Origin of the sequence: Flavobacterium haoranii (assembly GCF_009363055.1) — a bacterium.
Classification (GTDB): Bacteria; Bacteroidota; Bacteroidia; order Flavobacteriales; family Flavobacteriaceae; genus Flavobacterium; species Flavobacterium haoranii.
Window position 1 is genome coordinate 2479872 of the sequence record NZ_CP045292.1, and the last position, 230686, is coordinate 2710557.

183 protein-coding genes, 2 tRNA genes, 13 pseudogenes and 1 riboswitch (1 of these 199 running past the window's edge) are annotated in these 230686 nt (G+C 31.3%); of the genes and pseudogenes, 114 read left to right on the plus strand and 84 right to left on the minus strand.

Annotation, left to right across the window (positions count from 1 at the left end; translation table 11 throughout):
* The 5 genes from GCU34_RS11765 to GCU34_RS11785 all read right to left on the minus strand — a co-directional run.
* Positions 1 to 1522: the 5' end (the start) of a hypothetical protein gene (locus GCU34_RS11765; protein WP_072781837.1), read on the minus strand. Its footprint begins 1886 nt before the window's first position; only the first 1522 of its 3408 coding nucleotides appear in the window; the start codon lies at positions 1520 to 1522; its stop codon lies off the left edge, out of view.
* A 79-nt stretch (positions 1523 to 1601) separates the two neighbouring features.
* Entirely contained in the window at positions 1602 to 2585 is a 984-nt protein-coding gene (locus GCU34_RS11770; RefSeq protein WP_072781835.1) for a T9SS type A sorting domain-containing protein, read from the minus strand.
* Between the two features lie 110 nt (positions 2586 to 2695).
* Positions 2696 to 4201 carry a T9SS type A sorting domain-containing protein gene (locus GCU34_RS11775; RefSeq protein WP_152378468.1) on the minus strand — a complete coding sequence of 502 codons (1506 nt, stop codon included), beginning with the start codon at positions 4199 to 4201 and terminating at the stop codon, positions 2696 to 2698.
* A 157-nt stretch (positions 4202 to 4358) separates the two neighbouring features.
* Positions 4359 to 5612 (minus strand): aspartate kinase, encoded by a 1254-nt coding sequence (locus GCU34_RS11780; RefSeq protein ID WP_072781831.1) that lies wholly within the window; start codon positions 5610 to 5612, stop codon positions 4359 to 4361.
* Between the two features lie 37 nt (positions 5613 to 5649).
* Complete coding sequence (locus GCU34_RS11785) at positions 5650 to 6126, minus strand: GNAT family N-acetyltransferase (protein WP_072781829.1); 477 nt, start codon at positions 6124 to 6126, stop codon at positions 5650 to 5652.
* Positions 6127 to 6241: 115 nt separating this feature from the next.
* Between GCU34_RS11785 and fbp the strand changes: the two genes are divergently transcribed.
* Positions 6242 to 7252, plus strand: a complete 1011-nt coding sequence (gene fbp, locus GCU34_RS11790) for a class 1 fructose-bisphosphatase (protein ID WP_072781827.1) — start codon at positions 6242 to 6244, stop codon at positions 7250 to 7252.
* A gap of 65 nt (positions 7253 to 7317) precedes the next feature.
* On the opposite strand, the gene GCU34_RS11795 is transcribed toward fbp, so the two are convergent.
* The gene (locus GCU34_RS11795) at positions 7318 to 7749 is read right to left on the minus strand and encodes a tellurite resistance TerB family protein (RefSeq protein ID WP_072781825.1); all 432 of its coding nucleotides are present in this window, start codon (positions 7747 to 7749) and stop codon (positions 7318 to 7320) included.
* Positions 7750 to 7885: 136 nt separating this feature from the next.
* Between GCU34_RS11795 and GCU34_RS11800 the strand changes: the two genes are divergently transcribed.
* Genes GCU34_RS11800 through GCU34_RS11810 form a run of 3 tightly spaced genes read left to right on the plus strand, consistent with a single transcriptional unit; the run spans position 7886 to position 10477 of the window.
* The gene (locus GCU34_RS11800; RefSeq protein ID WP_072781823.1) at positions 7886 to 8479 is read left to right on the plus strand and encodes a HupE/UreJ family protein; all 594 of its coding nucleotides are present in this window, start codon (positions 7886 to 7888) and stop codon (positions 8477 to 8479) included.
* Between the two features lies 1 nt (position 8480).
* Entirely contained in the window at positions 8481 to 8906 is a 426-nt protein-coding gene (locus tag GCU34_RS11805) for a deoxycytidylate deaminase (RefSeq protein WP_072783387.1), read from the plus strand.
* Positions 8906 to 10477, plus strand: coding sequence for a S41 family peptidase (locus tag GCU34_RS11810; RefSeq protein ID WP_072781821.1), 1572 nt, complete (start codon positions 8906 to 8908; stop codon positions 10475 to 10477). Before GCU34_RS11805 ends, GCU34_RS11810 begins: the two co-directional genes overlap by 1 nt.
* 18 nt (positions 10478 to 10495) lie before the next feature.
* Here the strand turns inward: GCU34_RS11810 and GCU34_RS11815 are convergent, their stop codons facing one another.
* The 3 genes from GCU34_RS11815 to GCU34_RS11825 are packed head-to-tail and all read right to left on the minus strand — an operon-like array spanning position 10496 to position 11884.
* Positions 10496 to 11104, minus strand: coding sequence for an FAD-dependent oxidoreductase (locus GCU34_RS11815; RefSeq protein ID WP_072781819.1), 609 nt, complete (start codon positions 11102 to 11104; stop codon positions 10496 to 10498).
* The gene (locus tag GCU34_RS11820) at positions 11105 to 11299 is read right to left on the minus strand and encodes a hypothetical protein (protein ID WP_072781817.1); all 195 of its coding nucleotides are present in this window, start codon (positions 11297 to 11299) and stop codon (positions 11105 to 11107) included.
* Positions 11300 to 11311: 12 nt separating this feature from the next.
* Positions 11312 to 11884 carry a MarC family protein gene (locus GCU34_RS11825; protein ID WP_072781815.1) on the minus strand — a complete coding sequence of 191 codons (573 nt, stop codon included), beginning with the start codon at positions 11882 to 11884 and terminating at the stop codon, positions 11312 to 11314.
* A gap of 176 nt (positions 11885 to 12060) precedes the next feature.
* Between GCU34_RS11825 and GCU34_RS11830 the strand changes: the two genes are divergently transcribed.
* Complete coding sequence (locus tag GCU34_RS11830; RefSeq protein ID WP_072781813.1) at positions 12061 to 12624, plus strand: DUF3109 family protein; 564 nt, start codon at positions 12061 to 12063, stop codon at positions 12622 to 12624.
* Here GCU34_RS11830 and GCU34_RS11835 read toward each other — a convergent pair.
* The 5 genes from GCU34_RS11835 to GCU34_RS11855 all read right to left on the minus strand — a co-directional run bounded on the left by GCU34_RS11835 (position 12616) and on the right by GCU34_RS11855 (position 16355).
* Positions 12616 to 13488 carry a hypothetical protein gene (locus GCU34_RS11835; protein ID WP_152378469.1) on the minus strand — a complete coding sequence of 291 codons (873 nt, stop codon included), beginning with the start codon at positions 13486 to 13488 and terminating at the stop codon, positions 12616 to 12618. The genes GCU34_RS11830 and GCU34_RS11835 overlap by 9 nt on opposite strands.
* A 669-nt stretch (positions 13489 to 14157) precedes the next feature.
* Positions 14158 to 14805 carry a hypothetical protein gene (locus GCU34_RS11840; RefSeq protein WP_152378470.1) on the minus strand — a complete coding sequence of 216 codons (648 nt, stop codon included), beginning with the start codon at positions 14803 to 14805 and terminating at the stop codon, positions 14158 to 14160.
* Positions 14806 to 14852: 47 nt separating this feature from the next.
* Positions 14853 to 15239 (minus strand): carboxypeptidase-like regulatory domain-containing protein, encoded by a 387-nt coding sequence (locus GCU34_RS11845; RefSeq protein WP_152378471.1) that lies wholly within the window; start codon positions 15237 to 15239, stop codon positions 14853 to 14855.
* On the minus strand, positions 15240 to 16040 hold the full coding sequence (locus GCU34_RS11850; RefSeq protein WP_072781809.1) for a GLPGLI family protein: 801 nt from the start codon (positions 16038 to 16040) through the stop codon (positions 15240 to 15242).
* Between the two features lie 33 nt (positions 16041 to 16073).
* Positions 16074 to 16355, minus strand: a complete 282-nt coding sequence (locus GCU34_RS11855) for a hypothetical protein (protein ID WP_072781807.1) — start codon at positions 16353 to 16355, stop codon at positions 16074 to 16076.
* Positions 16356 to 16760: 405 nt separating this feature from the next.
* Between GCU34_RS11855 and GCU34_RS11860 the strand changes: the two genes are divergently transcribed.
* The 5 genes from GCU34_RS11860 (at position 16761) to GCU34_RS11880 (ending at position 25559) form a co-directional block, all read left to right on the plus strand.
* The gene (locus tag GCU34_RS11860) at positions 16761 to 17738 is read left to right on the plus strand and encodes a ribonucleotide-diphosphate reductase subunit beta (protein ID WP_072781805.1); all 978 of its coding nucleotides are present in this window, start codon (positions 16761 to 16763) and stop codon (positions 17736 to 17738) included.
* A 221-nt stretch (positions 17739 to 17959) separates the two neighbouring features.
* Positions 17960 to 20368: a ribonucleoside-diphosphate reductase subunit alpha gene (locus tag GCU34_RS11865; RefSeq protein WP_072781803.1), complete on the plus strand. Its 2409-nt coding sequence runs from the start codon at positions 17960 to 17962 to the stop codon at positions 20366 to 20368.
* A 98-nt stretch (positions 20369 to 20466) separates the two neighbouring features.
* Positions 20467 to 20691, plus strand: a complete 225-nt coding sequence (locus tag GCU34_RS11870; RefSeq protein ID WP_072781801.1) for a hypothetical protein — start codon at positions 20467 to 20469, stop codon at positions 20689 to 20691.
* A gap of 35 nt (positions 20692 to 20726) precedes the next feature.
* The gene (locus GCU34_RS11875) at positions 20727 to 22067 is read left to right on the plus strand and encodes a deoxyguanosinetriphosphate triphosphohydrolase (protein ID WP_072783385.1); all 1341 of its coding nucleotides are present in this window, start codon (positions 20727 to 20729) and stop codon (positions 22065 to 22067) included.
* A 93-nt stretch (positions 22068 to 22160) separates the two neighbouring features.
* Positions 22161 to 25559 (plus strand): PA domain-containing protein, encoded by a 3399-nt coding sequence (locus GCU34_RS11880; RefSeq protein WP_072781799.1) that lies wholly within the window; start codon positions 22161 to 22163, stop codon positions 25557 to 25559.
* Positions 25560 to 25606: 47 nt separating this feature from the next.
* Here GCU34_RS11880 and GCU34_RS11885 read toward each other — a convergent pair whose 3' ends face one another.
* Positions 25607 to 26056, minus strand: a complete 450-nt coding sequence (locus GCU34_RS11885; protein WP_072781797.1) for a hypothetical protein — start codon at positions 26054 to 26056, stop codon at positions 25607 to 25609.
* Positions 26057 to 26122: 66 nt separating this feature from the next.
* Here GCU34_RS11885 and GCU34_RS11890 point away from each other — a divergent pair, with 66 nt between their 5' ends.
* Positions 26123 to 26803 (plus strand): glycerophosphodiester phosphodiesterase, encoded by a 681-nt coding sequence (locus GCU34_RS11890; RefSeq protein WP_072781795.1) that lies wholly within the window; start codon positions 26123 to 26125, stop codon positions 26801 to 26803.
* Entirely contained in the window at positions 26800 to 28008 is a 1209-nt protein-coding gene (locus GCU34_RS11895; protein WP_072781793.1) for a BaiN/RdsA family NAD(P)/FAD-dependent oxidoreductase, read from the plus strand. Before GCU34_RS11890 ends, GCU34_RS11895 begins: the two co-directional genes overlap by 4 nt.
* 27 nt (positions 28009 to 28035) lie before the next feature.
* Here the strand turns inward: GCU34_RS11895 and GCU34_RS11900 are convergent, their stop codons facing one another.
* The 3 genes from GCU34_RS11900 to GCU34_RS11910 all read right to left on the minus strand — a co-directional run bounded on the left by GCU34_RS11900 (position 28036) and on the right by GCU34_RS11910 (position 30109).
* Positions 28036 to 28596 carry a hypothetical protein gene (locus tag GCU34_RS11900; RefSeq protein WP_072781791.1) on the minus strand — a complete coding sequence of 187 codons (561 nt, stop codon included), beginning with the start codon at positions 28594 to 28596 and terminating at the stop codon, positions 28036 to 28038.
* A gap of 22 nt (positions 28597 to 28618) precedes the next feature.
* Positions 28619 to 29536 (minus strand): OmpA family protein, encoded by a 918-nt coding sequence (locus GCU34_RS11905; RefSeq protein ID WP_072781789.1) that lies wholly within the window; start codon positions 29534 to 29536, stop codon positions 28619 to 28621.
* Positions 29537 to 29632: 96 nt separating this feature from the next.
* On the minus strand, positions 29633 to 30109 hold the full coding sequence (locus tag GCU34_RS11910; protein WP_072781787.1) for a TspO/MBR family protein: 477 nt from the start codon (positions 30107 to 30109) through the stop codon (positions 29633 to 29635).
* A 60-nt stretch (positions 30110 to 30169) separates the two neighbouring features.
* Between GCU34_RS11910 and mvaD the strand changes: the two genes are divergently transcribed.
* The 4 genes and pseudogenes from mvaD to GCU34_RS11930 all read left to right on the plus strand — a co-directional run bounded on the left by mvaD (position 30170) and on the right by GCU34_RS11930 (position 34159).
* Positions 30170 to 31279 (plus strand): diphosphomevalonate decarboxylase, encoded by a 1110-nt coding sequence (gene mvaD / locus GCU34_RS11915; protein ID WP_072781786.1) that lies wholly within the window; start codon positions 30170 to 30172, stop codon positions 31277 to 31279.
* Positions 31280 to 31310: 31 nt separating this feature from the next.
* Positions 31311 to 32248 (plus strand): annotated as a pseudogene (locus GCU34_RS11920) (mevalonate kinase family protein).
* A 90-nt stretch (positions 32249 to 32338) separates the two neighbouring features.
* On the plus strand, positions 32339 to 33259 hold the full coding sequence (locus GCU34_RS11925) for a geranylgeranylglycerol-phosphate geranylgeranyltransferase (RefSeq protein WP_072781783.1): 921 nt from the start codon (positions 32339 to 32341) through the stop codon (positions 33257 to 33259).
* Positions 33260 to 33286: 27 nt separating this feature from the next.
* Positions 33287 to 34159, plus strand: a complete 873-nt coding sequence (locus GCU34_RS11930) for a pseudouridine synthase (RefSeq protein WP_072781781.1) — start codon at positions 33287 to 33289, stop codon at positions 34157 to 34159.
* Positions 34160 to 34183: 24 nt separating this feature from the next.
* On the opposite strand, the gene GCU34_RS11935 is transcribed toward GCU34_RS11930, so the two are convergent.
* Positions 34184 to 38401: a T9SS type B sorting domain-containing protein gene (locus GCU34_RS11935; RefSeq protein WP_193702243.1), complete on the minus strand. Its 4218-nt coding sequence runs from the start codon at positions 38399 to 38401 to the stop codon at positions 34184 to 34186.
* Between the two features lie 185 nt (positions 38402 to 38586).
* Positions 38587 to 40383, minus strand: coding sequence for a translation elongation factor 4 (gene lepA, locus GCU34_RS11940; protein ID WP_072781777.1), 1797 nt, complete (start codon positions 40381 to 40383; stop codon positions 38587 to 38589).
* 143 nt (positions 40384 to 40526) lie between these two features.
* On the opposite strand from lepA, the gene dusB reads away from it, so the two are divergent.
* Entirely contained in the window at positions 40527 to 41522 is a 996-nt protein-coding gene (gene dusB, locus GCU34_RS11945) for a tRNA dihydrouridine synthase DusB (RefSeq protein WP_072781775.1), read from the plus strand.
* Here dusB and GCU34_RS11950 read toward each other — a convergent pair whose 3' ends face one another.
* The 4 genes from GCU34_RS11950 to GCU34_RS11965 all read right to left on the minus strand — a co-directional run bounded on the left by GCU34_RS11950 (position 41523) and on the right by GCU34_RS11965 (position 51737).
* On the minus strand, positions 41523 to 42737 hold the full coding sequence (locus GCU34_RS11950) for a hypothetical protein (protein ID WP_143146171.1): 1215 nt from the start codon (positions 42735 to 42737) through the stop codon (positions 41523 to 41525).
* A 74-nt stretch (positions 42738 to 42811) separates the two neighbouring features.
* Positions 42812 to 43732 carry a GYDIA family GHMP kinase gene (locus GCU34_RS11955; RefSeq protein ID WP_084656807.1) on the minus strand — a complete coding sequence of 307 codons (921 nt, stop codon included), beginning with the start codon at positions 43730 to 43732 and terminating at the stop codon, positions 42812 to 42814.
* Positions 43733 to 43894: 162 nt separating this feature from the next.
* On the minus strand, positions 43895 to 45211 hold the full coding sequence (locus tag GCU34_RS11960) for a hydroxymethylglutaryl-CoA reductase, degradative (RefSeq protein ID WP_072781770.1): 1317 nt from the start codon (positions 45209 to 45211) through the stop codon (positions 43895 to 43897).
* Between the two features lie 43 nt (positions 45212 to 45254).
* Positions 45255 to 51737 carry a PAS domain S-box protein gene (locus GCU34_RS11965; RefSeq protein ID WP_072781768.1) on the minus strand — a complete coding sequence of 2161 codons (6483 nt, stop codon included), beginning with the start codon at positions 51735 to 51737 and terminating at the stop codon, positions 45255 to 45257.
* A gap of 391 nt (positions 51738 to 52128) precedes the next feature.
* On the opposite strand from GCU34_RS11965, the pseudogene GCU34_RS14150 reads away from it, so the two are divergent.
* From GCU34_RS14150 to GCU34_RS11985, 5 genes and pseudogenes are all read left to right on the plus strand, one after another.
* Positions 52129 to 53192: pseudogene (locus GCU34_RS14150) on the plus strand (beta-propeller domain-containing protein); the annotation flags it as partial.
* Positions 53193 to 53345: 153 nt separating this feature from the next.
* Positions 53346 to 54113 carry an alpha/beta hydrolase family protein gene (locus GCU34_RS14155; protein ID WP_262884267.1) on the plus strand — a complete coding sequence of 256 codons (768 nt, stop codon included), beginning with the start codon at positions 53346 to 53348 and terminating at the stop codon, positions 54111 to 54113.
* Positions 54114 to 54137: 24 nt separating this feature from the next.
* Positions 54138 to 55855 (plus strand): annotated as a pseudogene (locus GCU34_RS11975) (peptide MFS transporter).
* A 7-nt stretch (positions 55856 to 55862) separates the two neighbouring features.
* A complete protein-coding gene (locus GCU34_RS11980; RefSeq protein ID WP_072781762.1) occupies positions 55863 to 57668 on the plus strand; it encodes a peptide MFS transporter in 1806 nt (601 codons plus the stop codon).
* 51 nt (positions 57669 to 57719) lie between these two features.
* Positions 57720 to 58184, plus strand: coding sequence for a thioredoxin family protein (locus GCU34_RS11985; RefSeq protein ID WP_072781760.1), 465 nt, complete (start codon positions 57720 to 57722; stop codon positions 58182 to 58184).
* Here GCU34_RS11985 and GCU34_RS11990 read toward each other — a convergent pair whose 3' ends face one another.
* The 5 genes from GCU34_RS11990 to surE are packed head-to-tail and all read right to left on the minus strand — an operon-like array spanning position 58185 to position 62970.
* On the minus strand, positions 58185 to 60203 hold the full coding sequence (locus GCU34_RS11990) for a ComEC/Rec2 family competence protein (protein WP_072781758.1): 2019 nt from the start codon (positions 60201 to 60203) through the stop codon (positions 58185 to 58187).
* Positions 60204 to 60213: 10 nt separating this feature from the next.
* A complete protein-coding gene (locus GCU34_RS11995) occupies positions 60214 to 60777 on the minus strand; it encodes a C40 family peptidase (protein WP_084656804.1) in 564 nt (187 codons plus the stop codon).
* A 29-nt stretch (positions 60778 to 60806) separates the two neighbouring features.
* The gene (lpxB, locus tag GCU34_RS12000; RefSeq protein ID WP_072781756.1) at positions 60807 to 61922 is read right to left on the minus strand and encodes a lipid-A-disaccharide synthase; all 1116 of its coding nucleotides are present in this window, start codon (positions 61920 to 61922) and stop codon (positions 60807 to 60809) included.
* Positions 61922 to 62215: a hypothetical protein gene (locus GCU34_RS12005; RefSeq protein ID WP_143146170.1), complete on the minus strand. Its 294-nt coding sequence runs from the start codon at positions 62213 to 62215 to the stop codon at positions 61922 to 61924. Before GCU34_RS12005 ends, lpxB begins: the two co-directional genes overlap by 1 nt.
* Complete coding sequence (gene surE, locus GCU34_RS12010) at positions 62203 to 62970, minus strand: 5'/3'-nucleotidase SurE (RefSeq protein ID WP_072781752.1); 768 nt, start codon at positions 62968 to 62970, stop codon at positions 62203 to 62205. Before surE ends, GCU34_RS12005 begins: the two co-directional genes overlap by 13 nt.
* A gap of 144 nt (positions 62971 to 63114) precedes the next feature.
* Here surE and GCU34_RS12015 point away from each other — a divergent pair, with 144 nt between their 5' ends.
* Complete coding sequence (locus GCU34_RS12015; protein ID WP_072781750.1) at positions 63115 to 65292, plus strand: carboxy terminal-processing peptidase; 2178 nt, start codon at positions 63115 to 63117, stop codon at positions 65290 to 65292.
* A 48-nt stretch (positions 65293 to 65340) separates the two neighbouring features.
* Here the strand turns inward: GCU34_RS12015 and GCU34_RS12020 are convergent, their stop codons facing one another.
* Both GCU34_RS12020 and GCU34_RS12025 read right to left on the minus strand, forming a co-directional pair.
* Positions 65341 to 66120, minus strand: coding sequence for an alpha/beta fold hydrolase (locus GCU34_RS12020; RefSeq protein WP_072781749.1), 780 nt, complete (start codon positions 66118 to 66120; stop codon positions 65341 to 65343).
* 84 nt (positions 66121 to 66204) lie between these two features.
* Positions 66205 to 67496: pseudogene (locus GCU34_RS12025) on the minus strand (aminopeptidase P family protein).
* A gap of 115 nt (positions 67497 to 67611) precedes the next feature.
* On the opposite strand from GCU34_RS12025, the gene GCU34_RS12030 reads away from it, so the two are divergent.
* The 5 genes from GCU34_RS12030 to GCU34_RS12050 all read left to right on the plus strand — a co-directional run bounded on the left by GCU34_RS12030 (position 67612) and on the right by GCU34_RS12050 (position 75083).
* A complete protein-coding gene (locus tag GCU34_RS12030; RefSeq protein WP_072781745.1) occupies positions 67612 to 70197 on the plus strand; it encodes a WD40/YVTN/BNR-like repeat-containing protein in 2586 nt (861 codons plus the stop codon).
* 258 nt (positions 70198 to 70455) lie between these two features.
* Positions 70456 to 71331: a succinate dehydrogenase cytochrome b subunit gene (locus GCU34_RS12035; protein WP_072781743.1), complete on the plus strand. Its 876-nt coding sequence runs from the start codon at positions 70456 to 70458 to the stop codon at positions 71329 to 71331.
* 15 nt (positions 71332 to 71346) lie between these two features.
* Positions 71347 to 73356, plus strand: a complete 2010-nt coding sequence (locus tag GCU34_RS12040) for a fumarate reductase/succinate dehydrogenase flavoprotein subunit (protein ID WP_072781741.1) — start codon at positions 71347 to 71349, stop codon at positions 73354 to 73356.
* Between the two features lie 91 nt (positions 73357 to 73447).
* Positions 73448 to 74206 (plus strand): succinate dehydrogenase/fumarate reductase iron-sulfur subunit, encoded by a 759-nt coding sequence (locus GCU34_RS12045; protein WP_394332669.1) that lies wholly within the window; start codon positions 73448 to 73450, stop codon positions 74204 to 74206.
* A 109-nt stretch (positions 74207 to 74315) separates the two neighbouring features.
* The gene (locus GCU34_RS12050) at positions 74316 to 75083 is read left to right on the plus strand and encodes an amidohydrolase (protein ID WP_072781737.1); all 768 of its coding nucleotides are present in this window, start codon (positions 74316 to 74318) and stop codon (positions 75081 to 75083) included.
* Between the two features lie 3 nt (positions 75084 to 75086).
* Here the strand turns inward: GCU34_RS12050 and GCU34_RS12055 are convergent, their stop codons facing one another.
* Both GCU34_RS12055 and GCU34_RS12060 read right to left on the minus strand, forming a co-directional pair.
* Complete coding sequence (locus GCU34_RS12055; protein ID WP_072781735.1) at positions 75087 to 76691, minus strand: Ig-like domain-containing protein; 1605 nt, start codon at positions 76689 to 76691, stop codon at positions 75087 to 75089.
* Between the two features lie 63 nt (positions 76692 to 76754).
* Entirely contained in the window at positions 76755 to 77438 is a 684-nt protein-coding gene (locus GCU34_RS12060) for a ComF family protein (RefSeq protein WP_072783381.1), read from the minus strand.
* A 92-nt stretch (positions 77439 to 77530) separates the two neighbouring features.
* On the opposite strand from GCU34_RS12060, the gene GCU34_RS12065 reads away from it, so the two are divergent.
* Both GCU34_RS12065 and GCU34_RS12070 read left to right on the plus strand, forming a co-directional pair.
* Positions 77531 to 78304: a hypothetical protein gene (locus GCU34_RS12065; RefSeq protein WP_143146169.1), complete on the plus strand. Its 774-nt coding sequence runs from the start codon at positions 77531 to 77533 to the stop codon at positions 78302 to 78304.
* Positions 78305 to 78357: 53 nt separating this feature from the next.
* Positions 78358 to 79899 (plus strand): glycine--tRNA ligase, encoded by a 1542-nt coding sequence (locus GCU34_RS12070; RefSeq protein WP_072781731.1) that lies wholly within the window; start codon positions 78358 to 78360, stop codon positions 79897 to 79899.
* Positions 79900 to 80023: 124 nt separating this feature from the next.
* On the opposite strand, the gene thiL is transcribed toward GCU34_RS12070, so the two are convergent.
* Positions 80024 to 81070 (minus strand): thiamine-phosphate kinase, encoded by a 1047-nt coding sequence (gene thiL, locus GCU34_RS12075; protein WP_072781728.1) that lies wholly within the window; start codon positions 81068 to 81070, stop codon positions 80024 to 80026.
* Positions 81071 to 81300: 230 nt separating this feature from the next.
* Positions 81301 to 81729, minus strand: coding sequence for a regulatory protein RecX (locus GCU34_RS12080; RefSeq protein ID WP_072781726.1), 429 nt, complete (start codon positions 81727 to 81729; stop codon positions 81301 to 81303).
* A gap of 177 nt (positions 81730 to 81906) precedes the next feature.
* Here GCU34_RS12080 and GCU34_RS12085 point away from each other — a divergent pair, with 177 nt between their 5' ends.
* The 6 genes from GCU34_RS12085 to GCU34_RS12110 all read left to right on the plus strand — a co-directional run bounded on the left by GCU34_RS12085 (position 81907) and on the right by GCU34_RS12110 (position 93280).
* On the plus strand, positions 81907 to 82680 hold the full coding sequence (locus tag GCU34_RS12085; RefSeq protein ID WP_152378472.1) for a hypothetical protein: 774 nt from the start codon (positions 81907 to 81909) through the stop codon (positions 82678 to 82680).
* Entirely contained in the window at positions 82593 to 87473 is a 4881-nt protein-coding gene (locus tag GCU34_RS12090) for a hypothetical protein (protein ID WP_152378473.1), read from the plus strand. Before GCU34_RS12085 ends, GCU34_RS12090 begins: the two co-directional genes overlap by 88 nt.
* Before the next feature lie 265 nt (positions 87474 to 87738).
* Positions 87739 to 88047 (plus strand): hypothetical protein, encoded by a 309-nt coding sequence (locus GCU34_RS12095; protein ID WP_072781720.1) that lies wholly within the window; start codon positions 87739 to 87741, stop codon positions 88045 to 88047.
* Positions 88048 to 88224: 177 nt separating this feature from the next.
* Positions 88225 to 90999: a reprolysin-like metallopeptidase gene (locus tag GCU34_RS12100; RefSeq protein WP_262489052.1), complete on the plus strand. Its 2775-nt coding sequence runs from the start codon at positions 88225 to 88227 to the stop codon at positions 90997 to 90999.
* Positions 91000 to 91197: 198 nt separating this feature from the next.
* Complete coding sequence (locus tag GCU34_RS12105) at positions 91198 to 91788, plus strand: T9SS sorting signal type C domain-containing protein (RefSeq protein ID WP_072781715.1); 591 nt, start codon at positions 91198 to 91200, stop codon at positions 91786 to 91788.
* A gap of 103 nt (positions 91789 to 91891) precedes the next feature.
* Positions 91892 to 93280 (plus strand): dipeptidase, encoded by a 1389-nt coding sequence (locus tag GCU34_RS12110; protein WP_072781713.1) that lies wholly within the window; start codon positions 91892 to 91894, stop codon positions 93278 to 93280.
* 144 nt (positions 93281 to 93424) lie between these two features.
* Here the strand turns inward: GCU34_RS12110 and GCU34_RS12115 are convergent, their stop codons facing one another.
* The 3 genes from GCU34_RS12115 to GCU34_RS12125 form a co-directional block, all read right to left on the minus strand.
* Positions 93425 to 94636 carry an HTTM domain-containing protein gene (locus GCU34_RS12115; RefSeq protein WP_072781711.1) on the minus strand — a complete coding sequence of 404 codons (1212 nt, stop codon included), beginning with the start codon at positions 94634 to 94636 and terminating at the stop codon, positions 93425 to 93427.
* A 1-nt stretch (position 94637) separates the two neighbouring features.
* Positions 94638 to 95564, minus strand: coding sequence for a bifunctional riboflavin kinase/FAD synthetase (locus GCU34_RS12120; RefSeq protein ID WP_072781708.1), 927 nt, complete (start codon positions 95562 to 95564; stop codon positions 94638 to 94640).
* Positions 95565 to 95645: 81 nt separating this feature from the next.
* Positions 95646 to 97703, minus strand: a complete 2058-nt coding sequence (locus GCU34_RS12125; RefSeq protein WP_072781706.1) for a T9SS type A sorting domain-containing protein — start codon at positions 97701 to 97703, stop codon at positions 95646 to 95648.
* Positions 97704 to 97918: 215 nt separating this feature from the next.
* Between GCU34_RS12125 and GCU34_RS12130 the strand changes: the two genes are divergently transcribed.
* Complete coding sequence (locus tag GCU34_RS12130; RefSeq protein ID WP_072781704.1) at positions 97919 to 100660, plus strand: zinc-dependent metalloprotease; 2742 nt, start codon at positions 97919 to 97921, stop codon at positions 100658 to 100660.
* Between the two features lie 66 nt (positions 100661 to 100726).
* On the opposite strand, the gene GCU34_RS12135 is transcribed toward GCU34_RS12130, so the two are convergent.
* Positions 100727 to 102523, minus strand: a complete 1797-nt coding sequence (locus GCU34_RS12135) for a GNAT family N-acyltransferase (protein ID WP_072781701.1) — start codon at positions 102521 to 102523, stop codon at positions 100727 to 100729.
* A 194-nt stretch (positions 102524 to 102717) separates the two neighbouring features.
* Between GCU34_RS12135 and GCU34_RS12140 the strand changes: the two genes are divergently transcribed.
* The 3 genes and pseudogenes from GCU34_RS12140 to GCU34_RS12150 all read left to right on the plus strand — a co-directional run bounded on the left by GCU34_RS12140 (position 102718) and on the right by GCU34_RS12150 (position 105085).
* Positions 102718 to 103479, plus strand: coding sequence for an exodeoxyribonuclease III (locus tag GCU34_RS12140; protein WP_072781698.1), 762 nt, complete (start codon positions 102718 to 102720; stop codon positions 103477 to 103479).
* Between the two features lie 18 nt (positions 103480 to 103497).
* Positions 103498 to 104462: pseudogene (locus GCU34_RS12145) on the plus strand (OmpA family protein).
* A 122-nt stretch (positions 104463 to 104584) separates the two neighbouring features.
* Positions 104585 to 105085: a nuclear transport factor 2 family protein gene (locus tag GCU34_RS12150; protein WP_072781693.1), complete on the plus strand. Its 501-nt coding sequence runs from the start codon at positions 104585 to 104587 to the stop codon at positions 105083 to 105085.
* A gap of 1 nt (position 105086) precedes the next feature.
* On the opposite strand, the gene GCU34_RS12155 is transcribed toward GCU34_RS12150, so the two are convergent.
* Positions 105087 to 106040 (minus strand): NAD-dependent epimerase/dehydratase family protein, encoded by a 954-nt coding sequence (locus GCU34_RS12155; RefSeq protein ID WP_072781691.1) that lies wholly within the window; start codon positions 106038 to 106040, stop codon positions 105087 to 105089.
* Between the two features lie 160 nt (positions 106041 to 106200).
* Here GCU34_RS12155 and GCU34_RS12160 point away from each other — a divergent pair, with 160 nt between their 5' ends.
* Together GCU34_RS12160 and mfd are read left to right on the plus strand one after the other, a co-directional pair.
* On the plus strand, positions 106201 to 106842 hold the full coding sequence (locus GCU34_RS12160; protein ID WP_072781689.1) for a hypothetical protein: 642 nt from the start codon (positions 106201 to 106203) through the stop codon (positions 106840 to 106842).
* Positions 106843 to 106902: 60 nt separating this feature from the next.
* A pseudogene (gene mfd / locus GCU34_RS12165) lies at positions 106903 to 110201 on the plus strand (transcription-repair coupling factor).
* A gap of 397 nt (positions 110202 to 110598) precedes the next feature.
* Here mfd and GCU34_RS14445 read toward each other — a convergent pair.
* The 3 genes from GCU34_RS14445 to GCU34_RS13680 form a co-directional block, all read right to left on the minus strand.
* The gene (locus GCU34_RS14445) at positions 110599 to 110706 is read right to left on the minus strand and encodes a TlpA family protein disulfide reductase (protein ID WP_152378503.1); all 108 of its coding nucleotides are present in this window, start codon (positions 110704 to 110706) and stop codon (positions 110599 to 110601) included.
* Between the two features lie 209 nt (positions 110707 to 110915).
* Entirely contained in the window at positions 110916 to 111425 is a 510-nt protein-coding gene (locus GCU34_RS12175; RefSeq protein ID WP_072781680.1) for a hypothetical protein, read from the minus strand.
* Positions 111426 to 111986: 561 nt separating this feature from the next.
* Positions 111987 to 112169 carry a hypothetical protein gene (locus GCU34_RS13680; RefSeq protein ID WP_193702244.1) on the minus strand — a complete coding sequence of 61 codons (183 nt, stop codon included), beginning with the start codon at positions 112167 to 112169 and terminating at the stop codon, positions 111987 to 111989.
* Positions 112170 to 112223: 54 nt separating this feature from the next.
* On the opposite strand from GCU34_RS13680, the pseudogene GCU34_RS12185 reads away from it, so the two are divergent.
* Positions 112224 to 113017: pseudogene (locus tag GCU34_RS12185) on the plus strand (DNA/RNA non-specific endonuclease).
* A 3-nt stretch (positions 113018 to 113020) separates the two neighbouring features.
* Here the strand turns inward: GCU34_RS12185 and rodA are convergent.
* The 5 genes from rodA to purH form a co-directional block, all read right to left on the minus strand.
* Positions 113021 to 114277: a rod shape-determining protein RodA gene (gene rodA / locus GCU34_RS12190; RefSeq protein ID WP_072781675.1), complete on the minus strand. Its 1257-nt coding sequence runs from the start codon at positions 114275 to 114277 to the stop codon at positions 113021 to 113023.
* Position 114278: 1 nt separating this feature from the next.
* Positions 114279 to 116192, minus strand: a complete 1914-nt coding sequence (gene mrdA, locus GCU34_RS12195; protein ID WP_072781673.1) for a penicillin-binding protein 2 — start codon at positions 116190 to 116192, stop codon at positions 114279 to 114281.
* Positions 116193 to 116692: 500 nt separating this feature from the next.
* A complete protein-coding gene (gene mreC / locus GCU34_RS12205; RefSeq protein WP_072781668.1) occupies positions 116693 to 117517 on the minus strand; it encodes a rod shape-determining protein MreC in 825 nt (274 codons plus the stop codon).
* A gap of 11 nt (positions 117518 to 117528) precedes the next feature.
* Entirely contained in the window at positions 117529 to 118557 is a 1029-nt protein-coding gene (locus GCU34_RS12210) for a rod shape-determining protein (RefSeq protein ID WP_072781666.1), read from the minus strand.
* Positions 118558 to 118693: 136 nt separating this feature from the next.
* Positions 118694 to 120220, minus strand: a complete 1527-nt coding sequence (gene purH, locus GCU34_RS12215; RefSeq protein ID WP_072781663.1) for a bifunctional phosphoribosylaminoimidazolecarboxamide formyltransferase/IMP cyclohydrolase — start codon at positions 120218 to 120220, stop codon at positions 118694 to 118696.
* Positions 120221 to 120347: 127 nt separating this feature from the next.
* Here purH and GCU34_RS12220 point away from each other — a divergent pair, with 127 nt between their 5' ends.
* Genes GCU34_RS12220 through GCU34_RS12230 form a run of 3 tightly spaced genes read left to right on the plus strand, consistent with a single transcriptional unit; the run spans position 120348 to position 124418 of the window.
* Positions 120348 to 121598, plus strand: a complete 1251-nt coding sequence (locus GCU34_RS12220) for an ABC transporter permease (RefSeq protein ID WP_072781660.1) — start codon at positions 120348 to 120350, stop codon at positions 121596 to 121598.
* 32 nt (positions 121599 to 121630) lie between these two features.
* Positions 121631 to 122164 (plus strand): hypothetical protein, encoded by a 534-nt coding sequence (locus tag GCU34_RS12225; RefSeq protein ID WP_072781657.1) that lies wholly within the window; start codon positions 121631 to 121633, stop codon positions 122162 to 122164.
* A 55-nt stretch (positions 122165 to 122219) separates the two neighbouring features.
* Positions 122220 to 124418 carry a TonB-dependent receptor plug domain-containing protein gene (locus GCU34_RS12230; protein ID WP_227658684.1) on the plus strand — a complete coding sequence of 733 codons (2199 nt, stop codon included), beginning with the start codon at positions 122220 to 122222 and terminating at the stop codon, positions 124416 to 124418.
* A gap of 31 nt (positions 124419 to 124449) precedes the next feature.
* On the opposite strand, the gene accD is transcribed toward GCU34_RS12230, so the two are convergent.
* From accD to tamL, 3 genes are all read right to left on the minus strand, one after another.
* Positions 124450 to 125307: an acetyl-CoA carboxylase, carboxyltransferase subunit beta gene (accD, locus tag GCU34_RS12235; RefSeq protein WP_072781652.1), complete on the minus strand. Its 858-nt coding sequence runs from the start codon at positions 125305 to 125307 to the stop codon at positions 124450 to 124452.
* A gap of 70 nt (positions 125308 to 125377) precedes the next feature.
* On the minus strand, positions 125378 to 126445 hold the full coding sequence (fbaA, locus tag GCU34_RS12240; protein ID WP_072781640.1) for a class II fructose-bisphosphate aldolase: 1068 nt from the start codon (positions 126443 to 126445) through the stop codon (positions 125378 to 125380).
* Between the two features lie 46 nt (positions 126446 to 126491).
* Positions 126492 to 129059: a translocation and assembly module lipoprotein TamL gene (tamL, locus tag GCU34_RS12245; RefSeq protein WP_227658685.1), complete on the minus strand. Its 2568-nt coding sequence runs from the start codon at positions 129057 to 129059 to the stop codon at positions 126492 to 126494.
* 35 nt (positions 129060 to 129094) lie between these two features.
* Here tamL and GCU34_RS12250 point away from each other — a divergent pair.
* A pseudogene (locus GCU34_RS12250) lies at positions 129095 to 129822 on the plus strand (TrmH family RNA methyltransferase).
* Here GCU34_RS12250 and porT read toward each other — a convergent pair.
* The 5 genes and pseudogenes from porT to GCU34_RS12275 all read right to left on the minus strand — a co-directional run bounded on the left by porT (position 129819) and on the right by GCU34_RS12275 (position 132941).
* On the minus strand, positions 129819 to 130511 hold the full coding sequence (gene porT / locus GCU34_RS12255; protein WP_072783377.1) for a type IX secretion/gliding motility protein PorT/SprT: 693 nt from the start codon (positions 130509 to 130511) through the stop codon (positions 129819 to 129821). The pseudogene GCU34_RS12250 and the gene porT overlap by 4 nt on opposite strands.
* A 1-nt stretch (position 130512) precedes the next feature.
* Positions 130513 to 131244: a bifunctional demethylmenaquinone methyltransferase/2-methoxy-6-polyprenyl-1,4-benzoquinol methylase UbiE gene (gene ubiE / locus GCU34_RS12260; protein ID WP_072781633.1), complete on the minus strand. Its 732-nt coding sequence runs from the start codon at positions 131242 to 131244 to the stop codon at positions 130513 to 130515.
* Between the two features lie 50 nt (positions 131245 to 131294).
* Positions 131295 to 131803, minus strand: a pseudogene (locus tag GCU34_RS12265) (dihydrofolate reductase).
* Positions 131804 to 131805: 2 nt separating this feature from the next.
* Positions 131806 to 132420, minus strand: a complete 615-nt coding sequence (locus tag GCU34_RS12270; protein WP_072781630.1) for a deoxynucleoside kinase — start codon at positions 132418 to 132420, stop codon at positions 131806 to 131808.
* Positions 132420 to 132941: a hypothetical protein gene (locus GCU34_RS12275; protein ID WP_152378475.1), complete on the minus strand. Its 522-nt coding sequence runs from the start codon at positions 132939 to 132941 to the stop codon at positions 132420 to 132422. The genes GCU34_RS12270 and GCU34_RS12275 overlap by 1 nt, the downstream gene beginning before the upstream one ends.
* A gap of 375 nt (positions 132942 to 133316) precedes the next feature.
* Between GCU34_RS12275 and GCU34_RS12280 the strand changes: the two genes are divergently transcribed.
* Together GCU34_RS12280 and GCU34_RS12285 are read left to right on the plus strand one after the other, a co-directional pair.
* Entirely contained in the window at positions 133317 to 134204 is an 888-nt protein-coding gene (locus tag GCU34_RS12280) for a GLPGLI family protein (RefSeq protein WP_072781626.1), read from the plus strand.
* Positions 134205 to 134210: 6 nt separating this feature from the next.
* The gene (locus tag GCU34_RS12285) at positions 134211 to 136910 is read left to right on the plus strand and encodes a TonB-dependent receptor (RefSeq protein WP_072781623.1); all 2700 of its coding nucleotides are present in this window, start codon (positions 134211 to 134213) and stop codon (positions 136908 to 136910) included.
* Positions 136911 to 136938: 28 nt separating this feature from the next.
* Here GCU34_RS12285 and metK read toward each other — a convergent pair whose 3' ends face one another.
* Complete coding sequence (gene metK, locus GCU34_RS12290) at positions 136939 to 138189, minus strand: methionine adenosyltransferase (RefSeq protein WP_072781621.1); 1251 nt, start codon at positions 138187 to 138189, stop codon at positions 136939 to 136941.
* A gap of 512 nt (positions 138190 to 138701) precedes the next feature.
* Here metK and epsC point away from each other — a divergent pair.
* The 10 genes from epsC (at position 138702) to GCU34_RS12340 (ending at position 152505) form a co-directional block, all read left to right on the plus strand.
* On the plus strand, positions 138702 to 139520 hold the full coding sequence (gene epsC, locus GCU34_RS12295) for a serine O-acetyltransferase EpsC (RefSeq protein ID WP_072781618.1): 819 nt from the start codon (positions 138702 to 138704) through the stop codon (positions 139518 to 139520).
* 25 nt (positions 139521 to 139545) lie between these two features.
* Positions 139546 to 140457 carry a cysteine synthase A gene (gene cysK, locus GCU34_RS12300; protein ID WP_072781616.1) on the plus strand — a complete coding sequence of 304 codons (912 nt, stop codon included), beginning with the start codon at positions 139546 to 139548 and terminating at the stop codon, positions 140455 to 140457.
* Between the two features lie 409 nt (positions 140458 to 140866).
* The gene (locus tag GCU34_RS12305) at positions 140867 to 142159 is read left to right on the plus strand and encodes an O-acetylhomoserine aminocarboxypropyltransferase/cysteine synthase family protein (RefSeq protein WP_072781614.1); all 1293 of its coding nucleotides are present in this window, start codon (positions 140867 to 140869) and stop codon (positions 142157 to 142159) included.
* Positions 142160 to 142225: 66 nt separating this feature from the next.
* Entirely contained in the window at positions 142226 to 143191 is a 966-nt protein-coding gene (locus GCU34_RS12310; protein WP_072781611.1) for an alpha/beta fold hydrolase, read from the plus strand.
* 8 nt (positions 143192 to 143199) lie between these two features.
* On the plus strand, positions 143200 to 145611 hold the full coding sequence (gene thrA / locus GCU34_RS12315) for a bifunctional aspartate kinase/homoserine dehydrogenase I (protein WP_072781608.1): 2412 nt from the start codon (positions 143200 to 143202) through the stop codon (positions 145609 to 145611).
* Positions 145612 to 145619: 8 nt separating this feature from the next.
* Entirely contained in the window at positions 145620 to 146801 is a 1182-nt protein-coding gene (locus tag GCU34_RS12320) for a trans-sulfuration enzyme family protein (protein WP_072781606.1), read from the plus strand.
* Positions 146802 to 146943: 142 nt separating this feature from the next.
* Positions 146944 to 147049, plus strand: a riboswitch (SAM riboswitch).
* An 80-nt stretch (positions 147050 to 147129) separates the two neighbouring features.
* The gene (locus tag GCU34_RS12325; protein ID WP_072781604.1) at positions 147130 to 148119 is read left to right on the plus strand and encodes a homocysteine S-methyltransferase family protein; all 990 of its coding nucleotides are present in this window, start codon (positions 147130 to 147132) and stop codon (positions 148117 to 148119) included.
* A complete protein-coding gene (metH, locus tag GCU34_RS12330; protein WP_072781603.1) occupies positions 148119 to 150842 on the plus strand; it encodes a methionine synthase in 2724 nt (907 codons plus the stop codon). The genes GCU34_RS12325 and metH overlap by 1 nt, the downstream gene beginning before the upstream one ends.
* A 1-nt stretch (position 150843) precedes the next feature.
* Positions 150844 to 151800 (plus strand): methylenetetrahydrofolate reductase [NAD(P)H], encoded by a 957-nt coding sequence (metF, locus tag GCU34_RS12335; RefSeq protein ID WP_072781602.1) that lies wholly within the window; start codon positions 150844 to 150846, stop codon positions 151798 to 151800.
* Between the two features lie 315 nt (positions 151801 to 152115).
* Positions 152116 to 152505, plus strand: a complete 390-nt coding sequence (locus GCU34_RS12340) for a tetratricopeptide repeat protein (RefSeq protein WP_072781600.1) — start codon at positions 152116 to 152118, stop codon at positions 152503 to 152505.
* A 22-nt stretch (positions 152506 to 152527) separates the two neighbouring features.
* Here GCU34_RS12340 and gldA read toward each other — a convergent pair whose 3' ends face one another.
* Entirely contained in the window at positions 152528 to 153430 is a 903-nt protein-coding gene (gene gldA / locus GCU34_RS12345) for a gliding motility-associated ABC transporter ATP-binding subunit GldA (RefSeq protein WP_072781598.1), read from the minus strand.
* A gap of 195 nt (positions 153431 to 153625) precedes the next feature.
* On the opposite strand from gldA, the gene GCU34_RS12350 reads away from it, so the two are divergent.
* The 23 genes from GCU34_RS12350 to GCU34_RS12460 all read left to right on the plus strand — a co-directional run bounded on the left by GCU34_RS12350 (position 153626) and on the right by GCU34_RS12460 (position 174259).
* Positions 153626 to 154204 carry a TetR family transcriptional regulator C-terminal domain-containing protein gene (locus GCU34_RS12350; RefSeq protein WP_193702245.1) on the plus strand — a complete coding sequence of 193 codons (579 nt, stop codon included), beginning with the start codon at positions 153626 to 153628 and terminating at the stop codon, positions 154202 to 154204.
* A 10-nt stretch (positions 154205 to 154214) separates the two neighbouring features.
* Positions 154215 to 155522: an ABC1 kinase family protein gene (locus GCU34_RS12355; protein WP_072781594.1), complete on the plus strand. Its 1308-nt coding sequence runs from the start codon at positions 154215 to 154217 to the stop codon at positions 155520 to 155522.
* Positions 155523 to 155556: 34 nt separating this feature from the next.
* Positions 155557 to 155706 (plus strand): DUF2256 domain-containing protein, encoded by a 150-nt coding sequence (locus GCU34_RS12360; protein ID WP_072781592.1) that lies wholly within the window; start codon positions 155557 to 155559, stop codon positions 155704 to 155706.
* Positions 155684 to 156997: a DASH family cryptochrome gene (locus GCU34_RS12365; RefSeq protein ID WP_072781590.1), complete on the plus strand. Its 1314-nt coding sequence runs from the start codon at positions 155684 to 155686 to the stop codon at positions 156995 to 156997. The genes GCU34_RS12360 and GCU34_RS12365 overlap by 23 nt, the downstream gene beginning before the upstream one ends.
* The gene (locus tag GCU34_RS12370) at positions 156994 to 158520 is read left to right on the plus strand and encodes a cryptochrome/photolyase family protein (RefSeq protein WP_072781588.1); all 1527 of its coding nucleotides are present in this window, start codon (positions 156994 to 156996) and stop codon (positions 158518 to 158520) included. The genes GCU34_RS12365 and GCU34_RS12370 overlap by 4 nt, the downstream gene beginning before the upstream one ends.
* A gap of 4 nt (positions 158521 to 158524) precedes the next feature.
* A complete protein-coding gene (locus GCU34_RS12375) occupies positions 158525 to 158800 on the plus strand; it encodes a TIGR03643 family protein (protein WP_227658686.1) in 276 nt (91 codons plus the stop codon).
* Positions 158797 to 159480 carry an SDR family NAD(P)-dependent oxidoreductase gene (locus tag GCU34_RS12380; protein ID WP_072781584.1) on the plus strand — a complete coding sequence of 228 codons (684 nt, stop codon included), beginning with the start codon at positions 158797 to 158799 and terminating at the stop codon, positions 159478 to 159480. Before GCU34_RS12375 ends, GCU34_RS12380 begins: the two co-directional genes overlap by 4 nt.
* A 30-nt stretch (positions 159481 to 159510) precedes the next feature.
* Positions 159511 to 160197, plus strand: a complete 687-nt coding sequence (folE, locus tag GCU34_RS12385; protein ID WP_072781583.1) for a GTP cyclohydrolase I FolE — start codon at positions 159511 to 159513, stop codon at positions 160195 to 160197.
* 208 nt (positions 160198 to 160405) lie between these two features.
* On the plus strand, positions 160406 to 161233 hold the full coding sequence (locus GCU34_RS12390) for a prephenate dehydratase (RefSeq protein WP_072781582.1): 828 nt from the start codon (positions 160406 to 160408) through the stop codon (positions 161231 to 161233).
* Positions 161230 to 162402, plus strand: coding sequence for a pyridoxal phosphate-dependent aminotransferase (locus GCU34_RS12395; RefSeq protein WP_072781581.1), 1173 nt, complete (start codon positions 161230 to 161232; stop codon positions 162400 to 162402). The genes GCU34_RS12390 and GCU34_RS12395 overlap by 4 nt, the downstream gene beginning before the upstream one ends.
* Positions 162403 to 162404: 2 nt before the next feature.
* On the plus strand, positions 162405 to 163262 hold the full coding sequence (locus GCU34_RS12400) for a prephenate dehydrogenase (protein WP_072781579.1): 858 nt from the start codon (positions 162405 to 162407) through the stop codon (positions 163260 to 163262).
* 7 nt (positions 163263 to 163269) lie between these two features.
* Complete coding sequence (locus GCU34_RS12405; protein WP_072781577.1) at positions 163270 to 164352, plus strand: bifunctional 3-deoxy-7-phosphoheptulonate synthase/chorismate mutase type II; 1083 nt, start codon at positions 163270 to 163272, stop codon at positions 164350 to 164352.
* Positions 164353 to 164434: 82 nt separating this feature from the next.
* Positions 164435 to 165388: a ribosome small subunit-dependent GTPase A gene (rsgA, locus tag GCU34_RS12410; RefSeq protein ID WP_072781574.1), complete on the plus strand. Its 954-nt coding sequence runs from the start codon at positions 164435 to 164437 to the stop codon at positions 165386 to 165388.
* A gap of 29 nt (positions 165389 to 165417) precedes the next feature.
* Complete coding sequence (gene dtd, locus GCU34_RS12415) at positions 165418 to 165870, plus strand: D-aminoacyl-tRNA deacylase (RefSeq protein ID WP_143146168.1); 453 nt, start codon at positions 165418 to 165420, stop codon at positions 165868 to 165870.
* Positions 165871 to 166197, plus strand: coding sequence for a nucleotide pyrophosphohydrolase (locus tag GCU34_RS12420; RefSeq protein ID WP_143146167.1), 327 nt, complete (start codon positions 165871 to 165873; stop codon positions 166195 to 166197).
* 95 nt (positions 166198 to 166292) lie between these two features.
* Entirely contained in the window at positions 166293 to 166619 is a 327-nt protein-coding gene (locus tag GCU34_RS12425; protein WP_072781572.1) for a DMT family transporter, read from the plus strand.
* On the plus strand, positions 166619 to 167866 hold the full coding sequence (aroA, locus tag GCU34_RS12430; protein WP_072781569.1) for a 3-phosphoshikimate 1-carboxyvinyltransferase: 1248 nt from the start codon (positions 166619 to 166621) through the stop codon (positions 167864 to 167866). Before GCU34_RS12425 ends, aroA begins: the two co-directional genes overlap by 1 nt.
* 124 nt (positions 167867 to 167990) lie before the next feature.
* On the plus strand, positions 167991 to 169040 hold the full coding sequence (queA, locus tag GCU34_RS12435; protein WP_072781566.1) for a tRNA preQ1(34) S-adenosylmethionine ribosyltransferase-isomerase QueA: 1050 nt from the start codon (positions 167991 to 167993) through the stop codon (positions 169038 to 169040).
* 110 nt (positions 169041 to 169150) lie between these two features.
* Entirely contained in the window at positions 169151 to 170443 is a 1293-nt protein-coding gene (gene kynU, locus GCU34_RS12440; protein ID WP_072781563.1) for a kynureninase, read from the plus strand.
* A gap of 10 nt (positions 170444 to 170453) precedes the next feature.
* Positions 170454 to 171092: an HNH endonuclease gene (locus GCU34_RS12445; protein ID WP_072781561.1), complete on the plus strand. Its 639-nt coding sequence runs from the start codon at positions 170454 to 170456 to the stop codon at positions 171090 to 171092.
* Positions 171073 to 172152, plus strand: a complete 1080-nt coding sequence (locus tag GCU34_RS12450; protein ID WP_072781559.1) for an agmatinase family protein — start codon at positions 171073 to 171075, stop codon at positions 172150 to 172152. The genes GCU34_RS12445 and GCU34_RS12450 overlap by 20 nt, the downstream gene beginning before the upstream one ends.
* A gap of 147 nt (positions 172153 to 172299) precedes the next feature.
* Positions 172300 to 172812, plus strand: coding sequence for an HNH endonuclease (locus GCU34_RS12455; RefSeq protein ID WP_152378477.1), 513 nt, complete (start codon positions 172300 to 172302; stop codon positions 172810 to 172812).
* A 106-nt stretch (positions 172813 to 172918) separates the two neighbouring features.
* A complete protein-coding gene (locus GCU34_RS12460) occupies positions 172919 to 174259 on the plus strand; it encodes an FAD-dependent oxidoreductase (RefSeq protein ID WP_072781555.1) in 1341 nt (446 codons plus the stop codon).
* 80 nt (positions 174260 to 174339) lie between these two features.
* Here the strand turns inward: GCU34_RS12460 and GCU34_RS12465 are convergent, their stop codons facing one another.
* Together GCU34_RS12465 and GCU34_RS12470 are read right to left on the minus strand one after the other, a co-directional pair.
* Positions 174340 to 174702, minus strand: a complete 363-nt coding sequence (locus GCU34_RS12465; RefSeq protein WP_072781553.1) for a cupin domain-containing protein — start codon at positions 174700 to 174702, stop codon at positions 174340 to 174342.
* A pseudogene (locus GCU34_RS12470) lies at positions 174702 to 176233 on the minus strand (helicase HerA-like domain-containing protein). Before GCU34_RS12470 ends, GCU34_RS12465 begins: the two are co-directional and overlap by 1 nt.
* Positions 176234 to 176362: 129 nt before the next feature.
* Between GCU34_RS12470 and GCU34_RS12475 the strand changes: the two are divergent.
* Positions 176363 to 176995: a 7-carboxy-7-deazaguanine synthase QueE gene (locus GCU34_RS12475; RefSeq protein WP_072781549.1), complete on the plus strand. Its 633-nt coding sequence runs from the start codon at positions 176363 to 176365 to the stop codon at positions 176993 to 176995.
* A gap of 47 nt (positions 176996 to 177042) precedes the next feature.
* Here the strand turns inward: GCU34_RS12475 and purT are convergent.
* The 3 genes and pseudogenes from purT to GCU34_RS12490 form a co-directional block, all read right to left on the minus strand.
* Positions 177043 to 178227 (minus strand): annotated as a pseudogene (gene purT, locus GCU34_RS12480) (formate-dependent phosphoribosylglycinamide formyltransferase); the annotation flags it as partial.
* 193 nt (positions 178228 to 178420) lie between these two features.
* A complete protein-coding gene (locus GCU34_RS12485) occupies positions 178421 to 179608 on the minus strand; it encodes a pyridoxal phosphate-dependent aminotransferase (RefSeq protein ID WP_072781545.1) in 1188 nt (395 codons plus the stop codon).
* Between the two features lie 24 nt (positions 179609 to 179632).
* Complete coding sequence (locus tag GCU34_RS12490; protein ID WP_072781543.1) at positions 179633 to 180727, minus strand: fatty acid desaturase family protein; 1095 nt, start codon at positions 180725 to 180727, stop codon at positions 179633 to 179635.
* A gap of 108 nt (positions 180728 to 180835) precedes the next feature.
* Between GCU34_RS12490 and rsmG the strand changes: the two genes are divergently transcribed.
* The gene (gene rsmG / locus GCU34_RS12495) at positions 180836 to 181468 is read left to right on the plus strand and encodes a 16S rRNA (guanine(527)-N(7))-methyltransferase RsmG (RefSeq protein WP_072781541.1); all 633 of its coding nucleotides are present in this window, start codon (positions 180836 to 180838) and stop codon (positions 181466 to 181468) included.
* Here rsmG and GCU34_RS12500 read toward each other — a convergent pair.
* From GCU34_RS12500 to GCU34_RS12520, 5 genes are all read right to left on the minus strand, one after another.
* Positions 181452 to 182477, minus strand: a complete 1026-nt coding sequence (locus GCU34_RS12500) for a T9SS type A sorting domain-containing protein (RefSeq protein WP_152378479.1) — start codon at positions 182475 to 182477, stop codon at positions 181452 to 181454. The two genes, rsmG and GCU34_RS12500, sit on opposite strands and share 17 nt — an antisense overlap.
* A gap of 198 nt (positions 182478 to 182675) precedes the next feature.
* Positions 182676 to 184301: an L-glutamate gamma-semialdehyde dehydrogenase gene (gene pruA / locus GCU34_RS12505; RefSeq protein WP_072781536.1), complete on the minus strand. Its 1626-nt coding sequence runs from the start codon at positions 184299 to 184301 to the stop codon at positions 182676 to 182678.
* Between the two features lie 102 nt (positions 184302 to 184403).
* A complete protein-coding gene (gene apaG, locus GCU34_RS12510; protein WP_072781533.1) occupies positions 184404 to 184790 on the minus strand; it encodes a Co2+/Mg2+ efflux protein ApaG in 387 nt (128 codons plus the stop codon).
* Positions 184790 to 185833: a DUF3667 domain-containing protein gene (locus tag GCU34_RS12515; RefSeq protein ID WP_072781531.1), complete on the minus strand. Its 1044-nt coding sequence runs from the start codon at positions 185831 to 185833 to the stop codon at positions 184790 to 184792. Before GCU34_RS12515 ends, apaG begins: the two co-directional genes overlap by 1 nt.
* Positions 185834 to 187084, minus strand: a complete 1251-nt coding sequence (locus tag GCU34_RS12520; protein WP_072781528.1) for a type IX secretion system plug protein — start codon at positions 187082 to 187084, stop codon at positions 185834 to 185836.
* Positions 187085 to 187280: 196 nt separating this feature from the next.
* On the opposite strand from GCU34_RS12520, the gene GCU34_RS12525 reads away from it, so the two are divergent.
* The 8 genes from GCU34_RS12525 to GCU34_RS12560 all read left to right on the plus strand — a co-directional run bounded on the left by GCU34_RS12525 (position 187281) and on the right by GCU34_RS12560 (position 194780).
* The gene (locus GCU34_RS12525) at positions 187281 to 188627 is read left to right on the plus strand and encodes a Na(+)-translocating NADH-quinone reductase subunit A (RefSeq protein WP_072781525.1); all 1347 of its coding nucleotides are present in this window, start codon (positions 187281 to 187283) and stop codon (positions 188625 to 188627) included.
* Positions 188628 to 188655: 28 nt separating this feature from the next.
* The gene (locus GCU34_RS12530) at positions 188656 to 189852 is read left to right on the plus strand and encodes an NADH:ubiquinone reductase (Na(+)-transporting) subunit B (protein ID WP_072781523.1); all 1197 of its coding nucleotides are present in this window, start codon (positions 188656 to 188658) and stop codon (positions 189850 to 189852) included.
* 3 nt (positions 189853 to 189855) lie between these two features.
* On the plus strand, positions 189856 to 190581 hold the full coding sequence (nqrC, locus tag GCU34_RS12535) for an NADH:ubiquinone reductase (Na(+)-transporting) subunit C (RefSeq protein ID WP_072781512.1): 726 nt from the start codon (positions 189856 to 189858) through the stop codon (positions 190579 to 190581).
* 3 nt (positions 190582 to 190584) lie between these two features.
* Positions 190585 to 191262, plus strand: a complete 678-nt coding sequence (locus GCU34_RS12540) for an NADH:ubiquinone reductase (Na(+)-transporting) subunit D (protein WP_072781509.1) — start codon at positions 190585 to 190587, stop codon at positions 191260 to 191262.
* A gap of 3 nt (positions 191263 to 191265) precedes the next feature.
* Complete coding sequence (gene nqrE, locus GCU34_RS12545; protein WP_072781506.1) at positions 191266 to 192024, plus strand: NADH:ubiquinone reductase (Na(+)-transporting) subunit E; 759 nt, start codon at positions 191266 to 191268, stop codon at positions 192022 to 192024.
* A 2-nt stretch (positions 192025 to 192026) separates the two neighbouring features.
* Positions 192027 to 193340 (plus strand): NADH:ubiquinone reductase (Na(+)-transporting) subunit F, encoded by a 1314-nt coding sequence (gene nqrF / locus GCU34_RS12550; RefSeq protein WP_072781503.1) that lies wholly within the window; start codon positions 192027 to 192029, stop codon positions 193338 to 193340.
* 84 nt (positions 193341 to 193424) lie between these two features.
* Entirely contained in the window at positions 193425 to 193697 is a 273-nt protein-coding gene (locus GCU34_RS12555) for a Na(+)-translocating NADH-quinone reductase subunit F (protein ID WP_317162513.1), read from the plus strand.
* A gap of 66 nt (positions 193698 to 193763) precedes the next feature.
* Positions 193764 to 194780, plus strand: coding sequence for an FAD:protein FMN transferase (locus GCU34_RS12560; RefSeq protein WP_072781497.1), 1017 nt, complete (start codon positions 193764 to 193766; stop codon positions 194778 to 194780).
* 102 nt (positions 194781 to 194882) lie between these two features.
* On the opposite strand, the gene GCU34_RS12565 is transcribed toward GCU34_RS12560, so the two are convergent.
* Positions 194883 to 195653 (minus strand): class I SAM-dependent methyltransferase, encoded by a 771-nt coding sequence (locus GCU34_RS12565; RefSeq protein ID WP_072781495.1) that lies wholly within the window; start codon positions 195651 to 195653, stop codon positions 194883 to 194885.
* Positions 195653 to 196471, minus strand: a complete 819-nt coding sequence (map, locus tag GCU34_RS12570) for a type I methionyl aminopeptidase (RefSeq protein WP_072781493.1) — start codon at positions 196469 to 196471, stop codon at positions 195653 to 195655. The genes GCU34_RS12565 and map overlap by 1 nt, the downstream gene beginning before the upstream one ends.
* 248 nt (positions 196472 to 196719) lie before the next feature.
* Between map and GCU34_RS12575 the strand changes: the two genes are divergently transcribed.
* The gene (locus tag GCU34_RS12575) at positions 196720 to 197994 is read left to right on the plus strand and encodes an acetyl-CoA hydrolase/transferase family protein (RefSeq protein ID WP_072781490.1); all 1275 of its coding nucleotides are present in this window, start codon (positions 196720 to 196722) and stop codon (positions 197992 to 197994) included.
* A 107-nt stretch (positions 197995 to 198101) separates the two neighbouring features.
* Positions 198102 to 198434: an RNA recognition motif domain-containing protein gene (locus GCU34_RS12580; RefSeq protein WP_072781488.1), complete on the plus strand. Its 333-nt coding sequence runs from the start codon at positions 198102 to 198104 to the stop codon at positions 198432 to 198434.
* Positions 198435 to 198491: 57 nt separating this feature from the next.
* On the opposite strand, the gene GCU34_RS12585 is transcribed toward GCU34_RS12580, so the two are convergent.
* The 6 genes from GCU34_RS12585 to GCU34_RS12610 form a co-directional block, all read right to left on the minus strand.
* Positions 198492 to 199874 carry a TolC family protein gene (locus GCU34_RS12585; protein WP_072781486.1) on the minus strand — a complete coding sequence of 461 codons (1383 nt, stop codon included), beginning with the start codon at positions 199872 to 199874 and terminating at the stop codon, positions 198492 to 198494.
* Between the two features lie 4 nt (positions 199875 to 199878).
* Entirely contained in the window at positions 199879 to 201225 is a 1347-nt protein-coding gene (locus GCU34_RS12590) for an HlyD family secretion protein (RefSeq protein ID WP_072781484.1), read from the minus strand.
* Between the two features lie 4 nt (positions 201226 to 201229).
* Complete coding sequence (locus tag GCU34_RS12595; RefSeq protein ID WP_072781481.1) at positions 201230 to 202879, minus strand: peptidase domain-containing ABC transporter; 1650 nt, start codon at positions 202877 to 202879, stop codon at positions 201230 to 201232.
* Positions 202876 to 203547 (minus strand): TetR/AcrR family transcriptional regulator, encoded by a 672-nt coding sequence (locus GCU34_RS12600; protein ID WP_072781477.1) that lies wholly within the window; start codon positions 203545 to 203547, stop codon positions 202876 to 202878. The genes GCU34_RS12595 and GCU34_RS12600 overlap by 4 nt, the downstream gene beginning before the upstream one ends.
* 113 nt (positions 203548 to 203660) lie before the next feature.
* Positions 203661 to 205178 carry a 2,3-bisphosphoglycerate-independent phosphoglycerate mutase gene (gene gpmI / locus GCU34_RS12605; protein WP_072781475.1) on the minus strand — a complete coding sequence of 506 codons (1518 nt, stop codon included), beginning with the start codon at positions 205176 to 205178 and terminating at the stop codon, positions 203661 to 203663.
* Positions 205179 to 205261: 83 nt separating this feature from the next.
* On the minus strand, positions 205262 to 207676 hold the full coding sequence (locus GCU34_RS12610) for a DUF5916 domain-containing protein (protein ID WP_072781473.1): 2415 nt from the start codon (positions 207674 to 207676) through the stop codon (positions 205262 to 205264).
* A gap of 169 nt (positions 207677 to 207845) precedes the next feature.
* Between GCU34_RS12610 and GCU34_RS12615 the strand changes: the two genes are divergently transcribed.
* Complete coding sequence (locus GCU34_RS12615; protein WP_072781470.1) at positions 207846 to 208592, plus strand: murein L,D-transpeptidase catalytic domain family protein; 747 nt, start codon at positions 207846 to 207848, stop codon at positions 208590 to 208592.
* Here GCU34_RS12615 and GCU34_RS12620 read toward each other — a convergent pair.
* Together GCU34_RS12620 and GCU34_RS12625 are read right to left on the minus strand one after the other, a co-directional pair.
* On the minus strand, positions 208581 to 210173 hold the full coding sequence (locus GCU34_RS12620; RefSeq protein WP_072781467.1) for a L,D-transpeptidase family protein: 1593 nt from the start codon (positions 210171 to 210173) through the stop codon (positions 208581 to 208583). The two genes, GCU34_RS12615 and GCU34_RS12620, sit on opposite strands and share 12 nt — an antisense overlap.
* Positions 210170 to 210610 (minus strand): GNAT family N-acetyltransferase, encoded by a 441-nt coding sequence (locus GCU34_RS12625; protein ID WP_072781464.1) that lies wholly within the window; start codon positions 210608 to 210610, stop codon positions 210170 to 210172. Before GCU34_RS12625 ends, GCU34_RS12620 begins: the two co-directional genes overlap by 4 nt.
* A gap of 150 nt (positions 210611 to 210760) precedes the next feature.
* Here GCU34_RS12625 and GCU34_RS12630 point away from each other — a divergent pair.
* Positions 210761 to 210833: transfer RNA gene (locus GCU34_RS12630), tRNA-Gly, on the plus strand.
* A gap of 29 nt (positions 210834 to 210862) precedes the next feature.
* Positions 210863 to 210935 (plus strand) — tRNA-Gly (locus tag GCU34_RS12635).
* Positions 210936 to 210971: 36 nt separating this feature from the next.
* Here the strand turns inward: GCU34_RS12635 and pepE are convergent.
* Positions 210972 to 211679 (minus strand): dipeptidase PepE, encoded by a 708-nt coding sequence (gene pepE / locus GCU34_RS12640; RefSeq protein WP_072781462.1) that lies wholly within the window; start codon positions 211677 to 211679, stop codon positions 210972 to 210974.
* 173 nt (positions 211680 to 211852) lie between these two features.
* Here pepE and GCU34_RS12645 point away from each other — a divergent pair, with 173 nt between their 5' ends.
* From GCU34_RS12645 to GCU34_RS12670, 6 genes are all read left to right on the plus strand, one after another.
* Positions 211853 to 212533: a peptidase associated/transthyretin-like domain-containing protein gene (locus GCU34_RS12645; protein WP_072781459.1), complete on the plus strand. Its 681-nt coding sequence runs from the start codon at positions 211853 to 211855 to the stop codon at positions 212531 to 212533.
* Positions 212523 to 213371 carry a hypothetical protein gene (locus tag GCU34_RS12650; protein ID WP_143146166.1) on the plus strand — a complete coding sequence of 283 codons (849 nt, stop codon included), beginning with the start codon at positions 212523 to 212525 and terminating at the stop codon, positions 213369 to 213371. The genes GCU34_RS12645 and GCU34_RS12650 overlap by 11 nt, the downstream gene beginning before the upstream one ends.
* Entirely contained in the window at positions 213361 to 213864 is a 504-nt protein-coding gene (locus GCU34_RS12655; protein WP_072781454.1) for a DUF6702 family protein, read from the plus strand. Before GCU34_RS12650 ends, GCU34_RS12655 begins: the two co-directional genes overlap by 11 nt.
* 10 nt (positions 213865 to 213874) lie before the next feature.
* Positions 213875 to 216142, plus strand: a complete 2268-nt coding sequence (locus tag GCU34_RS12660; protein WP_072781452.1) for a M1 family metallopeptidase — start codon at positions 213875 to 213877, stop codon at positions 216140 to 216142.
* Between the two features lie 77 nt (positions 216143 to 216219).
* Positions 216220 to 216585, plus strand: coding sequence for a Sec-independent protein translocase subunit TatA/TatB (locus GCU34_RS12665; protein WP_072781449.1), 366 nt, complete (start codon positions 216220 to 216222; stop codon positions 216583 to 216585).
* A 2-nt stretch (positions 216586 to 216587) separates the two neighbouring features.
* Positions 216588 to 217145 (plus strand): phosphatase PAP2 family protein, encoded by a 558-nt coding sequence (locus tag GCU34_RS12670; protein WP_072781447.1) that lies wholly within the window; start codon positions 216588 to 216590, stop codon positions 217143 to 217145.
* A gap of 1 nt (position 217146) precedes the next feature.
* On the opposite strand, the gene GCU34_RS12675 is transcribed toward GCU34_RS12670, so the two are convergent.
* Positions 217147 to 217788 carry an O-methyltransferase gene (locus GCU34_RS12675; RefSeq protein WP_072781444.1) on the minus strand — a complete coding sequence of 214 codons (642 nt, stop codon included), beginning with the start codon at positions 217786 to 217788 and terminating at the stop codon, positions 217147 to 217149.
* 130 nt (positions 217789 to 217918) lie between these two features.
* Here GCU34_RS12675 and GCU34_RS12680 point away from each other — a divergent pair, with 130 nt between their 5' ends.
* From GCU34_RS12680 to dnaG, 9 genes and pseudogenes are all read left to right on the plus strand, one after another.
* The gene (locus tag GCU34_RS12680; RefSeq protein ID WP_072781441.1) at positions 217919 to 219499 is read left to right on the plus strand and encodes an FMN-binding glutamate synthase family protein; all 1581 of its coding nucleotides are present in this window, start codon (positions 217919 to 217921) and stop codon (positions 219497 to 219499) included.
* Between the two features lie 14 nt (positions 219500 to 219513).
* Positions 219514 to 220554, plus strand: coding sequence for a 23S rRNA (adenine(2503)-C(2))-methyltransferase RlmN (rlmN, locus tag GCU34_RS12685; RefSeq protein ID WP_072781438.1), 1041 nt, complete (start codon positions 219514 to 219516; stop codon positions 220552 to 220554).
* A 35-nt stretch (positions 220555 to 220589) separates the two neighbouring features.
* On the plus strand, positions 220590 to 221570 hold the full coding sequence (locus GCU34_RS12690; protein ID WP_072781436.1) for a polyprenyl synthetase family protein: 981 nt from the start codon (positions 220590 to 220592) through the stop codon (positions 221568 to 221570).
* Between the two features lie 165 nt (positions 221571 to 221735).
* Positions 221736 to 222305 carry an RNA polymerase sigma factor gene (locus GCU34_RS12695; protein WP_072781434.1) on the plus strand — a complete coding sequence of 190 codons (570 nt, stop codon included), beginning with the start codon at positions 221736 to 221738 and terminating at the stop codon, positions 222303 to 222305.
* Positions 222292 to 222885: a hypothetical protein gene (locus tag GCU34_RS12700; protein WP_152378480.1), complete on the plus strand. Its 594-nt coding sequence runs from the start codon at positions 222292 to 222294 to the stop codon at positions 222883 to 222885. The genes GCU34_RS12695 and GCU34_RS12700 overlap by 14 nt, the downstream gene beginning before the upstream one ends.
* Positions 222886 to 223098: 213 nt before the next feature.
* Entirely contained in the window at positions 223099 to 223338 is a 240-nt protein-coding gene (locus GCU34_RS12705) for a hypothetical protein (RefSeq protein ID WP_152378481.1), read from the plus strand.
* Between the two features lie 140 nt (positions 223339 to 223478).
* A complete protein-coding gene (locus GCU34_RS13685) occupies positions 223479 to 223631 on the plus strand; it encodes a hypothetical protein (RefSeq protein WP_193702246.1) in 153 nt (50 codons plus the stop codon).
* Between the two features lie 143 nt (positions 223632 to 223774).
* Positions 223775 to 224233, plus strand: coding sequence for a hypothetical protein (locus GCU34_RS12710; protein WP_152378482.1), 459 nt, complete (start codon positions 223775 to 223777; stop codon positions 224231 to 224233).
* 124 nt (positions 224234 to 224357) lie between these two features.
* Positions 224358 to 226366, plus strand: a pseudogene (gene dnaG / locus GCU34_RS12715) (DNA primase).
* On the opposite strand, the pseudogene GCU34_RS14450 reads toward dnaG, so the two are convergent.
* Both GCU34_RS14450 and nadE read right to left on the minus strand, forming a co-directional pair.
* Positions 226352 to 226980, minus strand: a pseudogene (locus tag GCU34_RS14450) (response regulator). The pseudogenes dnaG and GCU34_RS14450 overlap by 15 nt on opposite strands.
* A gap of 78 nt (positions 226981 to 227058) precedes the next feature.
* A complete protein-coding gene (gene nadE, locus GCU34_RS12725) occupies positions 227059 to 227865 on the minus strand; it encodes an NAD(+) synthase (protein WP_072781426.1) in 807 nt (268 codons plus the stop codon).
* Positions 227866 to 227976: 111 nt separating this feature from the next.
* On the opposite strand from nadE, the gene gldB reads away from it, so the two are divergent.
* Positions 227977 to 228933: a gliding motility lipoprotein GldB gene (gene gldB / locus GCU34_RS12730; protein ID WP_072781424.1), complete on the plus strand. Its 957-nt coding sequence runs from the start codon at positions 227977 to 227979 to the stop codon at positions 228931 to 228933.
* Entirely contained in the window at positions 228933 to 229265 is a 333-nt protein-coding gene (gene gldC, locus GCU34_RS12735) for a gliding motility protein GldC (protein ID WP_072781422.1), read from the plus strand. The genes gldB and gldC overlap by 1 nt, the downstream gene beginning before the upstream one ends.
* Here the strand turns inward: gldC and yihA are convergent.
* Both yihA and GCU34_RS12745 read right to left on the minus strand, forming a co-directional pair.
* Positions 229262 to 229882, minus strand: a complete 621-nt coding sequence (gene yihA / locus GCU34_RS12740) for a ribosome biogenesis GTP-binding protein YihA/YsxC (RefSeq protein WP_072781421.1) — start codon at positions 229880 to 229882, stop codon at positions 229262 to 229264. The two genes, gldC and yihA, sit on opposite strands and share 4 nt — an antisense overlap.
* A gap of 37 nt (positions 229883 to 229919) precedes the next feature.
* Complete coding sequence (locus GCU34_RS12745; protein ID WP_072781420.1) at positions 229920 to 230675, minus strand: alpha/beta fold hydrolase; 756 nt, start codon at positions 230673 to 230675, stop codon at positions 229920 to 229922.
* Between the last annotated feature and the right edge of the window lie 11 nt (positions 230676 to 230686).

A 230686-nucleotide genomic window follows, 5' to 3' on the forward strand; every position in this document is an offset into this window, starting at 1 on the left:
TACCAATTTCAAAATCAATTAGTGTTTTTTCTGATGGATTATAACTTCCTAAAACAGTTGCAATTTGAATTTTTGTTGGCGCTACTAGTGGAACTGTTGGTTCATAATCGCCCATAGAAACACCTACATATTCATAAATTTTACCAACGGCGTTATTGCTTACCAAATCGTAACTTCCAAGATTTTCGCCTATATAAGTAAAACGGACATTGTAAAGTGTTTCGTTTTCATCGGTTGAAAATTCATAAATTTCAGTGCTACCAACAATTGTTTTACGGTATAAAATTTTATTTTCAGAATATGAATCTACATAAGCTGAAGGTGCATTCATTAAATTTTGATCATCTCCAGCAGCTTGAAGAATCGCTACTTGTTCTTCTGATAAATTTTGTTGTAAAGGTTGGTTTTTGACGTCATTTTCAGAATAAATATAAGTTCCAATTTTGAACTTTTCGCTTTCGTGTTGCACACCACCGTAAGTAACAAATCGAGTATAATTTCTATCGGTGTATTGATATTCAACGTTAATTCTCATTTCTGAAGTAATGGGAAACAACGATGTAAATGAAATTTCACCTGCATTATAATCAATAGTGTAATCGTTGTTTTCGCCTCTTTTCAACAGAATACCATTTACATAAACACGTTCAGAACCCGAAATTACTAAAACATATAATTCACCATTGTTGCCTTTTAATTTATAAGGACCTTGATTTCCTTCTTGACCTATAAAAGTACTTCGTGCATATTGACCGCGAACAAGTGCAGCGGAAGCATAAATGTCGGTTTTTGAATTTTCTTTACCTAATGTAAAATGTGTCGATAAACCCTGAACTTTTTTGTTGAAATTTAAAAATTTAGATTCGCGGTTTTCTAAAAATAAATCTCCCGCTCGAATACTCCATTTATCGGAAAATAATTCGATAAAAATTTGGTCAAACTCATCTAGTTTTTGAGAATAACCACCATCTTGCAAAGGAATATTACTATCTTGAATAGAAGCTCGTAAACTAACTTTATCGGAAATTTTACCTGTAATTTGTAAATCTAGATTAGAGTTTACAACAGTGTTTTGATTGTTTCCAATGGTGACTCCACGAGAAATACTTCCTGATGTATTTAAACCATCGAACGGTTTAAATTTTGATAATTTTTCATTTTTTGTAGTAAATAAAGTTCCGTTTGAATTAGGTACTACTTTACTGTCATCATAAACACTATATTCTTTTGTTAGAAACTTAGGATAAGTTAGATAATTAATTGATAAAGAATCTTTTGTAATTGAATTTGTATTCAAAATAATAAATCCTTTTTCAAAATTTACTTCGTAAAAAGTAGAATCAATAGTTTGGTCGTATTGATCTTTAATTTTAAAATGGCTAGGGTTAATACTTTCCTTTTCAATAAAAATAGTGTCGTTTGTTATGGCAATAATTTTCGATTTTCGAATAGCTTCTTTCTCTTGAGCATACACTCCAGAAAAAAACAACCACATAAATAAAATTGAAATCTTTTTTGCCATTATACTATAACTCTCGAAAACCAAAAGTAGTATTTATTAATGGAAAAAATAAACCCCGCAATTTGCGGGGTTTATTTTATTATTTTTTGATAATAATTTTTTCTAGTGAATAATTTGAATTTTTTAGTTTTAACAAATAAGTACCACTTGCAAAACCACTCAAATCTAAATTATAGGTGTCTAAATTATTTAGTTTAGAATTATAAACCTCTTGACCTAATAAATTATATACTTCAATTGTCGCATTTTCTAAACTAGTAGTAAAACTAAGTGTGAAAACACCATTCGATGGATTAGGGGCTATTGTAATGTTGTTTGTAGTAAAACTTTCATTACTCATAGCGCAATTATCTGTAACAATTACATTGGTTAACCCGCAACTGTTGTACAAATAATCTTCCATAGCGGTTTGCTCAAAACTATCGACGCATACATACGTTAAATTAGGAGTGTTATCCCAGCAACTGTTATAAATAGTATTAGACGCCACATGCGGATACCCATTATTTATTTTTACAGTTACCATATTGATATTGTCATTACAAGCTAATCTTCTAAAAACAGGGTTGTTAGAAAAATCTAACTCGGTTACATCTAAATAACTACATATACAAGTGTCTAAAGCTGGTAAACTCGAAAAATTTACACTCGTTAATGGGTTACCCCCACAATTTATAAAATATAACTGGTTTAAACCACTTACATTTAAGCTTTGCAGTTGATTGTTAGCAACACTTAGCGTTTGTAAATTGGGTGAATGTGTAAAATCAGCATGGGTGACCTGATTACTAGGGAAACCACAGGTGACTAAATTTACAAAATATTCGATACCCGTTATATCCGTAATATTTCCTGATGGTATTTGCATAATATAAATAGCTTCAGCTTCGCTTATTTCTATTTCGCCATCATTATTAGCATCTATTTTAATTCCTCCACAAATAGGGTTTGAAGTCGAAGATTGTAGCAGAACGGCTTTAAAAACAGGGTCAGGAAAATTAATAATTTGAGCATTACTATAACAACTTAGTAAAAAAACTATTAAAAAAATAAACTTTTTCATAGTACAATTTTTTAATGAGACTAATTAATATAGTTTTTAAGATTCTGAACCACCTGCTTAATCGCAGGTGTTCAGAATGACAAAGTTACCTTTTTTTAAGTCTTTTGTTTTTATTGTTTTATCAGTTTACTGGTATAAGTTGTATTGTTAACGGTTGTTTTTAATACATAAGTACCTTTGGGTAAAGCATTCAAATAAAGTTTTGTTTCGTTAGATGATTTTACTTCTTCTTGATGTACTAAGATGCCCATTAAATTATACACTTCAATTATTGCCGATGCAAATTTTTCTTCAAAAGTTAAGGTGTAAACACCATCAATAGAAGGATTAGGATATACTTTAACAATATTATCAGGGTTTGCTATTCTATTTGCAAAAACATAATTAATATTAATATAAGCCCATTCACAAAAGGTAGCCACTCCATTATGATTCACACACATTTCATATATTAATTGGTGACCACGCTGCGGTAATGTAGGGATAGTTAAACTAGGATTACTACTGTACTGTCCACGATATCTAATTTCTCCAGTAAATGTATCAAGATAATAATATGGATTTTGCGGGTTGGTAAGTTCGTGTAAGGTTACTTTGTTTTCTTGATTTAATGGTCCAATATCCGCAGCAATGATACTATCGCAATCACCTGTAATGCTGGTTCTTACATAGCTATCGGTTAGTACATTTACGCTACCGTTTACATAGTAGCTAGGGTTGGCACTACTTGCATTATTTATCCAAATATTTGGGGTATGAGGCAATGCTTTAGGTGATATTCCAAAGTTTAAGCGGTAAGGACCGCTTACTACTGTTGGGTTTTGTATAGAACGCAAGTTGTAATACAGTTGTCCTTCAGTATGCATATCAAAAGGTGGTGTCCCTGCAGGGAAGGTTACGGTTCCATTTGGGTTAATAATACAGCCATATGGTATGGGACCTATAGGTTCTATACTTACATTTGATGCTGAACATGGAACACCATTAATTAAACAAGGCTCGCAACCTCCATTAACATTATTTGCACTATGATTAAAGGCAGTATATGTTGTGGTTTGCGCTTGTGTTTCGTGGTAACAAATATCAAAATCTAAGTAAATTTTGTCGCAGTTTTGAATTTCTGAGCCAAAAATAAAATTACACAAGTTCCCTGTTTGCCAGCCGCTTTGTCCTCCTGTATTGGTTAAGGTAATACTTGTAAAAGGATTTGGAGAAGAAACAGTTAGCGAAACATCTCCAAAAGTTCCAGAAGGAAATGTACATGATAATAGGCTTCCTACTGCACTTAAACCACATAAATTGCTTAATTGCATACCAGTGTTATTTATTGCTATTGTACCGGTATCATAATCGTTAACTCCCACATAAGTTACTGTAACATTGTATATGGGTTGGCTAAAATTATAGGTTATAGCCCCAGTAGTAGAGAGTCCAGTCCAGTATCCTCCAAAACCACTATAAAAAGCTGACGGATAGCAATAGTTATAATTAGCATTTAAAGGTGCAGCTGATAATAAATTACCACTAGCTGTAATGGTAATGCCATCAACTGTACAGTGATCTTCAGGTAAAAGTAATTCTACAGGTACAAGTTGACCTGCCGAATTGTAAACCATATTAGGGGCAATTTTCTCAGTACTATTTTTAGTAACTTGAGAATACCCCCCCCATAAAAAATAATAAATAAAAAGAGTAGAATTGTTTTTTTCATAAATAAAAATATTAAAGTTATATTTTCAAATATAATAAAAATCTTTAAACCGTTATTTTTATTTATTCTTTTGTAACAATCTGTAGTGTTTCTCTAGAAATTTGTTTTAGTAAAACCGTTTTGTTGGTTTCTACAACTTCTGTTGATTTATCATCGAAATGGCGAATGGTGTATAAAGATACATTTTCGTTAAATGAAACTTTAAATTTCTTTGCTAATAATTTACTTAGTTCATTAAAGTTGTCGTATTTATCTTCAATACAAACTGAGAAGCTAATTGCCGAGTTTTGAATTAGATTCACTTTAATTTTGTACTTGTGGAATAAGGCAAAAATTTCACTAATATTTTCTTCCATCATAAAAGAGAAATCTAACGAAGATAATGAAAGTAAAAGTTGGCTTTTCTTTACAATAAAACAAGAAGTATGTGGTTCTAAATCGGCTCCTTTAGAAACTGAAGTTCCAGGTAAAAGCGGATTTATAAATGATTTAACAAATAATGGAATTTCTTTTCTTTGTAACGGTTGTAACGTTTTTGGGTGAATTACACTTGCACCGTAAAATGCTAACTCAATGGCTTCTCTATAAGAAATTTGATTTAGTAAAACGGCATTTTCAAAATATCTTGGATCAGCATTTAAAACTCCTGGTACATCTTTCCAAATCGTAACACTTTCTGCTCCTAAGCAGTAAGCAAAAATAGCGGCAGTATAATCGGAACCTTCACGACCTAAAGTAGTAGTAAAGTTGTTGTCATCTGAACCTAAAAATCCTTGTGTAATGGTTAACGATTTTTTGTCGATTGTTTTAACGATTAAATCTTGAGTTTTTTCCCAATCCACATTTCCATCACGATAGTTGTTATCTGTTTTAATTAAATTTCTAACATCTAACCAAGTGTTGTGAATGTTTACTTCCTTTAAATAGAAACTTACAATAGTTGTAGAAACTAATTCTCCAAAACCAATTACTTGATCGTAAACGAAACTGTAATTTGGAGATTTATTACTTCTAACAAAATATTCTAAATCATCAAATAACGCTGTAACCTCAAAAAATACTTCATGATCTTCGTTATCAAATAACTCCATCATAATTTGGTTGTGGTACTTTCGTACTTCTTGTAATGATGCATTTAACTCACTAGACTTTTCAAAGTAGTTCTTTATTACAACTTCTAAAGCATTTGTAGTTTTTCCCATTGCAGAAACTACAATTAAAGTGTTTTCAAAGCCTACTTGTTCTAATACAGAGGCTACGTTTTTTACGCCATTTGCATCTTTAACCGATGCACCACCAAATTTGAAAATTTTCATAGATTTCAGTCTTCACTAAGCCATTTAAGGCAATTTATCAATTGTTTATATTTAAAAATTCATCAATTCCTTTTTCGTCCATTTGAACTACACGCCAATCGTCTAATACTTTAGCGCCACTTTTTTGGTAAAATTCTATAGCGGGAGTATTCCAATCTAGAACATTCCATTCAATTCTTCGTACTCCGTCTAATTTACCTTGTGCTATAATTTTTTTATACAAAGCAAATCCGGCTCCTGTTCCTCTTTTCGATTCTTTTACAATTAAATCTTCTAAATGTATGGTTTTGCCTTTCCAAGTAGAATATCTGTAATAGTAAAGAGCAATGCCAATAACTTCGCCTTCAACTTCTGCAACAAATGTTTTAAATAAAGGATTTTCTTTAAAACCATCTTCTTCCAAATCTTTTTCGGTAATCACGACCGCATCAGGTTCTTTTTCAAAAACTGCTAACTCTTTTATTAAGGCAAGTATTGATGGAATATCTTTTTTTTCTCCTTTTCGTATAATCATTTCCTTAAATTTTAATGCAAAAATACTATTAAGTAAAACATCTTTTTTAATTTTTTTCTTCCTATCACAAAAAATCCGATATTTGTGCCAATTAAACAACTACAACGATTTCGAAATGCAAGAAAGAAACACCACTCTAGGAGAGTTTATCATTGAAAATCAGAAAGCTTTTCAATATTCTACAGGAGAATTATCAAGAATTATCAATTCCATCCGATTAGCTGCAAAAGTGGTTAATTACAAAGTAAATAAAGCGGGTTTAGTTGACATTGTAGGTGCGGCTGGAGAACAGAATATTCAAGGGGAAGATCAACAAAAGCTAGATGTTTTTGCAAATGAAACTTTTATACAAACTTTAATTAATAGAGAAATTGTTTGTGGTATTGCATCTGAAGAAAACGACGATTATATTACAGTTGCTGGTGCCGATAATAGCCATAACAATAAATATGTTGTGTTAATGGATCCTTTAGATGGTTCGTCTAATATTGATGTAAATGTTTCGGTTGGAACTATTTTTTCAGTTTTTAGAAGAATTACGCCCATGGGAACTCCTGTGCAAATGGAAGATTTTTTACAACCAGGTGTTAATCAAGTGGCTGCCGGATATGTTATTTATGGAACTTCAACCATGTTAGTTTATACAACAGGTCACGGTGTAAACGGATTTACACTAAATCCAGCTATCGGAACTTTTTATTTGTCGCACCCAAATATGCAGTATAAAGAAGATGGTACAATTTATTCTATTAATGAAGGGAATTATGTGCATTTTCCTCAAGGTGTGAAAGACTATTTAAAATATTGCCAAAAAGAAGAAGGAGACAGGCCTTATACTTCGCGTTACATTGGAAGTTTAGTTTCCGATTTTCATAGAAACATGATTAAAGGCGGAATTTATATTTATCCTACTAGTTCAAAAGCTCCAAAAGGAAAATTGCGTTTACTTTACGAATGTAATCCTATGGCGTTTTTAGCAGAACAAGCTGGAGGAAAAGCTTCTGATGGTTTTAAAAGAATTATGGAAATTCAACCAACAGAGTTACATCAAAGAGTTTCATTTTTCTGCGGAAGTAAAAATATGGTTACAAAAGCAGAAGAGTTTATGGAAAATGCTGAAAAATAAATTTACCATTCTGAACTCACAGAATCTAAATAAAAACAAAAAATCCCGCATTTGCGGGATTTTTATTATCTATTCATGTGTTGCATTTCGTAAATAAAAGTATCTAAATCTACATTTAAAACTAAAAGCGACAAAGCTTTATCTACAATATATTGAACATTACTTGGTGTAAAGCCTAATGCTAACGCAAAACGCGTTAAAATATCTTTTTGTTTTGGTCCTAAAACGTGATCGGCATAAACCATTCTTGCTAAATCATATAAACGCTCTAATCGGTGAACATGAAGTACAGGAGGATTAATAGGATATTTAGAAGGGTTCTCTAAGATTTCTTGGTATTCGTGTTCCGAAATTTCTAAACGAATAGCCAATTTGTCTAAGAATTGTTTTTCTTCAGTAGTTAATTCACCGTCAGAAAGTGCAACTCTAACAATGGCAGAGAAATGACCTTTATTACGATTTTTAAACCCGCTATCAAATAAATCTGAAATTGACATTTTAATTAAATTTTTTAGTTTTACAAACTTACATAAAATTAGATTTTCTTTAAAACATTAACAATCTTTTATTTTCATATAATTCAATTTTTATAAAATATGTCGTAAGTTTGAATTCCCCATAAATTTTTAGAATATGTCTCAATTTTGGCTCTACTTTAAGATAGGACTTAACCATGTACTCGATATACATGCATATGATCATGTTTTGTTTTTAATTGCATTAATGGTTCCTTATGCGTTTAAAGATTGGAAAAGAATTTTTGTTCTTGTGACTCTTTTTACATTAGGACATACACTTTCTTTATTTTTAGCAGTTTTTGGTGTGGTAAATATTAATCCTGTTTACATAGAGTTTTTAATTCCAATAACTATTTTGGTTACGGCTATATTCCATTTATTTACTGCTGGGAAAAATTCAAAAACAGAAAGTATCAGTTTTGTTTCTATTGTAACTTTGTTTTTCGGAATTATTCACGGATTAGGATTCTCAAATTATTTTAAAGCTATTTTACCTGGAAATGCGACCGATAAAATGTTACCTTTATTAGAATTTGCATTAGGAATTGAAGCTGCCCAAATTATAGTAGTGATTTGTGTACTTATTTTAAGTTACATTGTGCAAACATTTTTTAGATTTTCAAAAAGAGATTGGGCGTTGGTTATGTCATCTTTCATAATTGGTGTAGTTTTGCCAATGATTATTGAAAGTGAAATTTGGAACAGATAATATGTCAGGAAAAAAAGCAAAATACGATAAAGCTTATTTAAGAATTGCTAAAGAATGGGGGCAATTATCTTATTGTAAGAGAAAACAAGTTGGCGCAATTATTGTTAAAGATAGAATGATAATATCTGATGGTTACAATGGAACACCATCGGGTTTTGAAAATTGTTGCGAAGATGATGCAGGACTAACAAAATGGTATGTTTTACATGCTGAAGCTAATGCTATTTCCAAAGTTGCACGTTCTACACAATCTTGTGAAGGTGCAACACTTTATATTACACTTTCACCTTGTAAAGATTGTAGTAAATTAATACATCAATCAGGAATCAAGCGCGTGGTTTATCACGAAGAATACAAAGATTGTTCGGGCATCGATTTTCTTAAAAAAGCAGGAGTTGAAGTAGAATTAATTGATGACTTAAAATAATGTCAAATAGAAAAATTTATTTTCCGTTGGCCATGTCAATTGCTGTAGCGATAGGTTTATTGCTTGGAAATAAATTGTCTTCTAACCAAAGTTTAACAGCCGCTCAAATCAATAAAAATAAGCTTAATAAACTGATCGATTTTATTGATAAAGAATATGTAGATAACGTAAATACAGATTCTATTGTTGATATTACAGTAGATAAGATTCTTGAAAATCTCGACCCGCATTCGGTTTACATCAATAAGAAAAATATAGCATCTATTAACGAAAGCATGCGCGGCGATTTTGTAGGAATTGGCGTTAATTTTTATATGTATAAAGATACTTTAGCTGTTATTAAATCGGTTAAAAATGGTCCTTCAGAAAAAGCCGGAATTAAAGCTGGTGATCGCATTTTGTATGCCGAAAAAGTGCAGCTTTACGATAAAAAAATCCCTAGTGATAGTATTATTTCTAATTTAAGAGGTGAAGAAGGTTCTGAAGTAAACCTTACTATTTTTAGAAAAACATCTGGTAAAAAATTCAAGGTAAAATTAACAAGAGATCGCATTCCGCTTAAAAGTGTTGATGTTGCTTTAAAAGTTTCCAAAGATGTGGGTTATATTAAGATGAACCGATTTTCTGAAACAACTTACGATGAATTTCATAAAGCACTTTTAAGTTTAAAAGCTCAAGGAATTAAAAGTTTAATTTTAGATGTTAGAGGCAATGGTGGTGGATATCTTGATATGGCGGAAGATATAGCAGATGACTTCTTAAAAGACAAAGAACTTATCGTTAAAACTGTTAATAAAAAAGGAACAGAAGATGCAACTTACGCTACTTCAAAAGGCGATTTTGAAACAGGTGATTTATATATTTTAATTGACGAAAATTCTGCTTCGGCAAGCGAAATTTTAGCTGGCGCAATTCAAGATAATGATAGAGGAACCATTGTTGGAAGACGTTCTTTTGGGAAGGGATTGGTGCAACGTGAAATGCCGCTTGGCGACGGTTCAGCAGTTCGTTTAACGGTTGCTCGTTACTATACGCCTTCTGGACGTTCTATTCAAAAACCTTACGGAGATAAAGCTGATGGATATTTTAATGAATTTGAAAAGCGTTTTGAAAGTGGCGAATTATATGAAGCAGATAGTATTAAAGTAGCAGATAGTTTAAAATATAAAACAAAGAAAGGAAGAATTGTGTATGGTGGAGGTGGAATTATTCCTGATGTATTTGTTCCTTTTGAAGCAAATCACGGAGAAGAGGCCACTACTATGATCATGCAATCTGGTTTGGTCGATTATTTTGTTTTTGAACAGTTGGATAAAAATCGATTGTTTTTTGAAAAATTAGATAAAGAAAAACTTAAAAAGGAAATATTCAATAATTCTAAGTATTTAAATAATTTTAAAAACTATGTTTCTCAAAGTGGTTTTTTGATGAATTATAAAAATGAGAACAAAATTTTAACGTATTTATACGCCGAATTTGTAAGGCAACTTTTCACCGAAGATGATTATTATAAAATTATTCTGCAAGAAGATGAAATGGTAAAGAAAGTATTATCTATAAATAAAAAATGAGAGCAATGCTCTCATTTTTTATTTATTTATTGCATCGTGTACCATAGTATGATTCCCGTCGTTCCAAAGGCTCAAAATATCAGTTGCAACAGCAGCACCGCTTCCAGCAGCAATACTTAATTGGCTCCTATGTCCAGCTAAAACACCAGCAACATACAATCCATCTTTAACTAAGTGGTCGTTGTTTTTTAACTGAATTCTGTTTTTTATGGCAGGAACTTTTTGATGTGGCACCACAAAATCTTCTAAACCTTCAATTGTCATTGGATTTCCAGCACCAATTGCAACTACTACAATCTTAGATTCGAAAACGTTTTTATTTGTGATGATTTTGTAAAATGTTTTATCATCTTCAATTGAAATTACTTTCTCTTTTTCAATTTGTTCTACTTGAGGATAAGTAGAACTTAAATGCGCTAAACTTTCTTCAAGTAGTTCACTGCCTAATTTTCCAGCGGGAATTCCGTATGCATTATTAAAAACAGCGGTTTGTAAAGAAGACGCTTTTTGGTGGGTAATAATCCCAATTTTTTTATTTAATGCATATGGCCTTTCTTTAGCTGAACCTAAAATAAGGGCACACGATACACCTGAAACACCTGCTCCAATAATTATTACATCAAACATTTATTTAATTTTTTCGTCAATGGATTTTGACATTCTAAAAATTACCAACAATACAATAGCACATAATCCTGAAACAACTCCAATTAATGCAACACTACTGTTGCCTTCTAGCGGATGGCTATAATCTATTTGAGTTAAGTTAAAAACAATTAATATAACTGCAACGGCTAATAAAATGTAATTCAATATTTTCATTTCTCTTTTTATTTAAACAAATAATCCTTTAACATTAGCGGCAAAAAGTTTTACCGCAATAGCTAAAAGTATTACACCAAAAACTTTTCTAATTACTCCTAATCCATTATTTCCTAATAATTTTTCAATTTTTCCTGATAATTTTAAGACAAGATAAACTAATACAATGTTTATTAAAATAGCAACAATAATGTTGATTTTCTCATATTCGGCTCTTAATGAAAGAATAGTTGTCATGGTTCCTGCTCCTGCAATTAGTGGAAAAGCTATAGGTACAATAGAAGCGGTAGTTGGATTGTCTTCCTTGTAAAGGCGAATGCCTAAAATCATTTCTAACGCCAAAAAGAACAAAACAAAAGAACCTGCAACTGCAAACGAATTAGCATCAATACCGATTAATTTTAAAATCTCTTCACCTACGAAAAGAAAAGCTATCATAATCACAGCAGCCACAATTGTAGCTTTCTCAGATTGTATATGCCCCATTTTACTGCGTAAATCAACAATGATAGGAATGCTTCCCACAATATCAATTACAGCAAATAAAATCATACTAATAGTAAAAATCTCTTTCCAGTCAAACATTTCTGTAAATTTTCAACAAATATAAAGTAAACTTAAGGAATACGCTTGTTATTTAACGATACATTATAAAATTTCAAATGCAACTAAAAGTTTCAATTTCAAACAAAACAGTCTTTATTCTATTTTCTGTTTTCCATTCTCTAAATTAAGTATCTTTGCAAAATAAATAAGGATATATGTTTCAGCTAGATAAAACTATAATTTCTGAGGAAATTTTTGAAAAAGAGTTTGTTTGTAATTTAAATGCGTGTCATGGTGCTTGTTGTGTAGATGGCGATGCTGGTGCGCCTTTAGATGAAGAAGAAATAAAAATCATGGCTGAAATTTATCCAAAAGTAAAACCATTTCTTCGACCCGAAGGCGTAAAAGCTATTGAAGAACAAGGAACGCATGTAGTTTCCGATTTTGGAGAATTAGAAACACCACTTATTGACGGAAAAGATTGTGCATATGTAATTTTCGATGGAAAAACAGCGTTATGCGGCATTGAACAAGCTTATAATCAAGGTTTGGTAGATTGGAAAAAACCAGTTTCGTGTCATTTGTACCCCATTCGTGTTAAAGAATATTCCGATTTTGCAGCGGTTAATTATCATAAATGGCATATTTGTTCCGATGCTTGTGCTTTAGGGGAAGAATTAAGTGTGCCAGTTTACAAATTTGTAAAGGAAGCTTTAATTAGAAAATTTGGTCAACAATGGTATGACGAATTAGAAAGAGTTGCCGAAGAATTAAAATGACAATGATATGCCAATATTCATGAAGCCAGAAAAGGAACTAACAACTGTTTCTTCAGAAAAAAGCTGGTTATAATTAATTGAATTTTTAGTGTTATTATCTGAAATATTAAATATATTATTACCAGATATAAAAATAGAATAATCCTTTTCTTTTACATTGTATTTAAGTAAAAATCCAAAATCATAAATATTATTGGTAGATGTATTTGTCATTTCGAATTTGTGTAAAGTTAATTTTGTTTGCCAATATAAGTTGTCGTTAAAGATTTGTCCCAATAATTTAATATAAGGACTATATTGTTCATATTTATTAGTTATATTGTTCGTGATATTTATGTTTTTGTTTGTCAAATATTCTATACCTGTAGAAATATTAAAATTATTGTCTTTGAAATATGTTTTTGCTTCAAAGTTTACTAAGTTTTGAGAACTTTTATTAATGCTTCTAATATCATTAATAAAAGTAGCTTTTTTAAAGTTTGCGTTTAATAATTCGACGTTTATACCTAAAGGGAATTTTCTAAATTTTTTTTCGCCAAATAGTAATATGTATATTGAATTGTCTAAATTAGAAAAATTATATTTTTCTTGAGTTAAGGTTGAACTATTTTGAAATGCTTTGTTAATTGATTGTGGTGTATTATTGTAAGAAATATTCAAAACTGAAAACAAATTGGACGATGGCTTAGTATAAGTAGTGTTAAATTGAAAGCTATTTGAAATGTTTTTTTCTATCGTTAAGGCACTAGGTAATAGTAATGTTCTATAATCTTGGATAATTCTGCTTTTTGTGAGATGGTAAATTGAATAATTTGTTTTAGATGAATTGTATGAAATGCTAAAAGTTAGATTTTTTTTAAACATCACATTCAAATCTATACTAGGAAGAATAAAAAACAATTCATTATTTAATGAATCTATTTTATTACTGATGAAATCAAATCCCAATGAGTATTTTAAAAACGTATTTACTTTTTTGTTATATCTTAAAAAAGCTGAATTTTCTGTTGTTTGAAAGTTGCTTTTAAATTTTTGTGAAATTAGGGGTGTTGTTTTGTTTTGTAGTTTTTCGTTGTAAACTATAGATTTTAAACCAACTTTTAAACTGTTTTTTTGTTTAGCTTTATAATTGTATTGCCTTTTATTCCAAAAGTAAAAGAATTAAATTTGTTTATTTGAGTTAAAATATTAGAATTAATATCAAACTGAACTAATGGATCTGAAGACATTACATATAATTCATTGTTTGAAAAAACATAATCATTTATTAAGGTAGCTTCAAAAAGAATTCTTTCAGAAAGCTTATTTTTAAATTTAGAATTAAATCCTAATTTTAAATAGTTATTTGTGAAATCATTATTAAAATTAGTGTTCTCTTCTGTTTCTGAAATAAGATTACTAATTTTTAAATTTTGGATATCTTTATTTAAAATAAGGTAACAATTAAAAGAAAGAATTTTTTTTCATTTATCTTATTTTCAAACTTTAAAATATTTGCAGAATAAATTGAATTACCTTCTACGTCTTGTTCTTTTAAAATAGGTGAGCTATTGTCAAAAAAAGCTGTTTAGTGTTTTTAAATTCAAATTGATTGATATTATTGAGTACAGAAAAAAAATCTAACTGTTTTGTCTTTTTTTTATTTGAAATATTTAAAGTATAATTGTTTACTGTTTTGTTTTTAATCAAATCTTTACTAAATAAAAACTGAGGTAAATCTTCATCTTTTATTATTTCTGAGCTGTTGTTCTTGTCACTAAAGACTTTCGATTCTAAGCTTTTCTTTATATCTAAAAAATCGTTTATAGTAAATATATTATTATTTACATTATTTGTATTTACAATTAAATTATACTTTATTTTTTTTCCGAAGTTGAAAGTATTTGCATTTAGCCTATATTTTTCTTTATAACCACCTTCTACTTCAATAGTCCCTTTAAAGATATTTTTAAACTTTTCGTTCAAACCAATATTTAATGCGGTAACTCCCGAACTTTCAAAACCTTTAATAGAAGAGAAATCCTGATAGTTTTTTAAAAGCTCAATCTTTTCAATCATTTCTGGAGTTAAATTCTCAGTAGCTAGTTGGTGTTGGTCGTTGTAAAAATCATCACCATCTAATAGAAGATAATCAATTTTTTTTCCATTATATCGTATCTTCCCGTTTTCGTCAATAGACAAACCAGGAAGTTTTTCAATGACATCTTTTAACTTTAGTTCTGAACCATTTAATATTTTTTTAAATCATATTTTAAAGTGTCATTTTTTTCTACAATATCGAAAGTATTTTGTTCAATAACAACTTCTTTAAGATCGGTTATTTTTTCTTTTAATATAACCTTTATGTAATTACAGTCATTTATTTCTAATTCCTTTTTTTCATAAGATAAATGCGTGATCTTTAGAATGGCAGGGAATTTTACATTTTTACAGTCAATTAAAAAATTACCATCCTCATCAGTTTTAGAAAAAAAAGCACTCTTAAAAGTGCTTTTGTCAAGTATTTGGATATTTGCAAAAGAAACAGGAATGTTAGAACTATCTTTTACAATTCCTCCCAATTGTTGGCTATATGAAAATATTTGAAAAAACAATAAAACAAAAATAATTCTCATTTAATTCTTGTAAATGATAGTTTCTGTTGTTATTGTTTTATCTCCTTCTTGTGTTGTGATAGATGAAGAGCGTAAATTGTTAATTTTTTGCTTTATAATCTCGGTAATTTCTTTATGAGTAAAAGTTTTTTTATTTTTAAAATCAGGCTTAAGAATTTCAACTTTATTTTTTACCTCTTTTATCGATATTGCTGAATATTCATAATAAGGTGTTCCTACATACAAAATTAAACCCGGTAAACCATCAAATTTTTCTGGCCCCGCATTTACTGGAATATCTTCTGTAAACCATGCTGTAAATTGCGCATCATGTTCAACCCAATCTGCTAAAGCTTTTTTACAAGTATATCCATTTATAACTTTTATTTCATCGGTAATTTGCCAATTCCAATTTTGTAAAAAATCTTTACCATGAAACAATTGGTCAGCATTGAAGTATTCAAATATCATTTCGTTATTTCCAAAATCTTTATAATAAAATTTTTCAGTATTTTTAATATCAACAATGATTTTTGTGTTTGTTATTTGAATATGATCATCTTGTTGTGTTTCACTTTTGTTTTCTGTACTGTAATTTGTATTTTTTGTATTTTCATCATTACCGTAATAACTTATTCCATGTTTTACATCAACTGTTAGATTATAAAATTTCTTTTTTACCCGTTCACTTCTAATAGCTTCGGGTAATTCTTTTAATCTTTGTTCTGAAGTAATAAAACCCTCGGAGTACTTTACTAAAAGATTTTGCCCATAAGACGAAAAAGCTAACAAAAAGCCTACTATCAAAAGGAAATAACGCATAATTATCTTGTGTAAAATTATAATGAAATTCTGTTAAACAGTTATACAACGTCTTACAGTTGTAGTATAATAAACATCCCATGGCTGTCCCATATTGTCATAAGTAGTGTATGCATACCAACTCGTTACACTATCATAGCAATACGTTAAGAGTTCTTCTTTGGTTTTAAACTGGGTTGTGTTTAAAATTTTTCCCGTTTCGTCTTTTTCTACTAAAGTATAAAGTGCATTTTTCTCTACTTCTTTGGTTTTTCCAGTGTTAGCAAAACTTACCATTCCTAGTATTAAAGCTAAAATTAAAAGTAATTTTTTCATTGTATAATTTTTTTAAAAGTTATACTTGCGAAAAAAAAAAAAAAAAAATGAAATACACAAGAAAAAACTAATTTATTTCAGGTTAAAACTTTTTTAACTCTAGCTTATAAGTAATAGAATAATTGAAGAAGTAAATTTTTAAATTTTTTAAGATATCAAAAATCGTCTTAACGCTTGATTTATCACTTGTTAAGGCGATTTTTTTACGTCTTTTTTATTTTTTAAGATATTGATAATCAATGATATATAATAAAAATGAGTTTTTCTTACAAATTCTTATATTGTTAAAAACTTGCCCAAATTGTGAATAAGTTTGACTTTGATTTTTTAATTCAAATGACAAACTTTGTAATCCCCTTATCGTACAAATAATCAATTTTATAACAATATCAAAATCAATTAGCTATGTCTGTAGTAGAACCTATTTTGCAAGAAAACAAAGACCGATTTGTAATTTTTCCAATTAAACACCACGATATTTGGGAATGGTACAAGAAACAAGAGGCTTGTTTTTGGACTGCTGAGGAAATAGATTTACACCAAGATATTACCGATTGGAATACAAAATTAAACGATGATGAAAAGTTTTTCATCAAGCATATTTTAGCCTTTTTTGCAGCTTCTGACGGAATTGTAAATGAAAATTTGGCAGAAAACTTTGTAAGTGAAGTACAATATACCGAGGCTAAATTTTTCTATGGTTTCCAATTAATGATGGAAAATATTCATTCTGAAACCTATTCATTATTAATTGATACTTACGTTAAAGACGAAAAAGAGAAAAATATTTTATTTAAAGCGTTAGAAAACTTCCCTGCCATCGCAAAAAAAGCAGAGTGGGCTTTAAAATGGGTAGAGTCAGATTCTTTTGCTGAGCGTTTAATTGCTTTTGCTGCTGTAGAAGGAATTTTCTTTTCAGGGGCTTTCTGTTCGATTTTCTGGTTAAAGAAAAGAGGAGTTATGCCTGGATTAACATTCTCAAATGAGTTAATTTCTCGTGATGAAGGAATGCATTGTGATTTTGCGGTTCATTTACACAATAATCACTTAATTAATAAAGTTTCTAAAGCTAGAATTACCGAAATTTTAACAAATGCTTTAGATATTGAACGTGAATTTATTACCGAAAGTTTACCAGTAAGCTTAATTGGTATGAATGCGAAATTAATGACACAGTATTTAGAGTTTGTTACCGATAGATTATTAGTAGAATTAGGATGTGAAAGAGTTTATAATTCCTCAAATCCATTCGATTTTATGGATATGATTTCGCTTCAAGGAAAAACAAATTTCTTTGAAAAACGAGTGTCAGAATATCAAAAAGCGGGTGTTTTAAATAACGATACAGATTCTAATAAAATTAGTTTCGACGCAGATTTCTAAATCCCCAAATTTAGAAAACTAACCTATAAAAAATTTCTATCACCCTGAGCTTGTCGAAGGGAGAAGCGAATCTTCAGGAATTTGGTTTTCCATTTTCCTGCTGTGCGTTACAATCTTTTTTGTTAGCTTAAAGCTAAAAGCAAAAAAGGATTTACACTTCCATCAGGGCTAGGAAGTAAATTTTGGGCTCTATTAACCAAGTAATTAAAAGTAGTTGTAATATGAATGTAGTAAAAAGAGACGGAAGAAGAGAACCGGTAATGTTTGATAAAATTACCGATAGAATTAGATTTTTATGCTATGAGCTAAATGAATTGGTAGATCCAGTAAAAGTTGCAATGCGTGTTATTGAAGGGCTGTATGATGGTGTTACTACTTCAGAATTAGATAATTTGGCTGCCGAAACTGCTGCATCAATGACAGTTACACATCCAGATTATGCTCAATTAGCAGCTCGTATTGCCGTTTCTAATTTACACAAAAATTCAAAAAAATCGTTTTCTGAAACGATGACCGATTTATATCATTATGTAAATCCACGTACAGGTCAAGAAGCGCCTATGATTTCTGATGAGGTTTATGAAGTAATCATGCAAAATGCTGAACGATTAGATTCAAGTATTATCTACAATCGTGATTTTAACTACGACTATTTCGGATTTAAAACATTAGAGCGTTCTTATTTGCTTAAAATAAATGGTAAAATTGCCGAGCGTCCACAACATATGTTAATGCGTGTTTCTGTAGGTATTCATTTAAACGATATCGATGCCGCTTTGGAAACATACGAATTAATGTCTAAAAAATTCTTTACGCATGCTACACCTACTTTATTTAATGCCGGAACTCCAAAACCTCAAATGTCATCGTGTTTCTTACTAACAATGAAAGACGATAGTATTGATGGGATTTACGATACTTTAAAACAAACGGCTAAAATTTCACAGTCAGCTGGTGGAATTGGTTTGTCTATTCACAATGTAAGAGCAACGGGTTCTTATATTCGTGGTACAAATGGTACTTCAAATGGTATAGTTCCTATGCTTCGTGTATTTAACGACACAGCGCGCTATGTAGATCAAGGTGGCGGAAAGCGTAAAGGTAGTTTTGCTATTTATGTAGAGCCTTGGCATGCTGATATTATGGAATTCTTGGATTTAAAGAAAAACCATGGTAAAGAAGAAATGCGTGCGCGTGATTTATTCTATGCAATGTGGATTCCAGATTTATTCATGAAGCGTGTGGAAGCAGATAGCACTTGGACATTAATGTGTCCAAACGAGTGTCCTGGAATGTATGACGTTCATAGTGAAGAATTCGAAAAAATGTACTTAGCTTACGAAGAGGCTGGTAAAGGAAGAAAAACAATTAAGGCTCGCGAACTTTGGGAAAAAATCTTAGAATCTCAAATTGAAACGGGAACACCGTATATGTTGTATAAAGATGCAGCGAATAGAAAGTCCAACCAAAAAAATCTAGGAACTATTCGTTCATCTAATTTATGTACAGAGATTTTAGAATATACATCTGAAGATGAAATTGCTGTTTGTAACTTAGCTTCAATTTCATTACCAATGTTTGTGGAAGATGGAAAATTTAACCACCAATATTTATATGATGTAACAAAACGTATTACACGTAACTTAAACAAGGTAATTGATAGAAATTACTATCCAGTTAAAGAAGCAGAAAATTCAAATTTACGTCACCGTCCAGTTGGATTAGGTGTTCAAGGTTTAGCAGATGCTTTTATATTAATGCGTTTACCATTTACAAGCGATGAAGCAAAACAATTAAACCAAGAAATCTTCGAAACTATTTATTTTGCAGCTGTAACAGCTTCAATGGAAATGGCTAAAGAAGAAGGAGCGTATTCAACTTTTGAAGGTTCGCCTATTTCTCAAGGAGAATTCCAATACAATCTGTGGGGATTAAACGATTCAGATTTATCGGGTCGTTGGGATTGGTCTTCATTAAGAAAAGAAGTCATGGAGCATGGTGTACGTAACTCATTGTTATTAGCGCCAATGCCAACAGCTTCTACTTCGCAAATTCTTGGTAATAATGAAGCTTTTGAACCTTATACTTCAAATATTTATACACGTCGAGTTTTATCGGGTGAATTTATTGTAGTAAACAAACATTTATTACACGATTTAGTATCACTTGGTTTATGGAACGAAGAATTGAAGCAAGAAATTATGCGTAATAACGGTTCTATTCAAAGTATTGATGTAATTCCTCAAGAAATTAAAGATTTGTATAAAACAGTTTGGGAAATGAGTATGAAAGATATTATTGATATGTCTCGTCAACGTGGTTATTTCATTGACCAATCTCAATCTTTAAACTTATTTATGGAAGGTGCTACAATGGCAAAATTAACTTCTATGCACTTTTATGCATGGAAAAGTGGCTTAAAAACAGGTATGTATTACTTACGAACAAAAGCTGCAGTTGATGCTATTAAATTTACACTAAGTAATGAGAAAAAAGCGCAACCGCAACCTGAAGTTGAAGCAAATGCTGTAAAAGTGGAAGCTGATGAAATGAGCGCAGCTGAATTTAGAGCTATGTTAGAACGTTCTAAAAATGCTGGTCCAGAAGATTGTGAAATGTGTGGATCATAATTTTTATAAATAATATAAAAAAACAGCCATCTTATTGATGGCTGTTTTTGGTTTAAATAATTACGTTCCAATTCGTACATTTGAAAAAAATAGAAATCATGTCAAAAGACAAAAAAGGAATTTACACAGGAATTATTGAAAAAGATGCAGATGGAAACTATTTCTGTGGAGAATATTTATTGGATTACCAATACACAGAAAAATATTTCAAAATAGGAGATGAAATTAGTATTCAATCGGTTATCGTTAACCCGAGTGATAAAAGTTATAATCAATATCCAAAAAAATCGAGGAACTTCTCTTTGGTAGACGAAAAAGAATAAATCTATAAATTAAACCTTCAAACTATAATAAAATGATGCAGTGGGAACAATTATTGTCGTTAAAACGACAAGGTGATACTTCAAAAAGACTTCGAAAAGAACAAGATGATACACGTTTAGGTTTTGAAGTTGATTACGACCGAGTAATTTTTTCTTCGGCATTTAGAAGTTTACAAGATAAAACACAAGTTATTCCTTTATCGAAAACCGATTTTGTTCACACGCGACTAACGCATAGTTTAGAAGTTTCCGTAGTTGGTCGTTCACTTGGTCGTTTGGTTGGGAAAAAGATTTTAGAAAAATATCCGCATTTATCGGAAATTCACGGTTATCACATGAACGATTTTGGCGCAATTGTAGCTGCTGCTGCTTTAGCACATGATATCGGAAATCCACCTTTTGGACATTCAGGTGAAAAAGCAATTGGAGAGTATTTCAAAACTGGAAACGGACAACAATTCAAAGAGAAGTTAACCGATAAAGAATGGCAAGATTTAATCGATTTTGAAGGAAATGCTAATGGTTTCTCAGTAGTTTCATCTTCTAGAGAAGGTGTTGAAGGTGCTTTGCGTTTAACGTATGCTACTTTAGGTGCTTTTATGAAGTATCCAAAAGAAAGCTTACCTAAAAAACCAACAACAAAGATTTGTGATAAAAAGTATGGTTTCTTTCAACAGGATAAAGATTTTTTTAAAGAAGTGGTTAGCGAGTTGGGATTGATTTCTAACAAAACTGGAAATGATATTGGTTATGAAAGACATCCATTGGCTTATTTAGTTGAATCAGCTGATGATATTTGTTATACTATCATAGATTTTGAAGATGGAATCAATTTAGGTTTAATAGATGAAGAATTTGCTTTAGAATATCTTATAAAATTGGTAAAAAACACCATTGATACTAAAAAATATAATGAACTAAAAACTACCGAAGATAGAATCAGTTATTTACGTGCATTAGCAATAGGAAGCTTAATTGGTGATGCAGTAAATGTTTTCATGGAAAATGAAGAATTGATTCTAAAAGGAGAATTTCCATTTGCTTTAACTGATAAAAGTCAATACAAAGCACAAATGGATGACATTATTAAAGTTAGCGTAAAGCGAATTTATCAAAGTAAAGAAGTTATTGAAAAAGAAGTAATGGGTTATAATGTTATTAGCTCTTTACTTGATGTTTTTTGTACAGCATTCAATAACAAAATGGAAGGCAATGAATCGAATTATGATAAAATTGTTTTAAAACTTTTACCCGAACGATTTCTTTCTGAACAAGAATCAATTTACCAAAGATTGTTACATATTTGTCACTTTGTTTCATTATTAACAGACGGAAAAGCTTTAGAATTGTATAAATTAATAAAGGGTACTGCTTAATAAAGGGTATTGCTAAAGGTTAAAATTTTACAAAAAATTTTAATTTTTCACCTAAAATATTAACTTTGTTTAAATTAACGTAATCCTAAATTTATGAAAAATAAATTACTTAGTACAATTTTGATAGTAAGTATGTTGATGTTTTCTTGTAAAAATGAAAATCAAGATGCAAATGATAATTCGACTGTCGAGACAGAAGCTGTCTCTCAAGACAAAGAAATTGCTGCTGATAGTACGGCCACTGATAGCCAAGAAAATATTACTAATGAAGCAGATACTGTAAAACCAGTAGCTATTTCTAGTAGAGTAATAAAATCAGAAATTAAAAATAATAAGATTGTAGATTTAAACGCTGAAAAAACTAGAAAACAGCACGAACAATTTTTAAATCAAAGTCCATTTAAAAATTCAACTTCAATGTCTAAAGCTGATAGAAAATTAGCTGGATTAGCTCCTAATAAATATTTTGAGCAAGAGTGGGAATTAACAATGAATCCTAAAACTGGAAAGCCAGACATTCAAGGGTTGTATTCTTTGAGAAAGCAGTTAGCTGATGAAAGAGAATTAGCCCAATTAAATAGAACTCCTGGAGACGCATCAGATAATCCATGGATTGAAAGAGGACCCAATAATGTAGGTGGTCGTGTAAGAGCTGTAATGTTTGATCCAAACGACGCTACTGGTAAAACTGTATTTGCTGGAGGTGTAAGTGGAGGATTATGGAAAAATACTGATATTACAAATTCTAATACACAATGGAGTTTAGTTAGTTTGCCTGATAATTTATCAGTTTCTTCAATTTCGTATGATCCAAACAATACAAATATTTTTTATGTAGGGACAGGAGAATCTTATGTTGGTGGTGATGTTAATGGTGATGGCCTTTGGAAATCTACTGATGGAGGTAATACTTGGACTAATGTTTTTGGAGGAATTACAGGGCCTACCGTTTTTGAATCAGAAGCAATAGTTTCTATAAATTCACCTGGAACAATAGCGGGAGATTATCCTTGTTACCCAACTACTGCTTTCGGCCCAGTATTAACTTCTGTTTTAAATACAGATATAGAACTAGTAAGTGATACAAATCCATTGGGGTGTAATGCAAATCCTATAACTAATAGTGTTTCAGGTAAAATTGCTTTAATCAGGAGAGGTAATTGTACTTTCGTTGAGAAAATATTGAATGCTCAAAATGCTGGTGCTGTTGCAGTAATTATGATGAATAATATTGCAGGAACTCCAATACCGATGGGAGGAACTGATGCAGGAATAACTATTCCTTCTGTTATGATTTCTAAAGAAGATGGAGATATATTAGAGGCAGCTGTTTTAGCTGGTACTGTTAATGGTTCTTTAATCAATGGTGTAGGAAGTTTTACAGGTTTATTAATTCCAGGTCAACAACATATAAATGACGTTGTAGTTAAAAATAATGGTGGGGTTTCAGAAATTTATGTAGCTGCTGCTGATGGTTATTATGGTTCTGCAAACGCTTTAACTTTTATGGGAGCAACTGATTTTGGATTGTATAAATCTACAAATGGAGGTGCTTCTTGGGTTAAATTAAGTCTACCTTTAACTTCTGGAGGTTATGATACTTGTCCAAACGATATTGAGATTGGTGCAGATGGAAGAATTTGGGTTTCTACAACAAATAGCTTTGTGTTTGGCGAAGGAGGAGGAAGAGTGTTTATGTCCAGTGATGGAGGTGCGAGTTTTACTCTAATGCATACAGTTACAGGTAATGGTGGAGGACAAAGAGTCGAGTTAGAGGCTTCAGCTACAAATCCTAATAAGTTATATGTTTTGTCTGAATTAGGGCAAGCAAATTCAGCTTCACCAACAATTGAATGTAAAATTGAATTGACGACTAATGGCTTTGCTACTGCACCAACTGTAGTTAGCTTACCTTCTGACGGTACAGATTCTAGAATCAGTACTTATGGTTTTACAGGTGCACAAGCTTTCTATGATTTAATGATAGAGTCTAATCCATCAAATGACGATGAGGTTTATGTTGGTGGTTTAAATTTATATAAATCTACAAATAGTGGTTCATCTTGGGTGCCAATATCTCAATGGAATGGAGGTAATTTTTTACATTCAGATCAACACGGAATGGCTTTTAATCCTTTTAACAACAATCAAGCTATTTTCGGTAATGATGGTGGGGTGTATTTTTGTTCAAGTTTATCATCGGCTAACAATCGCAGTAGTAATATCCCTGCAAGAAATAATGGCTTAAACATTACTCAGTTTTACAGCGTAGGTGTAGCGCCTACATCTGCGGTAAGTGGTTTGTCCTCAGGAGATTATTTTGCTGCAGGAGCTCAAGATAATGGGACTCAGTACTTCGAGAACGTTAATGCAGGCGTAAATGGAAGTGTTAGATCACAAGGTGGAGATGGTGCTTTTACGATGATGGATCAAGGCTCAGATAAATATTATATATCAAATTATGTTCACAATGGTTCTGTTAATTATAGATTAATGGTTTCACCGTTTACGGTTAGAGCATTGAGTGATGACACTTCAAATGATGAAAATGGAGCTTTTATCGCGCCAATGGTTTTAGATTCAAACTTAGATGTTTTGTATTCTGATTATTCAAGCGGTACAAATTATAGTATTAGAAGATATAAGAATATCAAGTCTGGTGCCGTTAATAGAACAACTATTACAGATGCTTTACTAACGTCTCGTCCAACTGCATTTGCAGTTTCACCATACACAACTACAAAAACTAATTTATTAATAGGTACAGTACTTGGGAAACTTATTAGAGTAACGGGTATTCATAATAATATTCCTAATCCAGTTTGGACAGATATTACAGGACCAAGTTTTGTTGGAAGTGTTTCAGATATTGAATATGGTCAAACAGAAAACGATATTTTTGTAACAATGCACAACTATAATGTTGTTAGTGTTTGGTATTCTGCAGATGGTGGAGCTACTTGGTCAAATAAAGAAGGTAATTTACCTGATATGCCAGTAAAATGTATTTTACAGAATCCATTAAATCTTGATGAAGTAATTATTGGAACAGAACTTGGTGTTTGGTTTACAAACAACTTTAGTGCTGCTTCTCCTACATGGAATCAATCTTACAATGGTATGAGTAATGTAAAAGTGACTGATCTTGATTTAAGAAATGATTATGTTGTCTATGCTGCTACTTATGGAAGAGGAATTTTCTCTGGACAATTTACAAGTCAGCCTTTACATTCTGATGGATTTGTTAAAACTAATTTAGTAACTGTTTATCCAAATCCAGCGACTGATATTTTAACAATTAATGTTAAAGACTTTAGTGGTAATATGAATGTTGAGTTATACGATGTTAAAGGTCAAAAAGTATTATCGCAAAATGAAGCTAATTTTTCTAATGAGAAATCTATTAACATTAGTTCATTAGCAGCTGGTATTTATGTTTTAAAAGTAAATGCTGATAATTTATCTTATACTCAAAAAGTAATTAAGAAATAATTTTTCTAAATAAGATTAAAAAAAGGGCTTCAAGATGAAGCCCTTTTTTATTTTAATGATCGTAGTGTGTTACTTAAGGTTACTTTAAAAACGCTTTTGTTGTCTTCATGCTTTTTCATAACATAAATATATTTATGTTTACTAGCGTCTTTTGGTTCTATGACAATTTCTTCTTTAGTAAAATTATCAAAGATTGTTATAAGAGATTGATTGTCAAATGCAAAACTAGCTGCATATTGCCTTTTTAAATTTGTGATGGGATATTGAGAATAAATAGTTTTTGAATTTTGGGTAGCGGTTATTTTTTCTCCTTTAAAACCTTGAGTTAAAATAATAACACTTTTGTCTTCTTCAAAAGCATTTTTACTCTTCAAAAAAGAATTTATATAGTTTTCACTGGCACTCGCAAAATCATCTCTAGTTTGAAATTTGCTTGAACTTGTTGAACTACACATCATAAAAAGTTGGGCAAAAGTTACAATAAAGATCTTTTTCATGTTTTCAAATTTTATTCTTTACAAAATTAAACGACCAAAAACTGAAACTATTATATCTTTGTAGGAATGTTTTATAAAATTGCACATAGGGGAGCGTCGGGTTATATAGTCGAAAACACACTTGAATCGATTCAAAAAGCTGTTGATTTAGGTGTCGACGGAATCGAATTAGATGTACATATTTGTGCTTCTGGTGAGGTAGTTGTCTTTCATGATTTTACCTTAGATCGGCTAACAAATGTATTAGGACCAGTTGCTAGCTTTACTTTAACCGAGCTGAAAGAATTTAAAATTAAGGATAAGTTTAGTATTCCAACACTTCAAGAAGTTTTAGATCTGACTTTCAATAAATGTTGGCTTAATATAGAGTTGAAAGGTGAAAATACAGCATTACCTACATTTCAATTATTAGAAGATTTTTGTGATAATAAAAATTATAATAAAGCCAATTTTTTAATCTCAAGTTTCCAATTAAAAGAATTAGAAGATTTTTCTAAGTTAAGTACTGAATATAGTTTAGCGGTTTTAACGCAAGCTAGTTTGGAACAAGCTATTGAAATTGCGTCTAAAATTGACGCAAAAGCAATTCATCCTCATTTCTCTTTATTAACTGAAGAAAGTTGTTTAAAAGCTAAAAAAATGGGGTTTAAAATAAATACTTGGACAGTAAATGAAACAGCAGATATTGAACATGTAAAAAGATTTCCAATTGACGGAATAATATCTGATTTTCCAGACAGAATATGAATTCAAAATACGATTTAATAATTATTGGTGGTGGAGCAGCGGGTTTTTTTGCAGCGATCAATATTATGGAGAAAAATCCAAGTTGCAAAGTTGCCATATTGGAACGCGGAAAAGAAGTTTTAACTAAAGTTAAAGTTTCTGGAGGTGGAAGATGCAATGTTACTCATGCTTGTTTTGTGCCAAATGATTTAGTGAAGTTTTATCCCAGAGGCGAAAGAGAATTAAAAGGTCCTTTTAATACTTTTTGTTCTGGAGACACTATTGAATGGTTTTCTAATAGAGGAGTGGAACTAAAAATTGAAGATGATGGTAGAATGTTTCCAACAACCGATTCTTCTCAAACCATAATAGATTGTTTTTTAAAAGAAACTCAAAAGTATAAAATTGATGTTTTAACAAATCAAAGTGTTAAGTCATTATTTCCATCAAACGATTTTTGGAAAATTGAAACCACTACTGAAGTATTTGCTTGTAAAAAAATAGTTATTGCTACGGGAAGTAATACTAAAATATGGGAATTGTTACAAGATTTAGGTCATCAAATTATTGAACCAGTGCCATCTTTATTTACATTTAATATTAAAGATACTAGAATTAAAGATTTAATGGGACTTAGTGCTCAAGTTGCAGTAAAAGTTAAAGAAGCAAACCTGAAATCAGAAGGTGCGTTGTTGATCACGCATTGGGGGATGAGTGGACCTGCTATTTTAAAATTATCGGCTTGGGGCGCTAGGGAATTAAATAAATTAAATTACCAATTTTCCATTCAAGTAAATTGGCTTAAAGATTTAAATTTTGAAGAAGTAATGGAAGAATTACTTCAGTTAAAAATAGAAAATGCTAAAAAACAAATTGATAAATTCTGTCCGTTCGATTTTCCAAAAAGACTTTGGGAATCTCTACTTTTAGCAAGTGAAATAGAGCTGCAAACAAAATGGGCTCATCTGTCTAAAAAACAAATGGTTAATTTAAGTAATCAGTTGACCAATGGTGTTTTTAAAGTAAATGGGAAAAGTACTTTTAAAGATGAATTTGTTACCGCTGGTGGAATTGACTTAAAAGAGGTAAATTTCAAATCGATGGAAAGTAAAGTGTTGCCAAATTTATTTTTTGCTGGTGAAATATTAAATATCGATGCTATTACTGGAGGTTTTAACTTTCAAAATGCGTGGACAACAGCATATATTGCTTCGCAAAGTGTATAAAAAAATAAAATCGGCTTTATGCCGATTTTACTTCTCTCTCCCTCCTTCAAGACTAGATTGCCAGTCTTTAAGTTCTTGCCATTTCCCTTCGTAAGCTAATTTGGCTTGTCTTGGCCATGTGCCTGGGTCATGAAATTGAAAGCGTTCTCCAGCTTTCATTAATATTTCTTTACATCTATCTACAGACGTTTCCGATAATAACTTCCAAGATTGAATGCCCGATGTTTTAAATAATTCTTCAATTTTTGGACCAATACCTTCTATTATTTTCAAATCATTTTCGTGAATTTTTTTACCAAAAACAGCTTTTGCAAATGATGGATCAAATATAACGGGACCAATATTTTCTCTAGGTTGTGTAATAAATGGATTTATGTTATCATTTGATTTTTGATCATTAATTTGTAATCTAAGTTTTTCTAAATCGCCTCTTAATTGAGAATTCATTCTCTTGTAATTGTTTAAATCGTCTTGTAACGAATTTGCTTCTTCAGAGAAATCTTTTCTACCAGATTTACCAATTAAATAACCAAGTAATCCGCATATAATGCCTACAATAGCTGGAATTAAAATACAAGGTATACTCATTGTTTTATGTTAGTTTGGGTTGTTACTTTATTGAAATTTCTGTTCTTCTATTTTTAGCTCTTCCTTCATCTGTTTCATTGGTTGCAATTGGCATTTTTTCGGCTTTTCCTTCTGCTAATATTTTATTTGAAGAAACTCCATTACTGATTAAATAATTTTTAGCGAATTCTGCTCTTTTTAATGAATGGTATTCATTGGAATGATTTGGACCAGTTGTATTATCTGTATGTCCTGTAATTAATATTTTTGAACCTTCAATATGATTTAGATAGTCGATAATTTGACCAAGTTTAATTTTCTCTTGTTGTGTTAATTCTATCGTAGATTGACCAGTGTTAAAATATAATCTTATTGGATTTTTGTTGATCTCTGTTTTAAGTTGGTTCCAATTATTAACTTCAGCAGCAGTCGTTTTTTCATTAATTAAATTAAAATGGATTGAATTAATTAAAGTATCATTAGAGTTCTCAAGATTATCATTAACTGTACTCGAAATAGTTATTTTGTCTTCTTTAATTCCTTGGTTGATTAAAAAGTTTTTCACCGAAGTTGCACGAGCTAATCCTAAATCGGGAAAAATAGAATTATTTTCCTCTGAAGATTTAAAGATTCCCGTGATATTGAATTTTAAATTAGAACTATTTAACTTTTCTTTTAAGTTTTCAATTCCTAATAATATAGAATCTGAAATGGGTTCTAGAATTGAAAAATTTGAGCTTTTAAATTTAAAATTTTCGTTGGTTTTAAAAGTAGTGTTATCGAAAGTGAAATTAAAACCAGATAAATTATTGTTAGTTTGTTGTGTCGGTGTGGGTACTACCTTTTCAACAGATTTAGAGTTTTGAGCAGATGTTGTTCCACAGCAAAATATATACTGTAGCCAAGTGCCCAGTAGAATTGTAATAATTATTCCTAAAAAGTAAGGTAATTTTTTTGTCATAATTTTACATTTTCGACTTACTATCAAAAATATAAAAAAAAATAACTTTTTTGCAAATAACTATTCTTTAAATGTTAAATTTAATCAACTAAATTGTTAAATATTTAGATAATAAATAAAGAATGTTAAAACAGAAGCAAATGCAACCCAAGCTAGATATGGTAATAATAAATAAGCTGCTTTAGGTTCTATTTTCTTAAATAAAATAAAGGTTTCGTAAATTAGTAACCACAATAAAACAATTTCAATTGATGCTAATAAAAGATTGTTTAAGCCAAAAAATAAAAAAGTCCATAAAACATTAAATAACAATTGAACGCAAAAGAAGAAAAGTGCTTTTTTTACTGCTTCAGTTTGTTTTTCTAATTGATTCCAAATCATTCCAGCTGCTAATCCCATTAAAATAAATAGCATTGTCCAAACTGGTGCAAAAACCGAATTAGGTGGATTAAAGGAAGGCTTCTTTATTTCGGGATACCAATCGTATAAAGAGCTTTGTGTGATTTTGCTTGAAGCAAATCCTAAACCTAAACACACCACAATTGCAATTATAATTCGAATATATTTATTCATGGAACTAATTTTATAGGGCAAAGTAACGAATAATTGGTATTTTTGCCTAAAATTTTCAATATGTATTCAGAAAAGGATTTTGTAGCTTCAACATTTAATTTAGTTCAAAGTGCACAATTTTCTTGGGAAGCACCTAGTAATATTGCCCTAGTTAAATATTGGGGAAAAATAGATAATGAGCTAGATTTTCAAGGAAATAAAGCTTCGCAAATTCCTGCAAATCCTTCTATAAGTTTTACGTTGAATAATTGTAAAACAATTACATCATTGTCTTTCGAACAAAAATCGAGTACTGAAGATTTTTCATTTGACTTTTATTTTGAGGGTCAAAAGAAGGAAGATTTTAAACCAAAAATTCAGAAATTTTTTGAACGTATAGAAGTTTTTTGTCCGTATTTAAAAAACTATCATATTACTATCGAATCAGAAAATACATTTCCGCATAGTTCAGGAATCGCATCTTCTGCTTCAGGAATGGCTGCTTTAGCTATGAATGTTATGAGTTTAGAAAAAGCTTTAAATCCTGAAATGTCTGACGATTATTTCTTTAAAAAAGCGTCTTTTTTAGCACGTTTGGGTAGCGGAAGCGCTTGTCGCAGTGTAAAAGGAGAGGTTGTTATTTGGGGACATCATAAAGATACAAGTGATAGTTCAAATTTATACGGAATTGATTTTGTAGAAAGTCACGAAAAATTCAAGAATTTTCAAGATACTATTTTATTGGTCGACAAAGGTGAAAAACAGGTTTCGAGTACTGTTGGTCACAATTTAATGTACAATCATCCTTTTGCAAATCAACGATTTGTTCAAGCTCAGGATAATTTAACTGCAATCAAAGAGATATTGAAAAATGGTGATGTAGATTCGTTTATAAAATTAGTAGAAAGTGAAGCTTTAACTTTGCACGCAATGATGATGACTTCAATGCCTTATTTTATTTTAATGAAACCTAATACACTTGAAATTATTAATAAAATTTGGAAATTTAGAACAGAAACAGCAATACCAGTTTGTTTTACTTTGGATGCTGGTGCAAATGTACATGTTTTATACCCAGAAAATGTAAAAGAAAAAGTTTTACAGTTTATTCAAAATGAATTAGTTGCATATTGTCAAAATGGTCAGTACATTTGCGACCAAATAGGAAATGGTGCAAACCAATTAAAATAATTTGTATCTTTACTATAAATAAAGCGACAGCATGAAAGGACCGTTATTTTATTCTAAAATTTTACTTTTTGGTGAGTATGGAATTATTCAAGACTCTAAGGGTTTGTCTATTCCTTATAATTTTTACAAAGGTGCTTTAAAAAAGGCGATAACCTTTCAGATAACGCAAAAAAATCTAACGAAAGTTTGATGCGTTTTGCTAACTATTTACAACAACTTCAAGAGGAACAACCAGAATTGGTTACTTTCGATTTAAATACATTACAAAATGATGTTAATGAAGGAATGTATTTCGATTCTAGTATTCCGCAAGGTTATGGCGTGGGAAGTAGTGGAGCTTTAGTTGCTGCTATTTATGATAAGTATGCTCACAACAAAATGACTGTTTTAGAAAATTTAACGCGTGAAAAATTATTGCAATTAAAGGCAATTTTTTCTCAAATGGAATCTTTTTTTCATGGAAAAAGTTCTGGTTTAGATCCATTGAATAGTTATTTGAGTTTACCAATTTTAATCAATTCTAAAGATAATATTGAACCCACTGGAATTCCTAGTCAAAGTACACAAGGTAAAGGAGCGGTTTTCTTAATTGATTCTGGAATTGTAGGAGAAACAGCTCCAATGGTAAATATTTTTATGGAAAACTTAAAAGATCAAGGTTTTCGTAATATGATAAAATCTCAATTTATCAAATATACCGATGCTTGTGTAGAAAACTTTTTACATGGCGATGTTAAATCTTTATTTGAGAATACAAAGAAGCTTTCGGGGGTAGTTTTAAATCATTTTAAACCAATGATTCCTGAGCAATTTCACCAAGTTTGGCAAAAAGGAATTGAAACAAATGATTACTATTTAAAACTATGTGGTTCAGGCGGTGGTGGATATATTCTTGGGTTTACACAAGACATCGAAAAAGCTAAAGAATCATTAAAAGATTACAAATTAGAAGTAGTTTATAACTTTTAATTGGCAAAAGGTAAAAGCAAAAAATGTTGTGAGTTTTTATACACAAAACTCTATTAACCTTTTTTAATATCCTTAACCAACCTAAATATAATGCTAACCCGTAAATCTAAATTATTACTGACCAAAATCTTCAGCTTTTTTTCAGTTGTTAGAGGTTATAATATTTGGGTAATTGCATTAGCACAATATTTATCAGCTATATTTATTTTAGCACCACATGAATCTGCACTCTCTATTTTATTAGATTGGAGGTTGTTTGTTTTAGTTGTTGCTTCATCACTTTGTATTGCTTCGGGTTATATTATAAATAATTTTTACGATGCTAAGAAAGATTTAATCAATCGACCTAAAAAAGCTATGATTGATCGTTTGGTGAGTCAGTCAACAAAACTAAAAGTATATTTCGCTATTAATTTTTTTGTAGTAGTTCTTGCGAGTTTAATTTCTTGGAAAGCAGTTTTGTTTTTTTCGGCTTATATATTTTTACTTTGGTTTTATTCGCACAAGCTTAAAAAATATCCTCTAATAGGAAATTTAACTGCAGCGTTGTTAGCAGTAACTCCTTTTTTTGCAGTATTAATGCATTTTAAGAATTTTTACCATGTAATTTTTGCTCACGCAACGTTCTTGTTTGTTTTAATTTTAATTCGCGAATTAATAAAAGATTTAGAAAATATTGAAGGCGATTTAGCTAACGACTATAAAACAATTCCAGTTCTTTATGGTGAAAAATTAGCCAAAACCATTATTACCTTACTTACTTGTTTTACAGTTATCCCTGTTTTTTTTCTAACAGATGTTTACAATGTAGGGTATATGGAAATTTACTTTTATTTAGGTTTAATTGCTTTACTATTTTTTATAATGAAGTTATGGAAATCAGATTGTAAAGAGGACTACGTAAAACTTCATTTTTTACTAAAGTTTATCATTGTAAGTGGAGTATTTTGTATAGTTCTTATAGAACCTTCAGTTTTAATTAACGGAAAAAAATTACTTTCAACTTATTAGTTATATCTTTGCAAAAAAATAAAAGATATGTCACGTCATCAAGGCAATGATAAAAGAAATCCAGGTTCAGGAAGACAAGGTGGTTATAAAAAAACAAGTCATTCTAGAGGTAATGCACCTGTAAGAAGTAATTCATCTGGATTTTCAAGAAATGAAAATAAATCTGCACAACCAAAAGCGAAACCAGCATCAGATGATATTCGTTTAAATCGTTATATCTCAAACTCTGGAATGTGCAGTAGAAGAGAAGCTGATATTTACATTCAAAGTGGGAATGTAATGGTAAATGGCGAAGTAGTAACCGAAATGGGTTATAGGGTGAAACCTGGCGATGTAGTTAAATTTGATGGAGCAACGATTACACCTGAAAAGAAAGTTTATGTTTTATTAAACAAACCAAAAAACTTTTCAACTTCAGCTGACGGCGTTAGAAGTAATGAAAATGTATTGAGTTTAGTTAAAAATGCTTCAAAATCTCAGTTGCAACCTGTTGGTAGAATGGATAAGACAACTACAGGTTTATTGTTGTTCACTAACGATACCGAATTAATCACAAAATTTTCAAGTCCTAACCAACGTTCGTCTAAATTATATCATGTAAGCTTAGATAAAAATTTAAAATTTGAAGATTTAGAGAAAGTAAAAAACGGTTTATATATTGATGATCACAAAATCTTCGTAGAAGAAATCGATTATATCGAAAATGAAGCTAAATCAGAAATCGGAGTTAAAATGAAAACGGCAAATGTTAAGATTGTTCGTAAGATTTTTGAAGAACTAGATTACAATGTTATTAAATTAGACCGAGTTACTTTTGCTGGTTTAACCAAAAAGAATTTACCAAGAGGCAATTGGCGTTTTTTAACAGAACAAGAAATTATAAATCTTAAAAATATATAAAAAAAGAGCCTAATTGCTCTTTTTTTATCGTTTCATTGCAAAATGTGCTTTAAATTGTGCAGGTTCTCCATTATATAAATAGTCTACGGTGAACCAATAATCAGTTGATGGTAAATCATGGCCATTATATTTTCCATCCCATCCATTGTCCATTGGAGAAAGTTCTTTTAAAAATTTCCCGTAACGATCAAATATATAAATTACAGCATCAGGATGCTCATTTCTTAAATCCCAAATGTTCCATGTGTCATTATAACCATCAGCATTAGGAGTAAAAAATTTAGGATATTTTATAACATTGAAAACTAATACAAAATCCCCGCAATTCCCTAAGGTATCTCTAACTGTTACAGTATGACTTCCAGATGAAATATTATAAAAATTATTGCTTGTTTGAAACTGACCATCATCTAATTGAAAAATGTAATTTCCAAAGCCATTTTCAATAGTTACTGTGGCATTTGCAATATCCTCAAATGGTTGAGTAACGGAAACACTAGCAACAGCTCTACTAGAAATTGTAACTACTGCAGTTGTTGGTAAGTAATTACAATCAGGCGCATTCTCCGGACTAAGTTTTATAGGAGTTATGGTATATGTTCCAGCTTGAATAGCTTCAAAAGTTATTCCATTCCCCAAGACAACACCGTTTAAACTCCATTCAACATCAAATAGTGCAGGATTAAGTCCAGAATCTAAAATAATAGGCTCTAATGTTGCATTTGTTAATGGGTCAACACAGATAATTCCGCCATCAACTTCAAATGTAGGTCTGGGATAAACTGTGAATTGAAAGTGAGTTTCGTCAAAACAATTAGTGTTATTTGTAGCATGTGCATAAACCCAAACATCAAAAGTTTGTGGGCTTTCATCAGGTGCAACACTAAACGTGTAATCGTTAGGGTTAATCAGATCATTGGGATTTCCGCCAGGTTGAGTATAATAGTTAACAGTATAATTTATTGTAGGTCCATTTAAATCTGGAAGAATAAACTCACCACAATGAGTAGTGTTGTTAAGACTGTTAAAGTTAGCAGGATGATTATTTAAATTAGGAGTTTCAGATACAGTGATCGTAATAGTATCTATTTCTTGGCAAGACAACCCGAATCTTCCTGTATTATTAGCTACAACATAAACAGTTGTTACTGTATTAGGTGTATTAAAAACTGTACCTGCTGGGACTAATGTGTCGCCAGCATCCCCTGGAATACCGTTTCCATTAGAGTCTAGATAATAATTAATTGAGTAATTATTGGTTGTTTCTGGAGGGACATGTGTAAGTATTGGTAGCGCATAATTATCAAATTCGCAAACATCTTCATCTGGAAAATCTGGTAAGTCAATCCCGTTATAGAAAACTGTAAAAGGGATATCTACTTCACAAGTAGTATTCGAATCAAAGCTATAAAGATAAAAAGTTTCATTTTCGGTGTATTGTGTGGTTGGGTCTACTACAGTTCCTGTTCCATTAGGTCCTCCTGGAGCAGTATAAATAGTTCCATTCGTCGCGGGGTTAATAGTGTAAAAAGGTCCACAAACAGCATAATCACTTACGGCATCAACTAAAGGACTTGGTAAAATGTTAATAGTAAAAGAGGATTCATTGTCACAATTGTTTGCATCAGGTCCATTATAAATATAATATGTGCCTGGATTTAATGATGTTCCACTCAAATCAATAACTTGATTAGGGAATAATTGTACTTGCCCAGGTACAGAAGGACCTCCAGATAACATATAATAATTTCCATTAGTCAATGGTGGTAAAACAAATTCACCACAATGAGATTCACTAGGTAATGAATCTACTAGCGGACGTGGATTTATAGTAATATTAAAATTAAGGTTGTCTGTACAATTTGGTAATGTAGTAGTATTTGCATAATAATATACTATTTGTGAAGACGTTATAGGTATACTAGGGTCAATAATGTTACCCATGCCGTTTGGTTGGTCATAATAATTTCCAAAAGTGATGGCTGGCAGTGTAAAACTACCACATTCTGTAATTGGAGTAAAAATAGATGTATCTACAATATTTACTTGAAAAGAACTTGCTGGAGAAGGACATGTGCCAACGGTTACTCCATCTGAGCTAATATGGTCTAATGTATTGTATATATATACTGTTTGTGAAGATGTAATTGTGTTTCCTGCAAATAAAGCAGTCCCTGTTCCATTTGGTCCAGTGAAATAGTTTCCATTAGTTAAAGGTTCTAGTGTGTAACTGTTACAATAAGTGACATCTGGTAAAATATCAACTGGTGCTAGTGGATGAATATAGATGTCAAAACGTTCATCTCTACAAGGAATACCATTAACTTCTGCATAGTAATATATTGGTTGCACAATACTTGTTGTACCCGTATTTTCAAATTGTGTTCCAGTAGGAATTAGTGTTCCAGTTCCATTTGGTCCACCAAAGTCACTGTAAAAAGCACCTATGCCTTCTGGTGGTGATGGAACAGAAAAAACCCCGCAATTGTCTAATATAGGTGTAAACTCATCAATAAAGGTAATTAGAAAAGAGGTTTGATTCGTGCATCCAAAAGCATCTGGTCCTGCAAAAATATAATATGTGCCACCATCTTCAATAAAAGCACCTCCTTGCCCTAAATTGGTTCCTGTTCCATCAGGACCTGTAAAATAATTACCATTTGTAATATTTGGTAATGTCGTATTGCTACATTCAGTTATGTTCGTTATTGCGTCAACCAAAGGCAAAGGGCGTACATTAATATCTACTGAAGTGATATCAAAACAAGATGAATTATTACTGTCCTCAATTCTTATCCAAAAGGTTGTTATACCTGTTCCGTTTGTTATGTTAATATTGTTACCAATTGCATTAACACCATTAGTTGCATCACTTTGATTTGTGTAATAGGTAATTGTGTAAGTGCCTGATTGACCATTGATAACATCAATATCATGAATTGATAAATCATACGGAACTCCCGATGAATTATCACAAACATTTTGAAGAGGAATACTACCAGCTGTAATACTTGGATTAACAATTAGGTCAAATTGATATTCGGCATCACAATAAAGTCCAGTTACCGTGTTAAAAATTTTTATATAAATCGTTTGACCTGGACTCATGAAGTTGCCTAAATCGGCTGAAGGAATTGGATTGTTTGCAAGTATATCTGCTTGTGAATCAAAATAATGAACATCATAAATTGCATCGTCAAGACCTAAAAATATTTCATTATTGATTGTTAAATTATAAGGGTAAATGCCTGCGCCAGTATCACAAGCATATAAATCTTGTGGATTATTAACCAACAAATCATTAAAAGTTATTGATTCTTCAATATGACAACTTCCTTTATCAATAATTACTTCATAAACACCTGGTTGAGAAACAGTATAAGTAGGGTTTGTTTCTCCAGCTATAATCATTCCATTTAAAAGCCATTGAAAAGTATAGGTATTGTCTAAACCTGTATCAAGAATATATTCATCTCCAGCACAGATGATTTGATCAGGGCCTAAATCGAAATTTGTAGTAAAACTCCCAGCTCCAATAAAGACAGCAGAATCGTAATCGGCATCACCAAAATCTGCTATAGACATTCGTATTCTGTAAGGATTATTTGGAATTACACCTGAAGAAGCGGACATTACAACGGTATGTCCTCTCATGTTCAGAGAAGAAGCTGGTGGATTCGATACGTTATAGGTGCTAAACAAGCCAGGATTTGAAGAGCTACAAGAATTTCCTTCATTAAAAGCAGAGTTTCTTATTGTAAGTACACTTACAGGGTTCGATGTTCCAGGGATTACAGCTAAATTTGTTGTAATGTTCGTAGTTAAATCAGTTAAGGCGAAAGCAAAAATATCGTTCGAACTACATTGAAATTCTCCATATTCATTTGAAGCAAAGAGAAAGTTGAAACTAAATGAATTAGAAGTAGGAATGAATTCAAATTCTAAAAAACCTACATCAACAATAGAAGTAGATTGTCCACTACTTTGATTGCTTAAATTTTGTAAAAAAGGATCTGGATTATTGTTTATTGCAGAACTTAAGTTTGTATTTGTGTACTGTCCTTGAGTAAAATTGATATTCCCATTTCTAATAATAACTCCATCAAGCATTGGAAAACTCGAACCATTTTGATTGAAGTACCCAACAGATTGATTTCCTGACATGTTTGTACTGGTAATTTCAATACATGAATTGTTAATCAGTAAATCTACTAATTGAGTTGAAGTATAAGTGTTATCCACGGTTATACTTTGGGAATAGGACACTATTCCTAGTATTAGGAAAAATAATGTAACTAAATTTTTCATGAGATTTTGGGCTTAAATCTTTATAAAGTTAACAAATATATTGTTTTCAATATATAAATTAAACAAAAAAAGGCTTTGATTATTACAATCAAAGCCTTTTGAATTATTTTTCTTACGTATTAATCGTTCAATTTTAAAACAGCCATAAATGCTTCTTGTGGAATTTCTACATTTCCAACTTGACGCATTCTCTTTTTACCTTTTTTCTGTTTTTCCAATAACTTACGTTTACGTGAAATATCTCCACCATAACATTTTGCAGTTACGTCTTTACGAAGTGCTTTAATCGTTTCACGCGAAATAATTTTAGCTCCGATAGCAGCTTGAATTGGAATGTCAAATTGTTGTCTTGGGATTAATTCACGTAATTTTTCACACATTTTTTTACCAATGGTGTAAGCGTTGTCTTCGTGAATTAAAGCCGATAAAGCGTCAACTTGATTTGCATTTAAAAGTACATCAAGTTTTACTAATTTAGAAGTTCTCATACCAATTGGATGGTAATCGAATGATGCATATCCTTTAGAAACCGTTTTTAATCTGTCATAAAAATCGAATACAATTTCAGCAAGTGGCATATCAAAATTTAACTCAACTCGCTCAGGAGTTAAATAAGTTTGATTTGTGATTACGCCTCTTTTTTCAATACACAAACTCATGACATTTCCTACGAAATCAGATTTTGTAATGATGGTTGCCTTAATAAACGGCTCTTCAACTCTATCTAATTTTGAAGGTTCTGGTAAATCAGATGGATTGTTTACAATAATAGCAGTTTCAGGTTCTTTTTTAGTATAAGCTAAATAAGATACGTTGGGAACTGTAGTAATAACCGTCATGTCGAACTCACGCTCTAAACGCTCTTGAATAATTTCTAAGTGTAACATTCCTAAGAAACCGCAACGGAAACCAAAGCCTAAGGCTGCAGAGCTTTCTGGTGCAAAAACTAATGAAGCATCGTTTAATTGTAATTTTTCCATTGAAGCACGTAAGTCTTCAAAGTCTTCTGTATCAACCGGATAAATTCCGGCAAATACCATTGGTTTCACGTTTTCGAAACCAGTAATCATATTAGTTGTCGGATTCTTGGCGTCGGTAATTGTATCACCTACTTTTACTTCCTTAGCTTCTTTAATACCGGAAACTAAATAACCAACGTCTCCACTTGATATTTTTTGTTTCGGAACTTGATTTAATTTTAAGGTTCCTACTTCATCAGCAAAATATTCTTTACCAGTTGCCATGAATTTAATTTTCTGACCTTTTGTAATTTCTCCATTAATAACACGGAAAATTACTTCAATTCCTCTAAAAGGATTGTAATGCGAATCGAAAATTAAAGCTTGAAGTGGTTCTTCAACATCTCCTTTAGGAGCTGGAACTTTTTCAATAATAGCCTCTAATATTTTATCTACTCCAAAACCTGTTTTTCCAGAAGCATGAATAATATCTTCTAAGTCGCATCCTAATAGGTCAATAATATCGTCACTTACTTCTTCAGGATTAGCACTTGGTAAATCTACTTTATTTAAAACTGGAATAATTTCCAAGTCATTTTCTAAAGCTAAATACAAATTAGAAATAGTTTGCGCTTGAATACTTTGTGCCGCATCAACAATTAATAAGGCTCCTTCACAAGCTGCAATAGAACGAGATACTTCGTATGAAAAGTCAACGTGACCTGGAGTATCAATCAAATTCAAAATATATTTTTCGCCTTTGTATTCATATTCCATTTGGATTGCGTGACTTTTAATGGTAATTCCACGTTCACGCTCTAAGTCCATATTATCAAGCAATTGCGCTTTTTCTTCACGAGCTGTTACGGTTTGCGTAGCTGCTAATAATCTATCTGCCAAAGTACTCTTACCATGGTCAATGTGCGCAATAATGCAAAAATTTCTAATATTCTTCATCTTCAAAAAACTATCGTTTTCCCTAAATACTATGGGATTCAATCTGCAAATATAATTCAAAGTTTTCATTAAAAAACAGCTATTTCAGTGAAGTAGCTATAAAAGTTTTAAAAAATCGTATTTTTGCAAAAAATAATACACTTATGCCCAAAATTGGCAACATAGAATTACCTGAATTTCCTTTGCTTTTAGCTCCAATGGAAGATGTAAGCGATCCACCTTTTCGTAGATTGTGTAAACTTCATGGAGCCGATTTAATGTATTCTGAATTTATTTCTTCAGAAGGATTAATTCGTGATGCGATTAAAAGTCGTCAAAAATTAGATATTTTCGATTACGAACGTCCAGTTGGAATTCAAATTTTTGGTGGAGATGAAGAAGCAATGGCGATGAGTGCTAAAATTGTGGAAACGGTTCAACCTGATTTAGTGGATATTAACTTTGGGTGTCCGGTCAAAAAAGTAGTTTCTAAAGGTGCTGGTGCAGGTGTTTTAAAAGATGTTGATTTGATGATTCGCTTAACAAAAGCGGTTATTAATAGTACTTCATTACCCGTTACGGTAAAAACACGTTTAGGTTGGGATGAAGATTCGATAAATATTGATGAAGTTGCTGAACGTTTACAAGATATTGGTGTGCAAGCGTTGAGTATTCATGCAAGAACAAGAGCGCAAATGTATAAAGGTCATTCCGATTGGGCGCATATTGCACGCGTGAAAAACAATCCGAGAATTACCATGCCTATTTTTGGTAATGGTGATATTGATTCTCCTGAAAAAGCGTTGGAATATAAAAACAAATACGGTGTTGATGGAATTATGATTGGTCGCGCGGCGATTGGTTATCCTTGGATTTTTAATGAAATTAAACACTTCATGAATACAGGTGAACATTTACCAGTTCCAACAATGAAAGATAGAATTGAAGCCGCTCGTAATCATTTAATTTGGAGTGTAGAGTGGAAAAATGAAAGAGTAGGAGTAGTAGAAATGCGTCGTCATTATACGAATTACTTTAAAGGCATTCACGGATTTAAAGAATATAAACAAAAGTTGGTAACGACAGATGGATTACACCAATTACTTGATGTTTTTAAAGAAATTGAAGAAGTGTATGCTGATTATCAGTTTAGTGAGTAATTAATTGATTTTAAATGTTTTTAAAGGAATATAAATTGAAACATTTAAGCTATTATAATTATATATTTTTTCGAGGAATAGACTTGTGTAAAATCTAGTATAATGATTCTTATTAAGTTTTATTCTATAAGAAGTTTCAATACCTAGTTCATAGTTTGTAATGCTTTTATAAATATTAAAATTCATATAAGGGGAAATAGTAATATTATTACTGAAACCATCATTTGAATTTATATCTTTTGATAAACTTATTTGAAAACCGTTTTTGTTATCTAAAGGAGATAAATTAGTATATCCTAATCCAAAATTTAAAATTTTATCAAACCCACCAAAATAGATTATCGATTTTAATTCAAAATCTGGATTTTTAAAAATGTAGTTCAATTTGTTTTTTTCATAATTAAAATGAATGCCATCATAGTATTTGTTTTTAGAAAAAATTGAATATTTACTTATTGTAGTTTTCAATCTGTAATTTTCATTAAATCCTTTTTGAAAGATAATTGAAGAATTTAATTTGATGGAAGTTTTATTAATTTTATTTACATAATAACCTGATTTTATTCCAAGTGGAAGCCTATAAGTTCCATAAAAATCTGTAAATAAATAAGAATTTGTATTTTTTACTTTGTAAAACATTAAACTTCCTCCAGACCAATAGCTAAAATCATTTGGTAATAAGTCGTTAAATTCTTTATCAATTGAGTCAAGTTTTATAATTGTCTCAATTTTTTCTATAAACTGACTTAATTTTTTTACTTCTAATAAAGTTGAATCTTGAGCTTTGGGAGTCCAATATGCTTTTTTTGAATATTTTTTATTTTTATTTATTTCGATTACATAAGTAATCCCGTCAAATCCATTCTTCCAATTTAAAATTTCATTTTGATTTGGAATTGTCTCTATTTTACTTGAATCAATAAGAGAATTGATTAAAAATATTTTATGTTGAGACAAATAATATTTTTTAAAAATGGTATCAGTTATCTTATTGTGTTTCTCTTGGAAAATGAATTTGGTAACTAAACCTTTATTTTTATTCAATGAATCATTAAAAACATCAATTTTAGTACCATAAAATGATAATCTGAAATGAAATTGATTTGAAGTTTCTTCAATATTTTCTAAATCAATTTTATTTAAAAGATTAGCTTCTTGACAAAAACTAATTTGAAAAAATAAAGATAAAATAGTCAAGAGATAAAACTTGTTCATTTTGATTTTTTAATTATTCTTTATTTTTATAGAGTTGTAATTTTATAAAAAGGTTGGATTAAATTTTAAAATATTTACAACACCATTTCCTCGTAACTTAAAATCGTAGTATAACCTCTTTCAATAAAATAATCTTTTGGGTTGTGTTTTGAAATGACCATCACAAAATCGCCACCCCAAGCGCCTAAACTTTTTACGACACCTTTCAAATCTGGAAATAATCTTTCTTTTACGGTTTCGGTTTCTAAAACATCGCTCATAATGGCCTGATGTTTTTCCATTAATAACGCAAAATCACGACCTTCATTTATAGTTATAGCTTCGTTTGTTATCGCAGAAATTTTAGCTATTGTTTTATCTACATGATGATGTTTGGCTAAATAATTTGCAATAGCAGCCGAACTACTTTGCTTTTGGTTTAAATACACAAAGTGTATATTTTCTTTAAAAGCCGGATTGAAATCTACTTTTTCGAAAAAAGGTTTTTCATCTTCCAAATGATAGATAATTGGCGCATCGGTTTGTGCGCAAGCGACATCATAACCACTTCCGCCAAAACTTTTACGCAATAACTCAAAAGCATCAATTTCTAACCATTGTGCAATGTTGTTAATTAAAGTCGATGAGGTTCCTAAACCCCAAAGTCTAGGAAATGTTAGATGTGTTTTTACATCATATCCTTTTGCTTTGTCAATAAAACTTGGATTTTGTTTATAGGCTTGGTGTAATATGTCAATCAGTTTATTTTTAATTGAACTTGAAGTTTCTGACTTTGTTTTAGATATAATTTCTTGAAATGTAATGATGTCTTGAAACCAAATTGATAAATCCTTGTCATAACTTGTCCAATGAAAAACAAATCCGGTATCGTCTTTTATTTCTAGAGTTTGTCCAAATTTTGTAGGAACGGCTAATGCTTTGGCGCCATCTAATACTACGTATTCGCCTGTTACTAATAGTTTTCCGTTACTGTAGAATTTTTTAGTTTCCATCATTTGTTTTTTAGCCCCGATTGAGCAATTGTTGGAGCTCTTTTATTTGTCTTTTTGTTTGAACTGACAAATAAAAAGCGACTTGCGAAAGCGGGAAAGAGCTTCTAATTTTTACATTTCGACAAGCTCAATGTGACACAATTGTCAGGCTGAGCTTGTCGAAGCCTATTTTCTTAAACTTTCTAAATAATCTACCACTAAACTATGTGAAATGGTGGTGTCTTTAAAATATTCTAAAACTTGTTGTTTTTCTTCTTTAGTTGCGTGATGTTGGTTTAAGATATTCATGATGTGCATTTTCATGTGTCCTTGTTGAATACCTGTTGTAGTTAACGAACGAACCGCAGCAAAATTTTGTGCCAATCCAGTTACGGCAACAATTTTCATTAATTCTTCTGCTGATGGTTTGCCTAACATTTCTAAAGAAAATTTCACTAAAGGATGTAATGAAGTTAAGCCGCCAATAGTTCCTAATGCTAATGGAACATCTAACCAAAAAGTAAAAATTCCGTTTTCTATTTTCGCATGAGAAAGACTTGAATATTGTCCGTTTTTGCTTGCATATGCATGAACACCTGCTTCTACAGCTCTAAAATCGTTTCCGGTTGCAAGAACAACAGCATCAATTCCATTCATGATGCCTTTGTTGTGTGTAACGGCTCTGTAAGGTTCGATTTCTGCAATTTTGACGGCGTTTACGAATTTTTTGGCAAATTCTTTTCCGTCGATAGAAGCCATATCGCTCATATTTTCAACCGGACAAGAAACCTCGGCACGAACAACACAATTTGGTACATAATTACTCAAAATACTCATGATAATTTGAAGATTTTTTTCTTCTTCAGTAAAATTATCGTAGGCGTGTGCTTCGTTTTCTAGTGTTTTAGCAAATTGCTCTAAACAAGTATTAATAAAATTAGCACCCATACTGTCTTTTGTGTTGAAAGTAGCATGAAGTTGGAAATAATTTTCTAATTCTGAAGTTTTATCGCGTAATTCGATATTGAGAATTCCACCACCACGTTTTTGCATGTTTTTGGTAAAACTTTCAGTATCGCTAAAGAATTTTGGTTTTATTTCGTTGAAAAATGTTTGTAATTTTTCTTTACTTCCATTGAATAAAAAATGAACCTGACCAATTTTTTCTGTTCCAATAATAGTTGCTTTAAATCCGCCACGTTCACCCCAAAATTTAGCGGCTTTTGAAGCTGCCGCAACTACCGAACTTTCTTCAATTGCCATGGGAACAGTATAAAGTTTGCCATTAATTACAAAATTTGGAGCTACACCATAAGGAAGATAAAAGTTTGTAATAGTATTTTCGATAAATTCATCATGAAGTTTTTGAATGGCTTCATTTGAATTCCAGTACTGTAAAACAATTTCTTTAGCTTGAGCAGGATTGTGGAAATAAGTGTTTGCAATCCAGTCTATTTTTTCTTCTTTTGAAAGTTTAGAAAAGCCTTTAATTTCTTGATTCATTTTTATAAAAAATTGAAATGCAAAGATACTAAAGAGATTGCTTTTAGAGTGTGTTTACCCATTTAAAAATGGTTTCGTCGAAAATATTTTTATCTATAGGTTTTAAAATAAAATCGTTCATACCAATATCCATGCATTTGTCTTTCTCTCCTGCAATTACTCCAGCAGTTAATGCAATTATTATGGCATTTGGGTTTAGTTTTCTTATTTCTTTTGTAGCTTCATAGCCATTCATTACGGGCATTTGTATGTCCATTAATACAATATCGGGCTTGTATATTTTGTAATTTTGAACGGCTTCTAATCCGTTTTCGGCTTCAAAAATGCTCACGTTAGAAAATTTCTTTGTAAGTAATGTTTTAGTTAATAATAAATTTATCTTATTGTCTTCTACAATTAAGACTTTGAAATTTTCTTTGGTTATTTTCTCAATAGTTTTTGAAGTTTTAACTTCTTTTTCATCGGGATTGTTAAGTTTGTTTAAATAGTTTTGAAGTACTTCAATTTTTAATGGTTTTACAATAGCATTAGCATTTTTGTAGTTGTCAATTTCTTTAAATACGCTGGTAGAGTTTTGCATAATTAAGAATTGTACTTTGGGATGAGTTTGAATAATTTCTGTTACAGAATTACTTCCTAAATATTCAAAATCTAAAAGTACTAATTTAAAATTTTCAAAATTAATATTCCTAATTTCGGGAGTCGATTCGCTCTCAATACCAAAATTTTTAAATGTTTTTCTAATTAGGGCACTGATGTAGTTATTGTCTTCAACAATTAGAACATTGTCTATTTTATTGTTCGTTAATTTTGTTAATCTTTCGCAAGGTTTTGATTTTAGTTCTAAAGCAAAACTAAATTTACTTCCTTTATTTACCTCGCTTTCTATTACAAGTTTGCTGTTCATCATTTTTAATAAACTATTCGTAATGGAAAGTCCTAATCCAGTTCCTCCATAATTTCTTGTGGTAGAGCTATCTTCTTGGGTAAAAGCTTCTAGTACTTTGGATTGATTTTCTGGTTTTATCCCTACGCCAGTATCAATGATTTCAAAGTTTAAAATTGATTTGTCAGTTGTTTTTTCTAGTAAAGTAACTTTGATAATAATTTCGCCTTCGTGAGTAAATTTTATTGCATTGCTAAGTAGGTTTTGAATAATTTGTTTTAATCGGATTTCATCTACCCAAATGTTACATTCTACATTGTTATCGATATCTACAATGAGTTCTAGGTTTTTTTGATGTGCATTGAATTTCATCATGTCGATAGTTTGATCGATAATATGATGAAGATTGGTTTTTTTGTTTTCTAAAATAAGTTTTCCGGCCTCAATTTTTGATAAATCTAAAATGTCGTTTACAACATCTAATAAACTTTGAGCCGATTGATTTACAGTGTTTAGATATTGAGATTGTATTTCGCTTATTGGAGTGTTTAATAATAATTTGCTAAAACCTATAATTCCGTTTAATGGAGTTCTTATTTCGTGACTCATGTTCGCTAAAAAAGCAGATTTAGCTTTGTTTGAACTTTCGGCTAATTCTTTTGCTATAATAGCATTTTCGATTTGTTTTCGTTCTGTTACATCTAAAATCACTCCTTCTAAATACTCAACTTTTCCATCGATAATGATACTTTCTCCGTATTCCTCAATCCATTTTATAGTACCATCTTTTCTAATTATTCTACATGTTACAACAAATGGTTCTTTTTTATTTACAGCTTCAGAAATTATTTTTACAGCATTTGTTCTGTCTTCGGGATGGTACAAGTCTAAAAGTTTTATCGTTCCATCAAAAAAACTATCCTTTTTATAGCCTGTTAAATGCTCAATTTGGTCGTTTAAGTATATTTTTGAACGTTCCTCATCATATTTAACTAGATAAACTGCTGCAGGGATATTATTCGCGAGAAGTTTAAACTTTTCTTCACTTTCTTTTAGGGCATTTTGATTTTTGATTTTAATAATTGAAATAGCCATATTGTTAGCTAATGCTTCTAATACAGAAACTGTAAATTCATCCCATTTTTCTGTTGTAGTATTAGAATCTATACCAAGATATCCTATTAAATCATCGCGATGTACAATAGGAATTATCAAAGCCGATTTTAAATTTCTATTTTTAAGTTTTGCTTTTAAGTCTTCATTTTTAATATCATCAACAATGAGGTGAAATGATTTTTTTTGCAATAAGTTTTCAAACATTTCAGGAAGACTTTCAGAATCTAAGTTTTGATAATTTGGATTGTTTAGATTTAATTCATTAGTATCTGCAAACCATTCAAATTGCTGATTTACACGATTTGTATCTTTGTGATATTCGTAAAAACAAATTCGATCCGATTTTATTAATCTGGTTAACTGGCCTAAGGATTCGTCAAAAACATCGTCGAGCGAAGTCTTCTGAATAAGTTTATTAGTGAATTTTGAAAATAAACCGAGTACTTCATTTTTATATAATAATTGAACTTCTGCCTTTTTTCTTTTATTTGATTCAAAAGCCAGTGCAATAACATCTGAAATAGTTTTGGCAAAACTTATTTCGTCGTTTGTCCATTTTTTAATTTCATTAATTTCTTCAAAACAGATTACTCCAAATAATTTTCCTGAAATATAAATAGGAATGTCTAATAAAGATTTGATGTTGTTCTCTATAAAATAATCGTCTTTAAATTCTTCTAGTGTTGCATTTTCAAAAACATTAGAAGCAATTATTATAGGCTCATTTTCTAGTGCATTAAAATATTTTGGATAATTGGTTTTAAACAATTCGCCTACAGAATTATGTACTTTTTTATGTTTAATATAGATATTATAGAGTTCAAGTTTAGTTTCAGAATAGAGCCAAAATCCTACGCGATCAATATTTAAACCTTTTGAAGCTTCTTCGCAAATATGTTCTAATAGTACTTTTTGATTTTCAAAATTTATAAAGTTTAGAGTTGATAATTGATTTGAAATTGCGTTTAAATGAGTCGCTTTTTTAATGCGTTCTTGTTCTTCAATTTCAAGTAATTTAGAAGTAGTAATATCTCTAATAATTGATGAAAAACCAATAATTCTATCGCTTTCATTTTTTTTAATTGTTACACTTTGTGAAACCCAAATTGTTTCGCCGTTAGATTTTCTTATAGGAAACTCTTTTATTTCAAATTCACTCAAATTTTTTTCGTGAATTGTATAAAAATCTACCACTTCTTTTTTGTATTCTTCGGGAACAAAATCAGAAAAATGTTTCCCAATTAATTCATTTTCTGAATATCCTAAATGTTCATAAGTAAATTTGTTTACATAAATAATATTACCATTTTTATCACACTCGTAAATAATGTCTCTTGCTGATTGCACTAAATCGGAGTACTTTTTTTCTAAACTTATTTTTTGGGTAACATCTTGCCCATTCGCTACAAATAAGTTGTCGGAATATTTATAATCGGTCCACTGAATATATTTGATGCCTCCAGATTTAGTTTTAAGTTTACGTATATAAATATGATTTGGTTTAAAAATTAAATTATAATCAATTTTTTTAAATTCAGAATCGCCTGTTAGTTTCCAAAAATTTTCTCCCAAAACTTCTTCAGGTGTAAAACCTAGTATTTTTTCAATTGATTGTCCACAAAATTCTAAATTACCATTTCGATCCGTTGCAATAGTTAATGAGTTTGAATTATCAATTATACTTTTGGAAAAAATGATTTTTTCATTAGAATTAAAGACAGAGATTCTTCGGGCATAATTAATAAATAAAATAACGATGGAAAGTACAATTAATGAAATGTTTTCTACTGGTTGCCATTTATTAACCAAAATAGAAAAGATAATGAGTATTAAACTCACAATAACAAATGTGATGTAATGGTTTGGTTTTGGAAGTGCAATGTATGAATAATATAAAACCATAGTGACTTCGGCATATGTAATGAAGTCAAATTCGCGAGTTAAAAGTTTTGTAAATACAAGTGTTCCAAATCCTAAAAAATAGATAAGTTGAATATGGTTGAGGTTCTTTTTGATAAACATGCTTTTCTTCTCGAGGAAAAATACAGAAAGGCATAAAAATCCCATTATAAAGTTAATCGCCGATTCAACAGGCGGTCTTTTTATAAAAATCAGGTAAAGTATTTCTGCGAATGGGAAAACAATGCCAATGAATAGAAAATAGATTTTGAGTTCATTACTTGAGGCTTGTCGCTCTGATAAGTTTTTTACGATGTCTTTGTTAAATTTTGATGAACTATCAATAATCCCTTTAAATAAGAGTGTTATGCAAATTAGAAAAGGGATTAAAAACCACCATTTAAAATAAAAAGGAGTTTCTATTCTAAAATTATAGCTTTTGGGCTCACTTAATTCATTGCCGAACTTATCTACGGCCTTGTAGAAAAAAGTGTGATTTCCAAAGTCAATATTTGAATAACTAATCTTGTTTTGTTTTGAAGGTTTACTCCAGCCGTTATTAACACCAGTTAAATAATAAGAATAATAGACTTCTTCTGTATTAGTTGGATTTAAAAGACAAAATTCGAAAGTTAAATCATTTTCATCATTTTTAAATTCATAATTTTCTGTGGGAATGTTAAACCACTTATTTGTTTGTCTATTTTCTTTCCAATTAATGTTTTTATTGGCAATGTTAATCCCCGTTAGCGCTATGGGAGATTTATATTTGTTTTTGGATTCGTAAAAATTTAAAAATTTAAAAAGACCTTTAGCGGTACCAAAGTAAAATCCGCCCTCTATATCTTTACATTGTGAACGTATATTTAATTCTAATCCTTTAAAACCATTTTTACCATTGTAGTTAAATATTTTTGTAATATTTCCTTCATTTGTAACGGTTAATTTATCGATTCCGAAATTTGTTCCTAAATAAACGTTCCCCTTTTTATCGGCAGAAAGCGTGTAAGAAAGTCCAGATGTTAAGCCACTTTTAGTGCTAAAACTCTTAATCTTCTCTTTGCAAATAGAGTACAGTTTACTATTTGAAGCAAACCAAAAGTTTCCATAGCTATCTCTTGTAGAACAATTGAAATTAATTTTTGGAATTTTATTGGTGGATGAAAAATTATTGTTTTCATCAAGGCTTATAAGATGTAATCCAAAGTTTGTAGTAATATACCAGTTTTTACTATCTATTTCTTGTATTGAAGTAATATTAAAACTTCCAAATTTTTCTGGTAAAATTGCTTGTGCATGATTTTTAATTTCGTCGAAAATAAATAGACCCGATGTTGTTGCTAATAATAAATTTGTCTTGTCTTTTTTGTGTATTGCATTAATTGTAGAACTGTCAATTTTTGATGAGGTATTTATTTTATTGCCTATATTTTTTTGTAATTTGTATAAACCAAAATTTGAACCTGCGTAAATAGTTTCATTAGATTTAATAATGGATTTAAAAGTTTTTCCGTCAAAAAATATTCTATCCAATTTAAATTCTTGTGAGTCGCCTTCCACATATCTGTAGAGTCCTTTTTTTTGTATTCCAACATATAAATACTCTTCTGTTGATAAAATGCTATAAATATATGGAGATTCTAAACCTGTAATATTTGAATAACCATAAAACGGTTGGAATTGAGAACTAATTAATCCGGTTCCATGTGTACCATAGTATAATTTTCCCACATTGTCTTGTAACATGCAAGTAACATTTTTACCATTAAAACCATTATCCTTAGTTATAATGTTAAAATAGTTTTTAGTGTACATGGCAACACCTTCTTCATTTTCGCCTGCTATCCAAAAAAAACCGCTATTTCCTTTTAAAATTTTTGTTACATGAAATGGTCTACCGTCGTTTTGAGTGAGTTTGTTTTCTAAGGTAATTTCTAATGTAGGATTGTTTTTTATAGAATAAACAAACCCTTCAGATGTTCCAATTATTGCTTGATTTTCTTTTGCTTTAGCAATAGTTACATATTCTTTTAAAATGTCATTTCGAATCTGTTTTAATTTAAAATCAGGAGACAATGCAAATAAACCTGAGTTGGTGCCTAAAAAAAGAATACCTTGAACGTCCTGAAAAATTGAGTTTACTTCATCGAATTTATTTTGATTCGAAATAGTTTGTTGTACTTTATAATTGTCGTCTATGACTAATATTTCATTATCTAAAAAACAGTATATGTGTTTTTTGCTGACAAATAATTTTATTAAGTTTCTATTTTCTTTTGGCAGATAAATTGTCTTAAATATTTTTTCGCCATCAAAAACTAAAATACCCGAGTATTTTGTAGAAAAAACTATATTGTGGTTATGGTCTTCAACTACATCAGTAACAAAAAAACCTTCTTTTTCGTTGTAGTTGTTAAACTGCTCAAAGGAAGTTCCATCATACTTAATTAATCCAGTTCCTTCAGTTCCAATCCAAATTAAATTTCTAGAATCTTGTATGATTGAAGTTATAGAAGAAGAAGGTAATCCATTTTCTTGAGAAAAAACATCATAATCATATACCTGAGCTTTTAAGCTCGGTAAAAAAGAAAAAAATAGAAAATAGAGTAAAATTTTTCTTATCATTAAATCTTGGAGTAAGATTTTAAAGCTATGAAATTAATAAAACTTTATGAAAAATTTTAAAAATAAATCAAATTATTCTTGAAGTTGATAATTTTTGATAATCTTAAAAAAGCTTGTTAGGCTTGGGTTCTATTAGGTTTTAACATAAAAAATGTGGTAGTTTCATATTTTTTCACTAAAATTGGAGGTTTTTTACCCAAAATATTATGAGATTTTTAAAATTATCGTTTCTTTTTTTATTGTTTGTATCGGCTTCTGTGTATAGCCAAAAGAGTTAACTCTTGAAGAAATTTGGTCTGGCGCATTTCGTACTCAAGGTATGGATGAGTTAAATGCGATGAAAAACACGAACCAATATACGGTACTAAATTTTGACAGAGCGACTCGTTCTATGCAAATCGATTTGTTTGATTATGCAACTTTAAATAAGGTTTCTACTTTAATCGATTCTAAAGATTTTCAAGAATTAAGAGGAATAGATTCTTATAGCTTTAATGCAAAAGAAAATCAAATTTTAATTGCTAATAATTCAGCTCAAATTTTCCGTCATTCTTTTACAGCCGATTATTTTTTATATGATATGGCTTCTAAAAAAATTACAAAAATTGCAGATTATCAAATTCAAGAACCAACATTTTCTCCTGATGGTACTAAAATAGCGTATGCTTATCAAAACAATTTGTATGTATATGATATTGCATCAAAAAAACACCAGCAAATTACAACTGATGGAAAGAAAAATGTAGTGATTAATGGTATCACAGATTGGGTTTATGAAGAAGAATTTGCATTTGTAAGAGCTTTCGATTGGAACAAAACAGGGGATAAAGTTGCCTTCATTCGTTTTGATGAATCTCAAGTTCCTGAGTTTTCAATGGATATGTATAACCAAGGTTTGTATCCTACTCAAGAAGTTTTTAAATATCCTAAAGCTGGTGAAAAAAATTCGGATGTTTCACTTCATATTTATGATCTAAATACAAAGCAAATAAAACAAGTAGATTTGTCGAAATATAACGATTTTTACATTGCGCGTTTGCAATGGACAAATGAAGCGAATACTTTAAGTGCACAAGTTTTAAATCGCCATCAAAATAATTTAGATTTACTTTTTGTTGATGGAAAATCTGCTTCATATAAAGTTGTTTTAAATGAAACAGATAAAGCGTATGTTGATGTAACGGATAATTTAACTTTTTTGAGTGACAATAGTTTTATTTGGACATCAGAAAAAGATGGGTTTAATCACATTTATTATTACGATAAAACAGGTAAATTAAAAAATCAGGTAACAAAAGGAAACTGGGAAGTAACTGCTTATTATGGTTTCGACGAAAAAATAAAACAGTTTACTATCAATCTGTTGAAAATGGTTCAATAAATCGCGATGTTTATGCTGTTAAAATAGATGGAAAAGGTAAAAAGAGATTGTCAAATCAAACAGGCACTAACAATGCTACTTTTAGTCCAAATTTCCAGTTTTACATCAACAGTTTTTCAAATGTAAATACTGCGCCGGTTTACACTTTAAATAGTTCTAAAGATGGCAAAACAGTTAAAACTATTGTTGAAAACAAGGCTGTTCAAGATAAATTAGCGACTTATGATGTGGCACCAAAAGAGTTTTTTACTTTAACTACAGAAAAAGGACATAATTTGAACGCTTGGATTATAAAACCTAAAAATTTTGATACTTCAAAAAAATATCCAGTTTTTATGTATCAGTATTCTGGTCCAGGTTCACAACAAGTTGCAAATTCTTGGAACGGAATTAATGATTATTGGTTCATGATGTTAGCGCAACAAGGCTATTTAGTGGTTTGTGTTGATGGAAGAGGAACTGGTTTTAAAGGTGCTGCATTCAAAAAATGCACATATAAAGAACTAGGGAAATATGAGGTAGAAGATCAAATTGATGCAGCTAAAGTTTTAGGTAAATACAATTATGTAGATGCTTCAAGAATTGGAATCTTTGGATGGAGTTATGGAGGATTTATGGCTTCAAATTGTATTTTCCAGGGTGCTGAGGTATTTAAAACAGCAATTGCAGTTGCACCAGTTACAAGCTGGAGATATTACGATTCAATTTATACCGAACGTTATATGCAAACTCCACAGGAAAACGCAAGTGGTTACGATAATAATTCGCCAATTAATCATGTAGCAAAATTAAAAGGTAATTTCCTTCTAGTTCATGGTACTGCAGATGATAATGTTCACGTACAAAATAGTATGAAAATGATTGAAGCATTAGTGCAAGCGAATAAACAATTTGATTGGGCTATTTATCCAGATAAAAACCACGGTATTTACGGAGGTAAAACTCGCCTTCAATTATATACAAAAATGACTAATTTCATTAAAGAAAAACTATAACCAACTAAACTAACTAAACAAAATATGAGCGAAGTTACTGCAAAACAAAAGCATCCAAAAGGACTTTGGGTATTATTCGGAACTGAAATGTGGGAGCGTTTCAATTTCTACGGAATGCGAGCGTTATTAACATTATTTATGGTAAATGCCCTTATGGTAAAAGAGGGTCAGGCCTCGATTATTTATGGTGGTTTTTTAGCTTTATGTTACTTAACTCCACTATTAGGAGGGTTTATTGCCGATAGATTTTTAGGAAATCGCTATTGCATTATTATGGGGGGATTTTGATGGCGTTAGGACAATTATTGTTGTTTTTTAGCGCTTCAGTTTTCGATACCAATATTGGAATGTCAAATACTTTATTATGGACAGCTTTAGGTATTATAATTTTTGGTAACGGATTCTTTAAGCCCAACATTTCTTCTATGGTAGGTAGCTTGTATCCTAAGCAAGAAAAAGACAAATTAGATTCTGCGTTTACTATTTTTTACATGGGAATAAATGTTGGAGCTTTTTTAGGTCAATTTATTTGTCCCTTTTTAGGAGATGTTAAAGTTGATGGCGTAAGAGATTTATTTGCTTTTAAATGGGGATTCTTAGCAGCATCTTTAGCAATGATTATTGGTACAATTACATTTATTTTACTTAAGAATAAATATGTAGTTACACCAGAGGGTAAACCTATTGGTGGTTTGCCAAAACATAATGATACTTCAGATTTAGAAGATGGTGAAGCTGGATCTGCTAAATTTTCAAAGACTTCTTTAATTGTTTCAGGAATAATTTTTGTTGTTTTATTTTTTGTGTTTCAATATATGCACATTGGAAAAATTGGTTTTAGTGGTTTAGAAGCAAGTAAAGCTATTGAAGGTATTATTTATCCTATTATATATGCATCTGGAATTTCACTTGCTGCATTGATTATTTCTGATTCGGCATTAACCAAAGTTGAACGTGATAGAATTTTAGTTATTTATATTATTTCATTTTTTGTAATTTTCTTTTGGGCAGCATTTGAACAAGCAGGTTCTTCATTAACTTTTATCGCAGATAACCAAACAGATAGAAAATTTATTTTTGATTGGGAAATGCCTGCTTCAATGGTGCAAATATTTAATGGTTTATTTGTTGTATTATTAGCTGTACCATTTTCAATGTTATGGGACAAATTAAGAGCAGCAGGTAAAGAACCTACTTCGCCATTTAAACAAGCTGTTGGTTTAGCTTTAATGGCTGTGAGTTATTTTATTATTGCATATAATGTAAAAGATTTAGGAAGCACCGGTTTGTTAGCAATCAAATGGTTAATTTTATTATACTTAATTCAAACAATGGGAGAACTTTGTTTATCACCAATTGGATTGTCATTAGTGGGTAAATTATCGCCTAAGCGTTTTGCATCTTTGTTGTATGGTGTTTTCTTTATTTCAAATGCTGCAGGTTATGCTTTGGCAGGAACTTTAGGATCAATATTACCTGCAACTGGTGATAAGTTTGAAAAGGCAAAAACTTTAGGAATTGATTTGCAAGCAATTCTAGATAAAACATCTGTTCTTACTCCAGAAGTAGAAAAAGTATTAATTGAAAATCAGATTCCAGTTACAAATCCTGTTTTTGCTGGTTTTGAAATTCACAATCTTTTCGAATTCTTTATGGTGTTTGTGGTTTTATGTGGTATTGCAGCTATTTTATTAGCTTTAATTACACCAACATTAAAGAAAATGATGCACGGAATTAAATAAATTAAATATGAGCCAAAATTCAACAGATCAATTTTTTAAAAGTACAGTTTTAGGTCACCCAGCGGGATTATTTGTATTATTCTTTACAGAAATGTGGGAACGTTTTTCGTTTTACGGGATGCGTTCGTTGTTAATATTGTTCTTAACCGCTTCATTTACCGAAGGAGGTTGGGAGTGGAGCAGAGAAAATGCTTCGGCACTCTTTGGTTCTTACGTAGGTTTAGTGTATTTATCTACCATGCTAGGTGGATATTTCGCTGATAGAATAATTGGTTTTAGATGGGCAGTTGTAGTAGGAGCAGTTTTAATGACTTTAGGTCATGCTGCGATGGCAATAGAAACTGAATTTTCAATTTATTTAGGATTAATATTGTTGGTTTTTGGTAATGGTTTCTTTAAACCTAATATGACATCTATAATTTCCGAAATGTATAAAGATAGACCCGAGAAAAAAGATGGAGCTTATACTTTGTTTTACATGGGTGTAAATGCAGGTGCATTTTTCGGAATTTTACTATGTGGATATTTAGGTGAAAAAGTGGGCTGGAGCTATGGTTTTGGTTTAGCTGGAATTTTCATGTTCTTCGGAATGTTACAATTTTGGTTATCACAAAATATTTTTGGAGATATTGGTTTGAAACCAACACCTGAGAGTAAAGCTAAAGCTGAAAGTAGTGATACTGATAAAAGAAATCCATTCACTTCAATTGATTTAATTTTAATTGCTATTTCAGCAGGACTTGGGTTGTTATGGATTATTAATGATCCTGCTTCTAAAATTTCTGGTGGTACAATTGATATTTTTGGTTTCCTCGGTGATAATGGGAATAACATTGCTATTCTTACAGCTTTAGGAACTTTTATTGTTCTATTAGTAAGCCGATTGTTACGTTATTCTCAAATTACTAGAGAAAAGATGATTGCAGTGACATTCTTTGCCTTTTTGACTATTTTCTTTTGGGCAATTTTTGAGCAATCACCTAACTCATTAACTATTTTTGCAAGTGATTATACAAATAGAGTATTAGAAGGAAATTGGAGTACTTTTTTCTTAATTATCAATTCTCTTATAACAGTAGTTCCTTTAGCAATTATAACTTGGGTTTTATATTTGCTTTTCAAGCAAACATTTAAAAATTATGCGGTTGCAAATGTAATTTTATCTACGAGTTTTGTAATTATTTGGGGAATCGCAATTTGGATGTTAATCAAAGATTTTTATTCAGCAGGTTATTTAATGTTGTCTGACTCAACTTTAGAGTTTTTAAAAATTGAAAAAGTAACGAAACCAATCACAGAGGTTCCTGCTACATGGTTTTCTACTTTAAATTCATTATTTATTATATCATTAGCTCCATTATTTTCTAAATGGTGGGAAAGCAAGTATAATCCTAGTGCAAACGTTAAATACGGAATAGGAATGGGATTATTAGCATTAGGTATGGCTTGTGTCGCAATTGGTGCTACAGGAATTGAACCTGGTGCAAAGACAGCTTCAGTAAGTATGATTTGGTTAATATTGGTATATCTTTTCCATACAATGGGAGAATTGTGTATTTCTCCAGTTGGATTATCTTATGTGTCTAAATTAGTTCCAGCTAGAATGATTGCATTCATGTTTGGAGTTTGGTATTTAGCAGTGGCAATTGGTATGAAAGGTGCTGGTAAATTTGGTGAGAACATTGATAAAATTGCTAACGAGCACGGATTGAGTTATTTCTTTTGGATGTTGACTATCGTTTCTGTTGTAATTGCTGTTTTCGCTGTTATAATGTCGCCAGTTATTAAAAAATTAATGCACGGTGTTAAGTAGGTTACACAAAATGGCATTCTTTTTGTCTATTTTTGAATAAAATAAGTAAAGATGAAGAAATATTTAGTAATAGCACTTTTTTTAGTTTCTGGATTAGTTGCTCAGGCACAAGAATTAAAATGGCATACAGATGTTTCTGATGCGGCTAAAATAGCATTGGAAGAAAATAAACCTATGTTATTATTTTTTACAGGTTCCGATTGGTGCGGATGGTGTATTCGTTTGCAAAAAGAAGTTTTCCATAAACCTGAATTTGCAAAATGGGCAGCAGAAAATGTAATCTTAGTAGAATTAGATTTTCCTAGACGAACACCTCAAGATGACGCTATAAAAGCTCAAAACTATAACATGCAAAACATGTTTGGTGTAACGGGTTATCCAACAATTTGGTTTGTAAAACCACAATTAAAAGAAGGTAAAAAGGTAAACCTAGAAGCTTTGGGAAGTACAGGTTACTTAGCAGGTGGTCCTGAAAAATGGCTTGCTGAAGCAAACAGAATTATAGTTAAAAAATAATTATTTCAAAATTTTATAGAATCCCTTTTCGGCAGTAGTATGGAAAGGGATTTTTTCTTTTACGCAAGTTGCTTTCCACTTTTGAACTTTATAAAACGAATTGGTTTTATCGGCAATAATAATTTCGGGATGATGATGTTTAATTACACGTTCTAAATTTATAGTCGGATTGTTTGAAAGCACAATAATAGATGCTTTATGTTTTGTTTGATATTTACCTAAACTATCAATTACTAAAACATTTTTATTTTTAAAAAACAAGGCGTTCTCTATTGGAAAAATTTGAGTTTGATCTACAAAACTTCCTTTTGCATAATCGTTAATAATATCACTATTAGTCTCTGGCGCGTTTGAAAAAAAGCTGATTTTATTGTTTTTTTTCTCACTTATTAATAGTTCATTGGCATTGTAAACAATAAATTCTTCAGTTGTATTTTTTAAAGTTATCGTAATCATATATGCGATTTGAAATATAATTATGGAACTTAAAAAATAGTATAATGTTTTGGTTCTTCGATTGTAAAAGAAAATCAAAAAAGTAATAATCGATGCATATCCTAAAACACATAAAATCGAACTAAATGAGATGTTTTGAATAACTAGTCCGTTAAAACTTGCAATCCATTCTGCATACATGTTCATTAATTGGATACAAAAAGAAGCTAGTTTACCCAATAAAATAGCTAGAGATGGAAATATAAAATTCAAAATTAACGTTGCTAAACTCGTAATGACAACTGCTGTAGTTAACGGAATTATTACAATATTGGCCGCCAAAAACAAAACAGGAAACTGATTGAAATAATAAATGCTTAATGGTAAAACACCAATTTGTGCCGCTAATGAAACCATTACTAAATCGGTAAAATAATTTACAATTTTAAATTTAGTAAAGTATAAATTTTTGAAAAAAGGTTGAAATGCAACAATTGATAAAACAGCAGCATAACTTAATTGGAAACCAATATCGAAGATAAAATTTGGTTTGAATACAAGTAATAATAAAGCCGAAAAAGCAATTGAATTGTAAATTGAAGTATCTCTGTTTAATGCTCTTCCAATTGCAATTATCGAAAACATAGTTACGGCTCTTGTTACCGAAGCTGTGAAACCAGTTAAAATAGCAAAACTCCATAGAAAAGACAAAGTGAGTACTAACTTTAGAATTAACCCTTTTTTGCTATTTCCAATTGGTTTTAAAAGAAAACCGATGAATAAATATAAAATACCCACATGTAGTCCAGAAATGGCTAAAATGTGAATAACTCCCGAGTTTTGATAATTTTCAATTATTGATGGGTCAATCAAGTTTTTGTAACCAAATAATAAAGCAAAAACGATACTTTTTGTACTAGCATCCCAATTATGAATAGAAAAACTGTCGAGTAATTTTTGTCTTTGGTTGAACCAAAATGAATCCCAATTGTTACGGTGATTAACAATTTTTATTTTTCCTTCCCTTATAAAAGTTTGATGAAATATGTTTTGATATGCTAAATAGTTTGAATAATCAAATTGGTAAGGATTAAAGTTTTGAGGTACAATTTGAAGTTTTCCTAAAGCTATAATTTCATCTCCAGGTGTTATTGTTTTTTGTTCTTTTTTCGAAATATAAACTAAAAGTTTACCTGTTGTTGCTATATCGTTTACCGATTGCAGTTGGACTAAATATTTATCATTTTTCTCAGTTGATTTGTAGTTACTTTGAACTACAGCTTTCAACACAATTGGAGTTTCAGTAGTTGCAATTTTTGAATAATGACTTTGCTGATTAGGTTCAAAATTAAAATGATGAATTAAGGCGCCAAAAGCAAAAGCGGTAGCAACAGTTGCAAATCCAAATTTAGTTTCTAAAGTATAGGATTGTTTTGCTTTTAACCAAAAGAACGCTAAAAAGGCAATTGAAAAAATATTTAAAACAATAAGATAAAGAAAATCAATTTTTGTAGAAAAATCGAATACAATTCCTAATCCAAAGAAAATAGTAAATACAATCAATGGAAAAGGAAAAGCCTTCATGCATTACATTTTAGTTTAAAACTCTATTTATTTGTGCAAATGTGTTACCATAATAACTATCTGCTGTTGAAGAAATAATGACACCTTGACTTGTTGAAGAGTGTATAAATTTTATTTCATCATTAGTAACTTCTGTAATAATTCCAACGTGGTTGATAACATTTCTTCCATTAGTTGTAAAAAATATTAAGTCGCCAGGTTGTGCTTTATTTATGCTTATTTTTTTACCATGTCTCGACATATCTATCGATGTTCTAGGTAATTTTATGTCGAAATTTTCAAATGTGCTAAAAACTAATCCAGAACAATCCATTCCAGTTTTAGTAGTTCCACCTAAGCGATATTTAACGCCTAAGTTTGACTTTGCATCATCAATTAAATCTTGTTGAATTCTAGTTGCATTAACGCTTTTAGAACTACTCTTTTTGCTAACTTTTGTTTTACTGTTTTTTTCATTGTAACTGTAAATTCCTTTTTCAACTGCTTCGTCTTTAGAAGTAACAATGCTAGATTTAGATTTACAATTGGTAATAATAGTGGCTAATAAGAATATAAAAAAGATTCTTTTAATCATTTTAATAGGCTTTTAAACGAAAGTATAAATTATTTTTTTAATCGAGAAACAATTAATGCAGCAGTTTTTTCACTAGCGCCAGTTCCTCCTAATTTTTGTTCGAGAATATCATAGTTTTTAAGGATGTTTTCTCGGCTTTCTCCTTCAAGAATTTTGCCTAACTCAAGTTTTAAATTTTTCGTATTCAAATCACCTTGAATTAATTCTTTTACAACTTCTTTATCCATGATTAAGTTAACCAATGAAATGAATTTTAATGTAATAATTCGTTTAGCAATTTGGTAAGAAATCCAGCTTCCTTTATAGCAAACAACTTCAGGAACTTTAAATAAAGCAGTTTCTAAAGTAGCTGTTCCCGATGTTACTAAAGCTGCATGAGCTACGCTCAATAAATCATAAGTTTTGTTCGAAATAAAATGTACATTTTTATTTACTAAAAAAGGTTTGTAAATTTCATAATCTTGACTTGGAGCTCCAGCAATTACAAATTGATATTGAGGGAAATAATCAACTACAGAAACCATAATTTTCAATTTTGTATTGATTTCTTGTTTTCGACTTCCCGGTAACAAAGCAATAATAGGTTTTTCGTCTAATTGGTGTTCTTTTCTAAAATCGGCTTCATTTACAATATTTCTGTTCTGGATTGCATCAATCAAAGGATGTCCTACAAAATCAACTGGGAAATTATGTTTTTTCTCGTAAAAATCCTTTTCAAACGGAAGGATAACGTACATAAAATCAACATCTTTTTTGATGGCTTTGATTCTGTTTTCTTTCCAAGCCCAAATTTGAGGCGAAATATAATAATGCGTAGGAATTCCTTTTTCTTTAGCCCAAGTAGCTATTCGCATATTAAAACCAGGATAATCAATAAAAATAATAGCATCTGGTTGAAACGATTCAATGTCCTTTTTACAGAAATTTATGTTGTTTAATATGGTTTTCAAATTCATAACTACTTCAATGAAACCCATAAAAGCTAAATCGCGATAATGTTTTACAAGAGTTCCGCCTGCTTGTGCCATTAAATCTCCACCCCAAAACCGAATGTTAGCATTGGGATCTTCTTTTATTAAGGCTTTCATTAAGTTTGCACCATGCAAATCTCCTGAAGCTTCTCCTGCAATTATATAATATTTCATTATAGAAGTAATGTTATAATAGTAAGTACAAGCATGGATAAAATAACTCCTCTAGCCATCATTTCTTTGTTTTTGTTTAAAAAGAAAAAGAAAAGTAACAAGTTAGGAACCGCACCTAATGTAATGACTTTACCTATAGAACCATTGTTTTTTAAATATGAATAATTTTCCAGTATTGATGTGCCTCCATTAGAAAACAACATAACCACAATTAAAAATCCGGCAAAACCTAATAGTAGGCCAAATAATAAACCGATTAAAATATCTTTTTTTTGCATAATTATAGATCCCAATTATTAATAGTTTGAATCGCATGATGTGCAGTTAAATCAAATTGAACCGGGACAATAGATACAAACCCATTTTCAAGAGCAAATTCATCTGTATCTTGACCTTTATCCTGATTTACAAATTCGCCTGTAAGCCAATAGTAATCTTTTCCTTGCGGATTGGTTCTTTTATCAAATTCTTCAATCCACATTGCTTTTGCTTGTCGACAAACTTTAATTCCTTTAATTTCTCCTTTTTCCGATTTTGGAAAATTCACATTCAATACAACTCCTTCTGGAAGTCCATTTTTTAAAACTTCTAAAGCAATTTTCTTTACAAATCTTTTTATAGGGCTAAAATCGGTTTCCCAACTGTAATCTAAATGCGAAAATCCTATTGCAGGGATTCCTTCTATTCCAGCTTCTACAGCAGCACTCATAGTTCCTGAATAAATTACATTAATTGAAGAGTTTGAACCATGATTAATACCAGAAACACATAAATCGGGTTTTCGTTTTAAAATTTCATGAACCGCCATTTTTACACAATCAACTGGAGTTCCAGAACAACTGTACTCGTGTTCAATTTCTGGATCTAAATTTACTTTATCTAAATGAAGCGTGTTGTTTATGGTGATGGCATGTCCCATAGCACTTTGTGGACTATCGGGAGCAACTACAATAATGTCACCTATTTCTTTCATAATACTAATTAAAGTTCTTATACCAGGTGAAACTATACTATCGTCGTTTGTAACTAAAATTAATGGGCGTTGCATTTTTTTATTTTTTTGCTAAAATAATAATTTAAAGCTAAGACTATTTCTCTTGAAGGCATATTTATTAGGATGTTTAACAAAATTTTATCGTATCTTGCACTATCGTGGCATAGTTTTTTATGTACCTTAGTTGAAAATTTTGCAATGAACCGAATTGTTGATTATATGAAGAGAAATTATAAAATTATTTTGCTTGTTACAGCATTATCTGCTGTGTTATGGAGTTTTATTCCTTCTAAAAAAGTTGAAGATCCAGAAAAAGATAAACTTTTAATAGAACTATTGTCTTATGTGTTAGAGAGAGGGCATTATAGTCCTGTCGCTTTTGATGATAATTTTTCTCAAAAAGTGTATAAAAAATACATCAATGGAATTGATCCTACGAAACGTTTTTTCTATCAATCAGATATTAATGAGTTTGCTAAATATGAAAATAGTATAGATGATTTAATTAAGACTAAAGATTTAACTTTTTTTGAATTAACTAATTCTCGTTTATTACAACGTATACACGAGTCAAGAAGTATTTATGAAGAAATTTTAGATAAACCATTTGATTTTTCTAAAGATGAAGAAATTAACCTGGATTATGATAAATTGCCTTACGCTAAAAACAAAAAAGAATTAACAGATAGATGGAGAAAACAATTGAAATTTTCAGTGTTATCTTCAGTAACAGATAAACAAAAATTAGAAGAAGCAAAACATAAAAAAGATTCAACTTATACTGTAAAATCATTTGGAACAATTGAAAAAGAAGCTAGAGAAAATTCATTAAAATCTTTAGACGAATATTTTGATTTTGTTGAAAAAGAATTAGACAGAAACGACTGGTTTTCAATTTTCTTAAATTCAATCGTAGAACAGTTTGATCCGCATACATTCTATTTTTCGCCAGATGATAAAGATAAATTCGATATCAGTATGAGTGGGAAGTTTGAAGGAATTGGTGCGCGTTTACAAAAGAAAAATGATGCAGTAGAAGTTTCGGAACTTATTTCTGGAGGACCAGCTTGGAGAGGTAAAGAATTAGAGGCAGGAGATTTAATTTTGAAAGTGGGTCAAGGTGAAGAAGAACCTCTTGATATTGCCGGAATGCGATTAGATGATGTGGTTAAAAAAATAAAAGGTCATAAAGGAACTGAAGTTCGCCTTACGGTAAAAAAAGTAGATGGAACTATTAAAATAATTTCTATAATTCGTGATGAAGTAGAAACAGAAGAAACTTTTGCAAAATCATCAACAGTAGAAAAAGATGGTAAAAAATTCGGAATCATTTATTTACCTAAATTCTACATCAGTTTCGAAAATAAAGATAATAGAGATGCTTACAAAGATGTAGCTCTAGAAATTGAAAGACTTAAAAAAGAAGGAATTCAAGGTTTAATTATCGATTTAAGAGGAAACGGCGGCGGTTCATTAGAAACTGTTGTAAACATGACAGGTTTGTTCATAGAGCAAGGTCCAGTTGTGCAAATTAAATCTTCAGGTAGAAAACAAGAAGTACTTTATGATAAAGATGCATCGGTACAATGGGACGGTCCATTAGTAGTAATGGTGGATAATTTCTCAGCTTCGGCTTCTGAAATTTTTGCGGCAGCAATTCAAGATTATAAAAGAGGAATCGTAATTGGTAGCAAACACACTTACGGAAAGGGAACAGTTCAAAATGTTATCGATTTAAATCAGTTTATCAGAAGTAGCGACTTTGGCGATTTAGGAGCTTTAAAAACAACTACTCAAAAATTCTATAGAATTAATGGTGGTTCTACTCAAAGAGAAGGAGTTTTAAGTGATATCGTTTTACCAGATAGATTTAGTTACCTTGATATGGGAGAAAGAGATGAAGTAAACGCTTTGCCTTGGGATAAAATTTCACCAGCAGAATACCAACCGGTTTTTGCAGGTTACGAATCAGTAATTAATAAAAGTAAAGAGCGTGTAGCAAACAATGATCAATTCAAATTGATTGATGAAAATGCAAAATGGATTTTTGAAAGAAAAGATGTAAATGATTTTAGTTTAAATCTTAAGAAATTCAAACATGAATTAGATGAAGCAGATTTAAAATTGAAACAATTTAAAGCAATAACAGATTACAAAAACAATTTAGATTTTAAATCGTTACCTTATGAAGAAATGATTTTTGAAAAAGATACCATCCTAAAAGAAAAAAGAGTTCGTTGGCATGAAGAAATGCAAAAAGACGTTTACATGGATGAAGCTCTTAACGTTTTAGATGATTTAAATGTTTTATATTCTAGTCAAAAAATGGTGTTGACTAAAAAGAAAAAAGATAATAAACTAGAAAGAGTAGATTAATTTTTGCTTTTAAATTTGAGGTAGAAAAAGTTTTCTCAATTAAATTTCCTAAAGGAATTTTTTGAAAATTTTTTCTACTTCTTTTTTGTTTTCTAAATGGCTCATGTGACCATCTTCTAATGTTTCTAATTGAACATTGGTTCCTTCAATTTGTAAAACACTTTCCTCAAAATTTAAAACAGGATCTTTTTTGCCTAAAATAAGTAATTTCGGGTAATCGGTAGTGTGTAATAAAACTTCCCTGTCTTTTCTAACTTTCATGCCTTCTTGAGCCGCAACGATTCCTTGTAAAGGCGTGTTTAAAGCTTCATTTTTTGCCCACTCAATTTCAGTAATAAGCGTATCTCTATTGGCTTCGCTAAATAAATTTGCAATCGACATGCTAATAGCAGCTTGATAATTCTTTTTAACCGCTCTTATAGCTCTATTACGGTTTGCTTTTCTTTCTGGTGAATCTTCTTTGCTTGTAGAGTTTAATAAAATTAAACCTTTTATCATTTCGGGATACAATTCAGCAAATGCAAGCGAAACATAACCACCCATAGAGTGTCCTGCTAAAACAATTCTTTTTAAGTGTAAATGTTTTACAACTTCATGAACAGCATCTGCCATTTCTTCCATAGTGTGAACATAACCTAAACATTCTGTTTTTCCATGACCTAATAAATCAATACAAATTACGCGATAGTTTTTTACTAATTCAGGTTGAAGATATTGCCACATGTTGCTGTTTTCTAAAAAGCCATGAAGTAAAACAATAGCAGTTCCTTTTCCTTCATCAGAAAAATTGATTGAGGTGTTTTTGTATGTGATTTGTTGGTAAGTCATAATGCAAAAGTAATTATTCTAAATAAAAAACGGTTCACTTTCGTAAACCGTCTTTTCTCTTTCTTCTTGAATATTTATCTCTAATTAAGCATTCATAATCGATTCAATTTCTTCAACTGTGATCGGAATGTTTTTCATTAAGTTAAATGGTTCTCCAGAAGGTTGAATTACTACATCATCTTCAATTCTAATTCCAAATTTTTCTTCTGGAATATAAATTCCTGGTTCAACAGTAAACACCATATTAGCTTCCATTGGTAAATGCAATAATCCATAATCATGCGTGTCTAATCCCATATGGTGAGATGTTCCATGCATGAAATATTTTTATAAGCTGGCCAATCTGGATTTTCATTTTGAACATCTGCTTTGTCAATTAAGCCCAAACCTAATAATTCAGAAGTCATAATTTTACCTACTTCAACATGGTATTGTTTCCAATAATTTCCAGGAACTAACATTTTTGTTGCTTCATCTTTTACTCTTAAAACTGCATTGTAAACCGCTTTTTGTCTATCTGTAAAACGACCCGAAACTGGAATGGTTCTTGTCATGTCACTTGAGTAATTTGCATATTCTGCACCAACATCTAGTAATAATAAATCTCCAGCTTTACATTCTTGATTGTTTTCAATGTAGTGCAAAACATTAGCATTATTTCCAGAAGCAATAATTGGTGTGTAAGCAAATCCTTTTGAACGATTTCTTAAAAATTCATGAGAAAATTCTGCTTCAATTTCATATTCCATTACTCCAGGTTTTACAAAATTTAAAATTCTGCGAAAACCTTTTTCAGTAATATTACAAGCTTGTTGAATTAAATCAAGTTCTTCTGGCTCTTTAACAGAACGTAATTTTTGAAGAATTGGATTCGATTTTTCAACTTTATGAGCAGGATAATTTTCTTTCCACCATTTTACAAAACGAGCTTCACGAGTTTCAGTATCAATCGAAGCTCTGTAATGTTCGTTAGTATTAATATAGATGGTATCAGCATAAGCCATTACTTCTTTTAAAGTCTTGTGGAAATCTTGTAACCAAATTACTGTTTTGATACCACTTACTTCAAAAGCACGTTCTTTAGTTAATTTTTCTCCTTCCCAAACTGCAATATGTTCGTTCGTTTCTCTTAAAAATAAAATTTCTTTTAAGTGTTCATACGGTGCATCAGGAAACAATAATAAAATACTTTCTTCTTGATCAGCTCCACTTAAATAGAAAATATCACGATGTTGCGCAAATGGTAAAGTACTATCGGCACTAACAGGGTAAATATCGTTAGAATTAAAAACGGCAACGCTATTAGGTTTCATTTGAGCCGTGAACTTTTTTCTATTTTTAACGAATAAATCACGGTTTATTTGATGATATTTCATTGTTTTGAATTTTTTGCGTTCCAAATTTAAAAAGAATGTATCGAAAAGCTGTTAAAGGAAATTAAAAATTTGAATTAAAATCAAGATTTGATTAATTTGGTAAAAATTTCAATTGATGAAAAAACTGTTTTCTTTCGTTATCCTTTTTGTAACATTTTTAATAAATAGTCAAATTATTGATGTTTCCGATGTAAAGTTTCAAAATATTGGTCCAACAATTATGAGTGGGCGAGTAGTAGATTTAGCGGTTAATCCCGATAATCCTGCTGAATTTTATGTGGCCTATGCTTCGGGCGGACTTTGGTATACTAATAATAACGGAACAAGTTTTCAACCAGTTATGGATAGTGCTCCAACCTTAAATTGTGGTTCAGTAATAGTAAATTGGAAAACTAATGAAATTTGGATAGGTACAGGCGAAGTTAATGCTTCGCGCTCTTCATATGCCGGAATTGGTTTGCTAAAATCATCAGATAAAGGTAAAACATGGCAAAATTTAGGGTTGCAAGATTCGCACCATATTTCAAGAGTTTGGGTAAACCCAATCAATTCTAATGAAATTGTTGCTGCTGCTTTAGGTCATTTATATACTAAAAATGAAGGGAGAGGAATTTTTAAAACTATCGATGGTGGAAAAACTTGGAATAAAACGCTTTTTATAAGCAATAAAACAGGAATTATAGATTTGCAAGTTGTTCCTGATAATCCTAAAATTATGTTTGCAACTTCTTGGGAAAAGGATAGAAAAGCTTGGAATTTCAAAGGAAATGGAAAAGAATCAGCGATTTATAAAAGTGAAGACGGAGGAGAAAATTGGACCTTGATTTCAACTGAAAATTCAGGATTTCCTAATAATGAAGGTGTAGGTCGTATAGGATTAGCTGTTGTAAACGAAAAAATAATCTATGCTGTTTTAGATAATCAAAACAACCGACCAAATGCAAGTAAAGAGAAGCCAAAAGATGCTAATGCAGCACTTTTTGAAACGGAAGTAATAGGTTGCGAATTATATAAATCTATAGATGGTGGAAAATCTTGGAACAAAACTCATCAAGACTTCATAGATGATATGTATTATTCTTATGGATATTATTTTGCAAATATATCAGTCAATCCTAATGATGAAAATCAAATTTATGTAGGTGGTGTTCCCTTGTTAAATTCAACAGATGGAGGAAGATCTTTTGAGATGATTAGTAAGGAAAATGTTCATGCAGATCATCATGTAACTTGGGTTAATCCTAAAAATCCTAATCATATTATTAATGGTAATGATGGAGGAGTAAATATCACATACGACAATGGTAAACATTGGATAAAATGTAATAATGAAGCAGTCGGGCAATTGTATGCAGTTCAAGTAGACAATCAAGAGCCTTACAATGTTTATGGAGGTTTACAAGATAATGGTGTTTGGATGGGGCCAAATAATTTCGAACAAAATGTCGCTTGGCATCAAGATGGAAAATATCCATATCAAGAATTAATTGGTGGAGATGGAATGCAAATTCAGATAGATAATAGAAATTCAAATATAATTTACACTGGATTTCAGTTTGGAAATTATTTTAGAATTGATCGAGAAACTAATGATTTAAAGAAAATTACTCCTAAATTACCTAAAGACTCAAAAGAAGAACCATTTCGATTCAATTGGCAAACACCTATTTTGTTGTCGAGTCATAATCAAGATATCTTGTATTTAGGTTCTAATTTTCTACATCGTTCAATGGATAAAGGAGAAACTTGGGAAAAAATTTCTGAAGATTTAACCAATGGAAAAGTGGAAGGTAATGTTACTTTTGGTAGCATCACAACTATTTCGGAAAGTCCATTGAAGTTTGGGTTAATTTATGCCGGAACTGATGATGGAAATGTTCATGTCACTAAAAATGGAGGAGCAACTTGGGAGAAAATTAATGCAAATCTTCCTAAAAGTTTATGGGTTTCAAGAGTTGTAGCATCCAATCATAAAAAAGAACGCGTTTATGTAACACTTAATGGTTATAGAAATGACGATTTTAAAAGCTATGTATACGTTTCGGAAAATTTTGGTATAACTTGGAAACTGATTTCAAAAGGATTAGATGCTGCAGTAAACGTGATTTATGAAGATAATTTTAATGAAAATTTACTTTATGTAGGAACTGATAATTCTTTGTTTGTAACTTTGAATAGAGGTGATGATTGGTTCGATTTTTCTCAAGAAATGCCAAATGTTCCTATTCATGATATTAAATTACAAATTCAATCAAAAGAATTAGTTGTAGGAACTCACGGACGCTCTATTTATAAAGTTGATGTTTCTAAATTAGAAAGTTTGAATACAGAAAATTTAGAAAAAACTTTGTTTTTGTTTAAGATTGATGATATAAAATCATCAAAACATTGGGGGAATAAAAATTATAGTTGGGAAGATTTTTTTGAACCAAGTGTTAACGTTTGGATATTTAGTAATATTGAGAAACAGTCTAAGTTTGAAATTTTAGATAGTAATAATAAAGTGCTTTTTTCGGAAAATGTTCTACTAAAAAAAGGGCTTAATAGTGTAGCATACAATTTGACATATTCTAATAAAAACTTAGTTAAAAATCATAAGCTAGTAAAAGCCAAAAACGGAAAATTTTATTTAGTTCCAGGAAATTATAAATTTAAAATTGAAGCTGAAAAAATAGATTTTGAAATTACAAAGTCAAAATAAAAAGTTAACTAAATTGGTTTTAGAAAAGTTTCCTAAATTCTATTTTAAACTTTAATTATTTGCCGAATAATCAAGAAATTTAAAACTTAAAATTTGCTAAATATGTATATATGATTTTGTAATACTTTGTAATCGATTGATTTTATTTGGGTTAAACACATTTTAAATTCATTATAAATTAGAGCTAAAAGGTTGTAGTGTAAATGAAATAACCTTATTTTTGTTTGATTTTAATAAAACTATCACATCAAATAAATTATGGCAAAATCAGCGCTTTTAAAGTCATCTATTGCAAAAAAATACTGGATGGCTCTTACAGGTTTATTTTTATGCTTGTTTTTGGTAGGTCACTTACTAGGTAATTTACAATTATTAATGCCAAATGCTCATCAGAAATTTAATGAGTATGCATTATTTATGACCACAAATCCTGCAGTAAAAATTCTTTCTTACGTTACGTACATTTCAATTTTGTTTCACGCTGTTGACGGATTTTTGTTAACATTACAAAACAAAAAAGCGAGACCAATAGCTTATGCTAAAACAAATCCAGGTGCAAACAGCGGATTTGCTTCTAGAAACATGGCAATTTTAGGAACATTAATTTTAGTGTTCATTGTTACGCACATGGTCAATTTTTGGGCTAAAATGCATTTTGACAAGAAAATGCCATTAATGACTACTTCAATAACATTGCCAGGTCAACCGCAACCAAAAGATTTTTATGTTGGAACTCAAGTTGGTCAATATTATATGGTTGAGCAAGTTTTAGCTGATGGAGAAAAGGATGATGCAACAAATCCTATGATGAAAAAGCCAATGAAACTTATTGGTACCGATATGTATAATGCAAATGCTAATGTAAAAGTGGGTTCAGTTTATAAAGATTTATATAAAGTAACAGTTGATTTCTTTAAAGATCCAAAAATTGGAATCTTTGCAACTTTAGGGTATGTGTTAGCAATGTTTGTTTTAGCATTCCACTTATGGCATGGTTTCCAAAGTGCATTTCAATCATTAGGAGTAAATAATAAATTTACACCAACAATTAAATTAGTTGGTAAGGTTTTCGCAGTAGTAGTGCCACTATTATTCGCAATTATTCCTCTTTATATTCATTTTGTTTTAAAATAATCAATACTTACAATCATGAAGTTAGATTCTAGAATACCAGAAGGACCATTAAAAGATAAATGGACTAATCATAAAAATCATTTAAAATTAGTTGCTCCTAATAACCGTCCTAAAATCGATGTAATTGTTGTGGGTACTGGTTTAGCTGGAGCTTCGGCTGCAGCTTCATTAGGAGAAATGGGATATAATGTAAAAGCATTTTGTTTTCAAGATTCTCCACGTCGTGCACACTCTATTGCAGCGCAAGGAGGTATTAACGCAGCAAAAAATTATCAAAACGATGGAGACTCAATCTACCGTTTGTTTTACGATACAATTAAAGGTGGTGACTACCGTGCTCGTGAAGCTAATGTTCACCGTTTAGCAGAAGTTTCTGGAAATATTATCGACCAATGTGTGGCTCAGGGTGTTCCTTTTGCTCGTGAATATGGTGGAATGTTAGATAACCGTTCTTTCGGTGGGGTACAAGTACAACGTACATTTTACGCTGCTGGTCAAACAGGTCAACAATTATTATTAGGAGCTTATTCAGCTTTATCACGTCAAATTGGTTTAGGTCGTGTTAAAATGTACAACCGTCACGAAATGCTTGAATTAGTAAAAGTAGATGGTAAAGCTCGTGGAATCATTGCTCGTAACTTAGTTACAGGTGAAATTGAAAGACATTCAGCTCACGCTGTAATTATTGCTTCAGGCGGTTATGGAAATGTTTATTTCCTTTCTACTAATGCAATGGGAAGTAACGTAACAGCTTCTTGGAAAATTCACAAACAAGGTGCTTTATTTGCGAATCCTTGTTATGTGCAAATTCACCCAACATGTATTCCTGTTCACGGTACAAATCAATCTAAATTAACGTTAATGTCTGAGTCATTACGTAACTCAGGACGTATTTGGGTTCCAAAGAAAAAAGAAGATGCTGAAGCTATTAGAGCTGGAAAATTAAAACCAACTCAAATTGCTGAAGAAGATAGAGATTATTACTTAGAAAGAAGATATCCTGCTTTCGGTAACTTAGTACCTCGTGACGTTGCTTCACGTGCTGCTAAAGAGCGTTGTGATGCAGGATATGGAATTGAAGCTAATGATACTCAAGAAGGGGTTTACTTAGATTTCTCTACTGAAATTAAAAATAAAGGTAAAGAAGTAGCTTATGCAAGAGGTAACCATAATCCATCTGAGGAAGAGATTATCAAATTAGGTAAAGAATGGATTGAGGAAAAGTATGGTAACTTATTCCAAATGTATCAGAAAATTACTAATGAAAATCCATATGAAACTCCAATGAAAATATATCCTGCTGTTCACTATACAATGGGTGGTGTTTGGGTTGATTATAATTTACAATCTACAATTCCTGGTTGTTTCGTTGCAGGGGAGGCTAATTTCTCGGATCACGGAGCAAATCGTTTAGGGGCTTCTGCATTAATGCAAGGTTTAGCTGATGGATATTTTGTATTGCCTTATACTGTTTCCAACTATCTAGCTGATGAAATTCGTACAGGTAAAATCTCAACTGATTTACCAGAATTCGCAGAAGCAGAGAATAGGGTTAAAGGTCAAATAGATAAGTTCTTAAATAATAACGGTTCTAAATCGGTTGATCATTTCCATAAAAAATTAGGTCACATTATGTGGAATAAAGTTGGTATGGGGCGTAATGAACAAGGATTAAAAGAAGCTATCGAGGAAATTGCTCAATTAAAAGAGGAATTCCATAAAGATGTGTTTGTTCCAGGAAGTGCCGACGAACTTAACCCTGAATTAGAAAAAGCACTTCGTGTGGCTGACTTTATTGAATTAGGCCAATTAATGGCTATGGATGCTTTACAACGTAAAGAATCTTGTGGAGGTCACTTTAGAGAAGAATATCAAGATGCAGAAGGTGAAACTCTTCGTGATGATGAAAATTTCTCATTCGTTGGAGCTTGGGAATATAAAGGAGACGACATCAGTAAAGAAGAATTACACAAAGAAGAATTGAAATACGAATTCATCAAAATAGCAGCTAGAAATTATAAATAGTAATTAGTCATTAGTAAAAAGTAAATAGTAATTGGTTTTAAAATTTACAAATCACTAAAGGCTCATCACTAATCACTTAATAAGAAAAATTATGGCTTCAAAAAATATAAATATAAATCTAAAAATTTGGCGTCAAAAAAACGCTAAAGATAAAGGACAACTAGAAACTTATAAATTGGATAACGTTTCTACAGATAGTTCATTTTTAGAAATGCTTGATCAATTGAACGAACAATTGGTTAACGAAAGAAAAGAACCAGTAGCATTTGATCACGATTGTCGCGAAGGAATTTGCGGTATGTGTTCATTATATATTAATGGACGTGCTCACGGACCAGATACAGGAATTACAACTTGTCAATTACACATGCGTATGTTCAACGATGGTGATACTATTTATGTAGAACCATGGAGAAGTAAAGCGTTTCCTGTAATTAAAGATTTAGTTGTAGATAGAAGTGCTTTCGATAGAATTCAACAAGCGGGTGGTTTCGTTTCTGTGAATACATCTGGAAATACTATCGATGCAAATGCAATTCCGGTTCCTAAAGCTGATGCAGACAAAGCTTTTGAAGCTGCTGCTTGTATAGGTTGCGGTGCTTGTGTTGCTACATGTAAAAATGGTTCAGCAATGTTATTCGTAGGAGCAAAAGTTTCTCAATATGCATTATTACCTCAAGGTAAAGTTGAAGCAACACAACGTGTTTTAAACATGGTACGTCAAATGGATGAAGAAGGATTTGGTAACTGTACCAATACAGGTGCTTGTGAAATCGAATGTCCTAAAGGTATTTCTTTAGAAAATATCGCACGTATGAACCGTGAATATTTATCGGCAAGTTTAAAATAAAACTATTTGTCATTCTGAACTTGTTTCAGAATCTAAATATAAACCTGTTAGCTTTAATGTTAACAGGTTTCCTTTTTTCTATTACATTTGTAAAAATTAAACCCTTTCTATGAAAGTAGCTATTCTTCAAACCGATTTAGTTTGGGAAAATCCAATATACAACCGATTAACAATTGAAAGTAAAGTACTTTCGTCTGATAAGAAATTTGATTTATTGGTCTTGCCCGAAATGTTTACATCTGGTTTTACTATGAATCCTGAGCGCGTTGCTGAAACCATGCAAGATGAAACTATTCAGTGGTTAAAAAGTTTGGCTAAACAAAAGAAAACAGCAATTATAGGAAGTTTAGTAATTCAAGAAGAAAATCAATATTACAATCGTTTGGTTTTTGTAACACCAAAAGGAACTGTACAACATTATAATAAGCGTCATTTATTTACTTTAGCTGGCGAAGAAAAGGTTTATACTAAAGGAGCAGAAAAGGTGATTTTTGAATATAAGGATTGGAAAATTTGTCCGCAAGTTTGTTACGATTTACGTTTTCCTGTATTTGTAAGAAATGTAGAAGATTACGATTTGTTGGTTTATGTTGCCAATTGGCCTAAAATAAGAACTCAAGCTTGGGATGCATTATTAAAAGCGAGAGCAATTGAAAACATGACTTTTGTAGTTGGAGTTAACCGAGTTGGTAAAGATGTAAATGGACACGATTATATTGGTCATTCTCAGGTTTTAGATGAATTAGGAAACGAATTAATAGCTCCTTTTGAAGAAAATGGCATTCAAGTTGTAACCCTTAGTAAAAAGAAGTTGCAAGATTCTAGAAATAAGTTTAATTTTCTAAATGATAAAGATAATTTTGAACTTTTAGATTAAGGCTTAAAAATCTTGATCCCAATTCCAGTTTGCTCTAATGTCAATTGTCGTTGGGAAATATTGAATTTCTTCAGCTTGTCGTTTTTCTAAATAATTTCCAGTATCCCAAACTCCATTTCCATTGTCGTCATAAATAATGCGCAATGTGTAAATATTGGGTTCCAATGCTTCAAATTCTAGATTTTTTTCACCTTTTGAAACGGCACTCGCTACAACATCACCTTTTGAATTTAGTACTTCAAGAATTAATGGAAATCTTTTTGCTGATTTTAGATTTACAAATAAGTTTCCATAATCAGATAGTGAACGTGTATTAAAACTGAATTTTAAAGTGTCATTTTTGTTGCCTAAATAATCTTCAACACTAGCTGGAAGTAATTGTAAAGAATATTTTTGGTTTTCATCTTTCTTAAAAGTAAATAGAACTTCTTGTTCAAATTCTTTATAGTTTAAACCAAAGTCTAAAGCAACAGAATCTTTATTAATTAAACTTATTTTACTTTTATCAATATTTTTTAATGGAAGCGTTGTTTTTAAACGCAGTGTATCTCTAAAATGAATGGTTCCTTTTTGTGCTAAGTCTACAATTAAAGTATCTTTTTCTTTAATGTTTTTCTTCAATTTACTAACAAATGATTTTTTAAAATCATCTTTTTCTACAAAAAACTCTAATGAATCCGCTTCAATTTTAGGAAGAAATAATTGAATAGAATCTTTCTTTTCTTGTGCAAACTTGGTGAAGATTACTGGAAGAATTTCATCTCCTTTTTTTGCAATTATTTTGGCATTTTTAGGATTTCCCTCAAATCCCATGAAAAATTTATTTTCAGTTTCTTGAGTAGGTTTAAGAGCTTTAAATTTAGTTTTTTCTTTAAATAGTTCTAATTCAAAAACTGTATCATTTGGAATAGTAATTTTATTCTTAAGGAAACCAATTTTATCTTGCTTTGGATCAAACTTGTAATTGTTGTTTTTGTCTTTTAAAGCTACAATATAATAATCACCAGCTTTTAAATTTTCTAATGCAAATAATTTTAAACTGTCAAGTGTATTGGTAACATATAAAGGAGATTCTTTATATACGGTGCTATCAGAAAAAGTTTGTGCATCGTATAGTTGAACCGATACAAAATTATCAGGTTTCATTTCTACGGCGTCTTTTATTTTTCCCATTATTGCTAAAGAATCGATGTAGCTTCCTGTTGAAAACACATAACGATATTGAGAATAAGGATTTCCTTCGTTATTATCGGTAATACTTTGACCAAAATTTAAACTATAAGTCGTATTAGGTTGAAGAGTGTCTAATATCTTTACCGAAATAAATTTACTTGCACTTCCTTGCGGAACGATAATAGGTTTACTCTTTAGAGGAGGTGAAATGATAAGTTGTTTGTTAATGTCTTTAATTTTAATCAATTCGTTAAAGACAATTTTTATTTCTTTTCCATCAAAGTTGGTAGTATAGTTTTCAGGGAAAGAATTTACAATCTTTGGAGCAATGGTGTCTTTTGGACCTCCTGTGATTGTTCCTCTTTTGGCACAACTTCCTAATGTTAGAATGGCAATGAAAAAAACCGTGAAAACTAAAACATAAATGTTCTTCATGGAAAATAAATTTGATACAAAATAACAACTATTATTCTAACTATGCCAAATTTTTAATTGAATTTAAGATTGTGTGTAGCCAATGGTTAAAATGCTCACTTTCGAGTTAGGAATTTTTAAAATGGCTTTACCACATTTTTCGAGAGTTGCACCTGTTGTAATGATGTCGTCAATGAGCAAGTAGTGTTTGTTGTAATCGCTTTCTTGAAACTTACACTCAAAAATATTTTCCTTATTATATTGTCGTGAGTCTTTATTTTTTTGGGTTTGAGTTTTTGTGTAAACATTTCTAATTAATAAACTATCATTGTAAGTTATGTTTAGGTTTTTAGAAATGGCTTTTCCAAAACTTTCTACTTGGTTGTATCCTCTTTCTTTTAAACGTTTAGGATGTAGTGGAACTGGAATAATAGCATCTACTTTTTGATTGATGATAAATTCTTTAATTTCAGCCGACATTAAGTCCCCTAAAATAGTTCCAACTTCTTGTTTTCCTTTATATTTTAATTTATGTATGGCTTCTTGAACGATGCCCTCTTTTTGAAAATATAAAAAGGAAATTCCAAATTCAATTGGCAGTAACCCTTCAAATTTTTTTGTAGTATCATTCTTATGGTTTTTCCAATGATAGGTATAAGGTAGGTGATGTAAACATTTACTGCATATAGTAGTCTCATTTGTAAGGAGTAGCGTATTGCAACCCACACATAAACGAGGATATATTAAATTCAACAGATTTTTTAGCATTTTATCGAATTTGATTATAATAAAAATATAAAATAACTTAATTTGGTAAAAATAACCCATCCCACATGCCTTTTAAGTCTAAAAACATATTAATGTTTTCTTTAGTCATAACCTCATTTGTGGCTATCTTCTCTTTTGTAAATTTTTATAAACTTAAAAAAGAAAATGAAGATTTGAACAAATTACTTCAAGAAGAAAAGAAAATTTATAAAGTTCAGTTAGAAGAGCTAGAAGATAGTATAAAATTAAGTGAACAGGAACTTTACAAATCTCATGTTAAATCGCCAGAAGTTATCGAGGCAGATTCCTATGTATCGGCAGAGATTTTAACAAATGAAGAAATTAGTGTGGAAGCATTAGAAATTCAAAATAAAAAAATCGAAAAAGAAATTAGTGAGTTAAAAACCATAATTGATAAAAATAACAAATCAATTGTTGATTTAAAGAAAAACACCAAAGCCGGAGAAAAAATAGTTGATAAAATTAAAGCATTAAATGTAAATGCTCGTGGTGTTAAAGTAATGTCTGATTTTTACAAAAACACTAAAGAAAATAAAATCCAAGAAATTAGAGTTTGTTTCACTCTCGAAGCAAATGAGTTTGTAAAAGAAGGAAATAAAAAGATTTTCGTTCAAATTGTAAATCCAAATGATCAAATCATTTCTTCACATATTTTAACAGATACGGTTGCTAGTAATCAAACATTAGAATATAGTTCTCATGTAAATACATTTTACAATCAAAAAGACACTGATGTTTGTGTTTATGTAGATTTAGAGAAAAAGAAAACAGTAAAAGGCGTGTATAAAGTTAAATTATTTCACGGTTTTGATGAAATAGGTGCTACTACATACGAATATCAGTAAAATATTCCTAAAATTCTTTTCACATTTGTATTCCCTTTTTTTACTTTTGCAAGATGGCAAAACAAGATGATATTTTCAAAAATGTAATTTCGCATGCAAAAGAGTACGGATATATTTTTCCGTCTAGCGAAATATACGATGGATTAAGTGCGGTTTACGATTATGCACAAAACGGTGTTGAATTAAAGAAAAACATTCGCGACTATTGGTGGAAATCAATGGTGCAAATGCATGAAAATATTGTAGGTATTGATGCTGCAATTTTTATGCATCCTACAACGTGGAAAGCTTCGGGTCACGTAGATGCATTCAACGATCCACTTATCGACAATAAAGATTCTAAAAAAAGATATCGTGCCGATGTTTTAATTGAAGATTATGCTGAAAAATTAAACCAAAAAGCACAAAAGGAAATTGAAAAAGCTAAAGCTCGCTTTGGCGATGCTTTTGATGAAGCTCAATTTGTAACTACTAATGAGAGAGTTAAAGGATATTTAGACCAAAAAACGGTGATTCTACAAAGAATGGCGAAAGGTTTAGATGCTGGAGATTTAGCTGATGTTAAAGCATTAATCGAAGAATTAGAAATTGCTTGTCCAGAATCTGGTTCTAAAAACTGGACAGAAGTTCGCCAATTCAACTTAATGTTTGGAACAAAATTAGGGGCTTCTGCAGATACTGCTATGGATTTATATTTACGTCCAGAAACCGCTCAAGGTATTTTTGTGAACTTCTTAAACGTTCAAAAAACAGGAAGAATGAAAATTCCTTTTGGTATTGCCCAAACAGGTAAAGCGTTCCGTAACGAAATTGTTGCGCGTCAGTTTATTTTCCGTATGCGTGAATTTGAACAAATGGAAATGCAATTCTTTGTGAAACCAGGCGAAGAAATGAAATGGTACGAATACTGGAAAACAACACGTTTGGCTTGGCATAAATCACTTGGTTTAGGTGCTGAAAATTACCGTTTCCATGATCATGAAAAATTAGCACACTATGCAAATGCTGCTGCTGATATTGAGTTTAATTTCCCATTTGGATTTAAAGAATTAGAAGGAATTCACTCAAGAACCGATTTCGATTTAAAAGCGCACGAACAATATTCTGGTAAAAAATTACAATATTTCGATACTGAAGAAAACAAAAACTATGTGCCTTACGTAGTAGAAACTTCTGTTGGATTAGATAGAATGTTCTTGGCAGTTTTCTCAAAATCGTTACAAGAAGAAACATTAGAAGATGGTTCTACAAGAACAGTTTTACGTTTACCATCAGTTTTAGCGCCAACAAAAGCTGCAGTTTTACCATTAGTTAAAAAAGATGGTTTGCCTGAAGTTGCAAGAGAAATTGTAGAAGATTTAAAATGGGATTTCAATGTCGCTTATGACGAAAAAGATGCAGTAGGTCGTCGTTACCGTCGTCAAGATGCATTAGGAACGCCATTTTGTATTACTGTAGATCATCAAACATTAGAAGATAAAACCGTTACTATTCGCCACCGCGATACAATGGAACAACAACGTGTTGCAATTTCTGAATTAAGAGGAATTATCAACAATGAAGTTTCAATGCGTAATTGGTTAATGAAAATGTAAGTTCTAAGTACGAGTTACGAAGTAAGATATACAAAGTAAAAATCCCAAATGTCAGTCTGAGCTTGTCGAAGACACATTTGGGATTTTTTATTTTAAAACTGCGACTGAATACTGTGACTGCCAACTATTCAGAAAGTGCATTCCAGCCACGCGCTTTTAAAGCAATTTTAGTATTGGCTCTTGTAATTAAATGCATGCCTTCTTTAGCCTCAGTCATGTGACCAATAACTGTAAAGTTTGGATTTGCTTTTATTTTATCAAAATCTTCCATTTTAATAGTGAAAAGCAATTCGTAATCTTCACCACCGTTTAAAGCTACAGTTGTTATATCAATATTGAATTCTTCACAAACATTAATTAATTGTGGATCGGCAGGAATTTTCTCTTCAAATAAATTACAACCCACATTACTTTGTTTACATAAATGAATAATTTCCGATGAAAGTCCGTCCGAAATATCAATCATAGATGTTGGCTTAACTTCTAATTTTTCTAAAAGTTCTTTAATATCTTTTCGAGCCTCAGGTTTTAATTGACGTTCTATTAAATACGAATAAGGTTCTAAATCGGGTTGGTTGTTTGGATTTACTTGAAATACTTGTTTTTCGCGTTCCAAAACTTGTAAGCCCATATAGGCTGCACCTACATCTCCAGTAACTACTAACAAATCATTTTGCTGTGCACCATTTCTATAAACAATATCGTCTAAGTTAGCTTCACCAATGGCAGTGATGCTAATAATTAATCCTTTTTGAGAAGATGTAGTATCGCCACCTATAATATCTACATTGTAAATTTTGGCTGCCAACTTCATTCCTTCGTACAATTCTTCAATAGCTTCCAATGGAAAACGATTTGAAACAGCTATAGAAATAGTAATTTGAGTTGGCGTAGCATTCATTGCGCAAATATCCGATACGTTTGCCACAACTGCTTTGTAGCCTAAATGTTTTAAAGGCATGTATGCCAAATCAAAATGAACACCTTCCACTAATAAATCAGTTGAAACTACTGCTTTTTTGGTTCCAAAATCTAATACGGCAGCATCGTCTCCAATACTTTTTATGGTAGATTCTTGAGTAATTTCAATGTTTTTCGTTAAATGTTCTATTAAACCAAATTCACCTAAGTTTTCTAATTGTGTTTTTGGTTGATTTTTATCTTCTAACATGTCTTTAAATTTTTTGCAAAGATAATAACATCTTTGTCAACCTGAACTAGTTTCAGGTTCTTTTACTGTTATTGCGTCAGTTCGAGTGTTTTTTGTGTAATTAAATGAAACAAAAAATGTATCGAGAACTTAAAAAAACATAAAACTTCTCGATATGGATTTTTCACTTTGTTGCAAATCCTACTCGAAGTGACGATATATTTATTATCATTGCCATATAGCCTCATTGGCTAATTGTCTAATTCCTTCAGTTTTTCAAAAATTAAATTCGATTCGTAACCTTTACGAAGTAAAAAATCGACAAACTTTTTATTTTTTTTAGGACCTTTTTGTTCTTTGATAGAGTGCCAATGTTTCTCGGCTAGTGAATTGAAATTATCAAAATAAGTTTCAGTTGGAATTTCACTTAAAGCTTCGGTTATAATTCTAGAACTAATGTCTCTAAATTTCAGTTCTTGAGTAATTCTATTTTTACCCCAATTTTTATAATTGTGTTTTCCGCGAGCAAAACTTTTAGCAAAACGCGCTTCATTTATGAAGTTGTTTTCGATAAGATAGGTTAAAACTTGTTCTTTTTCTGAAATGCTTAAAGAAAACGAATATAATTTTTCTTCCACTTCTTTGTAACAGCGTTCTTGGTAAGCACAAAAGTATTCCATTTTGTGGTAGATTTCTTTCAATGAAAAAGTGGATTTGTTAGTTTTCAATTCGTTAACAATTTAATAATGTAGTAAATATTTCGTAAACAAAAAATTATGTTTTACCTTTGTAGGCTTTTTTTTAAATGAGGAAGGCAAATTTTAACCCCTAAATTTTTCATTTAATCATCCAAATTTATGAAATTAAAATTATTTATTGTTGCCTTGTTTTGTTCGGTTTTGAGTTGGGGACAAATAGCAGCATGGGATTTTACTGGTGAAGGTTCGACTACAAATACGACTTCTACAGCTGATGTTTACAATGCTTCTTTAGATGCTTCTAATTTGTTGACAAGAGGTGCTGGGGCCGCTTATAGCGGTGCTGGTAATTCTTTTAGAACAGTTGGTTTTCAAAATAATGGTATTGCAACAACTAATACCGATTATTTTCAATTTACACTTTCTGCTTCTGCCGGAAATACATTGTCTTTAACTACTTTAGATGCAAGATTTGCTGGAACAGCAACTTTTGCTGCCTCTCCTGGGGTGAGTTCTCAGTTTGCTTATAGTTTGGATGGAACAAATTTTACTTTAATAGCTTCGTCTCAAATAACAATTGGTACACCAGCAACTTTAACACAAATAAATTTGTCAAGTATTTCAGCTTTACAAAATGTTTCTGATGCTATCACAATTACAATAAGATATTATGCTAGTGGACAGACTACAACTGGTGGTTGGGGTTTTAATTCTCCAACTAGTGGTCAATATGGTTTGGCAATAGGGGGACTATTTCTCCTGCAACTTCAAATACAATTACAACAAATACTGCAATTTCAGGTAGTCCTTTTTGTGTTAATGCGTCAACTAGTGCTTCTGTTTCTGTGCCTTTTACAAGTACAGGTACATTTACTGGGAATACTTATACAGCTCAATTATCAAATGCTGCTGGAAGTTTTACTTCTCCTGTGAGTATAGGAACTTTGATTAGTGATGCTAATAGTGGTACAATTTCGGCAACTATTCCAGCAGGAACTGCTGCAGGAACAGGTTACAGAATTAGAGTAGTTTCTAATAATCCTACGGTTTTTGGTACAAATAATACGGTTGACTTAACAGTTCAGAATTCTGCAACAATTACTGTAAATCCATCAACTTCGGTTCAAAATTTATGTCAAGGAAATAGCGCAACTACTTTGTCAGTTACAGCAACAGGTACAACATTGTCTTATCAGTGGTATAGTAATACAACAGCAACAAATTCTGGTGGAACGCCAGTTGGTACAAATAGTGCTAGTTATACCCCTAGTACGGCAACAGCTGGAACATTATATTACTATTGTGTGGTTACAGCAGCTTGTGGGAGCCCAGTAACTAGTAATGTATCTGGAAGTGTAACAGTTAATGCGATTCCTGTAACACCATCAGGAACTATAACTCCAACTCAAAATTGTGGGAATACATCTTTAAATTATTCTGCGCCAAGTGCATCTTTATATTGGCAAACTTCTGCTACAGGAACGAGTACGACTTTTCCAACAACATCGGCTTATAGTGTAACAACTAATGGTACATATTATGTAAGAGCTTTTAATGGAACTTGTTGGTCAACTGGAACTGTTTCACAAGCGGTAACAGTTATAAATGCAATTGTTATTAGCACTCAGCCTTCAAACCAAGCAACTACTGTAGGTGCCACAGCTACTTTTTCAGTAACTGCTTCTAATGGAGCTGGATATCAATGGCAAATTAACACAGGAAGTGGTTGGAGTGATATTAGTGGTGCTACATCTGCAAGTTATACTACACCAGCTACTACGTTGGCTATGAGTGGTTATCAATATCAGGTTGTTGTTACTGGTAATGCACCTTGTGGAAATGTTACTTCGTCAGTGGCTATTTTAACGGTTACAGAACCTCCTTGTCTTACTTCAAGTTTTACGGGTTGGGCTCATGCATATGGTGATTGGACTCATAGTGAAAATGGTACATGGACGGCAGTTAGTATGTTTGCTGGTGGCGGGCAAATACAGATGAATGATGTAGGAGATTATTTGGAATTACCACCATTGAATAATCCTGCGTTACTTACTTATGATGCTGCTTTAAGTTCTTCTCCTAGTTCTAACAATAGAATCAAAGTACAATATTTTAACGGAAGTGTTTGGGTTGATGTTCAGGAAGATACATGTACTTCTACATCTTTTACAACATTTACCATATCTTTTCCTCCTGTTGTTCAAGTCATGCCAAATGTTAGGGTGAGATTGTATAGATCTGCTGATGATAGAACACATTACATCGATAATTTAAATGTTTATTGTGGGCCAACATGTACACCACCAGCTGATCCGGTAGGAACTATTTCAGGTGTAACTCCGGCTTGTAATTCAACTACGCTTACTTATTCAGAATCTGCTGTTGCCCCTGTTGAATTTTATTGGCAAACAACTTCTATGGGAACAAGTACAACTAATAATGCAAATTCGCCATTAGTAGTAACTACTTCTGGTGATTATTATGTTAGGGCTTTTAATACAGCAACAAGTTGTTGGTCTGTAGCAGAGGTTGGGTCATACACGGTTACAATAAATACGCCTGCAACAATAACAACTCAGCCTATAGATGCTTCAACAATTGAAAATGGAGGAGCGAGTTTTACTGTTGCAACAACAGGTACGGGTTTAAGTTATCAGTGGCAAGTAGATACAGGAAGTGGTTTTGTAAATGTAATCGATGGGCCACAATATTCAGGGAGTAACACAGCGTCTCTTTCAATTTCAAATGCTACCTTGACTATGGATGGTTACGTGTACCAATGTGTGGTAACTTCGGCTTGTGGAAATGTAACTTCAAATAGTGCAACTTTAAGTGTAATAGCTGCTACAGGAACTTCATTTAACCCAGGAGAGTTAGTGTTTGTAGGATATGATGGTCAAGTAAATGGTAGTGGTGGTGGTGCTGCAGATGAATATCTTATTGCTACTTTAGTAGATATGATTCCGGGAACAACATTTACATTAGTAAATTCACGTTTCGAAGCTGGAGCTCCTGCAAATGTTAGAACGAACAAATGGGGAGGTGGAGGAGACTTCGCAGAAGAAGCACCATATGTTGCAGAACTTACTTATAATGGTTTAACTATAATCCCTGCTGGTTCTGTTTTGCGTTTTGAAACAAATGGTGGTGGAAATTGGTTTGGTACAGTAGAAGTAACAATAGGTACAACAATTACTGATATTACGGCTGACTTTTCAGGCTCAACTAATCCTAGTTTCAGTCCAAATATTTCTACTTCGGGATCAGATCAAATGTTTTTAATTCAAGGTGCTTTTACTTTTGATGGAACACTTGATGCAAATGAGGCCAATTATTATTTATCAGGGACCTTGCTTCATGGTATTACCAATAGAGCTGCTTGGGTACCTTTAACGGATGCTTGTAATGGAGGTAGTTCAGGAGGTAATTCAAGAGAGTCAAGATTACCTTCTGAATTAACATGTTTTAATGTAGAAAATGCAAGTTCAGATGCAGTAAGTGCATTTTATGAAAATGATAAAGAGCATGGTATCTCGACTATTCGTCAAATTGTATTGGCATTGTCTGATGTAAGCAATAACTGGACATTAGGAACAGGAAGATATACCATTGATCCAGCTAGTTCATCGTCAACTAGAGCAGGGAAAACTTTTTTAATAGGACCAAGTAATCCTCCTGGTCAATGGGTAGGAAATGTGAATACCAACTGGTTCGATTGTGCCAATTGGGAAGGTTTAGCTGTGCCAAAATTAACTACAAACGTAACAATTTCTTCAAGCTCCGTTAGAGATGCTCAAGTAGATTTTACAGCACCTTATTCTGATTTATATAGTGATATTGCTGTTTGTAATGATATTACAATTTCGGATAGAAAACTAATTGTAGAAGGAAATGCGAATAATATTTTAAATGTATATGGCAATTTAGTAATAACGGCAACAGGTGTAGTTGATATGGACGACTCTAATGCTGGGACTGCTGATGGAACTATTCATTTATACGGTGATTGGACAAATAATGTAGATGAAACAGCTTTTGAGGAAGGAAATGGAACCATTCATTTTGACGGAACTGCGGCACAAATTATAAGCAATGTGGCTCCTGAAGGAACAGAAATATTTTACGATGTAGTAATGAATAACGATTTTACTACAAGTGTGTCTAATAATTTAATTGCTACTGGTGACTTATTGGTTGTGGCAGGTAAAACAGTTACGGTAAACGGTAATGATTATGTTCAGGTAAATCATGATTTAACAAATAATGGAATATTTAATGTTTTAGATGACGGTTCGTTAATTCAAGTGGATGATACAGGTGTTAATACAGGAGACATTTCATATGAAAGAATCACAACAGGAAATAATTTAGATTATGTATATTGGTCATCTCCTGTTGAAGGCGCAAATACACCTGCATCTGGATATATTTACAGTTGGAATCCTACTGTTGCTAATCCAAATGGTGGTTGGGGTAATTGGATTTTATCTAGAAACACATCAATGGCTTCAGGAGTAGGATATATTATGCGAGATGTTTTTTCGAGAACTTTTGCTGGTGTTGCACGAAATGGAGTGGTTCAGCCTACAATTGCCAGAGCTAATAATACAGGTCCAGATTTTGCGGGTACTAATGGTACTACAATTACTAATAAAGACGACAACTGGAATTTGGTAGGGAATCCATATCCATCTGCAATTAGAGCTTTAGATTTTATTACTTTAAATACTAATATTGAAGGAGCTGTAAGAATTTGGACACATGGAACAAATCCATCAACATCTATATCAGATCCTTTCTACGATAGTTATGTATACAATTATACGCCAAATGATTATATTGTTTACAATGGAACGGGTACATTAGAAGGTCCTGCAGGATTTAATGGTTTTATTGCTGGAGGACAAAGCTTTATGATTAGTATGTTAGACGGACCAGCCGCAACAAGTACTGTTACATTTAATAATGCTATGCGTAGCAGAACCTATAACAACGAACAATTTTACAGAACTTCAAATTCAAGTACTCGAGATGCATTAGATACAAATGGAGAAGAGAAAAATAGAATTTGGTTAGATATTATAAATAGTAACAATCAATCGGCTAGAACACTTGTAGGTTATGTTACTGGTGCAACATATCTAAAAGATAGAGTTTATGATGCTGTTACCAATGTTTTAGCGAATGTTATGAATATTTATTCGGTTCTAGATAACGAAAGAATGACTATTCAAGGTAGAGCTTTACCATTTGATAATACCGATAAAGTACAAATTGCTGTTAACATTACAACAGCAGGAAATTACTCAATTGGAATTGGAGCAACAGATGGATTATTTACACAAAATCAAGAAATTTATTTAGAAGATACCGAATTGAATATTATTCATGATTTAAGAACGTCGCCTTACACTTTTTCAATAGCTTCAGGTGAATTTAAAGATAGATTTGTTTTAAGATATACAACTGAAACATTGTCAAATGAAGATTTCGATACAAATAATAACGATATTCTAGTATACAGTAACGAAACTTTAAATGTAACTTCAAATAAGTTGAATATTAAGGCGGTTACAGTTTATAATGTAATTGGTCAATTATTGGAAAATAAAAAATTAAATAATACGCCAAATTTTGTTTCAAGTTTAGTAAAAGGAAACCAAGTTCTAATTGTAAGAGTTGAATTAGAAAACGGTGTAACTGTTGAAAGAAAAGTTATATTTTAATTAAGATATTTTAAAAAAGTATTTATTAAAAATCATAATTTTAATAAAAAAACAAAAGGCTAGTAAATGTTTACTAGCCTTTTTTGCATTTCATTGATTTTTTTTACACTTTGACTGTTTTTTAAACAATTTTTTTAAATTTGCCTTTCAATACAGTGAAGTTATTAACCCCAAATTATTCAGAAAGAAAAAAACACTACTTAGTTTAGTAGCTTTTTTTGGTTGTTTAGTTTCCTTTTCTCAAACAGGAAGTGCTTGGAAACAAGTGGAAAAACCAAGACTTGGGATTTCGGAAGGTGTTAGAAAATCTAATATGCCTTCAGATTATAAACTTTTTGAGTTTGATTATACAAAATTCAAAAGTAAATTAATAAATGTTCCAAAAAGAGGCGAATTTTTTGGTCAGTCAAGTGTAATTGTTTCAGTTCCAAATCCTGATGGAACTCTAACTGACTACAGAATTATTGAGGCTTCAAATTTTGAAGATATTTTACAAGATAAATTTCCTGAAATTAGATCATTTGCAGGTAATGCAGTAGATAATTCAGGGTCAGTAATAAGATTTAGTGTATAGCCTTATAATGGTTTTAGTTCTTTAGTTAGAAATAATGATGGGTCTACATATATAGTAGATGCTTATTCTTTAGATTATAAAACTGTTGTTGTTTATGACAGAGTTTATGCGCGTAAATCTAACGAAAAATTTAACTGTACAACAACAGAAGAAGCTGTAAAAGAATTTGGTCAAAATATTCAAGGGAATAGTTATGATACTCAAAGAGATGCTGATGACAGCCAATTAAGAAGATTTAGAATGGCACAATCTTGTACCGGAGAATACGCAAATTATTTTGGAGCTACCAATGCATCGCAAGTAAATTTAGTTTTAGCGGCATATAATGCTACTTATACAAGAGTTAATGCCTTGTTTGAAATGGACTTTAATGCTACAATGCAAATTACAGCAAACTCGGTAAATGTTATTTATTATAATGCTTCAACAGATCCATACTCCCCTTCAACAAATATGGATCCTTGGAATTTAGAGTTAATGAATACGTTAAGTTCTGTTTTAGGAAATTCAACTTTTGATATTGGTCACTTGTTTGGAGCCTCAGGCGGTGGTGGTAATGCTGGTTGTATAGGTTGCGTTTGTAGTAATGATATGTCAACTTATTCATACATGGGACAAACATATCCGAACGCTTATAAAGGAAGTGGATATACTTCTCCAGCAGATGGAATTCCAATGGGAGATAATTTTGATGTTGATTATGTGGCACACGAAATTGGTCATCAGTTAGGAGGAAATCATACTTTCTCATTTAGTACTGAAAACAATGCTGTAAATATGGAGCCTGGTTCTGGTGTTACTATTATGGGTTATGCTGGTATTACAGGTGCGACTGATGTGGCTGAACATTCAATTCCAATTTTTCACGCAGGATCGATAGATCAAATTACAACTAACATAAAAAGTAAATCTTGTCCTGCTCAAATTCCCACAGGTAATGCTGTCCCAGTTGTAACTGTACCCGCCACTACAAAAACTCTTCCTAGAGGAACTGCTTTTAAATTAACTGGCACAGCAACAGACGCTGATATTAAAGATGTTTTGTCTTATTCTTGGGAGCAAGTAGATGATGCTTCAACGGTTGGTGCTGCTGCTTCATATCCTTCAGAAACTAAAACAAATGGACCAAATTTTAGATCTTTTATGCCAAAAAACTATGGTTCTAGAAATTTCCCAAGACTCGCTGACCATGTAAAAAATGGTATTACAGGTAATCCATGGGAAATCGTGCCAAATAATCCAAGTGCAAATAGAACATTAAATTTCAGGTTAACAGTTAGAGATAATCGTGCTGGTGGAGGTAATAATAAAGGTGCTAATGTAGCTGTTACTTTTGACAGAAATCGTGGTCCATTTTTAGTCACATCACAAAACATATCTGGTATTAGTTATACTCAAGGTTCAACCCAAACAGTTACTTGGTCGGTAAATAATACGAATACTATGACTGGTGCTGCTAATGTAAACATTAAGTTGTCTACTGATGGAGGTCAAACGTTTCCAATTACATTAGTAGCTAATACTGCAAATGATGGAACACAAACAGTTACTATACCGAATGTCTCTGCTCCATTTTGTAGAATTTTGATTGAACCTACAGGAAATGATTTTTACGCAATAAATACAAATGATTTTGCAATTGGCTATACAGTTACTACAAATACTACATGTGACCAATATTCATTTACTCCAAATTTAGCAATTCCTGATGGTCAAGCAAGCGGTGGTTATGGAACGGTTGTTGGTTTTAATACAAATATTCCAATGACAGATACTATTTCAGATGTAAATATTTTAGATTTAAATATGACCCATACTTATATGTCAGATGTTACTTTAGTTTTAAATCATCCTGATGGAACTCAATTATTATATATAGATAATGTTTGTTCAAATAGAAATGGCTTTAATAATACCGATTTAGACTCACAAGCAACAAATACTATAAATTGTGGTACGAATACAAATAGTGTAATTGGGGCAGGACCATTTCAGCCTTCATCTTCTTTTAATATTTTTAATGGGAAACAAGCAAATGGGACTTGGCAGTTTTTAGCTGCTGATTATTTTCAAGGTGATACAGGAACATTAAATTCTCTAGTTTTAGAAGTATGTACTAGTGATACAACTATTACAGAAGCTCCAAATGCTTGTGGGGTGATTACCACTACTTGGAATGGTTCTTCTTGGTCAAATGGCGCTCCTTCAAAAAGAGTTGCTGCAATAGTAAATGGAAATTTATCTTCAACAGGAGATATCGAAGCTTGTTCTTTTACTGTTAATGGTACAGCTCAAGTAGTAATCAATCCTGGACATTCTTTAAAAGTAGGAGAAGGAGTTACAGTAGCTCCAACTGCCTCTTTAACAATTGAAAATAATGCAGCTTTAGTTCAGTTTTCTAATACTGCAACAAATTCAGGAAATATTATTGTGAAGAGAAGTTCTACTCCAATGATTCGTTTAGATTATACAGCATGGTCTTCACCAGTTGCTTCACAAAATTTATTAGCGTTTTCACCAAATACGGTGACAACTCGTTTTTATCAATATTTATACACGGGTACAACTACACCAACAGCTTATCAATCAATTGATCCAACAACTAATAGTTTTGCTAAAGGTAAAGGTTATATGATTAGAGTAGCTAACAACTGGTCTTCTTCAACACCAACGGTTTATAATGGGCAATTTACTGGAGTTCCAAATAACGAAATTGTAAAAACTCCTGTTGGCATTGGATATAATTTAATTGGAAACCCTTATCCGTCACCAATTGACGCAAATATGGTTTTATTGAGAAACCCTAAGATTGATGCTTTATATTATTGGACTCATAATGTGCCACAAGATGCATCTTATGTAGCTCAAACAAATTATGCTTCTTATACAATTTTAGGTGGAACTGCTGCATTTGGAAGTTCAAAGATTCCAAACAAAACTATTCAAACATGACAAGGGTTCTTTGTAAGAGCATATGATTTTGGAAGTGCTATTTTCACAAATGATCAAAGAGTAAATGCTTCCGTTACATCTCAATTCTTTAGAACATCTCAAGCTAATAGAACTACAGTTACTCCAGTTGAAAAACATAGAGTTTGGTTAAACTTAAATGATAACAATACTTCTTATAACTAAATTCTTGTAGGTTACATGGAAGGTGCAACAAATGCTGTTGACAATGCGATTGATGGTAAGATATTAGACGATACTAAACCAATGATTTACTCTGTTTTAAATAATGAAGCTTATGTTATTCAAGGTCGTGCTTTACCATTTAATGATACTGATGTAGTAGCTTTAGGATTTAAAGCATTAGAAAAAGGAACTTATGTTATTAATTTAGATAATGTAGATGGTGTTTTTTCAGCTCAAGATATCTTTATCAAAGATAAATTTATTGGAACTACTCATAATTTAAAAGAAAGCGGTTATTCATTTATTTCAGAAGCTGGAGATTTCAAAAACAGATTTGAATTGGTTTACAAAAAAGCATCTACTGAAATAGTTTCAAATGAAAATGAAGTTTTAGTATTTAAAAATAACGGACAAATTGTAATTAATTCAACATCAGAAAAAATTGCAAACATCCAAGTTTTTGATATTCAAGGTAAAATTTTGTTTCAAGAAAATTTAAAAGCTAACGAATATAGAGTAAAAGGATTAACAGTTTCAAACCAAGCTTTAATTGTTAAAATTCAGCTTTCAAATGGTGAGAAAGTTGCCAAAAAGATAATTTTCTAAGTATTATATGATTTTTTAAAAAAGCTCAATCTCACGATTGGGCTTTTTTATTTTAGGTAAGTGCAGCTTTTTTTGTAATTTTGGAATTATTCAAAAAATAACAATGGAAAATATAAAACAATACGTTCAACAAAATAAAGAGCGTTTTATAAATGAATTAATTGAACTTTTAAAAATTCCTTCAGTAAGTGCTGATAGTGCTTATGCTCATGATGTTATCGCTACAGCGGAAGTGATAAAAGAAAGTCTTGAAAAAGCTGGAGTTGATTTCGCAGAACTTTGTGAAACACCAGGTTATCCTATCGTTTACGCTGAAAAGATTATTGATAAAAACCTGCCAACAGTTTTGGTTTATGGTCATTATGATGTGCAACCACCAGATCCAATGGATTTATGGACATCGCCTCCTTTTGAACCAGTGATTAAAACAACTGATATTCATCCTGAAGGGGCAATTTTTGCTCGTGGTGCTTGTGACGACAAAGGACAAATGTACATGCATGTAAAAGCATTTGAATATATGATTCAAAACAATTGCTTGCCATGTAATGTGAAGTTTATGATTGAAGGTGAAGAAGAAGTTGGTTCTAAAAGCTTAGGTTGGTTTGTAGAACGTAATCAAGAGAAATTAGCAAACGATGTTATTTTAATTTCTGATACTGGAATGATTTCTAATACGCAACCATCAATTACTACTGGTTTACGTGGTTTAAGTTATGTAGAAGTTGAGGTTACAGGTCCAAATCGCGATTTACATTCAGGATTATATGGTGGAGCAGTGGCAAATCCAATTAATATTTTAGCTAAGATGATTGCTTCACTTCACGATGAAAATAATCATATTACGATTCCAGGATTTTATGATAAGGTAGAAGAATTATCTGCTGAAGAGAGAGCTGAAATGGCAAAAGCACCTTTTTCTTTAGAAAATTATAAAAAGGCTTTAGATATAGCTGATGTTTATGGTGAAACTGGTTATGTTACCAATGAGCGTAACTCAATTCGACCTACTTTAGATGTAAACGGAATTTGGGGTGGTTATACTGGTGAAGGAGCCAAAACGGTTATTGCAAGTAAAGCGTATGCTAAAATTTCGATGCGTTTAGTGCCAAATCAAGATTGGGAAGAAATTACAGAATTGTTTACAAAACATTTTGAAAGTATAGCTCCAAAAGCAGTAAAAGTAAAAGTAACGCCTCATCATGGTGGACAAGGTTATGTAACCCCAATTGACAGCATTGGATACCAAGCTGCGAATAAAGCGTATACAGAAACTTTTGGAGTTCCCGCAATTCCAGTTCGTTCAGGAGGAAGTATTCCAATTGTGGCGTTATTTGAGAAGGAATTAAAGAGTAAAACCATTTTAATGGGATTTGGGTTAGACAGTGATGCAATTCACTCTCCAAACGAACATTTTGGAGTTTTCAATTATTTAAAAGGAATTGAAACGATTCCATTATTCTATAAGTATTTTACTGAAATGAGCAAATAATAAAAATCCCGATGTAAATCGGGATTTTTTGTTTGTTGTCAGTTATTATATGTTTAATACTTATCTCATACATATCCCGTACATATCCCGTACATATCCCATGTAAGACTTATAAAAGACATTAATGAATATCTTTATCTTTTTCTAATAAAGTAAAATCCATTCATTATGAGCAAAATAATTCCATTCGGCTTTTGCCATGTCATAGTTGGGATCGATTAAAACTTGTTTAGGTTTGTCATTAATGGAGTTTTTACAATCTATGTAAATTGAGATGTTTTTTCCTTCGTATTCTTTTTTAATTCTCTGGCAGTATTGCCAAATAAAATCAGGTTTTACTGCTAATTGTTTTGCTTGAATGTAGGTTAAATTTTTAAGATAATCGTATTGAAATTCTTTTTGGGTTTCATTATCAACGATTTTAATTTTAATATCACCAGTTCTTTCACGCAGCATTACACGCCAACTTAATCGATGCCCTTCTTCTGACCATAATACATCGCCTTTTATTAAATAATGTCTCAATGGTAATAGAAGTTGAAGTATTAAAAATGGTAAAGCAAAATAATAGACCAATTTCTTACTTGAATCATTTGTTGTGTTAACAATTTCATTTTCTTCTTTAAAGAATAACTTTCTTATTTTTTTGGGTTCGAAAAAAAACACTGAAAAACTTAATGCTATGTATGGAAAAATGCCAATTCGCAACGTGTAAGAATCGAATAAAATACCCGCATAAGCAAATGAAAGGTAAAACCATTTTTGAGAAAATAATTCTAAAAAATTAGGTCTTGATGTAATTCTTTGAAGTAAGATTTTTGCAAATGCTCCGTCTAGCCAATCAGGATAAAATTTTGCAAATGCGGCATAAGTATAAACAATACCAATTAATGAGATAAAGAAGAATATTATCCATTGAGGAATTGTGGTGGCTTTTTTTACATAACCCAATTTTACATCTAAAGATTTTTCTTGATTTGCAGGTAAGAAAATCATTATAGAACTAATTACCAATAGTAAATAATAATGATTGTAATAAACATCTTTTTGCATGAAGTAAACTCCACTAAGTAAAATGGTAAAAAGTATAATATTAAATCGATATCTAAAACCTAACATGATGCCAATTCCAGTTAAGCCAATTAACCCGAAATAAAAATACATTCCATTCCCAGGAAGCGGTTGGAGCCAATCGAAACCAATAAAATTGAAGGTAAATTTGGGTTGAATTAAAATTGCTTCAATCCAGCCATGAAAAATGGCCATTAAACTTTCGCAAGTAATTAAAAAACCAAGTAATATTCGGAAAATAATTAAGGCAACGCCATCAATATTTTTGAATAATAGTTTATTCATTTTAGAGATTAAGATATGACAAAGTAAATTCTTTATCCTTTTCTATCTGAACTTTTAATTCTTCAACCGAATCAAATTTTAATTCTTTTCTAATGTATTTTATAAAGGAAATCGTAAGAGTTTGGTCGTATAAATCTTCATCAAAATCTAAAAAATAAACTTCTAAAGAATAGTCTTTATCAGTAAAGGTTGGATTATTACCAATGTTAATCATTCCATAAATTGTTTGCCCTTTGTATAAAGAAGAAACAATATAAACTCCATTTTTTGGAACTAATTTATAATCTTCTGGAATCTCAATGTTAGCAGTTGGGAAACCAATAGTTCTACCAATTTTTTTACCACCAATAACTTTGCCTGAAAGGAAATAATCGTAACCTAAATATTGATTTGCAAGTTCAATATCACCATTATCAAGTGCATTTCTAATTTTAGTTGAACTTATTGTTACTTCATTTAGTTCTTCGGCAGAAATTTGTTCAACTTCAAAATCATAAATTTTACCAAAATCGATTAAATCATCTATTGTTGCAGTTCTATTTCTTCCAAATCTATGGTCGTAACCGATTATGATTTTTTTAATATGAAGTTTATCTACTAAAATATTTTTTACAAATTCTTCAGCGGATAATCTTGAAAATTCGTTATCAAAAGGATGGATTATTAAATTTTGAATGCCAATTTTGTTTAACAATTCCGATTTCTCTTCAATAGTATTCAATAATTTAAGATTATGATCTTTTTGTAAAACCATTCTTGGATGCGGAAAAAAAGTTAAGACTAAACTTTCTAAGTTTTTCTCACTTGCTTGCGTAACAAGTTTGTCTAATATTGCTTTATGTCCTAAATGAACTCCATCAAAAGTACCTAGCGTAATAATGCTATTTTTTTCGCTTTTAAAGTCCTGAAGGTTGTTGTAAATTTTCAAAAGGATAATTTTTTACAAAAATAGGAATATAAAAAAAAGAGAATCAATATTGATTCTCTTTTTAAAGTATTTAGTTGAAATTTATTCTTTAATGAATTTTAAAGTTTTAGCTCCATTTTCTGTTTGTAATTTTATAAAATACACACCAGAAGCAAAATTAGAAGTATTAACAGTAAAATTAGAATTAGATGAATTTGATTTTACTACAGATTGACCTAAATAGTTAATTACTTCGTAAGAAGTTTTATTTCCTAATTCACTTGGCACAGAAATGTTTAAAACATCTTTAGTTGGGTTTGGATATAAAGAAATTGCATCTAAACCAAAGTTTGTAGCACTTAAAGAGGTATTTGTAAATGTTATAGATTCACTATCTCCAAAATCGTCTCCACCTGATCCAACAGTTATAGCGCCTCCATTTGTAGTAATTGTCCAACTTCCTTGATCATTATTTGAAACTCCTCCTGAACTACTTCCAGCTAGGCCATCACCATAAGAATCAAAAATAGTGAAAATATAACAATCTGGAGCTAAAGTCCAAGTCATTCCACTCTCTAAAACTTGTGTTCCAGCAGCTCCAGTGAATGTGTAAGGTCCTCCCGAATATACTATTGCATTAGAACTATTTCTAATTTCCCAAGATGTTTCGTCTCCAAAAGGATCACCAATTAAATTAAAAGTATAATTTGAATAATTATAATTAGGAATAGTACCAGGGGTAAAACTAAAAGTTTTTGAACTTACATTGTTTGAAGCTCTTTGGTCAGCTACACCATTTGCCGTAGTTACAGTAGTGTTTAATGTTCCATTTACATCAGTGTATGGTAACGAAATGTATGCAAATTTATTTGGAGCTAAATTGCCAACAAAATTATAAACATAATTAGTTCCGCCGTTCATGTTGTAGCTTATTGTAGCTGACGTTAAATTTGACGTACCTCTGTTGTAAAGTGAAATTACTTTTAAAGGAATTGAAGGATTTAGATTAGCACAACTTGCATCAATATTACAAGAATTTTCAATTATAACTTCTGCATCATTAGCAAATAATGTAATTGCTAAATCTTTTGTAGAAGTTTTTAATGAAGCTCTTCTTGGAGAATTGTTCATTACAGTTAAAATTCTTGTTTTTTGATCTTGTGTAAAAATATTCATACATGCATCATCTGTATAATCCATGTAGTTTTCAAACATTTCATCGCTTGTACCACAAGTGTTAGATTTTGGATGTGTTGGACAACCATCATTTGCGGAATTATGTACGGGTGTATCATTACAATAATCCGTACCACATGTTGCATCTCCCCAAATGTGTCTTAAACCTAAATAGTGTCCTACTTCATGTGTCATAGTTCTACCTTTGTCATATGGAGCAGAAAAATTTCCAGTAGCTAAATCAGAACTACCAAAGAAGCTATAACCTGCAACTACTCCGTCAGTGTTAGCAGCGCCTCCAATTGTGTTTAGACCACCTAGTCCAGATGCGTCAGGGAATTGAGCATATCCTAAAAGAGTCGAATCTGTGAAATTAACTGACCACATATTCATATATTGGGTAGGGTCCCAAATTGTATTAGGCTTTACTATAGTGTTTATGTCAGTTGTAGACCAAGAGTCTTCACATAAGTTTACTCGATTAATTCCGTTTGTAGGATTTCCATTAGGATCTACCTTTGCTAAAACAAACTCTATAGTTGTGTCAGCTCCTACTGAGCTAGAGTTATAACCAGGAGTTCCAGCCATTCTTCTGAAATCTTGGGTCATTACAGTAATTTGAGATTGAACTTGCTCGTCTGTAATGTTTTCATTTACACCATAAGCATCACCATTGTGAATAACATGAACAACAACTGGAATACGAATAATTCCTCCTGATTGCGAGCTAACCATTTGTTCTTGTTTATAATTTTCAATAAGTGGAGCTATCCAGTTCTCAAATTGATCGTTTGAAAGTCTTTTAGGGTTTTGTTCTTGCAAAAATTCTTCATATTCCGTAGATAAACAACGAATATGTCCAGTTGGAGTTAAATTTTCTGAAGAAATCACCTTGCCAAAGTGGCGATGACTTTTTTGAGTTTCTTGTGCATTAGTTAATGTAATTCCTAATAACAAGAAACTTAATAAAGTAATTTTTTTCATCTGTTTTGGGTTTAATAATATATTTGCAATTTACTAAAATTAATTGTTTTTATTTTTTTAAGAATGTTAATTCAACAAAGTTTAATAATTCTATTTGTTTTATAAATTTATCTTATATAAATGGTTAAATATTTGAAATAGTATTAGTGATTTTTTAAAAAAATAAGATGCTTTTTATATATTTGCTAACAATTTAATAACCAAATTATAACCAAATGAAAAAATTATTACTAATCTCATTTTGTACATTAGCAGTAAATTTTACTTTTTCGCAAGTAAAAGGACCTTGGAAATCTGTTTCCGATAGAAATGTTACAAAAAACAAAACTGTTGAAAGGGAGTCTTTTCCAGAAGTATTTGAATTAGTGCTTCTAGATTTGAATGCTTTTAAACAAACATTGCAAAATGTGCCTGATAGATTATCTAGAAGTGCGCAGGGAGTTATTATTTCTTTGCCAAATGCTGAAGGTAAACTAGAACGTTTTGAAATTTTTGAAGCCTCAAATTTTGAACCAAGTTTACAGGCTCAATTTCCTGAAATTAGATCATATGCTGGTCAAGGAATTGAAGATAAAACTGCAGTACTTAGATTAAGTTTGGATGCAAGAGGTATTCAAACGATGGTTTTTAGAGCAGATAAATCAGCTGAATTTATGGAGCCTTATTCAGAAGATGGTAAAGTTTATGCTGTTTACAACTCTGCTAGAAAAAAGGGCAAGCTACCTTTTACATGTTCAACTCCAGAACAAATTATGACAGATAAATTGTCATCAAACGATGTTATTTCAAGATCTAGCACTGGAACACTGTTAAATTTTAGATTAGCACTTTCATGTAATGGTGAATACGCAAATTATTTTGGAGCAACAAGTGCAGCTCAAGTAGCAAATGTTTTAGCAGCTTTTAATGCAACTATGACACGTGTTAATGGTGTTTTTGAAAAAGATTTTGCAATTCATATGAATATTGTTGCTTCTACTACAAATGTTATTTATTATAATCCTGCAACAGATCCATATACAACTTTAGCGAGTTGGAATACTCAACTTCAACAAGCTTTAAACACTACTTTAACAGGTCCTTCAACTTCATTAGCTGCTAATAATGCTGCTTATGATGTTGGTCATATGTTTGGTGCTACTGGTGGTGGAGGTAGTGCTGGTTGTATTGGTTGTGTTTGTGTTAATGGTACGGCTTCAGGTACTGGAGCTACTAAAGGAAGAGGAATTACTTCTCCAGCAGATGGAGTTCCAATGGGTGATACTTTTGATATCGATTATGTTGCTCATGAATTAGGTCATCAATTTGGAGCAAATCACACTTTCTCTCATTCTAATGAAGGATATGGGGTAAATAAAGAAGTTGGTGGAGGTGTAACTGTTATGGGTTATGCAGGAATAACAAATTATAATACTCATATGAATTCTATTGATGTTTTCCATTCGGCAAGTATTGCTCAAGTTCAGGCTAATATGGTTGGAAAAACATGTCCTACTAGTACTCCAATCACTCATAGTGCTCCTGTTGTAAATGCTGGTGCAGATTATACGATTCCATTAAGTACTCCATTTATTTTAACTGGTTCTGCTACAGATGCTGGAGGTGCAAGTGGTTTAACTTATACTTGGGAACAAAATGATGATGGTGGCGCTAATATTAATGCTGCAAGTGTGGCTAGTCCAACAAAAACAGAAGGTCCGAATTTTGTTTGCTATCCAGCTTCTGTTAATCCTTATAGATATTTTCCAACCTATTCTTCTATTTTAAATGGAAGTACAACTACGGCTGGTGTTGGAGTGACAATGGAAGCATTAAGTTCTGTTGCAAGAACATTAAATTTTAGACTAACAGCTAGAGATAATGTTGCTGGTCAAGGACAAACTAATTTTGATGATGTTATCGTTACAGTAGCAAATAAAACTGCACTAAATGTAACAATGGCAGCGGGTACTAGTTATCCAGTAGGTTCATCTCAAACAGTAGTTTGGACAGGCGCAACTGGAGCTAATGGTCATAGTACTATTGCAGGCGGAAATAATGTAGATATTTTGTTTTCATCTGACAATGGAGTTACTTGGTCAACTTTATTAACTGCAACCAATAATGACGGTTCTGAGGTTGTAACTTTACCGGCTGGTGTTGCTGCGCCATATTGTAGATTTATGGTTAAAGCAAGTGGTAATGTTTTCTTTAATATTTCTCAACCATTTGCAGTTGGTTATACATTGTCAACAGTTTGTCAAACATATTCAAATAATACGGCTTTGCCTATTCCTGATGGGTTAGGTGCAAATGTTAGCGGTGGAAATGTATCTAAATCAATTGTGACCACTGGAATTCAAGGTATAATTTCGGATGTCAATGTGCATGTAACCAGTGGACATAGTTATTTTTGGGATTTAAATGTATTTTTAACTCACCAAGGAGAAGGGGCTGTATCAAATTTATTAGCTAGAAATTGTAATAATTCAACGCCAAGTGGTTTTAATATCACGTTTGACGATTCTGGGGCTACTTTAGTATGTACTAATCCTGTTTCTGGAACATATGTACCAGCTAGTGTATTATCTGTTTTTAATGGCAAAGATCCTAATACAACTTGGACAATTACAGCAAATGATAATTACAATGGAGATACTGGAAATATTGATACATTTGAAATTGAAATATGTACAATTATTCCAACGTTATCTGTAAATTCATTTTCTAGTTTAGAAGATTTAGTGTTATATCCAAATCCAAATAATGGAACTTTTAATATTCAAATGAATCTATTGGAGGAGAATACATCAATAAAAGTTTTTGATATTAGAGGAAGATTAATGGCAGATCGAAAAGTGAATGCTACAGGTTTAGTAAATGAAGTAGTTAATTTACAAAGTGCTCAATCAGGTATTTATTTAGTTACTATTGAAAACGGTTCTAAGAAAGTTACTAAGAAAATTGTTGTTGAATAATAACAAGTAATGATAAAAAGAAAATCCCGCAATTGCGGGATTTTTTATTTATAAGAATCTAAAAAATTAGTTTCTTTCTTTTCTTTCTAGTTCGGCTTGAAATTCTTCCATAACTGGTTTAACAGTGCTTTCAGGTAAATCGGCAATTTTTATATACATTAAGCCATCTACAGCGTTGTTAAACAAAGGGTCAACATTAAAAGCAATAACTCTTGCATTTTGTTTAATGTACTTTTTAATTAAAACAGGTAAACGTAAATTTCCTGGTTCAACCTCATCAATAATTTTATCAAACTTATTTAAATCTGCTTCGGCTTCATTGAAAACAAAATCTTTATCAGCATCTTTAAGTTGTACTTTATATTCTTTTTTAGGACGAACATATTGTGCAATGTAAGGGTCGTAGTAATGCGATTTCATAAATTCAATCATTAAGGATTTTGAGAAATCTGAAAATTGATTGCTAATACTTACTCCACCAATTAAATATTTATGTTCTGGATAGCGTAATGTTGTATGCACAATGCCTTTCCAAAGTAAAAATAAAGGCATCGGCTTTTGCTGATATTCTTTACAAATAAAGGCGCGTCCCATTTCTATTGACTGACTCATTAAATCGTAAAGCTCAGGTTCAAATCTAAAAAGTTCGTGTAAATAAAATCCATCTATTCCATGTTTTGAATAAATTTCCGAACCTAATCCCATTCTATAAGCACCAGCAATTTGTTGAAGTTCTTCATCCCACAAAAACATATGGTGGTAATATTTGTCGTATTGATCTAAATCAATTGATTCATTTGTTCCTTCTCCAACTTCTCTAAATGTGATTTCTCTTAATCGACCAATTTCGTGTAAAATATTTGGAATTTTATCAGCAGTAACTAGAAAAACTTCATAGTTTTTACTTTGTAGTAATCTATAATCACCTTCACGAACAAAATTAATTTCTTCAAGAATTTGTTCATGATTTGCAGGTTTTGCAATTTGTTTGGGCTGCTTGGTAACTTTTAAAGAAGGAGTGGAGATTAATTTGGTGTTTTCTTTTTCAAAAGCATTAGATAACATGTAAGTTTTTCTTCTCAAAAAATCGCCATATTCTTCAAGAGAAGCATGTTCGCTCTGTTCTGCAACTGAAATAGGTTTACCAATTCTAACCTTAATTACTCTATCTTTTTGTGTTAACAATTCACTTGGAAGTTTTGCTGTTCTAAGTGTATCATTTAAGTTAGATAAGAAATAGAATAGCTTACTATTTTTAGCATGGAAATATATAGGTACAACAGGAACATTTGCTTTTTTAATAATCTTAATTGCACTTTCTTCCCAAGGTTTATCAACTACTAATTTTCCATCTTTATAAGTTGAAACTTCTCCAGCGGGGAAAATACCTAGCGGTTTTCCATCTGCTAAATGACGTAATGTTTCCTTAATTCCTACAACACTCGATTTTGCATCCTTATGATTTTCAAAAGGATTAACCGGCATTATGTAGGGTTTCATAGGTTCAATTCTATGTAATAAAAAATTGGCAATAATTTTAAAATTAGGCTCTTTTTCAAGCATTAATTTTAATAATAAAATACCATCAATACCACCAAGTGGGTGATTTGAAATGGTGATGTACGGGCCTTCTTTTGGTAAACGTTTTAAATCTTCTTCAGGTATTTCAAATTTTATTTGAAATTCATCTAAAATAGCATTTAAAAAAGCTAAATCTTCTAAATGTTTATTGCGGTTGTATATATCGTTTAGGGTAGAAATTTTTAGAACTTTCATGAGTAACCACCCTGAAAACGTTCCTAAAAAGCCGTATTTATCTGCATTTATAGCTTTTGCTACCTCTTTGGCTGTAACTAATCCCATTTAATTTTTGAATTGAGCGAAAAACAAAGATAAAAATAATTGTCAATTAAATTTTCTTTTACCTCTAAATATAGAAGAAAACTTAAGGAAATTGTTACATTGTTTTGATTGTAAATAGTTTAAGGATTAGTGTAGAATAGTAGTAATAGATAGCTTTTTTTTATTATTTTTGAACGAATTCAAACCAAAAATAGATGAAGATAATTTCTTATAATGTTAATGGAATTAGAGCAGCAATTACTAAAGGATTTTTAGATTGGTTACAAAGTGCAAATCCTGATGTAATATGTTTACAAGAAATTAAAGCTACAGAAGAACAAATCCCAAAATTAGAAATTGAATTAGCGGGTTATCCTTATCAATATTATTTTCCTGCAGAGAAAAAAGGTTATAGTGGAGTAGCAATACTTTCTAAAATAGAACCTAAAAATGTAGTTTACGGAACTGGTATTGATTATATGGATAAAGAAGGTCGTAATCTTAGAGCCGATTTTGAAAATGTTTCAGTAATGAGTTTGTATTTGCCTTCTGGTACGAATATTGATAGGTTAGATCATAAGTTTCAATATATGTTCGACTTTCAAAAGTATGTCGATAATCTTAAAAAAGAGATTCCAAACTTAGTCATTTGTGGTGATTATAATATTTGCCACGAAGCAATTGATATTCATGATCCTATTAGAAATGCTAAAGTATCTGGTTTTTTACCCGAAGAACGCGCTTGGTTAGATGGTTTTATGAAAAGCGGATTTGTAGATACTTTTAGATTTCTAAATAAAGAACCTCACAATTACAGTTGGTGGAGTTATCGTGCAAATGCAAGAAATAATAATAAAGGATGGAGAATAGACTATTGCTTGGCAGCAGAGCCTTTGAAAGATAAAATTCAAAGAGCACTTATTTTGCCTGAGGCAAAACATTCCGATCATTGTCCAGTTTTAGTAGAGTTAAATTAAAGAAAATAATAACCAATTATGATAAAAAAAGTTGCCCTTGCCGTGGTAGTTTTAGGATTAACTACTTCATGTGTGTCTAAAAAAATCTATCAAGATTTAGAAAGTAAATATGCCGATTTGAAAAAAGAGCGTAATGCTTTGGCTGATGAAAATGAAAATTTAACAGCAACAAAAAATCAATTAGAATTAGATAAAAATAGTCTTCAAGCTGAATTAGATAAAGCAAAAGCGGAACGCGATAAATTAGCAAATGATTATGCTGCTACGAAGAAAAGCTTAGATAATTTAAAATCTTCTTATAATGCATTAGAAAAAAATAGTAATGATGCTTTAGAAAGCAACATGAAAAAAAATCGAGAATTGTTAGCAGAATTAGAAGCAAAACAAAAAGCTTTAAGTGCAGAACAAGAACGTTTAAATAAATTAAAAACTGATTTAGAAGCTTCTTCTACTCGTTTAGCAGAATTAGAAAAATGATGGCTGATAAAGAAGCGGCAATGAATAAATTAAAAGAATCATTGTCAAAAGCTTTATATGCATTCGAAGGTAAAGGTTTGTCAGTAGAACATAGAAATGGAAAAGTATATGTTTCTATGGAGAATAAATTGTTATTCGAATCTGGAAGTTGGACAGTTGGAACGGAAGGAAAAAAAGCAGTTAAAGCTCTAGGGAATGTTTTAGCAGAAAATCCAGATATTTCTGTGCTAATTGAAGGACATACCGATAACGATAAAATTGTTGGTTCTATTGGTGGTGGAGTAGAAAATAACTGGGATTTATCTACAAAACGTGCTACTGCGATTGTAAACATTTTATCTGAAAATAAAGGAATCGATAAAAAGAATTTAACTGCTGCTGGTCGTAGTGAGTTTGCTCCATTAGCAGGAAATGAAACTGCTGAAGGAAAAGCAAAAAATAGAAGAATCGAAATTATCTTAACACCTAAATTAGATGAAATTTCTAAGCTAATGAGTGAGTTGTAATTTTAAAAAAGAATTAAACGCAAAAACTTGTCATTTCGAGCGAAGTCGAGAAATCTCATAATTTTGATTATGTGATTCTTCAAAAATTCGGAGTGACAAGTTTTTTTATAAATAAATAACCTATGAAAAAAATAGCATTCTTATTCGCAATAATTCTTGTAAGTTGTTCTTCAACTAAAGATATTTCTTGCGAAAAAAACAGCATTAATCAACTTTTAGACAATTGGCACAAAGCTGCAGCCGAAGCTAATTTTGACAATTATTTTAATGCGATGTCAGAAGAATCTATTTTCATTGGAACCGATGCAACTGAAAATTGGAACAAAGCACAATTTATTGCTTTTGCAAAGCCTTATTTCGATAAAGGTCACGCTTGGAGTTTTACAGCTTTAGAAAGAAATATTTATTTTTCTGAAGATGGTAAAACCGCTTGGTTTGATGAATTATTGAACACTCAAATGAAAATTTGTAGAGGAAGTGGTGTGTTGCAAAAAGTTGGAAGCGAATGGAAAATTAAACATTATGTTTTGTCTATGACTGTTCCAAACGATAATGTAAATGAGGTTGTAAAAATTAAAGCGCCTACAGAAGACGCTTTAATAAATAAGTTACAATCGAAATAAATTAGTTGTAAATATGCTTCTTCAAATTCTTGAACATTTCAACGGTCATATTTTCTAAATCGTAGTCGTTTTTCCAACCCCAATCTTCTCTTGCTGAAGTGTCATCAATGCTTGCTGGCCAACTGTCGGCAATTTTCTGACGAAAATCAGGTTCATAATCTAAAGTGAAGTTTGGATAATGTTTTTTAATTTCTTCACCAATTTGTTTCGGAGTAAAACTCATTGCAGCTAAATTATAAGAAGATCTAATTTTAATATTCTCTTTAGGAGCTTGCATAATTTCAATAGTAGCTTTAATAGCATCGTCCATATACATCATAGGCAATTCCGAGTTTTTACCTAAAAAGCTTGTGAAAGTTCCTTCAGTTATGGCTTTATGGTAAATGTCAACAGCATAATCTGTAGTGCCTCCACCTGCTTCAGTACTCCAGCTAATTAAACCTGGATAGCGAATACTTCTTACATCAACTCCATATTGTGCATAGTAATATTCGCACCATCTTTCACCACATTGTTTCGAAATTCCGTAAACTGTAGTAGGTTCCATAATAGTGTATTGCGGCGTGTTATGACGTGGAGTTGTAGGTCCAAAAACTGCAATACTAGAAGGCCAAAATATTTTTTGAATTTTTCCTGCTTTTGCTAAATTTAAAACATGGAAAAGTGAATTCATATTTAAATCCCAAGCAAAAGCCGGATTTTTCTCAGCAGTTGCCGAAAGCAAGGCTGCCATTAAATAAACATCAGTAATATTATATTGTTCAATTAAATGCTCAATTTGATTATAATCGAGAGCATTTACAACTTCAAAAATACCATCGTTAACCACATCATTGTTTAGCTTTCTAATATCTGAAGCTATAACATTTTCAACGCCATAAGTAGCTCGAAGTGTTTTTGTTAGTTCGGTCCCAATTTGACCACAAGCGCCAATTATTAATATTTTGGTGTCCATTATTGTTTAGTTAAGTTTGCCTTTACAAATATAATTATTTTTAAAAGCGATTATTGAGAATTTAATAAATTTTAATATAGTTTTAAGCGTCTATTTGTGAATTTTTTAACCCAAACATTTATACTTTTGCGGTATCTTTACAACTTAAAAACAATTTTTAATGAAGATGAAATTCTTTTATAGTTTTCTTTTACTTTTAGTTTTGGTTTCTTGCAATGATTTTTCCGATTTAAATGCTGAATCTGAAAAAAATAAACAACGCAATGAAGCGGTATTTAAAGCTATTTCTAAAGAATGGAATTTTGTTTTTCCAAGTACTAAACCCGAAATTCATACAGCATTAAATGAATGGAAAGATTGGCAACAATTTCAAAATGAATTGGAACAAAAACCTAAAACATCTTTGTTGGCTTTTCAAATGAAAATTGAAAATGTGTCTAAAAGAGCAGACAGTCTTTATTTAACAGTTCCAGCAAAATTCAATAATCCTCAAGTTAGAAGCCGCTTGATTACATTAGACACACAATTAAATTCTTTAAATACTTATATGCATTTACAGGTAATTCCTGAAAAAAAAGTAATTACACTTATCAATAGTGTAAATGGAGAAATTAAAAGTGTTTATAAACAACTTGAAGAAATTATCATAAAAGAAGCAATTCCAATGGAAATTGGTGAAGCCGATTTAATTAAAGCGCTCGATACTTCTAGAATGGCTACTGAAAAAGTCTTTGATGATAACTTAAAAAAGATGGATTCAGTAAATGAAAAACCAAAAAGAAAACCTTTTTTAAAAAAATAAATTGTTTTGAGTAAGTCAGATATTGCATCGATTTATAGCAAAAATGTAAAAGCAGGTCAAATTGTTGATACATTTAATTCTCGAAAAAAAATTGCTGTAAATGGTTTAACAGGTTCATCATTATCTTTTTTAACTTCTACTTTATTTGAAAAAGCGAATTGCCTTTTTTATTATTATTTAATGATAAAGAAGAAGCGGCTTATTATTTAAACGACTTAGAACAATTAGTTTCAAAAGATGATGTATTGTTTTATCCTGCATCTTATAGAAGACCTTATCAAATTGAAGAAACTGATAATGCCAATGTATTATTGCGTGCTGAGGTTTTAAATCGCATTAATTCTCGAAAAAAACCAGCCATTATTGTTTCTTATGTAGAAGCAGTTTTTGAAAAAGTAGTTACTCGAAAAGAACTTGAAAAGAATACATTAAAAATTCAAGTTGGTGATAATTTATCGATTGATTTTATAAACGAAACACTTTTTGAATACAATTTTAAACGTGTCGATTTTGTAACTGAACCAGGAGAATTTTCCGTTCGTGGTGGAATTATCGATGTGTTTTCGTTTTCTAATGATAATCCGTATCGTATTGAGTTTTTTGGTGATGAAGTAGATAGTATTCGAACATTTGATGTTGAAACCCAACTTTCCGTTGAAAAACTGAAGAAAATTAATATTATTCCAAATGTCGAGAATAAATTATTAGAAGAAAATCGTGAAAGTTTTCTAGATTATATCAATGAAAAAACGGTTTTAATTATTCAAAACACTGATTTTCTTGGACAACAATTGGATAAATTATATGTGAGAGCAAATGAAGCTTTTGATAAACTATCGACTGATATTAAACACAGTAAACCAGAAGAATTATTTGTAAATCAAAAGTCATTTTTAAAGAAAGCTTTAGATTTTGCAGTAATAGAATTAGATAAAAATTCTGTTTTTAAAGCAGAAAAGAAATTCGAGTTTCACATACAACCGCAACCATCGTTCAATAAACAATTCGATTTGTTGTTGAATAATTTAAGCGAAAATCATTTCAACGGCTACACCAATTATTTGTGTTGTTCCAATGAAAATCAGGCGAATCGTTTTCATGATATTTTTGAATCTATAGACGAAGAACAACACGAAAGTATTCGTAAGCAATATAAAACCATCGTTTTACCTTTATACCAAGGATTTATAGACGATGAAAACCGCATCGTTTGTTATACCGATCATCAAATATTTGAACGTTACCATAAGTTTAGCATTAAGAATGGTTATTCTAAAAAGCAAACCATAACGTTAAAAGAACTAACGTCGCTTTCTGTTGGCGATTATGTAACGCATATCGATCACGGAATTGGGAAATTTGGCGGTTTACAAAAAATTGAAGTTGAAGGCAAAACACAAGAAGCGATTAAATTGGTTTATGCCGATAATGATATTGTGTATGTTAGTATTCATTCGCTTCATAAAATTTCAAAATACAACGGAAAAGATGGAGCGCCTCCTAAGATTTACAAATTAGGAAGTAGTGCTTGGAAAACCTTAAAACAAAAAACCAAAGCGCGTGTTAAGCACATTGCCTTCAATTTGATTCAGCTGTATGCAAAAAGACGATTGGATAAAGGTTTTCAATATGCGCCTGATAGCTATTTACAAAAAGAATTAGAAAGTTCGTTTATTTATGAAGACACACCCGATCAAATTACAGCAACAGCTGATGTAAAAGCTGATATGGAAAGCGAACGTCCGATGGATCGATTGGTTTGTGGCGATGTTGGTTTTGGAAAAACAGAAGTGGCTATTCGTGCTGCATTTAAAGCAGTTGACAATGGAAAACAAGTCGCTGTTCTAGTTCCAACAACCATTTTGGCGTACCAACATTATCGCACCTTTTCCGAACGTTTAAAAGACATGCCTGTTACGGTAAACTACCTAAACCGATTTAGAACGGCAAAGCAAAAATCAGAAACGTTAAAAGCGCTTGAAGAAGGAAAAGTAGATATTATCATTGGAACGCATCAATTGGTTAATAAAAATGTACAGTTCAAAAATCTTGGTTTATTAATTATTGACGAAGAACAGAAATTTGGCGTAAACGTAAAAGATAAATTAAAAACTATTGCTACTAATGTTGATACGTTGACGTTAACCGCAACACCAATTCCGAGAACATTACAATTTTCATTAATGGCTGCTCGAGATTTATCAGTGATTACTACGCCACCGCCAAATCGATATCCTATTGAAACGCAAGTTATCCGATTTAACGAAGAGATTATTCGCGATGCAATTTCGTATGAAATTCAACGTGGTGGACAAGTCTATTTCATTAACAACCGCATTGAAAATATTAAGGAGGTTGCAGGAATGATTCAACGATTGGTACCTGGTGCAAAAGTGGGCATTGGTCACGGACAAATGGATGGTAAAAAGTTAGAGGAATTAATGCTGGCTTTTATGGAAGGGGAATTTGATGTTTTAGTAGCAACTACTATTATTGAAAGTGGTTTAGATGTACCAAATGCGAATACGATTTTCATTAATAATGCGAATAATTTCGGACTTTCCGATTTACACCAAATGCGTGGTCGTGTAGGTCGAAGCAATAAAAAAGCGTTTTGTTATTTTATAACGCCGCCTTATTCTATGATGACGAGCGAAGCGCAAAAACGTATAACTGCTTTAGAGCAGTTTAGCGAATTAGGAAGCGGTTTTAATATTGCCATGAAAGATTTGGAAATTCGTGGTGCTGGAGATTTATTAGGCGGCGAACAAAGTGGTTTTATTAATGAAATTGGTTTTGAAACCTACCAAAAAATCATGAATGAAGCCATTGAAGAACTGAAAGAAAACGAATTTAAAGATTTATATACCGAAGAAAACAATATTGAAACTAAAGAATTTGTAAAAGAAATACAAATTGATTCTGATTTTGAGTTGTTGTTTCCGGATGAATATATTAACAATATTTCGGAGCGTTTGAACCTTTACAACGAGTTAAGTAACATTAAAACGGAAGAAGAATTAGAACGTTTTGAGCAAAGATTAGTCGATCGTTTTGGAGCGTTGCCTAAGCCAGTTTTAGCACTTTTAAATAGCGTTCGCATTAAGTGGAAAGCAACCGCAATGGGAATTGAAAGATTGATTTTAAAACAAGGTAAAATGGTGGGTTATTTTATTAGCGACCAACAAAGCGATTTTTACCAAAGTAACCGTTTTATGAAAGTGTTGCAATTTGCCCAACAAAACGGAAACATTTGCAAACTAAAAGAAAAACAAACTAAAAATGGTTTGCGTTTATTGTTGACTTTTGATAATGTAAAAAGTGTAACGAAAGCGTTGGAATTGTTGAAAAGTTTCTAAACACGAAATACAATTCCGCACATCTCGGGTTATAAAAAAAAGAGACTATCCGTTGCTTTTTGGACAGCCTCTTAAGTTAAGAAATTCAAGTTTATTTACTTTCGTAAATTAAATTCGATTTGATTATAATTATACTCATTTGTATTTTCATAAGTTGCATCAAAAACCATTTCATTTTGTTGATTATAAATAATAAAACTTGGGAAACCCATTTTTTCATAATCACATTCTTTGCAAATTTCTTGAATTAATTTTTCAGTTCGTATAAATGGTTTTTTTTCATTGCCATATTTTTTTGTATCAATTATAAAACTTGGATTGTCTAAGTTTAATTGTTTTAAATAACTAAAGACTTTATCAAACCTTTGGTCTTGTTCTGCTGTTATTAAAAATAAATCTATATTATCCTCATTTTTTTTGAAAGTTCTATTAATTTGGGGAGCATTTCTTTACAAGGAGGACACCAAAAACCATAAAATAAAACAATTTTAAGTTTTTTTCGGATTTATTAATCATCTCCAATAAGGAAATATTATCTATCTTGTATAATTTTACATTACCTAAGGATTTTTTGTCTTCTGCAAAAAATCTTTCTTCATTCATATAATGAACACTCTCAATAGATACTTTTTCTATTTTATCAGTTTGTGAAAAACAATTTAACCAAATTAATAAAAATATAATTGACAATAATTTAACCATATTGTTAAATATTTATTTTGCATTTACTCTATAACCACCATTTTGACCTACAGAAGCATCGAAGCTATATTGACCAGCACCAAAAGTTATTCTTTCAGTTTCATTATCAATAGTTACATCCATTGATAAATCATTGTCAATGGTTAAAAATTCTTCTTTAGCTGAACCTTCTTCTAAAAGAAACTCAACGTAATGAATATTTAATTGATCATCAAATAATATAGGAGTTCTTACTTTACCATCCTTTAATGTGGTTGTAGCTAACTTCCAACCAGGAAACCAATCCCAATGGCAAACTCCAAAACCACTTTTACATTGTCTACTTTCTCTACCCCAATCCCAGTCAGCTATAACCCACCAACCTTTTTTAGCAGATGAAGAATTTTGAGATGTGGACGTAACATCAATAAAAGTTGTTTTTGCATTTTGTTCTTTGGAAACTAGATTTTCATTTGAACAATTAAATAAAATAAAAGATAAAAATGTAAGTGTTAGTACTAAATATAAATTATTTTTTTTCATAAGTTAAATTAAATTTTCTTTAAATTATTTTTGTTTTTACATATTTCAATTACACATCCTTGCAAGGTTGTAAATTAATTATTCGCGACTATTTAAAATACAATGTGTAATCAAAGTGGATAAAGTTTTAATTAATTTCTCTACAAAAAGCCCCGCTAAGAAGTGTTGCGGGGCTCATGTTCTTGTTAAGAAATAAAATTACTGCTATTAACCTGTATCAAAATTAAGATGTTTCTTAGCTAAGTTGGATACAGATTTTCTGTACATTTTGTTAAATTTAATGCAGTTTGCGTAATTTTTTTTCTGCTTTATCTAAATCTTTATGTAAATCGTTTAGTTTTTTTCCTTTTTCAGGATTTTCTCATTCATTTTAATTTTATCTTCTGGAGAAAGTTTTCCTTTGCGTTCTAGTTTTTCTAATTTTTCTTTTTGCTGTGCAATATCTTTATGTTGCGATTTAATTTTTTGTTTAATTTCTCAACATTATCATTTGCTTTTTCTAGCTTTTTTGTTCTTTTTCAATTTTCTTTCTTTCCTTTTCTGCTTTATCGCGCTCTTTTTCTATTTTTTTCTTTCTTTTTCTGCTTTTTCTAAAGCTTCATTGTGTTTTTCTTCTAATTCTTTTCTTTCCTTTTCTAGTTTTTCTTGATTTTGTTTTGCTATAAGAGAATCAGAAACAATTTCTTGAGAAAATCCTAAATTTACCATTAACAATAAGGTAATAGCTGCCAAATAAGTTTTCATATTCATGTGTTTTATTTATTTTTACAAAGATATAGCTAAATGCATGCCAAAATAATGAGATTTTATCCCTTTTTTATTTTTTTATTGACAATTGTTTCATGTAAGCAAATTGATGAAACAATTGTTGATACTGATATTGAGACAATTGAAAATGTTTCTGTAGAATCTTCAGTTTTATCTGAATTTGATTTTCTGCCAACATCTACTTCAAATGCTATTTATAAACATGCTACGTACACATTATCTTATGTAGAAGATTACGAACAAGCAGAATGGGTTGCTTACAGTTTAGAACCTACAGATATTAAAGAGGTCAATTTTGATCGTCCTTTTTTTGAAATTGATGAAGCTGTAGTAACAGGTTCGGCACATTGGAAAAATTATAAAAACTCAGGTTATAATAAAGGACATTTATGTCCAGCAGGCGATAGAAGAGGAAGTTATAAGGATTTTGAAGAAACTTTTTTAACGTCAAATATTTCGCCTCAAACTTATGAGTTTAATAGTGGTGTTTGGAATAGATTGGAACAAAAAGTACGTTATTGGGCAAAAAATATGATGGTATTTATGTAATAACTGCTGGTGTGCTTTCAGATAATTTAAAAACAATTGGTTTTGAAAAGGTAGCGGTGCCAAAATATTTTTATAAAGTTTTGCTTACCAAAGATAAAACGAGAATGATTGGTTTTTTGGTTCCCCATAAAGATTCTGATAAACCGTTGTATGAGTTTGTTGTTCCTGTTGATACTATTGAAAAAATGACAGGAATTGATTTTTTTCCAGAACTCGATGATGAACTTGAAAATAGATTAGAATCGAAAGGAGATTATAAAGAATGGAGTTTTTAGTAACTACCATTCATTTACTTTATTGGCATCTAGTTTTATAAAAATAAATAGCATAATAGTGAATGCCCATAAACTTGAACCTCCGTACGAGAAAAAGGGTAGTGGCACTCCAATTGTCGGGAATAATTTTACAAGCATGGCAATATTTACAAAAAAGTGTATGAATAAATAAGTCGCTACACAATAACCGTAAACACGACTAAATTTTGTTTTTTGATTTTCGGCGAGATAAATTATTCGCAAGAATAACGAAACAAATAATAAGATGACTACAACAACTCCTACAAAACCCCATTCTTCGCCAACAGTTGTAAAAATATAATCGGTGTGTTGTTCGGGTACAAATCCTCCCTTAGTTTGAGTTCCTTCTAAATAACCTTTTCCTAATAAACCACCAGAACCAATTGCAATCATCGACTGATTTAAATTGTATCCTTCTTTTTTCATGTCCACTTCTTCACCTATTAAAACGTCGATTCTGTCTTTTTGATGCGGTTCTAATACTTCATTATAAACAAAGTTTACCGAGTAAACAAAACCTGCAACTACTGCTAAAACAAATAGATATACAAATGGATTTCTTGAAATTTTTCTATTGTTTAAAAAGTGAAGTATTGCTAATACTGTAAAGATGATAATGATATATAATGGATTAAATAACAGTGCTGCAAAAAACAACCCTATTGCCGTTGCTCCAGCAATTAAGTACCAACTCGGTAATCCTTCTCTATTTAAAACAAAAACTAACGATAAAAAGATTAAAGCACTTCCAGTATCAGGTTGCATTTGAATTAATAAAACGGGTAAACCAATAATAGCAAATGCAATTAATTGATGTTTCCAAAGTTTTAAGTTTATTTGAGAATAACTTAAGTATTTAGCTAATAATAAAGCTGTTGCGGTTTTTACGAATTCTGAAGGTTGAAATCCAAATCCACCAAATTGGTACCAGTTGGTTTGTCCTTTTTTGGTAACACCAAAGACAAATAAACCTAACAAAAGTAAAATACCTAAACCGTAAAAGACAAAGGAAAGGCGTTCAAATATTTTAGCATCAATAAAAAGTAAAATAAAAATTAACGGAATACTCAAAAAGATAAAAATCATTTGACGGCCATAATTTTGGCTGAAATCAAAAACAGAAGCGCCTTCAACTGGTAATGATGCCGAATAAATAGTCATCCATCCCATACTCACAAGAGTGATATATAAGAATAGTGTTAACCAGTCGATACTTCTATTTACACTTTGATTTCGCATTTTAGTTTACTTCCTCTTCTTCGTTTTTAATTGCTTCCGATTTTATGGTATCCTTTACAGGTTCTTGAGCTCGCTGATAAATAATGTTTTCAATTTTCTTGTATTCGTCTTCCAAACTTCCGTTTAGCATTCTGTTTTCTAAATCTTTTCTCGTGATTTTACCTTTCACGTATTTTTCAATCATTAAGGTAGCTATAGGTCCAGCCCATCGATTTCCCCAATAACCATTTTCCACAAAAACGGCAATCGCAATTTTAGGATTTTCAGCAGGAGCAAAAGCCACAAATATGGAATGGTCTTTTAATTGATAAGTTTTTCCTGCAACTCTAATTTTATTTTCGGCCGTACCCGTTTTACCACAAATTTGTAAACTATCAACTTTTAACGATGCAGCAGTTCCACGGTTATAAACATCGGCTAAGCCTCTAATAACCGGATCAAAATATTTTTCATCAATTGTAGTTTGATGTTTGGTAACAAACTTCTTATCTAATTTTTCACCTTTAATTTCTTTTACAATGTGAGGGGTGTAGTAATATCCCTTATTAGCAACTGCTGCCATCATATTTGCTAATTGAATTGGTGTTGTTAAAACTTCACCTTGACCAATGGAGTTAGATATAATGGTTGTACTTCGCCATCCACCATTTGGATATGCTCTTTCGTAAGTTTTAGAAGTTGGAACTAGTCCTTTAGCTCCAATTGGCATATCGGTTCCTAAAAACTGGCCTAATCCAAAACTTTTTACATTTGTAGACCATTTATCGACACTCACACTTGGGTTTTTGTACTTATCAATCGTTCTTTTGTAAACATTTGCAAAATAGGTATTACATGATTGATAAATTCCATTATTTAGTTTAGAAACGCCAGCATCGTGACATTTCATGAATGCACCTCTTCCATAGTAAAACCCATGATGACACACAAAACTAGTTTCTTCGTTAATAACTTCTTCTTGTAAACCAATTAATCCAGTTACAATTTTAAAAGGTGATCCTGGAGGATATTGTGCCAATAAACCTCTGTCGTAAAGTGGTTTTGCAATAGAATCGTAATATAGTTTTGTGTAATTTTCAGATCTTTTTCTACCTACTAGCAAAGAAGGATCATAAGTTGGCATAGAAATAAGTGCTAAAATTTCACCAGAACTAGGTTCAATTGCTACAATTCCACCTCTTTTGTTAGCCATCAATTCTGTACCGTATTTTTGTAGTTCACCATCAATAGTTAAAACCAAGTCTTTTCCTTGTTGGGCAATCGTATCATATTTACCTTCTTTATACGGCCCAATAATTTTATTATGTTTGTCTCTCAATAAGTATTTAACTCCCTTTATTCCCCTTAAAATTTCTTCATACTGCTTTTCAACACCTTGTTTTCCTATTAAATCACCACTGTTGTAATATGGATTTTTTTCAATTTCAAACTCACTCGCTTGTGTAATGAATCCAAAAATATTAGCTCCATAATTTACTTGGTAATCTCGCAAAGCTCTTTTTTGAGTATAAAAACCTTCAAACTTTCTTTCTTTTTCTTGAAAAGCGGCGTATTCTCTTTTATTTAATTGCGAAATAAATACTGAGGGTAATCTTCGACTGTAAACTATTGCTTTGGCAATTTTCTTGTCGAAATATTCTTTAGTAATTCCTAATAAATTACAAAACTCTAGTGTGTCAATATTTTTTATTTCTGCAGGAACAACCATGATATCATAAGAGGGTTGGTTGGCTACTAATAATTTGCCATTTCTATCGTAGATATAACCACGCTCTGGAAAATCGTAAACTTTCTTAATCGCAATATTTTCGGCTTTTAATTTATAGGTTTCGTCAATTACTTGTAAGTAAAAGAAACGGCTTATGAGTATTAAAGCTCCAACGATTATTAGTATAGGCAAAAGTAATTTTCTCATCGCTTACTAGGTTTTATTAAATAAATAATTAGTAAACAAATGATTAAAGTAAAAATACTCGTGTATAGAGTTTTTAATATCACGTCGAAGAACAAATCGAAACGGAAAGCTTCTAAAAAGAACAAACAAATATGATGAATAAAAATAGCCAGCAGTATAAATGTTATTCTTTCAGGCGATAGGTTTTCAGCAATTTTTATGGTTTGATATTCATAACTTAAACCAAATGAAAATCGGAATAAATTTGGTCTAACAAAAGCTAATATTGTAGAAGCAAAGGCATGTACTCCTCCAGATTCCGCAAAAATATCAACCGACAAGCCAATTAAAAAACTAAAAAACAGTAAACTAAATCGATTGCCATTAACGGGGAATAGCAGCACAAATAAGAGGTAAGGATAAGGGTTGATGTAACCAAACAGATTAATGTTGTTGAATAACAATATTTGTAAAGTCAACAAAATTAAAAATCGAAATATGTTTAAAACTAGCGTATTCAATTATTTGTCAGTTTGTTTGGTTTCTAATTTTAGCTTCTCTTTTTTGTGTTTGTTTTCAATTATGTACACATAACCTAATGCGGTCATGTCGTTAAAAAGACGCACATTAATAGTATAATAATTGGTTTTTGTATCTACGTAAACTTTATCGATTTTACCAATAGGAATATTTTCAGGGAAAATTTCGGATTCAGCTCCGGTTACAATGGAGTCACCTTTTTTAAGCGAGGCCAATCGCGGAACATCGATTAATTGTGCATAACCCACATTTTTTCCATCCCAAATAAGTGAACCAAAATGATTAGAATTTTTGATTTTTGCGTTAATTCTAGATTTAGTATTTAAAATACTTAAAACTGTAGAGTAATTAGTACTAGTTTTTTCAATTATCCCAACAATTCCTTTGTCATTAATTACACCCATGTCAGTTTTTATACTGTCTTTGGAACCAATATTTAACGTAAGGTAATTTTCTCGTGTATTGAATTTGTTTTTTATGACCTTTGCTTTTTTAACTGAAAATATATCAGTTTCAGTATTAAAAGATGTTTTAGAATTTAACAATGTGTCTTTTTTATTAAAAAGCACTTGTTTTAATCTAGCGTTTTCTTCAGCTAATTGCGCGTTTTTCTCTTTCAAGCTCAAATACTCATCAGCTTCATTTACCTTTTTATAAATTCCTCCGCTTACCGCATTTGCTGAATTTATGTATTCACTTCTATGATAAGAATGCGATTTTATGGTAAGAATTAAGCTAATGCCCAAAAGCAGCAAAAACAGCAATCTATAGCTGTTTTTTACTAAAAAATTTATTATTTGCTGCATGGACTATTGCTTTATTTTATAAGGATACTTTTGTATTTGTTTAAGTTTTTAAGAGCAATTCCTGTTCCTCTTACTACAGCTCTTAAAGGATCTTCTGCGATATAAACCGGTAAGTCGGTTTTTAATGATATTCGTTTGTCTAATCCTCTTAACATAGATCCACCTCCTGCAAGATAAATGCCTGTGTTGTAAATATCGGCTGCTAATTCTGGAGGAGTTTGAGATAAAGTTTCCATTACAGCATCTTCAATTCGTTGGATTGATTTGTCTAATGCTTTTGCAATTTCACGGAAAGAAACATCAACTTGTTTTGGTTTACCTGTTAATAAGTCTCTTCCTTGAACTGACATTTCATCTGGTGGACTGTCTAAATCTTCCGTCGCCGCACCAATTTGTATTTTTATTTTTTCGGCAGTTGTCTCACCCACAAATAAATTGTGTTGCGTTCTCATGTAATAAATAATGTCATTTGTGAAAACGTCACCCGCAATTTTTACTGATTTATCACAAACAATTCCACCTAGTGCAATTACGGCAATTTCTGTTGTACCACCTCCGATGTCAACAATCATGTTTCCTTTTGGTTGCATAATGTCAACACCAATTCCAATCGCAGCAGCCATTGGTTCGTGAATTAAATAAACCTCTTTACCATTTACGCGTTCAGCAGATTCCTTTACAGCGCGCATTTCAACTTCAGTAATTCCTGATGGAATACAAATTACTAATCTTAAAGCTGGTGTAAACAATTTTTTCTTTAAAGCTGGAATACTTTTAATGAACATTTGAAGCATTTTTTCAGAAGCATCAAAGTCGGCAATAACTCCATCCTTCAAAGGGCGTATTGTTTTTATGTTTTCATGAGTTTTACCTTGCATCATGTTAGCTTCTTTACCTACGGCAGTAATTTTCCCCGTAATACGATCTCGAGCTACAATCGATGGGCTATCGATTACAACTTTGTCGTTGTGAATGATTAAGGTGTTAGCAGTACCAAGGTCAATTGCAATATCCTCGGTCATAAAATCAAAAAATGCCATACGCTTTTATAAAGTGTTTATAAAGGTTTATAATTTACAAAATGAACTCACAAAATTACACAAATTAACGACATAGAATTCGCCTAACAGTAAAACTTTGTCACACAAATTACAAAAAATAAACCTTTAAAAAAAATTAATGTTTAAAATGGCGAACACCAGTAAATACCATACCCATTTTGTGTTCGTCACAATAGTTAATACTCAATTCATCTTTTATAGAGCCACCTGGTTGAATAACAGCTTTTATTCCTGCATTATCTGCTATTTCAACACAGTCGGGAAATGGGAAAAATGCATCGCTAGCCATAACAGCACCTTTTAAATCGAAATTAAAAGCATTTGCCTTTTCAATTGCTTGTCTTAACGCGTCTACTCTTGATGTTTGACCAGTTCCAGAAGCACAAAGTTGTTTGTTTTTTGCTAAAACAATTGTGTTAGATTTGGTGTGTTTACAAATTTTAGAAGCAAATAACAAATCTTCAATTTCTTGATTAGTAGGTTCTGTTTTTGTAACGGTTTTTAAATGCTCTTTATTGTCTGTAATGTTATCTTTTTCTTGAACTAAAACTCCATTTAAACATGTTCTAACTTGTTTTTCAGGTAATTCTACTTCATTTATAACTAAAATAATTCTATTTTTCTTTTCAATTAATAATTGAACAGCATCTTCATCAAATGATGGCGCAATAATTACTTCGCAAAATAAACTATGAATTTCTTCTGCAGTTGCTAAATCGATATTTCCATTTGCAATTAATACTCCACCAAAAGCAGATGTTGGATCACCAGCTAATGCATCAACATAAGCTTCTTTCATAGAACTTCTTGTAGCAATACCACATGCATTGTTGTGTTTTAAAATGGCAAATGTTGGTAGATCACCCTTAAATTCGTTCATTAAATTTACAGCAGCATCAACATCTAGTAAATTGTTGTACGACAATTCTTTACCATTCAATTTTGTAAACATTGCATCAAAATCTCCAAAGAAAAATCCTTTTTGATGTGGATTTTCTCCATATCGTAATGTTTGACCGTTTGCTACACTTGCTTTGTAATAAGTTTCGTCTGCGTTAAAATAATTGAAAATAGCAGTATCGTAATTTGAAGAAACGTGGAATGCTTTAGTTGCTAAAACTCTTCTTTGTTCAATAGTTGTAGCCCCTTTTTCTTCAGTATAGTAATTTAAAAATTCTGCATATTGCTCAACAGAAGCAACAATAACGGTGTCTTTAAAATTTTTAGCAGCTGCACGGATTAAAGAAATTCCTCCAATATCAATTTTCTCAATAATATCAGCTTCACTTGCTCCAGAAGCAACTGTTTTTTCAAAAGGATATAAATCAACAATAACTAAATCAATTTGTGGAATATTGAATTCTTCCATTTGTTGTACATCACTTTCATTATCTTGTCTGTTTAAGATGCCACCAAAAATTTTTGGATGTAAAGTTTTTACACGACCTCCTAGAATTGAAGGATAATCAGTAACTGTTTCTACAGGAACTACAGGAACACCTAAACCTTTAATAAAAGCTTCAGTTCCGCCTGTTGAATAAATAGTTACTTGATTTTGATGAAGTGCTTTAACTATTGGCTCTAAACCAGTTTTGTCAAATACTGAAATTAATGCAGATTTGATGTTTTTTGTTGTAGTCATTGTGTTGTTTTTATTTAAGTTGCAAAAGTAATTATACTTTTAAAAGTTACCAATGAAAACTAAAATTTGTTTCTATAAATTGTAACAATTTTTTTAATGTTTCTACTTATAATAAGAATTTTACATCATGCTTTTATATCTTAGGTTACTTAAAGAAAGTTTTGGTTTTGCATTAAATGCTTTGCGGACAAATAAGCTGCGGACTTTTTTGTCGCTTTTGGGTGTTACAATTGGTATTTTTTCCATTATTGCAGTCTTAGCGGCAGTAGATTCTATGGATAAAAAAATCAAAGAAGATTTAAGTGATATGGATATGAATACTATATACTTAATTCGTTTTTCTTTTGGCCCATCGGATGTTCCTCGTTGGAAACGTGAACAATTCCCTGATGTTACCTATGAAGAATATGAATATTTAAGAAGGTCAGTGAATGGTATTGATAAAATGTCATTCAACATGTTCACTAGAAACGAAAATATTAAGTATGGAGACAAAACAGTAAGTTCTATTAGAGTAAAACCTTCAACTTACGAATTTATTGATATTGAGCCTATTAAAGTAGAAAAAGGCCGTTATTTTAATGAAGCGGAGTCAAATTCAGGAAATCCTGTAATTGTGATAGGAAGCGAAGTAGCTGAAGGATTATTTGGAAATTCAGAGCCTATTGGTAAAAAAATTAGATTATACGGGCAAAAATTTACTGTCATAGGTGTTTTAAAAAAGCAAGGAGAGGGTATGTTTGGGGATAGTAATGATGTTGCTGTTTTTTTTCCAGTTAACTTTATTAGAAGATTATATGGTGATAATAGCGATATGTTAACTCCTGCAATTTTAATTAAGCCGGAAAAAGGAATAGATATTGAAGAGTTTAAGGCAGATTTAGCACAAAAATTGAGAACTTTTAGAGGTATAAAACCAGGAGAAATCAATAATTTTTTTCTTAATGTTTTATCTGGTTTTACAGATTTTATTGATAATATCATTGGGCAAATGAATCTTGTAGGATGGCTTATAAGTGGTTTTTCTTTACTTGTTGGAGGATTTGGAATTGCGAATATTATGTTTGTTTCGGTTAAAGAGAGAACCAATTTAATAGGAATTCAAAAAGCATTGGGTGCCAAAAATAAATTTATATTATTCCAATTTTTATTCGAAGCAATTATACTTTCTGTAATTGGTGGTATTGTTGGAATGTTTTTAGTTTGGATAATAGCTCTAATTTTGAGTTCGGCTCTAGATTTTGAGTTTGTACTAAGCACACAAAATATATTATTAGGAACAGGATTAGCGGCTGTTATTGGTTTGGTTTCTGGAATTATTCCTGCAATATCGGCATCAAAACTTGATCCGGTGGAAGCTATTCGTTCGGGAATGTAATATTTTATTACATTTGCCGAAAACCAATTTATTTGAAGACACAAGCTATTAGTTTATTTCTTTTCATTGTTTTGTTGTTGCCAGCAGTTGTTACTTTTTCTTGGCTTCAACATAGAAAACATGTGGTAAAAAAGGAAGTAAAGCAAAATATAATAGCTGGAATAAACAAATTAGAACTTCAAATCTTACAATTTCATCATCAAGAAGTAGATCAAAAAGTTGAATGGGAACATTCAAAAGAATTTGAATTTGAAGGAAAAATGTATGATGTTGTTGAAAAGGAAATTATAAACGATTCTATTCGTTTCTTTTGTTGGTTAGACGAAGAAGAAACAGAATTAAATAGAAGGTTGAAGTCACTACTTACAGATGTTTATCAAAATGATGTTCCTTTAAAATTGAAAAATGATTTGGTTCTCAATTTTTATAAATCTTTATTTTTTCAAAATGCTGATTTAATTACTTTTAATCAACTATTTAAGACAGTATCTAGTAAATCCTACTATATAAATAATTACTTTTTTCAGTATAAAAATGCTGAAATTCAACCGCCCATTTTTGTTTAATAATTAGTATTATGCATCATTGATGCAATTTTTTAATTATTTAGATTTAACAAAAATGAAAAGAATTTACACAATAATTTTATTTGTGTTTAGTGGTATTATATATTCTCAAACCGAACAAGACACAATAAAAGTTACAACTTTAGATGAAGTGGTTGTAGCTACAAAATGGAAGCAAAAAAAGGAAGATCTTCCATATAAAATAGCGTCAATTTCAAAGGAAGCAATTGAGCTTCAAAATCCACAAACTGCAGCCGATTTATTAAGTGTTTCGGGGAAAGTTTTTATTCAAAAAAGTCAACAAGGTGGTGGTAGCCCAATGATTAGAGGTTTTGCAACAAATCGCTTGTTGTATACGGTAGACGGAGTTCGAATGAATACTGCAATTTTTCGAGGCGGAAATATTCAAAATGTAATTTCTTTAGACGGATTTGCAATGGAGAATGTTGAGGTGCTTTTTGGTCCAAATTCTGTAATCTACGGTAGTGATGCTATTGGCGGGGTAATGAGTTTTCAAACGGTAAAGCCAAAGTTTTCTACGAATGAAAACACGAGTGTTTCTGGAAATGTTTTTTCGAGATTTTCTTCTGCAAATGATGAAAAAACCGGGCACTTTGACGTGCAATTAGGATGGAAAAAATGGGCTTCCTACACAAGTATTAGTTATAATGATTTTGGAGATTTGCGTATGGGAACTCATGGTCCAAATGAATATCTTAAAACGTATTATGTGGTTCCAAATTTTGACGGTTCCGATGAGGTTTTAACCAATGAAAATGCCTTGGTTCAAAAACCTTCAGCCTATACACAATATAACGTTACGCAAAAAGTGCGTTTTGCACCAAATGAAAATTGGGATTTTCAATATGGTTTTCATTATTCAGAAACATCCGATTATTCTCGTTACGATAGACACTTAAGAATGCGAAACGGTTTACCACGTTATGCAGAATGGAATTATGGTCCGCAAAAATGGATGATGAATGCTTTAGAAATTTCAAATTTTGCTAAAGGAAATTTATATGATGAAATGACTATACGTTTCGCTTATCAAAATTTTGAAGAAAGTAGAATTAGTAGAAATTTGAATAACGTAAATAGAGAAATAAGAATTGAAAAAGTAGATGCTTATTCGTTCAATATCGATTTTAATAAAAAAATTGGAACCAAGAACAAATTGTTCTATGGAGTAGAATATGTTTTTGATAAAGTAAACTCTGAAGGAATAGATGAAGATATTACTAGTGGAGTTCAAGTTGAAGGTCCAGCGAGATATCCACAAGCCGATTGGCAATCAATTGGTATTTATCTAAATGATCAATATACAATTACAGACAAAGTTTTACTTTCTGCAGGATTGCGATATAATCAATATATTTTAAATGCGGAGTTTGATACAACGTTTTATCCATTTCCATTTACGGAAGCTAAATTAAATGATGGTGCTTTAACTGGAAGTTTAGGTGTTGTGTATAAACCTTCAAATTCTTGGGTTTTAAGTTCAAATGTTTCCACAGCTTTTCGTTCACCAAATGTTGACGACGTAGGAAAAGTTTTCGATTCTGAACCTGGTTCTGTTGTAGTTCCTAATCCTAATTTAAAAGCGGAATATGCATATAATGTTGATTTTAATATAGCAAAAGTATTTGGTTCTAATTTTAAATTAGATTTATCTACTTATTATACTTGGTTAGAAGATGCTTTAGTAAGAAGAGATTATACTTTAAATGGTTCTAGTCAAATTATGTATGACGGCGAATTAAGTCAAGTGCAAGCTATTCAAAATGCAGCTAAAGCAACTGTTTACGGAGTTCAATTTGGGGTAGAAGCAAAGCTATCTAAAGATTTTGTATTTTCAACAGATCTGAATTTTCAAAAAGGTGAAGAAGAATTGGATAATGGAGAAAAAAGCCCATCTAGACATGCCGCTCCATTTTTTGGTGTAAGCCGACTAACTTTTACTCATGAAAAGTTAGAATTACAAATATATACACAATATAGTGCGAAGAAAGATTATGAAGATTTACCAGAAGAAGAAAGAGGAAAGCCAGAAATTTATGCCATTGATGGTAATGGAAATCCTTATTCTCCGGGTTGGTACACCTTAAATCTAAAAACTGATTATAAGTTTAATAAAACGTTTAATGTAACAGCTGGTTTAGAAAATATTACCGATCAACGTTATCGACCTTATAGTTCTGGATTAGTAGCACCAGGAAGAAATTTTATTGTTGGTGTTAGAGCAAAATTTTAAAAAAAGAAAATCCCGCTTTTGCGGGATTTTTTTATGATCTAATTTCGTTGTTTTCGATTAAGTCAATATACAAGTTAATTCTATCTTTTAATTCTTTTCTATGCACAATAAAGTCTAAGAAACCGTGCTCTAATAAGAATTCTGAAGTTTGGAAACCATCAGGTAAATCTTTTCCAGTTGTGTCTTTTACAACACGCGGGCCAGCAAAACCAATTAAAGCTCCAGGTTCTCCAATATTAATATCTCCTAACATGGCATAAGATGCAGTAGTTCCTCCAGTTGTAGGATCAGTACATAAAGAGATGTAAGGAATTTTAGCTTCAGCTAATTGCGCTAATTTTGCAGAAGTTTTAGCTAACTGCATTAACGAATAAGCTGCTTCCATCATACGAGCTCCACCAGATTTAGAAATCATTACAAAAGGAACTTTATTTTCAATAGCATAATCAATAGCTCTTGCGATTTTTTCACCTACAACAGCACCCATTGAACCACCAATAAAAGCAAAATCCATACAAGCAACAACTAAATCTTTTCCTTTAGATTTTCCAACTCCCGTTCTAACGGCATCTTTCAAATTAGTTTTTGCCATTACATCTTTTAAACGCTCGTTGTATTTTTTTGTATCCTCAAACTTTAAAGGATCTTTAGATGTCATTTTTGCATCTAATTCTTTGAACTTATTGTCGTCAAATAAAATTTGAAAATATTCAGCACTACCAATTCTTACATGAAAATCATCTTCTGGACTAACCCAAAGGTTTTTCGCTAATTCTTCAGTATCAATAATTTTTCCTGTAGGCGATTTGTACCAAAGACCTTTAGGAACGTCTTTTTTCTCTTCAGTTGGTGTTTGAATCCCTTTTTCTTTTCTTTTAAACCAAGCCATAATTTGTTTCTTGTTTTATTGTTAATGGTTTATAGTTTTTGGTTTTAATGATGAACTATAAACAATAAACTTATAAAGTATTAACGTTGTTTAAATCGGCAAAAGCTTGTTCTAATCTTTGATTAAAAGTAACTTCCCCTTTTCTTACCCAAGCTCTTGGGTCATAGAATTTTTTATTTGGACTCTCTGGACCTTCGGGGTTACCAATTTGTGTTCTTAAATAATCGATTTTTTCGTTCATGTAATCACGAATACCTTCTGTAAATGCAAATTGTAAGTCAGTATCAATGTTCATTTTGATTACACCATAAGAAATTGCCTCTCTAATTTCTTCTAAAGTAGAACCAGAACCACCGTGGAAAACAAAATCAACTGGATTTGCACCTGTGTTGTATTTGTTTTGAACGTATTCTTGAGAATTTCTTAAAATTTTTGGAGTTAATTTTACGTTTCCTGGTTTATAAACACCGTGAACGTTTCCGAAAGCTGCAGCAATAGTAAATTTAGGACTTACTTTCATTAATTCTTCATAAGCAAAAGCAACTTCTTCTGGTTGTGTATATAGTTTTGAGCTGTCAACATCAGAGTTGTCAACACCATCTTCTTCACCACCTGTAATTCCTAATTCAATTTCTAGAGTCATCCCTATTTTGCTCATTCTTTCTAAATATTTTTTAGAAATTTCAATATTTTCAGCTAAAGGTTCTTCAGATAAATCAATCATGTGTGAACTGAATAGTGATTTTCCTGTTTCAGCAAAGTGTTTTTCTGAAGCATCTAATAAACCATCAATCCATGGTAATAAATTTTTTGCACAGTGGTCAGTATGTAAAATTACTGTTGCGCCATACGCTTCTGCAAGAGTATGAATATGTTTTGCGCCTGCAACAGCACCTAAGATTGCAGCTCTTTGATTTTCATTACTTAATCCTTTTCCCGCATTAAATTGTGCTCCACCATTTGAAAACTGAATAATAACTGGAGCATTAAGTTTTGCAGCAGTTTCAAGAACACCGTTAATTGTACTCGATCCAACAACATTTACAGCAGGTAAGGCAAAACCTTTTGCCTTTGCATAATTAAATATTTCTTGAACTTGATCTCCAGTAGCAACGCCCGGTTTAATATTGTGACTCATAGTAAATTGTTTTTGGTTTAGTCTGCAAAAATAAGAATTAAAAAAATTAGAAAGGATAATTAATACCAAAATTTAAAACTGTTTTTGCTAAACTTACATCTTTGAACCATCTTTCTCCTTCAATCTTAGCAGGATTGTACATTTTGTAACCAAAATCTAGTCGGAAAATGAAATAATTAAAGTCATATCGGAATCCTATACCCGAACCAACAGCTAAATCTTTAAAGGATTCTAATCCGTTGAAAGTGTAATTAGTATCTTTAACATTGTCGAAAATGTTCCAAATGTTTCCAATATCGGTGAAAAGTGCACCATTTAATTGACCTAGGATATTATATCTAAATTCGGTGCTTAAACCTAATTTCATGTTGGCTTCATTAAAATCGAATAAACTGCCGCTTTTTCCAGGGCCTAAACTGTAGGCTTGCCAACCACGATTATCGTTAGAGCCACCTGCAAAATAACTTCGCGAAAAAGGAATTGATGAACCGTTTCCGTAAGGAATTGCAATACCACCAAAAGTTCTCATGGCAAAACTATTTTTCTTTCCTAAATTCCAATGTTTTACATACTCAACTTCTCCTTTGATGTATTGAGCATATTCAATACCAAATAATGTTTTATTACCTGAAGCACTTGTTCCATCTTCTTTTTTAACGGTTCCACCAATTAATGATAACAAATTACCAGCTGATTCAAGTTTCGCTCTAAAGTTGTAATAGTTTCTGTCGGTTAGCCCAAATTTTGTTGATCTATTGAATGTAAAACTTGATGAAACAATAAGGTTGTCTTCAATTAGCCTTAAATATCTTTCATAAATACTTGAAACCGATTTATATTCTTCGTTGTTTGGATTTAAAGAAGTTTGGTTGTTTAAAACTTCCTCCATAAAACTAATAGCTCCTGTTTGTGTTAAATCGCCATTTGCGTTAACATTATCAGGATTTGTATTGTAAGTGTCTGCAATAAAATTTAGTCTACTGTAAGAATTTTGATAAACATTGAAATAATTGGCTACATTCAAATTTCGGACATAATTTATGCCAATAAGTTCAAATTTGTAATGATTTCGATTGTTTGTAGTAGACCAATTATAATTAATTCCTCCAGATAAACTTTGTTTGTCTAGACCAATGTTGTTTTGAATGGCAAAACCAACATTGATTTGAGTTGAAGGAAACATTTCCTTTTTAATTATTGAGGTTGTTTTTAATGGGAAAAATATTCTTGGAAAACTTAATTTTACTGTTCCACCATATTCTGAAATATTGAAGAAAGTATTGTTTGGATTCGCTAAATCTTGAGAAGAACCAATATTACCTTTACCTGAAATTTCTAAAATTTCGGCTCCTCTAAATAAATTTCTAAAAGTGAATCCCATACCGCCAGTTATACCAAAATCTTGTATGTTAGAATGGGTAAAATCTATGTAAGGCGACCAACTGTATTTTTTTCTTGGAACCAAATAAACATTGGCAATTAAATTTTCTTTTCCATTAATAGTGTCTTCTACATATTCAATAGTTGGAAAGTTGAAAACTTTTAAATTATTGATTGCGGTTGAGGTTAGTTTTCGTTTATCGTCGCTAAATAAATCACCTTTGTTTATAAAAACCGCATCTGTTAATGCTTTCGGTTTATAATTTAATTTTCCGTTACTATAAATGGTGTAATCTCTAAAGTTGACACTATCATTAACAGTTATATTGTTTCTTTTTGAACCATTTGTAAAAATATTAACTTGACTAATTTTGAAAATTTTAAATGGCTCTTTTACAATAGTGTCTCCTTTTTTAACACTTCTGTTTTCTATTCGCGTAATCGCATTTAATTTATAAGTTTTATGCGGATTTAAAGTGTCGTAAATGTCATAACCAACATTGTTAACTTGAAAATGATAAACCCCATTATTTCTGAAATAATTAGTAATGCGAGCTCTTTCATTATCAAAATTTTCGAGGTTAAAAACATCGCCTTTTTTCAGTAAAGATCTCTTTTCAATTGTCGTATATAAACTATCTAGTTTAGGTGTTTCAATTTCTCTAGAAAGTGTATCTAAAGTATAAGCTCTTCCTGTGTTTATGGTGTAAGTTACTTTTCCTTTTTTATGTCCAGTAGAATCTATTTTGTTTTTTACTTCAACATCAAAAAAACCTTTGTAATAAGTATAATAACTTTTTAATTTACTAGTAGATTTGTCTGCTTTTTTAGCGTCAATAATTACAGGTGGTTCTCCTGTTCTTTTTAAGAAACTACTTAAACCGGAAACAAAGAATGATTGACTTAATCGATCCACCTGTTTTTCAGATAATAGCTTTGCTAAGTTTTTTCTTCTATTTGGTTTGCGATTTAACCAAGCATAATATGAGCTATCGGCATTTTCTTTTGCTAAATTGTAAAGATTTAATCGTAATGGAAAACCAAGAATTGAACTATTCTTCTTTTGATAAAGTAAACTCTCAATTTTTTCATTTTTTATAATGGTATCGTTTACAGAAATTATATTTTTGGTAAGTAGTTGTTTGTCTTCTGGAACTTTCTTTGTAGAAGTACAAGAAGAATAAAGTGCTACAAATAGAAATAGTATTGCTATTTTTGGTAAAAAATTTCTCAAGATAATCATTATAGTTAGTCAAAAATACAACTTTTATGCTAAGTAAAAATCAAATTAAAATAATAACGAGTTTATCTCAAAAAAATATAGAAAACAGCATCAATTATTTATTGCTGAAGGTAAAAAAGTTATTGAAGAATTATTGCCAAATTTTGATTTAGAATGGTTGTTTTGCGTTGGAGATTTAAATTTTAAAAATGTAGATAAAAATAAAGTTTATCAAGTAACCGATACTGAAATTAAGAAAATTAGTGTTTTAACTACCGCGACTAATTGTTTGGCAGTTTTTAGAATTCCTGAAGAAAGAGAAAATAAAGAATTAAAAGGCTTAATTGTAGCTTTAGATGATATTCGCGATCCAGGGAATTTAGGAACAATTATTCGTTTATGCGATTGGTTTGGAATAGAAACACTTTTATGCTCTGAAGAAACTGTTGATGTTTATAATCCAAAAGTAGTGCAGGCAACTATGGGTTCAATTTCTAGAGTAAATGTTGTTTATGGAAATATTGTAGAAATTTTAAAAACTACTTCGTTACCAGTTTTTGGGACTTTTATGGATGGAGAGAATATTTATAAAAAAGAGCTACCTAAAGAAGGTATAATAGTAATGGGAAATGAAGCTAATGGCATCTCAGTTGAAATTGAAAAAATTGCAAAAAATAAAATATCAATTCCTAGGTTTGGAAAACTTCAAGCTACAGAAAGTCTGAATGTTGCTACAGCTACAGCAATTATTCTAAGTGAATTTAGACGGAATTAATGAAATGCAAAATTGATAAAAAAGCCTCTAGTTTGCATACTACCTACGTTTCCTGTCCATGGACTGTTTGGATCATTGTCGCGAATTAATTCATCTTTTGTACTAAATACACCTCTAATAGATGGAGAAAATTTGAAATATTCAAAATAAATATCAACGCCAACACCAATTTCGTAAAAAGAAGACCATTTTGTCATTCTAAATCTTTGACTGTAATTATCGTCTTTCGCTTCCGAATTACTTCCCATATTTAATGCAGTTGATAATCCACCAATTAAATAAGGTTTTATATTTCCAGTTCTTTTTGCAGAAAATTTTAATAACGCTGGAAAAAATATATAAGTAGATTTTACTTCTCTTAACGCATCTCTTTCTTCGGTGAAATTAGGAAAAGTAAGATTTCGTTGTGTAATGTAAAGTCCAGGTTCAAAACGAAAATCTAAGTGATTTGTTAAACGTAAATTACCTATTAATCCTACGTTGAAACCAATTTGAGATTGTACTTCAACATCTTTGGTAACCGACAAATAATCGAATTTGAAATCTAAATTATTAAATCCAAGATAATATCCCCAATGTACACGTTGCTTATCAAAGTTTTCTTTGTTAATAAGCGGATCTTTGCCAAATAAACCAAATTGAGCAAATGCAGATGATGATAGTAATAATAGGAATAAAATCTTCTTCATGTTATTTTTTTGAAGCATGATAAATAGTTGCCACGCCAAAAGTTTGTGGTAAATGCTTTACTTCTATAAACCCAACTTTTCTCAAAATATTGTTTAAGGCTTCACCAAAAGGAAATTCATTTGCTGAATCTGATAAATATTTATAAGCAACTTTGTCTTTAGAAAATAATTTTCCAATAGCTGGTAAAATGTAGCTCGTATAAAAAGCATAACCTTGTTTGTAAGGAAACTTTGTAGGAACTGAAGTTTCTAAGATTACAAAAATTCCGTTAGGTTTTAAAACTCTTAAAATTTCGGCTAACCCTTTTTCTAAAGTTTCAAAATTTCTAACGCCAAAAGCTACTGTAATGGCATCAAAATGATTGTCAGGAAACGGAATATTTTCGCTGTCGCCTAAAACCATTTCTATTTTAGAATCTAATTCTTTTTCTTTGATTTTTTTTTCCCCAACTTCTAGCATTCCAGCAGAAATATCTAATCCTACTATTTTCTCAGCAGAAGTATTGGTCATTAAAATGGCTAAATCTCCAGTTCCAGTTGCGATATCAAGAACTGTTTTTGGGTTTTTAGCTGCAACTAATTTCAAAACTTTTTTGCGCCACTTTACATCAATTCCAAATGAAATTACGCGGTTTAAGCCGTCGTAGTTTCCCGAAATAGTATCAAACATTTGAGCTACTTGTTCTTTTTTACCAAGTGATGAGTCTTTATATGGCGTAATATTTTTTGACATTTTATTTTTTTTGATAGGCAAAAATACAACTATTTAAGTTATACTTAAAATTACTTTCTTATGTAAGTTAGGTATGTAAAGTTAAATTGATGTTTTTCGTCTTTAGGGTGATATTCTTCTTCAATTAATTTCCAGTCATTTCCATCTATTTCAGGAAAAAAGTATCAGCTTCAACTTCAGTATGAACTCGAGTTAATTCAATTTTATTGGCAATATTTATCGATTGTTTATAGATTTCGCCACCACCAATAATAAAAACTTCCTCATTTTCGGGCTTCTCGACTCCGCTCGAAGTGACGGCGATTTTAATTGCATCTTCAATACTTTCTACAACAATGCAACCTTCGGGAACCGGATAGTCTTTTTGACGTGTAATAATTACATGTGTTCTATTTGGTAATGGTTTTGGAAAACTTTCAAAAGTTTTGCGCCCCATAATTATAAAGTGGCCAGAAGTTAAAGTTTTAAAGCGCTTAAAATCATCGGGTAAATGCCAAACTAAATCATTGTCTTTGCCTAAAGCATTATTTTCTGCCGCTGCGGCTATAATGGTTAAAATCATTAGAATAAACCGTTTATTTCAGCATCAATTCTATTGATAATATTTCCCAAATCTTCAGGATTATCAACAAAATTAATGTTGTCTACATCTATAATTAATAATTTCCCTTTATCGTAAGTTTGAACCCAGGCTTCATAACGCTCATTTAAACGACTTAAATAATCGATAGAAATGCTGTTTTCATAATCGCGACCTCTTTTGTGAATTTGGCTTACTAAATTAGGTATCGAACTTCTTAAGTAAATTAACAAATCAGGAGCACCAACTAAATCTTCCATTAGCTCAAATAATGAAATGTAATTATTGAAATCTCTGTTCGTCATTAATCCCATTGTATGCAAGTTGGGCGCAAAAATATGCGCATCTTCGTATATGGTTCTGTCTTGAATAGTTGTTTTTCCCGTTTCTCTAATTTGAAGAACTTGTCTAAAACGACTATTCAAGAAGTAAATTTGAAGATTAAAACTCCAACGCTCCATTTGATTGTAAAAGTCATCTAAATAAGGGTTGTCTACAACGTCTTCAAAATGTGCTTCCCACTTAAAATGTTTGGCTAAAAGCCTAGTAAGGGTTGTTTTTCCAGCACCAATATTTCCAGCAACAGCAATATGCATTATGGTAATTTTATTTTATAATTAATAACAAAGTTGTTGGTAAAAATAGACAAAATTCCATCTTTATAACAAAAATTTGAAAAGGTATTTTTATCAACAACAATTTCATATGTTTTATTGTTAGGGAAATAGAAAATTTTTTGATTTTTTGAGTATAAATAATCATTTTGGCTAATTATTTCATAATTTTCAGCATCTGGAATTTTTTCGTAAGAATTTATTTTGCCAAAATAATTAATACTAAAAAGTTCATTTTCTTCATTGAGCCAGTAGAAATTATTGTAGCTTGAACGAGTTAATTTTATTTTTTCGTTTAGTGGATTTGAGATGAGCTGGAATTTGTTTTCAATTAAATTAAATAAACCAAATTTCATAGAATTGGTGTCAAAAAACCATAAAGAGTTTTGTCTTGATAATCCAATAGTTTCCCATATTAAACCAAAGTTGTTTCCATTTACTTGTGTGGTTTCGTTTAACTGATTGTCAAGTAAGACAATGGTGTTGAAATCTTTATAGAACAAAACTATTTGTAACGGATTTTGAATATCTACAAAGGTTATTTTGCCTAAAGTTAAGTTTTGATATGAAATGCTTTTGTTGTTATTTACTTTTACTAAGGTGTTTTTTTTAATGAAATAATAATTTTTATAAGCATCAGTTCCAATAAATTTTTCTGCTTCAAATGGGATAGAATCTATAATAGTTGTCTGAATTACTTCTTGCGAAAAGCAAATAAAAGTGAATAGTAAAAAAAATAATTAAAAAATTTAGGCATCTATTTAATCCATTTTTGTTTTGAACAGTCTAAAGTACTATTTTAACTCTTAAAATCTATAAATTATTGTAACAAATAACGCTTTTGTTAGTCTTTTAATATATAAATAAATTTTACTGTAATGAAAAAAATACTTTACATCTTTTTTATTAGTCTTTTAACAGTTTCTGTTGACGCTCAAAACTTTCAAGGAATGGCAGTTTACGAATCTAAAACAAGTACTGCTGAAATGATGAAAAACATGCCAAAACCAAAAGATGTAACTCCAGAAATGCAAAAAGGCATGGAGGAACGTTTGAAAAAAATGTTTGAGAGAACCTATGTTTTAAATTTTGATAAAACTACATCAATCTACAAAGAAGAAGAAAAATTAGATGCGCCTGGTCAAAGTAATCAAGGGGCGCGAATGATGATGAGCATGACAGGAAATGGAGGAACTAATTTCAAAAATGTAAAAGAGAAAAGATATGTTGTAGATAAAGAAGTTTTTGGAAAACAATTCTTAATTAAAGATACTTTGACTAATTTTAATTGGAAAATGGAAAGTGAAACAAGACAAATTGGAAATTATACTTGTTTTAAAGCCACTGCTGTAGTTCCTGTTTCCGATTCCGATTTTAGAAGTTTTAGATTTAGAGGAAATAAGGAAAATAGTGAAGTGAAAAAAGATTCTGCAAGTTCATCAAAAACGAATTTTATGGATCAAATAGAAAAACCAAAAGAGAAAACGGTTGTAGCTTGGTATGCTCCTGAAATTCCAGTAAATCAAGGTCCAGAAAATTATTGGGGATTACCAGGTTTAATTTTAGAAGTAAATGATGGAAGCACTACTATTTTGTGTTCTAAAATTGTACTAAATTCTAAAGAAAGAGTTGAAATTAAAGAACCAAATAAAGGTAAAGAAGTTTCGCAAAAAGAGTTTGACGAAACTTTAAAAGCAAAAATAGAAGAAATGCAGGAAATGTTTCGTAATAATAGAGGTGGGGGACACGGTTTTGGTCCAAGATAATCGTATATGAAAAAAATTCTATTTCTATTGACAATGGTATTAAGTTGTAATGCTTTTGCTCAAAATATAAAGTTCGAGGGTTTTGTTAAAGATTCATTAGGGAATGGATTAGATATGGCGAATGTAATGGCTGTAAATAATCAAACAAAAGCTATGGATTCTTATGCTATTACAAATGAAAAAGGAAAGTACTTTTTAACCTTAAAAGCAAATACACCTTACACTATTAAAGCGAGTTATATCGGTTTTTCTTCTTACGAGAAAAACGTTACTACAAGTTCTCAAAATATGACTTATGATATAAGTATGAGTCAGGGTGTGCAGTTAAAAGATGTTGAAGTTGTGTATGAAATGCCTGTAACAATTTCTGGAGATACTATTGTGTATAATTCCGATTCTTTTACAAATGGAACTGAACGTAAACTGGAAGATGTATTAAAAAAGCTTCCGGGAGTTGAGGTTAATAAAGACGGAGAAATTCAAGTTGAAGGGAAAACAGTTCAAAAAGTAATGGTCGAAGGAAAAGATTTTTTTGATGGCGATACTAAAATTGCTACAAAAAACATTCCTGCAGATGCATTAGACAAAATTCAAGTACTTCGTAATTACAATGAAGTTTCTAATTTAAAAGGTTTGGAGAATAATTCTAATGAAAATATAGCTATTAATATCAAATTAAAGGAAGGTAAAAAGAATTTTTGGTTTGGAGATATTAGCGCTGGTATTGGAGTTGGACACGAAGAAGATCGATATATTGTAAATCCTAAGTTGTTTTATTATAGTCCAAAATACAGTATAAATGTAATTGGAAATATTAATAATATTGGCGAACTTCCTTTAACCATGCGCGATTATTTTAAATTCACAGGAGGATTTAAAAACATGATGCAAAAAGGAGGTTCTGCTTTTAATGTTTCTTCAAATGATTTAGGGATTTTAGGATTACGAAACGATCAAGCAGCTAATATTGATACAAAATTTGGTGCGGCTAATTTTAGTTATAATCCTTCAAAATCTTGGACATTAAGCGGTTTCGGGATTTTCTTGGGAAATAAAACAAATATTGTAACTAATAGTGTTAACGATTTGCCAGAAGGTGCTTCAACAAATGATAAAGAAACACGAAACGAAGTATCGGAACAACAAAGTAATTTAGGGATTTTTAAACTAAGTTCGAGTTATGTTCCTTCTACAAAAGTTCATTTTGATTATGATGTTTTTTCTAAATTTTCTAATCAAAAAGAAGACCAACAAGTTATTTCTTCAGAAATTGGAGAAATCTATACAAACAAAGAACAAAAACCGTTTAGCATCAATCAGAACTTAAATTATTATTATACGCTAAACGATAAAAATGTTTTTGCTTTTGAAACCCAACATTTATTTCAACAAGAAGACCCGTTTTATAATGCAAATTTAGAAACACTTCCTTTTGCACTTTCGGGTTATGATACTACTCAAAATAGAGATGATATTTCTCAAAACCGTTTTGTAAAAACCAATAAGTTAGACGCTAAATTCGATTATTATTACATGCTAACACCAAAGAGTAATATTAATCTAACTTTAGGAAATACCTATTCGTATCAAAATTTTGATTCTTCTATCTTTCAAATTCTCGATAATGGAAATGTCAATAATCTAGATGATGAGGCAAATACAAATAATGTAGATTATAGTTTTAACGATGTTTTTTTAGGATTGCATTATAAGTTTTTAATAGGAGAATTTACATTTAATCCAGGTGTAAGTTTGCATCATTATAATACTAAGGATTCACAATTAGGAACAGATCATACTACAAATTTTAATAGAATATTGCCTGATGTTTTTGCGCAATGGCAAATAAAAAAATCGGAAACATTAACCTATAACTTTTCCCTAACTAATAATTTTACCGATATAGTTAAACTTTCTGAAGGTTATGTGTTTTCAAATTACAATAGTTTATTTAGCGGGAATAGATATTTAGAAAATTCACTTTCACAAGTACATAGCCTAAGATATTTTAAATATAATATGTTTAATTTCGAAAATATATTTGCGGCTTTAAATTACACAAAACAAGTAGATGCGGTTAAAAACAAGGCTTTGTTAACAAGTATTAATCAAGTTTCAACCGCAGTAAATATGAATTCTAATTTTGCTGATGAAACTTTTACCGCAGCAGGAAACTACGGAAGATCATTTAAAAAATATTACAAAGCTTCAGCAGGTTTAAGTTTAAATTGGAGTAAGTTTAATAACATTCGTGTTTTCCCAACTGAAGAAGTGGTGCAAACAACTGAATCGTTTACTCAAAATTATAATGTTAGTTTTTCTACAAATTATAAAAAGCTTCCTAATTTAAGTTTAAAATATGGTTTTACTATTAACGATAACTCAAGTGACGTTTTCTATACCGATAATCCCTCGGTCGAATTAGAATATTACTTTTTAGATGCTTTTTCTTTTGTTTCAGAATACAGTTATTATCATAATAGAAATAAAGGTAAAACTATCGATTCTGAATACGATTTCTTATCGGCTAGTGTAATGTATCAAAAGAAAAATAGTAAATGGGAATGGAAATTATCCGGAACCAATTTGCTAGAAACAAAAGGATTAAATTCTAATAGTTTCAATCAATTAGGCGGAACTAGTAGTTTTTCTAGTTATGTGGTCCAACCAAGATATATTATTCTAAGTTTAAAATATAATTTATAAAAAAAAGGAGCTTTAAAAGCTCCTTTTTTTATGTATGAAATACTTCTTTAATTTTATCTACAAAGTCTAATTTTTCCCAAGTAAATAATTCAACTTCTGTTGTAACAGTTTCTCCGCTTGGCGAAGTAAAAGTTTTGGATACAATTTCAGGAGTTCTTCCCATGTGTCCGTAAGCAGCTGTTTCACTATAAATTGGATTACGTAGTTTTAAACGTTGTTCAATGAAATAAGGTCTCATGTCAAAAATTTCGGCAACCTTTTTAGCAATTTCACCGTCGTTTAAAGCCACTTTTGCAGTTCCATAAGTGTTAACATAGATGTTTGTCGGTTCTGCGACACCAATAGCGTAAGAAACCTGAACTAAAACTTCATCAGCAACACCTGCAGCAACTAAGTTTTTAGCAATATGACGAGTTGCGTAAGCAGCAGAACGGTCTACTTTACTTGGATCTTTACCAGAAAAAGCACCACCACCATGAGCTCCTTTTCCGCCGTAAGTATCAACGATAATTTTTCTTCCAGTTAAACCAGTATCTCCATGTGGTCCGCCAATTACGAATTTCCCGGTTGGATTAATGTGATATTTAATATCGCTATTGAACAAATGTGCATATTGCTCATTTTTAGCAATAACTCTAGGAATCAAAATTTCAATTATATCTTTTTTGATTTTAGCTAACATCGTTGGTTCGTCAGCAAACTCATCATGTTGTGTAGAAACCACAATGGCATCTATACGAACCGGTTTGTTATCATCAGAATATTCTAAAGTAACTTGCGCTTTAGCATCGGGTCTTAAATAAGTAATAGCTGAATTTTCTCTTCGTAAAGCAGCTAATTCTTGTAAAAGTTGGTGAGATAATTTCAAGGCAAGTGGCATGTATTCTTCAGTTTCGCTAGTTGCATAACCAAACATCATTCCTTGGTCACCAGCACCTTGTTCTTCTTTACTAGCTCTGTCAACACCTTGATTAATATCTTGAGATTGTTCGTGAATAGCAGATAGAACACCACATGAGTTAGCTTCAAACATGTATTCGCTTTTCGTGTAACCAATTTTCTTGATTACATCTCTAGCAATTTGTTGAACATCTAAATAAGTTTTTGATTTAACTTCACCAGCTAAAATAACTTGACCAGTAGTAACTAGAGTTTCACAAGCTACTTTTGACTCTGCGTCAAAGGCTAAAAAGTTATCAATTAATGCATCTGAAATTTGATCCGCAATTTTATCCGGATGTCCTTCACTAACAGATTCTGACGTAAATAAATAAGCCATAATAATTTAATTTATTAGATAAGTGAGGGAAAATTTATTGCAGGAAAAAGCTAAAAGGAGTAATTGTACTGCTTTAGCATTTTTTTATGAGGTTGCAATCAGTTCAAATTTTTCCTCTAATTAGGCTACAAAGTTATGAAATGGAAATGAAATCCAAATATTTTTTTGAAAAAATTATGATTTATGTTCCTGTTAATGCTTTAGAGTGATAATATGAATTAGATTCATTTTCTGTGAGTTGCTTAAATAGCTTTAAAATTTCTATTAAATTAGGAAGGTTATGGTTTAATTGTGAAAATTTTGTTATAAGTTTTGATGTTTAAAGTAATTAAACTAATTTTACAATACAAAATGAAGAAAAAATGAGATTTACTTGTTGTAGCGCGTGTACTTGTATGGGGAAAACATCCGCAGAGGAACGCTATTGCATTTAGTTAAACAAACTTTATATATGAAAGCCTCTGTGAAAATCCACAGAGGCTTTTTTATTTTCAATCCTATTCGAAAAACAAATGAAAAATAAACTAAAAGAATTATTTGATTTCAAACAGCAACAACAGCTTTTTTTGTTTGATAAGTTCAAAGCAGAAATTTGGAGCGAAGAACTTTTTAAATGGTTGTTTTTAGCAGGTGAAGAAAGTTGTCGCTTTGATTTGTTTGAAGAAAAAGTAACCGAGTTGAAAAGTGAACTAACTATTTTTTTGAAGCAATTAAAAGTTGAAAAAGCTTCAGAAGTTACAGCTTCATTTTTTGAAGAATTACCAACTATTCACAAGCTTTTGCTGGCTGATTTAGATGCTATATTGGAGTTTGATCCGGCAGCAAAATCACGTAGTGAAGTGTTGATGTCTTATCCTGGTTTTTTTACCATAGTAGTTCATAGAATAGCCTACTTTTTTTGGAACAAAGAAGTGCCGGTTTTTCCAAGAGTTCTTTCAGAATATGCACATTCTAAAACAGGAATAGATATTCATCCGGCGGCTAAAATTGGAGAGCGCTTTTTTATCGATCATGGAACGGGAGTAGTAATTGGCGAAACCGCAGAAATAGGAAACGATGTAAAAATTTATCAGGGAGTTACGCTTGGAGCTTTAAGTGTAAGCAAAGACAAAGCCGAGCAAAAAAGACATCCGACTATTGAAGATGGTGTGATTATTTATGCGAATGCAACCATTTTAGGAGGGAAAACAATCGTAGGAAAAGGTTCCGTAATTGGCGGAAATGTTTGGTTAACCGAAAGTGTTCCTTCTCAAACTTTGGTTTTTCATAAAAGTGAAGTCATTGTGAAAGATAAAATCGATACCAGTAAAATAATCGATTTCAGTATATAATTGTAGAATAATAAAACCAATAAATATGAAAGCAAATAATATTTTAGAAACTATCGGGAATACACCAGTAGTTAAATTGAACAAATTGTTTGGTGCTAATAAAAATGTATTCATCAAACTAGAAAGAACAAATCCTGGAAATAGTATTAAAGACAGAATTGCTTTGGCAATGATTGAAGATGCTGAAGCTAAAGGTTTATTGAAACCGGACAGCGTTATTGTTGAGCCTACTTCTGGTAATACGGGAATCGGACTGGCTTTAGTAGCTGCGGTGAAAGGATATAAAGTGATTTTAGTCATGCCAGAATCCATGAGTGTGGAACGAAGAAAATTGATGGAAATTTATGGAGCCGAATTTGATTTAACACCACGTGAAAAAGGAATGAAAGGTGCTATTGAACGCGCTGCCGAATTGGTAAAAGAAATTCCAAATGCATGGTCGCCTTCTCAATTTGATAATCCTGCCAATGTGGAAGTGCACCAACGAACAACTGCTCAAGAAATTTTAGCCGATTTTCCTGAAGGTGTAGATTACCTAATTACAGGCGTTGGAACAGGTGGACACATTACAGGTGTGGCTTCGGTTTTAAAAGAAAAATTTCCGAATGTAAAAGTAATCGCTGTAGAACCAGAAGCTTCGCCGGTGTTGAGTGGTGGTGAACCGGGACCGCATCCATTACAAGGAATTGGAGCTGGATTTTTTCCTAAAGTGTACAGACCTGAATTAATTGATGAAGTAATCACTGTGGGTAAAGACGAAGCGTTTGATTATGCTAGAAATATCGCCAAAGAAGAAGGAATTTTAGTCGGAATTTCAACAGGAGCTTCTTTAGCGGCAGTGTCTAAAAAAATCGAAAGCCTTCCGGATGATGCAGTCGTTTTAACATTCAACTACGACACGGGAGAGCGTTACCTTTCAATTGAAGGATTGTTTTAAAGAGAAGTTCTCTTTTAATAGAATAATAATTTATTTAAACTAAACCTAAACGGTTTTAAAAACTATATTTTAGTTCAAAATAAGTAAAATTTAGAAAAAACAACTATTTATTTTTTTAAATAGAAAATAGTTCTAAATTTGCCTTGTAAAAAAACGAAAAAATGAAATTAACTATGTGCAATATGTGTATGATGATGTGGAACAATCCGCAGAGGAACACTATGGCATAAAGTAACTATTTTTCAAAAAACTATAATCCATAAAACCTCTGCTTTTGCAGAGGTTTTTTTATAATTAAAACTCATAAAAATGAAAGTGTATTTGCCGAGGCGATGTTGCCGAATGTGTTGCCTAGACTAGACTCTAGGAGAATAAAATCAATAATACATTCATTAAAAAATAAAAAATTATGAGCACACAAAAATTTGCAACAAACGCCCTTCACGCAGGTTATGACGTGAAACAAAATAGAGGAACAAGAGCTATTCCAATTTATCAAACTACATCGTATGTTTTTAACGATGCAGATCATGCCGCTAATTTATTTGGTTTAGCAGAACCCGGTTATATTTATACAAGATTAAACAATCCAACGAATGATGTTTTGGAACAACGTTTAGCAGCACTAGAAGGAGGAATTGGAGCGGTGGTAACTGCATCGGGAGCTTCGGCTATTTCTACCACTTTACTAACTTTACTAAAAACGGGCGATCATATTGTGGCTTCCAATAGTTTATATGGCGGAACCTATAATTTACTGAATGTTACATTGCCAAGACTAGGAATTACGACCACTTTTGTAGATCCTTCGGATGCTAAAAACTTTACCGATGCGGCTCAAGACAATACCAGAGCATTTTTCGCAGAAACTTTAGGAAATCCAAAATTAGATATAATCGATCTAGAAACTATTGCTAGCGAAGCAAAAGCATTCAAAGTTCCATTTATAGTAGACAATACGGTACCTTCTCCTTATTTGTTAAACCCAATTCAGTTTGGAGCAGATATCGTCATTCATTCGTTGACCAAATATATTGGTGGAAACGGAACTTCATTAGGTGGTGTAATTATCGATGCCGGAAATTTTGACTGGAGCAGTGGAAAATTCCCCGAATTTACGGAGCCATCAGCAGGTTACCACGGATTAAAATATTATGAAGCGTTAGGAGCGGCTTCGTTTATAGCGAAAGCAAGAATTGAAGGATTACGTGATTTAGGAGCGGCATTAAGTCCGTTTAATGCATTCCAAATTTTACAAAGCTTAGAAACTTTGGAAATCCGAATCAAAAAACATAGTGAAAATGCTTTGGCTTTAGCAAAATGGTTAAGCGAACAAGACGAAGTAGCTTGGGTAAATTATCCAGGATTAAAATCGAGTAAATATTACGATTTGGCGCAACAGTATTTACCAAAAGGGCAATCAGGAATTGTAACCTTCGGTCTAAAAGGTGGATTTGATGCAGCTAAAAAAGTGGCTAATGAAACGCAATTATTTTCTTTATTAGCGAATATTGGGGATACCAAATCGTTAATCATTCACCCAGCGAGTACAACTCACCAACAATTGACAGAAGAACAGCAAAAAACTACTGGCGTGACACAAGATTTAATTCGTTTGTCAGTTGGTTTAGAAGATATAGAAGATTTAAAATCCGATTTACAAGCGGTTTTTGAAAAACTTGCCGTAAATACAACAGTTTAGATTTTTGTTTGTTTGAAGACTGCCGATAGAAAACCTACCTAAAGGCAGTCTTTTTTAAAAAGTAAGATGAGTTATATTCAAAAAATAGTGTTCGAGGATTTCCAATTGCAAAATGGAGTGTTGCAATCAAAGGTTATTCTTTCTTATCAATTGTTCGGGCAGTCTATTGGAACAGCGCCTTTAGTTTTGGTAAATCATGCGTTAACAGGCAATTCGCAAGTTATTGGAGAAAATGGTTGGTGGGAATCTTTAATTGGAGAACAAAAGACAATTAATACAAATAAGTATACAGTTTTAGTTTTCAACATTCCAGGAAATGGTTATCAAGATGAAAATAATCTAATTGAAAACTATCAAGATTTTACCACTTATGATATTGCTAATTTATTTTGGAAAGGAATCGATTCGTTTAAAGTGAATCAAGTTTTTGCAGTCATTGGCGGAAGTTTAGGTGGAGCAATTGCGTGGGAAATGGCAGCGATTCGACCAAAAGCGATTGCGAATTTAATTCCGGTAGCAACAAATTGGAAAGCTTCTGATTGGTTGATTGGAAATGTGTTAATTCAAGATTTGATTCTGAATAATTCCAAAAATCCAATTCACGATGCACGAATTCACGCCATGTTATTGTACCGAACACCTGAATCATTGCAAGATAAATTCAATACAAAATTGCAAAGTGCAGAAGGATTATTTCAAGTAGAAAGTTGGTTGTTGCATCACGGAGAAAAATTGCAAAACAGATTTCAACTTTCGGCATACAAACTGATGAATCATTTGTTGAAAACTACCGATATTTTTAGAAATCGCAACCAATCTGAAGTTATAAAAAACATTACGTCAAACATTCATTTAGTAAGCGTTGATAACGATTATTTTTTTACGGCAAACGAAATCAAAACTGCTTTTCAGGAAATCAAAAACTACAAAAACAATGCATTTTATCACGAAATCAAATCTATTCACGGGCACGATGCTTTCTTGATAGAATTTGAACAACTAAACAACATACTTAAACCTATATTCAATTAAAATTCACGATGAAAATATTAAAATTTGGCGGAAAATCATTAGCAAACGGAGAAGGATTGCAAAAGGTAATTCAAACGATTGCTCAAAAATATTTCAATAACGAACCTATCGCGGTTGTGGTTTCTGCAAGAGGAAATGCAACTGACGAATTGGTAATATTACTAAAGAAAGCGCAAGCTAAAATTGAGTTTCAAAACGATTTTGAACAATTTAAAAAATACCAATTAGAAGGTTTAAAAGAAAATATCTTTGAAGAAGAATTTACAGTAATTCAAAAGTTATTAGAAGGTGTTTCGCTTTTAGGAGATTATAGCGATAAAATTAAAGATCAAGTTATTGCTTATGGCGAAATTTTATCAGCAAAATATGTCGCTTATGTTTTAAATGAAAACAGTATTAAAGCACAATTTGTCGATTCACGCCAATTAATTAAAACCGATGCAAATTTTGGAAATGCACAACCAATAGAAGCTACTTCAAAGCAAAATGTATTGGAATATTTCGTTAAAAATGGTGATAAAGTAAATATTATTACAGGTTTTATCGGTTCAACTGTGCTTAACGAAACAACAACTTTAGGCAGAAATGGTAGTAATTATACGGCTTCTTTAATTGCTAATTATCTAAATGCAGAAGAGTTTCAAAATTATACGCATGTTGATGGGATTTTTACTGCTAATCCTGATTTGGTAGCAGATGCTAAGAAAATAGAGCGTTTGTCTTTTAACGAAGCAAATGAGTTAGCGAATTTTGGGGCACAAATTTTACATGCCAAAACCATTATTCCTTTGGTGGAAAAGAATATTCCGTTACGTATTTTAAACACGTTTAATCCTGAAAATAACGGAACATTAATTACTTCAGAACAAACTAACGAAGGAATTAAATCGCTTTCAGTTTTAACAAATGTATCGCTAATCAATTTAGAAGGAAGAGGTTTGCTAGGGAAAACTGGAGTTGATGCTCGAATTTTCAGTGTAATGGCAGAAAACGATATTAGTGTAAGTATTATTTCTCAAGGTTCTTCAGAAAGAGGAATTGGTTTAGTGGTAAGTTCTGATAAGGCTTCAAAAGCTTTAGTAGGATTAGAAAAAGAATTTGAAAATGATTTCTATACAAAAGATGTAAACAAAATTACGGTTAACGATAATATTGCAGTTATTTCAATCATTGGGCAAGATTTAACGAATTTCCACAAACCTTATACGGCTTTAATCCGAAATAAAATCACACCTATTTTATTAAACAATACGGTTACGGGTAGAAATATCAGTTTGGTAATCAGTAAAGAGGAATTCAAACGCGCATTAAACGTAATTCATGGTGAAGTTTTTGGTGTGGCAAAAAAAATCAACATTGCTATTTTTGGACATGGAACTGTTGGTGGAACTTTAATTAACCAAATTTTAGAATCAGCAAAAAATATCGAAAAACGAAAAGGAATTAAACTGAATGTGTTTGCGATTGCAAATTCTAAAGAAGTATTGTTGAATAAATTTGGAATAGGCGAAAACTGGAAAGCGGTATTAGAAGATAAAGGTCAAGAATATAAAGTAGAAGATATTATTGCTTACGCGAAAGAACATCATTTAGAAAATTTAATCGCAATTGATAATACGGCAAGTGCTACTTTTATAGAGAATTACATTGCTTTGGCAGAAAATAGTTTCGATTTAATTTCGTCTAATAAAGTAGCCAATACTGTAAGTTATGATTTCTATAAAAAACTTCGAAAAGTATTAGCTGAAAATCAAAAGGAATATTTGTATGAAACTAATGTTGGTGCAGGTTTGCCATTGATTGATACGATTAAATTACTGCATTTATCAGGTGAAAATATAACCAAAATCAAAGGTGTTTTCTCTGGAACATTGAGTTATTTGTTTAATAATTTTTCAGTTCAAGACAAGAAATTCAGCGAAGTTTTAAAAGAAGCAATCGATAATGGATTTACAGAACCCGATCCAAGAGAAGATTTAAACGGAAATGACGTTGGTAGAAAGTTATTAATCTTGGCTCGCGAATTGGATTTGCAAAATGAGTTTGACGAAATTAAAATTCAAAACTTAATTCCAGAAGCTTTACGCGAAGGAAGTGCTGCAAGTTTCTTAGATAAATTAACTGAATTAGACGGAATTTATGATGAAATAAAAGCTTCAAAAAAATCGGATGAAGTATTGCGTTATATCGGTGAATTATCGGGCGATTTACAACAAGATAAAGGAAATTTAGAAGTAAAATTAGTTTCCGTTTCAGTAAGTTCAGCTTTAGGTTCGCTTAAAGGTTCCGATTCTATTTTCGAAATTTATACAGAATCTTACGGAGAACAGCCTATCGTTATTCAAGGAGCTGGAGCTGGAGCTTCGGTAACAGCAAGAGGCGTTTTTGGTGATATTTTAAGACTTTCCGAAAAAAAATAAACAAACAAATGAGCACACAAAACAAACTAGGATTAGAAACACAAATTATTCGCACGCAAGTGGAACGAACAGAATTTCAAGAGCATTCCGTTCCGTTGTACTTAACGTCAAGCTTTATATTTGAAGACGCAGAAGATATGCGTGCTTCATTCGCCGAAGATAAGGAACGAAATTTATACAGTCGCTTTTCAAATCCAAATACTTCTGAATTTGTAGAGAAAATCTGTATCATGGAAGGAGCAGAAGATGGTTTTGCTTTTGCAACTGGTATGGCAGCAGTTTACGGAACATTAGCAACGTTGTTGAATGCGGGTGATCACATTGTTTCTGTAGGAAGTGTTTTTGGTTCAACGCATACGTTGTTTACCAAATATTTTCCAAAATGGAATATTCAAACTACATATTTCGATGTAAATCATCCGGAAGAAATTGAGTCTAAAATTCAAGAGAATACTAAAATTCTTTACGTAGAATCTCCAACTAACCCGGCGGTGGATATTTTGGATTTAGAATATTTAGGCAAAATTGCTAAAAAGCATAAGTTGATTTTTGTAGTCGATAACTGTTTCGCAACACCTTATTTGCAAAATCCAATACAATTTGGTGCTGATTTAGTAATTCATTCTGCTACGAAATTGATTGATGGTCAAGGTCGAGTTTTAGGTGGAGTAACCGTTGGGCGTTCTGATTTAATTCGTGAAATTTATTTATTTTCTCGTAATACCGGACCCGCTTTGTCGCCTTTTAATGCTTGGGTGTTGTCAAAAAGTTTAGAAAACTTGCCAGTTCGTATCGAAAAACATTGCGAAAATGCTTTAAAAGTGGCCGAGTTTTTAGAAAATCATCCGAATGTCGCTTCTGTGAAATATCCATTTTTGAAATCGCATCCACAATATGAAGTAGCAAAACGACAAATGAAATTAGGTGGAAATATTGTGGCTTTTGAAATCAAAGGAGGAATCGAGGCAGGAAGACAATTTTTAGATAAAATCAAGTTGTGTTCGTTGTCAGCTAATTTAGGAGATACGCGTTCTATTGTTACGCATCCAGCTTCAACAACGCATAGCAAGTTAACAGAAGAAGAACGTTTAGCGGTTAGTATTACTGATGGTTTAGTCCGAATTTCTGTTGGATTAGAGACGGTTAGAGATGTAATTGCTGATTTGGATCAGGCTTTAAATCAGGTTTAGTACATTTTGGTTGTAAAAAGTTTAATTTTTTAAGTTGATGTAGAAATATATTCTAATAAAATGAGTTTGTATTTGTTTTTTTAGAATATGTTTCGAAAATAAAATAATAGTATTACTTTTGCAGTGTTCATAGGTATAATGTTTGTTATCACGAAAGCTGGAGGGAATAGACCCTGCGAAAGCTTAGCAACCCTACACTTGTAGAAGGTGCTACATTCTATTTCGATTTTATCGGAAAAAGATAACGTTAGAATTTCTTTCTGGTTTTCTGCGATAACAAATTGAAAATAATGGTAGAGCTAGTATAGTTCTTAAGGAAGAAAGAAAAATGTCAAAAATTCAAGAAGAAATTAAAAATAGAATTCTCGTACTCGATGGAGCTATGGGAACGATGTTGCAACGATATAAGTTTGAAGAAGAAGATTTTAGAGGCGAACGCTTTAAAGATTTTCCGCATCCTCTTAAAGGGAATAACGATTTGTTGTCACTTACGCAACCCGAAGCGGTAAAAGAAGTACATCGTTTGTATTTTCAGGCTGGTGCTGATATTGTAGAAACCAATACTTTTTCAGGAACGACTATAGGAATGGCGGATTACCATATGGAAGATTTAGTTTACGAATTGAATTTTCAATCGGCAAAAATCGCTCGTGAAGTTGCGGATGAATTTACCGATAAACCAAGATTTGTAGCAGGTTCTATCGGACCAACAAACAGAACGGCTTCAATGTCACCAGATGTTAATGACCCAGGATTTCGTGCGGTGACTTTTGATGATTTAAAAGTTGCTTACAGACAACAAGTAGAAGCTTTAATTGATGGTGGATGTGATTTACTTTTAGTAGAAACCATTTTCGATACATTAAATGCTAAAGCGGCTTTGTTTGCTATCGAAGAAGTAAAAGAAGAACGCAATTTAGATATTCCGGTTATGGTTTCAGGAACAATTACAGATGCTTCTGGAAGAACTTTATCTGGTCAAACGGTAGAAGCATTTTTGATTTCTATTTCGCATATTCCTTTATTGAGTGTTGGGTTCAATTGTGCCCTTGGAGCTGATCAGTTAAAACCTTATTTAAAAGAGCTTGCTCATAATACACAATTGAATATTTCGGCACATCCAAATGCAGGACTACCAAATGCTTTTGGACAATATGACCAAACTCCTGAAGAAATGCAGGAATTAATCCGTGAGTATTTACAAGAAAATTTAATTAATATCATTGGAGGTTGCTGCGGTACAACTCCAGATCATATTAAATTAATAGCACAAGTTGCAAAAGAATTTAAGCCTAGAACAGTTGAAGTAGTAGCATAATGACAGAGGTAGATTGTAATAAATATTTAAAATTATCAGGTTTAGAACCTTTGATCGTAACTCCAGAAACTAATTTTGTTAATGTTGGAGAACGTACTAATGTTACAGGTTCTAGAAAATTTCTTCGATTAATTAAAGAAGAAAAATACGATGAAGCGCTCGATATTGCGCGTGCTCAAGTTGAAGGTGGTGCGCAAATTATCGACGTAAACATGGATGAAGGAATGTTAGATGGAGTTTACGCTATGACTAAATTCCTAAATCTAATTGCTGCCGAACCTGATATTGCTCGTGTTCCGGTAATGATTGATAGTTCTAAATGGGAAATTATCGAGGCTGGTTTAAAAGTCATTCAAGGAAAAGGAGTAGTAAATTCTATTTCTTTAAAAGAAGGTGAGGAGACTTTTATTCATCATGCTAAATTAATCAAACGATATGGAGCCGCTGTAATCGTTATGGCTTTCGACGAAAATGGTCAAGCAGACACTTATGAAAGACGTATTGAAATTTGTAAACGTTCATATGATATTTTAGTAGAAAAAGTAGATTTTCCTGCTGAAGATATCATTTTTGATCCCAATATTTTTCCAGTCGCAACGGGAATGGAAGAGCACAAACTAAATGCTTTAGATTTCTTCCGAGCAACCAAATGGATTCGCGAAAATCTTCCGTATGCGCATGTTTCGGGCGGAGTTAGTAATGTGTCTTTTTCTTTCCGAGGCAACGATAAAGTGCGTGAAGCCATGCATTCGGCATTCTTATATCATGCTATTCAACACGGAATGACAATGGGAATTGTGAATCCTGAAATGTTAGAAGTGTATGATGAAATTGATCCTATTTTATTAGAACATGTTGAAGATGTTTTATTAAATAGAAGAGAAGATGCTACAGAGCGTTTACTAGATTTAGCCGAAAGTTTCAAAGGTGATGTGAAATCGAATGAAAAAGCTATTGCCGGCTCGAGCGAAGCGAACAGGCGTAAGCAATGGCGAAATGGTTCGGTTCAAGAGCGATTGACGCATTCATTAGTAAAAGGAATCGACGAGTTTATTGAAATCGATATCGAAGAAGCACGTTTGTTGGCTTCAAAACCAATTGAAGTTATTGAAATCAATTTAATGGCAGGAATGAATGTGGTTGGAGATTTGTTTGGAAGCGGAAAAATGTTCTTGCCACAAGTAGTAAAATCAGCTCGTGTAATGAAAAAAGCGGTTGCTTATTTGCTTCCTTATATTGAAGCTTCAAAAGATGATGCTACTTCTTCAAGTGCTGGGAAAGTATTGATGGCAACGGTAAAAGGCGATGTTCATGATATTGGTAAAAACATTGTTTCAGTAGTTTTAGCTTGTAATAATTTCGAAATTATCGATTTGGGAGTTATGGTTCCGCCAGAAAAAATCATAGAAACGGCTGTAAAAGAAAATGTTGATATTATTGGTTTAAGCGGATTGATTACGCCTTCATTAGATGAAATGGTGTATTTGGCTAAAGAAATGGATAAGCTGAACATCAAAATCCCTGTTATGATTGGTGGTGCGACAACTTCGCGTGCGCATACAGCAGTAAAAATTGCACCAGAATATAAAGAAACAGTTGTTCACGTAAATGATGCTTCTCGTGCGGTTACAGTTGCAACTAATCTATTACAACCAGATACTAAGACAAATTATGCTAAAGGACTTCGTGAAGAATATGATACACTTCGTGAAGGATATTTGAATAGAAGTCGCGAGAAAAATTTCTTATCAATTGAAGAAGCTCGTAAAAATAAATTTAAAATAGATTGGAATGCGAATCAGCCTGTGAAACCAAATTTTGTTGGTACTAAAACAGTTGAGGTTGCACTTTCTGAATTGGTAGATTTTATCGATTGGACACCATTTTTTCAGTCATGGGAATTGTATGGGAAATTTCCAGCGATTTTAACAGATGAGGTTGTTGGAGAACAAGCTACTTCTTTATTTGCTGATGCTCAAAAAATGTTAGAGCAAATTATTGACGAAAAATGGTTTGAAGCAAAAGGTGTTTTAGGAATTTTTCCTGCTAATACGGTGAACGACGATGACATAGAGGTAGTTTGTCAGACTGAGCTTGTCGAAGTCAAACAAACTATAAACTTTTTAACGCTTCGTCAACAATCGCAAAAAACGGTTGGAGCTCCAAATATCGCTTTGGCAGATTTTATTGCTCCAAAAGAAATTGGTAAACAAGATTATATTGGGTGTTTCTGTGTGTCAACAGGTTTTGGAGTTGATGAAAAAGCTTTAGAATTTGAAAAACAATTAGACGATTACAATTCTATTTTAGTAAAAGCTTTAGGAGACAGATTAGCAGAGGCTTTTGCGGAATATTTACACTTGAAAGTTCGTAAAGAAATTTGGGGTTACGCTTCGGATGAGATTTTATCAAATGACGAATTAATCAAAGAACAATACAAAGGAATTCGTCCAGCACCAGGTTATCCTGCTTGTCCTGACCATTTAGAAAAACCAACGATTTGGAAATTATTAAATGTTGAACAAGAAATAGGAGTAAAGTTAACCGAAAGTATGGCGATGTGGCCAGCAGCTTCGGTTTCAGGTTATTATTTCGCCAATCCACAAAGCAAATATTTTGGATTAGGAAAAATAAAAAAAGATCAATTAGAAGATTACGCCAAAAGAAGAAATATTAGTATTGAGAAAGCCGAAAAATGGCTGTCACCAAATTTAGCAGATTAAAATGAAAGTTATAGATCATATAAATAATGCAAACGGAAAGACGTTGTTTTCTTTCGAAATTATTCCGCCTCAAAAAGGTTCAAGTATTCAAGAACTCTACGATAATATTGATCCGTTAATGGAATTTAAACCGCCTTTTATTGATGTAACAACATCGCGTGAAGAATTTGTTTATAAAGACAAAGGAAACGGTTTGTTAGAAAGAAGAATTACTCGCATGCGCCCAGGAACTGTTGGTATTTGTGCTGCTATTCAACATAAATATAAAGTTGATACAGTGCCACATGTTTTATGTGGTGGTTTTTCAAGAGAAGAAACTGAATATCTATTGGTTGATTGTCAATATTTAGGTATAGATAACGTGATGGCTTTGCGTGGTGATGCTATGAAAGGAGAGAAGTATTTTGAACCTTCAAAGGGTGGACATACTTACGCAACTGACCTTGTAAAACAAATTAAAGATTTAAACAAAGGAAAATATCTTCATGAAGTAATTGAAACATCTAACAGTTCGGATTTTTGCATTGGTGTAGCTGGCTATCCTGAAAAGCATATTGAAGCGCCTTCTATGAACTATGATATGAAATGGTTAAAGCAAAAAGTAGATGCAGGAGCCGATTATATTGTAACCCAAATGTTTTTTGATAACCAAAAGTATTTTGAATTTGTAGACAAAGCAAGAGCAGCTGGAATCAATGTTCCAATTATTCCAGGTATTAAACCAATTGCAACTAAAAGACATTTACAATTATTACCACAAGTTTTTAAAATTGATTTACCAGAAGATTTGATTGACGCAGTATCAGATTGTAAAAATAATGAAGAAGTCCGTCAAGTAGGTGTAGAATGGGCAATTACACAGTCAAGAGAGCTTTTAGAGGCTAAAGTTCCAGTGTTACATTATTACTCTATGGGAAAATCTGATAACATTAAAAATATTGCATCATCAATATTTTAATAAAAAACCTTCTTCATGAAGGTTTTTTTATGTTCTAATAACATTCTCTTAATTTACCTACATTAAGTTTGTCAAAATATCGACAACTTACATTAAAATCAGATTAAGTGTATTTTTCAAAATAATTTAAAGTTTGTGTTAAAATCGTATTTATTATTTTGTTTTTTACTCTTAAAAAATTAATTGGACTAATAAATTCTTAAAAATTTAGTTAAAAAATTATCTGATTAATGAAGGCTTGTGATTTTTTTGAAAAAATATTTTTTAAAGTAATAAAAAAAGTCGTAATTTAGGAATACTTAAAAGCCAGATGTTATGAAGAAATTACTTTACACTTTCGTTATTTTGTTTGTAGCGAATATTACTTTCGCTGGGGAACTTGATTCAATTTTATCTGAAGCTAGAACTTTAAAAGCAAAAAAAGACTATACAGAGGCCATCAAAACTTTTGAGAAGTATATAAAGTTGGCTAAAAACGAAAATTTGAAAGACGTTTATGTAGAAATTGCAAATTGTAATTTTTATTTAGGGAAAAAAGATATAGCTGTAAAGTATATAAAAAAAGCTATAACAGATTATGGTTTTAAAGAGAGTGATTTTATTTATAACCCAGCAATCGATGCGCAATTATCTGACTATGCTTTAGCCCAAGTTTATGATGAATTAGACAAATTACAAAATAGGTACTTAGCTACTAACGATTAAAAAAATGAGTGTTTTAAAACACTCATTTTTTTTTGGTCTTTTCTCTAAAAATGTCCTCAAGTTTTTTAGTCTTTTTAGACATTTGTAAAATCTTTAAATTATTAGCTTGGGCAAAGTCAAATACTTTTGGTCTCATATCTTCTAAAGATTCAAAAGTTAATTCCCAATTTATATTATCTGAGGTTTGTTTGTTAATTAGATTTTCAAATTCAATCAAAGTTTCATCTATTAAAATATCAAATTCAACTTCTATAATTTGATGTTCAATTTCATTTTTGGTTAAAGATTGAAGCGATTTATCTTCTACAAGTTCTCCTTTATTAATAATGATAACTCTATCACAAATGGCTTCCACTTCTTGCATAATGTGTGTTGAAAGAAAGACAGTTTTATTTTTTCCAACATTTTTAATCAATTCTCTAATTTCAACTAATTGATTTGGATCTAATCCTGTTGTTGGTTCATCTAAAATTAAAACTTCTGGATCGTGTAATAAAGCACAAGCTAACCCTACTCTTTGTCTATATCCTTTTGAAAGTTGACCAATTTTTTTATGACTTTCTGGAGTTAACCCAGTTAATGCAATTACTTCATCAATTCTTGAAGAGGAAACTTTATATACATCTGCATTAAAAGCTAAGTATTCTCTAATGTATAAATCTAAATATAATGGATTATGTTCTGGTAAATAGCCAACGGATTTTTGAACATCTTTTGACTGAGTCAAAACATCAAAACCATTTACTTCTGCTTTTCCTTCATCAGCTGAAAGATAAGTAGTTAAAATTTTCATTAAAGTAGATTTTCCAGCGCCATTTGGACCCAAAAATCCAACAATTTCACCTTTTTTTATTGTAAAAGAAATCGAATCTAGGGCTTTTTGGTCACCATAAAATTTAGAGATGTTTTCAACTACTATCGACATATTGATTACTTTTTAGCAAATGTAAAAAAATAACTTACATATAAATAATATTAAAGTATGTTAAAAAATCTATTTTGTTTAATAAAAATAGTAAATTTGTTAAACAAAAAATTTAATTATGGCAACTAAAAAGAAAAAATAACATCCGAAACAATTTCAGATAATTACATTGAATTTGTTCTTACAAATGGAAAAATGCCAAATTCAGTTTATGAATTTGCAAAAAGTAATGGTTTTGAAGAAGCTGAATTTTATCAATTTTTTGCGTCTTTTGAACAAATTGAACAAGATTTTTTCAAACAAATGTTCAATTACACTTTTTCAATGATTCAAAAATCAGACGATTATGAAGCTTATGATGCAAAACAGAAATTGTCGGTTTTTTATTTTACTTTTTTTGAAGTAGCAACAGCAAATAGAAGTTTTGTAAATTATCTATTGGTTCAAGAAAAGAATAAATTAAAATCGTTATCTAAACTAAAATCACTTAGAACTTCTTATTTGGAATTTGCGAAAGCGATTTTAGAGAATCCAATTAAATCAGATATTGAAAGGTTCAATAAAGTGCAAAGTAGAGTTTTAGTTGAAGGAGCTTGGGCTCAGTTTTTAGCAATTTTAAAATATTGGTTAGATGATACTTCACCAAATTTTGAAAAAACAGATGTTTTTATTGAAAAATCGGTGAAAGCAAGCTTTGATGTTTTGTATAATGTGCCTTTTGAAAGCGTTTTAGATTTTGGAAAATTTCTTTGGAAAGAGAAAATGAATATGTAATTAGAAAGAAATGAAAAAAATTGATTCCATTCCAACCAATAAAATTGAACGTGTTGCCAAATTGGTTACAACAGGAGCAAAAGTTGGTGGAAATTACTTAAAATATTATGGCGAAAAAGTCATAAATCCTTCGTTAACCAAAGATAAATTGCACGAAGAAAACGCAACGGATATTTACGATGGATTAAAAGAACTCAAAGGAAGTGCACTGAAAGTTGCTCAAATGCTCAGCATGGAAAAAAACCTTTTGCCCAAATCGTATGTAGAAAAATTTTCATTATCGCAATTTTCTGTGCCTCCTTTATCAGCACCATTGGTTCGTAAAACATTTAAAAATTATTTCAAGCAATATCCAGAGGATTTATTCGATTCTTTTTCTCCCGACTCCATAAATGCAGCAAGTATTGGTCAAGTACACCAAGCGGAAAAAGACGGAAAAAAATTAGCAGTTAAAATTCAATATCCTGGTGTTCGAGATAGTATTAAAACGGATATTGCTTTGGTAAAACCAGTAGCAGTTAGAATGTTTAATTTACAAGGAACTTCTGATGAATATTTTCAAGAAGTGGAAGATAAATTAACGGAAGAAACAGATTATCAATTAGAACTTTCGCAAAGTGAACAAACAAGAAAAGATTGTGCTGTTATTGAAAATTTAAAGTTTCCAAAATACTATCCTGAATATTCTTGTGAACGAATCATCACCATGGATTGGATGAAAGGTGTGCATCTTTCTGAGTTTTGTGAAAAGGAAACTTCACAAGAAAAAAGAGATAAAATTGGGCAAACTTTATGGAATTTTTACATGTTCCAAATTCATAAATTGAAAAAATTTCATGCCGATCCACATCCAGGAAACTTTTTAGTAGATGAAAATGCGAACTTAATCGCGATTGATTTTGGTTGTATGAAAGAAATTCCAGATTCGTTTTACAAACCGTATTTTGAAGTAGCTACTCCAGAAGCACTTGCGGATAAAGAATATTTCGAAGCAAAATTATACGAATTAGAAATTTTAAAAGAAACCGATTCAGTTAAAGAGAAAGAGTTTTTCTCTAAAATGTTTCACGAATTATTATCGGTTTTTACACAACCCGTCCAAGCGGAAGAATTCGATTTTTCAAACCCAACATTTTTTGCACAAATCGCTGCATTAAGTGAGAAGTTTTCAAATGATAAAACACTTCGAAAAATGAACGGAAGTAGAGGTTCGAAACACTTTATATATGTAAACCGAACATTTTTTGGTTTGTACAACTTAATGTTCGATATAAAAGCAAAAATAAAAGTAAACGATTTTGAAAAATATTTAAAATAAATTGTCCCCTTGAGGGGACTTTAGGGGTGTAAAAATGAATAAAAATTCATTTAAAGGCAATAAATCCTATTTACCAACTAAGGTTTGTTTAGTTTGTGAGCGACCTTTTTCATGGCGAAAAAAATGGGCAAAGAATTGGGAGGAAGTCAAATATTGTAGTGATGCATGTAGAAAAAAGAAATAAAAAAATACTTTGGTTTCGAAATAATCTTCGAACACACGATGCTTCTTATTGGAAATATATTGCTCCAGAGGATGAAGTAATTGCGGTGTATTGCATTGAACCGAATTGGTTACAACCAACTTGTTATGGTTGGAAGAAAATGGAAGTTTTCCGTGCAAAATTTTTATTAGAAACACTACATGTATTACAAGTAAATCTTTCCAAATTTGGTATTCAATTATATGTTTTTCAAAAAACAGCATCGGAAGCATTTCGAGATATTTACAATGAATTCCCATTCGATACAATTATTTCTCAAAACGAATGGACTTCTGAAGAACGTGCCATAGAAAATGAAATTAAAACAACATTTCTAAATGTAAATTGGAATACATTTTATGATCAATTTTTAATTCATCCTGAAGATTTATCTTTTTCAATACAAGATTTACCAAATGTTTTCACAACTTATCGTAAAAAAGTAGAACAAAGTTGGAATGTTAAAAATTGTATTGAACTTCCAAATGAAAAATTTACTTCAGTCGAGTTATCTTTTTCAAAAGAAATTCCAACAGTAGAAGATTTAGGTTATGCATCGATATCAATAGATCATCGTTCCGCATTTCCATTTCAAGGAGGAGAGAATAGTGCTTTAAAGCATTTGAAAAATTACATTTGGGAATTTCAACAAATAAAAACCTACAAAGAAACACGCAACGAACTTGTTGGTGTAAATTATAGTACAAAATTTTCTGCTTGGTTGGCAAATGGATCTCTTTCACCAAGAATAATTTATCAGGAAATCAGAAAATTTGAAGAAGAAGTAATAGCAAACGAATCAACCTATTGGGTTTTGTTTGAATTATTGTGGCGCGATTTTTTCAAATGTGTAAGTTTAAAATTTGGCGATGCATTGTTTTACCAAAGTGGGATTTTAGATAGAAAGTATCATTGGAAACAAAACCCAACGATAATTCAAAATTGGATAGATGGTAAAACAGAATATGATTTTGTAAATGCCAACATGCTTGAATTGAAATTAACAGGCTGGATGAGTAATCGTGGCCGACAAAATGTGGCGAGCTATTTTGCAAAAGAAAAAGAACAAGATTGGCGCATAGGTGCGAGTTACTTTGAGTCTATGTTGATTGACTACGATGTGCATTCCAATTATGGAAATTGGAATTATCTAGCAGGTGTAGGGAACGATCCTCGTGATCGAAAATTCAATATCGATTTACAAGCTAAAAATTACGATAGTTTTCATGTTTTTCGCAATTTATGGTTAACTAAAAATAAAGTAGAAGTATGATTTTACGTATTATTTTAGGCGACCAACTCAACCCAAATCATTCTTGGTTTAAAGAAAAAAATCAAGAAAATTATCTATATGCGATGATGGAATTGCGTTCGGAAACGGATTATGTAATGCATCATTACAAAAAAGTGATGGCGTTTTTCGATGCGATGCGAAATTTTCACCATTGGTTACAAACTCAAAAACTAAATACAGTTTATTATAAACTCACCGATAAAGAAAACAAACAGAGTTTTACTGAAAATATTCAGTTTTTAATTGATAAATACAACATTGAAGAAGTTCATTATCAATTTCCAGATGAAAAAAGATTGTATGATGAATTCAAAGAACTAAAAACTAATAGTTCAATTGCTGTAAAAGCTTTTGATAGTGAACATTTTTATTGTTCATTACAAGAATTAGCGGAATTTGGAAAAGAAAAGAAATACGAACTACTAGAAAATTTTTATCGTTATGTAAGGAAGAAACATCATGTTTTACTTGAAAATGAAAAACCATTAGGCGGAAAATGGAATTATGATACAGAAAATCGTAACAAATGGAAAGAAGCATTTAAGGTTCCAAAAGTCTTAACCTTTGATAATTCAGTTGATGAAATTATTACCGATTTAGAAGTAGCAAAAATTGAAACGTTCGGTCAAAAAACTAAGATTTCTCAATTTCCAAATTCTAGAGAACAAGCATTAGCGCAGTTCGATTATTTTTTAAAGTATCTGTTGCCTCATTTTGGGACGTATCAAGACGCTATGCATACTGAAGAAGTAATGCTTTTTCATTCAAATTTATCATTTGCTTTGAATGTAAAAATGATAAGTCCGAAAGAAATTGTAGAGAAAACCGAAGCTTATTTTTATGAAAACCAAGATGCAATCGAATTAGCACAAGTAGAAGGTTTTATTCGTCAAATAATTGGTTGGCGCGAATATGTTCGCATGATGTATTGGAATCATTTCGATACAATGAAAAATGGAAATTTTTTAAATCACAATCGAAAATTGCCTGATGTTTATTGGACGGGAAAATCAAAAATGAATTGTGTAGCAAATTGTGCTCAAAACTCCTTAGACAATGGATATGCACATCATATTCAGCGGTTAATGGTTTTAGGAAATTTTGCTTTGTTGATGGAAACCCAACCCGATGAGGTAGATGCATGGTATTTAGGAGTTTATGCTGATGCAATTGAATGGGTTCAATTACCAAATACGCGTGGCATGAGTCAGTTTGCTGATGGTGGAAAAATAGCGACTAAACCTTATGTATCTTCTGGAAATTATATCGACAAAATGAGTAATTATTGCTCTGATTGTAGTTACGATAAGAAAACGAAGTATGAAGAAAATAGCTGTCCGTTTAATAGTTTATACTGGAATTTTTTAGATCGAAACAGAGAAAAGTTACAAGAGAATAGAAGGATGAAAATGATGTATGCACTGTTGCATAAAATGGATAAAACGGAATTGTCAAAAGCTTTAAAACGAGCAAACCATTTATTAGAAACTAGAAATTTTTAAGATTTTGGAACTAAATATTGAGCAAATAGATCGAATTATTGAAATGGCTTGGGAAGATAGAACACCTTTTGAAGCAATAGAATTTCAGTTTGGATTACCTGAAAAAGAAGTCATTAAATTAATGCGAACCGAATTAAAGCGTTCTTCTTTCAATCGTTGGCGCAAACGAGTAAATTCTGGCGTAAGTCAAAAGCATTTACACAAACGCAATCCAGAAATAAATCGATTCAAATGTACCTTACAAAGACAAATAACAGGAAATAAAATAAGCAAAAGATGAAAACATATTTAATAATTGGCGGAAGCAAAGGAATTACAAAAGAAGTAGTAAAACTACTTTCAGCAAATGGTGACTTTTGCTACATGATTTCGCAAACAAAACCCGATTTTGATTACAACGGCGAACATTTTTCATTAAATGTATTACAAGAGGAATTACCGCAATTGCCTCAATTAGACGGAATCGTTTATGGAGTAGGAACTATTAATTTAAAACCGTTTAATAGGTTGACGAATGAAGATTACAAAAACGATATGGAGGTCAATTTTTTTGGCGCAGTAAAAGTTATCCAAAATTATTTGCCTAGTTTAAAAGCTTCTGATAGTGCTAGTATAGTATTGTTCAGTTCAGTAGCGGCACAACGAGGTATGCCATTTCATGCCAGTATTGCAGCAGCAAAAGGAGCCGTAGAAGGTTTTACAAAAAGTCTTGCGGCAGAGTTGGCTCCAAAAATTAGAGTAAATGCCATTGCGCCATCAATTGTAAATACGCCTTTAGCTTCGGGAATTTTACGAAATGAAAAAATTGTAGAAAACATGGAGGCAAAACACCCACTTAAACGAATTTTACAACCCGAAGACGTGGCACAAACGGTTAAGTTTCTTTTAGGAGACGATTCAAAAGGAATAACAGGGCAAATATTCATTCAAGATAACGGATTAATTTCTCTGAGTTATTGATCTTTTTAGTAATACAAAAAAACAAATGCTATGACAAAGAATCCGAATACCAAAAATCTGAATTTAGTTCAATTTTCATCAGATGAAATTGGAGATAATCACATGTTCACAACAATTGAAACACCTTTAAAAAAAGATGCTTTTTTAATGTCGGATGACGAAAAGAAAGAGAAGATTTCTTTCCATTTTAAAGAAATAATGGAAATTTTAGGGCTTGATTTAACCGATGATTCTTTGAAAGGAACACCTGATCGAGTAGCTAAAATGTATGTTGAAGAAATTTTCTCAGGATTAAAGCCAGAAAATAAACCAAAGGTTGCACTTTTTGAAAATAAATACCAGTACAATCAAATGTTGGTTGAAAAAGATATCACGTTTTATTCAAATTGCGAACATCATTTTGTGCCAATTTATGGTAAAGTACATGTTGCTTATATTTCTAACGGAACTGTGATTGGGTTATCTAAAATTAATAGAATTGTGCAATATTTTGCAAAACGACCACAAGTGCAAGAACGATTAACCATGCAAATTGCGAATGAGCTAAAATCAATTTTAAATACAGAAGATATTGCTGTTATTATAGATGCTAAACATTTATGCGTTTCTTCAAGAGGAATTCAAGACGATACTTCTGCAACTGTAACAAACTACTTTGGAGGTGCATTTGAAGAACAACACAAAGTAGATACCTTATTAAAATTTATTAAAAATTAGATTAGCAATTCAATTTAATTTCTATATTTGCTTAACTGAAAATAACAGATGAAAAATTTCGTAACATATTTTAACAACTTTTATTATTTCTTTTTCTGGAGAGAAAAGGGATTGTTGTTATGCTATGTTAAAAAGTAATTGAGCTAGAAAAATATAAAAATATATACAACAATCCCGAGGTAATACTTCGGGATTTTTTTTTGGATTTATGGAAAGTAAAATCGCAATTCAAGGTATTAAAGGGTCATTCCATCATCAAGTTGTTTTAGAATACTATAAACAAGATTTAAATATTGATGAATGTTTAACTTTTGAAGATTTGGCTAAAAGCTTGAGCAACGGGAAAAGTAAACAAGCCGTAATGGCGATAGAAAATTCTATTGCCGGATCTATTATTCCTAATTATGCGTTAATTGACAAGAATAATTTTCAAATAATAGGAGAGTATTTTATTCCAATTCAGCAAAATATGATGGTCTTGGAAGGTCAAAATATCGATGACATTAAAGAAGTTCATTCGCATCCTATGGCGTTGTTACAGTGTATGGATTTTTTACAAAAATATCCACATATCAAATTAGTAGAAGATAAAGATACAGCTGAAACTGCTCAAAGAATTTCAACTCAAAAATTACTTGGAATTGCGGCAATAGCAAGTCAAGCAGCAGCAAAAATGTATCAATTAGATATCATTGCACCATCTATCCAAACGATTAAAAACAACATGACACGCTTCGTGATTTTGTCTAAAGATAAATTAGAAATACCAAAAGAAGAAATTAGTAAAGCTTCTTTAAAATTTCAATTAAATCACAAAAGAGGAAGTTTGGCAGCGATGTTAAATGTAATGAGCGATTGTAAACTGAATTTAACCAAAATACAGTCGATGCCTATAATTGAGACACCTTTTAAATATTCTTTTTTCGTCGATGTAACTTTCGATAATTATGAAGATTATGAAAAAGCAAAATCCATTATAAAAATAATGGCCGAAGATTTTAAAGTTTTAGGAGAATATAAAAATAACCCAGTATGATAACTACAGCAAATAGATTGCAAACGGTACAGGAATACTACTTTTCAAGAAAACTGAAAGAAGTTGCACAAATGGTGCAAGAAGGAAAACCTGTTATCAATTTAGGAATCGGAAGCCCAGATTTAGCTCCCGATGCATCTATAGTAGATGCAATAGTAGAAAGTATGACACATGAAAAGGCGCATCAGTATCAAAGTTATCAAGGCTTGCTCGAACTTCGCCAAGGAATGAAAAACTTTTATGAGAAATGGTATGGAGTAACATTAAATCCGGCTACTGAAATTTTACCTTTAATGGGATCTAAAGAAGGGATTATGCATATTTCTATGGCTTTTTTAAATGCCGGAGATGAAGTTTTAATTCCAAATCCAGGCTATCCTACCTATGCTTCAGTTACCAATTTGGTTGAAGGAAAAGCTGTTTTTTATGATTTGTTACAAGACAAAAATTGGGAGCCCGATTTTGAAGCTTTAGAAAAATTAGATTTATCAAAAGTAAAATTAATGTGGGTTGGTTATCCGCATATGCCAACAGGAGCTAAAGGAACAAAATCACTTTTCGAAAAGTTGGTGGCTTTTGCAAAAAAGCATCACATAATTTTGGTAAATGATAATCCTTATAGTTTTGTTTTAAACGACAATCCACAATCCATATTGAGTGTCTCTGGCGCAAAAGAGGTTTGTTTAGAACTGAATTCTTTAAGTAAAACTTTCAATATGGCAGGTTGGCGTATAGGAATGGTTTGTGGTAATGAAAAATTTATTGAAGCTATTTTAAAAGTAAAGAGTAATATGGATAGCGGAATGTTTTATGGAATTCAAAAAGGAGCTGTTAAAGCTTTGGATTTGCCAAAAGAATGGTTTAATAATTTGAACAAAGTTTATGAAAATAGAAGAAAATTAGTTTTCAAATTAGCTGATAAGTTAGGTTGTACTTACGATAAAAAATCAGTTGGTTTGTTTGTTTGGGCAAAGCTTCCTGATGGTTATGACTCAGAAGATTTTATAGATAAAGTGTTGCAGGATAAACATATTTTTATAACGCCTGGAGTTATTTTTGGGAGTAATGGTGCAAACTATATTCGTTTTTCATTATGCTCTAATGAAAGCCAACTCGAAGAAGCTATTAATAGAATTAAATTATCATTAGACTTAAAAGTAGCCTTATAAATATGAAAGTTTTTGTTATTGGTGTAGGTTTAATTGGTGGTTCTTTGGCAAAAGATTTCAAAAAACATTTGGAAGATGTTACCATTTTTGGAATCGATTTAAATGAAGAAAATTTAAATAAAGCAATCGAATTAGGAGTTGTTGACGAAAAGGCTCATTTAAATGATGTTGCACAAGCCGATTGCGTTATTTTATCAGTTCCTGTAGATGTAAGTTCAGTAATTATTGAAGATGTTCTAAATTTAGTTAAAGACGATGCTATTGTGTTTGATGTAGGTTCAACCAAATTTCAAATTTGTAAGCAGGTTAGAAATCATCCTAAAAGAAGAAATTTTTTAGCAACACATCCAATTGCAGGAACTGAGTTCTCTGGCGCCGAAGCCGCTTTAGAAGGTTTGTTTGAAGGAAAGGTTAATATAATTTCTGAAGTAGAAAAAACAGCTTTTAAATTACAAGAATGGGCTTTAGAAGTGTTTAAAAAAATTGGAATGCGAATTCGGTACATGGATCCAGTAGCACATGATAAGCACATTGCCTACGTTTCGCACTTATCACACATTAGTTCATTTATGCTAGGAAAAACAGTTATTGAAAAAGAACAAAATGAACGCGATATTTTCGATTTAGCAGGAAGTGGATTTGAAAGTACGGTTCGTTTAGCAAAGAGTTCACCTCAAATGTGGACGCCAATTTTTAAACAGAATAAAGCATTTGTTTTGGAATCATTAGAAGAATACATTGTAAATTTGAATAATTTTAAAAATTTTATTCAACAAGATGATTACCAGGCAGTTCATGATGAAATGCTAAATACAAATAGAATAAAAGAAATATTAAACGGAATAAATAAAAAGAAATAAATAAGCTATGGAAAATAATAAACAATTAAGAACTTGGTTAGATGAATTCAATTTAAATCATCCTTTAGTAATTGCTGGACCATGTAGTGCCGAGACTGAAGATCAAGTATTAAAAATTGCTCACGAATTAAAAGATTCTGATGTTTCAATCTTTAGAGCGGGAATATGGAAACCAAGAACACGTCCTGGTGGATTTGAGGGAGTTGGAGCTATTGGATTAAAATGGTTACAAAAGGCAAAAGCAGAAACAGGACTTTTAATGGCGACTGAAGTGGCAACAGCAGCTCACGTTCAATTGGCTCTAGAACACGATGTTGATGTATTGTGGATTGGAGCAAGAACCACAGTAAATCCTTTCGCTGTTCAAGAAGTTGCTGATGCATTAAGAGGAACCGATAAAATTGTTTTGTTAAAAAATCCTGTAAATCCTGATTTATCTTTATGGTTAGGAGGATTAGAGCGTTTGTATAATGCAGATATTAAGAAACTTGGAGTTATTCACCGCGGTTTTTCGACTTATGAAAAAACTAAATACAGAAACAATCCTGAGTGGCAAATTGCTATTGAGCTACAAAATCGTTTTCCTGATTTACCGTTGATTTGTGATCCATCTCATATTACTGGGAAAAGAGATATGATTCAAGATGTTTCGCAACAAGCATTAGATTTAAATTTTGATGGATTAATTATTGAAACACACATAGATCCAGATAATGCTTGGAGTGATGCCGCACAACAAGTAACCCCAACCACTTTAAAGCAAATTTTCAAAGATTTAAAAGTTCGTAAAGAAACAGATGAAGCAGATGATTACAACTCAAGGTTAGCTAAACTGAGAACTCAAATCGATGAATATGATGAAAAAATATTAGAGATTTTAGGCGGAAGAATGAAAATTGCGGATCAAATAGGTTTATTAAAAAAGGAAAAAAACGTAGCAATTTTACAAAACAAGCGTTGGAATGAAATCCTAGGAAAAATGATTCTTGATGGAGAAAGTAAAGGTTTAAGTGAAGAATTTGTATTGCAAATGTTTAAAGCTATTCACCAAGAAAGTATTAATCACCAAGAAAAAGTATATAAAAAATAAATAGGTAGTATATTTGCAGAAATAAGTTAAGTTAGATTTTAGAAAAAATTCTAATTTCTAACTTCTAATTTCTAACTTTTACATGACAGGAATTGTTTATAAATCTACCGGAAGTTGGTATGTAGTTAAAGCCGATAATGATGAACTTTTTAATTGTAGAATTAAAGGTAAGTTTAGAATTAAAGGTATTAAAAGTACAAACCCAATTGCTGTTGGCGATGTGGTAGATTTTGAGTTAGACAAATCTTCAGATGAGGTTTACGGAGTAATTCATAATATTCACGAACGAAAGAATTACATCATCCGAAAATCTGTAAACTTATCAAAGCAAACACATATTATTGCTTCAAATATTGATGTGGTTTTTTTATTGGTCACTATCAATAATCCTGTAACTACAACAAGTTTTATAGATCGTTTTTTAGTTACTGCTGAAGCTTACGGTATTGAAGCGGTTTTAGTATTTAATAAAATTGATACTCTCGATGAAGTTTCAATAGATGAACAATTATATCTGCAAGTTATTTATTCTGAAATTGGATACCAATGCTTAAGAGTTTCTGCAAAAGAAGAAAAAGGGATAGATTCGTTGAAAGCGCTTATGAAAGACAGAGTTTCAATGTTTTCTGGACATTCTGGTGTAGGGAAATCTACTTTAGTAAATGCTTTGGAACCAAATTTAAACTTAAAAACAGCTGAAATTTCAGAACAACACCAACAAGGTCAGCATACCACAACTTTTGCTGAAATGTATGACTTGAGTTTTGGAGCTAAAATTATTGATACACCTGGAATCCGCGGTTTTGGAATGGTAGATATGGAGCCTGAAGAAATTGGTGACTATTTTCCCGAATTTTTTGCTTTAAAAGAGCACTGTAAATTCAATAATTGTCTTCACAAAGAAGAACCACATTGTGCCGTTAAAGAAGCATTAGATAATGATGAAATTGCTTGGTCTCGTTATCAAAGTTATTTGCAAATTTTAGCTGGTGACGATGAGATTTATAGACAAAACAATTTCGAAAAAGAAAACTAAAAAAATACTTTTTAGAAATTATTCAAATTATGAAAATTGTTATTCAAAGAACCTTAGAAGCATCTGTAACTATTGAAGGAGAAAAAGTGGCTTTAATAGAAAAAGGACTTTTAGTTTTGGTTGGTATTGAAGATGCAGATAAAGAAGAGGATAGTAATTGGCTAGCTTCAAAAATTGTAAATATGAGAATTTTTCCAGACGAAAATGATGTAATGAATAAATCTATTATCGACGCTAATGGAGATATTATCATTGTAAGTCAATTTACATTGCACGCTTCTACAAAAAAAGGAAATAGACCAAGCTATATTAAAGCAGCAAAGCCAGATTTTGCTATTCCAATGTATGAAAAGTTCGTAGCCCAAATTGAACAGGAGTTAGGTAAAAAAGTACAAACCGGTCGTTTTGGAGCCGATATGAAAGTGGCTCTAGTAAATGATGGTCCGGTTACTATAATTATAGATTCAAAAAATAAAGAATAAATGAACATCAAAAACGCACAATTAGACGTCGATAATTGGATTAAAGAACACGGCGTTCGTTACTTTAACGAATTGACTAATATGGCACAACTAACGGAAGAAGTTGGTGAAGTAGCCCGAATTATCGCGCGTCGTTATGGTGAACAATCGGAAAAAGAAAGTGATAAAAACAAAGATTTAGGTGAAGAATTAGCCGATGTTGTTTTTGTGGTGTTATGTTTAGCCAATCAAACGGGAGTTGACTTACAAGCAGCTTTCGACAAGAAAATGGATTTGAAGACAAAACGTGATCACGATCGTCATCATAATAATAATAAACTTAAATAGGGTTAATGGCAAAGGTTTATAGGTATAAGTTAACTTGTTGATGTTGAAATTTCTTTACCTTTAACCTATTACCCATCACCCTTTACCCATAAAATATGAACTGGATTTTACTAATCATAGCCGGATTATTTGAAGTCGGTTTTGCTAGTTGTTTAGGTAAAGCCAAAGAAACTTCTGGGCAAACCATGTGGCTTTGGTATTTGGGCTTCTTAGTTTGTCTAACCATCAGCATGGTATTATTAGTAAAAGTGACCAAAGATATTCCAATTGGGACAGCTTATGCCGTTTGGACAGGAATTGGAGCTGTAGGAAGCGTTTTAGTCGGGATTTTTGTTTTCAAAGAACCGGCAACGTTCTGGCGAATATTCTTCCTAATGACATTAATTGCCTCTATCGTTGGATTAAAATACGTTTCTGAATAATGAATTTACACTTACAAAAATCGGAAGTCAAAAATCAAGAATTAAAAGTTACAATAACGGGTAGTAAATCTGAAACCAATAGATTATTGCTTCTACAGGCGTTGTTTCCTAATTTGACTATAGATAATATTTCCAATTCAGATGATAGTAAAGTAATGATAGAAGCAATCAAAAAACTGTCAACTGTCAACTGTCAACTGTCAACTGAAATAGACGTACATCACGCGGGAACCGCAATGCGATTTCTTACGGCATTTTTTGCAATTCAGGAAGAGAAAGAAGTGGTGCTGACGGGTTCTTCTCGAATGAAAGAACGTCCGATTAAAATTTTAGTCGAAGCGTTGCAACAATTGGGAGCGGAAATTTCGTATGTGGAAAATGAAGGTTTTCCGCCTATAAAAATCAAAGGAAAAAAACTAACACAAAACAAAGTTTCATTACCTGCGAATGTAAGTAGCCAATACATTTCGGCTTTGTTGTTGATTGCTCCAAAGTTAGAAAACGGATTGGAATTAACATTAGAAGGCGAAATTACTTCGGTTCCTTATATCAAAATGACGTTAACTTTGCTAAATGAAATTGGTGTAGCAACTACTTTTGAAAATAAAAAAATTACAGTTTGTCATGCTGAACTAGTTTCAGCATCTAAATTAACCGTCGAATCCGACTGGAGTTCAGTTTCCTATTGGTATTCTATTGTGGCTTTATCCGAAATTGGAACGCAAATAACCTTATCGAGCTACAAGAAAAACAGCTTACAAGGCGATGCCGCTTTAGCAGGAATTTATCAAGATTTTGGAGTAGAAACCATTTTCAACGAAAACAATACAATCACAATTTCAAAAGTAAAAGCCCATAACCTTTTACCTTTTACCTATAACCTAAAAGATTGTCCCGACATTGCTCAAACTATTGCAGTAACTTGCTTTGGTTTAGGGATAGGTTGTGATTTATATGGTTTACATACGTTAAAAATCAAAGAAACCGATCGTTTGGAAGCTTTAAAAGCTGAGTTGTCTAAATTAGGAGCTGCTATTTCAGTAACTGACGAATCGTTGCATTTAAAACCTTCGACTTTTATAAGTGAAAATGTTTCAATAAAGACATATCAAGATCATAGAATGGCAATGGCTTTTGCTCCGCTTGCTCTTCGTGTTCCAATTAGTATTGAAGAAGCTGAAGTAGTTTCGAAATCGTATCCTGATTTTTGGAATGACTTAAAATCGGTAGGTTTTCAAATGGATTAATTTTATTTTTCTTAAAATAAATCTCAATTTACTTGACAACCCCTATTTGCAGATTGTATATTTGCATTCGTTTTGAGTTAAAGAATTATCTTAATACTCAAAACTTTAATCTTAATACTTAAAAATGAAGTTGTCACATTTTAATTTTAACTTACCAGCTGAGTTATTAGCTGAGTTTCCTGCAGAAAATAGAGATGAATCTCGTTTAATGGTAGTACACCGTAAAACAGGACAAATTGAGCACAAAATGTTCAAAGATATCATCGATTATTTTGACGATGGAGATGTAATGGTATTGAATAATACTAAAGTTTTCCCGGCTCGTTTATATGGTAATAAAGAAAAAACAGGTGCTCGTATTGAAGTTTTCTTGTTAAGAGAATTAAATGCAGAACAACGTTTATGGGATGTTTTAGTAGATCCTGCTCGTAAAATTAGAATTGGAAATAAATTATACTTCGGTGATGACGATTCATTAGTAGCTGAAGTTATTGATAATACTACATCAAGAGGTAGAACTTTACGTTTCTTGTATGATGGTTCTTATGAAGAATTTCGTCAAAAATTAGTAGATCTAGGAGAAACTCCAATTCCTAAATATATTAACCGTGAAGTAACTCCTGAAGATGCAGATCGTTACCAAACTATTTATGCAAAAGAAGAAGGTGCAGTGGCAGCTCCAACTGCTGGTTTACACTTTTCTAAACACTTAATGAAACGTTTGGAAATTAAAGGAATCAACTTTGCAGAAGTAACTTTACACGTAGGTTTAGGAACTTTCAATCCAGTTGAAGTAGAAGATTTATCGAAACATAAAATGGATTCGGAAGAAATGGTAATTACTCAAGAAGCTTGTGATATTGTGAACCAAGCAAAAGCTAAAAAAAGTAAAGTATGTTGTATTGGAACAACTTCTATGCGCGCTATGGAAAGTTCAGTTTCTTCTATGAAAACCTTAAATCCTTATGTAGGATGGACCAATAAATTTATTTATCCACCTTACGATTTTAGTATTGCAGATGCTATGGTTACTAATTTCCATACTCCAAAATCGACTTTATTAATGATGATTTCTGCTTTCTGTGGACACGATTTAATGAAGAAAGCTTATGACGAAGCTGTAAAAGAAGGATATAAATTTTACTCTTACGGAGATGCAATGTTAATATTATAACGAATTTTATTTTTAAATTTATAAAAAAAGCTGTCTTTTTTGACAGCTTTTTTAATTATATTGTATTTCTTTGGTTAAATTTATAAAATAAAAATAATTATTTAAGGTTTATGAACTTTAAAAACGAAAGAGAGTTCGCTCAAAAACTTGATAGACAAGATAACTTAGCAAAATATAGAGACGAATTTATATTTCCTAAGGTTAATGGTAAAGAAGTAATTTATTTTGTTGGTAATTCATTAGGCTTACAACCGAAAAGAGCTCGTAAGTATGTAGACGAAGTAATGGATGATTGGGCCAACTTAGCTGTAGAAGGACATTTTTATGCAGAAAAACCTTGGTGGGATTATCATGAACGTTTCTGTCAACCATTAAGCGAAATAGTGGGAGCTAAGCCTACAGAAGTTGGTGTAATGAATACGTTAACAGTAAACCTACATCTGTTAATGGTTTCGTTTTACCAACCTACACAAAAGAAATATAAAATTATTTGTGAAGAAAAAGCATTTCCTTCTGATCAATATCTAATACAAAGTCAAGTTGGTTTTCATGCCAAAACTGTTGGTTTCGATGTAAATGATGCTATTGTTGAAATTAATAGAAGAGAAGGAGAAGCTAATATTAGAATTGAAGATATTTTGTCCAAAATTGATGAGGTTGGAGATGAGTTAGCTTTGGTTTTAATAGGAGGTGTTAATTATTATACCGGACAAGTTTTCGACATGAAAACAATAACGGAAGCAGGTCATAAAGTTGGTGCTTATGTTGGTTGGGATTTAGCACATGCTGCTGGAAATGTTGAGTTGAAACTTAATGAATGGGGAGTAGATTTTGCAGCTTGGTGTAGCTATAAATACATGAATTCAGGACCTGGAAACGTTTCGGGTTATTTTGTACACGAAAAACATCATAACGACAAAGATTTAAGTCGTTTTGCGGGTTGGTATGGTCACAATAAAGAAAGACGTTTTTTAATGGAACCTCAATTTGATCCAGTTCATGGAGCAAACGGATGGCAAATTAGTAATTTACCTATTCTTTCAATGGCACCTTATTTAGCTTCAATCGAATTGTTTTCTGAAGTTGGAATGCCAAGTTTAATTGCAAAGCGTAATTTATTAACGGCTTATCTTGAGTTCGTTTTACACGAAATTGATAAAGAAACACCAAACACACAATTTGAAATTATAACACCAGAAAATCAAGAAGAAAGAGGTGCGCAATTATCGGTTTATTTGCATGGACAAGGAAAAGAGCTTTTTAATTATTTGATGAAAAATGGTGTCATTACAGATTGGAGAGAACCAAATGTAATTCGATTAGCACCAGTACCTTTATATTGTTCTTTCGAAGATATGTATGAGTTTGGTCAAATACTAAAAACAGGAATTTTAAATAACTAATTTAACGAATATGGGACATTTTATTGCAGAGGAATGGAGAGATTTAGATGCAGAGTATGTAACGGCAAAAAAATATTTTGTATCCAATTTAGGTAGAATAAAAAGTTGTTTCAGAGACGACGAAGAGAATTGTACAATATTAAAAGGTGGATTAACAGATGGATTCCCTAGAATTTCATTCTCAGTTATTCAAAAGGAGGGAAAAGCTAAACAGAAGCATGTCTTAATTCATCATTTAGTGGCTAAATTATTTATTCCTAAAGCAAATAATGAAGCCTTAACGCATGTTATTCATTTAGATTTTGATCGTAAAAATAATCGAGTCGATAATTTAAAATGGGTTACACGAGAAGAAATGTTTGCGCATGTTCATAAAAGCCCAGTTGCTAAAGAAAGTCTTAAAAAAGTACAAGAATTTAATAGACAAAGTAACGGACATAAACTTACAGTTACTGAAGTTATACGTTTAAAAAAGAAATTATTAGATCCAAATAGAAAAACACGCTACAAAATTTTAGCAAAACAATTTGGGGTTTCAATGATGGCATTACAAAGAATTAAAACAGGTGAAAATTGGGGGCACATAAAAGTGGAGTTTCCAGAAAAACCAGTAATTAAAGAACAAGATTATGACAACAAAACAAGATAAAATAAATAATTTCGATCCTAGTCAACCAGGATTAGAAGATGCATCAGTTTTTGGATTACCATTTACTGCAGAAGAAAGTGAAATTGTAATAGTACCAGTGCCATGGGAAGTAACAGTAAGTTATGGGGCTGGTGCTTCTCTTGGACCAGATGCGGTTTTAGAAGCCTCATATCAAGTAGATCTCTTGCATCAAGAATTCCCAGAGCTTTGGAAACTTGGAATTTTTATGGACGAAGCACCAAAAAAAATGAAAAAGAATTCCAAAAAATTTAAAAAGTTAGCACAACCTATTATTGAGGCATTAGAAAAAGGTAAATTAATAGAAAATCATCCAGGATTACAACAAGATTTAGATACTATCAATTATGCATGTGCCGATATGGTTGAAACAATCAAACAACAAACTTTAAAATGGTTAGATAAAGGAAAGTTAGTAGCTTTATTAGGTGGCGACCATAGCACTCCATTAGGCTATTACCAAGCTTTAGCTGAAAAACACAGTGATTTTGGATTGTTGCATTTAGATGCACATATGGATTTAAGAATTGCTTATGAAGGCTTTGCTTATTCTCATGCTTCAGTTATGTATAACGCTTTACAAATTCCAAATATTACTAAAATTGTTCAAATTGGAATACGCGATTTTTGCGAACAAGAAGTTGGGGTAGTAAAAAATGAAAATGGAAGAGTTGTAGTTCATACTGACATGGATATGAAGAAAGAAGAATTTGAAGGGAAAACTTGGAAACAAAAATGTGACGAGTTAATTGAACAACTTCCAGAAAAAGTATGCATTTCTTTTGATATAGACGGAATGTATCCTTGGTATTGTCCAAATACAGGAACTCCAGTTCCAGGTGGTTTTTCTTTTGAACAAGCTACCTATTTGTTTAGTAAACTAGCTAAATCAAACAAAAAAATTATTGGATTTGATCTTGTGGAAGTTGCTCCTGGAGATAATGATTGGGATGGGAATGTTGGCGCAAGAATGTTGTTTCATATGTGTGGGGTGTTAGCAAAATCACAAAATTTGAATGTTGGGGAACCTATAATTTTTTAGTTTCAAAAAAAAGTGTACCTTTACATTCAACTAGCTGAATATTAACCAACTTTTAAACAAAATGGGTCACTTTTTAATAGAAGAGTGGCGCGAGTTTGTACCCGAATTTAAGACAAAAAGAAGTATTTTGTTTCAAATCATGGTAATTTGAAAACACGCGTCATTAAAGATGGAGTAGTTGTAGAAAAGCAACTCAAAGGTAGCATTATTGATGGATATCGTTACATCGGTTTTACAAGAATTGTAAATGGAGAGAGAAAAACGAATCATTTCTCTTTTCACTACATTGTGGGATTAGTTTTTTTAGAGCGAGATCCTAAAAAACACACCAATGTTATTCATCTTGATTATGATAGAATGAATAATGTTGTATCAAATTTGCAATGGGCAACAAGGAAAGAAATGTTAGACCATGCAAAAAAGAGTCCTTTTGTTATTGAAGCTAAGAAAAAATTAATAGAATTTAATAGACAAAGAGATGGACACAAACTAACGGTTAATGATGTTAAACGATTGAAAGCTAAAATTTTTGATCCTAACAGAAAAACTAGATATAAAATACTTGCAAAGCAATTTGGTATTTCTGAAATGCAATTATACCGAATAAAATCGGGTGAAAATTGGGGACATATCAAAGTTGATGTAGAACAAAAGGGTTAAAAATTAACCCTTTTTTTTATTTTAACCCTTTTTTGAAACAGAATAACTTCTTTTTGTTGTACTTAAACCAGTAAATATTCAGTATTTTTGTGTAAATTAAATTAATATGCAAACTCCCAAAAAAATTGCAGTAGTAGGTGCTGGTTTGGTAGGTTCACTATTGGCAATTTATCTAAAAAGAGCAGGTCATATCGTGCACGTTTTTGATAGAAGTCCAGATATTAGAAATGTTCAGTTTTCAGGTCGTTCCATAAATTTAGTAATGTCGCAAAGAGGTTGGAAAGCTTTAGAACGATTAAACCTTCAACAAGAAATTCAAAAAATTGGTATTCCTGTAGATAAAAGAGCAATTCACATTGCAAATGAGGCTTTAAATTATCAGTTTTATGGTAAAGAAGGCGAGGCTATTTATTCACTTTCAAGAGGTGTTTTAAATAGAAAAATGATTGATTTAGCGGAAGCGGAAGGTGTTGAGTTTAAATTTGAACAAAAAATATGGGATGTTTCACTAGATTCAGCAACTTTACATCAAGGTGAAACGGAAAGAGGTGAGTGGTTCGATTTAGATTATGATATTGTTTTTGGTGCTGATGGTGCTTTTTCAAGAGTTCGTCATAGAATGCAACGTCAAAGTATGTTCAATTATTCTCAAGATTTCCTAAAAATTGGATATAAAGAACTTCACATTCCTGCAAACGAAGATGGTTCGCATAAACTAGATAAAAACTCTTTACATATTTGGCCTCGAGGCGAATTTATGTTAATGGCATTAGCAAATTTAGACGGAAGTTTTACGTGTACTTTATTTATGCCACATGAAGGTGAAAATTCATTCGAAGAAATTCAAAATGTTTCAGATTTAAATACCTTTTTCGATAAACATTTTCCAGATACAAAGGCAATTATGCCGAAACTAGAAGAAGATTTCTTTAAAAATCCAACAAGTTATTTAGTGACCATGAAGTGTTTCCCTTGGACTTATAAAGATAAAGTTGCTCTAATTGGTGATGCTTGTCATGCAATTGTGCCTTTTTATGGACATGGAATGAATGCTGGTTTTGAGGATATCACTATTTTGGTTGAAATGATTGAAAAATATGGTGATGATTGGGAAACTATTTTCGAATCTTACCAAAATTCTAGAAAACCAAATGCAGATGCTATTGCTGAATTGTCATATCGAAATTTTATGGAAATGAGTTCTAAAACAGCAGACATGAAGTTTCATTTGCAAAAGAAAATTGAAAAATGGTTTTCAGAAAAACATCCAGATAAATGGGTACCTCTTTATAGAAGAGTAACTTTTACGCATCAACCTTATGCTGAAGCTTTAGCTGAGGGCGATAAGCAAAATGCAATAATGCAAGAGATTTTAGCGATTGATAACATTGAAGAAATCTGGGAAACCGAACCTATAGAACATAGAATATTAGAATTATTAAAATAAAAGATTGTCATTCTGAATTAGTTTCAGCTTCTTTTTGTTTTATTTAAAGATTCTGAATCAAGTTCAGAATGACAAAAATATTATTCTTCCCTATTTACGTTTTCCATACTAAATGCTGGTGTGCAAATCGCAATATATTCGCATGGTTCCTCAAATGGATTTGAATATTGAACTCTTGTGTTTTTTTCAATTTTTATTGATTGCCCAGCTTCTAAAACAATAGTGTCTTCTTCAATAATAAATTGTTTTTTCCCTTTAATGATATAAGTGTATTCATCAAACTCTGGCGTTTGAAATGGTTCACTCCAATTAGGAGGTGCAATCATATGTGCAATTGAAATATTTTTATCATGAGTAGTAGCTAAGCCGAGATGTTCTTCAATTAATTTTCCATCATTTGTTGGTACAACAAATGGCGATTTTTGAACAATATACTTTTTCATTATTTCTTCATAATTTTTAAGAGTAATCCCATTGCTCCTCTAATAAAAGTTGCACTTGTAAAAATTCGAACCAAACTTTTTGTTAACGGAGATTGAGAAGTACTTGTGTTTTTTGTAGACTTTTTAGAAGTTTTTTCTTTTTCCTTTTTTCTATTTCTTTTTCGGCAATAACTTGAGCAGTGTCTATTTTTTTATTCAAGATTTCATAAGCACTTTCACGGTCAATTACTTCTTCGTATTTCTCGGCTAATTTAGATGTCTTGATACAATCTTCAATTTCATCTTGACTTAAAATATCCATTCTACTCATAGGCGCTCGCATCATTGTCGCCGCTAGTGGAGTTGGAATTCCTTTTTCATTTAAAGCTGTAACCAAAGCTTCGCCAATTCCAAGAGAAGTTAAGACTTCATCTGTCTTATAAAAATCAGATAACGGATAATTTTCAGCGGTCATTTTTATAGCTTTTCTATCATTAGCAGTAAATGCTCTTAATGCATGCTGAATTTTTAAACCTAATTGTGCTAAAACGCCACTTGGAACATCCGTAGGATTTTGAGTAATGAAATAAACCCCAATTCCTTTCGAACGAATTAATTTAATAATTGTTTCAATTTGGTCTAATAAAACTTTACTTGCATTATCAAAAATTAAATGTGCTTCATCAATAAATAGAACAAGTTCGGGTTGTTCGCTATCGCCTTTTTCAGGCATTGTGTTATAAATTTCAGCTAATAAACTTAACATAAATGTCGAAAACAACTTCGGTTTATCTTGAATGTCAGTTAGTCGAATGATATTAATATATCCGAAACCATTTTTGTCAATTCGCATTAAATCATCTATTTCAAAAGATTTTTCACCAAAAAACAAATCGGCATCTTGTTGTTCAAGTTCTATAACTTTTCTTAAAATAGTTCCTGTTGAAGCAGTCGAAATTCTACCATATTCAGCAGTAAACTCAGCTTTACCTTCTTCAGTTGCATACTGAATAACTTTTTTAAAATCTTTTAAATCTAAAAGAGGAATTTTATGATCATCGCAATATTTAAAAACAACTGATACAATACTGGCTTGAGTGTCAGTTAAATCTAAGATTCGTGATAATAAAACTGGACCAAATTCTGAAATAGTTGCTCTCAATCGAACTCCATTTTGCTCAGAAATACTCATTAATTCAACAGGAAAACCTTTTGTTTCATAAGGTAAACCAATTTTCTGATGACGTTCTGATATAAAAGGTTTTTCTTCTCCTGGTTTTGCAACTCCAGAAAAATCACCTTTAATATCCATCATTAAAACAGGAATCCCTTTTTGCGACAATTGTTCCGATAAAACTTGAATAGTTTTAGTTTTACCTGTTCCTGTTGCACCTGCAATAAGTCCGTGTCTATTTAATGTTTTTAAAGGAATATTTACTAAAATGTTTTGCATTACTTCGCTATCGAGTATTGCGCCACCAAGAGTTATAAAATCTCCTTTAAAAGAATATCCATCTATAATTTGTTTTGAAAAGTCTTCTTTTCTGCTCATTTAAGTTCTATTAAAATTCAAAAATACTTAATTTGAAAAGTAAAATCAATTTCTATAAATCAATATTTCTGAAATCTAAATCCTAAAATCTAATTTCTATATTGTAACTTTGCCCTCTAGATTAAAATTATGCTGAAAAAAGAAATTCAACTAGCTGTAGATAAGGGAGAAATGTTGCCTTTAATGGAAGAGTTTTATACAATTCAAGGAGAAGGTTATCATACAGGAACTGCGGCTTATTTTATAAGAATTGGTGGTTGCGATGTTGGGTGTCACTGGTGTGATGTTAAAGAAAGTTGGAATGCTGATTTACATCCGCCTACTTCAACCGAGCAAATTGTAGCCAATGCGAAGCAATATGCAGAAACTGTTGTTGTAACTGGTGGCGAACCATTAACTTGGGACATGGAAGTTTTAACGACTAGATTGAAAAATGCTGGTTTGCGAGTTCATATAGAAACTTCAGGTGCTTATAAAGTAACTGGAAATTGGGATTGGTTTTGTTTATCGCCTAAGAAAACAAAATTGCCCGTACAAGAGGCTTATGATATTGCTCACGAATTGAAAGTAATTATTTATAATAAACACGATTTTCAGTTTGCTGAAGAACAAGCGGCAAAAATTAATAAGAATGCTATTTTATTTTTACAACCCGAGTGGAGTAAAAAAGAAGAAATGACGCCGTTAATTATCGATTATGTTATGAAAAATCCGAAATGGAGAATTTCATTGCAAACACATAAATATTTGAATATACCATAATAAAAAAGCCGATTTTAAAATCGGCTTTTTTTATTTATAAAGTGTTTTTATTTGTTCACTTGTACTAATGAAGCAGCATCTTTTGCTTTTTCAACTACGTCTTTGACAGATGCATTTAAATTGTCATAAGTTAAAGCAACTCCCATTCTTCTGTATGGACGAGAAGTTGGTTTACCAAATAATCTAAAATCTGTTTTTGATAAAGCAGCAATTTTCTCAACTCCAGAAAAAGTTGGATTTTCTGAATGTTCCGATGCTAAAATAACAGCACTTGCACCCACTCTTTCTAAGGTGATTTCAGAAATTGGTAAGCCTAAAATAGCGCGTAAATGTAATTCAAACTCATTAAAATTTTGAGTCCCTGCTAATGTTACCATTCCAGTATCGTGCGGACGTGGTGATAATTCAGAAAAATAAACACCTTCATTTGTTAAAAAGAATTCGACACCAAAAATTCCAGCTCCGCCAAGTGCTTCAGTTACTTTTTTTGCCATTTCTTGGGCTTCAGCAATGTCTTTGTCTGAAACTTTTGCAGGTTGCCAACTTTCTTGGTAATCACCACGTTCTTGTCGGTGACCAATTGGCGGGCAAAATAATGTAGGTTGTCCATTTTTTTGAGTCACAGTTAACAAAGTAATTTCCGAATGAAAATTTACAAATGCTTCAACTATAACTTCAATAATATCACCTCTAGAACCTTCAACTGCATAATTCCAAGCTTTTTCAATATCGCTTTCCGTTTTAATGGTTGATTGTCCTTTTCCAGATGAACTCATTAAAGGCTTTACAACGCAAGGAATTCCTACTTCAGTAACCGCTTTTTCTAATTCTTCTTTAGTAGTAGCATATCTATAATTTGCAGTTCGTAGTCCTAAATCTTTAGCAGCTAAATCGCGAATTGCTTTTCTATTCATGGTAAAGTTTGCCGCTTTTGCAGATGGTACAACTGTAAAACCTTGTTTTTCGTAGTCATAAAAACGCTCTGTACGAATTGCTTCTATTTCTGGAACTATAAAATCTGGTTGATGTTTGGCAACTATTCTGTCAAGTTCAGTTCCATCAAGCATGTTAATTACTTCAAATTCATGAGCAACTTGCATGGCGGGTGCATTTTCATAACTATCTACTGCAATAACATATTGACCAATGCGTTGTGCAGCAATTACAAATTCTTTACCTAATTCTCCAGAACCTAATAATATTATTTTTTTCTCATGTGTTGTTAATTTAAGTCAAAGTTCGTTGTTCAAAATTGAATATTCAACATTTTTAAAACTTGAAATGTTGTTTAACGAATGTAGAATATTGAATAAGTATGCGTGAGGGATGGAAGTGGAGTACCATGTACAGCGAACAGCCCGACCCAGAATGGGGCACGCCCAAATTTTAATAAAAAAGCCCTAAGTTTCCTTAGGGCATATTTTGTTAAGCTAAAGCTTCCTTAATTCTTTTAATGGCTTCACGTAATAATTCTTCGCTCGTTGCATATGATAAACGAATACAGTTTGGATTTCCAAATGCATCACCTGTTACTGTTGCAACATTCGCCTCCGCTAGTATAAACATAGCAAAATCGTTAGCATCTTTAATTACTTGTCCTTTTACAGTTTTACCAAAATAAGAAGAAACATCTGGGAAGAAATAAAATGCACCTTCTGGCATATTTACTTTAAATCCCGGAATTTCGCTTAATAAATTATAAACTATATCTCTACGGTTAGCAAATGCTTCAACCATATATTTAATTGCTGAAGGATCTGCTTCTACAGCTGCTTTTGTAGCACGTTGAGCAATAGAGTTAGCACCGCTTGTTACTTGACCTTGAATTTTATTACAAGCTTTGGCAATAAATTCTGGAGCTCCCATGTATCCAATTCTCCATCCTGTCATAGCAAATGCTTTTGCAACACCATTTACGGTAATAGTTCTGTCTTCCATTCCAGGAATTGAACCAATACTACAATATGTTCCTACATAATTAATGTGTTCATAGATTTCATCTGAAACCACATAAATTTGAGGATATTTTTTTAAGACTTCTACTAAAGCTTCTAATTCAGCTTTACTATAAATCATACCTGATGGGTTACAAGGCGAACTGAACCACATCATTTTTGTTTTTGGTGTAATAGCTGCTTCTAATTGTGCAGCAGTCATTTTAAAATCACTTTCAATTGAAGTTGCAACTTCAACAGGAGTACCACCAGATAATTTTACAATTTCCGAATAACTTACCCAGTATGGTGCTGGTAAAATTACTTCATCACCATCATTTAACATTACTTGTGCAATGTTGTATAAAGATTGTTTTGCACCAGTAGATACAACAATTTGAGATGGAGTATAATTTAAATTGTTATCGCGCTTAAATTTTTTACAGATTGATTCTTTTAAATCTACATATCCATCAACTGGTGGATAAGCGCTCCAATTGTCATCAATTGCTTGTTTTGCAGCTTCTTTAATAAAATCAGGAGTGTTAAAATCAGGTTCTCCTAAGCTTAGACTGATAATGTCTTTTCCTTGTGCTTTAAGCTCTCTTGCTAAAGCTGCCATAGCCAATGTTTGTGATACGGCTAAATTGTTAATTCTCTCAGATAATACAGAATTCATAGTTGTGTTGAAAACTTATAATAATTATGCTAATTGAGGATTTTTCCCCAGTTCTTTTAAATGTTTAAAATGCGAAGCAATAGCTTGGCGAGTTGTTTTGAATTCGTAATAAGGTAATTCAAACTCTTTTGCAGTTTGTTTTACAATTTCACCAATTTTAGAATAATGAATGTGACTAATATTTGGGAAAATATGATGTTCAATTTGATGGTTTAAACCTCCAGTATACCAATTCATCAACCAATTTTTAGGCGCAAAGTTGGCTGTTGTAAATAATTGATGAATAGCCCAAGTGTTTTCTATTTCATTACTTTCATTAGGAACAGGATTGCTTGTGTCTTCTACTACATGCGCTAATTGGAACACAACACTTAAAATTAATCCAGCTGTATAGTGCATTACTAAGAAACCTAAAAGTACTTTCCACCATATAATACCAAAGGCAATAGGTAAAACAATCCATATTGTAAAGTAAATAACTTTAGTAATAACTAAGGTCGTCCATTGAATAGATGGTTTTTTAAATTCACCATACGATAATTTTCTTCTTAAGTAGCGTTTCATTTGAAGAAAATCAGTAGTAATTGCCCAGTTGAAAGTTAGTAATCCGTATAAAAAAACTGAGTAATAATGTTGAAATTTGTGAAAACGATACCATTTTGCATTAGGAGAAAAACGTATAATTTTTCCAGCATCTAAGTCTTCATCATGTCCAATAATATTGGTGTAAGTGTGATGTAATACATTGTGTTGTACTTGCCAATTGTAAACATTTCCTGCTAGTATGTAAATACTACCTCCCATTATTTTATTTACCCAATTCTTGGTTGAATAAGCACCATGATTACCATCGTGCATTACGTTCATTCCTACACCAGCCATTCCTATTCCAATAATTATATTTAAAACTAAATATGTCCAAAAGGGCATATCCATTGCTATAAGGAAAAAATAAGGTGTTAAAAAGATGGCAAACATTACAAAAGTTTTTAGATGTAATTGCCAATTTCCAGTTTTCTTAATGTTGTTTTCTTTAAAATAATCGTTTACACGTTTGTTTAAGGTTCTGAAAAACTTAAGATTATCTGTTTTAGAAAATATAGGGGTCGTGTTATCCATAATAGAAGTATTCAAATTTTGCCAAAGATAAATATTATAATTATCTCTTAAACGAGAATTGCGATATTTTATGATTGAAAAATAGTATTTTTGTGAAAATTTTATTTTATGGAGGAAATCTTAAAACAATTCCCTAATTTATCTGAAAATCAGATTCATCAGTTTCAAAAGTTACAGTCGGTTTACGAAGAATGGAATGCAAAAATTAATGTAATTTCAAGAAAAGACATCGATGAATTATATACAAGACATGTTTTACATTCGTTAGGAATTGCAAAAATTATACAATTTGAACCAGGAATGAAAATTATGGATGTAGGAACTGGTGGTGGTTTTCCTGGGATTCCATTGGCAATTTTATTTCCTGAAGTAAATTTTTATTTGATTGATGTAATTGCAAAAAAAATAAAAGTAGTTAATGAAGTCGTAAATGCTTTAGGACTAAAAAATGTAAAAGCCGAACAAAAAAGAGCCGAATTGGTTAAAGAAGAATTTGATTTTGTAGTAAGTAGAGCTGTTACAAATATGCCCGATTTTGTTAAATGGGTAAAAGATAAAACCAAGAAAGATTCAAAACATCCAGATTTTAAAAACGGAATTTTCTACTTAAAAGGAGGTGACTTAACAGAAGAATTATCTATTTATAAAAATGTACAATTGTATAATTTATCTGATTTTTTTAAAGATGAGTTTTTTGAAACCAAAAAAGTAGTCTATTTGCCAGTTAAATATAAAAAATAAAAAAAGCCCTTTTAAAAGGGCTTTTTTTATTTTTGAATAATTTATAATTGTATATTTTTTTATTGCTATTTATTTTTAACAAATAAGTACCACTAGTAAAACCACTCAAATCTAAATTATAGATGTCTAAATTATTTAGTTTTGAAATATAAACCTTTTGACCTAATAAATTATACACTTCAATTGTCGCATTTTCTAAAGTAGTAGTAAAACTTAGTGTAAAAATACCATTTGAAGGATTAGGTGCTATTGTAATGTTGTTTGTAGTAAAACTTTCATTACTCATAGCGCAATTATCTGTAACAATTACATTGGTTAACCCGCAACTGTTGTACAAATAATCTTCCATAGCGGCTTGCTCAAAACTATCGACGCATACATAGGTTAAATTAGGTGTATTATCCCAGCAACTGTTATAAATAGTATTAGAGGCCACATGTGGGTACCCATTATTTATTTTTACAGTTACCATATTGATATTGTTATTACAAGCTAATCTTCTAAAAACAGGGTTGTTAGAAAAATCTAACTCGGTTACATCTAAATAACTACAAATACAAGTATCTAAAGCTGGTAAACTCGAAAAATTTACACTCGTTAATGGGTTACCCCCACAATTTATAAAATAAAATTGGGTTAAACCAGTTACATTTAGTTTTTGTAATTGATTATTGTTAACACCTAGCGTTTGTAAATTGGGTGAATGTGTAAAATCAGCATGGATAATTTGATTAGAACTAAGACCACAATACATTAAATTTACAAAATATTCAATACCAGTCACATCGGTTACATTTCCTGGTGGAAGAGAAATAGTATAAATAGCCTCGGCTTCGCGTATATCTATTTCACCATTATCGTTAGCATCAATTTTAATTCCTCCACAAATAGGGTTTGAAGTCGAAGATTGTAGCAGAACGGCTTTAAAAACAGGGTCAGGAAAATTAATAATTTGAGCATTACTATAACAACTTAGTAAAAAAACTATTAAAAAAATAAATTTTTTCATAGTGTAATTTTTTTCATAAATAACAGGTTAATTTATTATGCATGCATAATATATTCGCAATATAATTTATGAAAAAAAATATTATTAGAAATTTTTTAAGTAAAAATCGATAAAATGCTAAAAATTATCGATTAAATTAATAAAAAAGCAGAGTTGAAATTTTTCAACTCTGCTTTTTAAATAAGTATATTTTTTTATTTACCCTAAAAATGGATAACGATAATCTTCAGGAGTTACAAAAGTTTCTTTTATTGTACGTGGAGAAACCCAACGTAATAAATTTAACATAGATCCAGCTTTATCGTTTGTTCCAGAAGCTCTAGCACCTCCAAAAGGTTGGTTTCCGACAACAGCACCCGTTGGTTTATCGTTTACATAGAAATTACCAGCACTATTTTCCAGTGCAATTGTAGCTTCTTCGATAGCATATCTATCTGTACTGAAAACCGCACCTGTTAAGGCATATTCAGATGTAGTGTCAATTAATTCTAAAGTTTCGTTCCATTTAGAATCTTCGTAAACATAAATAGTTACAACTGGACCGAAAAGTTCAGTTTCCATTGTTTTGTATTTAGGATTTGTAGTAACAATTACTGTAGGTTCAATGAACCAGCCTTTAGATTTGTCGTAACCTCCACCTAAAATAATTTCTGCATCAGCATCTTGTTTAGCCTGATCAATATATGAAGCTAACTTATTGAATGAACCTTCATGAATTACAGCCGTAAAGAAATTAGACATATCTTCAGGAGAACCCATTTTCATTGAGTTAACATCAGTTTCTAATTGTGCTTTAACAGCTGGCCATAAACTACTTGGGATGTAAACACGAGAAGCAGCACTACATTTTTGGCCTTGGAATTCAAATGCTCCACGTACAATTCCTGTAACTACTTGCTTAACATTTGCAGATGGATGTGCTAAGATAAAATCTTTTCCTCCAGTTTCTCCAACAATTCTTGGATAGGTTTTGTAATTATGAATGTTAGTTCCAATTTTTGCCCATAAATCTTTGAATACATGAGTGGATCCTGTAAAATGTAAACCAGCAAAATCAGGACTAGCTAGTAAAGTATCAGTAACCATAACAGGATCACCATAAATTACATTAATAACACCATCAGGTAAACCTGCTTCTTTGAAAATGTCGATAATAACTTTTGCTGAGAAAATTTGACTATCACTTGGTTTCCAAACAACTACATTGCCCATCATGGCTGCACTTGAAGGTAAGTTTGCAGCAATTGCAGTAAAGTTGAATGGAGTAATTGCATATATAAATCCTTCTAAAGGTCTATGCTCAAGTCTGTTCCAAACAGAAGAATCTGAAACTGGTTGGTCGTTATAAATTTGCGACATATATTCTACGTTGAAACGTAAAAAGTCAATTAATTCACATGCGGCATCAATTTCTGCTTGGTGAATTGTTTTAGATTGTGCTATCATTGTTGCAGCATTAATCTTAGCGCGGTAAGGACCAGCTATTAACTCTGCAGCTTTTAAGAAAATTGCAGCACGATTTTCCCATGTCATTTTAGACCATTTTTTTCTTGCTTCTAAAGCTGTAGCAATAGCCTTTTCAACATGAGATTTCTCAGCTAAATGGTATTTTCCAACAATATGTTGGTGGTCATGTGGAGCCGACATGTTTTGAGTGTTGCCAGTTCTTATTTCTTCGCTACCTATATATAGAGGTACATCAATTTGTTCGTTCCACATTTTGCGGTATGCAGCTAACACTTGTTCTCTTTCAGGAGTTCCAGGAGCGTATGACTTTACAGGTTCGTTTACCGCTTTTGGAACATTAAAAAATCCTTTAGACATAATATTGTTAATTAAGAATTATATAATTTTAATGTACAAATTTACTAAAAAAATATAGTTTTTTTAGTAATAAAAGTAACTGAGTAAATTTTTGTAAGAAAACTAATTAAGTGCAAAAGGAGCGCTTAATTTAAATGTTGGAATTACAACTTGAAAACTTTTTGTTGAAGTAAAATTAATCATGTCGTAATGACCTTTCATCGCTCCAATAGGAGATGCTAACAAACACCCTGAATTATAGATGTGCTTTTCACCTGGCTTGATTACTGGTTTTTTTCCAACAACACCTTCGCCATCAACAATCTCTATATTGTTTAGTGCATCGTAAATTTCCCAATGTCTTGAGGTTAATTGAACAGAATCTTTACTCTGATTCTCAATTGTGATTTGGTAACTAAAAGCATAGTGAATCTTGTAGTTTTTGAAGTAAGTACCTTCAAAACTAGTAGAAACAGAAATCTTTATGCCTTTTGTAATTTGTGTTACCATTATTTTATCATTACGCCGAATACAAATGCAATAAACGTTACGAAAAGAAAAGCTATTGCGAACAACGGATGTAAAATTAATAATTTAAATATTGTAATCCAACGACTAAACTGATAAAAATTTCTTAAAGAACGGTATAAATAGTATGGAAAAATTACCAAAAAGCACAAAAAAATCAGAATACCTGATAAATACTCGCTAAAAATTCCAATGATATTGAAAAGTATAAAACAGATGAAAATAAAGGTATAGAAGGAATAAACGAATATTAAATGTTCGGTATAATTGAGGTCTTTTTTGTAAAATACCAACCAAAAGATTATGGTTATAAATGGTAAAGAAAGAAAGATTAAAAAAGGTAATTTTTCGTAGAAATAATCTAAAATTTCTTTTTCAATTTCATTAGATTTAAAGGTTTTGGCTTTTAAGTATAAAAATTTATTTAATCTATTTTTTTGGAATTTAAGTGTTTCTAAAGCTTTTTCACTTGTAAGGTTTGGGTTTTTATTATAAAAATTCTTAAAACTTAGTATTTTGTATTTTATTAACTTAAAAGAATTTTGACAATTTTCTTCTAATTTTTTTTCATTGTAGATAGAATCGGTGTGTAAATCTTTAAGTTTTTTTATTTCTGTTTTTTTAAGAAAAGTTGTTTCACAAATTATACTGTCTTTTTTTGTTTCTAAACTAAAATCGTCATTTTTATTTTCATTATGATTGATTTCTGTCAATGAAAAACTCAAAAACAATAAAATTGAAACGCTTAAAAATAATCTAAACGGATTTGCAAAATTTGTTCTTTCTCCATTGTTAAATCTTTTTGCTAAAATTCCAGGTTTTGTAAAAATAGAAATGATTGAGTTTCTTAACTTAGAATCATAAGCATAAAAATTGGCAAAAAACTCTTCAATAAAATCGGAAAGTGTAATTTTTTTAGTTGAATTTAATTGGCCACAATAATGACAATATTTTTCGCTAAAATCAAGAGGTGTTTTACAATTTAAGCATTCGGTTCCTCTGTATTTAGAATCTTTTCTTCCCATTTAGTTGCGAATAAGTTCACTATTTATACTTGCTCTGCCAATCACTCTGTCATAGCGATCATTGTTGCCTCTGTAATAAACTAATGTTGTATAGATGTTTTCAGTTTGGTAAAAATTACCATCAATAGCTTCTTTAAAATCTATAGCTCCATTTTTATCAGCAATAACATATTGATAGTTGTTATAACCCTGTTTTGCTAAGATTGCTTTTTCGTAAATTCCTTTTTCTTTATTGTAATCTAATTTGTATTCATCTGTTTTGGCATAACCATTAAACATTCCGTTTACATAAATATTTTTGTCAGAAAAAAAGTCGGGAGCTTCAAGTGAAAAATACACCCAAGTATAATCAGATTCTATTTCACTGTTATCTACAGCTGATACATTTTTTACGTAAAAATTTCCATTAAAATCGGGAAAATATGTGTACACTTTGTTTTTTCTAGCTGCATTTAAATATAGATGCGAGTTGTAAATATCGCCTGCTGTTACTTGAGCTACCGTGTTGTTTGTAATTCTAATATTTGATGTGTCAAATATGTAAAATTCATTTCCGGCCCAAAATTGAGTTTCTTTATTATATCTGTAAATTAATTCGGAACCAATGGTGTACTGTGGTTTAATGTTGAATATAGCAGTATTCCAATTGCCATTTTGAAAAATGGCAACTTTTACATTTTGTTTTGGGTTTTGCAAAATGTTTTCTCCATAATTAATTGTCAATTCAACGTTTTGTTTTTCATTTATCGATTCAAAATCACGAGCTCTTCTTATTTTCATACTAACACCTAATAGGTCTTCATATATGACAAACTTTTTTGAAAAAATAATTTCTTGCTCATCATTGAAAATTTTTAGCATGTAGTTACCGCTTTTGGTAATTCTATTGAATTTATTTGGAAAAACTTGCTTGTAATGCGAGTAAGGTTGTAATGTATTGTATGAATTTTGATAAGTCATAATTCTTTGATTGTCCATCCCTTGTAAATACTCGACTTTTGAAAGGTTGGTTGGTGTCCAATCGTAGTTATATTGTGTAATAGTGTAGTAATAATCAGCTTCATTAGCATATAAATCATCAAACTGAATTTCGAAACTTTCGCCTATTTGAAAAAATGGAAAAACACTATTTCCTTCCTGAAAAAAGGCAACAGTTTTTATGTTGAATGGAGGTGAAATTTCTTTTTCAATTTGTGCATTTATTGCAAAAAAAGTGAATACTAAAAATGTTGTGACAATTTTTTTAAACATGCTATAAAGTAATGTGTTTGTGTAAAAGTAAGAAATCTTAAAAAGATTTGACAAAAATTATGCTCAAGTCTGTAAAATTATCAATTTAGAATGAGTATAAATAATAAAATTAGCTTCTTATATTTTTGGTAACCATTGACCTAATTATTTACATTTGTACGTTTTAAAAATTAGTACTAACCATATCTTCAATAACATGTCAAAAGACATTCGAATTAAAAAGGGTTTAGACCTTAAGTTGAAGGGTGAGGCAGCTCATGAAATAGCTACAGTAACCCGCTCGAAAGTCTATGCAATTAAGCCTTCCGATTTTCATGGTATTACACCTAAAATGGTGGTTAAAGAAGGTGCTACAGTTAAAGCCGGAGATGTTATTTTTTATTCAAAAAGTGACGAAGCGGTTAAATTTGTTTCTCCTGTAAGCGGAACTATTCAAGAAATTGTTCGTGGAGAAAAAAGAGTTATTCAAGCAATAAAAATTGTTGCTGATTCTCAAGATGTAGCAGTAGAGCATAGTAAAAAGAATCCAAAAGATTTATCAGAAAAAGAAGTAAAAGAACAATTGTTAGCTTCTGGTTGTTGGCCATTCATCAAGCAACGTCCTTATGACGTAATTGCAAATTCGGCTGATACTCCAAAAGCTATTTTTGTATCCGGCATTAACTCAGCTCCATTAGCAGGTGATTTAAATTATGTTTTAGCGGATAAAAAAGAAGCTTTACAAGCTGGTTTTGAGGCGTTAAAAAAATTGACTGCAGGAAAAGTTCATGTAACTGTTGATGCAAAATCAAGCTTTCTTCCTTCTGTAGATGGAGTAGTTGTTCATAAAGGTGCAGGAAAACATCCAGTAGGATTAGTTTCTACACAAATTGCGGCTATTGATCCATTAAACAAAGGAGAGCGTGTTTGGGTTGTTCAAATAGAAGATGTTGTTACTATTGGAGAATTATTCTTAAATGGTAAAGTTAATTTTGAAAAAACAGTAGCTTTAACAGGTACAGGTTTCGAAAAACCATCTTATGTAAAAGTAATTTCAGGTGCTCAAATGAGTGATGTTGTTGCTGGAAATTTAAAAGATGGAAACTATAGAGTTATCAGTGGAAATGTTTTAACAGGAGATAAAAAATCAAGCGAAGATTTCTTAGGTTTTTATCACCACCAAGTTACTGCAATTCCTGAAGGAAATGACTATGATTTCTTTGGTTGGAATTTACCACGTCCAAACAAGTTTAGTGTTTACAGAGCAGGAATGTTCTCTTTTTTAACGCCAAACAAGAAATATGATTTGAATACAAATACAAATGGAGAACATAGAGGATTTGTATTAACTGGTGAATATGAAAAAGTTTGTCCTTTAGATATTTATCCAATGCAGCTATTAAAAGCAATTTTAGTTAAAGATCTAGACCAAATGGAAGCTTTAGGGATTTATGAAGTAGCTCCTGAAGATTTTGCTTTAACTGAATTTGTTGATGTTTCTAAACAAGATCATCAAAGAATAGTGAGACAAGGTTTAGATTTAATGATTAAAGAAGTAGGTTAATCTCTAAAGAAATTTAATATCACTAAAAATGAGTTTAAAACAAAATTTACATAATTTAAAAGAAAAGTACAGAGGTACTAAGTTTGAACAATCGTTCAATGCTTTGCATACTTTTCTTTATATGCCTAACATAACTACGCATTCAGGTGCGCATGTTAGAGATGCAGCCGATTTAAAGCGTGTAATGAACACGGTTATTATGGCTATGGTTCCAGTATTACTTTTTGGTATGTTCAATGCTGGTTATCAAATGAACGGACAAATCAATGGTTTTGAAAATACAGCTTTCTTAAGTTTAGATAATTTCATCGTTGGTTTACAAAAAATTCTTCCTTTATTAATCGTTTCTTATGGTGTTGGTTTAGGTATCGAATTTATTTTCGCTACAGTAAAAAAACACGAAGTAGAAGAAGGATACTTAGTAACTGGTATGTTAGTTCCTCTTGTTGTGCCAATTGATTTACCTTTATGGATGTTAGCTGTTGCAGTTGCATTTGGTGTAATCATAGGTAAAGAATTATTCGGTGGTACAGGTATGAACGTACTTAATCCAGCGTTAACAATTCGTGCATTCTTATTCTTCAACTGGGCAGCTTGGATGTCTGGAGATAAAGTTTGGGTTCACGGAGCTGTTGATGGAGTAATGAAAGCTAATGGTGTTGACGCTATTTCAGGTGAAACTATTTTAGGTCAATTAGCTCAAAATAAAGAATTACATCATTCGGCTTACGATATGTTCATGGGATTCATCCCAGGTTCAGTTGGTGAAACTTCTACAGCATTAATCTTGGTGGGTGCATTATTGTTAATCTTATCAGGAATTGGAAGTGCTCGTATTATGATTTCAGCTGTTGTAGGTGCTGCTGTAATGGGATTAATCTTTAACGGATTAGTAGATTCAGGAGTAATTTTAGAAGGAACTAAATTCTATAGCTTAATGCATTTCCCTTGGTACCAACATTTATTAGTTGGTGGTATTGCTTTTGGTATTGTGTACATGGCTACAGATCCAGTTACGGCTTCTCAAACTAATGTTGGTAAAATTGTTTACGGTTTCTTAATTGGATTGTTCTCAATTTTAATTAGAGTTTTCAATCCAGCTTATCCAGAAGGAGTAATGATGGCAATCTTATTAATGAACGTATTTGCTCCAACTATCGATCATTACGTAGTTCAAGCAAACGTGAAGAGAAGAATGAAACGTTTAAAACTTAAAACTGCTTAATTTATGTCAACAAAACGTACAGATTCAAACGTATATACTCTAGTATTCGCTGTAATATTAGTAGTTGTAGTAGGTTCGTTGTTGGCATTCTTTGCAAATGCTACAAGCGAAATGCGTAAAAATAATGATAAAGTAAAAACACAAATGGATATTTTAAGTGCTATGGGTGTTGATGCTAATCGTTCTAACGCAACAGAATTATTCCAAACCTATATTAAAAAGCAATTTGTTATTGAAGGAACAACAGCGACTGAAAATGACGAAGCTTATTTAATTGATGTTAAAAAAGAACAAGACGCTGCAAAAGCTGGTAAAACGCAACGTTTACCAATGTTTGTTAGTGAGAAAGATGGTAAAACTATTTACATTATTCCAGTAAGAGGTAATGGTTTATGGGATGCTATTTGGGGTTATGTTGCCTTAAATGATGATTTAAAATCTATCAACGGTGTATTCTTTGATCACAAAGGAGAAACTCCAGGTTTAGGTGCTAATATTACTGAAAACTTCTTTAAAGATGATTTCAAAGGTGAAATGATTTATGATACAAACGGTAATTATAAATCTGTAGAGATATCAAAATCTAACGCTGATCCAAATAATCAAGATAAAACAGATAATCAAGTAGATGCAATTTCTGGCGCAACAATTACAGGTAATGGTGTTGGTGCAATGTTGAAAAAAGGAATTAGCTTATACTTGCCTTATTTTGAAACCTTAAAAAAATAAACTATGGCAGATACTAAACAAACAGAAAAAGAGCCATTGTTCTCTAAAAAAAATGTTGGACTTGTAAAAGATCCATTGTTCGACAATAACCCTATTACTGTTCAGGTATTAGGTATTTGTTCTGCTTTAGCAATTACGGCAGAATTAAAAGCATCTGTAATTATGGCGTTATCAGTAATGTTCGTATTGGCAATGGGTAACGTAGTAATTTCATTAATGCGTAATATCATTCCTGGAGCTATACGTATTATTGCGCAACTAGTAGTGGTAGCAGCTTTAGTAATTATTGTTGACTTAACTTTGAAGGCTTTTGTGCCCGATTTAGCTAAAAAATTATCAGTATTCGTTGGTTTAATTATTACGAACTGTATCATCATGGGACGCTTTGAAGCATTCGCTTTAGGTAACACACCTTGGAAATCATTCTTAGATGGTATTGGTAATGCAGCTGGTTACGGATTAATTTTAGTAATCGTTGGTTTTTTCCGCGAATTGTTAGGTTCTGGAAAACTATTCGGATTTGAAGTATTAGGAAATCCAGTTGAAAAAACAGGTTTGTATGCTATCGGATACGAAAACAATGGTTTCATGTTATTAGCGCCTATGGCCTTAATTACTTTAGGATTAATCATTGGTTTCCAACGTTCAAGAAATAAAAGTTTAATCGAAGAAACACACTAAGAAATGGAATTATTACAATTATTTTTAAAGTCAATTTTTATTGATAATATGGTATTCGCTACATTCTTAGGAATGTGTTCTTACTTAGCGGTTTCTAAAAAAGTATCTACAGCTGTAGGACTTGGTGCTGCGGTAATTTTTGTTATGTTCGTAACCGTACCATTAAACTATTTATTAGATCAATATTTACTTCGCCCGGGAGCTTTAGCTTGGTTAGGTGAAGAATATGCAGAGTACGATTTAAGTTTCTTAACTTTCATTTTATTTATTGCTACTATTGCTACAATGGTACAATTAGTAGAAATGATTGTTGAAAAATTTGCTCCTGCTTTATATAACTCATTAGGTATTTTCTTACCGTTAATTGCTGTAAACTGTGCTATCTTAGGTGGTTCATTATTCATGCAACAAAGAGAGTTTGGAAATATTGTTGAAGCTACTGTTTATGGTGTAGGTTCAGGTATTGGATGGTTTTTAGCAATTTTAGCTATCGCTGCAATTCGCGAAAAAATCAGATATTCAAATGTACCACCTGCTTTCCGTGGATTAGGAATTACTTTCATTTTAACTGGATTAATGGCTATCGGATTTATGTCATTCGGTGGTATGTTAACAGGTGGAGATGAAGCTCCTAAAAAAGAAGTAGTTGAAAATGTTGCTCCTGTTGAAGTAAAAGAAGAAATTCCTGCTGAACCAGTAATTGATTCTACAGCAGTTGAAACAGTAAAAGATTCATTAACAACTGAAATAGCACAAAATTAATTATGATAGCATTAGAAGTAAGTACTGCGGGATTAATTACAACAACCGTAATTTCGTTTTTAGTTTTATTATTGGTTTTGGTTGCTGTTATTTTGTTTGCAAAAGCAAAATTAGTTCCATCAGGACCTGTTAAGATTAAAATTAATGGAGATGAAGAAATAGAAGTTGGATCAGGAAGTTCATTATTATCTACATTAGGAGGAGCAAAAATTTTCTTGCCTTCTGCTTGTGGTGGTGGTGGAACTTGTATCCAATGTAAATGTAAAGTTCTTTCAGGAGGTGGTGAGGCGTTACCAACAGAAACACCACACTTTAATAGAAAAGAACTTGCTGAAGGTTGGCGTTTAGGATGTCAAGTTAAGGTAAAAGGAGATATGACTATCGAAGTTCCAGAGGAAGTATTTGGAATTAAAAAATTCGAAGCTAAAGTATTCTCGAACTACAACGTGGCATCATTTATTAAGGAGTTCGTTGTAGAATTACCTGAAGATATGCACTATGAGCCAGGTGGATATATCCAAATTGAAATTCCAGCTTGTGAAATTAAATATTCTGATATTGATATTACAGCACATCCAGTTGAACACCCAGGTGAACCTGAAAAATTCAAAATGGAGTGGGATAAATTCAATTTGTGGCCATTAGTTATGAAAAATGACGATACAGTTGAGCGAGCTTATTCAATGGCTTCTTACCCAGCTGAAGGTCGTAAAATTATGTTAAACGTTCGTGTTGCTACTCCACCATGGGATAGAAATATTAACGGATGGATGAAAGTTAATCCAGGTATTGCATCATCTTATATTTTCTCAAGGAAAGCTGGTGATCCTGTAACAGTTTCTGGACCTTACGGTGAATTCTTCATCAACGAGTCTGATGCAGAAATGTTATACATCGGTGGTGGAGCAGGTATGGCGCCAATGCGTTCGCACCTTTACCACTTATTCCGCACAGTTAAAACTGGAAGAAAAGTAACTTATTGGTACGGAGGGCGTTCTAAACGTGAATTATTTTATGTAGATCATTTTAGAGCTTTAGAAAAAGACTTCCCTAACTTCAAATTCCATATTGCATTATCTGAACCTTTACCAGAAGACAACTGGAAAGTGAAAGATGGTCCAAATGGAGAAGGTGATGGATTTGTAGGATTTATTCACAATGTGGTAATTGAAAATCACTTGAAAAACCACGAGTCTCCTGAAGATATTGAATTCTATTTCTGTGGACCACCAATGATGAACAACGCAGTTGTAAAAATGTGTGACGATTGGGGTGTGCCAAAAGAAAATGTTCGTTTCGACGACTTTGGAGGATAAACCAATTCAAAATAAAACCAAAAAACCGATTCAATTTGAATCGGTTTTTTTATTACTACTTCTACAAATGTTTAACTTTGTATTATGGAAGAACTAAGTTTACAAGAATTGCATCAAATAGCTATGAACCATGTAGGTAAAGATTTAGAATCGAAAGGTTTTGAGTTTATTGCAATTAATAGTCAATTAAAAAAGCATCCACAATTTATTTGTGTAGATAAAAAGAATACTTTACATTTTGTAATGATTCAAGCTGTTCAATATCCTGAAAATCCTCAAGAATATGATGTTATTTTCATGGAGACTTTTTTAAAGCACGCAAAAGAGAAAAAGCGAAAGTTCTGTTTGCTGGTGTAGGTATTGCAAATGCAGAAAATTTTGAACTTCCTGTTTACAAAACTTCCGATTATATTATAAATTATGATGGCTTTAAAGAATTATTATAAGGTTTTAGTAGTATTGTTTGTTGTTGCTTGTCAAAGAGAAAAAAAAGAAGATTTTTTTATCATTCAAGGAGAAGCACAAGGAAGTACTTATTCTATTAAATATATTGCAACAGAAGAATTGGTTTCTAAAAAAGATATTGATTCTTTATTAACAGAGTTTGATAATTCATTATCCACTTATAAACCTTCTTCTAGTATATCAAAAATAAATAATGGTGATACTACAGTTGTAGTTAATGACTGGTTTGTGGATACTTATAAAGCATCACAAAAAATTTATGAAGAGACAAATGGGTTATTTGATCCAACTATTGGTGTGTTAGTAAATGCATACGGGTTTGGGCCTAACCATCAGCATAAAAATCTTTCTCAAAAGCAAATAGATAGTTTGTTGCAATATGTTGGTTTTTCAAAAGTACGAATCAATGAGAATAAAACTATTCATAAAGATTTTACTCAAACTTACTTTGACTTCAATGCAATTGCTCAAGGTTATTCGGTTGATGTAGTGGTAAATTTCTTAAAATCGAAAGGAATTCAAAATGGGATAGTAGAAATTGGTGGAGAATTATTTGCTCTTGGAAAAAATACGATTCAAAATAAAAATTGGGTAATAGGTATTGATGATCCTTTACAATCTCCTGAAGAAGAACGTAAACTGATTGCAAGTATCAAATTAGAGAATTTAGGAATGGCGACATCTGGTAATTATAGAAAAGTAATTGTCGATAGTATTACAGGCGAAAAATTTGTACATACCATTAATCCTAAAACGGGAAAACCTCAAAAAGGTTCTGTATTAAGTACAACTATTTTAGCTTCAACTTGTGTTATGGCAGATGGTTATGCAACAGCTTTTATGGTTATGAATTTAGAAGAAGGAAAAGCCTTTTTAAAAGAACATCCAGAGTTGTATGTAATGATAATGTATGTAGATGAAAATAATGAATTACAACAACTACAAACTGAAAATTTTAAACGCTTAATTAATTAATTTTGTCAAGCTGAATTCATTCCAGCTTCTAAAAAATGTTGAAGAATCTGACACGAGCTTTAGCGAACTGACGAAGTAATCAAGTTCAGATTGACATTTGTTTTATTTCCTAACAACAGGAATAATCTCTCCTTTTGCAAGACAATATTTCTCTACTAATTCAGGTGATAGTTTTGAGGTGTAATCAACTTCGTCAACTTCGAAACCAATACTACGTAATTTGTCAAAATAATCACGTCCGTAAACACGCACATGGTCGTATTGCCCGAAGATTTTAGCACGTTCTTTTGGATCTGTAATAGAATCATCTGCAAAAGTTGTTTCACGAGATAAATCTTGAGGTATTTGAAAAATTCCCCAGCCGTTTGGTTTCATCACACGATATAATTCTTGCATCGCTTTTGTATCATCTGGAATATGTTCTAAAACATGATTACAGAAAATAATATCAAACGAATTATCTTCAAAAGGTAGATTGCAAATATCAGCCTTAACATCAGCTAATGGCGAAAGTAAATCGGTAGTTAAATAATCTAAATTTTCTTGCTTTTTAAATCGTTTATAAAACTCTTGTTCTGGAGCAAAATGTAAAACTTTTAATTTATCTGTCGAGGAGAAAAAATTAGTTTCATTCTGTAAATACAACCACAACAAACGATGTCTTTCTAAAGAAAGTGTACTTGGCGACAAAACATTATTGCGTTGGCTACCATAGCCGTAAGGCAAAAACATTTTAAAACTTTTGCCATCAATAGGATCGGTGAAACGATTTCCTTTTAAAGCAAAAGCTAAAATAGGTCTAACAACAATGCTTAAACGAATTAAGATTGGTCGTGGAATTGTGTTGAGAACAAATTTAAAAAATTTCTTCATTATAAAACTAAAGGCACTTGTCTTAAACCATCTTCTTCATTTGAAGTAATTCCTAATGCTTCATAAATATAAGCGAAAGTAGAAAGTAATTCAGGTTTACCATCAACAATAGCTACATCGTGTTCAAAATGAGCACTTGGTTTTCCGTCTGCAGTTGTAATGGTCCAACCGTCTTTATGTTGGCGAATGTTCTTAGTCCCTAAATTAATCATAGGTTCAATGGCAATTACCATTCCGTTTACTAATTTTTTACCACGGCCTCTTTTTCCATAATTTGGAACTTCTGGATCTTCGTGCATTTTTCTTCCTAATCCATGACCACATAATTCACGAACAACACCATAACCGTAACTTTCGCAATACTGTTGAATAGCATAGCCAATATCTTCAACACGATTGCCAACTTTAGTTTCGCGAATTCCTACATAAAGTGATTCTTTAGTAACTTGAAGTAATTTTTTTGTTTCTGGTGCTACTTCTCCAACTTCAAAAGTATAAGCATGATCGCCATAAAAACCATTTTTAAGTGCGCCACAATCAACCGAAATAATATCACCTTCTTGTAATGGAATATCGTTTGGAATACCATGAACCACTTGAGTATTAGGACTCATGCATAAAGAATTAGGAAAGCCATACATTCCTAAAAAAGCTGGTTCTGCTCCATGATCACGAATAAATTCTTCTGCGATTTTATCTAAATATAATGAAGTAACTCCTGGTTTTATTTCTTTTGCAATTACACCTAAAGTTTTTGAAACGATTAAAGCACTTTCGCGCATTAACTCAATTTCTTCTTTTGTTTTTATTACAATCATAACTCAAATTTGAGTTGCAAAAATACAATTTTTAATGTTAATAATTCATATCTATTGTTAGAAGCTTTTCCAGCTTTCGCCAGTCGCTTTTTACAACGTCAGTTCGAGTGTTCGCTAAAGCGAATTTATCGAGAACCGTTGTAAAAGAGCTTCAACAAAGGCTCAATCTGGGCTATTGGAACTTTAAATGAGAAAAGTCATGTTTTTTGTATAAATTGAGAGGTAAATTTGTGCAAAATTTCTAAGGTATGGGAAAATATGTATCGGCAGCCGAGGCTGTCAAAGTTGTAAAAAGTGGAGATAGGGTATATGTGCAAGCTGCGGCAGCAACGCCCACAATTTTAACAAAGGCATTAGCTGAAAGAGCAGCTGAATTAAAGAACGTGGAAGTTTGTCACTTACATACTGAAGGTGAAGCGCCCTATGCAAATCCAGAGTTAAGAGATAGTTTTCATGTAAATTCTTTCTTTATTGGAGCAAATGTTCGTCATACACTTAAAGCGGGAAATGGTTCTTATACACCAGTTTTTTTGAGTGAATTGCCACAATTATTTAGAAAAAATGTTTTGTCGTTAGATGTGGCATTTATTCATGTTTCGCCACCCGATATTCACGGTTATTGTTCGTTAGGTGTTTCAGTTGAAGCAACAGTTGCAGCTATTGAAAATGCTAAAATTGTAATTGCTCAAGTAAATCCGCAAATGCCAAGAACTTTTGGAGATGGAATTTTACACATTTCTGAAATTGATTATTTAGTAGATGTAAATATTCCGATTTATGCTCATGAAATAGAACCATTTACAAAAGAAGAAGAGAAAATAGGTGAATACGTAGCTTCTTTAATTGAAGATAGAAGCACACTTCAAATGGGAATTGGTTCTATACCAAATGCAGCATTGAGTAAATTAAAAAACCATAAAGATTTAGGTTTGCATACCGAAATGTTTTCTGATGGAGTAATTGATTTAATCGAGAGCGATGTTATAAATTGTAATTTTAAAGGAACACTTAGAGGAAGAGCATTAGCAACATTTCTTATTGGTTCCAAAAGATTGTATGATTTTGTAAATGATAATCCGTTCATTGAAATGAAAGAATCTTCAATGGTTAACGATACGGCTAGAATTCGTAAAAATCCAAAAATGGTTGCAATCAATTCGGCTATTGAAGTAGATGTTACCGGACAAGTTTGTGCAGATTCTATTGGTAGTAGAATGTATTCTGGTGTGGGTGGACAAATGGATTTTATTCGTGGAGCAACTTTAAGTGATGGTGGAAAAGCGATTATTGCATTGCCTTCTGTTACAAGAAAAGGAGAAAGTAGAATTGTTCCTTACTTAAAGCAAGGAGCTGGAGTTGTAACTACTCGTTCGCACGTACATCATGTCATTACTGAAAATGGAATTGCTGATTTATATGGAAAAACGTTAAAACAAAGAGTTGCCGAATTAGTAAAAATAGCCCATCCAAATCATCAAGAATGGATTGATAAGGCTTATTATGAAATGATAAACGGTAATTAATAAAATAGATATTTTGTTATAAAATTGTAAATATTTGAAAATAAATAGAATGAATAATTTTTATAGCATTTAAAAGACTACCTTTGAACCAAATTAAATTTTTTTAAATGAATATTTTTGTAGGAAGTCTTCCTTTTAACGTAGAGGAAGCAGATTTGAGAGAATACTTCGAAGAATATGGAGAAGTAGCTTCAGTAAAAATTATCACTGATAAGTTCACTGGTAAAAGTAAAGGTTTTGGATTTGTTGAGATGCCAAGTGATGAAGCAGCTCAAAAAGCAATTGATGAATTAAACGGTGGAACTATCGATGGTAGAAAAATTGTTGTAAACAAATCTGAACCAAAACCACAAGGTGAAAGAAAACCTTTCAACCGTAATGGTGGTGGAAATAGAGGTGGTTTTAATAGAGATAGAGATAACAGCAGAAGCCGTTATTAATATTGTTTTTAAGATACAATTTAAAAAATCCCGTCTTTATACTAAGACGGGATTTTTTTATTCTGGTTTTCCTAATGTTTTAAATAAATTTAAAAAAGCTGATAAATAAGCGTTCTCTAGAGAAATTGTAGCCAGCTGTGCACTTACTAATGAGTTTTCTCTGGAATTAATTAAAAATACTGAACTTTCTCCAGCAACAAATAGTTTGTCTTCACCATCTAGCATGGTGTTGTAATTATTAACCAGATTTCTATTGATGTCTATTTGTTTTTTATACGAATTGATTTCTTTTTTTTGAGCTTCAATTTTATTGTTAAGTGAAACCTTTTCTGTTGCAAAACCAAATTCAGAATCTTGCACCTGTAATTTGGCTAATTTGTATTGCGCTCTTTCTTTTCTTAAAAATAATGGAACCGAAAAATTTACACCAATTTTATAATCTTCAAATCGATAATCATCAAATGCACTTGGTTCCGATAAATAATTGTAACTAGCTTCTAGTTTGGGTAAAATTTTGTTTCCTTGTAAACGTCGGTCTACTTTTAAAATATCTAATTTACTTTGTAAAGCACTTAATTTTGGATGTTGTTCAATAGAAACATTTTCCAAATTTTCTAAGTTTAATTGGTTTGGTAATACCAAAGCCAAATTACTTTCGGGATATAAACTTTCATCAATTTCGAGCGGAATATTGTTTTCTGTCCATAAGTGATTCGAAAGTTCATAGCGCGCTTTAGTAAGTTTTAATCTTGATTTTTCTAAACTTAATTTTCTTGAGTTTAAAGTGATGCCAACTTCAACGCTGTCGATGGCTGGTTTGTCACCTAATTCAATAGATTTTACAATACCGTTGTAGCGCACTTTAGCATTTTCAAGATATTCTTCATACAATTTTACTTCGTCAAAACTTTGTTTCCAATTGATATAGCTAATTGAAGCTTGATAAAGCACTTCAGTAAGCATGATACTTTGTTCAGCAATAGCAACATTTTGATATAATTTGGCTTGTTTTAACTCAGCCATTCGCTCATTAATCCATAAACCTTGTCCAATTGGAACTGTAATTCCAACAGATGTTAAACCGCTATTTGGTAAAGTATTTTCGGGATTTATATAAATTCCTTCATTATTGTCAAAAGCTGCTTTAATCTCTATTCCATACCAAGTTGGGATTTTAAAACTACCATTAAAAAAACTATAATATTGTTTGTCGCCATATTGTTTTTCATTATAGCTTGCTTCAATTTTTGGATCAAATGCACCACGGGCTTTCATCAATTTTGCTTGACCTTCCGAAATTTTTAAATTAGCTTGTTTAGCTAAAGGATGAAATTTTTTAACATAACCAATAAATTCTTCATAGGTTAATTCATTTGAAATATCTTGGCTCCAACTAAAACCTTGAATAAACAAGAAAGCAATTAAGAATTTAAATTTCATAGACTTACTTTTTTGAATCGTTTGTATTCGTAGGTTGATAGAAATTAGGAGGGAACCCATTAAGTGTTCGCCAAATTTCAAACCAAATAGGAACATTTTGTAGTAACGCCATAGTTTGTGTTCCAGCACCAATGCTTAATTGCTCGGGCCACTTTTTATCCTCTGGATCTGGAGCAATTAAAACACGATATTTTCCGTTTGCACTAATAAAGTTCTCCTTAGCAACAATTACTCCACCAAATGTTCCATAAGACATTCCCGGCCATCCGCTAAAAACAATTGTTGGCCAGCCATCGAACCAAACACGCATTTTTTCACCTTTATGAATTAATGGAAAATCTATAGGATCTACATAAGTTTCAACAGCAATTTCAAAGTTAGCGGGCATTATACTTACAATTGAAGTTCCTTCTTTAATAGTTTCTCCAATTCCCGATTGTAAAGCTCTATTTACGTAACCATCTTGCGGAGCTGTAATGTAATACAAACCATTTCTAATTTGATAGTTGGTATATTGGTTTCTTAATTTATTTACTTGAGCTTCAGTATCAAATTTTGAACTTAAAGCGGTTTGTTTATCACTACTTGCTTTAGCAGTTTTTTCAGCATACTCTGCAGAAATTCTGTTTAATTCCATTGTAGCATTTAAAACCTCGTTTTGACTTGTAATATATTTGTTTTCTTGTGTGATGATTTTGGCTTGCATTTCTTGCAATTTCACGCGTTTTTCTTCTACAGCGGTCATTGGTTTTAAACCTTCATTATTTAAAGCTACCGTACGATTATATTGTGTTTCAGCAATTTTTAGCTGTGTTTTTATAGCTTCTAAATCTGTACTATCGCTCTTAACTTTCAGGAACGATTGTTTTAATTTGTTTTGGGCTTGGTTTAGTTTTAAGTTTTTTTCATTACTAATTGCACCCATTTGCATATCTAGCGCTTTTACTTTTTGATCATAAGATTCTACAGCATTTTCTTTTGCTCTAACTTGATTTCCTGTGTTTTCGACCAAATTAGGATCTAAATAATCCTCTTTTATTTCAGAAATAAATAAAATGGTATCGCCTTTTTTTACAAAATCTCCTTCTTGAACATACCATTTTTCTATTCGCCCAGCAATAGCTGAGTGAATGGTTTGAGGTCTTTGATCAGGTTTTAAAGTAGTTACAAATCCATTTCCTGAAATATTTTGTGTCCAAGGCAAAAAAAGGAAAATAAGTCCAATTATAGCAAAAGCGAAAAGTATTTTTCTAATAACTAAATAACTCTTGTCTTCTTTAAAAATTACACTCGATTTATATTTATTGATGTCTAAAAGAGTGTCTATTCTATTTTTAGTGATGTTTAGCATAGTTTTAGTCTTTTAATTTACCTTGAGTTAAATTGTATATTTTGGTTTTATTGGTTTCCCAATCTTTATTATTGGTAATCACAACTACAGTTAAATCTTTTTGTTCTTCAAATAAATAGTTTATAATTTGTTTTGTTTGATTTGGTTCTACTTTACTTAAAGAATCCTCTAGAAGTAAAATTCTTGGTTTCATTAAAATGGCTCTAGCAATGAGGATTTTTTGAACAACTGATGAATTTATTTGTTTGCCATCGGTACAAAGTTTTGTGTCTAATCCGTTAGGTAACGATTTTATATAATCGGTTAACATAACTTTATTTAAAACTTCTTTTACTTCATTCATTGTTATTAATTGATTGTTGAATGTTAAATTTTCTAAAATTGTACCTTCAAAAGTCCCTTGATTATAAGTTATAATACTAATTTTTGATCTGATTTCATCTAAACAAATTCGTTTACTATTTGTATCATTGATGAAAATAGTTCCAGATGTGGGATTAATTATTTTTGCCAATAGTCGCATTAAGGTAGTTTTTCCCGAACCGTTTGAACCGTTGATTACAATTTTATCTCCTTGATTAATTTTTAAATTTACATTTTGGAGAATTAAATTTTCGCTATCGGGATATTTATAATTAATATCTTTTAATTCAATATTTAAGTCCTTTTCAAGATATTCACATTGTTTGTTATTAGCATCTTTTTCAATTTCTAAATCGACAACAGTGCCTATTTTTTCTAAAGATGTTAGTACATCATAGAACAATTCTAAAACACTAAATAATTTTTCTACAGCATTTATAATGGTTAAGATAATAATTTCGGCAGCTACAAATTGCCCAATGTTCATTTGTTGGTTCAATACTAAAAGTCCACCAATAATTAATAAACCAGCCGTAATTAAAGTTTTGAAGCCAACTAGTTGAATAAATTGTTTCTTTAAAATTTGGAAATGACTTTCGCGATGTTTTAAATATTCGGTAACGTATTTGTCATTTTTATCTAAAGAAAATTCGAATAAATTTTCATTTTTAAAGCTAAGGTTGTTACGCGCAATTTCTTGTATCCAGTGTGCAACTTTATACTTGTATTTCGACTCTTTTAAACTTGTTTCAATACCTGAATTAAAATTAAATTTAAAAATATAATACAATAAAAAAGACAATACAATTCCAAAAAAGATAAAAAAGGAATGGTATAGGGCGAGTAAAATTAAGCCAAATATGATTTGAAGAATAGCTGTTGAACTGTCTAATAATAATTTAGAGAGACCTTTTTGAACTGTTAAAGTGTCAAAAAAACGGTTTGCTAACTCTGGCGGATATTGATTGTATAATTGTTCATGTTTAATTTTTGGAAATCTATAAGCAAATTCAAAAGATGATCGTACAAATATCTTTTGCTGTAAATTTTCTGAAATTCGAAACTGCATAATTTTAAAAATCCCAACAAAGATTACTCCTATAACCACAAAAATTATGAGAATAACCCATGAAGTTGAAATTTTTCCAGCTTGAATTAAATTTACAATGGATTGAATACCCAACGGTAAGCTTAAACTGATTAAACCTCCAAAAATGGAATATAAAATTATTTGATAGATATCTTTTTTATCAAGTTTAATTAAATTTTTAAATCTCTCTATTGGTTTCATAAAACAACTTTTTTGATTAGATTAACATAAAAGGCATTTAAAGAGTTTACTTCTGATATGTTTGTAAGATTTGAAAAATGCTCTTTTAAATAATGTTGATGTAGCGCTCCTTGAACTATTGAAGATGCTAATGTTTTGGCAAAAGTATAGTTAGGATTTAGTTCGGTTATCATGTTTTCTAATCGGTTTACGATTCTTTGATATACATTAAAAAAGCCTTCTTTAATTTCTTGATCTACTTCTTTTGTTAGAAATGTTTTAGAAAATTCAGCTATAACAATTTTATTTAAAATAGATTCGTTAATATGTGCTGTTCTATCGTCATTTTCAACGTTATTGGCTATAATTTCGATAGTTTTCTCAATTTTTTCAATTGGAAGTTTAACATTATGAGTACTAAAAACGATACGATACTCTATCCAAGACCAATACCAAGTAGATAGATAAATCAACAGTTTGTGCTTGTTTTCAAAATAACGATATATTGAACTTTCGTTTGATTGGATTTTTTTTCCTAATTTTTTAAAGGTAAAATTTTCAAATCCTATTTCATTGATAAGAAAAATACTATGTTCAATTATGTTCTTGCCTAAAGCTGTGCTTTCAGGATTTTTCAAAAACAACTTTTCGTTGATAGAAATACTTATATTATGAGCTAAATTTTCCATACTCTAAAAAAATATAAATACAAAAATAATAGTATTACTATTAATATATGAAAGTTTAACTTTTATTTTAGATTTTTGAAATAAAAAATCCCACACGAAGTGGGACTAAAATTTTAAAGTAAAGAGTGGCATGTCATAACATCAGGTTTATTTATTCCCATGAGTTCTAAAATTGTTGGAGCAATATCTCCTAAAACGCCATTTTGTATATTTTTTAAATCTTTGTCTACTAAAATAATTGGAACCGGATTTGTAGTGTGTGCTGTATTTGGAGAACCATCTGGGTTAATCATCGTTTCACAGTTTCCATGATCTGCAATGATTATTGTGGTATAATTATTTTCTAAAGCAGTATTTACTACTTCCTTTACGCAAACATCAACAGCTTCACAGGCTTTTATAGCAGCTTCCATAACACCAGTATGTCCAACCATATCTCCGTTTGCAAAATTTAAACAAACAAAGTCAACTTCTCCTTTTTTCAATTCTGGAACCAATGCATCTTTTAATTCATAAGCACTCATCTCGGGTTGTAAGTCGTAAGTAGCCACTTTTGGTGAATTCTTTAAAATACGCGATTCGCCATTAAAAGGTTCTTCACGACCGCCAGAGAAGAAGAAAGTAACGTGAGGATATTTTTCTGTTTCAGCTATCCGGATTTGCTTTTTATCAGCTTTTTCTAAAACTTCTCCAAGAGTTTCTGTGATGTTGTCTTTATCATAAATAACATGAACATTTTCATAAGTTTCATCATAATTTGTCATGGTGACATAATACAAATTTAACTTATGCATATTTTGTTCGTGGAAATCTTTTTGAGATAAAGCTTCTGTTAATTCGCGACCTCTATCTGTTCTAAAGTTGAAGAAAATAACAACATCTCCATCTTTTATTTTTGCTACTGGTGCATCATTTTCATCAACCATTACAATTGGTTTAATAAATTCGTCAGTAACATCATTTTTATAACTTTCTAATACCGATAAAGCTGCATCTTTACTTGGAGTTCCTTCTGCATTAACAACTAAATCATAAGCAATTTTTACGCGTTCCCATCTTTTATCACGGTCCATTGCGTAGTAACGACCAATAACAGAAGCTAATTGAATAGGTTTGTTATAAATATAGTTGTTTAAATCTTCTAAATACAATGAACCAGATTTTGGATCCACATCGCGACCATCTGTAAAAGCATGTACAAATAAATCTTTTAAGCCAAAATCTACAGCAACATCTAAAAGTCCTCTTAAATGTGATGTATGACTATGTACACCACCATCGGAAAGTAAACCTAAAAAGTGTACTGGTTTGTTGTTTCCTTTTGCATATTGAAGTGCTTCTAATAAAGCTTTTTCGTTTTGTAAAGTCTTATTTTGAACTGCTAAATTAATTTTTGCTAAATCTTGATAAACAATTCTTCCTGCTCCAAGATTCATGTGGCCAACTTCAGAATTTCCCATTTGACCTTCAGGTAAACCAACGTTTAAACCGTCAGTTCTTAATTGTGCATTTGGGTATTTTGTATATAAAGAATCAATGTATGGAGTATTAGCATTGTCGATTGCAGAAACTTTAGGATCAGGCGATTTTCCCCATCCGTCAAGTATCATTAAAATAACTTTTTTATTCATAATTTTTGGTTTTTACAAAGATAAGAATTTGTTAGGCTGTGATTATAATTGGTAACCAAAAATTACGAAATCGATTTAGGTTTTTACAACCAATTTTTAGCTTGATTGTAATCGATATAATATCGTAAACTTACAGATAAAATATGGTTTAAATTGTCGCTTACTAAATTTGAAAAATTTGAACCAAAATCTTTATTAATATTTCGATCAAATGTATTCGCATTATTACGGTATAAAACCGAAAGTTGACTTCCTGGCGCAAACCACCATGAATAAGATAAATCTAAATTCCAGGTACTAAAATTAGAGTTTTTGTTTTCGCTATAAGTGTTGTTTTCAGTTAATGTTCCATCGTTATTTAAGGTGTGAATAGAATTATTTTCGGCATAAGACCAATAATGTCTTACCGATAAATTAAAATTCATATTACTATTAATGGAATATTTGCCGGTAATTGAGTTAGTATAAGTTTCTCTATTGCGTTTAGCAAGATAAATTTCTGAAGCATCACTGTCTATAAATCCTACGTTGTTGAATTGTTTGTATATATCAAAACTATAGACTATAGAAAGTCTATCGCTAAAACGATAACGCGGACCAATAGTTATTCCATAATCATATCTGTCTTTTTCGGATGTGTTTGTGAAATATGGATTAATATCTAAAGCAAATTTGTAGTTATAGTTTGAGGAAAAATAAACCCAAGAACCATATGTGTCTGGATAAATTACAAAACGACCATCTTGTCTAGCTTCATAATAATCGTAATTTTTAAAAGGAGAGTAATCTATTCCACCACCAAAATAATGGTTCTTTTTATTGGTAGAACTAAAGTTAACATTAAAGTTGTTCGATTGTATTTTTCCTGATACATTATTGTATTCAAAATACGAATTTAAGTTTATGCGAAACGTATTGAATATTTTGGTTGGGTTCAATATTCTATAATTGACATTGTTAGACCAAGACGTGTAGTTTGTTTGAAAATTAATTCCCAAGTCATTAGGATCATATTCTTTTGAAATATAATTAACACCCGAAGAAAATCTAACTTTTCCAGCAGTTTCAGCTAAATACAATGAAGTATTGTAGCCGCTGTAGTTCTTTTCAACATCGTAAACAGAACTCATTTTCATATCTCCAGATGCGTTGAATGTATTTTTTTTAGTATTTAAATCAAATAAAACTCCAGTTACATTAGCATCTCTAAAACTTCCGTCTCTAGTTACATTGGTATTAATTAAAGTAACCGAAGAGTTTTGATTAAAACGCTGATCTAAAACGGTAACATTATAGTTTGTTAATGGCGCAACAACAACATCTCTATGTTTGTTTTCAGCTTCGTTGTAAGCAGATGCTTTAGTTTTTTCGGTAATAGCATTCAAGAAACCTATTCCTAATCCATCTTTATCTCTACCCGATATTTTAATGGCATTTAATAAATTAATTGTTGATGGAAAATCTTTAATTTCTTCATCATCTCTAACATCAATAGTTACATTTGGTACTTGACCAATTCGTCTTGTGTACAACAAGTTTCCTTTACTAAATAAATCAGTTCCTTCTGTAAAAAATGGACGGTTTTCATTAAATTGTTGTTCGAATGGACCTAAGTTTAAAACGACATTATCAAATTTTGTTTGACCAAAATCAGGAACTAATATAGCATCTAATGTAAATGCATCATTAATACCATACTTAATATCTAAACCAAGTTTTCCTGTAAGTTCATTGTCTAATTTGTTTACATTATGATATCCTGATGCGTAAGGGATAAAAAATAATCGAGTAGGAGGTTTTATGTTTTCGATTCCAGTTAAAATTCCAGCCTGTTGAGAAAATGCTCCAATTTTAGCATCAATAAAATTCCACGTAAATTTTTGTCTTTTTCGTCTTACTTCTCTAAAAAAGTTTATACCCCAAGTTTGTTTTTTTTCGTTTGAAAAGCGCAAAGCAGCATATGGAATTTTCATTTCTACAACCCAGCCTTCCGAAGTTATTTTAGCTTTACTTGTCCAAATTGCATTCCAAGTATAATCTTCGCCATTTTGTGAAGTAAAGTTACAATCGGCTTGTCCATTTGCAGCATTTACATAAAATTGGAATTCTTGCTGACCGTCATTATAGCCATTTAATAACACTCCAAAAAGATCTGCAGTGCCAAAATTATCTCTCTCGGTAATTTCTTTTAAAATAAGATTTGGTTCACTATCTTTTAATATTGCGCCTACATAAATAGCATCGTCATCATATAAAATTCTAACATCGGTTTTTAATTCATCAGGAATAGATTTTCCATTGTCGGGATCTAACATAAAAAAATCAGTAGCAATTTCAGCGTTTTCCCATTCACTTTCGTCTAAATTTCCATCAATGTTTATTTGAGATTTTATTCTAGTAGCACTTACTGTTTTTTTATTTGAATTTACAATCTCTTGACTGTAAAAAAAATGGGTAATAAGAAACAATAAAAAGCTGATATTTAAGTTTTTATGCATGATTGATGATTTTGTCCAAAAATAAGAGTATAAAAAAAAAGAAGAAAATATTTATTAATTCTTTAACTTTTATGCAGTTTATCGATTAAATACATAAAAAAATTTGTTTCCAAAAAAATAATAAATATATTTGGCTCACTGTTAACCTAAAACAACTACAAGATTTACAATGATTTACAAGTTTTTACCCCTGTTTTTATTGAGTTTAATGTCGTTTGGAACTTTTGCTACAAAAGTTGAGAATAAAGAGGATAAAAATATTAAAGTAATTACGAATACTGATCCTAAACTTTTAGCGGAAAAAAGTAAAGTTGCTTTTGAAACACGATGTAAATCTTTTTATAGTGAAATTTTAGCAGATGATTTTAGTTTACCTCAATATGAAAGTTTTACAAAAGCATTTGAAGGTTACGAACAATTAAAAAATCAAGGTAAAGTTCAAAATGAAATTTTAACTATTGTTGATTTTAGTTTATCTTCTAGTGAAGATAGAATGTGGGTTATCGATATGGCTACAAAAAAAGTGATATTACAAACATTAGTAGCTCACGGAAGAAATTCGGGAAGTGATTTTGCAAATACTTTTTCTAATAAATCTGAATCTTATCAAAGTAGTCTTGGTTTTTATTTAACTGGCGAAGTTTATCAAGGAAAACACGGAATGTCATTAAGACTAGATGGTCAAGAATATGGTATTAACGACAATGCAAGAGATAGAGCTGTAGTAATACACGGTGCAGATTACGTTTCTGAAAATTTTATTAAAGCAAATGGAAGATTAGGAAGAAGCCAAGGTTGTCCTGCTGTTTCTTATGAAATTCACAAAGAATTAATTCAATTGATAAAAGATAAATCAGTTTTATTTATTTATCACCCTTCAAGAAATTATGTAGCAAAATCTAAGTTAGTTTCCTAAACTCTCATAAAGTTTTTTGTCGAGATCATAAATATCTTCACGAAATACAAGTTGATTTCCATCAGACCAATTGGTCCAATACAATAAGAAAACATTAATGCTATTTTTTATAGGAATAGTTTTAGTGTTTTTTCTGTTTATAATAGTATCCATTTCGCTTTTTTTCCATTTTTCATCGTTTAGTTTTAAAATAGTTTCACTAAGTTTTAATGGGTTTTCAACTCTAACACAACCTGAACTAAGCGCTTTATATTCTCTACTAAAATAATCACGATGATTGGTGTCGTGCAAATAGACCATGTGTCTGTTGTTGAAATTGAATTTTACAAGACCAAGTGAATTATTATAGCTTGGAGATTGCACGTAACGGTAACTTTTTGAGTTTTCTGGATCCCAAAATTCCGGAGATACAATATTCCCTGCTTTATCAAAAATTGAAATTTTATTTCGATCAAAATAGTTTCTGTTCTTTGTTGCGGAAGGCGTTAAATCTTCTTTAATTATTGTGGGTGGAACTGTCCATGTTGGGTTAAAAACCAAGTTTGATATTTTAGAGGTTAAAACAGGTGTTCTTCTAGTGCTTTTACCTACTACAACAGTATGGTTTTCGATAGTATCATTGTCTTTTACAAAATTTAAAGAGTAATCAGGAAGGTTAATTAAAATATATTCGTTACCAAAATCATGAGGGAACCATTTCCATCGTTCCAAATTAGCAATAATTTGCTCTCTACGCTCATTTTTAGAAAAGTTCAATGCCTTTACAGTGCCTTTTCCTATTACTCCATCTGGTTTTAAGCCATGCCTTTTTTGAAATCTTTTTACTGCAACAAAGGTTGTCGAATCATAAATTGGAGTAATAATACTGTCAGTTTTTGTGTAATCTTTCCAATATTTTAGTCTTTTTTTAATTGAAACAATAATTGGAGTTGTGTCGTTAAGTTGAATTTTATCTTTAACTTCTATTTTATTAAAATGATAATCAGGAAATTCTTCTAGTAAAACCAGACTTCTTTTGATTCTCTTGTACATAAAGTCTTTTGGTTTTAGGTTTTTTAATGATGATGAAACCCTTGTGTTTTTTATAGCATTTGCTAGGCTGTCACTCAGTGGTAGTTCTTTTTTGATTAAATCCCAATCTTTGTAAAGTTGAGTTGGTTTTAATTTTCCTTTATACAAATGAGTAGCGATTTTTCTATAATTTTTAGTCAATAAAATGTCATAGTCAATAATTTCGTTATCGTCCATTTTATCTCTTTTGCTTTCTAATTCTTTTATTTTATCAAATTCGTAGTCATCAGCATTAAGTCCGTCTTTGTGGCAAAATTTTATTTCATTTATTAAATCGGTTCTGTTTTCGTCATTGTACCAAATCTCGTAATTGTTCAATTTAGCGTAATACAATTTTAGTGAATCGTCAAGTTTTTCTAAAACTTCATTCGGAATTGGTCTTATTATAGTATTTGTTTTAGCATCTTTAATTAAATCTTGATTTTCGGCAACAGAATCCCTATTGTCTTTTTTGCAAGACAATTGTATTAAAGAAAAAAATAGTACAAAAGAGTAAATTATTTTATTCATGCAATTGATTTGTACATTAAATAATGTGTTCCTATTCCGTTAATCTCAAATTTTGTACCAAAAGTTTTATAACCTAATTTTAAATAAAAAGCCAATGCACTTTCTCTAGCATTGAACCAAATGATTTCGGTTTTGTTTGAAATTGTAATTTTTTCAACTTCCTGAATTAGTTTTTCACCAATTCCTTTTCTTTGATATTCTTCTAAAATTGCCATTCCTCTAATTTGAAATTGATGTTCCGAATTAAAAGAAAGGTTACTTAATTTGTATGTTGAAACTACACCAATTAGTCTATTTTTTACAAAACAACCCAAATGAAAAGTGTTAGAATCATCGTCATTATCAAATTTGCACGAATCTATTGGTTTTCCTTTTCTTAAAATTTCATGTCGAATAGGAAATGTTTCTTGAGGTGTAATGTTTTTAATTTCAATCATTTAATTTTAAAATTACAAAAAAATAAGATTAAATGACTGTATGAAAGAGATGGGATTATAAAGATAGCTTGAATTTTTTCAAAAAAAAATTTGCAAATGATTAATCTTTTAAATTATATTTGCACCCACAAAAGTAAACGCTTTTGAATTGCGGGAGTAGCTCAGTTGGTAGAGCGTCAGCCTTCCAAGCTGAATGTCGCGAGTTCGAACCTCGTCTCCCGCTCTTAGATTTTACTGGATTATAATATTATTGCGGGAGTAGCTCAGTTGGTAGAGCGTCAGCCTTCCAAGCTGAATGTCGCGAGTTCGAACCTCGTCTCCCGCTCAAAAAAAAGCCTTTCAATTTGAAAGGCTTTTTTATTTATAATATTTCGAAAATATTTGTTTCGGGTTCTAGTTCAATAGGATCTTTTCCAGCAACAAACCAACGAGCTGTTAAATTTCCTTTTAAAGTTATTTTGTCTCCTTTTACATCTAACCAACTTCCTTCTCTTAATCCAATTACAGGTTGAGGATTGAATTTGTGAAATTCATTAATTCGTGTTTCTCTAGTTTCTCCCATGTGAGTTGAATTATTATCGGGATCTAGATAATGAGGGTTAATATTGAATGGAACCATTCCAAGAGTTCTAAAGCTTGGCGGATAAACAATAGGCATGTCATTTGTAGTTCCCATTGTTAAGCCGCAAATATTACTTCCAGCACTAGTGCCTAAATAAGGAGTTCCAGTTTTTAGTTTTTGTTCTAATGTATCAATAACTTTAGTTCTGTATAATTCGCTAACTAACAAAAATGTATTGCCGCCACCAGTAAAAATCCCTTTTGCATTTTTAATAGCTTCAATTGGATTTTCAAATTCATGAAGTCCTTTTACTGTTTTATTAATTTTAGAAAAAGCTTCTCTTACTTTATTTGTGTATTCATCATGACTTATGCCACTAGGTCTTGCAAATGGGATAAAAATAATCTCATTAGTGTTTTCAAAATGAATTGTAAGTTCTGAAAGCAAATACTCTAAATAGCTTCCATTATGTAGCGTAGATGTACTAGCAATTATTAAGTTTTTCATCAATTTAATTTTTTTCAAAAATACGTGTTTAACATAAGTTTATCAAGTCCTTAGCATTTAATTGGGATAACACTAGATTACTTTTACTTTATAAATTTAACTACATGAAGCTAAAGTTACTCGTTTTCCTTTTTCTACCTTGTCAATTTGTTTTTTCTCAAGATATTTTTTTGATGAAAGGGAAAGTTGTATCCGATTCACGTAATTTAGAAGGAATTCACGTAGTTAATTATTCTAAACATGAAGGCGTTACAACTGAAAGAGGAGGTTATTTTTCTGTAAATGTAAGTATAAATGATACTTTGCTTTTTAGTGCAATCCATTTAAAAGGTTATATGCATGTTGTAACAGAAGAAGATAAAACTAGAGAAAATTTCTTTGTTCCAATGGAGTCAAATACCAATTTGCTAGATGAAGTTACGGTTACTAAATATAAATATGTTACTACAGAAAATTTAGGAATTATTCCAAGAGGAATGAAAAGTTACACGCCAGCAGAAAGAAGATTAAAACAAGCTGTAGGAGAAAATAGATATGGTTTAAGTTCGTCTGTATCATTTGATGGAATTTTAAATGCAATATCGGGTAGAACGGCGATGCTTAAGAAAGAAGTTGAAGTAGAGAAAAAAGAGCGTTTAATAGATGATATAAAATTTCAGTATGATAACGAATATATGATGAATAAACTGCATCTTGAAGAAGATTATGTAGACGGATTTGTGTATTTTCTTTTAGACGAACAAGAGTTTTTAATTCCTTTTAAAGAAAAAAATAAAACCATGTGCGAATTTGTGTTGAGTAAATTAGCAACTAAGTTTTTAGAACTTCAAAATGAAAATGCCAATGAGAAATAACTACTTCATTTTACTTTTATTTTTTATACAATTTTCTTTTTCTCAAGAAAAGGAACGAGAAGTTTTGGTAGGAAAAGTTGTTTCTGATTCGTTAGAAGTCGAGAATATTACAGTTTTAAATTTAAGTTCAAATATTGGTTCTGTTTCAGATTTTGATGGTAAATTTTCTATTAAAGCTCGAGCAAGTGATACATTAGTGTTTCAAGGGTTGTCGTTCGTTTCCAAAAAATATATTTTATTAGAAAGCGATTTTTTAATTAATGAATTCAAGGTTAAATTACAGGTAAAACTAAATGAACTCAACGAAATTGTTGTTACTCCAAATAGTTTAACGGGAAATTTAGCTGAAGATTCAAAAAAAATAAAAGTATATGTTCCAAATCTTGCAGGTATTGATTTTAGTAAACTCAGTTTTCCAGACGATCAATATTCTAAAGTTGCAAATCCATTAGAGAAAAGTGGTTCTAGTCCACTGACGGGTATTAATTTTAATAAGATTTTAGATTTATTTGATACTGCTGAAAAAAGAGAAAAAAGGAAAAAAATTAGAGCAGAAAATATTGCAAACGAAAAATGGTTAAGAGAGGTACAATCAGAATCTTTTTACGATCATTTAATGAAGCGTTATTCGCATAATTTTATTGTTGAAAATCTTAAAATTAAAAATGAAGACATTGTTTCTTTTATTGCTTTTGCCGATCCAGGTTCGTATCAACTTGCTGAATTTTTAAAATCTGAAAATGAATTAAAGTTTGTGGAATATCTTGTAGCAAAATCTTCTGAATTTAATCGTAACAAATTGGAAGAAAATAATACTAATTTAAAATATGAAGACTAAAAAGCTATTTTTTTTATTGGTTTTTGCAGTTGTACTGTCATCATTTGCTGAGGTACATAAATTTTATGTATCGGTTACTCAAATTGATTTTAATCAAAAAAAGTCTCGAATTGAATTTACAACTCGAATTTTTATTGACGATTTAGAAAAAGCCTTAGATAAAAAATACAACACAAAATTAAATCTTGCAACCAAGCAAGAATCGGAAAAATCAAAAGAATACATCGAAAAGTATCTTTTTGAAAAAATGTCGATTTCGATAAATAATAAAACAAGAAAACTAGTCTTTTTAGGTTCAGAATATGATAATGATGTGTTAATTTGTTATTTAAAGGTTGATTGTTCTGAGAAAATAGCTACTTTAGGCCTTTATAATTCAATTTTAACAGAATTATTTACAGAACAGCAAAATATTGTTCACACAAATATTAATTCAGTTAAAAAAAGCTATTTGCTAACACAAACTGATAAAGAAACTAGAATAGATTACTAATAGAAAACTAATGAGAAAGAATCTTTTATTTTCTGCAATGACAATTGTTTTTTCAACAGTTTTATTTGCGCAAGAAAACAAAACAGAGGAGCCTAGAAAACCAGGTCATTACAACGAAAACAAATTTCGTCAGTTAAATGAAGAAATTATGGCTTCGCCAAATATGTATCGTTCAGCAAGTGGTGCTCCAGGGCCTGAGTATTATCAGCAAAAAGCAGATTACAAAATGAACCTTGAGCTGGATGATAAAAATGCTAAGCTTTATGGTTCAGAAACTATTACTTATCACAACAATGCTCCAGATAAGTTAGAATATTTGTGGTTGCAACTAGACCAAAATATGCGTGCACCTCAGTCTTTAACTCCGTTACAAGAAAGTCAAAGAATTTCACCTGCCTATACACCAGATAGATTTGCAAAACAGTACATGGAAGAACCTTTTCAAGGAGGTTTCCATATCGATTATGTAAAAGATGCAAAAGGAAATGCAATGAGTTATACCATCAATCAAACAATGATGCGTATCAATCTTGCTCAACCTTTAAAACCAGGAGAAAAAATTACATTTTCTATTAAATGGTGGTACAATATCAATAACTACAGAGTAGACGGTGGTCGTTCTGGTTATGAAGAATTTGAAGACGGAAATCGTTTATATGTTATTGCGCAGTTTTATCCAAGAATGGCTGTTTACAGCGATTTTGAAGGATGGCAAAACATGCAATTCTGGGGTAGAGGTGAGTTTGCTTTAGCTTTTGGTGATTATGATGTAAACATTACAGTTCCTGCAGATCATATAATGGAAGCAACAGGTGTACTTCAAAATAGAAAAGAAGTTTTTACGGCAGAGCAAGTAAAAAGATGGGAATTAGCAGAAAAAACTTTCGATAAACCAGTTATTATTGTTACGCAGCAAGAAGCTGAAAATGCTGAAAAAGGGTTTTCAGAAAAAAAGAAAACATGGAAGTTTAAAGCGCAAAATGTACGTGATTTTGGTATTTCTACTTCAAGAAAATTTATGTTAGATGCAATGGCGGTTAAATTAGAAACTAAAACACCAATGGCTATTTCTATCTATCCAAAAGAATCGAATCCATTATGGGGAGAATATTCTACAAAAGCAGTAGCACATACATTAAAAACATATTCTCATTTTACTTTTGATTATCCTTATCCAAAAGCTGTTTCAGTTTCTGCTGAAGACCAAGGAATGGAGTATCCAATGATTTGTTGGAATTTTGGTCGCCCAGATAAAGATGGAAAATATACAGATAGAGTAAAATACGGAATGTTAGGTGTTATTATTCACGAAGTGGGTCATAATTTCTTTCCAATGATTGTAAATTCAGATGAAAGACAATGGACTTGGATGGATGAAGGTTTAAACACATTTTTAGAATTCCAAGCGGAAAAAACATTTGATCCAAACTTTCCTTTAGATAGAGGTCCGGCTGATAAAATTGTTCCTTACATGAAAGGTGACCAAAGTTTTATTGCGCCTATTATGAGTAACTCTGAAAATATTTTCCAATTTGGTAACAATGCTTATGGTAAGCCTGCAACTGGTTTAAATATTTTACGTGAAACTATAATGGGTCCAGAATTGTTTGATTTTGCTTTCAAAACTTATGCAAACCGTTGGAAATTTAAGCATCCAACACCTGAAGATTTCTTCAGAACTATGGAAGACGCTTCTGCGGTAGATTTAGATTGGTTTTGGAGAGGTTGGTTCTATTCAACTGATTATGTAGATTTAGGTGTAAAAGAGGTAAAACAATATTATGTTACGCTTGAACCAACAGAAGAAATGAAGAATTTTGCACAACGTAGAGGAAGGTTTTTAAGAGATATGGGACCGTTTTTATATTTAGTAGACGAATCTAACAAAGAGTTTAATCCAGAAACTAAAAAAGCTTTCGAAGTGGGTGATGTTCAAATGTTAAACGATTATTTAGATAAAAACTTTACTAAAGAAGAAAGAAATGCTTTAAAAAGTCCGAAATATTTCTACGAAGTAGAATTTGAAAAATTAGGTGGAATGCCAATGCCAATTATCTCTGAAGTTCAGTTTGAAGATGGATCAAAAGAATTACATAAATTCCCAGCTCAAATTTGGAGAAGAAATAACGATACGGCGAAAAGAGTTTTTGCTACTGATAAAAAAATCACAAAAATTCAATTGGATCCAAAATTAGAAACTGCAGATATTGATGTAGCTAATAATATGTGGCCAAAAGAAGAGTTACCATCTAAGTTTGATGAACTTGATAAAAAATAAAAAAAGGCACTTGTTAAAGTGCCTTTTTTTATTCATTTGTATTATATCTTTGTACCTTTGTTTTAAAATTACAAATAATGTTTGGTGTAGGTTTTTCTGAATTAATTTTCATAGTTTTTATAATTTTAATGCTTTTTGGGTCGAAAGAAATTCCTCAAATAGCTCGATTTATGGGTAAAACAATGGCTCAAATTAAAAATGCTACAAACGAAATTAAATCTGAAATCACGAAAAGTGCTCAAGATAATGGTTTTGATATGAATACTTTAACGGGTGGTGTTTCAGAAGAAATTGCTAAAGCAAAAACAGAAATTAATAATGCAGTTAATCCACTAAATCAAATAAATCCTTTAAACGATATTACTTCCTCAATTGAAAAACCTATTCAAGAAGCGAAAGAAGATATCGAAAATTTAACTGGACCTATTAAAAGACAAAATTAGTTTTGGAACAATTACTTTCACTAGATAAAAAAATATTTGTTTTCTTAAACGGACTTGGTTCTGCACAATACGATGCTTTCTGGCTTTTTATTACCAAACAATTGCATTGGACGCCATTTTTTATATTGGTGTTGTATTTTGTGCAAAAGCAAATTGGTTGGAAAAAACTTGGAATAGTTGTTTTATTTATTGCCGCTTTAATTGCTTTTACCGACCAAATTACTAATGTTTTTAAATTCAGTTATGAGCGTTTACGTCCGTGTAAAGATTTAGAAATAAGTTCAATTATAAGAATTGTAAAATGTAGTGATACCTATAGTTTCTTTTCAGGTCACGCTTCTAATTCTATGGCAACTATGACATTTATTTTTCTACTTATGAAACAAAATGGAAAAAACTTGTATTGGTTGTACATTTTTCCATTAGTTTTTGCTTACAGTAGAATTTATCTTGGGTTGCATTTTCCAAGTGATATCTTAACAGGTTACTTTTTCGGAATTTTATCAGGAACTTTGTTTTTTAAAATTTACGAAATTTTATCAAAGAAATACAATTGGTAATTTATAAAACTCGGCTTACCGTTAAACCGTCTCTAATTGGTAATAAAACAGTTTCAACCCTAGGGTCGTCTTTTAGTAATTGATTATATTCTAATAAAATTTTAGTTGATTTATCTTTTGGATTGAGTTCCTCTAAAACTTTTCCACTCCACAAAACATTATCGCTTAATATAATGCCGCCTTTATTCATCATGGGCACAATCATATTAAAATAATTGAGGTAGTTTTCCTTATCTGCATCAATAAAAACTAAATCAAATTTTTTATGTAAAGTTGGGATAATCTCTAATGCATTTCCAAGATGTTGGAATATTTGATCTTTATAAGCTGATGCGTCAAAATATTTTTTTTGAAAATCGACTAACTCTTCATTAACATCAATAGTGTCAAGTGTTCCATTTTCAGCTAAACCTTCTGCTAAACAAAGCGCTGCATAACCAGTATAAGTTCCTATTTCCAAAATATGTTTCGGATGAATAATTTTAGAAAGCATACTTAAAACTCTACCTTGAAAATGGCCACTCAACATGCGTGGTTGTAAAATTTTCTGATGTGTTTCTTTGTTAAGTTGAGCTAGTAATTCTGGTTCGTTTTCAGAATGTGCAGCAACATAGTTTTCTAATTCTTCCGATATAAAATGCATAAAAAAAGAATGTTTTTGTCATTCCGAACTTGATTCGGAATCTTTAAATTGATGAGCTAAATTACAAAAACTTTTTCGTTCTATTAAGAATTTGATATTTTTACGAAATACATGTATTAAATTTATAAAAATGAGAAAAGCCTTTCTAGTTTTTGCTATTACTTCACTATCTATTATAGGGATTTTAGGGTATGTAAATAGTAAATTTCTTTTATTACTTCTAATTTTTGTTCCTTTAATCCTGATGGGGTTTTATGATATGTACCAATCTAAACATACCATTCGTAACAATTTTCCATTATTAGGAAGAATGCGATATCTACTAGAAGAACTTGGCCCAGAATTACGTCAATATTTTATAGAAACAGATACGGATGGAAAACCTTTTAACCGTTTGCAACGAAGCATGATTTATCAAAGAAGCAAACACGTTTCTTCAAACAAACCTTTTGGAACGCAGTTAGATGTTTACGATACCGGTTATGAATGGATTAATCATAGTTTGAATGCAATTCCTTTCGATAAATTAGCAGAAAACCCCAGAATAAAGATTGGATCTTCTCAGTGTGCAAAACCTTATTACGCAAGTATGTTTAATATCAGTGCTATGAGTTACGGTTCACTTAGTAAAAATGCAGTTCAAGCATTAAATGCAGGAGCGAAAATAGGCGATTTCTTTCATAATACTGGCGAAGGCGGTTTGTCTCCTTATCATTTAGAAGGAGGTGATGTGGTTTGGAATATTGGAACAGGTTATTTTAGTACTCGAACTCCAGATGGTAAATTTTCAGTTGAAGAATTTTCGAAAAGAGCAACTTTAGATAATGTGAAAATGATTGAGATTAAGTTTTCACAAGGAGCAAAGCCAGGACATGGCGGAATTCTTCCTAAAGCTAAAGTGACAGATGAAATTGCAAATATTCGTTTAGTTTCAAAAGGACACGATATTATTTCACCACCAAAACACTCAGCTTTTTCAACGCCTTTAGAATTGATGGATTTTGTGAAGTTATTAAGAGAAAATTCAGGAGGAAAACCAATTGGGATGAAGCTTTGTGTGGGAAATAAATCCGAATTTATAGCTATTTGCAAAGCAATGGTACAAACAAAAACTTATTTCGATTTTATTACAGTTGATGGAGGAGAAGGCGGAACAGGTGCAGCACCACCAGAATATTCAGATCATGTAGGTATGCCAATGCGTGATGCTATTGCATTCGTGTATGATTGTCTAAAAGGTTTCGGAATTAAAGATGAAATAAAAATTATAGCTAGTGGAAAAGTAGTTTCAGGTTTCGATATTATTAGAACTTTATCACTTGGTGCCGATTTGTGTAACTCAGCTCGTGGAATGATGATGGCACTTGGTTGTATTCAAGCTTTAGAATGCCATGCAAATACATGCCCAACAGGTGTTGCAACTCAAGATCCTGATTTGGTTAAAGGTTTGGTTCCTCAAGAAAAAAGTGTTCGCGTGGCACAATATCAAAAAGAAACAGTTCATAGTGCTTTAGAGTTAATGGCCTCTGCTGGTCTACATCATCCAGATGAGGTAACTCGCGATGTGGTAAGTACAAGAGTAGAGCGTAATGTTGTAGAAACTTTTGCGCAAACATTTCCTGAAATTCCAACTGGTTGCTTGATAAATGAAGAAAGTGTTCCTTCAAGTTTTCTTTATTTTTGGAGAAAAGCTTCAGTTGAACGATTTTAGTTTAAATTTGCACCATGCAAACTGAAAAGAAAGATATTCGAGCTTTAACCAAAGAACAATTACGCGATTTTTTTGTTTCAAATGGTGATAAAGCTTTTCGTGGAAACCAAGTTTACGAATGGTTGTGGCAAAAACGTGCGCACACTTTTGAAGATATGACAAATATTTCAAAAGAAACACGTGCTATGCTTGAAGCTAATTTTGTAATCAATCATATCAAAGTGGATACGATGCAACGAAGCGAAGATGGAACGGTTAAAAATGCAGTTCGTTTGCATGATGATTTGATTGTAGAGTCGGTTTTAATTCCAACGGAAACAAGAACCACTGCTTGTGTGTCGAGTCAAGTGGGTTGTAGTTTGGATTGCGAATTTTGTGCTACAGCTCGATTGAAAAGAATGCGAAATCTTCAACCGGACGAAATTTACGATCAAGTTGCAGCAATAGATAATGAAAGTCGTTTGTATTACGACCGACCATTATCAAATATTGTTTTTATGGGAATGGGTGAGCCTTTGATGAATTACCCAAATGTGATGAAAGCGATTGAAAAAATTACATCACCAGAAGGTTTAGGAATGTCGCCTAAAAGAATTACGGTGTCAACATCTGGCGTTTCAAAAATGATTAAGAAAATGGCCGATGATGAGGTGAAATTTAAATTAGCAGTTTCATTACATTCAGCAATTGAAGAAATTCGAAATGAAATTATGCCCTTTACCAAGAGTTTTCCATTACCCGAATTACGTGAAGCATTGGAGTATTGGTACAAAAAGACAAAAAGTAAAGTTACTTACGAATATGTAGTTTGGAAAGGAATCAACGACGATAAAAAATCAATTGATGCCTTGGTGAAGTTTTGTAAATATGTTCCTTGTAAAGTAAATTTAATCGAATATAATCCTATTGATGATGGGATGTTTCAACAAGCTTCAAACGAAGCTATTGAAAATTATATAACGGCATTAGAGAAAAATAATATAGTGGTTAAAGTAAGAAGAAGTAGAGGAAAAGATATTGATGCCGCTTGCGGACAATTAGCAAATAAGTCTTAGTTTTTTTCTGAAATTTAATTACTTTTGAATCCTGAATGAAGATAGTTGAGCAAATAAAACAGCCTATTACAGTCGAGATGGAACTTTTTGAAAATAAGTTCCGTGAATCGATGTCTACAAAAGTGGCTTTGCTTAACAGAATTACCCATTATATCGTAAACCGTAAAGGAAAACAAATGAGACCAATGTTTGTTTTTCTTACTGCAAAAATGGTTTCTGGTGGAACTGTAAATGAAAGAACGTATCGAGGTGCTGCTGTAATTGAATTAATTCACACGGCAACTTTAGTTCACGATGATGTGGTTGATGATAGCTACAAAAGGAGAGGTTTCTTTTCTATTAACGCACTTTGGAAAAACAAAATTGCAGTTTTAGTTGGGGATTATTTATTGTCAAAAGGGTTATTGCTTTCTATTGATAATAATGATTTCGATTTGCTTAAGATCATATCAGTAGCTGTTCGCGAAATGAGCGAAGGAGAATTACTACAAATTGAAAAAGCACGTCGTTTAGATATTACAGAAGATATTTACTACGAAATTATCCGTCAAAAAACGGCTACTTTAATTGCTGCTTGTTGTTCTCTAGGTGCTTGTTCTGTAAAACCAGAAGATGCAGAAACCATTGAACGTATGCGCAAATTTGGTGAATTAATTGGTATGGCATTTCAAATAAAAGATGACTTGTTCGATTATACGGATGATGCTATTGGTAAACCAACAGGAATCGATATTAAAGAACAAAAAATGACATTGCCATTAATTTATGCTTTAAATAATTGTTCGCCAAAAGAAAAAAGTTGGGTAATCAATTCGGTAAAAAATCATAATAAAGATAAAAAACGCGTGAAAGAAGTAATCCAATTTGTAAAAGATAAAAACGGATTACATTATGCTGAGCAGAAAATGATTCAGTTCCAACAAGAAGCGTTACAATTAATTCAAAACTTTCCTCAATCACCATACAAAGATTCTCTTACTTTAATGGTTAATTACGTTATCGAACGTAAGAAATAAGCAAATTTGTCAATAAGTCAATACGACAATTTTAATCAATGGCACATTGGCAAATAGATAAATTGACATATTTTTTAAAATCATACAACCATTTTAAAATCATTCTCGTCTTTACTAATAGAAGGCGAAATTCTAAATTCAGAATTCTAATTTCTAAATTCTTGAATGAAAGTAATTAATTTACATAAAGACGAAAACAGTATTATTCAGCAAGCGATTGAAAATAATCGTCAGGCGCAACATAGCTTGTATGAAAAATATTCGCCAAAAATGTTGAGTGTGTGTCGTTTTTACATAAAGGATTTGCATCATACGGAAGATGTAATGATTACCGCTTTCATGAAAGTTTTTACCAATTTAAAAAGTTTTGAACGAAAAGGGAATTTTGAAGGATGGATCCGAAGAATTATGGTAAATGAATGTATCGATTTTATTCGCATTAAAAAGAATGTTTTCAAAACAGATGAAATTGAAGATTATAAACATCAAGATTTAGATTTAGTGACGGAAATGCATGAATTTTCTGTTGATGATATTCAATTCATGATTGATAATTTGCCCGATGGATGTAAAACAGTTTTCAACCTTTATGCAATAGAAGGTTTTAAACATCAAGAAATAGCCGAAATGCTTAAAATTTCTGAAGGAACATCCAAATCGCAACTAGCTCACGCTAGAAAATTATTGCAAAACCAAATTAACCAACTTAATGCTGCTGAAAATGGAACCAAATAAATTTGAAAACCAAATTAAAGATAAGTTAGAAGGAAGAGCAATTCAGCCTTCGGCAAAATCTTGGGACAGGTTAGATGCAATGCTATCGGTTGAAGAAAAACCTAAGAAGAAATCTTTTCTTTGGTATTATGTGGCAGCTTCTTTGTTTTTTGTTTTTGGAGTTTCATATTGGTTTGTAAATCAAAACTCTAATGAAGTTATTCCTCAAAATACAATTGTAACAACAGAAGGTAAAGATTCTAAAGAATCGTTTGAAGAACAAAATTCAATAGAAAATAAAGTTGAAACGAATGATATTTTAATTGAAGATTTTCAGATAAATAAAAATTCAGCTATCGTTCAAAATCAAGAACCCAAAAATGTTAATTATGATAAAAAAATAAAAGTAGAAAACCTAAAAGAAGAGACTTTTATACAAAATCAAATTATTGAAGAAAAAGAGGCAATAGTTGAAAACAATAAACCAAAAACCAAAAACAACAAACCTATTTATGTTTCACCAGAAAAGTTATTGGCTTCTGTAGAAAATAGTCAAGAGAATATTTCAATAACTCATTCAAAAAAACGAATAATTCAATAAAAGTTAATCCAAATTCACTTTTGTCTTCTGTGGAAAATGAAATTAAAGAAGAATATCGAGAAACCACTTTTGACAAGTTAAAAAGGAAATTTAATGAAACAAAATCGGCAGTAGCAAATAGAAATTACGAATAATCATCAATATGTTTTTATTATGTTAAGCTTGTCTAAACATTTAAAAACCAAAATCAAATCATTTAAAAATCGAACAGTTATGCAAAAAATTATTCTTTACACATTAATTGTGCTTTTAAGTTTTATAACAAATCTTAATGCACAAGAAACCGATTCAACAAAAGTTCAAAAAGAGACTTTTGAACAAAGAGCACGAAAAATCGCTAATAAAATTGAATTTGTAACCAAATCAGAAAAACAAGCTTTAAAAGAAAAAGTAGAAGCTATTGATTTGCAATTAGAAAAGGTCAAATTTCTAAAGAAGAAGCAAGTCGATTAAAACAAGAAGAAGCGCAAAAAAGTGCCATTAAAATCGACACTGCAATTGCAAATTATAATGATGAACTTCAAGAATTAATTCAACAAAAAGTAAATGGCGAAGTTGCCTCAGTTGAAGGAATTGAGCAAAAAGGAGGAACAATGATTGCGATAGGCGGAAGTGGAAATGATTCAATTGGCAAAAATAGAACAGAAATTAATATTGGTTCTCTAAAAGTTTATCATGGCGAGGATGATAAAAAAGAAGACTTTCTAAAAGAACAACCTCTCAATTTGTATTTGCTTTTGGGTTAAATAACATCATTACCGAAAATGAAAGCTTAAACGAATCTGATTATAAAGTTTGGGGTTCTCATTTCTACGAATGGGGATTAACATTAAACTCAAGAATATTTAAAAATCATAATTTATTACATGCCAAATATGGTTTGTCTTTAATGTATAATAATTTACGTCCAACAGATAATCGTTATTTTGTAAAAAACGGAGATCTAACAGAACTTCAAGACGGATTTACAAATTTCAATGAATCGCGTTTCAGAAATGTATATTTAACAGCTCCAGTTCATTTAGAATTTGATTTTACGCCGAAAAAAACTGATAAGGATGGAAATTCTTACTTCCGTACACATCAATCATTCCGTTTAGCAATTGGTGGATATGCAGGAGTTCGTATTAAATCGAAACAAATATTAAAATACGAAGAAGACGATCAAAAAGTTAAAGTAAAACAAAAAGGAGATTTCAACGTTAATGATTTTAACTACGGATTAAGTGCTTACGTTGGATACGGACAATTAAGTTTGTATGCAAAATACGATATTAACCCACTTTTTAAAGACAATCCAATAGAACAAAACAATATATCTTTAGGATTACGATTTGATTTTAATTAATCTCTAAATTCCCCTCTTGAGAGGGGTTAGGGTGTGTAAAATACAAACCTGTAAGGTTTTTAAAACCTTGTAGGTTTTTTTGTGGAACTTTGTATCTTTGACTTCTGCCAAAATTCTTAAAAAATTGATTACACAAAAAACCATTGATGCTGTTTTTGAAACCGCCCGAGTAGAGGAGGTTATTGGCGATTTTGTGCAATTGAAACGTGCTGGAAGTAACTTAAAAGGGTTGAGTCCGTTTGTAAACGAAAAATCTCCTTCCTTTATGGTGTCTCCTGTGAAACAAATTTGGAAAGATTTTAGTTCGGGAAAAGGAGGAAATGTGGTGACTTTTTTAATGGAACACGAACATTTTAGCTATCCTGAAGCTATTCGATATTTGGCAAAAAAATATAATATTGAAATTGAAGAAACCGAGCAAACTTCTGAAGAAAATGCACTTGCAAATGAAAAAGAGAGTATGTATTTGGTATCCGAATTTGCAAGTAAGTATTTTCAAAATGTATTATTAAATACAGAAGAGGGAAAAGCAATAGGTCTAACTTATTTTAAAGAACGTGGTTTTACAAACGAGACAATTAAAAAATTTAATTTAGGTTATTCTCCCGATGTTTGGGATGCTTTTACAAGCGAAGCACTTGGTAAAGGTTATAAATTAGAGTTTTTAGATAAAACCGGATTAACTATTGTAAAAGAAGAAAAGCAATTCGACCGATTTAAAGGTCGTGTTATGTTTCCTATTCAAAGCATGAGCGGTAGAGTTTTAGGTTTTGGCGGACGCATTTTAACCAATGATAAAAAAGCGGCAAAATATTTAAATTCACCTGAAAGTGAAATTTACCATAAAAGTAAAATTCTGTACGGAATTTATCATGCAAAACAAGCTATAGCCAAACAAAATAACTGTTATTTAGTAGAAGGTTATACAGATGTAATTCAGTTTCATCAGGCTGGTATTGAAAATGTTGTAGCTTCTTCTGGAACTGCTTTAACACCAGATCAAATTAATTTGGTAAAACGATTAACGCCAAATATGACGGTGCTTTTCGATGGTGATGCGGCAGGTTTAAGAGCGTCAATTCGCGGAATCGATTTAATTCTAGAAGCAGGAATGAATGTGCGTGTTTGTGCATTTCCTGATGGTGAAGATCCAGATAGTTTTGCTAAGAAAACGCCTTATGAAGAGTTAGTAGCTTATTTAGAAAATAATGCAAAAGATTTTATTCAGTTTAAAGCTTCACTTTTAATGGACGAAGCTAAAAATGATCCTATTAAAAAAGCCGATCTAATTCGAGATATGGTAGTGAGTATCTCAAAAATTTCAGACAGAATTAAGCGTGAAGTTTATATTCAAGAATGTTCTAGAATTATGGATATTTCCGAAGATGTTTTATTTAATACTTTGGCACAATTAGATAAAAAGGATCTTAAAGATGCGAATAAAAAGTTTGTTCAAGAACAAAAAGAAAATGCTTTTTCAGTAATTAAGAATGAAGCACCAACTTCAAGACTACTTACTGCGGAAGAAATAGCAAATTTGTTAGAACAAAAAATAATTGAAATTTTAATTTTATACGGTAATAAAGAAATAGAATTTGAAGAAACTTATTTGCGTTTAAATGAAGATGGAGAAGAAGAAAACTTTACAGAAAAAAGAACGCTTAAAATTTTTGAAAAAGTCTACATGAATCTTCAAGAAGACGAAATTGAATTTTCAAATCCTATTTTTAAAAATTTGGTCAATCAAATTCTTAATGTTTATTTACAAAAAGGAAGTTTTGAGAAAAATGAATTTTCTAATCATTTAGACGAAACAACTGAGCCTATTGTTATCGATATCTTAATGAATGAAGATAAATATTCACTAGACGGTTGGCTCGAAAAAAGCAAGTTTTCGTAAAGGCTAAAGATGACGAACAGGTCTTGAAAAACTTAATTAATGAGACTTTAATTTCTTATCGAGAATTCTTAATTCAAAACTTAACAAAATGTTTGGTTGAAGATTTTACAGATAAAAAAATTGAAACTTCAATTGAAGAATTAATGCAAACTATAAACGACTACAACGCTTTAAAAGTAGCGGTAAGTAATAGTATTGGAAGAATTAGAACCGATTTTTTAAATAATATCTAAAGTTTTTGCTTTCGATAATAAATCGACAAAATTTGTAACATTTAATTTTGCTAATAATCTCAGTTTGTAAGTACTGATGGTTTTTTCGTCTAAGCTTAATATTTCAGCAATTTCTTTATTTTTCTTACCGTCATTTAAATAGCGCAAAACCTCAATTTCTCTTGTAGAAAGTTTTTTGAACAAACGTTCTTTTTTCTTACCACGACCTAGTAAATCAATTTGTTTTCTTACATCATCACTATAAACAACACCGCCATCAATTATTTTTTTAGAGCATTTTCAAGTTCTTTTAAAGACGATTTTTTTTCAACATAACCTTTAACGCCAGCTTTAATTGCAGTGGGAGCATACATTTTTTCAGAAACTGCAGAGAAAATTACAATTTTTGTTTCTGGAAAATCTTTTGTAAGTTCTTTTAAATCTCTAATACTAGAAATTCCATCAAGTTCGATGTCTAAGATTAAAATATCTACGTTTTTGTTTTGAAGTATGTTGAGCAAACTTTCTAAATTTGTAGCTAAACTAGAAACGTCGAAGAAAACACTATCCTTAAAGTAGGATTTCACTCCTTGTAAAACAACTGGATGATTGTCAGCGATACAAATCTTAGTCATGGCAATAAATTTTTGTTACTGCAACAGCGCCTATCAAAGATAATAAAAAAAATGTAATTTCTTGTTAAATTTTTACGATTATTTTAATTCTTTAGGAATCACACAAACTGGGATAGGATTCATTTTATGCTGGTTAATTGTATTTAAACGCTTGTAAATTTTGTAAACATCAGCTTCTCTTCCCGAAAACTCATCAGCGGTTTTGCCTAATTCTACTTGTTGCATAGCCCATTCTAGTTCGTCATAACTAGCACCAATTTGATCTTCATCCGATAAATCATTCTCATATAATCCATCTGATGGTTTTGCAACTAAGATACTATCGGGTACTTGTAAAAATTTAGCCAATGCTTTTACTTCACTTTTAACCAAATCGGCAATCGGACTCACATCGACGCCGCCATCTCCATATTTTGTGTAAAAGCCTACGCCAAAATCTTCTACTTTGTTTCCAGTTCCTGCAACTAATAAACCTCTAATTCCTGCATGATAATATAAAGTAGTCATTCTTAAACGAGCACGTGTATTTGCTAGAGTAATGTCTAGTGTTTTACGGTCATCATTTTGTTCCACTTGGTTAGAAAAAGCATCAAAAACAGGAGTTAAATCGGTGCGAATATCTGAAACATTAGGGAATCTGTTTTTTAATTGTGTAATGTGTTCAACAGCTCGGTTAACATGACTTTGATGTTGATGAATTGGCATTTCCACACAAAGAGTTGGTAAACCAGTTTGTGCACATAAAGTAGAAGTTAATGCGCTGTCAATTCCTCCAGAAATTCCGATTACAAATCCGTTAACTTTTGCGTTTGTTGCATATTCTTTTAACCAATTTACAATGTGTTGATTTATTTTTTCGGGATTGAAAGTTTCTGATATTGGCATTGTTTTGTTTTTAAATGATGAATACTTTATTTTCTGTTTCTAAAGTTGATACTATAAATGTATCTTTGCCGTTTATTTAACAATGTCTCAAATTTAAAAATTGTTTTCTTTATGAAAAAGCTTTTATTGGTTTCTTTAACAATTCTATTTTTATCGTGTGGCGATGAAAAAAAAGAAAAAGAAATTGTAGTAACGCAACCAGTTGATGTTAAAATTGAACGATTTGATAAGTTGTTTTATGAATCGAAACCAGAAGATTTACAAACGCTAAAAGCTAATTATCCTTTCTTTTTTCCGCCAGGAAATGAAGATACAGTTTGGACTAACAAATTGAGTAATCCATTATTAAAAGAATTGTACCAAGAAGTGCAAAAAAAATATGGAGACGATAAAGTTTTAGAAAAAAATGTTGGAGATTTAGTAGGTCGAATTAAACATTTCTTTCCAGAGTCTAGAACGCCAAGAGTTATTACTTTAATAAATGAAGTTGATAGAGAAGCAAAAGCAATTTATGCGGATACTTTAGCCATAATTTCATTAGATTGTTATTTAGGAAAAGATCATAGATTTTATACTGATTTTCCTGAATTTGAAAAAATTGGTTTTGAAGAAAACCAAATGTTACCAGATTTAGTGAATAGTTTTATGCAAGGAAAAATTGCGTCGCCGTCTGATCGATCTTTACTTTCTCAAATGATTTATTATGGAAAATTACTTTATGCTAAAGACGAATTAATTCCAGAAGTTTCTGATGCTGCTAAAATAGGTTATACCGAACAACAATTAGAATGGTGTAAAGCAAATGAAGCGCAAATGTGGAGTTATTTTATTGAAAATAAATTATTATACGAAGCCAATCAAAAAAACGAGTTTCGATTTATTCACGAAGCGCCATTTTCAAAATTTTACTTAGAAATAGATAATGAATCTCCTGGTAAAGTTGGGCAATGGTTAGGTTGGCAAATTGTTAGAAGTTTTATGGATAATAATTCCGTTTCATTCAATCAATTATTAGAATTAGATGCCAAAACAATTTTTGAAAGATCAAAATACAAACCCGAAAAATAATGAGTACTAAAAAAACAGATATAAAAATTTCAGTAGAGTTAGACGAAAATCAAGTTCCAGAAAAACTAAAATGGTCGGCTCAAGATGGTGGTGTTAATAATGAAGAAGCAAAAGCAATGTTGTTGTCTATTTGGGACAGCAAACAAAAAGAAACTTTGCGAATTGATTTATGGACGAAAGATATGCCAGTGGATGAAATGAAACAATTTTTCCATCAAACATTAGTAGCAATGGCCGATACTTTTGAACGTGCTACAACCGATGAAAAAATGAGTGCTACAATGCGCGATTTTTGCGATTATTTTGCTGAAAAATTAGATTTAAAAGCTTAAAATAATGAATTATTCTCAAACATCTGTTTGTTAATATCATCTATAAAATCAAGTAATTCATCTCTTCCGCTACTTTCTAGCGAAGATGTAACAAAATATTGAGGTATTTCTTCCCAGCCTGCTGCTAAAAGTTTTTTGCGATAGGCTGCTATATTTTGTTGGGCTTTTACTTTACCAATTTTGTCGGCTTTCGTAAAAATAATACAAAAAGGAATCTGACTTTCACCAAGATAATTAATAAAGTCTAAATCTATTTTTTGAGCTTCAAGTCTAATATCGATAAGAACAAAACCACAAACTAGTTGTTCTCTTTGTTCAAAATATTCTGTAATAAATTTTTGAAAAACTGCTTTGGTCGATTTTGAAACTTTGGCATAACCATATCCTGGTAAATCAACTAAATACCAATTGCTGTTAATCTTAAAGTGATTTATAAGTTGAGTTTTTCCAGGCTTTGAAGAAGTTTTAGCTAAGCTCTTTTTTCCTGTTAACATATTGATTAATGAACTTTTCCCTACATTAGAGCGTCCAATAAATGCATATTCTGGTAACGGTTCATTCGGACATTTCTTTACATCCGAATTGCTAATGATAAACTCTGCGCTATTAATCTTCATTTTTTTTAAAATTAAAATTCCCCAAAAAGGGGAATGTTTAAATATTATTTTTTTCTAACCAACTTAACAAAAGTGTGTTGAATTCATCCGGATGTTCCATCATGGCTGCATGACCACATTCGTTAATCCAAAACAATTCTGAGTTGGGAAGTAATTTATTAAATTCTTCTGCTACTTCAGGTGGAGTTACCTTGTCGTTTTTCCCCCAAATAATACAAGTTGGTGTCGTCATTTTGGGTAAATCCTTTGCCATATTGTGTCGAATTGCACTTTTAGCAATAGTAAGCGTTTTTAAAAGCTTCACTCTGTCGTTTACTGTTGCAAATACTTCATCCACAATTTCTTTTGTAGCTACTTTTGGATCATAAAAAACATCTTCACTTTTCTTCTTGATGTATTCATAATCTCCTCTTTTAGGATAACTTTCGCCCATACCGCTTTCATAAAGTCCAGAACTTCCAGTTATAACTAATCCTTTCATTAAACCCGGATACATTTTTGTGTGATACAAAGCAATGTGTCCGCCTAATGAATTACCTAAAAGTATTACTTTTTCAAATCCTTTATAAACAATAAAATCTTTTACAAATTTTGAAAAAGCTTTTACGTTAGTCTTCAGTATGTTTTGAGTGTATAATGGTAACTCAGGAATTACTACTTTATATCCATGTTTTGGAAAAAAATTAGCAACGCCATCAAAGTTACTCAATCCGCCCATTAAACCGTGTAATACTATGATTGGAGTACCTTCTCCAGCTTCAAAGTAAGTATATTTTTTATCTTTTTTGAGCATATTCTATTTCC

Bases quoted from the DNA above. Each gene is read 5' to 3' on its own strand.
- GCU34_RS12400 (WP_072781579.1), top strand. From the start codon at position 162,405: ATGAAAGTTTTTGTTATTGGTGTAGGTTTAATTGGTGGTTCTTTGGCA.
- GCU34_RS12140 (WP_072781698.1), top strand. From the start codon at position 102,718: ATGAAGATAATTTCTTATAATGTTAATGGAATTAGAGCAGCAATTACT.
- GCU34_RS13680 (WP_193702244.1), bottom strand. From the start codon at position 112,169: ATGAAAACTTATTTGGCAGCTATTACCTTATTGTTAATGGTAAATTTA.
- GCU34_RS12525 (WP_072781525.1), top strand. From the start codon at position 187,281: ATGTCAAAAGACATTCGAATTAAAAAGGGTTTAGACCTTAAGTTGAAG.
- GCU34_RS11990 (WP_072781758.1), bottom strand. From the start codon at position 60,203: ATGAAGGCTTTTCCTTTTCCATTGATTGTATTTACTATTTTCTTTGGA.
- GCU34_RS12210 (WP_072781666.1), bottom strand. From the start codon at position 118,557: ATGGCATTTTTTGATTTTATGACCGAGGATATTGCAATTGACCTTGGT.
- accD (WP_072781652.1), bottom strand. From the start codon at position 125,307: ATGGCTTGGTTTAAAAGAAAAGAAAAAGGGATTCAAACACCAACTGAA.
- GCU34_RS12575 (WP_072781490.1), top strand. From the start codon at position 196,720: ATGGGAAAATATGTATCGGCAGCCGAGGCTGTCAAAGTTGTAAAAAGT.
- GCU34_RS12115 (WP_072781711.1), bottom strand. From the start codon at position 94,636: ATGAATAAACTATTATTCAAAAATATTGATGGCGTTGCCTTAATTATT.
- GCU34_RS12675 (WP_072781444.1), bottom strand. From the start codon at position 217,788: ATGCATTTTATATCGGAAGAATTAGAAAACTATGTTGCTGCACATTCT.
- rlmN (WP_072781438.1), top strand. From the start codon at position 219,514: ATGCAAACTGAAAAGAAAGATATTCGAGCTTTAACCAAAGAACAATTA.
- GCU34_RS12380 (WP_072781584.1), top strand. From the start codon at position 158,797: ATGAAAACATATTTAATAATTGGCGGAAGCAAAGGAATTACAAAAGAA.
- GCU34_RS11810 (WP_072781821.1), top strand. From the start codon at position 8,906: ATGTCAAATAGAAAAATTTATTTTCCGTTGGCCATGTCAATTGCTGTA.
- GCU34_RS11995 (WP_084656804.1), bottom strand. From the start codon at position 60,777: ATGATTAAAAGAATCTTTTTTATATTCTTATTAGCCACTATTATTACC.
- GCU34_RS11860 (WP_072781805.1), top strand. From the start codon at position 16,761: ATGTCTGTAGTAGAACCTATTTTGCAAGAAAACAAAGACCGATTTGTA.
- GCU34_RS12350 (WP_193702245.1), top strand. From the start codon at position 153,626: ATGCCAAATTCAGTTTATGAATTTGCAAAAAGTAATGGTTTTGAAGAA.
- GCU34_RS12080 (WP_072781726.1), bottom strand. From the start codon at position 81,729: ATGGAATACTTTTGTGCTTACCAAGAACGCTGTTACAAAGAAGTGGAA.
- GCU34_RS11955 (WP_084656807.1), bottom strand. From the start codon at position 43,732: ATGATGGAAACTAAAAAATTCTACAGTAACGGAAAACTATTAGTAACA.
- GCU34_RS12645 (WP_072781459.1), top strand. From the start codon at position 211,853: ATGAAAGGGAAAGTTGTATCCGATTCACGTAATTTAGAAGGAATTCAC.
- GCU34_RS11820 (WP_072781817.1), bottom strand. From the start codon at position 11,299: ATGAAAATATTGAATTACATTTTATTAGCCGTTGCAGTTATATTAATT.
- GCU34_RS12485 (WP_072781545.1), bottom strand. From the start codon at position 179,608: ATGAATTCTGTATTATCTGAGAGAATTAACAATTTAGCCGTATCACAA.
- GCU34_RS11825 (WP_072781815.1), bottom strand. From the start codon at position 11,884: ATGTTTGACTGGAAAGAGATTTTTACTATTAGTATGATTTTATTTGCT.
- GCU34_RS12280 (WP_072781626.1), top strand. From the start codon at position 133,317: ATGAAAAAAATACTTTACATCTTTTTTATTAGTCTTTTAACAGTTTCT.
- metF (WP_072781602.1), top strand. From the start codon at position 150,844: ATGAAAGTTATAGATCATATAAATAATGCAAACGGAAAGACGTTGTTT.
- GCU34_RS11965 (WP_072781768.1), bottom strand. From the start codon at position 51,737: ATGATAAGAAAAATTTTACTCTATTTTCTATTTTTTTCTTTTTTACCG.
- GCU34_RS12450 (WP_072781559.1), top strand. From the start codon at position 171,073: ATGACAACAAAACAAGATAAAATAAATAATTTCGATCCTAGTCAACCA.
- dtd (WP_143146168.1), top strand. From the start codon at position 165,418: ATGAAAATTGTTATTCAAAGAACCTTAGAAGCATCTGTAACTATTGAA.
- GCU34_RS11905 (WP_072781789.1), bottom strand. From the start codon at position 29,536: ATGACAAAAAAATTACCTTACTTTTTAGGAATAATTATTACAATTCTA.
- GCU34_RS12305 (WP_072781614.1), top strand. From the start codon at position 140,867: ATGAGCACACAAAAATTTGCAACAAACGCCCTTCACGCAGGTTATGAC.
- GCU34_RS12325 (WP_072781604.1), top strand. From the start codon at position 147,130: ATGTCAAAAATTCAAGAAGAAATTAAAAATAGAATTCTCGTACTCGAT.
- GCU34_RS11780 (WP_072781831.1), bottom strand. From the start codon at position 5,612: ATGAAAATTTTCAAATTTGGTGGTGCATCGGTTAAAGATGCAAATGGC.
- GCU34_RS11980 (WP_072781762.1), top strand. From the start codon at position 55,863: ATGAGCCAAAATTCAACAGATCAATTTTTTAAAAGTACAGTTTTAGGT.
- dusB (WP_072781775.1), top strand. From the start codon at position 40,527: ATGCCCAAAATTGGCAACATAGAATTACCTGAATTTCCTTTGCTTTTA.
- GCU34_RS12420 (WP_143146167.1), top strand. From the start codon at position 165,871: ATGAACATCAAAAACGCACAATTAGACGTCGATAATTGGATTAAAGAA.
- GCU34_RS11930 (WP_072781781.1), top strand. From the start codon at position 33,287: ATGTCACGTCATCAAGGCAATGATAAAAGAAATCCAGGTTCAGGAAGA.
- GCU34_RS12520 (WP_072781528.1), bottom strand. From the start codon at position 187,084: ATGTTTAAAAAAATTGTCACAACATTTTTAGTATTCACTTTTTTTGCA.
- GCU34_RS11985 (WP_072781760.1), top strand. From the start codon at position 57,720: ATGAAGAAATATTTAGTAATAGCACTTTTTTTAGTTTCTGGATTAGTT.
- GCU34_RS13685 (WP_193702246.1), top strand. From the start codon at position 223,479: ATGATTGCGATAGGCGGAAGTGGAAATGATTCAATTGGCAAAAATAGA.
- GCU34_RS12060 (WP_072783381.1), bottom strand. From the start codon at position 77,438: ATGCTAAAAAATCTGTTGAATTTAATATATCCTCGTTTATGTGTGGGT.
- GCU34_RS11855 (WP_072781807.1), bottom strand. From the start codon at position 16,355: ATGAAAAAATTACTTTTAATTTTAGCTTTAATACTAGGAATGGTAAGT.
- GCU34_RS12355 (WP_072781594.1), top strand. From the start codon at position 154,215: ATGAAAAAAATTGATTCCATTCCAACCAATAAAATTGAACGTGTTGCC.
- rsmG (WP_072781541.1), top strand. From the start codon at position 180,836: ATGGAGGAAATCTTAAAACAATTCCCTAATTTATCTGAAAATCAGATT.
- GCU34_RS11865 (WP_072781803.1), top strand. From the start codon at position 17,960: ATGAATGTAGTAAAAAGAGACGGAAGAAGAGAACCGGTAATGTTTGAT.
- nadE (WP_072781426.1), bottom strand. From the start codon at position 227,865: ATGCCAATATCAGAAACTTTCAATCCCGAAAAAATAAATCAACACATT.
- GCU34_RS12585 (WP_072781486.1), bottom strand. From the start codon at position 199,874: ATGAAATTTAAATTCTTAATTGCTTTCTTGTTTATTCAAGGTTTTAGT.
- GCU34_RS12065 (WP_143146169.1), top strand. From the start codon at position 77,531: ATGTTTTCTTTAGTCATAACCTCATTTGTGGCTATCTTCTCTTTTGTA.
- gpmI (WP_072781475.1), bottom strand. From the start codon at position 205,178: ATGAATAAAAAAGTTATTTTAATGATACTTGACGGATGGGGAAAATCG.
- GCU34_RS12555 (WP_317162513.1), top strand. From the start codon at position 193,425: ATGGAAGAACTAAGTTTACAAGAATTGCATCAAATAGCTATGAACCAT.
- GCU34_RS11960 (WP_072781770.1), bottom strand. From the start codon at position 45,211: ATGAATCAAGAAATTAAAGGCTTTTCTAAACTTTCAAAAGAAGAAAAA.
- GCU34_RS12370 (WP_072781588.1), top strand. From the start codon at position 156,994: ATGATTTTACGTATTATTTTAGGCGACCAACTCAACCCAAATCATTCT.
- GCU34_RS12045 (WP_394332669.1), top strand. From the start codon at position 73,448: ATGGCTTCAAAAAATATAAATATAAATCTAAAAATTTGGCGTCAAAAA.
- GCU34_RS12135 (WP_072781701.1), bottom strand. From the start codon at position 102,523: ATGGGATTAGTTACAGCCAAAGAGGTAGCAAAAGCTATAAATGCAGAT.
- queA (WP_072781566.1), top strand. From the start codon at position 167,991: ATGAAGTTGTCACATTTTAATTTTAACTTACCAGCTGAGTTATTAGCT.
- GCU34_RS11875 (WP_072783385.1), top strand. From the start codon at position 20,727: ATGCAGTGGGAACAATTATTGTCGTTAAAACGACAAGGTGATACTTCA.
- thrA (WP_072781608.1), top strand. From the start codon at position 143,200: ATGAAAATATTAAAATTTGGCGGAAAATCATTAGCAAACGGAGAAGGA.
- GCU34_RS11950 (WP_143146171.1), bottom strand. From the start codon at position 42,737: ATGAACAAGTTTTATCTCTTGACTATTTTATCTTTATTTTTTCAAATT.
- surE (WP_072781752.1), bottom strand. From the start codon at position 62,970: ATGCAACGCCCATTAATTTTAGTTACAAACGACGATAGTATAGTTTCA.
- gldA (WP_072781598.1), bottom strand. From the start codon at position 153,430: ATGTCGATAGTAGTTGAAAACATCTCTAAATTTTATGGTGACCAAAAA.
- cysK (WP_072781616.1), top strand. From the start codon at position 139,546: ATGAAAGCAAATAATATTTTAGAAACTATCGGGAATACACCAGTAGTT.
- GCU34_RS12540 (WP_072781509.1), top strand. From the start codon at position 190,585: ATGGCAGATACTAAACAAACAGAAAAAGAGCCATTGTTCTCTAAAAAA.
- lpxB (WP_072781756.1), bottom strand. From the start codon at position 61,922: ATGAAATATTATATAATTGCAGGAGAAGCTTCAGGAGATTTGCATGGT.
- GCU34_RS12105 (WP_072781715.1), top strand. From the start codon at position 91,198: ATGGAAGGTGCAACAAATGCTGTTGACAATGCGATTGATGGTAAGATA.
- GCU34_RS11880 (WP_072781799.1), top strand. From the start codon at position 22,161: ATGAAAAATAAATTACTTAGTACAATTTTGATAGTAAGTATGTTGATG.
- GCU34_RS12665 (WP_072781449.1), top strand. From the start codon at position 216,220: ATGTTTGGTGTAGGTTTTTCTGAATTAATTTTCATAGTTTTTATAATT.
- metK (WP_072781621.1), bottom strand. From the start codon at position 138,189: ATGGCTTATTTATTTACGTCAGAATCTGTTAGTGAAGGACATCCGGAT.
- GCU34_RS11910 (WP_072781787.1), bottom strand. From the start codon at position 30,109: ATGAATAAATATATTCGAATTATAATTGCAATTGTGGTGTGTTTAGGT.
- GCU34_RS11805 (WP_072783387.1), top strand. From the start codon at position 8,481: ATGTCAGGAAAAAAAGCAAAATACGATAAAGCTTATTTAAGAATTGCT.
- mreC (WP_072781668.1), bottom strand. From the start codon at position 117,517: ATGCAGCAAATAATAAATTTTTTAGTAAAAAACAGCTATAGATTGCTG.
- GCU34_RS12150 (WP_072781693.1), top strand. From the start codon at position 104,585: ATGAAAAAAATAGCATTCTTATTCGCAATAATTCTTGTAAGTTGTTCT.
- rodA (WP_072781675.1), bottom strand. From the start codon at position 114,277: ATGCGAAATCAAAGTGTAAATAGAAGTATCGACTGGTTAACACTATTC.
- pruA (WP_072781536.1), bottom strand. From the start codon at position 184,301: ATGTCTAAAGGATTTTTTAATGTTCCAAAAGCGGTAAACGAACCTGTA.
- nqrC (WP_072781512.1), top strand. From the start codon at position 189,856: ATGTCAACAAAACGTACAGATTCAAACGTATATACTCTAGTATTCGCT.
- GCU34_RS12590 (WP_072781484.1), bottom strand. From the start codon at position 201,225: ATGCTAAACATCACTAAAAATAGAATAGACACTCTTTTAGACATCAAT.
- GCU34_RS11900 (WP_072781791.1), bottom strand. From the start codon at position 28,596: ATGAGTATACCTTGTATTTTAATTCCAGCTATTGTAGGCATTATATGC.
- GCU34_RS11850 (WP_072781809.1), bottom strand. From the start codon at position 16,040: ATGCGTTATTTCCTTTTGATAGTAGGCTTTTTGTTAGCTTTTTCGTCT.
- GCU34_RS12745 (WP_072781420.1), bottom strand. From the start codon at position 230,675: ATGCTCAAAAAAGATAAAAAATATACTTACTTTGAAGCTGGAGAAGGT.
- GCU34_RS12620 (WP_072781467.1), bottom strand. From the start codon at position 210,173: ATGAATAAAATAATTTACTCTTTTGTACTATTTTTTTCTTTAATACAA.
- GCU34_RS12680 (WP_072781441.1), top strand. From the start codon at position 217,919: ATGAGAAAAGCCTTTCTAGTTTTTGCTATTACTTCACTATCTATTATA.
- GCU34_RS12695 (WP_072781434.1), top strand. From the start codon at position 221,736: ATGAAAGTAATTAATTTACATAAAGACGAAAACAGTATTATTCAGCAA.
- GCU34_RS11885 (WP_072781797.1), bottom strand. From the start codon at position 26,056: ATGAAAAAGATCTTTATTGTAACTTTTGCCCAACTTTTTATGATGTGT.
- GCU34_RS12055 (WP_072781735.1), bottom strand. From the start codon at position 76,691: ATGAAGAACATTTATGTTTTAGTTTTCACGGTTTTTTTCATTGCCATT.
- GCU34_RS12615 (WP_072781470.1), top strand. From the start codon at position 207,846: ATGATTTACAAGTTTTTACCCCTGTTTTTATTGAGTTTAATGTCGTTT.
- GCU34_RS12320 (WP_072781606.1), top strand. From the start codon at position 145,620: ATGAGCACACAAAACAAACTAGGATTAGAAACACAAATTATTCGCACG.
- fbaA (WP_072781640.1), bottom strand. From the start codon at position 126,445: ATGAGTCACAATATTAAACCGGGCGTTGCTACTGGAGATCAAGTTCAA.
- GCU34_RS12085 (WP_152378472.1), top strand. From the start codon at position 81,907: ATGAAATTAAAATTATTTATTGTTGCCTTGTTTTGTTCGGTTTTGAGT.
- gldC (WP_072781422.1), top strand. From the start codon at position 228,933: ATGAGTACTAAAAAAACAGATATAAAAATTTCAGTAGAGTTAGACGAA.
- GCU34_RS11770 (WP_072781835.1), bottom strand. From the start codon at position 2,585: ATGAAAAAGTTTATTTTTTTAATAGTTTTTTTACTAAGTTGTTATAGT.
- GCU34_RS12110 (WP_072781713.1), top strand. From the start codon at position 91,892: ATGGAAAATATAAAACAATACGTTCAACAAAATAAAGAGCGTTTTATA.
- metH (WP_072781603.1), top strand. From the start codon at position 148,119: ATGACAGAGGTAGATTGTAATAAATATTTAAAATTATCAGGTTTAGAA.
- kynU (WP_072781563.1), top strand. From the start codon at position 169,151: ATGAACTTTAAAAACGAAAGAGAGTTCGCTCAAAAACTTGATAGACAA.
- yihA (WP_072781421.1), bottom strand. From the start codon at position 229,882: ATGAAGATTAATAGCGCAGAGTTTATCATTAGCAATTCGGATGTAAAG.
- gldB (WP_072781424.1), top strand. From the start codon at position 227,977: ATGAAAAAGCTTTTATTGGTTTCTTTAACAATTCTATTTTTATCGTGT.
- GCU34_RS11895 (WP_072781793.1), top strand. From the start codon at position 26,800: ATGAATTCAAAATACGATTTAATAATTATTGGTGGTGGAGCAGCGGGT.
- GCU34_RS12220 (WP_072781660.1), top strand. From the start codon at position 120,348: ATGCTTTTATATCTTAGGTTACTTAAAGAAAGTTTTGGTTTTGCATTA.
- GCU34_RS12310 (WP_072781611.1), top strand. From the start codon at position 142,226: ATGAGTTATATTCAAAAAATAGTGTTCGAGGATTTCCAATTGCAAAAT.
- GCU34_RS12460 (WP_072781555.1), top strand. From the start codon at position 172,919: ATGCAAACTCCCAAAAAAATTGCAGTAGTAGGTGCTGGTTTGGTAGGT.
- GCU34_RS12070 (WP_072781731.1), top strand. From the start codon at position 78,358: ATGGCAAAACAAGATGATATTTTCAAAAATGTAATTTCGCATGCAAAA.
- GCU34_RS12710 (WP_152378482.1), top strand. From the start codon at position 223,775: ATGTATAATAATTTACGTCCAACAGATAATCGTTATTTTGTAAAAAAC.
- GCU34_RS12690 (WP_072781436.1), top strand. From the start codon at position 220,590: ATGAAGATAGTTGAGCAAATAAAACAGCCTATTACAGTCGAGATGGAA.
- GCU34_RS12465 (WP_072781553.1), bottom strand. From the start codon at position 174,702: ATGAAAAAGTATATTGTTCAAAAATCGCCATTTGTTGTACCAACAAAT.
- fbp (WP_072781827.1), top strand. From the start codon at position 6,242: ATGCAAGAAAGAAACACCACTCTAGGAGAGTTTATCATTGAAAATCAG.
- GCU34_RS12175 (WP_072781680.1), bottom strand. From the start codon at position 111,425: ATGAAAAAAAATAATTTATATTTAGTACTAACACTTACATTTTTATCT.
- GCU34_RS11775 (WP_152378468.1), bottom strand. From the start codon at position 4,201: ATGGTTTACAATTCGGCAGGTCAACTTGTACCTGTAGAATTACTTTTA.
- GCU34_RS12015 (WP_072781750.1), top strand. From the start codon at position 63,115: ATGAACCGAATTGTTGATTATATGAAGAGAAATTATAAAATTATTTTG.
- nqrF (WP_072781503.1), top strand. From the start codon at position 192,027: ATGATAGCATTAGAAGTAAGTACTGCGGGATTAATTACAACAACCGTA.
- epsC (WP_072781618.1), top strand. From the start codon at position 138,702: ATGAAAAATAAACTAAAAGAATTATTTGATTTCAAACAGCAACAACAG.
- thiL (WP_072781728.1), bottom strand. From the start codon at position 81,070: ATGTTAGAAGATAAAAATCAACCAAAAACACAATTAGAAAACTTAGGT.
- GCU34_RS11830 (WP_072781813.1), top strand. From the start codon at position 12,061: ATGTTTCAGCTAGATAAAACTATAATTTCTGAGGAAATTTTTGAAAAA.
- GCU34_RS12125 (WP_072781706.1), bottom strand. From the start codon at position 97,703: ATGAAAAAAATTACTTTATTAAGTTTCTTGTTATTAGGAATTACATTA.
- mvaD (WP_072781786.1), top strand. From the start codon at position 30,170: ATGTATTCAGAAAAGGATTTTGTAGCTTCAACATTTAATTTAGTTCAA.
- GCU34_RS11815 (WP_072781819.1), bottom strand. From the start codon at position 11,104: ATGTTTGATGTAATAATTATTGGAGCAGGTGTTTCAGGTGTATCGTGT.
- GCU34_RS12625 (WP_072781464.1), bottom strand. From the start codon at position 210,610: ATGATTGAAATTAAAAACATTACACCTCAAGAAACATTTCCTATTCGA.
- GCU34_RS12155 (WP_072781691.1), bottom strand. From the start codon at position 106,040: ATGGACACCAAAATATTAATAATTGGCGCTTGTGGTCAAATTGGGACC.
- GCU34_RS11870 (WP_072781801.1), top strand. From the start codon at position 20,467: ATGTCAAAAGACAAAAAAGGAATTTACACAGGAATTATTGAAAAAGAT.
- GCU34_RS11785 (WP_072781829.1), bottom strand. From the start codon at position 6,126: ATGATTATACGAAAAGGAGAAAAAAAAGATATTCCATCAATACTTGCC.
- GCU34_RS12020 (WP_072781749.1), bottom strand. From the start codon at position 66,120: ATGACTTACCAACAAATCACATACAAAAACACCTCAATCAATTTTTCT.
- GCU34_RS12560 (WP_072781497.1), top strand. From the start codon at position 193,764: ATGGCTTTAAAGAATTATTATAAGGTTTTAGTAGTATTGTTTGTTGTT.
- GCU34_RS12595 (WP_072781481.1), bottom strand. From the start codon at position 202,879: ATGAAACCAATAGAGAGATTTAAAAATTTAATTAAACTTGATAAAAAA.
- GCU34_RS12565 (WP_072781495.1), bottom strand. From the start codon at position 195,653: ATGAAGAAATTTTTTAAATTTGTTCTCAACACAATTCCACGACCAATC.
- ubiE (WP_072781633.1), bottom strand. From the start codon at position 131,244: ATGTCAAAAAATATTACGCCATATAAAGACTCATCACTTGGTAAAAAA.
- folE (WP_072781583.1), top strand. From the start codon at position 159,511: ATGACAAAGAATCCGAATACCAAAAATCTGAATTTAGTTCAATTTTCA.
- GCU34_RS12035 (WP_072781743.1), top strand. From the start codon at position 70,456: ATGGCAAAATCAGCGCTTTTAAAGTCATCTATTGCAAAAAAATACTGG.
- GCU34_RS12030 (WP_072781745.1), top strand. From the start codon at position 67,612: ATGAAAAAACTGTTTTCTTTCGTTATCCTTTTTGTAACATTTTTAATA.
- mrdA (WP_072781673.1), bottom strand. From the start codon at position 116,192: ATGAGAAAATTACTTTTGCCTATACTAATAATCGTTGGAGCTTTAATA.
- porT (WP_072783377.1), bottom strand. From the start codon at position 130,511: ATGAAGAAGATTTTATTCCTATTATTACTATCATCATCTGCATTTGCT.
- GCU34_RS11925 (WP_072781783.1), top strand. From the start codon at position 32,339: ATGCTAACCCGTAAATCTAAATTATTACTGACCAAAATCTTCAGCTTT.
- rsgA (WP_072781574.1), top strand. From the start codon at position 164,435: ATGACAGGAATTGTTTATAAATCTACCGGAAGTTGGTATGTAGTTAAA.
- GCU34_RS12705 (WP_152378481.1), top strand. From the start codon at position 223,099: ATGCAAAAAATTATTCTTTACACATTAATTGTGCTTTTAAGTTTTATA.
- GCU34_RS12270 (WP_072781630.1), bottom strand. From the start codon at position 132,420: ATGCATATTGCTGTTGCTGGAAATATTGGTGCTGGAAAAACAACCCTT.
- map (WP_072781493.1), bottom strand. From the start codon at position 196,471: ATGATTGTAATAAAAACAAAAGAAGAAATTGAGTTAATGCGCGAAAGT.
- GCU34_RS12490 (WP_072781543.1), bottom strand. From the start codon at position 180,727: ATGGATAACACGACCCCTATATTTTCTAAAACAGATAATCTTAAGTTT.
- GCU34_RS12360 (WP_072781592.1), top strand. From the start codon at position 155,557: ATGAATAAAAATTCATTTAAAGGCAATAAATCCTATTTACCAACTAAG.
- GCU34_RS11890 (WP_072781795.1), top strand. From the start codon at position 26,123: ATGTTTTATAAAATTGCACATAGGGGAGCGTCGGGTTATATAGTCGAA.
- GCU34_RS12580 (WP_072781488.1), top strand. From the start codon at position 198,102: ATGAATATTTTTGTAGGAAGTCTTCCTTTTAACGTAGAGGAAGCAGAT.
- GCU34_RS11835 (WP_152378469.1), bottom strand. From the start codon at position 13,488: ATGTTTAAAAAAAATCTAACTTTTAGCATTTCATACAATTCATCTAAA.
- GCU34_RS12405 (WP_072781577.1), top strand. From the start codon at position 163,270: ATGGAAAATAATAAACAATTAAGAACTTGGTTAGATGAATTCAATTTA.
- GCU34_RS12700 (WP_152378480.1), top strand. From the start codon at position 222,292: ATGGAACCAAATAAATTTGAAAACCAAATTAAAGATAAGTTAGAAGGA.
- GCU34_RS12600 (WP_072781477.1), bottom strand. From the start codon at position 203,547: ATGGAAAATTTAGCTCATAATATAAGTATTTCTATCAACGAAAAGTTG.
- GCU34_RS11795 (WP_072781825.1), bottom strand. From the start codon at position 7,749: ATGTCAATTTCAGATTTATTTGATAGCGGGTTTAAAAATCGTAATAAA.
- GCU34_RS12515 (WP_072781531.1), bottom strand. From the start codon at position 185,833: ATGGGAAGAAAAGATTCTAAATACAGAGGAACCGAATGCTTAAATTGT.
- GCU34_RS12650 (WP_143146166.1), top strand. From the start codon at position 212,523: ATGAGAAATAACTACTTCATTTTACTTTTATTTTTTATACAATTTTCT.
- GCU34_RS12655 (WP_072781454.1), top strand. From the start codon at position 213,361: ATGAAGACTAAAAAGCTATTTTTTTTATTGGTTTTTGCAGTTGTACTG.
- GCU34_RS12340 (WP_072781600.1), top strand. From the start codon at position 152,116: ATGAAGAAATTACTTTACACTTTCGTTATTTTGTTTGTAGCGAATATT.
- GCU34_RS12040 (WP_072781741.1), top strand. From the start codon at position 71,347: ATGAAGTTAGATTCTAGAATACCAGAAGGACCATTAAAAGATAAATGG.
- GCU34_RS12660 (WP_072781452.1), top strand. From the start codon at position 213,875: ATGAGAAAGAATCTTTTATTTTCTGCAATGACAATTGTTTTTTCAACA.
- GCU34_RS12445 (WP_072781561.1), top strand. From the start codon at position 170,454: ATGGGACATTTTATTGCAGAGGAATGGAGAGATTTAGATGCAGAGTAT.
- GCU34_RS12475 (WP_072781549.1), top strand. From the start codon at position 176,363: ATGCTGAAAAAAGAAATTCAACTAGCTGTAGATAAGGGAGAAATGTTG.
- GCU34_RS12130 (WP_072781704.1), top strand. From the start codon at position 97,919: ATGAAAAAATTATTACTAATCTCATTTTGTACATTAGCAGTAAATTTT.
- GCU34_RS12530 (WP_072781523.1), top strand. From the start codon at position 188,656: ATGAGTTTAAAACAAAATTTACATAATTTAAAAGAAAAGTACAGAGGT.
- GCU34_RS12365 (WP_072781590.1), top strand. From the start codon at position 155,684: ATGCATGTAGAAAAAAGAAATAAAAAAATACTTTGGTTTCGAAATAAT.
- GCU34_RS12425 (WP_072781572.1), top strand. From the start codon at position 166,293: ATGAACTGGATTTTACTAATCATAGCCGGATTATTTGAAGTCGGTTTT.
- GCU34_RS12160 (WP_072781689.1), top strand. From the start codon at position 106,201: ATGAAGATGAAATTCTTTTATAGTTTTCTTTTACTTTTAGTTTTGGTT.
- GCU34_RS12230 (WP_227658684.1), top strand. From the start codon at position 122,220: ATGAAAAGAATTTACACAATAATTTTATTTGTGTTTAGTGGTATTATA.
- GCU34_RS12390 (WP_072781582.1), top strand. From the start codon at position 160,406: ATGGAAAGTAAAATCGCAATTCAAGGTATTAAAGGGTCATTCCATCAT.
- pepE (WP_072781462.1), bottom strand. From the start codon at position 211,679: ATGAAAAACTTAATAATTGCTAGTACATCTACGCTACATAATGGAAGC.
- nqrE (WP_072781506.1), top strand. From the start codon at position 191,266: ATGGAATTATTACAATTATTTTTAAAGTCAATTTTTATTGATAATATG.
- GCU34_RS12395 (WP_072781581.1), top strand. From the start codon at position 161,230: ATGATAACTACAGCAAATAGATTGCAAACGGTACAGGAATACTACTTT.
- apaG (WP_072781533.1), bottom strand. From the start codon at position 184,790: ATGGTAACACAAATTACAAAAGGCATAAAGATTTCTGTTTCTACTAGT.
- aroA (WP_072781569.1), top strand. From the start codon at position 166,619: ATGAATTTACACTTACAAAAATCGGAAGTCAAAAATCAAGAATTAAAA.
- GCU34_RS11800 (WP_072781823.1), top strand. From the start codon at position 7,886: ATGTCTCAATTTTGGCTCTACTTTAAGATAGGACTTAACCATGTACTC.
- GCU34_RS12050 (WP_072781737.1), top strand. From the start codon at position 74,316: ATGAAAGTAGCTATTCTTCAAACCGATTTAGTTTGGGAAAATCCAATA.
- purH (WP_072781663.1), bottom strand. From the start codon at position 120,220: ATGACTACAACAAAAAACATCAAATCTGCATTAATTTCAGTATTTGAC.
- lepA (WP_072781777.1), bottom strand. From the start codon at position 40,383: ATGAAGAATATTAGAAATTTTTGCATTATTGCGCACATTGACCATGGT.
- GCU34_RS11845 (WP_152378471.1), bottom strand. From the start codon at position 15,239: ATGAGAATTATTTTTGTTTTATTGTTTTTTCAAATATTTTCATATAGC.
- GCU34_RS12500 (WP_152378479.1), bottom strand. From the start codon at position 182,477: ATGAAAAAATTTATTTTTTTAATAGTTTTTTTACTAAGTTGTTATAGT.
- GCU34_RS12285 (WP_072781623.1), top strand. From the start codon at position 134,211: ATGAAAAAAATTCTATTTCTATTGACAATGGTATTAAGTTGTAATGCT.
- GCU34_RS12610 (WP_072781473.1), bottom strand. From the start codon at position 207,676: ATGCATAAAAACTTAAATATCAGCTTTTTATTGTTTCTTATTACCCAT.